Source organism: Roseobacter denitrificans OCh 114 (assembly GCF_000014045.1).
GTDB lineage: Bacteria > Pseudomonadota > Alphaproteobacteria > Rhodobacterales > Rhodobacteraceae > Roseobacter > Roseobacter denitrificans.
This window is the reverse complement of record NC_008209.1, coordinates 2,252,728-2,481,452: the sequence shown is the minus strand read 5'-3', so window position 1 is coordinate 2,481,452 and position 228,725 is coordinate 2,252,728. Positions and strand designations below refer to the sequence as shown.

General features: G+C 58.8%; 224 protein-coding genes, 3 tRNA genes and 4 pseudogenes (2 of these 231 only partly in view). 113 read left to right on the top strand and 118 right to left on the bottom strand.

What is annotated here, in order from left to right:
- The 13 genes from lpxB to pyrH form a co-directional block, all read right to left on the bottom strand.
- Nucleotides 1-497, bottom strand: the 5' end (the start) of a protein-coding gene (lpxB, locus tag RD1_RS11960; protein WP_245897331.1) for a lipid-A-disaccharide synthase. Its footprint begins 604 nt before the window's first position; the window shows 497 of its 1,101 coding nt (coding positions 1-497); it begins with the start codon at nt 495-497; its stop codon lies beyond the left edge, outside the window.
- A gap of 56 nt (nt 498-553) precedes the next feature.
- Nucleotides 554-1,345, bottom strand: a complete 792-nt coding sequence (locus RD1_RS11955) for an LpxI family protein (RefSeq protein ID WP_011568765.1) — start codon at nt 1,343-1,345, stop codon at nt 554-556.
- On the bottom strand, nt 1,345-2,127 hold the full coding sequence (gene lpxA, locus RD1_RS11950; RefSeq protein ID WP_044033119.1) for an acyl-ACP--UDP-N-acetylglucosamine O-acyltransferase: 783 nt from the start codon (nt 2,125-2,127) through the stop codon (nt 1,345-1,347). Before lpxA ends, RD1_RS11955 begins: the two co-directional genes overlap by 1 nt.
- 6 nt (nt 2,128-2,133) lie before the next feature.
- Entirely contained in the window at nt 2,134-2,592 is a 459-nt protein-coding gene (gene fabZ / locus RD1_RS11945; protein ID WP_011568763.1) for a 3-hydroxyacyl-ACP dehydratase FabZ, read from the bottom strand.
- Nucleotides 2,593-2,672: 80 nt separating this feature from the next.
- Nucleotides 2,673-3,233, bottom strand: a complete 561-nt coding sequence (locus RD1_RS11940; RefSeq protein ID WP_044033118.1) for an OmpH family outer membrane protein — start codon at nt 3,231-3,233, stop codon at nt 2,673-2,675.
- 6 nt (nt 3,234-3,239) lie between these two features.
- The gene (gene bamA / locus RD1_RS11935) at nt 3,240-5,600 is read right to left on the bottom strand and encodes an outer membrane protein assembly factor BamA (protein ID WP_044033117.1); all 2,361 of its coding nucleotides are present in this window, start codon (nt 5,598-5,600) and stop codon (nt 3,240-3,242) included.
- Nucleotides 5,601-5,735: 135 nt separating this feature from the next.
- Nucleotides 5,736-5,867: a hypothetical protein gene (locus RD1_RS21385; RefSeq protein WP_011568760.1), complete on the bottom strand. Its 132-nt coding sequence runs from the start codon at nt 5,865-5,867 to the stop codon at nt 5,736-5,738.
- Nucleotides 5,868-5,969: 102 nt separating this feature from the next.
- Nucleotides 5,970-7,322, bottom strand: a complete 1,353-nt coding sequence (rseP, locus tag RD1_RS11930) for an RIP metalloprotease RseP (protein ID WP_044033116.1) — start codon at nt 7,320-7,322, stop codon at nt 5,970-5,972.
- 2 nt (nt 7,323-7,324) lie between these two features.
- On the bottom strand, nt 7,325-8,497 hold the full coding sequence (gene dxr, locus RD1_RS11925) for a 1-deoxy-D-xylulose-5-phosphate reductoisomerase (RefSeq protein ID WP_011568758.1): 1,173 nt from the start codon (nt 8,495-8,497) through the stop codon (nt 7,325-7,327).
- A 7-nt stretch (nt 8,498-8,504) separates the two neighbouring features.
- Nucleotides 8,505-9,299, bottom strand: a complete 795-nt coding sequence (locus tag RD1_RS11920; RefSeq protein ID WP_011568757.1) for a phosphatidate cytidylyltransferase — start codon at nt 9,297-9,299, stop codon at nt 8,505-8,507.
- Nucleotides 9,300-9,305: 6 nt separating this feature from the next.
- Nucleotides 9,306-9,980, bottom strand: coding sequence for a polyprenyl diphosphate synthase (gene uppS, locus RD1_RS11915; protein WP_050759084.1), 675 nt, complete (start codon nt 9,978-9,980; stop codon nt 9,306-9,308).
- Nucleotides 9,981-10,245: 265 nt separating this feature from the next.
- Nucleotides 10,246-10,809 (bottom strand): ribosome recycling factor, encoded by a 564-nt coding sequence (gene frr, locus RD1_RS11910; protein ID WP_011568755.1) that lies wholly within the window; start codon nt 10,807-10,809, stop codon nt 10,246-10,248.
- 83 nt (nt 10,810-10,892) lie between these two features.
- Complete coding sequence (gene pyrH, locus RD1_RS11905; protein WP_011568754.1) at nt 10,893-11,621, bottom strand: UMP kinase; 729 nt, start codon at nt 11,619-11,621, stop codon at nt 10,893-10,895.
- A gap of 93 nt (nt 11,622-11,714) precedes the next feature.
- Here pyrH and miaA point away from each other — a divergent pair, with 93 nt between their 5' ends.
- The 5 genes from miaA (at nt 11,715) to RD1_RS11880 (ending at nt 18,164) form a co-directional block, all read left to right on the top strand.
- On the top strand, nt 11,715-12,602 hold the full coding sequence (gene miaA / locus RD1_RS11900; protein WP_050759083.1) for a tRNA (adenosine(37)-N6)-dimethylallyltransferase MiaA: 888 nt from the start codon (nt 11,715-11,717) through the stop codon (nt 12,600-12,602).
- 101 nt (nt 12,603-12,703) lie between these two features.
- Nucleotides 12,704-13,507, top strand: coding sequence for a helix-turn-helix domain-containing protein (locus RD1_RS11895; protein WP_011568751.1), 804 nt, complete (start codon nt 12,704-12,706; stop codon nt 13,505-13,507).
- A gap of 208 nt (nt 13,508-13,715) precedes the next feature.
- Nucleotides 13,716-14,759 carry an ABC transporter permease gene (locus RD1_RS11890; protein WP_011568750.1) on the top strand — a complete coding sequence of 348 codons (1,044 nt, stop codon included), beginning with the start codon at nt 13,716-13,718 and terminating at the stop codon, nt 14,757-14,759.
- A 12-nt stretch (nt 14,760-14,771) separates the two neighbouring features.
- Nucleotides 14,772-15,989: an ABC transporter permease gene (locus RD1_RS11885; RefSeq protein WP_011568749.1), complete on the top strand. Its 1,218-nt coding sequence runs from the start codon at nt 14,772-14,774 to the stop codon at nt 15,987-15,989.
- An 84-nt stretch (nt 15,990-16,073) separates the two neighbouring features.
- Nucleotides 16,074-18,164, top strand: a complete 2,091-nt coding sequence (locus RD1_RS11880) for a dipeptide ABC transporter ATP-binding protein (protein WP_011568748.1) — start codon at nt 16,074-16,076, stop codon at nt 18,162-18,164.
- Nucleotides 18,165-18,232: 68 nt separating this feature from the next.
- On the opposite strand, the gene RD1_RS11875 is transcribed toward RD1_RS11880, so the two are convergent.
- Complete coding sequence (locus RD1_RS11875; protein ID WP_011568747.1) at nt 18,233-18,817, bottom strand: lytic transglycosylase domain-containing protein; 585 nt, start codon at nt 18,815-18,817, stop codon at nt 18,233-18,235.
- 221 nt (nt 18,818-19,038) lie between these two features.
- Here RD1_RS11875 and ssb point away from each other — a divergent pair, with 221 nt between their 5' ends.
- Nucleotides 19,039-19,539: a single-stranded DNA-binding protein gene (gene ssb, locus RD1_RS11870; RefSeq protein WP_011568746.1), complete on the top strand. Its 501-nt coding sequence runs from the start codon at nt 19,039-19,041 to the stop codon at nt 19,537-19,539.
- 242 nt (nt 19,540-19,781) lie between these two features.
- Here ssb and RD1_RS11865 read toward each other — a convergent pair.
- A tRNA-Leu gene (locus RD1_RS11865) sits at nt 19,782-19,866 on the bottom strand.
- A gap of 142 nt (nt 19,867-20,008) precedes the next feature.
- Between RD1_RS11865 and RD1_RS11860 the strand changes: the two genes are divergently transcribed.
- Nucleotides 20,009-20,539, top strand: a complete 531-nt coding sequence (locus tag RD1_RS11860) for a Hint domain-containing protein (RefSeq protein ID WP_011568745.1) — start codon at nt 20,009-20,011, stop codon at nt 20,537-20,539.
- Nucleotides 20,540-20,627: 88 nt separating this feature from the next.
- Here the strand turns inward: RD1_RS11860 and RD1_RS11855 are convergent, their stop codons facing one another.
- Both RD1_RS11855 and RD1_RS11850 read right to left on the bottom strand, forming a co-directional pair.
- Entirely contained in the window at nt 20,628-21,485 is an 858-nt protein-coding gene (locus RD1_RS11855) for an NAD(P)H-hydrate dehydratase (protein WP_044033114.1), read from the bottom strand.
- 41 nt (nt 21,486-21,526) lie between these two features.
- Entirely contained in the window at nt 21,527-22,210 is a 684-nt protein-coding gene (locus RD1_RS11850) for an NAD(P)H-hydrate epimerase (RefSeq protein WP_044033113.1), read from the bottom strand.
- 170 nt (nt 22,211-22,380) lie between these two features.
- On the opposite strand from RD1_RS11850, the gene RD1_RS11845 reads away from it, so the two are divergent.
- Together RD1_RS11845 and glnA are read left to right on the top strand one after the other, a co-directional pair.
- Nucleotides 22,381-22,719, top strand: coding sequence for a P-II family nitrogen regulator (locus RD1_RS11845; RefSeq protein WP_011568744.1), 339 nt, complete (start codon nt 22,381-22,383; stop codon nt 22,717-22,719).
- 48 nt (nt 22,720-22,767) lie between these two features.
- A complete protein-coding gene (gene glnA / locus RD1_RS11840; protein WP_011568743.1) occupies nt 22,768-24,171 on the top strand; it encodes a type I glutamate--ammonia ligase in 1,404 nt (467 codons plus the stop codon).
- Nucleotides 24,172-24,324: 153 nt separating this feature from the next.
- On the opposite strand, the gene RD1_RS21315 is transcribed toward glnA, so the two are convergent.
- Both RD1_RS21315 and RD1_RS21310 read right to left on the bottom strand, forming a co-directional pair.
- On the bottom strand, nt 24,325-24,609 hold the full coding sequence (locus tag RD1_RS21315) for a heme-dependent oxidative N-demethylase subunit alpha family protein (RefSeq protein ID WP_254658791.1): 285 nt from the start codon (nt 24,607-24,609) through the stop codon (nt 24,325-24,327).
- Nucleotides 24,585-25,103 (bottom strand): heme-dependent oxidative N-demethylase subunit alpha family protein, encoded by a 519-nt coding sequence (locus RD1_RS21310; RefSeq protein WP_254658786.1) that lies wholly within the window; start codon nt 25,101-25,103, stop codon nt 24,585-24,587. Before RD1_RS21310 ends, RD1_RS21315 begins: the two co-directional genes overlap by 25 nt.
- Before the next feature lie 80 nt (nt 25,104-25,183).
- Here RD1_RS21310 and dddP point away from each other — a divergent pair, with 80 nt between their 5' ends.
- Entirely contained in the window at nt 25,184-26,527 is a 1,344-nt protein-coding gene (dddP, locus tag RD1_RS11830; protein ID WP_011568740.1) for a dimethylsulfonioproprionate lyase DddP, read from the top strand.
- Nucleotides 26,528-26,754: 227 nt separating this feature from the next.
- Nucleotides 26,755-27,468 (top strand): VPLPA-CTERM sorting domain-containing protein, encoded by a 714-nt coding sequence (locus RD1_RS11825; RefSeq protein WP_011568739.1) that lies wholly within the window; start codon nt 26,755-26,757, stop codon nt 27,466-27,468.
- 54 nt (nt 27,469-27,522) lie between these two features.
- Here the strand turns inward: RD1_RS11825 and RD1_RS11820 are convergent, their stop codons facing one another.
- Complete coding sequence (locus tag RD1_RS11820) at nt 27,523-28,365, bottom strand: SGNH/GDSL hydrolase family protein (RefSeq protein ID WP_245897329.1); 843 nt, start codon at nt 28,363-28,365, stop codon at nt 27,523-27,525.
- A gap of 311 nt (nt 28,366-28,676) precedes the next feature.
- Between RD1_RS11820 and RD1_RS11815 the strand changes: the two genes are divergently transcribed.
- Entirely contained in the window at nt 28,677-29,894 is a 1,218-nt protein-coding gene (locus RD1_RS11815; RefSeq protein ID WP_011568737.1) for a bifunctional alpha/beta hydrolase/OsmC family protein, read from the top strand.
- Between the two features lie 12 nt (nt 29,895-29,906).
- On the opposite strand, the gene RD1_RS20695 is transcribed toward RD1_RS11815, so the two are convergent.
- The 4 genes from RD1_RS20695 to RD1_RS11800 all read right to left on the bottom strand — a co-directional run bounded on the left by RD1_RS20695 (nt 29,907) and on the right by RD1_RS11800 (nt 32,036).
- Nucleotides 29,907-30,236 (bottom strand): hypothetical protein, encoded by a 330-nt coding sequence (locus RD1_RS20695; RefSeq protein WP_081432925.1) that lies wholly within the window; start codon nt 30,234-30,236, stop codon nt 29,907-29,909.
- Between the two features lie 10 nt (nt 30,237-30,246).
- Nucleotides 30,247-30,816: a hypothetical protein gene (locus RD1_RS11810; protein ID WP_011568736.1), complete on the bottom strand. Its 570-nt coding sequence runs from the start codon at nt 30,814-30,816 to the stop codon at nt 30,247-30,249.
- A 134-nt stretch (nt 30,817-30,950) separates the two neighbouring features.
- Nucleotides 30,951-31,556, bottom strand: coding sequence for a biotin transporter BioY (locus RD1_RS11805; protein ID WP_011568735.1), 606 nt, complete (start codon nt 31,554-31,556; stop codon nt 30,951-30,953).
- A gap of 75 nt (nt 31,557-31,631) precedes the next feature.
- Nucleotides 31,632-32,036: a DUF6314 family protein gene (locus RD1_RS11800; protein WP_011568734.1), complete on the bottom strand. Its 405-nt coding sequence runs from the start codon at nt 32,034-32,036 to the stop codon at nt 31,632-31,634.
- Nucleotides 32,037-32,206: 170 nt separating this feature from the next.
- Between RD1_RS11800 and purB the strand changes: the two genes are divergently transcribed.
- The 4 genes from purB to RD1_RS11785 all read left to right on the top strand — a co-directional run bounded on the left by purB (nt 32,207) and on the right by RD1_RS11785 (nt 36,223).
- Nucleotides 32,207-33,511, top strand: a complete 1,305-nt coding sequence (purB, locus tag RD1_RS11795; RefSeq protein WP_011568733.1) for an adenylosuccinate lyase — start codon at nt 32,207-32,209, stop codon at nt 33,509-33,511.
- A 96-nt stretch (nt 33,512-33,607) separates the two neighbouring features.
- On the top strand, nt 33,608-33,772 hold the full coding sequence (locus tag RD1_RS20980) for a chitin-binding domain-containing protein (protein ID WP_105880252.1): 165 nt from the start codon (nt 33,608-33,610) through the stop codon (nt 33,770-33,772).
- 267 nt (nt 33,773-34,039) lie between these two features.
- Entirely contained in the window at nt 34,040-35,107 is a 1,068-nt protein-coding gene (locus RD1_RS11790; protein WP_044033112.1) for a flagellar motor switch protein FliG, read from the top strand.
- Nucleotides 35,108-35,320: 213 nt separating this feature from the next.
- Entirely contained in the window at nt 35,321-36,223 is a 903-nt protein-coding gene (locus tag RD1_RS11785) for a lysophospholipid acyltransferase family protein (protein ID WP_011568731.1), read from the top strand.
- Nucleotides 36,224-36,228: 5 nt separating this feature from the next.
- Here the strand turns inward: RD1_RS11785 and RD1_RS11780 are convergent, their stop codons facing one another.
- Entirely contained in the window at nt 36,229-36,924 is a 696-nt protein-coding gene (locus tag RD1_RS11780) for a DUF1223 domain-containing protein (RefSeq protein ID WP_011568730.1), read from the bottom strand.
- Between the two features lie 230 nt (nt 36,925-37,154).
- Here RD1_RS11780 and acnA point away from each other — a divergent pair, with 230 nt between their 5' ends.
- From acnA to RD1_RS11760, 4 genes and pseudogenes are all read left to right on the top strand, one after another.
- The gene (gene acnA, locus RD1_RS11775; RefSeq protein WP_011568729.1) at nt 37,155-39,842 is read left to right on the top strand and encodes an aconitate hydratase AcnA; all 2,688 of its coding nucleotides are present in this window, start codon (nt 37,155-37,157) and stop codon (nt 39,840-39,842) included.
- Between the two features lie 237 nt (nt 39,843-40,079).
- On the top strand, nt 40,080-40,757 hold the full coding sequence (locus RD1_RS11770; RefSeq protein WP_081432924.1) for a VPLPA-CTERM sorting domain-containing protein: 678 nt from the start codon (nt 40,080-40,082) through the stop codon (nt 40,755-40,757).
- A 261-nt stretch (nt 40,758-41,018) separates the two neighbouring features.
- Nucleotides 41,019-41,516 (top strand): annotated as a pseudogene (locus RD1_RS11765) (carbohydrate ABC transporter permease); the annotation flags it as partial.
- Nucleotides 41,517-41,522: 6 nt separating this feature from the next.
- Nucleotides 41,523-42,225 (top strand): annotated as a pseudogene (locus RD1_RS11760) (ABC transporter ATP-binding protein).
- Between the two features lie 169 nt (nt 42,226-42,394).
- Here RD1_RS11760 and RD1_RS11755 read toward each other — a convergent pair.
- From RD1_RS11755 to yajC, 9 genes are read right to left on the bottom strand one after another with little or no spacing between them, the layout of a single operon-like run.
- A complete protein-coding gene (locus RD1_RS11755) occupies nt 42,395-42,934 on the bottom strand; it encodes a DsbE family thiol:disulfide interchange protein (protein WP_011568725.1) in 540 nt (179 codons plus the stop codon).
- Complete coding sequence (gene ccmD / locus RD1_RS11750) at nt 42,927-43,085, bottom strand: heme exporter protein CcmD (RefSeq protein ID WP_011568724.1); 159 nt, start codon at nt 43,083-43,085, stop codon at nt 42,927-42,929. Before ccmD ends, RD1_RS11755 begins: the two co-directional genes overlap by 8 nt.
- The gene (locus RD1_RS11745; RefSeq protein ID WP_011568723.1) at nt 43,082-43,849 is read right to left on the bottom strand and encodes a heme ABC transporter permease; all 768 of its coding nucleotides are present in this window, start codon (nt 43,847-43,849) and stop codon (nt 43,082-43,084) included. The genes ccmD and RD1_RS11745 overlap by 4 nt, the downstream gene beginning before the upstream one ends.
- 52 nt (nt 43,850-43,901) lie before the next feature.
- The gene (gene ccmB / locus RD1_RS11740) at nt 43,902-44,558 is read right to left on the bottom strand and encodes a heme exporter protein CcmB (protein ID WP_011568722.1); all 657 of its coding nucleotides are present in this window, start codon (nt 44,556-44,558) and stop codon (nt 43,902-43,904) included.
- Nucleotides 44,555-45,175, bottom strand: a complete 621-nt coding sequence (ccmA, locus tag RD1_RS11735; RefSeq protein WP_011568721.1) for a heme ABC exporter ATP-binding protein CcmA — start codon at nt 45,173-45,175, stop codon at nt 44,555-44,557. The genes ccmB and ccmA overlap by 4 nt, the downstream gene beginning before the upstream one ends.
- Before the next feature lie 44 nt (nt 45,176-45,219).
- Complete coding sequence (locus RD1_RS11730) at nt 45,220-45,579, bottom strand: Mth938-like domain-containing protein (protein ID WP_011568720.1); 360 nt, start codon at nt 45,577-45,579, stop codon at nt 45,220-45,222.
- A gap of 13 nt (nt 45,580-45,592) precedes the next feature.
- Nucleotides 45,593-46,573, bottom strand: a complete 981-nt coding sequence (gene secF, locus RD1_RS11725) for a protein translocase subunit SecF (protein ID WP_011568719.1) — start codon at nt 46,571-46,573, stop codon at nt 45,593-45,595.
- A gap of 1 nt (nt 46,574) precedes the next feature.
- Nucleotides 46,575-48,236, bottom strand: coding sequence for a protein translocase subunit SecD (secD, locus tag RD1_RS11720; protein ID WP_011568718.1), 1,662 nt, complete (start codon nt 48,234-48,236; stop codon nt 46,575-46,577).
- Nucleotides 48,237-48,269: 33 nt separating this feature from the next.
- The gene (gene yajC, locus RD1_RS11715) at nt 48,270-48,548 is read right to left on the bottom strand and encodes a preprotein translocase subunit YajC (RefSeq protein WP_011568717.1); all 279 of its coding nucleotides are present in this window, start codon (nt 48,546-48,548) and stop codon (nt 48,270-48,272) included.
- A gap of 118 nt (nt 48,549-48,666) precedes the next feature.
- Between yajC and RD1_RS11710 the strand changes: the two genes are divergently transcribed.
- Together RD1_RS11710 and serS are read left to right on the top strand one after the other, a co-directional pair.
- On the top strand, nt 48,667-49,476 hold the full coding sequence (locus tag RD1_RS11710; protein ID WP_011568716.1) for a trypsin-like serine peptidase: 810 nt from the start codon (nt 48,667-48,669) through the stop codon (nt 49,474-49,476).
- A gap of 89 nt (nt 49,477-49,565) precedes the next feature.
- Nucleotides 49,566-50,858 (top strand): serine--tRNA ligase, encoded by a 1,293-nt coding sequence (serS, locus tag RD1_RS11705; RefSeq protein WP_011568715.1) that lies wholly within the window; start codon nt 49,566-49,568, stop codon nt 50,856-50,858.
- A gap of 12 nt (nt 50,859-50,870) precedes the next feature.
- On the opposite strand, the gene RD1_RS11700 is transcribed toward serS, so the two are convergent.
- The gene (locus RD1_RS11700; RefSeq protein WP_011568714.1) at nt 50,871-51,815 is read right to left on the bottom strand and encodes an NAD(P)-dependent oxidoreductase; all 945 of its coding nucleotides are present in this window, start codon (nt 51,813-51,815) and stop codon (nt 50,871-50,873) included.
- 194 nt (nt 51,816-52,009) lie between these two features.
- Between RD1_RS11700 and RD1_RS11695 the strand changes: the two genes are divergently transcribed.
- From RD1_RS11695 to RD1_RS11660, 7 genes are all read left to right on the top strand, one after another.
- Nucleotides 52,010-52,264, top strand: a complete 255-nt coding sequence (locus RD1_RS11695) for a hypothetical protein (protein ID WP_187148490.1) — start codon at nt 52,010-52,012, stop codon at nt 52,262-52,264.
- A 95-nt stretch (nt 52,265-52,359) separates the two neighbouring features.
- Nucleotides 52,360-53,646, top strand: a complete 1,287-nt coding sequence (locus RD1_RS11690; RefSeq protein WP_011568712.1) for a homoserine dehydrogenase — start codon at nt 52,360-52,362, stop codon at nt 53,644-53,646.
- 84 nt (nt 53,647-53,730) lie between these two features.
- Nucleotides 53,731-54,705, top strand: a complete 975-nt coding sequence (glpX, locus tag RD1_RS11685; protein ID WP_011568711.1) for a class II fructose-bisphosphatase — start codon at nt 53,731-53,733, stop codon at nt 54,703-54,705.
- Between the two features lie 34 nt (nt 54,706-54,739).
- Nucleotides 54,740-56,479 carry a single-stranded-DNA-specific exonuclease RecJ gene (recJ, locus tag RD1_RS11680; protein ID WP_011568710.1) on the top strand — a complete coding sequence of 580 codons (1,740 nt, stop codon included), beginning with the start codon at nt 54,740-54,742 and terminating at the stop codon, nt 56,477-56,479.
- A gap of 84 nt (nt 56,480-56,563) precedes the next feature.
- Nucleotides 56,564-56,638: transfer RNA gene (locus RD1_RS11675), tRNA-Glu, on the top strand.
- A 574-nt stretch (nt 56,639-57,212) separates the two neighbouring features.
- On the top strand, nt 57,213-58,400 hold the full coding sequence (locus tag RD1_RS11665) for an efflux RND transporter periplasmic adaptor subunit (protein WP_245897272.1): 1,188 nt from the start codon (nt 57,213-57,215) through the stop codon (nt 58,398-58,400).
- 4 nt (nt 58,401-58,404) lie between these two features.
- Nucleotides 58,405-61,536: an efflux RND transporter permease subunit gene (locus RD1_RS11660; RefSeq protein ID WP_011568708.1), complete on the top strand. Its 3,132-nt coding sequence runs from the start codon at nt 58,405-58,407 to the stop codon at nt 61,534-61,536.
- Nucleotides 61,537-61,644: 108 nt separating this feature from the next.
- On the opposite strand, the gene RD1_RS11655 is transcribed toward RD1_RS11660, so the two are convergent.
- From RD1_RS11655 to RD1_RS11635, 5 genes are all read right to left on the bottom strand, one after another.
- Nucleotides 61,645-62,640, bottom strand: a complete 996-nt coding sequence (locus RD1_RS11655; protein ID WP_011568707.1) for a GGDEF domain-containing protein — start codon at nt 62,638-62,640, stop codon at nt 61,645-61,647.
- The gene (locus RD1_RS11650; protein ID WP_011568706.1) at nt 62,637-63,224 is read right to left on the bottom strand and encodes a heme NO-binding domain-containing protein; all 588 of its coding nucleotides are present in this window, start codon (nt 63,222-63,224) and stop codon (nt 62,637-62,639) included. The genes RD1_RS11655 and RD1_RS11650 overlap by 4 nt, the downstream gene beginning before the upstream one ends.
- A gap of 71 nt (nt 63,225-63,295) precedes the next feature.
- The gene (locus RD1_RS11645) at nt 63,296-64,858 is read right to left on the bottom strand and encodes a trimethylamine methyltransferase family protein (protein ID WP_011568705.1); all 1,563 of its coding nucleotides are present in this window, start codon (nt 64,856-64,858) and stop codon (nt 63,296-63,298) included.
- A gap of 95 nt (nt 64,859-64,953) precedes the next feature.
- Nucleotides 64,954-65,646 (bottom strand): HAD family hydrolase, encoded by a 693-nt coding sequence (locus RD1_RS11640; protein ID WP_011568704.1) that lies wholly within the window; start codon nt 65,644-65,646, stop codon nt 64,954-64,956.
- Complete coding sequence (locus RD1_RS11635; protein ID WP_011568703.1) at nt 65,643-65,927, bottom strand: DUF3572 domain-containing protein; 285 nt, start codon at nt 65,925-65,927, stop codon at nt 65,643-65,645. Before RD1_RS11635 ends, RD1_RS11640 begins: the two co-directional genes overlap by 4 nt.
- Before the next feature lie 56 nt (nt 65,928-65,983).
- Between RD1_RS11635 and RD1_RS11630 the strand changes: the two genes are divergently transcribed.
- From RD1_RS11630 to RD1_RS11620, 3 genes are all read left to right on the top strand, one after another.
- Nucleotides 65,984-67,432, top strand: a complete 1,449-nt coding sequence (locus tag RD1_RS11630) for a diguanylate cyclase (protein WP_245897270.1) — start codon at nt 65,984-65,986, stop codon at nt 67,430-67,432.
- Between the two features lie 574 nt (nt 67,433-68,006).
- Nucleotides 68,007-68,342: a DUF983 domain-containing protein gene (locus tag RD1_RS11625; RefSeq protein WP_245897328.1), complete on the top strand. Its 336-nt coding sequence runs from the start codon at nt 68,007-68,009 to the stop codon at nt 68,340-68,342.
- A gap of 23 nt (nt 68,343-68,365) precedes the next feature.
- Nucleotides 68,366-69,088, top strand: coding sequence for an NUDIX hydrolase (locus RD1_RS11620; RefSeq protein ID WP_050759082.1), 723 nt, complete (start codon nt 68,366-68,368; stop codon nt 69,086-69,088).
- A gap of 111 nt (nt 69,089-69,199) precedes the next feature.
- Here RD1_RS11620 and RD1_RS11615 read toward each other — a convergent pair whose 3' ends face one another.
- The 5 genes from RD1_RS11615 to RD1_RS11595 form a co-directional block, all read right to left on the bottom strand.
- A complete protein-coding gene (locus RD1_RS11615) occupies nt 69,200-70,117 on the bottom strand; it encodes an EamA family transporter (RefSeq protein ID WP_011568699.1) in 918 nt (305 codons plus the stop codon).
- A gap of 102 nt (nt 70,118-70,219) precedes the next feature.
- Nucleotides 70,220-71,689 carry a carnitine 3-dehydrogenase gene (locus RD1_RS11610; protein ID WP_011568698.1) on the bottom strand — a complete coding sequence of 490 codons (1,470 nt, stop codon included), beginning with the start codon at nt 71,687-71,689 and terminating at the stop codon, nt 70,220-70,222.
- Entirely contained in the window at nt 71,686-72,150 is a 465-nt protein-coding gene (locus tag RD1_RS11605) for a hypothetical protein (protein WP_011568697.1), read from the bottom strand. Before RD1_RS11605 ends, RD1_RS11610 begins: the two co-directional genes overlap by 4 nt.
- A 23-nt stretch (nt 72,151-72,173) precedes the next feature.
- Nucleotides 72,174-73,088, bottom strand: a complete 915-nt coding sequence (locus RD1_RS11600) for a 3-keto-5-aminohexanoate cleavage protein (protein WP_011568696.1) — start codon at nt 73,086-73,088, stop codon at nt 72,174-72,176.
- A gap of 98 nt (nt 73,089-73,186) precedes the next feature.
- Complete coding sequence (locus RD1_RS11595; protein WP_011568695.1) at nt 73,187-74,230, bottom strand: aldo/keto reductase; 1,044 nt, start codon at nt 74,228-74,230, stop codon at nt 73,187-73,189.
- 146 nt (nt 74,231-74,376) lie between these two features.
- Here RD1_RS11595 and RD1_RS11590 point away from each other — a divergent pair, with 146 nt between their 5' ends.
- From RD1_RS11590 to RD1_RS21380, 5 genes are all read left to right on the top strand, one after another.
- On the top strand, nt 74,377-74,994 hold the full coding sequence (locus RD1_RS11590; RefSeq protein ID WP_044033109.1) for an ImuA family protein: 618 nt from the start codon (nt 74,377-74,379) through the stop codon (nt 74,992-74,994).
- A gap of 57 nt (nt 74,995-75,051) precedes the next feature.
- A complete protein-coding gene (locus RD1_RS11585) occupies nt 75,052-75,648 on the top strand; it encodes a YceI family protein (protein WP_011568693.1) in 597 nt (198 codons plus the stop codon).
- A 65-nt stretch (nt 75,649-75,713) separates the two neighbouring features.
- A complete protein-coding gene (locus RD1_RS11580; RefSeq protein WP_011568692.1) occupies nt 75,714-76,946 on the top strand; it encodes an MFS transporter in 1,233 nt (410 codons plus the stop codon).
- A gap of 69 nt (nt 76,947-77,015) precedes the next feature.
- Nucleotides 77,016-78,734: a methionine--tRNA ligase gene (gene metG / locus RD1_RS11575; protein ID WP_011568691.1), complete on the top strand. Its 1,719-nt coding sequence runs from the start codon at nt 77,016-77,018 to the stop codon at nt 78,732-78,734.
- 1,566 nt (nt 78,735-80,300) lie between these two features.
- A complete protein-coding gene (locus RD1_RS21380) occupies nt 80,301-80,429 on the top strand; it encodes a hypothetical protein (protein ID WP_011568689.1) in 129 nt (42 codons plus the stop codon).
- Nucleotides 80,430-80,879: 450 nt separating this feature from the next.
- Here RD1_RS21380 and RD1_RS11560 read toward each other — a convergent pair whose 3' ends face one another.
- On the bottom strand, nt 80,880-82,871 hold the full coding sequence (locus RD1_RS11560) for a methyl-accepting chemotaxis protein (RefSeq protein WP_253186797.1): 1,992 nt from the start codon (nt 82,869-82,871) through the stop codon (nt 80,880-80,882).
- 217 nt (nt 82,872-83,088) lie between these two features.
- On the opposite strand from RD1_RS11560, the gene RD1_RS21305 reads away from it, so the two are divergent.
- Nucleotides 83,089-83,478 carry a hypothetical protein gene (locus RD1_RS21305; RefSeq protein WP_245897266.1) on the top strand — a complete coding sequence of 130 codons (390 nt, stop codon included), beginning with the start codon at nt 83,089-83,091 and terminating at the stop codon, nt 83,476-83,478.
- 229 nt (nt 83,479-83,707) lie between these two features.
- Here the strand turns inward: RD1_RS21305 and RD1_RS11555 are convergent.
- The 3 genes from RD1_RS11555 to RD1_RS11545 all read right to left on the bottom strand — a co-directional run bounded on the left by RD1_RS11555 (nt 83,708) and on the right by RD1_RS11545 (nt 85,036).
- Nucleotides 83,708-83,793 (bottom strand) — tRNA-Leu (locus tag RD1_RS11555).
- Between the two features lie 159 nt (nt 83,794-83,952).
- Entirely contained in the window at nt 83,953-84,507 is a 555-nt protein-coding gene (locus RD1_RS11550; RefSeq protein ID WP_011568687.1) for a tetratricopeptide repeat protein, read from the bottom strand.
- A gap of 31 nt (nt 84,508-84,538) precedes the next feature.
- Nucleotides 84,539-85,036 (bottom strand): Lrp/AsnC family transcriptional regulator, encoded by a 498-nt coding sequence (locus RD1_RS11545; RefSeq protein ID WP_044033443.1) that lies wholly within the window; start codon nt 85,034-85,036, stop codon nt 84,539-84,541.
- Between the two features lie 97 nt (nt 85,037-85,133).
- Between RD1_RS11545 and putA the strand changes: the two genes are divergently transcribed.
- Entirely contained in the window at nt 85,134-88,553 is a 3,420-nt protein-coding gene (putA, locus tag RD1_RS11540) for a bifunctional proline dehydrogenase/L-glutamate gamma-semialdehyde dehydrogenase PutA (protein ID WP_011568685.1), read from the top strand.
- 68 nt (nt 88,554-88,621) lie between these two features.
- The gene (locus tag RD1_RS11535) at nt 88,622-89,365 is read left to right on the top strand and encodes a rhomboid family intramembrane serine protease (protein ID WP_011568684.1); all 744 of its coding nucleotides are present in this window, start codon (nt 88,622-88,624) and stop codon (nt 89,363-89,365) included.
- A gap of 33 nt (nt 89,366-89,398) precedes the next feature.
- Here the strand turns inward: RD1_RS11535 and RD1_RS11530 are convergent, their stop codons facing one another.
- From RD1_RS11530 to RD1_RS11505, 5 genes are all read right to left on the bottom strand, one after another.
- Complete coding sequence (locus tag RD1_RS11530) at nt 89,399-90,184, bottom strand: inositol monophosphatase family protein (RefSeq protein WP_011568683.1); 786 nt, start codon at nt 90,182-90,184, stop codon at nt 89,399-89,401.
- Nucleotides 90,185-90,293: 109 nt separating this feature from the next.
- Nucleotides 90,294-91,082: a hypothetical protein gene (locus RD1_RS11525; RefSeq protein ID WP_050759081.1), complete on the bottom strand. Its 789-nt coding sequence runs from the start codon at nt 91,080-91,082 to the stop codon at nt 90,294-90,296.
- An 87-nt stretch (nt 91,083-91,169) separates the two neighbouring features.
- Complete coding sequence (dusA, locus tag RD1_RS11520) at nt 91,170-92,174, bottom strand: tRNA dihydrouridine(20/20a) synthase DusA (RefSeq protein WP_011568680.1); 1,005 nt, start codon at nt 92,172-92,174, stop codon at nt 91,170-91,172.
- A 632-nt stretch (nt 92,175-92,806) separates the two neighbouring features.
- On the bottom strand, nt 92,807-93,691 hold the full coding sequence (locus RD1_RS11510) for an SDR family oxidoreductase (protein ID WP_011568679.1): 885 nt from the start codon (nt 93,689-93,691) through the stop codon (nt 92,807-92,809).
- Between the two features lie 54 nt (nt 93,692-93,745).
- Nucleotides 93,746-94,897: an NAD(P)/FAD-dependent oxidoreductase gene (locus RD1_RS11505; RefSeq protein ID WP_011568678.1), complete on the bottom strand. Its 1,152-nt coding sequence runs from the start codon at nt 94,895-94,897 to the stop codon at nt 93,746-93,748.
- A gap of 99 nt (nt 94,898-94,996) precedes the next feature.
- Here RD1_RS11505 and RD1_RS11500 point away from each other — a divergent pair, with 99 nt between their 5' ends.
- Entirely contained in the window at nt 94,997-95,893 is an 897-nt protein-coding gene (locus RD1_RS11500) for a LysR family transcriptional regulator (RefSeq protein WP_011568677.1), read from the top strand.
- A 96-nt stretch (nt 95,894-95,989) separates the two neighbouring features.
- Here RD1_RS11500 and RD1_RS20690 read toward each other — a convergent pair whose 3' ends face one another.
- The 3 genes from RD1_RS20690 to RD1_RS11490 all read right to left on the bottom strand — a co-directional run bounded on the left by RD1_RS20690 (nt 95,990) and on the right by RD1_RS11490 (nt 97,884).
- The gene (locus RD1_RS20690; RefSeq protein WP_011568676.1) at nt 95,990-96,421 is read right to left on the bottom strand and encodes a GFA family protein; all 432 of its coding nucleotides are present in this window, start codon (nt 96,419-96,421) and stop codon (nt 95,990-95,992) included.
- Between the two features lie 66 nt (nt 96,422-96,487).
- A complete protein-coding gene (locus RD1_RS11495; RefSeq protein WP_171959986.1) occupies nt 96,488-97,282 on the bottom strand; it encodes a pyridoxamine 5'-phosphate oxidase family protein in 795 nt (264 codons plus the stop codon).
- A 224-nt stretch (nt 97,283-97,506) separates the two neighbouring features.
- Complete coding sequence (locus tag RD1_RS11490; protein WP_011568674.1) at nt 97,507-97,884, bottom strand: DsrE family protein; 378 nt, start codon at nt 97,882-97,884, stop codon at nt 97,507-97,509.
- Nucleotides 97,885-98,014: 130 nt separating this feature from the next.
- Here RD1_RS11490 and RD1_RS11485 point away from each other — a divergent pair, with 130 nt between their 5' ends.
- Nucleotides 98,015-98,584: a TetR/AcrR family transcriptional regulator gene (locus RD1_RS11485; RefSeq protein ID WP_011568673.1), complete on the top strand. Its 570-nt coding sequence runs from the start codon at nt 98,015-98,017 to the stop codon at nt 98,582-98,584.
- A gap of 206 nt (nt 98,585-98,790) precedes the next feature.
- Entirely contained in the window at nt 98,791-99,003 is a 213-nt protein-coding gene (locus RD1_RS11480; protein WP_044033105.1) for a hypothetical protein, read from the top strand.
- A 61-nt stretch (nt 99,004-99,064) separates the two neighbouring features.
- Here the strand turns inward: RD1_RS11480 and RD1_RS11475 are convergent, their stop codons facing one another.
- A complete protein-coding gene (locus RD1_RS11475) occupies nt 99,065-99,802 on the bottom strand; it encodes a hypothetical protein (RefSeq protein ID WP_044033104.1) in 738 nt (245 codons plus the stop codon).
- Nucleotides 99,803-100,078: 276 nt separating this feature from the next.
- Between RD1_RS11475 and RD1_RS11470 the strand changes: the two genes are divergently transcribed.
- Complete coding sequence (locus tag RD1_RS11470; RefSeq protein WP_050759080.1) at nt 100,079-100,633, top strand: TetR/AcrR family transcriptional regulator; 555 nt, start codon at nt 100,079-100,081, stop codon at nt 100,631-100,633.
- A gap of 103 nt (nt 100,634-100,736) precedes the next feature.
- Complete coding sequence (locus RD1_RS20445; protein WP_011568670.1) at nt 100,737-101,201, top strand: DUF1203 domain-containing protein; 465 nt, start codon at nt 100,737-100,739, stop codon at nt 101,199-101,201.
- Nucleotides 101,202-101,597: 396 nt separating this feature from the next.
- Here the strand turns inward: RD1_RS20445 and RD1_RS21450 are convergent, their stop codons facing one another.
- Both RD1_RS21450 and RD1_RS21375 read right to left on the bottom strand, forming a co-directional pair.
- Nucleotides 101,598-101,747, bottom strand: a complete 150-nt coding sequence (locus RD1_RS21450; RefSeq protein WP_354582560.1) for a hypothetical protein — start codon at nt 101,745-101,747, stop codon at nt 101,598-101,600.
- Nucleotides 101,748-101,795: 48 nt separating this feature from the next.
- Nucleotides 101,796-103,832 carry a calcium-binding protein gene (locus tag RD1_RS21375; RefSeq protein ID WP_011568669.1) on the bottom strand — a complete coding sequence of 679 codons (2,037 nt, stop codon included), beginning with the start codon at nt 103,830-103,832 and terminating at the stop codon, nt 101,796-101,798.
- A gap of 544 nt (nt 103,833-104,376) precedes the next feature.
- Here RD1_RS21375 and drt3a point away from each other — a divergent pair.
- From drt3a to RD1_RS20970, 7 genes and pseudogenes are all read left to right on the top strand, one after another.
- The gene (gene drt3a / locus RD1_RS11450; RefSeq protein ID WP_011568668.1) at nt 104,377-105,657 is read left to right on the top strand and encodes an antiviral reverse transcriptase Drt3a; all 1,281 of its coding nucleotides are present in this window, start codon (nt 104,377-104,379) and stop codon (nt 105,655-105,657) included.
- Complete coding sequence (gene drt3b / locus RD1_RS11445; protein WP_011568667.1) at nt 105,650-107,587, top strand: antiviral reverse transcriptase Drt3b; 1,938 nt, start codon at nt 105,650-105,652, stop codon at nt 107,585-107,587. Before drt3a ends, drt3b begins: the two co-directional genes overlap by 8 nt.
- Before the next feature lie 714 nt (nt 107,588-108,301).
- Nucleotides 108,302-108,472: pseudogene (locus RD1_RS21290) on the top strand (transposase); the annotation flags it as partial.
- On the top strand, nt 108,439-109,404 hold the full coding sequence (locus RD1_RS11435) for an IS3 family transposase (RefSeq protein ID WP_245897203.1): 966 nt from the start codon (nt 108,439-108,441) through the stop codon (nt 109,402-109,404). The pseudogene RD1_RS21290 and the gene RD1_RS11435, both read left to right, overlap by 34 nt.
- Nucleotides 109,405-109,452: 48 nt before the next feature.
- Nucleotides 109,453-112,203, top strand: a complete 2,751-nt coding sequence (locus RD1_RS11430; protein WP_011568666.1) for a UvrD-helicase domain-containing protein — start codon at nt 109,453-109,455, stop codon at nt 112,201-112,203.
- 90 nt (nt 112,204-112,293) lie between these two features.
- Nucleotides 112,294-113,130 (top strand): DUF3883 domain-containing protein, encoded by an 837-nt coding sequence (locus RD1_RS11425; protein ID WP_044033438.1) that lies wholly within the window; start codon nt 112,294-112,296, stop codon nt 113,128-113,130.
- 806 nt (nt 113,131-113,936) lie between these two features.
- Nucleotides 113,937-114,245 carry a hypothetical protein gene (locus RD1_RS20970; protein ID WP_143090275.1) on the top strand — a complete coding sequence of 103 codons (309 nt, stop codon included), beginning with the start codon at nt 113,937-113,939 and terminating at the stop codon, nt 114,243-114,245.
- Here the strand turns inward: RD1_RS20970 and RD1_RS11420 are convergent.
- From RD1_RS11420 to RD1_RS11375, 10 genes are all read right to left on the bottom strand, one after another.
- Entirely contained in the window at nt 114,164-115,432 is a 1,269-nt protein-coding gene (locus RD1_RS11420; protein ID WP_011568664.1) for a DUF6538 domain-containing protein, read from the bottom strand. The two genes, RD1_RS20970 and RD1_RS11420, sit on opposite strands and share 82 nt — an antisense overlap.
- Nucleotides 115,433-115,547: 115 nt before the next feature.
- On the bottom strand, nt 115,548-116,486 hold the full coding sequence (locus RD1_RS20440) for an Ig-like domain-containing protein (protein WP_050759079.1): 939 nt from the start codon (nt 116,484-116,486) through the stop codon (nt 115,548-115,550).
- 20 nt (nt 116,487-116,506) lie between these two features.
- Nucleotides 116,507-118,450, bottom strand: coding sequence for an RCC1 domain-containing protein (locus RD1_RS20435; protein WP_050759078.1), 1,944 nt, complete (start codon nt 118,448-118,450; stop codon nt 116,507-116,509).
- A gap of 440 nt (nt 118,451-118,890) precedes the next feature.
- Nucleotides 118,891-119,187, bottom strand: a complete 297-nt coding sequence (locus tag RD1_RS11405; RefSeq protein ID WP_011568663.1) for a hypothetical protein — start codon at nt 119,185-119,187, stop codon at nt 118,891-118,893.
- Nucleotides 119,188-119,242: 55 nt separating this feature from the next.
- Nucleotides 119,243-120,004, bottom strand: a complete 762-nt coding sequence (locus RD1_RS11400; protein WP_011568662.1) for a DUF3618 domain-containing protein — start codon at nt 120,002-120,004, stop codon at nt 119,243-119,245.
- Nucleotides 119,997-120,419 (bottom strand): phage holin family protein, encoded by a 423-nt coding sequence (locus RD1_RS11395; RefSeq protein WP_011568661.1) that lies wholly within the window; start codon nt 120,417-120,419, stop codon nt 119,997-119,999. Before RD1_RS11395 ends, RD1_RS11400 begins: the two co-directional genes overlap by 8 nt.
- Complete coding sequence (locus tag RD1_RS11390) at nt 120,416-120,934, bottom strand: hypothetical protein (protein ID WP_011568660.1); 519 nt, start codon at nt 120,932-120,934, stop codon at nt 120,416-120,418. The genes RD1_RS11395 and RD1_RS11390 overlap by 4 nt, the downstream gene beginning before the upstream one ends.
- Before the next feature lie 213 nt (nt 120,935-121,147).
- The gene (locus tag RD1_RS11385) at nt 121,148-122,689 is read right to left on the bottom strand and encodes a phospholipase D family protein (RefSeq protein ID WP_011568659.1); all 1,542 of its coding nucleotides are present in this window, start codon (nt 122,687-122,689) and stop codon (nt 121,148-121,150) included.
- Nucleotides 122,673-123,797 (bottom strand): AI-2E family transporter, encoded by a 1,125-nt coding sequence (locus RD1_RS11380; RefSeq protein WP_011568658.1) that lies wholly within the window; start codon nt 123,795-123,797, stop codon nt 122,673-122,675. Before RD1_RS11380 ends, RD1_RS11385 begins: the two co-directional genes overlap by 17 nt.
- Nucleotides 123,798-123,867: 70 nt before the next feature.
- Nucleotides 123,868-124,056 carry a PLDc N-terminal domain-containing protein gene (locus RD1_RS11375; protein WP_044033433.1) on the bottom strand — a complete coding sequence of 63 codons (189 nt, stop codon included), beginning with the start codon at nt 124,054-124,056 and terminating at the stop codon, nt 123,868-123,870.
- Between the two features lie 130 nt (nt 124,057-124,186).
- On the opposite strand from RD1_RS11375, the gene RD1_RS11370 reads away from it, so the two are divergent.
- Entirely contained in the window at nt 124,187-124,441 is a 255-nt protein-coding gene (locus RD1_RS11370; RefSeq protein ID WP_011568657.1) for a hypothetical protein, read from the top strand.
- A gap of 134 nt (nt 124,442-124,575) precedes the next feature.
- Here the strand turns inward: RD1_RS11370 and RD1_RS11365 are convergent, their stop codons facing one another.
- Both RD1_RS11365 and RD1_RS11360 read right to left on the bottom strand, forming a co-directional pair.
- Entirely contained in the window at nt 124,576-124,959 is a 384-nt protein-coding gene (locus tag RD1_RS11365) for a DUF4112 domain-containing protein (protein WP_011568655.1), read from the bottom strand.
- Nucleotides 124,960-124,966: 7 nt separating this feature from the next.
- A complete protein-coding gene (locus RD1_RS11360; RefSeq protein WP_143090274.1) occupies nt 124,967-125,176 on the bottom strand; it encodes a hypothetical protein in 210 nt (69 codons plus the stop codon).
- 253 nt (nt 125,177-125,429) lie between these two features.
- On the opposite strand from RD1_RS11360, the gene RD1_RS21160 reads away from it, so the two are divergent.
- Nucleotides 125,430-125,588, top strand: a complete 159-nt coding sequence (locus tag RD1_RS21160) for a hypothetical protein (RefSeq protein ID WP_011568653.1) — start codon at nt 125,430-125,432, stop codon at nt 125,586-125,588.
- A gap of 69 nt (nt 125,589-125,657) precedes the next feature.
- Here the strand turns inward: RD1_RS21160 and RD1_RS11355 are convergent, their stop codons facing one another.
- Nucleotides 125,658-126,995 carry an MATE family efflux transporter gene (locus RD1_RS11355; protein ID WP_011568652.1) on the bottom strand — a complete coding sequence of 446 codons (1,338 nt, stop codon included), beginning with the start codon at nt 126,993-126,995 and terminating at the stop codon, nt 125,658-125,660.
- Between the two features lie 145 nt (nt 126,996-127,140).
- On the opposite strand from RD1_RS11355, the gene RD1_RS11350 reads away from it, so the two are divergent.
- Complete coding sequence (locus RD1_RS11350) at nt 127,141-127,410, top strand: DUF7218 family protein (RefSeq protein ID WP_011568651.1); 270 nt, start codon at nt 127,141-127,143, stop codon at nt 127,408-127,410.
- A gap of 112 nt (nt 127,411-127,522) precedes the next feature.
- A complete protein-coding gene (locus tag RD1_RS11345) occupies nt 127,523-127,738 on the top strand; it encodes a DUF2945 domain-containing protein (RefSeq protein WP_011568650.1) in 216 nt (71 codons plus the stop codon).
- 57 nt (nt 127,739-127,795) lie between these two features.
- Here the strand turns inward: RD1_RS11345 and RD1_RS11340 are convergent, their stop codons facing one another.
- Nucleotides 127,796-128,644, bottom strand: coding sequence for a formate/nitrite transporter family protein (locus RD1_RS11340; RefSeq protein ID WP_011568649.1), 849 nt, complete (start codon nt 128,642-128,644; stop codon nt 127,796-127,798).
- Nucleotides 128,645-128,782: 138 nt separating this feature from the next.
- Between RD1_RS11340 and RD1_RS11335 the strand changes: the two genes are divergently transcribed.
- Both RD1_RS11335 and RD1_RS11330 read left to right on the top strand, forming a co-directional pair.
- Complete coding sequence (locus tag RD1_RS11335) at nt 128,783-130,249, top strand: TrkH family potassium uptake protein (RefSeq protein ID WP_044033432.1); 1,467 nt, start codon at nt 128,783-128,785, stop codon at nt 130,247-130,249.
- Entirely contained in the window at nt 130,249-130,899 is a 651-nt protein-coding gene (locus RD1_RS11330; RefSeq protein ID WP_011568647.1) for a potassium channel family protein, read from the top strand. The genes RD1_RS11335 and RD1_RS11330 overlap by 1 nt, the downstream gene beginning before the upstream one ends.
- Before the next feature lie 146 nt (nt 130,900-131,045).
- On the opposite strand, the gene RD1_RS11325 is transcribed toward RD1_RS11330, so the two are convergent.
- Entirely contained in the window at nt 131,046-131,858 is an 813-nt protein-coding gene (locus tag RD1_RS11325; RefSeq protein WP_085978964.1) for a response regulator, read from the bottom strand.
- A 99-nt stretch (nt 131,859-131,957) separates the two neighbouring features.
- On the opposite strand from RD1_RS11325, the gene RD1_RS11320 reads away from it, so the two are divergent.
- The 3 genes from RD1_RS11320 to RD1_RS11310 are packed head-to-tail and all read left to right on the top strand — an operon-like array spanning nt 131,958 to nt 134,431.
- A complete protein-coding gene (locus RD1_RS11320) occupies nt 131,958-132,131 on the top strand; it encodes a NepR family anti-sigma factor (RefSeq protein ID WP_105880355.1) in 174 nt (57 codons plus the stop codon).
- Nucleotides 132,128-132,676: an RNA polymerase sigma factor gene (locus RD1_RS11315; RefSeq protein ID WP_044033099.1), complete on the top strand. Its 549-nt coding sequence runs from the start codon at nt 132,128-132,130 to the stop codon at nt 132,674-132,676. Before RD1_RS11320 ends, RD1_RS11315 begins: the two co-directional genes overlap by 4 nt.
- A gap of 9 nt (nt 132,677-132,685) precedes the next feature.
- The gene (locus tag RD1_RS11310) at nt 132,686-134,431 is read left to right on the top strand and encodes a sensor histidine kinase (protein WP_074958780.1); all 1,746 of its coding nucleotides are present in this window, start codon (nt 132,686-132,688) and stop codon (nt 134,429-134,431) included.
- A gap of 312 nt (nt 134,432-134,743) precedes the next feature.
- On the opposite strand, the gene RD1_RS11305 is transcribed toward RD1_RS11310, so the two are convergent.
- From RD1_RS11305 to RD1_RS11295, 3 genes are all read right to left on the bottom strand, one after another.
- Nucleotides 134,744-135,193, bottom strand: a complete 450-nt coding sequence (locus tag RD1_RS11305) for a ferritin-like domain-containing protein (protein WP_011568643.1) — start codon at nt 135,191-135,193, stop codon at nt 134,744-134,746.
- 485 nt (nt 135,194-135,678) lie between these two features.
- Nucleotides 135,679-136,692, bottom strand: coding sequence for a PRC-barrel domain-containing protein (locus RD1_RS11300; protein ID WP_011568642.1), 1,014 nt, complete (start codon nt 136,690-136,692; stop codon nt 135,679-135,681).
- A 491-nt stretch (nt 136,693-137,183) separates the two neighbouring features.
- Complete coding sequence (locus RD1_RS11295; protein ID WP_044033098.1) at nt 137,184-137,573, bottom strand: hypothetical protein; 390 nt, start codon at nt 137,571-137,573, stop codon at nt 137,184-137,186.
- Nucleotides 137,574-137,939: 366 nt separating this feature from the next.
- Between RD1_RS11295 and RD1_RS11290 the strand changes: the two genes are divergently transcribed.
- Entirely contained in the window at nt 137,940-138,527 is a 588-nt protein-coding gene (locus RD1_RS11290) for an exopolysaccharide biosynthesis protein (RefSeq protein WP_105880247.1), read from the top strand.
- Nucleotides 138,528-138,790: 263 nt separating this feature from the next.
- Here RD1_RS11290 and RD1_RS20685 read toward each other — a convergent pair whose 3' ends face one another.
- The 4 genes from RD1_RS20685 to RD1_RS11275 form a co-directional block, all read right to left on the bottom strand.
- The gene (locus tag RD1_RS20685; RefSeq protein WP_342751907.1) at nt 138,791-138,931 is read right to left on the bottom strand and encodes an entericidin A/B family lipoprotein; all 141 of its coding nucleotides are present in this window, start codon (nt 138,929-138,931) and stop codon (nt 138,791-138,793) included.
- 382 nt (nt 138,932-139,313) lie between these two features.
- The gene (locus tag RD1_RS11285; protein WP_105880246.1) at nt 139,314-140,204 is read right to left on the bottom strand and encodes a mechanosensitive ion channel family protein; all 891 of its coding nucleotides are present in this window, start codon (nt 140,202-140,204) and stop codon (nt 139,314-139,316) included.
- 67 nt (nt 140,205-140,271) lie between these two features.
- A complete protein-coding gene (locus RD1_RS11280; RefSeq protein ID WP_011568635.1) occupies nt 140,272-140,748 on the bottom strand; it encodes an MgtC/SapB family protein in 477 nt (158 codons plus the stop codon).
- Nucleotides 140,749-140,787: 39 nt separating this feature from the next.
- Complete coding sequence (locus tag RD1_RS11275) at nt 140,788-141,516, bottom strand: Crp/Fnr family transcriptional regulator (protein ID WP_011568634.1); 729 nt, start codon at nt 141,514-141,516, stop codon at nt 140,788-140,790.
- Nucleotides 141,517-141,665: 149 nt separating this feature from the next.
- On the opposite strand from RD1_RS11275, the gene gdhA reads away from it, so the two are divergent.
- Both gdhA and RD1_RS11265 read left to right on the top strand, forming a co-directional pair.
- Entirely contained in the window at nt 141,666-143,015 is a 1,350-nt protein-coding gene (gdhA, locus tag RD1_RS11270) for an NADP-specific glutamate dehydrogenase (RefSeq protein WP_011568633.1), read from the top strand.
- Entirely contained in the window at nt 143,012-144,631 is a 1,620-nt protein-coding gene (locus RD1_RS11265; RefSeq protein ID WP_011568632.1) for an acetolactate synthase large subunit, read from the top strand. The genes gdhA and RD1_RS11265 overlap by 4 nt, the downstream gene beginning before the upstream one ends.
- A gap of 305 nt (nt 144,632-144,936) precedes the next feature.
- Here the strand turns inward: RD1_RS11265 and RD1_RS11260 are convergent, their stop codons facing one another.
- From RD1_RS11260 to RD1_RS11205, 12 genes are all read right to left on the bottom strand, one after another.
- Nucleotides 144,937-145,440, bottom strand: coding sequence for a DUF2478 domain-containing protein (locus RD1_RS11260; protein ID WP_342751910.1), 504 nt, complete (start codon nt 145,438-145,440; stop codon nt 144,937-144,939).
- Between the two features lie 26 nt (nt 145,441-145,466).
- Nucleotides 145,467-146,750 carry a molybdopterin molybdotransferase MoeA gene (gene glp / locus RD1_RS11255; RefSeq protein ID WP_011568631.1) on the bottom strand — a complete coding sequence of 428 codons (1,284 nt, stop codon included), beginning with the start codon at nt 146,748-146,750 and terminating at the stop codon, nt 145,467-145,469.
- A gap of 28 nt (nt 146,751-146,778) precedes the next feature.
- The gene (locus tag RD1_RS11250; RefSeq protein ID WP_011568630.1) at nt 146,779-147,354 is read right to left on the bottom strand and encodes a hemerythrin domain-containing protein; all 576 of its coding nucleotides are present in this window, start codon (nt 147,352-147,354) and stop codon (nt 146,779-146,781) included.
- Nucleotides 147,355-147,392: 38 nt separating this feature from the next.
- Nucleotides 147,393-147,950: a hemerythrin domain-containing protein gene (locus RD1_RS11245; RefSeq protein WP_044033095.1), complete on the bottom strand. Its 558-nt coding sequence runs from the start codon at nt 147,948-147,950 to the stop codon at nt 147,393-147,395.
- Nucleotides 147,931-148,761 carry a peptidylprolyl isomerase gene (locus RD1_RS11240; protein WP_011568629.1) on the bottom strand — a complete coding sequence of 277 codons (831 nt, stop codon included), beginning with the start codon at nt 148,759-148,761 and terminating at the stop codon, nt 147,931-147,933. Before RD1_RS11240 ends, RD1_RS11245 begins: the two co-directional genes overlap by 20 nt.
- Before the next feature lie 5 nt (nt 148,762-148,766).
- Entirely contained in the window at nt 148,767-149,561 is a 795-nt protein-coding gene (gene narI / locus RD1_RS11235; protein ID WP_011568628.1) for a respiratory nitrate reductase subunit gamma, read from the bottom strand.
- Between the two features lie 11 nt (nt 149,562-149,572).
- Nucleotides 149,573-150,283: a nitrate reductase molybdenum cofactor assembly chaperone gene (gene narJ / locus RD1_RS11230; protein ID WP_011568627.1), complete on the bottom strand. Its 711-nt coding sequence runs from the start codon at nt 150,281-150,283 to the stop codon at nt 149,573-149,575.
- A complete protein-coding gene (narH, locus tag RD1_RS11225; protein WP_011568626.1) occupies nt 150,283-151,803 on the bottom strand; it encodes a nitrate reductase subunit beta in 1,521 nt (506 codons plus the stop codon). The genes narJ and narH overlap by 1 nt, the downstream gene beginning before the upstream one ends.
- Nucleotides 151,800-155,540 carry a nitrate reductase subunit alpha gene (locus tag RD1_RS11220; RefSeq protein WP_011568625.1) on the bottom strand — a complete coding sequence of 1,247 codons (3,741 nt, stop codon included), beginning with the start codon at nt 155,538-155,540 and terminating at the stop codon, nt 151,800-151,802. The genes narH and RD1_RS11220 overlap by 4 nt, the downstream gene beginning before the upstream one ends.
- A gap of 62 nt (nt 155,541-155,602) precedes the next feature.
- Entirely contained in the window at nt 155,603-157,003 is a 1,401-nt protein-coding gene (locus RD1_RS11215; protein WP_011568624.1) for a NarK family nitrate/nitrite MFS transporter, read from the bottom strand.
- Nucleotides 157,004-157,071: 68 nt separating this feature from the next.
- Nucleotides 157,072-158,718 (bottom strand): MFS transporter, encoded by a 1,647-nt coding sequence (locus RD1_RS11210; protein ID WP_011568623.1) that lies wholly within the window; start codon nt 158,716-158,718, stop codon nt 157,072-157,074.
- A gap of 18 nt (nt 158,719-158,736) precedes the next feature.
- Complete coding sequence (locus tag RD1_RS11205) at nt 158,737-159,234, bottom strand: universal stress protein (RefSeq protein WP_011568622.1); 498 nt, start codon at nt 159,232-159,234, stop codon at nt 158,737-158,739.
- Between the two features lie 256 nt (nt 159,235-159,490).
- Between RD1_RS11205 and RD1_RS11200 the strand changes: the two genes are divergently transcribed.
- The gene (locus RD1_RS11200; RefSeq protein ID WP_011568621.1) at nt 159,491-160,189 is read left to right on the top strand and encodes a helix-turn-helix domain-containing protein; all 699 of its coding nucleotides are present in this window, start codon (nt 159,491-159,493) and stop codon (nt 160,187-160,189) included.
- 9 nt (nt 160,190-160,198) lie between these two features.
- Nucleotides 160,199-160,507, top strand: coding sequence for a carboxymuconolactone decarboxylase family protein (locus tag RD1_RS11195; RefSeq protein WP_011568620.1), 309 nt, complete (start codon nt 160,199-160,201; stop codon nt 160,505-160,507).
- Nucleotides 160,508-160,524: 17 nt separating this feature from the next.
- On the opposite strand, the gene RD1_RS11190 is transcribed toward RD1_RS11195, so the two are convergent.
- A complete protein-coding gene (locus RD1_RS11190) occupies nt 160,525-161,094 on the bottom strand; it encodes a hypothetical protein (RefSeq protein WP_011568619.1) in 570 nt (189 codons plus the stop codon).
- Nucleotides 161,095-161,164: 70 nt separating this feature from the next.
- Here RD1_RS11190 and RD1_RS11185 point away from each other — a divergent pair, with 70 nt between their 5' ends.
- Together RD1_RS11185 and RD1_RS11180 are read left to right on the top strand one after the other, a co-directional pair.
- Nucleotides 161,165-161,704, top strand: coding sequence for a hypothetical protein (locus RD1_RS11185; protein WP_143090273.1), 540 nt, complete (start codon nt 161,165-161,167; stop codon nt 161,702-161,704).
- Between the two features lies 1 nt (nt 161,705).
- Nucleotides 161,706-161,936 carry a helix-turn-helix domain-containing protein gene (locus tag RD1_RS11180; RefSeq protein ID WP_011568617.1) on the top strand — a complete coding sequence of 77 codons (231 nt, stop codon included), beginning with the start codon at nt 161,706-161,708 and terminating at the stop codon, nt 161,934-161,936.
- A 105-nt stretch (nt 161,937-162,041) separates the two neighbouring features.
- Here the strand turns inward: RD1_RS11180 and RD1_RS11175 are convergent, their stop codons facing one another.
- The 13 genes from RD1_RS11175 to RD1_RS11115 form a co-directional block, all read right to left on the bottom strand.
- A complete protein-coding gene (locus tag RD1_RS11175) occupies nt 162,042-162,896 on the bottom strand; it encodes a peptidase (protein WP_011568616.1) in 855 nt (284 codons plus the stop codon).
- Complete coding sequence (locus tag RD1_RS11170; protein ID WP_011568615.1) at nt 162,893-163,804, bottom strand: allantoinase PuuE; 912 nt, start codon at nt 163,802-163,804, stop codon at nt 162,893-162,895. Before RD1_RS11170 ends, RD1_RS11175 begins: the two co-directional genes overlap by 4 nt.
- 7 nt (nt 163,805-163,811) lie before the next feature.
- Nucleotides 163,812-164,633, bottom strand: a complete 822-nt coding sequence (locus RD1_RS11165; RefSeq protein WP_011568614.1) for an ABC transporter permease — start codon at nt 164,631-164,633, stop codon at nt 163,812-163,814.
- Nucleotides 164,633-165,484 carry an ABC transporter permease gene (locus RD1_RS11160; protein ID WP_011568613.1) on the bottom strand — a complete coding sequence of 284 codons (852 nt, stop codon included), beginning with the start codon at nt 165,482-165,484 and terminating at the stop codon, nt 164,633-164,635. Before RD1_RS11160 ends, RD1_RS11165 begins: the two co-directional genes overlap by 1 nt.
- A 2-nt stretch (nt 165,485-165,486) precedes the next feature.
- On the bottom strand, nt 165,487-166,518 hold the full coding sequence (locus RD1_RS11155) for an extracellular solute-binding protein (protein WP_011568612.1): 1,032 nt from the start codon (nt 166,516-166,518) through the stop codon (nt 165,487-165,489).
- Nucleotides 166,519-166,559: 41 nt separating this feature from the next.
- Nucleotides 166,560-167,696, bottom strand: coding sequence for an ABC transporter ATP-binding protein (locus RD1_RS11150; protein ID WP_011568611.1), 1,137 nt, complete (start codon nt 167,694-167,696; stop codon nt 166,560-166,562).
- A 169-nt stretch (nt 167,697-167,865) separates the two neighbouring features.
- Nucleotides 167,866-169,377, bottom strand: a complete 1,512-nt coding sequence (locus tag RD1_RS11145; protein WP_011568610.1) for an amidohydrolase family protein — start codon at nt 169,375-169,377, stop codon at nt 167,866-167,868.
- Nucleotides 169,374-170,021 (bottom strand): aspartate/glutamate racemase family protein, encoded by a 648-nt coding sequence (locus RD1_RS11140; protein WP_011568609.1) that lies wholly within the window; start codon nt 170,019-170,021, stop codon nt 169,374-169,376. Before RD1_RS11140 ends, RD1_RS11145 begins: the two co-directional genes overlap by 4 nt.
- Nucleotides 170,018-170,905: a polysaccharide deacetylase family protein gene (locus RD1_RS11135; RefSeq protein WP_011568608.1), complete on the bottom strand. Its 888-nt coding sequence runs from the start codon at nt 170,903-170,905 to the stop codon at nt 170,018-170,020. Before RD1_RS11135 ends, RD1_RS11140 begins: the two co-directional genes overlap by 4 nt.
- Nucleotides 170,902-171,849: a polysaccharide deacetylase family protein gene (locus RD1_RS11130; protein WP_011568607.1), complete on the bottom strand. Its 948-nt coding sequence runs from the start codon at nt 171,847-171,849 to the stop codon at nt 170,902-170,904. The genes RD1_RS11135 and RD1_RS11130 overlap by 4 nt, the downstream gene beginning before the upstream one ends.
- Complete coding sequence (locus RD1_RS11125) at nt 171,846-172,634, bottom strand: BtpA/SgcQ family protein (protein ID WP_011568606.1); 789 nt, start codon at nt 172,632-172,634, stop codon at nt 171,846-171,848. Before RD1_RS11125 ends, RD1_RS11130 begins: the two co-directional genes overlap by 4 nt.
- Nucleotides 172,625-173,686 (bottom strand): carbohydrate kinase family protein, encoded by a 1,062-nt coding sequence (locus RD1_RS11120; protein ID WP_245897264.1) that lies wholly within the window; start codon nt 173,684-173,686, stop codon nt 172,625-172,627. Before RD1_RS11120 ends, RD1_RS11125 begins: the two co-directional genes overlap by 10 nt.
- On the bottom strand, nt 173,649-174,761 hold the full coding sequence (locus RD1_RS11115; RefSeq protein ID WP_050759074.1) for an SIS domain-containing protein: 1,113 nt from the start codon (nt 174,759-174,761) through the stop codon (nt 173,649-173,651). The genes RD1_RS11120 and RD1_RS11115 overlap by 38 nt, the downstream gene beginning before the upstream one ends.
- A 118-nt stretch (nt 174,762-174,879) precedes the next feature.
- On the opposite strand from RD1_RS11115, the gene RD1_RS11110 reads away from it, so the two are divergent.
- The 18 genes and pseudogenes from RD1_RS11110 (at nt 174,880) to RD1_RS11030 (ending at nt 193,867) form a co-directional block, all read left to right on the top strand.
- A complete protein-coding gene (locus RD1_RS11110) occupies nt 174,880-175,677 on the top strand; it encodes a DeoR/GlpR family DNA-binding transcription regulator (protein ID WP_044033093.1) in 798 nt (265 codons plus the stop codon).
- 160 nt (nt 175,678-175,837) lie between these two features.
- Nucleotides 175,838-176,887, top strand: coding sequence for an ABC transporter substrate-binding protein (locus RD1_RS11105; RefSeq protein WP_011568602.1), 1,050 nt, complete (start codon nt 175,838-175,840; stop codon nt 176,885-176,887).
- Complete coding sequence (locus RD1_RS11100; RefSeq protein ID WP_050759073.1) at nt 176,884-177,963, top strand: ABC transporter ATP-binding protein; 1,080 nt, start codon at nt 176,884-176,886, stop codon at nt 177,961-177,963. Before RD1_RS11105 ends, RD1_RS11100 begins: the two co-directional genes overlap by 4 nt.
- A complete protein-coding gene (locus RD1_RS11095; protein WP_044033092.1) occupies nt 177,963-178,895 on the top strand; it encodes an ABC transporter permease in 933 nt (310 codons plus the stop codon). The genes RD1_RS11100 and RD1_RS11095 overlap by 1 nt, the downstream gene beginning before the upstream one ends.
- Complete coding sequence (locus RD1_RS11090) at nt 178,892-179,710, top strand: ABC transporter permease (RefSeq protein WP_011568599.1); 819 nt, start codon at nt 178,892-178,894, stop codon at nt 179,708-179,710. The genes RD1_RS11095 and RD1_RS11090 overlap by 4 nt, the downstream gene beginning before the upstream one ends.
- 479 nt (nt 179,711-180,189) lie before the next feature.
- Entirely contained in the window at nt 180,190-180,855 is a 666-nt protein-coding gene (locus RD1_RS11085; RefSeq protein WP_050759072.1) for a GntR family transcriptional regulator, read from the top strand.
- Between the two features lie 144 nt (nt 180,856-180,999).
- Entirely contained in the window at nt 181,000-182,055 is a 1,056-nt protein-coding gene (locus RD1_RS11080; RefSeq protein ID WP_011568597.1) for an extracellular solute-binding protein, read from the top strand.
- A 34-nt stretch (nt 182,056-182,089) separates the two neighbouring features.
- The gene (locus tag RD1_RS11075; protein WP_044033090.1) at nt 182,090-183,145 is read left to right on the top strand and encodes an ABC transporter ATP-binding protein; all 1,056 of its coding nucleotides are present in this window, start codon (nt 182,090-182,092) and stop codon (nt 183,143-183,145) included.
- Nucleotides 183,142-183,972 carry an ABC transporter permease gene (locus tag RD1_RS11070; RefSeq protein ID WP_011568595.1) on the top strand — a complete coding sequence of 277 codons (831 nt, stop codon included), beginning with the start codon at nt 183,142-183,144 and terminating at the stop codon, nt 183,970-183,972. Before RD1_RS11075 ends, RD1_RS11070 begins: the two co-directional genes overlap by 4 nt.
- On the top strand, nt 183,969-184,769 hold the full coding sequence (locus RD1_RS11065; RefSeq protein WP_011568594.1) for an ABC transporter permease: 801 nt from the start codon (nt 183,969-183,971) through the stop codon (nt 184,767-184,769). Before RD1_RS11070 ends, RD1_RS11065 begins: the two co-directional genes overlap by 4 nt.
- Nucleotides 184,770-184,889: 120 nt before the next feature.
- Nucleotides 184,890-186,227: an amidase gene (locus tag RD1_RS11060; RefSeq protein WP_011568593.1), complete on the top strand. Its 1,338-nt coding sequence runs from the start codon at nt 184,890-184,892 to the stop codon at nt 186,225-186,227.
- Nucleotide 186,228: 1 nt separating this feature from the next.
- Entirely contained in the window at nt 186,229-186,972 is a 744-nt protein-coding gene (locus tag RD1_RS11055) for an aspartate/glutamate racemase family protein (protein WP_011568592.1), read from the top strand.
- Nucleotides 186,969-188,366 carry a dihydropyrimidinase gene (gene hydA / locus RD1_RS11050; RefSeq protein WP_011568591.1) on the top strand — a complete coding sequence of 466 codons (1,398 nt, stop codon included), beginning with the start codon at nt 186,969-186,971 and terminating at the stop codon, nt 188,364-188,366. Before RD1_RS11055 ends, hydA begins: the two co-directional genes overlap by 4 nt.
- Nucleotides 188,367-189,096: 730 nt before the next feature.
- Nucleotides 189,097-189,912 carry a phosphonate ABC transporter ATP-binding protein gene (gene phnC, locus RD1_RS11045; protein WP_011568590.1) on the top strand — a complete coding sequence of 272 codons (816 nt, stop codon included), beginning with the start codon at nt 189,097-189,099 and terminating at the stop codon, nt 189,910-189,912.
- Nucleotides 189,913-190,006: 94 nt separating this feature from the next.
- Entirely contained in the window at nt 190,007-190,918 is a 912-nt protein-coding gene (gene phnD, locus RD1_RS11040; RefSeq protein ID WP_011568589.1) for a phosphonate ABC transporter substrate-binding protein, read from the top strand.
- A gap of 64 nt (nt 190,919-190,982) precedes the next feature.
- Nucleotides 190,983-191,846, top strand: a pseudogene (gene phnE, locus RD1_RS20680) (phosphonate ABC transporter, permease protein PhnE); the annotation flags it as partial.
- 9 nt (nt 191,847-191,855) lie between these two features.
- Complete coding sequence (gene phnE, locus RD1_RS11035; RefSeq protein ID WP_044033422.1) at nt 191,856-193,172, top strand: phosphonate ABC transporter, permease protein PhnE; 1,317 nt, start codon at nt 191,856-191,858, stop codon at nt 193,170-193,172.
- A 65-nt stretch (nt 193,173-193,237) separates the two neighbouring features.
- Nucleotides 193,238-193,867, top strand: a complete 630-nt coding sequence (locus RD1_RS11030) for a chloramphenicol acetyltransferase (RefSeq protein WP_011568587.1) — start codon at nt 193,238-193,240, stop codon at nt 193,865-193,867.
- Nucleotides 193,868-193,986: 119 nt separating this feature from the next.
- On the opposite strand, the gene arsJ is transcribed toward RD1_RS11030, so the two are convergent.
- The 4 genes from arsJ to phnF all read right to left on the bottom strand — a co-directional run bounded on the left by arsJ (nt 193,987) and on the right by phnF (nt 197,946).
- Nucleotides 193,987-195,258: an organoarsenical effux MFS transporter ArsJ gene (arsJ, locus tag RD1_RS11025; protein ID WP_011568586.1), complete on the bottom strand. Its 1,272-nt coding sequence runs from the start codon at nt 195,256-195,258 to the stop codon at nt 193,987-193,989.
- Nucleotides 195,255-196,253, bottom strand: coding sequence for an ArsJ-associated glyceraldehyde-3-phosphate dehydrogenase (locus RD1_RS11020; protein ID WP_011568585.1), 999 nt, complete (start codon nt 196,251-196,253; stop codon nt 195,255-195,257). Before RD1_RS11020 ends, arsJ begins: the two co-directional genes overlap by 4 nt.
- Nucleotides 196,250-197,098: a helix-turn-helix domain-containing protein gene (locus RD1_RS11015; RefSeq protein ID WP_011568584.1), complete on the bottom strand. Its 849-nt coding sequence runs from the start codon at nt 197,096-197,098 to the stop codon at nt 196,250-196,252. Before RD1_RS11015 ends, RD1_RS11020 begins: the two co-directional genes overlap by 4 nt.
- Before the next feature lie 128 nt (nt 197,099-197,226).
- Nucleotides 197,227-197,946, bottom strand: a complete 720-nt coding sequence (phnF, locus tag RD1_RS11010) for a phosphonate metabolism transcriptional regulator PhnF (protein ID WP_044033089.1) — start codon at nt 197,944-197,946, stop codon at nt 197,227-197,229.
- 81 nt (nt 197,947-198,027) lie between these two features.
- Between phnF and phnG the strand changes: the two genes are divergently transcribed.
- From phnG to RD1_RS10965, 8 genes are all read left to right on the top strand, one after another.
- Complete coding sequence (gene phnG, locus RD1_RS11005) at nt 198,028-198,483, top strand: phosphonate C-P lyase system protein PhnG (RefSeq protein WP_011568581.1); 456 nt, start codon at nt 198,028-198,030, stop codon at nt 198,481-198,483.
- Entirely contained in the window at nt 198,483-199,079 is a 597-nt protein-coding gene (gene phnH / locus RD1_RS11000; RefSeq protein WP_011568580.1) for a phosphonate C-P lyase system protein PhnH, read from the top strand. Before phnG ends, phnH begins: the two co-directional genes overlap by 1 nt.
- 1 nt (nt 199,080) lies before the next feature.
- Nucleotides 199,081-200,169, top strand: coding sequence for a carbon-phosphorus lyase complex subunit PhnI (locus RD1_RS10995; RefSeq protein WP_011568579.1), 1,089 nt, complete (start codon nt 199,081-199,083; stop codon nt 200,167-200,169).
- Nucleotides 200,166-201,032, top strand: a complete 867-nt coding sequence (locus RD1_RS10990) for an alpha-D-ribose 1-methylphosphonate 5-phosphate C-P-lyase PhnJ (RefSeq protein WP_011568578.1) — start codon at nt 200,166-200,168, stop codon at nt 201,030-201,032. Before RD1_RS10995 ends, RD1_RS10990 begins: the two co-directional genes overlap by 4 nt.
- Nucleotides 201,029-201,799 carry a phosphonate C-P lyase system protein PhnK gene (gene phnK / locus RD1_RS10985; protein WP_011568577.1) on the top strand — a complete coding sequence of 257 codons (771 nt, stop codon included), beginning with the start codon at nt 201,029-201,031 and terminating at the stop codon, nt 201,797-201,799. Before RD1_RS10990 ends, phnK begins: the two co-directional genes overlap by 4 nt.
- A gap of 3 nt (nt 201,800-201,802) precedes the next feature.
- A complete protein-coding gene (gene phnL / locus RD1_RS10980; RefSeq protein ID WP_011568576.1) occupies nt 201,803-202,486 on the top strand; it encodes a phosphonate C-P lyase system protein PhnL in 684 nt (227 codons plus the stop codon).
- Nucleotides 202,483-203,043, top strand: a complete 561-nt coding sequence (gene phnN / locus RD1_RS10975) for a phosphonate metabolism protein/1,5-bisphosphokinase (PRPP-forming) PhnN (RefSeq protein ID WP_011568575.1) — start codon at nt 202,483-202,485, stop codon at nt 203,041-203,043. Before phnL ends, phnN begins: the two co-directional genes overlap by 4 nt.
- Nucleotides 203,044-203,326: 283 nt before the next feature.
- Nucleotides 203,327-204,520, top strand: coding sequence for an alpha-D-ribose 1-methylphosphonate 5-triphosphate diphosphatase (locus RD1_RS10965; RefSeq protein ID WP_011568574.1), 1,194 nt, complete (start codon nt 203,327-203,329; stop codon nt 204,518-204,520).
- Nucleotides 204,521-204,802: 282 nt separating this feature from the next.
- Here the strand turns inward: RD1_RS10965 and RD1_RS10960 are convergent, their stop codons facing one another.
- From RD1_RS10960 to mtnK, 3 genes are read right to left on the bottom strand one after another with little or no spacing between them, the layout of a single operon-like run.
- On the bottom strand, nt 204,803-205,813 hold the full coding sequence (locus RD1_RS10960; RefSeq protein ID WP_011568572.1) for a sugar-binding transcriptional regulator: 1,011 nt from the start codon (nt 205,811-205,813) through the stop codon (nt 204,803-204,805).
- 3 nt (nt 205,814-205,816) lie between these two features.
- On the bottom strand, nt 205,817-206,920 hold the full coding sequence (gene mtnA, locus RD1_RS10955) for an S-methyl-5-thioribose-1-phosphate isomerase (protein ID WP_011568571.1): 1,104 nt from the start codon (nt 206,918-206,920) through the stop codon (nt 205,817-205,819).
- Entirely contained in the window at nt 206,917-208,176 is a 1,260-nt protein-coding gene (mtnK, locus tag RD1_RS10950; RefSeq protein WP_011568570.1) for an S-methyl-5-thioribose kinase, read from the bottom strand. The genes mtnA and mtnK overlap by 4 nt, the downstream gene beginning before the upstream one ends.
- A 132-nt stretch (nt 208,177-208,308) precedes the next feature.
- Between mtnK and RD1_RS10945 the strand changes: the two genes are divergently transcribed.
- From RD1_RS10945 to RD1_RS10860, 18 genes are all read left to right on the top strand, one after another.
- The gene (locus RD1_RS10945) at nt 208,309-209,826 is read left to right on the top strand and encodes a sugar ABC transporter ATP-binding protein (protein ID WP_011568569.1); all 1,518 of its coding nucleotides are present in this window, start codon (nt 208,309-208,311) and stop codon (nt 209,824-209,826) included.
- Entirely contained in the window at nt 209,823-210,833 is a 1,011-nt protein-coding gene (locus tag RD1_RS10940) for an ABC transporter permease (protein WP_011568568.1), read from the top strand. The genes RD1_RS10945 and RD1_RS10940 overlap by 4 nt, the downstream gene beginning before the upstream one ends.
- 25 nt (nt 210,834-210,858) lie before the next feature.
- Entirely contained in the window at nt 210,859-211,899 is a 1,041-nt protein-coding gene (locus RD1_RS10935) for a substrate-binding domain-containing protein (protein WP_011568567.1), read from the top strand.
- A 275-nt stretch (nt 211,900-212,174) separates the two neighbouring features.
- On the top strand, nt 212,175-212,999 hold the full coding sequence (locus RD1_RS10930; RefSeq protein WP_011568566.1) for an IclR family transcriptional regulator: 825 nt from the start codon (nt 212,175-212,177) through the stop codon (nt 212,997-212,999).
- A gap of 12 nt (nt 213,000-213,011) precedes the next feature.
- Nucleotides 213,012-214,376 (top strand): selenium-binding family protein, encoded by a 1,365-nt coding sequence (locus RD1_RS10925; protein ID WP_011568565.1) that lies wholly within the window; start codon nt 213,012-213,014, stop codon nt 214,374-214,376.
- Nucleotides 214,377-214,435: 59 nt separating this feature from the next.
- Nucleotides 214,436-214,789: a 2Fe-2S iron-sulfur cluster-binding protein gene (locus RD1_RS10920; protein WP_011568564.1), complete on the top strand. Its 354-nt coding sequence runs from the start codon at nt 214,436-214,438 to the stop codon at nt 214,787-214,789.
- The gene (locus RD1_RS10915; RefSeq protein ID WP_011568563.1) at nt 214,786-215,574 is read left to right on the top strand and encodes a DUF2182 domain-containing protein; all 789 of its coding nucleotides are present in this window, start codon (nt 214,786-214,788) and stop codon (nt 215,572-215,574) included. The genes RD1_RS10920 and RD1_RS10915 overlap by 4 nt, the downstream gene beginning before the upstream one ends.
- Before the next feature lie 175 nt (nt 215,575-215,749).
- Complete coding sequence (locus RD1_RS10910) at nt 215,750-216,487, top strand: BtpA/SgcQ family protein (RefSeq protein ID WP_044033087.1); 738 nt, start codon at nt 215,750-215,752, stop codon at nt 216,485-216,487.
- Between the two features lie 14 nt (nt 216,488-216,501).
- Complete coding sequence (locus tag RD1_RS10905; RefSeq protein ID WP_011568562.1) at nt 216,502-217,122, top strand: phosphoribosyltransferase family protein; 621 nt, start codon at nt 216,502-216,504, stop codon at nt 217,120-217,122.
- A gap of 190 nt (nt 217,123-217,312) precedes the next feature.
- Nucleotides 217,313-218,197: a LysR family transcriptional regulator gene (locus RD1_RS10900; RefSeq protein ID WP_044033086.1), complete on the top strand. Its 885-nt coding sequence runs from the start codon at nt 217,313-217,315 to the stop codon at nt 218,195-218,197.
- A 174-nt stretch (nt 218,198-218,371) separates the two neighbouring features.
- On the top strand, nt 218,372-219,484 hold the full coding sequence (locus tag RD1_RS10895) for an ABC transporter substrate-binding protein (protein ID WP_044033085.1): 1,113 nt from the start codon (nt 218,372-218,374) through the stop codon (nt 219,482-219,484).
- A 71-nt stretch (nt 219,485-219,555) separates the two neighbouring features.
- Complete coding sequence (locus tag RD1_RS10890; protein WP_011568558.1) at nt 219,556-220,419, top strand: ABC transporter permease; 864 nt, start codon at nt 219,556-219,558, stop codon at nt 220,417-220,419.
- Nucleotides 220,416-221,216, top strand: a complete 801-nt coding sequence (locus tag RD1_RS10885) for an ABC transporter permease (RefSeq protein ID WP_011568557.1) — start codon at nt 220,416-220,418, stop codon at nt 221,214-221,216. Before RD1_RS10890 ends, RD1_RS10885 begins: the two co-directional genes overlap by 4 nt.
- Nucleotides 221,213-222,298, top strand: a complete 1,086-nt coding sequence (locus tag RD1_RS10880; protein WP_011568556.1) for an ABC transporter ATP-binding protein — start codon at nt 221,213-221,215, stop codon at nt 222,296-222,298. The genes RD1_RS10885 and RD1_RS10880 overlap by 4 nt, the downstream gene beginning before the upstream one ends.
- 4 nt (nt 222,299-222,302) lie before the next feature.
- The gene (locus RD1_RS10875; RefSeq protein WP_011568555.1) at nt 222,303-223,196 is read left to right on the top strand and encodes a polysaccharide deacetylase family protein; all 894 of its coding nucleotides are present in this window, start codon (nt 222,303-222,305) and stop codon (nt 223,194-223,196) included.
- A 5-nt stretch (nt 223,197-223,201) separates the two neighbouring features.
- On the top strand, nt 223,202-223,645 hold the full coding sequence (locus RD1_RS10870) for a nucleoside deaminase (protein ID WP_011568554.1): 444 nt from the start codon (nt 223,202-223,204) through the stop codon (nt 223,643-223,645).
- 195 nt (nt 223,646-223,840) lie between these two features.
- The gene (locus tag RD1_RS10865; protein WP_011568553.1) at nt 223,841-224,911 is read left to right on the top strand and encodes an aromatic ring-hydroxylating dioxygenase subunit alpha; all 1,071 of its coding nucleotides are present in this window, start codon (nt 223,841-223,843) and stop codon (nt 224,909-224,911) included.
- Nucleotides 224,912-225,147: 236 nt separating this feature from the next.
- Nucleotides 225,148-225,639, top strand: a complete 492-nt coding sequence (locus tag RD1_RS10860; RefSeq protein ID WP_011568552.1) for a MarR family winged helix-turn-helix transcriptional regulator — start codon at nt 225,148-225,150, stop codon at nt 225,637-225,639.
- On the opposite strand, the gene RD1_RS20965 is transcribed toward RD1_RS10860, so the two are convergent.
- Nucleotides 225,627-225,821: a hypothetical protein gene (locus RD1_RS20965; RefSeq protein ID WP_143090272.1), complete on the bottom strand. Its 195-nt coding sequence runs from the start codon at nt 225,819-225,821 to the stop codon at nt 225,627-225,629. The genes RD1_RS10860 and RD1_RS20965 overlap by 13 nt on opposite strands.
- Before the next feature lie 31 nt (nt 225,822-225,852).
- On the opposite strand from RD1_RS20965, the gene RD1_RS10855 reads away from it, so the two are divergent.
- Entirely contained in the window at nt 225,853-227,376 is a 1,524-nt protein-coding gene (locus RD1_RS10855) for a mechanosensitive ion channel family protein (protein ID WP_105880353.1), read from the top strand.
- A gap of 27 nt (nt 227,377-227,403) precedes the next feature.
- On the opposite strand, the gene RD1_RS10850 is transcribed toward RD1_RS10855, so the two are convergent.
- Together RD1_RS10850 and RD1_RS10845 are read right to left on the bottom strand one after the other, a co-directional pair.
- Nucleotides 227,404-227,889: an acyloxyacyl hydrolase gene (locus RD1_RS10850; protein WP_011568550.1), complete on the bottom strand. Its 486-nt coding sequence runs from the start codon at nt 227,887-227,889 to the stop codon at nt 227,404-227,406.
- 281 nt (nt 227,890-228,170) lie between these two features.
- A protein-coding gene (locus tag RD1_RS10845) for a TetR/AcrR family transcriptional regulator (RefSeq protein ID WP_011568549.1) crosses the window boundary here: on the bottom strand, nt 228,171-228,725 show its 3' portion. 42 nt of this gene lie beyond the right edge of the window; only the last 555 of its 597 coding nucleotides appear in the window; the start codon falls outside the window, past its right edge — the gene reads right to left on this strand; its stop codon occupies nt 228,171-228,173.

Genomic DNA, 228,725 nt, shown 5'->3' with positions numbered 1-228,725 from the left:
GATCCGATGTCATGCTCTGCCCGGAACGCTTCCGCCTCATCTTGTGTCGCGACAGGTTCGGCGACCACCGGATGGCCCACGAAATCACACGCCATGCCATGAGGTGTGAAATAGGCAGGTTCGAATGGAAACAACGCCAACAGGTGATCAACAAATTTCGATATCTTGGCCGCGCGGCCGGGCCGCCACGCCCAGACGGTCGGGGCCACATAATGCACCGTCCGGATGCTGCTGGATTTTTTCACCAGCTTGGCCACCCGAAAACAAAAATCAGGCGAATCTATGGTGATAAGCACGTCTGGGTTACTCGCGATCACCGCCTGCGCCGTCTCACGTATGCGCGCTTTCAAGGCGCGGTATTTTGGCAAAACCTCTGTAATCCCCATCACGCTAAGCTCATCCATGGGAAAGCGGCTTTCCAGCCCCTGGGCCTGCATCAAGGGTCCGCCGACACCATCAAATGCGATTCCCGGCGACAGCGTTTTGAGCCCAACCATCAACGCACCGCCCAGCTTGTCCCCTGACGGCTCGCCCGCGATGATAAACGCCCGTTTCACGCGCTTGCGCGCGACCACAGGACCAGCCCTGTCTTGTTCGCGCCCGCAATGGTGGCTTCGGGATCAAGCAAGATCATCGCCCCGGCTTGGATCACGATGCCCGCCAGACCCGCCGCCCCGGCAGCCTCCACGGTGTCAGGGCCAATGGCAGGCAAATCCGCGCGCATATCCTGTCCGGTTTTGGGCGCTTTGACCAGAACCGCGCGCGCGCGGCGCACAGCGGTCGGAAGGGTCGCCAACAGATGATCCGTGCCACCAATGGTCTCGATGCCCCAGACAAGACCCTGCCCGACGACGCAGCCCTGCCCCACATCCACCGGTGACAAGGCCTGCAAAACGTCATCCGCCCGCGCGATGTCCGCCTGCATCTGCGTATCAGGCTGCGCCTCGCTCAGGACCCCTTCCGGGGCCAGAATATCAGGTGCAAGCACATGGGCGGCTGCAATCTCAAAGCCCTGCTGCTCAAACAACGCCATCACGGCGCGCAGGGCTGCATCATCCCCCGCCCCCATGGCTTGCATCAATGTCGGCACAAGCGGTACAGTGGCACCGTCAAGCGCCGCCGGATCAAAGGGTGGACGCTCAATCGCGCCACAAAAACAAACGGATGTTACGCCGCGCTCCTTCAGCTGCGCGATGAAGGAACCGAGATGCTCCAGACGAAAGGTGATATCCGCGTCAAGCCCCTCTGGGGCGAAACCCTCCAGCACACAGACCAGCGGGCGTGCGGTCTGTGCCGCTGCCACCCGCGCCGGAAGCCCCCCGCGTCCTGTGATCAGCGCCAGCATCAGCGTGGCGTCAGGAAATGACGGTCACTGTCGGATGTGATGAATTCGACAATCTCACGTACATAGTCACTGGATGTTTCTTCCTTGAGGCGCTGCGCGCGGCTCTGAAAGGTGCCCTCTCCCTGCGCCAGCATCTGAAAGGCGGCGCGCAGGGCCGTGATATCTGCCCGCTCCACGCCGCGACGTTTCAGACCGACAAGGTTCAGACCATCCAGTTCACCCCGTGGACCCTGCACCAGACCATAGGGAATCACGTCATTGGTCACCATGCTGACCGCCCCGATGATCGCCCCGCGGCCAATGCGCACAAATTGATGCACGCCGGACAATCCGCCGACGATCACATCATCCTCAAGGATGCAATGCCCGGCAATGGCGACCGAATTGACCAGAATAACGCGGTTCCCGATCACAGCATCATGGGCCACGTGACACCCTGCCATGAACAGCCCGTCATCGCCAATGCGCGTCACCCCACCGCCGCCTTCTGTGCCGCAATTGATGGTGACATGTTCACGAATACGGTTGCGCTGGCCAATCACCAGCCGGGTCGCCTCACCCTTGAATTTCAGATCCTGCGGGATTTCACCGACGACGGCAAAGGGAAAAACGACCGTATCATCCCCGATGGAGGTCCGCCCCGTGACCACGACGTGGCTTTTCAGTTCCACCCCCGCGGCCAGCGTGACCTGCGCACCCACCACACAAAACGGGCCGACCCTTGCGCTCGGGTCGATCTGCGCGCCGGGGTCGATGACAGCACTGGGGTGAATGTTGCCCATCAACGATCAGCCCATGTCCATCATGGCGGTAAACTCGACTTCGGCGGCCATCTCGCCCTCAACCGATGCGACACCGCCAAAGCGCCAGACTTTGCCGCCGGGTTTGCCACGCAGGGTGTTCAGCCGCATCTCAAGCACATCACCGGGGATGACCTTGCGACGGAACTTCGCCTTGTCGATTGCCATGAAATACACTTTCATTTCCTTATCCGCCATTTCCAGCGTCACACCGACCATGACCGCAGCCGTTTGTGCCATGGCTTCCACGATCGTAACGCCCGGCATGATGGGCATTCCCGGGAAATGGCCCTGAAAATGCGGCTCATTCATGGTGACATTCTTGATGCCGAGGGCGGATGTGGTGCCGTCGATTTCCACCACCTTGTCGACAAGCAGAAAGGGATAGCGATGAGGTAGGATACGCTGGATCAGTTGAATATCCGCGCTGGTCTGGCTGGTCGACATCTCGGAGGTCCTTTAGTCTTCAAGGGCTTGGCGACCTGACTACCAACTCCCACGTCCCGGAGCAAGGTTGACCACTTCGCTTATTGCGGCTCGGGGGCGAATTCCACGCCGTTCAGCACCACGTTGAGCCGGTTGATCGCGATCTGCGTGATGTCCACGGCGTTCGAGCTGATAAAAATAGACCGCCTCTCCAGAACCACGGCGGCACCGGCCTCGCGCATCAATTGTTCCAGCACCGGGGCCGCTGCGTTCAGAAACATCACGCGCCGGTTTTCCAACTCGCTGTTCAACTCGCGGTTCTTTGCCTCTTGCGTGCGCCGGGTTTCCTGCACCTTCTGGTCAAAAGCATCAGCGAGGGCCCTGAACTCGGTTGGCGTCATCGTTGCGCGCAACTCGGTCAACTCCCTTTCCTCAGCTTCCAGGGCATCTTCGATGCGCCTGTTTTCAGCAGCCAAAGCGGCGCCAAGGGCCTCAAACTCTTCGATTGTCTGCTGCCCGAAACGGCTGTCTTCAAACAACATATCGGAATCGATGGTCAGGATGGGGCTTTCAACCGGCGCCCGCACCAGCGGCTGGCCCTGCGCAGAAAATGCACAGACCGCCGCAAACGCCAAACCGTAAACAAGCGGGCGCAGGTGCATCACAAATCAGAAGGTTGTGTTGACGGTGACTTCGAAGGTCTGTTCGCGGTCAAAATCTTCCTTGCGGATCGCATCGGAAAAGTTGAACCGCAGCGGGCCAACAGGCGTTTCCCACAAAACGGACACGCCGATGACATGGCGGAACGACCCGCTCTCGCCGACGACCCTGCCGCCGCTCAGGTCAACGTCATTCAGATCCCACAGGTTGCCCACATCATAGAACAGGCCGCCCGTGATGCCATATTCCTCAGGCAGTCCGACGGGAAACTCCGCTTCAAAGCGCGCCGCAACAAAGAGGTTGCCGCCCAAGGGGTCTTCGTTGGATTCCGACAAATCGCGTGGGCCGATCCCGCCCGGCTCAAAGCCGCGGATCGTGTTCGTGGATAGCAGGAACCTGTCAACCGCCCGGTTGGCACCACTTTGATAGTTCAAGGCCCCGCCTTCGAGAGTGGCGCGCAACGTCACGTCTTCGTTGAATATTTTACGCTCACCCACAACTTTGGCGCTGGTACGGATAAAGGTGTTGTCCCCGCCGACACCCGCAAAATCCTGTCCGAACTCGAACAGATACCCGGCCGTCGGGTCCAGACCCGTCGTGCGTGAATCGTAGACATACCGGTACCCGATGGAGCTGTTGACGAGCTCACCCTCGTCAATATCGCGGCCAATGATCGGGCCATTATCAGAATCGCTACCGCGATCCTTCATTTCCGACTGGTCGTATTTGTAATTCAACTCAAGACGCGAGTTCGCCCCGACCGGAAAGCTGAGCGACGGTGTCAGCACCGCGCGATCTGTGTCGTATGTCACTGTTGAACTCGTGCTTTCCGAAACATCAAGCCGCAGCCCGAAGCCGACATCCCGCCCCAGAAATGCCGGTTCGAAAAAGTTGACCCGGTAAAGTTGATCATCTTCTGCCGTTGACAGCGTCAAACCGAGCCGCTGGCCCCGCCCAAGGAAGTTCCGTTCCGTGAACTGGATCGCAAAACCGATACCATCGTTGGTCGAAAAGGACGCACCAAAGGACAGTGACCCGGTCGGCTGCTCTTCGACATCGACATCCACGATCACCTGATCCGGTGAAGATCCCTCCCGCGCGTTCACCTCTGCCGCGGAAAAGAAGCCAAGCGCACGGATGCGTTCAGCGGATTCGCGGATTTCGCGGGGGTTGAAAGGGTCGCCCTCCACGCTGTTGAATTGCCGGCGGATCACCTGATCCAGCGTGGTGGTGTTGCCTTCGATATCAATCCGCTCGACAAACACTCTGGGACCGCGGGTCAGCACATATTCAACGTTGATCGTCAGATTGCGCTCGTCGCGCGTGATGCGCGGCTCGACCCGCATGAAATCCACGCCATCAATGATCGCTTGACGTTCCATTCTGGCAATGTCCGCCTCGATCAGCGTGGGCGAATAGACCACACCGCTGCGCGTTTTGACCGTCTCGCGGTATAGATCGCTGTCGGCTTCGGCCAGCTCGCTTGCGACGGTAATCTCGCCGACCCGGAATTGCTGACCCTCCTGCACATCGAATACAAGGAAGTAGCCATCGCGTTCTTCGGTCAACTCCGCGTTGACCGAATTGGTGCGAAAATCAACATAGCCCCGCGACAGGTAGAAATCGCGCAAAACCTGCCGGTCAAATTCGATCCGATCCTCAACCAGCGTGTCACTGCGCACAAAGGCGCGGAACAATCCCGCCTGTTTCGTTTCGAGGACCCGGCGCAGGCGTCTGTCGGAATAAACACGGTTTCCGGTAAAGCTCAGGCGTTCGATTTCGATATTGTCACCTTCGAAAATCTCGAAAATCAAATCAACCCGGTTGTCAGAGCGGCGGATGATCGTGGGTGTCACCCTGGCAGCGATGCGGCCCTCCGATGCATAGGCGTCGGCGATCAGCGCCGCGTCCCGTTCCGCCTGCGCCGGGTTGAAGACCCTGCGTTCATTGGAACCGATGGCGGCAGCCAGTGTTTCATCACCGATCCGGGCATTGCCTTCAAAGTTGATCCGGTTGATCGTCGGATACTCCACCACGGTGATGTTGAGTGCATTTCCCCGTGGCTCAAAATCAACACTTTCAAAAAGACCGGAGTCCTGCAGCCTCTGAAGGCCGGCATTCAGTTCACCGGCGGAAATGCTCTGACCGGGCACAATACCAGCCCGTGACAGGATCGCGGAATCCCCGATCCGCGCGTTCCCCTCGATGTTGACGGTGTTGATTGCGATCTGTTGCGCCAGTGCGACCCCGCTTGGCGCAATCCAAGTTGCTGATATCGCCAGACAAAAGGCCCCGGCCCGCAATGGTTTTATGAAAGTGCGGCGCGTCGCGCCCTGCACGCCTTGCGCGCCAGTTATGCCCGGTTTCATGATCTGCCTCGACCCTCAGAATTTTATTATATTCTGAGTACCGATTTTGGCCCCACTTGTCAAAACCATGTGGGTCCTAAATGCAAATCTACTAGATGGGGCGGAACCTGACAAAAGGGTCGCAGCCCCCGGTGATTACTGCACCAGCGTGGCCATCCAGGCCCCGATGCCCAGCGACAACGTCACAGTAGACACGTAAAGCGCCCTGTCCCAGTTCAAATCAATCAGCAGGCTCAACCCACGATAGCCGTTTTGTACGGTCTGCATAAAATGCCCTCACTCGCTGTGTGAGGCTTGGGTAGCATTGGAATATGGCAAGAATTTGGTCAACGCGGGCAGGATCGGGACCATCTGTCACGCATCCCCACCTCAGGGGCAGAAGATATCATTGCCAAGCGCAAAGAGCATCAACGTCAGCACCGTTGCCAGCCCAAATGTCATCAGCACGCGTAGCGCCTTGTCACTGGGCGGCTTGCCGGTCACCGCCTCATAAGCGTAAAACACAAGGTGCCCCCCATCCAGCGCAGGCACAGGGAAAAGGTTCAACAGCCCCACGGCGGTGCTGAGAACGGCAATGAACCAGATGAAACTCTCCGCCCCCTGACTGGCCATGGCACCCGAGGTTTGCGCGATCCCGATCGGTCCGCTCAGATTGCAGGTGCTGATCGCGCCGCTGATCATATGTCCCAGACCTGATAGCGAGCCGTTGATGATGCGCCAGGTCTGGCTCACACCGCCGGAAATTGCCTCGATGACCCCGGGACGCTCTGTTGCCGGCTCAAAGGCAAGCCCACCGGCAATACCAATACGCCATTGCGTGGCGAAACCACCGTCATCCTGAGGCTCATCCACCCGTTTGGGCGTCAGCGATACCTCCAGCGTCTCTCCCGCGCGCCAGACGGTGAGGTCCAGCGTTGCGCCATTGCCTCCTTCGACCGCGTTTTTCAATTCGTCAAAGGCATAGATCGGGATGCCATTGATCGCGATGATCACATCGCCCTGCGCCATGCCCGCCCGGATCGCCGCACTTTGTGGCGTCAATGAATTGACCAGCGGCGGCAACATGTAAGGCCCATCAACAGTGACCGTGCGCCCATCCCGCAGCACGTCATAGGTCAACACCGGCTCGAACGGCAGCGCCTCGATAAAGGCGCGATAGGCATCCCGGTCCTCGGTACTGGGGATATCCACTCCATTGATGCCGAGAATTTCATCGCCCGATTGCAAGCCGACCGCCTCCACAGGCAGCGCCCGCATCTCGCCAACGGTCAAAGGATCACGCGCGATACCGCTTGTCAGCAATACGGCAGCAAAGACAATGATCGACAGTACAAAATTGAAGATCGGACCTGCCGCCACCGTGGCCGTGCGTGCCCAAAGCGGCGCACCATGCATGGTAGCCCGCAACCTTACCGGGTCGTTCTGAACCTCGGCCATCGCCGCGTCGTCTTTGCCGGAGGCGGCATCGGCGTCCCCTGCAAATTTCACGTATCCGCCAAAAGGCAGGGCCGCAATCTGCCAGCGCGTGCCCCGTTTGTCCGTGCGCGCAAAAAGCACAGGCCCGAAGCCGATGGAAAAAACATCTGCATGGATACCCGACCAGCGCCCGACGATGTAATGCCCGTATTCGTGGATGGCCACGATCACCGACAAGGCCAGAATGAAGGCCGCAATCGTCCAGATCAGCCCGCCAAACTGCGGGATCAAGGTCATAATATCCAATGTCAGCCTGCTCTCTTGTTGATAAACCTGCGCGCCTCTTCCCGGGCGAGATGGTCTATCCGGGCCACGTTATCAAGGGTCATGGCCGCGTTAATGTGACCCGGTTCGCCCGAGAAATGGGTCAGGACGTCTTCGACGATGCCCGCCATGTCCGTGAATCGCAGCTGCCCGTCGATAAATCCGTCGAGCGCAATTTCCTTGGAGGCGTTGAAAATCGCCCCGGCCATACCGCCGGTTTCCATCACTTCCCGGGCAAGGCGCAAGGCGGGCCAGCGCTGCTCACAGGGTGCGCGGAACGTCAACTGCGCAATGGATGCCAGATCAAGGCGCTCAACCGGGAGGGTTTTGCGGTCCGGCCAATGCAGCGCGTAGCCGATCGCGTGCCGCATGTCATGCGGCCCGACATGAGCCATCAAAGCGCCATCCCGAAACCCGACCATGGCGTGGATGAGCGATTCCGGGTGTACAAGGGCTTCAATTCTTGAAGGCTCAACACCGAAATACTCTTTCGTTTCAATAAGCTCCATGGCTTTATTAAACATTGATGCAGAGTCTATCGTGATCCGCTGCCCCATATCCCAATTCGGGTGGCTTGAGGCCTCCGCCAAGGTCGCGCCGGCCAGTTTTTCAATGGGCCAGTCGCGAAACGCGCCACCACTTGCCGTGATGATGATGCGTTCCACCGATGCGATATCCTCGCCGGTCAGCGCTTGGAAAACAGCGGAATGTTCGCTGTCGACCGGCAACAGACGCGCCTTGTTTGCCCGGGCCGTGTCCAGCATCAACGCCCCGGCACAGACCAGCGATTCCTTGTTGGCCAGCGCAAGCGTTGCACCTTGTTCCAATGCCCTGAGGCCGGGTGCCAGCCCGGCGGCCCCCACAATTGCGGACATAACCCAATCGGCGGGTCGGCAGGCGGCATCATTCAGGGCCTGTGCCCCCGCAGCCGCCACCACGCCGGAGCCATCGAGCGCCGCGCGCAGTTCGGGCAGAAGGGCATCATGTGCAGTGACTGCAATATCCGCCTTGAGACGACGGGCATCATGCGCCAATTGTTTGATATTGCCTGCACCGGTCAGAGCCACGACATCATACGCCTGCGGGTCACGCGCGATCAGGTCAATCGTGTTTTGTCCAATCGACCCGGTTGCCCCGAATATACTGACGCTGCGCATCTGTGTGTCACCCAATTCCCGGCGGGAAGGCAATGAACGGTCCGATAATCAGCAGGAAAACCGCCGCTCCCAACATACCATCAAAACGATCAAGCAGCCCGCCATGACCGGGGATCAGGTTCGAACTGTCCTTGATGCCGACACGGCGCTTGATGGCGCTCTCGGCGATATCACCCATCTGGCTGGCCATGGACACCGCGACCGACACCCCGACCAACTGCGCCCCGGCACCGGTTGTAACAACAAAGTACGCGCCGACCGCCGCCGCCCCAACCCAGCCGAACGCCGTGCCCGCCCACGTCTTCTTGGGGCTGACACGCGGCCAGAATTTCGGCCCGCCAATCATCCGCCCGGCAAAATATCCGACCACATCCGTGGCGACAACCACCAGCACGAGCCACAGCATCCAGCCAAAACCCAGATCGTCCCGCACCGACATCATTCCAAAACCGGCCAGAAGGACCAGCACAGTGAACACCATGTAAAGCGCGCGGTTCTGCGTCAGTTGCCCGAAACCGACCAGCGCGGGCGCAATAAGGATCGGCAGCGCAAACCCTACCGGCAGGTAGATCGCAGCCCCGGCGACCGCCCCGCCAAGCAGCCCAAGCTGTATCGCAACGGGAGGGTTGCGGGGCTGCAACATGCGCACCAGTTCCCAAATCATCAAACCGCAAATCAAGGCAACCAGCGCGTGAAACACATGACCGCCCATCCACACACCCCAAAGGCCCAGCAGAACCATCGCAGCGCCTGAAGTGAGCCGGACTGCCAGATCAGCCCATTTTTCGCTCTCCGCCCCCATGACAGGCTATGCCTTCACGCCGCCATAGCGCCGCTCGCGCCCGCCGTAGGCGGTGCAGACTTCCTCAAATTCGCTGCGCGTGAAGTCCGGCCAAAGCGTGTCGATGAATTCATATTCCGAATAGGCCGATTGCCAGAGCAGGAAATTCGATATCCGCGCCTCGCCACTTGTGCGGATCACAAGATCCGGGTCCGGCAGAACATAGGTATCAAGGTATTTCGGCAGTGTTTCCTCGTCCACATCCTCGGGCTTGAGCATGCCGTTAGCCACATCCTGCGCCAGTCGTTTCGTGGCGCGCGCCACCTCGTCACGCCCGCCGTAATTGATCGCGATGGTCAGATGCATATTGGTGTTCCCGGCCGTCGCGTTTTCCAATTCGGTCATGAGCCGCGCCAGCGTCGCGTCCAGCCGCGTGCGATCCCCGATAAAGCGCACCCTGACGCCATAGGTATTCAACTCGCGGGTCTCGCGCGTGATGTAGCGCTTGAATAGGCTCATCAGCCCGGCGACCTCCGCCTGCGTCCGCTTCCAGTTTTCGGTCGAAAAAGCAAATATTGTAAGGTATTTGACGCCAACTGACGGGCAGGCCTCAACGATTTCGCGCACGCGACGCGCCCCGGCATGATGGCCAAAGAGCCGCGGACGACCGCGTTGCGTGGCCCATCGGCCGTTACCATCCATTATAATCGCAACGTGTCGCGGGCATCCGGGGACTTGATTGAGGTCGGGCTGTCTTTCGGGCTCGATGACTAATTCCTCCGAACACGCCCGCCGTGAGGCCACCGCGCTCCATTTGTCTTACGTCTGTGTCCTTGTGACACAGAGTCAGTAACCATGACTACTTAAAATCTTTAAAATCACCTTTAACGCGGCCAAAGCAGGGGCATTTTTCGATGTCACAGCCCGTAATTCCGGGACTTTCGCCGCGCCTGTTCGTGTTTGCGCGTCAGACCTGCATGATTTCCGCTTGCTTTGTCGCCAACTGGTCGTCGATGCCCTTGATGTAGCGGTCGGTGATTTCCTGAACCTCGCCTTCCCAGAGCTTCTGGTCGTCCTCCGACAGGCCATCCGCTTTGGCTTTCTTGATCTGATCCATACCGTCACGCCGGATATTGCGAATGGAAACGCGGGCATGTTCGGCATATTGCCCGGCGACCTTGCTCAATTCGCGGCGGCGTTCCTCATTCAATTCAGGGATCGGCAACATGATGATCGTGCCGTTCAATTGCGGGTTTATGCCAAGACCGCTTTCGCGAATGGCTTTTTCAACCTTGCCGACCAGCCCCTTGTCCCAGACGTTGATGGTGACCATGCGCGGCTCCGGCACGTTGACGGTGCCTACCTGATTGATCGGCGTGCGCTGACCATAGGCATCCACCATCACCGGCTCCAGCATAGAAGCGGAGGCCCGTCCGGTCCGCAGGGATGCAAACTCCGTCTTCAACGATGAAATGGCGCCATCCATACGGCGTTCGATATCGTCTGTGTCCAGCATGAAGTCTTCTGACATTGCTCACTGCCCTTTCGTACATTTGGGGAGTTATAATCTGCTCGGGTGCGGAGTGTACAGCGCCGCCGTGTCCGAAGGCGCCGCTAGTCCTGAACCCGCGTATAGGTGCCCTCACCGGCCAGAATGCCGCGAAACCCGCCCGGTTCATCCAGCGAAAACACGATGATGGGCAAGTTGTTATCCCGCGCCAGCGCAATGGCAGAGGCATCCATCACCCCCAGCCGTTTTGCCAGCACATCATCATAGGTGACAGTGTCATAGCGTTTGGCATCCGCGAATTTTGCGGGGTCCTTGTCATAGACCCCATCCACCTTGGTACCCTTGAAAATCGCCTCGCAGGACATTTCGTTTGCGCGCAAGGTGGCGGCGGTGTCCGTGGTGAAATAGGGGTTCCCGGTGCCGGCGGCAAAAATGCACACGCGCTTTTTCTCAAGATGGCGCACGGCGCGGCGGCGGATGTAGGGTTCTGCCACCTCGTTCATCGTGATCGCCGAAATCACCCGCGTGTGAATACCAAGGCCCTCCAGCGCCGATTGCATCGCCAGCGCGTTCATCACCGTGGCCAACATGCCCATGTAATCGGCGGTTGTCCGCTCCATCCCCTGCGCAGAGCCCTGCAGGCCGCGAAAGATATTGCCACCGCCGATCACCATGCAGATCTCGACACCAAGCGCGTGGACCGACTGCACCTCGCGCGCGACCCGCTCCACTGTCGGCGGGTGCAGCCCAAATCCCTGATCCCCCATCAACGCTTCCCCCGAGATTTTAAGCATAACGCGCTTAAAGGCGGCCTGAGGTTCGGGCGTTGTCATGGGCGGCTCCTGATCGGTGATTTGTCTTTGCGCGCAAAATGTCCCAAAACCGCGGGAACTGCAATGCACCGAACTTTCAAGGGCGCGTAAAAAATGGACGAACGCCTCGTATTGAACCATCAGACGGTGATGGGAATGCTGGTGCCGGAGAAACCGGTGTTGATTGCCGGGCCAACAGCGTCCGGCAAATCCGCGCTGGCCTTGCGGATTGCCGCCGAACAGGGCGGGGTGATCGTGAATGCCGACGCCAGTCAGGGGTATGATTGCTGGCGGGTGTTGACCGCCCGCCCCGCGCCGGACGAAGAACGGCAAACGCCACACGCGCTCTATGGCCATCTGAATGCGAAGGTGCGCTATTCCGCCGGGCATTGGTTGCGCGATGTGATGCCGTATTTGGCTGGCGAAGCGCGCCCGATCATTGTCGGGGGCACAGGGTTGTACTTCACTGCCCTGACGCGGGGCCTTGCAGATATCCCGCCCACACCGGCAGAAATCCGCGCAAAGGGGGATCGTCTGGAACGGGCCGAGATGCTGGCAGCGCTGGACGCCCGGACCCGCGACAGAATCGACAACGCCAACCGCGCGCGGGTGCAACGTGCCTGGGAGGTCCAAATGGCAACCGGGCGCGGGCTGGCGGCATGGCAGGATGAAACCGGGGCGCCTGCCCTGCCCCTGTCAGCGGCGCAGGCAATCGTTTTCGACGTGGACAAAGAAGTGCTGAACGCGCGCATCGAAAAGCGATTTGACCTGATGCTGGCGGCAGGTGCCCTGGAAGAGGCCCGCCGCGTCCTGCCGGACTATGACCCCACCCTGCCCGCGCATCGGGCCATCGGCGCACCGGAGTTGATCGCCCATCTCAAAGGTCAGATTTCGCTGGAAGCCGCGCGCGAGGCCGCCATCACCGCAACACGTCAATATGCCAAACGGCAACGCACGTGGTTTCGCTCAAAAATGCGGCATTGGTCCGCTTACATGCCTTGAAATCGGCCACAGCACTTTCAAAAAGAGAACTTTCATGCCGCTGATTGGCGAAATTCGGGGCGTTCATTTGACACTATTCAACTTTTGCGAGAAAATCAGGAATGATTGCTGATCTGAGAATTCAAACGCTGGCACAACTGTCGGCCGGGCAGGACTGGCGGCTCTCCTTGCCGCATGACCGTCCCGAACAGTTGCTGATCTGGGTGACGCGCGGACAGGGTCGATTGCTGCTGGATGGGCAGCGTCGCGGCGTGGGTGCCCATAATGCCATTCTGGTCCCGGCCCGCCATCTGTTCGCACTGGACCTTGGCAGGCAGGCGATGGGTCAGGTCGTTGTCCTGCCCGAAGGGTCGACACTGGATTTTCCGCAGACACCCTCGCAACTGCGGATCCGTGATGCCAGCGCGATGGGGGAGTTGACCGGTTTGATCGAAGCTGCCGCGCGCGAGCAGCAAACCGCCCGCCCCCTGATGGAGGCCGCGTTGAGCGCGCATGGCGGCCTGATTTCCATCTGGCTGCAGCGCCAACTTGCGCTGGAGGAACATATCGCTGCGCGCCCGAATGCGGCGGCGCGCCTGACATCGGCCTATGCGGCGCGAATTTCAAAGCACTTTCATCAACCCATGACCATGGCGGATCACGCCGAAGCACTGCAGGTGACGCCGACCCACCTGACCCGCGCCTGCAAGGCGGCCACGGGCCGGACGGCCGCAGATTTGCTGACCGATCGGATTTTATATGAGGCGCGCCAGTTACTGACCAATACGACTGTTCCGGCGCAGGATATCGCCCGTTTTCTCGGGTTTGGCAGTGCTGCCTATTTCACGCGCTTCATGGTGCATCACACCAGATCAACGCCCTCCGCCCTGCGACGCGCTGCAACTAAACCTCAAAACGCCGCCTGAACAGGTTTGCAACCTCTCGACCACGCGGCGGCCCACCTGTCCCATTTGCGACGTGAACTATGTCGCAAAATTGCAATTTTAGGGCGCTGGCCTCCATTGACGCGCCCCCCGGATTCATGCCTCACTGCGCAGGATTAACAAAAACGGGCAAATAACGGCCTGAAAACCGGTGCGGCCCACGCGCCACATCCTGACAACAGGGGTATTAATGGGACTATTCATACTCAGACGGTTGGGCGTGATGTTGCTGACGGCGCTCTGCCTCACCTTCATCGTGTTCTGGCTGACAAATCTCTACCCAAACCTTGAAAAGCTGGCAAAGACCCAAGGCAATTTCCGCATGTCGGATGAGGCTGTCACAAGTTATCTGGACAAGAACGGCTACCTGCAGCCCCTGCCCGTCAAATTTGGCCAATGGCTGGGCGTCATGCCCGGCTGGATCCATGAAGAAGACGGCACGATCACCGGGCGCTGCTTTGCCACGGACACACCCGAAGCGGAGCGCCCGACCTATTGCGGCGTGCTGCAGGGGGACTGGGGGTTCTCAACCGTGTTCAAGGACGAGGTGGGCAGCATTGTCGCGACCCGGCTGGCGCTCACCGGCAAGCTGATGTTCGCGGTGATGCTGGTGATGGTGCCCATGGCGCTGATTGTGGGGGTTCTGGCGGGGATGCGCGAAGGATCAAAGCTCGACCGCTCCCTGTCGACGTTTTCCATCGCCTCGACCGCGACGCCGGAATATGTGTCGGGCGTGATCTTTATCGCGGTTTTCGCCTCCTCCGCCTTTGGGCTGAAGTGGTTCAAAGGGTCGGCCACCTCCGCGATGGAGAACGCCACATTTGAGAATTTCACCCTGCCGGTACTGACCATTTCCCTCTATGGCATGGGCTACATCGCACGGATGACGCGGGCGTCCATGACCGAGGTGATGACCGCGCAATACATCCGCACGGCCCGGCTCAAGGGTGTCAAGTTTTCCGACATTGTCTTGAAACACGCGTTGCGCAACGCGCTGATCGCGCCATTCACGGTGATCATGCTGCAGTTTCCCTGGCTGCTCAACGGCGTCGTGATCGTCGAAACCCTGTTCAACTACAAGGGCTTCGGCTGGTTGTTGGTGCAGGCGGCATCCAACAATGACATTGAACTGTTGCTCGCCGTGTCTGTCGTTTCTGTTTTCGTGGTTCTGGTCACGCAGTTGATATCCGATATCGGCTACGTCTACCTCAATCCACGCATTCGTATCACGTAAGGGGGGCTGGTCATGGAAGAACTTTCCTGGGGCAGTATCATTGTCCGCATGGGCATACAGTTGATGCCCGTCTGGGTGTCGCTGATCGCGCTCTTTACGATTTCGATCGTCTATAAACGCAGGCTTGGCCTTTATGGCAAATTGTTTGACAGCCGGATCGGCATGATCGGCTTTGCCCTCGTCATGTTCTGGGTATTCGTGGGGATCCTCGGTGGTCCGTTCGATATGCTGGTCACGCATGACCCGCTCAGCCAGATTTCGGGGATGAAGAACAAAATCCCCGGCACGCCGATGCGCGGTGCCGAAGAGGGCGAATACGCCTATTTTCTGCTGGGCGGTGATAACCTTGCGCGCGATGTGTTCAGCCGGATCATCAAAGGCGCGTGGATCGTGGTGCAGATCGCGCCCATCGCCACACTCTTCGCCTTTATGGTGGGGATCACGCTGGGGCTGCCTGCGGGCTATTACGGCGGGCGTCTGGACACGGTGCTGTCGTTTCTGGCGAACCTCATCCTCGCCTTCCCGGTGATCCTGTTGTTCTACCTGCTGGTCACGCCGGAGATCGTCCTGACGGGCATCCCCAACTATATGGCACTGTTCCTGTTCATCTTTCCGCTAGTCTTTGTGTGTATCCTGCTCAACTCACGCTACTACACGCAGCCGAAAATCAGAACGCCGCTGCTCATTGGTGTTCTGGGGCTTTTGGGCTGGCTCTATCTGTCGCTGGTATCCTCTGGTGGGTCCGTGGTTGCCACGCCGACCTATTCGATACCGGGGTTGCCTGCGTCTTTGGACCTCTTTGACATCGACGCCGGTATCCTCGTGGTCTTTGTGTCGGTGGTCTTTGTGAACTCGCCCACCGTGTTCCGGATCGTGCGCGGCCTCGCGATGGACATCAAGACGCGCGACTATGTCGCGGCGGCACAGACTCGCGGCGAGGGACCGTGGTACATCATGCTGTGGGAAATCCTGCCCAATGCCCGCGGACCGCTGATCGTCGATTTCTGCCTGCGGATCGGCTACACGACCATTCTGCTGGGCACCTTGGGCTTCTTTGGTCTGGGTCTTGCATCCGAAAGCCCCGACTGGGGCAGCACGATCAACGCCGGTCGACGCTTGCTGGCGCTTTATCCGCACGCGGCCATTGCCCCGGCGGTCGCGCTGCTGACGCTCGTGCTGGGTTTGAACCTGCTGGCGGATGGGCTGCGCGAGGAAAGCTTGCGTGATTGATTTGGGGCTGCGCAGCTCTGTCCCGCGCGCCCCCGGAAACATGATGCGCCGCAAATGCAGGCGCGCTCCAACAAGGAGACCGAAATGACAAAAGATGACTTTGAGGGTCCTATTCTGGAAATCGACAAGCTGTCGATCTCCTTTTTCACCCGGCTGCGGGAAATCCCTGCTGTCATGGATTTCTCGGTGCATGTGCAACCCGGCGAGGCGGTGGGTCTGGTGGGGGAATCGGGCTGTGGCAAATCGACGGTGGCGCTCGGCGTCATGCAGGACCTCGGCAAGAATGGCCGGGTGGTTGGGGGCTCGATCAAGTTCAAGGGGCGCGACCTTGGCGAGATGAGCACGGATGAGTTGCGCAGCATTCGTGGCTCGGAAATTGCCATGATCTATCAGGAACCGATGGCGTCGCTGAACCCGGCGATGAAGATCGGCCGACAGTTGATGGAAGTGCCGATGATCCATCAGGGGACGTCGGAAAAGGACGCCTATGATCGCGCCTTGCAGGTTGTGACCGATGTGAAACTGCCGGACCCGAAACGCATTTTGGGATCTTACCCGCACCAGCTGTCGGGCGGGCAGCAGCAGCGCATCGTGATCGCCATGGCGCTGATGTCGGAGCCATCGCTGCTGATCCTCGATGAACCCACCACGGCGCTTGACGTCACGGTCGAGGCGGCCATCGTCGAACTGGTCAAGGACCTCGGGCGCAAATACGGCACCTCGATGCTGTTCATCAGCCACAACCTTGGGCTTGTGCTTGAGACCTGCGACCGCATCTGCGTGATGTATTCCGGTGAGGCGGTTGAACGCGGCTCGATCGAAGACGTCTTTGACCGCATGCAGCACCCCTATACGCAGGCGCTCTTCCGGTCCATCCCGCTGCCGGGAGCCGACAAGAACGCGCGCCCGCTGGTGGCGATCCCCGGCAACTTCCCCCTGCCCCATGAACGCCCGCCGGGATGCAACTTTGGCCCCCGCTGTGACTATTTCGAAGCGGGGCGCTGCGATCAGGGCACGCTTGTGATGGAGGACGTGGAGGGGCATGACCGCCACGCCACGCGCTGCGTGAAATTCCGGGAAATCGACTGGGATGCGCCGCTGGAACTCGCCGAGGTCAAGACCAAGGGCGAAATTGGCGATGTGGTGCTCAGGATGGAAAACCTCAAGAAATACTATGAGGTGGCCGCCAATGCGATCTTTGGCGGTGGCGACAAAAAGGTGGTCAAAGCCAATGAAACCCTGAGTTTCGAGGCGCGCGAATCCGAAACACTGGCCATCGTGGGCGAATCCGGCTGCGGTAAATCCACCTTTGCCAAGGTGCTGATGGGGCTGGAAACCGCGACCGAAGGCACGATCACGCTGGGCAACCACCCCATTCAGGACACCCCCATCGAGGAGCGCGACACGCAGACCGTCGCCGATGTTCAGATGGTGTTCCAGAACCCGTTCGACACGCTCAACCCGTCGATGACGGTCGGGCGGCAGATCATCCGCGCGCTTGAGATCTTTGGGATCGGCTCAAACGAGAGCGAGCGGAATGAACGGATGCTCAAGCTGCTCGATCTGGTGAAACTGCCGCGCGCCTTCGCCACCCGGATGCCGCGCCAGCTGTCGGGCGGGCAAAAGCAGCGCGTGGGGATCGCGCGCGCCTTTGCGGGGGATGCGCGTATCGTGGTGGCCGATGAACCTGTTTCTGCCCTTGATGTATCAGTGCAGGCGGCGGTCACCGATCTGCTGATGGAAATCCAGCGCGAGCACAAGACCACGCTGCTGTTCATCAGCCACGATTTGTCCATCGTGCGCTACCTCAGCGACCGGGTGATGGTGATGTATCTGGGCCATGTGGTGGAGCTGGGCACCACAGATCAGGTCTTTGCGCCCCCCTACCACCCCTATACCGAAGCGCTGCTTTCGGCGGTGCCCATCGCGGATACCAGCGTCAAGAAGAAGCACATCGTGCTGGAGGGCGATATTCCCTCGGCCATGAACCCGCCCTCAGGCTGTCCGTTCCAGACGCGCTGCGGCTGGAAATCGAAAGTGCCCGGTGGCCTGTGCGAAAAGGAAGTGCCGCCGATGCGCACCCTTCCCGGCAACCATCAGCTGAAATGTCACCTGAGCGACGATCAGCTTGCCACTATGGAGCCTGTGATCGAGGTCGGCGTCGCTGCGGAGTAAACGGCAAAGGCCACCCGTTGCGCCGGTGCGGCGCCGGGCTGTGCAAAGGGCACGCCATAACCGGGGCATCAGCCGCCCGCGATGATCCGGACGTAGTTCTGGGTTTCCTTGTAGGGCGGAATGCCGCCGTGGCGTTTCACAGCATTCGGCCCCGCGTTATACGCCGCCAATGCCAGCCGCCATGATTTGAACCGATCATATTGTTTGCGCAGATACCGCGCGCCCCCTTCGAGGTTCTCTTCCGGGTCCAGCGGGTCAACGCGCAAATAGCGCGCCGTCGCAGGCATCAGCTGGGCCAGCCCCAGAGCGCCCTTGTGCGATTTGGCCGTCGGGTTCCAGCCCGATTCCTGTTGGACAAGTCGCAGAAACAGATCTTCGGGAATGCGGTGTTTGCGCGCCGCCGCACGCGCCATTTCCAGAAACTCGCCACGATAGGCTCCGGTGTATTGCAGCAGGTTCCATTTGCTCGGCGTGATCACCGAGGGGGGCTGCAAACGCACGGAATTCTTATATTGCCCCGCGGCACGTGTATCCAGAACGCTGGTTTGCGATTCAAAAAGCTTGCTGCGGCTCTTTGAGGAAACGGTCTGCGCCTGTGCCATGGGTGCTGCAAAAACGAGGATCGCCAAGGAAACCAAAATAGATTTCATCATAGGTGGAGTTTCAACCTTCTCACAGTTTGGCAGAACATAGCAAATTGTCATGCATTTGCCAGCCCTTGCGCGATCCTGTGCGTTGGACCGTTCCCTTCAGGCGTTTACCATGGTTTAAGACCCACGAAACAACTATGGTTTTACAAAATTTTTCTGCGTTAAGATTCGGCAAATCCGTTGATCCGCGCAGCGCCATAAGAACGAGCAATAAAGGGGGCATCATGGCCGGCTCTGTAAACAAAGTAATCCTTATCGGCAATCTGGGGCGTGACCCTGAGGTCCGCAGCTTTCAGAACGGCGGCAAAGTGTGCAACCTGCGGATTGCCACCTCCGAAACGTGGAAAGACCGCAACACCGGCGAGCGTAAGGAACGTACCGAGTGGCATTCGGTGGCCATTTTCTCTGAACCCCTTGCGCGCGTGGCCGAACAGTATCTGCGCAAGGGCTCCAAAGTGTACCTTGAGGGGCAGCTGGAGACGCGCAAGTGGCAGGATCAATCCGGGCAGGATCGCTATTCCACCGAAGTTGTGCTGCGGCCGTACTCGTCCACGCTGACCATGCTTGACGGTCGCGACTCCGGCGGGGGTGGCGGGAACTACGGAGGCGGCGGCGGTGGTGGCCAGATGGGTTATGACGACCGTGGCGGCGACAGTTACGGTGGCGGTGGAAACGCGCCAAGCCCGGCACCTTCGCGCGATCTGGATGATGAAATTCCGTTCTGATGCGTATTATGGCGGGCGAAGCGGCGTTGAGCAGATAAAAACACGCACTGTGATGCGTATGTCAGGTTTGGCGCGATACGCGCGGACCGCTTGCCTTTGTATCACGCGATATGGATTCAAAAAAAACGGCCTATCGAGTTTGAAACGATAGGCCCTCAAAAACCATGTCACCGCATCCGGCTTAACAGCACACAAGATTTGCGCTGCGCCTGAGGGCGTCTTGCTGATATCTACAGGATTGATGGTGCGGGTGAAGGGACTTGAACCCCCACGCCTTGCGGCGCCAGAACCTAAATCTGGTGCGTCTACCAGTTCCGCCACACCCGCACGAGACCGCTTTTGCTAGCCTTCGGAATCTACTAGCAAACCACAAGCCCAGTGGCGAGACCCAAAATTCAGTGATCGCGTTAAAGCTTTAGTATCAAATTTTAGCGATATTTCGTCCATGGGCACCTCAAAGGGCATCTCAATGACGCAAAAGACGATCGCGCGATCTGCAAAAGACAAGTGTTTGGCGGCTCCCCCGGTGGCGGCGCTTGAAAGTCCGCATGCGCTCTGGAGCATGCCCGGATTTGTCTATGGCGCGCGTATCCTGACGATGAAAGGCGCGCGCCGGATCGAAGACCTGCGCCCCGGCGACTACGTCATCACGCGAGGCCAAGGCGCGGTGCCTATACGTTTGATCGAGCAGCGAAGCATGGTTGTTCCCGCCGTGTATATCATCGCCGGGTCGCTGGGGCATCATCAACCCGACCTCGACAGCCTCCTGCCCGCCTCGCAAACGGTTCTGCTGAGAGACTGGCGCGCGCGGGCCTTTGCAGGTGCGCCGGAAACAATGGTGACAGTCGACAGATTGGTTGACGGGGAATTCGTCAGGGACGTGGGGCTTCAAACCCTGACCCTTTACAGTGTTTTCTGTTCAGCGCCGCAGGTGCTCTATGCTGATGGTATGGAGCTTGGCACGGCGGATACATCAATACCTACGCCCGCGCTGAACTAAAGCGCTGCGAAAGACTTCAACCATCTGACGCCGCTTTAAACACAATATTTCAAATTGTTAGATGGTTCTGGATACCTCCAGTGCCTCGTCATTCGCGATGGACAAACAGTTGTTGCAAAACGCGGGGCAGGACTTCCGGCAGGTCCTGCGCGATCAACCCGGGGCCAAATGTGATTGCGCATTCCACATGCAGCCATACTGCGATTTTCGCCGCCGCCATTGGTGTAACCCCGCGCGCCAGCAAACCGGCAATGAAGCCCGCAAGAACATCGCCCGACCCGGCTGTCGCCAGCCATGGCGCCGCGCGCGCGCCGCTTGCCTGATGCAGGAAAACCTGTTCACCCTGATCGGCAATCAGCGTGTTCTCTCCCTTTGACACCAATGTGCAGCCGACGTTCCGGGCGGCCCTGACCGTTGTTTCAGCACGTTCGTCGACGGACGCATCCCCGCAACCGCCTCCAAACAGCCGCGCAAACTCCCCCGCATGTGGCGTCAAGACGCAAGCCGGGTGCAACAGCCCACGCAGGTCCGGATTTGCCGCCAGAACGGTAAGCGCATCGGCGTCCAGCACAGTGGGGCGCTTGGATGTCAACACCTCCTTGATGAGCGCTGCTTGTGCCGACGCTGTCCCAAAACCAGGCCCGACGCAAATCGCCGATATCCGCTTGTCCGACAGGGCCGTTTGCACATCATGCGGTGTCGCGATTTTTCTGACCATCAAGGCCGAGATATGCGTCGCGACCTCCAGCATCGCCGCTGGCGGCGTCCCCAGGCTGACCACCCCCGCCCCGATCCGCAACGCGGCCATGGCGGCAAGCCTCGCAGCCCCGGTTTTACCCGCACCTCCCGACAGGACGAGCGCATGGCCGTGATCGAACTTGTGCCCCTGTTGTTTCTGTAACAGTTCCAGCGGCAGGTTTGATTCATTGATCGTGTTGATGGCCATGATGTGCCCTATGTTTGCGCGTGCGATTATAGATACAGAGCTCAAAGACCAATGTCTTGAACCATATTCTTGCCGCAATATGACAGGCCATTTTGATGCGCCTGCTTTCGTCTGTGAAAAGTAACTGTCAGATCTGCGGGAAATACCGAACGCTGCGCAGCGTCCATCGGCCCGCGCTCACCCAGACCGGAAGGGACGTCGACAGCGACAAAATATGCCGCGCGCCGATGCTCATGGCAGGCAGCCAAAACCGGTTGCAGCCCGCGCAAGGGTCGGTTCAAGCCAATGCCGAAAAGCGCATCCACAACAACGCGCGCCGGTGGGTTACAAAAAGCGGTGGCTGCGAAACTCTCTGCTTCTTGCGGCGTGACCGTCGGAAAAGAAAGCCGCTGCGTACACCCTGTTGGCAATTCGACCCACCTGTTGAGATTGCGGTGTGCATCCTGCGGCATCTTTGCGGGGTCGGCGTAAAGAAACACAGTGACCGGCCAGCCCCGCTCAAGCAACAGGCGCGCAATGACCAACCCATCGCCGCCGTTATTGCCGGGACCGCACAGGACCGTGGCACGATGTGACCCTGTTGCAAGCTCCGGTTTACTGGAAAAAAGCGCATCGATCACGCTGCACCCGGCCCGCTCCATCAATTCCAAACCGGTGACTCGACCTGAGTCGATGGCGGCGTTTTCCAAGGCGCGCATTTCCAGAGATGTCAGGATTTCCGGCAATCGAATCCTCCCGGCGATTCAGTTTCGCCCAATATTTGTGCATCACGCCGCAAAAATAAGCGGCACTGATGGATTAACACATCATTTCCAAGCCTACTCAGGTCTATCCATGGACCGTCGCACATCAAAATGATCTGCAAACTCTAGAAAACCGCTGAGGGAGGCCCACAATGAAAAAGATCGAGGCAGTGATTAAACCGTTCAAATTGGACGAAGTCAAAGAAGCGCTGCAAGAAGTTGGTGTACAAGGCCTGTCCGTCATAGAGGTCAAGGGTTTTGGGCGCCAGAAGGGTCATACCGAACTTTATCGCGGGGCCGAATATGTTGTCGATTTCCTGCCCAAGGTGAAAATCGAAATCGTTCTGGACGACGACATGGTGGAAAGCGCCATTGAAGCGATCGTATCCGCCGCGAAAACTGAAAAGATCGGTGACGGCAAGATCTTCGTCACCCCCGTTGAACAAACCATCCGCATCCGCACAGGCGAGACCGGGTCAGACGCGCTCTGAACCCAAGCGGCCCCACACGACCATTCCAGAAAAAAGGGATATCCGAGAATGAGCAAAGAACTACTGAAGATGATTGCGGACGAAGGTGTTGAATACGTCGATATCCGCTTTACCGACCCCCGCGGCAAGCTGCAGCACGTCACGGTCATCGCTGATGAGGTGGACGAAGACTTCCTCGAAGAAGGCTTCATGTTTGACGGTTCCTCGATTGCCGGTTGGAAGTCGATCGAAAACTCCGACATGAAACTGATGCCGGATGTGGAAAGCGCCTATGTCGACCCGTTCTATGCAGAAAAAACCGTGTGCCTGCATTGCTCGATCGTGGAGCCGGATACCGGCGAACCCTATGAGCGTGACCCACGCTCGACAGCGCAGAAAGCCGAAGCGTTTCTGAAATCATCGGGCATTGGTGATGTGTCCTACTGGGGCCCCGAGGCGGAATTCTTCCTGTTTGACAACGTCAAATACTCCAATTCGATCAACAAGGTATCTTACGAAGTTGATGCGGTGGATGCATCGTGGAACACAGATACGGATTATGAGATGGGCAACATGGGCCACCGCCCCGGCGTCAAGGGTGGCTATTTCCCGGTCAACCCGATTGACGAATCCCAGGACCTGCGTTCCGAAATGTTGTCGACGATGAAACGTCTGGGCATGAAAGTGGACAAGCACCATCACGAGGTTGCGTCCTGTCAGCACGAGTTGGGCCTGATCTTTGGCAGCCTGACCAAACAGGCGGATGAGTTGCAGAAATACAAATATGTGATCCACAACGTGGCCCACGCCTATGGCAAATCCGCAACCTTCATGCCCAAGCCGATCTATGGCGATAACGGCACGGGCATGCACTGCAACATGTCGATCTGGAAAGATGGCAAGCCGCTCTTTGCGGGCGACAAATACGCGGACCTGAGCCAGGAAGCGCTGTATTACATCGGCGGCATCCTAAAGCACGCCAAGGCGCTGAACGCCTTCACCAACCCGGCGACGAACAGCTACAAACGCCTGATCCCGGGGTTTGAAGCGCCGGTACTGCGTGCCTATTCCGCCCGCAACCGGTCAGGCTGCGTGCGTATTCCATGGACCGAAAACCCGAAGGCCAAGCGCGTCGAGGCACGCTTCCCGGATCCGGCGGCGAACCCGTACCTGTGCTTTGCGGCACTGCTGATGGCAGGGCTGGACGGTATCATGAACAAAATCGACCCCGGCGAGGCCATGGACAAAAACCTCTATGATCTGCCTGCTGAGGAGTTGGCCGGGATCCCCACAGTCTGCGGATCGCTGCGCGAAGCAATTGAATCGCTTCAGGCGGACATGGACTTCCTGCTGGCGGGTGACGTCTTTACCAAGGATCAGATCGAAGGATACATCGAGCTGAAAATGGAAGAGATCGAGACATACGAACACACGCCGCACCCGGTCGAATTTGGCATGTATTACAGCTGCTAAGTCACTATCGGGCTGTACCGTTGCAAATCAAAGGCGCCTCACGGGGCGCCTTTTTTGCATCCCTGGCCATCCCTTGAGATTGCGTTGCGCTGAACTCTCAGGAGATGCCGACGCCAATATCACATTAGAAAGGAGTCGTAACACCCTGATACTTCAGGACTTCACTACATAGCTGTGAATCGTAAACACCAAAGCGCTGGTCTTGGGCAGGCGCAGGATGCACTGCCTTTCGGCGCGCATGTAGGGGGATGTTTCGGCCTTGCCTGCCTGCCGGTCGGGATCATCTTCACGGCGCGGCTGAAACAGGTCCGGGTCCGCATAGCCCAACATATTGTTGCGCCACAGCGGTTGTTCGGCGCGCACCGCATTGAACATGCGTTGAACTCTTTTCGCGATGTCCGCCGTGTAATCCTTTACCGGTGCGTGGATGTCTGACAGGGGCCGCCCTGCTTTTTCGGCCAGCGTCCAACTGGCTGGAAAGCAAAAGAAGCCGCAGCGGTCAGAACATGCTCGTCCCCCTGCTTTTGCAAAATGCAGAAATCCTCCTGCAGGGTCTTGCCCAAAATGGCGAGCGCACCGTCCTGTTGATCATCTATCACCACCCCATCAGGGCAGTGAATCTGATGCCCCGCGCGGCCAAAGCCCAGCGACGGCAGCTTTTCCTGAACCCTGTCAAAAAGCTCCGCGATGGCCGCGCAGGCGGCATCGCTTTGCCACAGCACGTCGTCACGGCGCTCTGCGATGAGCCTGCGCCGATAGGCCATCTGGGACGCATAAGCTTCATCGACACGCAGCCATTGGCCGTCCTTCAGCGGCCTCATGCCGGGCAGCGGGTTTGTTGCCTGCAAATCCTGCGGCATCGCTTTGTGTAAAACCTCAACCATGGCGCAGATATGCGCAGTTGCACCGGCCTTGTCAGCAAAAAACGACACCCCAAAACGTCGGTATCTTACAACCAACCACGTCAAATTACTGGAACCCTCAAATCCAGAAAAGCGACAGGACCCACGCGATGAACCGTCATTTCAACGCAACACGCAAGATTGATCCCAGCCGCGGCGCAACCCTTGGCGATGGCTCGCCAAATGACATGAACAGGGTCGAAATCGGCCCGACGCAGTTGGCCTTTGCAGAGTGGCACACCGCAAGATTGGACCTGCCCGATCTGGCTGCGATGCGCCGATTTCGTCACCGTCGCCTCACGGATCATGTCGTGGCACGCGGCTATGCCGGCTTGCTGATGTTTGACCCGCTCAACATCCGCTATGCCACCGACAGCACCAATATGCAGCTTTGGAACACGCATAATCCGTTTCGCGCGACGCTGCTCTGTGCGGATGGCTATATGGTCATGTGGGATTACAAGAACTCCCCTTTTCTGAGTGAATTCAACCCGCTGGTACGAGAACAACGCGCCGGGGCCGATCTGTTCTATTTCGACCGGGGCGACAAGGTGGATGTGGCGGCGGATGTTTTTGCAAACGAGGTGCGCATTCTCTTGCGCGACCATGCCCCGGGATTGCGACGGCTGGCGGTCGATAAGGTCATGCTGCACGGTTTACGCGCGCTGCAGGCGCAGGGTTTCGAGATCATGGACGGGGAAGAGGTCACTGAAAAAGCCCGTTCTGTCAAAGGTCCGGATGAGATCCGCGCGATGCGCTGCGCCTCACATGCCTGCGAGGTGGCTGTGCGCAAGATGGAGGATTTCGCCCGCAGCAAGGTCGGCGATGGCGTCACCTGTGAGAATGACATCTGGGCCATCCTGCACAGCGAAAACGTGCGCCGGGGCGGCGAGTGGATCGAAACCCGCCTGCTGGCTTCCGGGCCGCGTTCAAACCCGTGGTTTCAGGAATGTGGCCCGCGCGTGTGCCAACGCAACGAGATCATCTCCTTCGACACTGATCTGGTGGGTGCCTATGGCATCTGCACGGATATTTCGCGCAGCTGGTGGATCGGGGATCAAAAACCACGCGCTGACATGATCTACGCGATGCAGCATGGGGTCGAGCACATCCGAACAAATATGGAGATGCTCAAACCCGGCGTGATGATCCCGGAACTGTCTGCGAATACTCATGTGCTGGACGCGAAGTTTCAGAAACAGAAATACGGCTGTCTGATGCACGGCGTTGGCCTGTGTGATGAATGGCCGCTGGTGGCCTATCCGGATCATGCGGTCGCGGGCGCCTATGATTACCCGCTGGAGCCGGGCATGACACTCTGTGTTGAGGCCTTGATCAGCGAGGAAGGCGGTGATTTCTCGATCAAACTGGAGGATCAGGTCCTGATCACTGAGGACGGCTATGAAAACCTCACAAAGTATCCGTTCGATCCGGCCTTGATGGGCGTTGAGTAGCGCAGCAAGAGCAAACGTCATGCACCGACCTGAAATGGGTCCATTCGCGTGACACCTTGGCGCGCGTGGCACTGGCGGGGCGATCCCTCACAGCGCACTCCTCGCGTTAACTATAGCTTTACCTTTTGATGGCCGCACGGCGCTGCCGTGGTAGAAGGCCACAACGCCGCCCCGAAGTATGGGGTTTCAGTGATCCGTGAACCAAGTAACTCGTAAGGAACGTCACCGTGAAAATCGCACATACATTTGCCGCAACAGCCATCGCATTTTTCTCAGCAGGTATTGGCGCGCAAGCGGCCACGCTTTCGGGCACCTTCGATGTGCGTGTGGTCAACTTTGCCTATGACACGAAGCAGAAAAGCTCCGTCGCAATTGCCTCGCAGGATAATTTCGACACGCGCTTTGATGCCGCAACCGACGGCGTGGACCGCGACACGTTCACCTACACGGGTGATCTGAATTTCTTCATCGACAATCTGGGGCCGGTGAATGGCGACGCCGAGACAATCTCCGAGTTCTTTTTGCACAACACCACCGGCCTGCCTGTTGGTCACGTGCAGGGTCTGGATGCGACCGTTGGGGCGTTGCAACTGAGCAAGCCGACGTTCCGGATCACGACGCTCTTTGAATTCACCGAAGTGTACAGCAATGCTTTCGACACCCGCGTGACCCATGACGATGGATTCACGATCTATGACGATGGGGCCGAACTGGTGTCATTCGCAAATCCGACAGGCATCCGCACCACGCCAAGAACCGGTACGATTGAATTTACCGGCGGTGAGTTCAAACTGGTTTACGCCGCTGCAAACGGCAATCCATCGCAGTTGCTGGTTGAAGGTGCTGGCGTCCCGGCGGTTCCGCTGCCCGCGTCCTCGCTGCTGTTGCTGGGTGGCTTGGGTGCATTCGCCGCGATGCGCCGCAAAAAAGCCCGCACGTAAAACTGCGTTGAAATCAAAGCGAGAAGCGCGGCCCTTGGGTCGCGTTTATTGTGTTCAGGACCCGGACCCCGACCCGCCGAGCGCTGAAAACACAGCTTTGCAAATTGCCGGGCCGCGCAGATCAAAGAAGTGGCGCGCGCCGCGCTCGTTCGGATGATAGGGGTCTTTGACCTTGCCCGCGTCATTGCGACGGAAAAAGCGCGGCGTGGATTGATTGGCCGCGACGGTTTCAGGCGTGATGCCTTCCACAAAGACACATCGGTTGCCGGTCTGGGCAAAGGCGCTCTTGATGTTGGCCTGCGCACGCGCGCGCAGCTTTGCCACCTTCTTGGTGTAGGCAGGCGCGGTGGTCATGAACACACAAGGCAAGTCCTGAGGCAGGTGCGCGCTGAGGCGCTGCGCATCTTTGATGGCAAGGTCGGGATTGTCGGCCCATCTGCGCGCCGCATTGCCCAGAAAGCTGAGGATCAAAAGATCAGGGTCGTAATAGCCTTCCTGAAACATGGCCTCAAACGGCGATTTTCCGGCTGTACAGAACTGGTAATTTCGCCCCTGCCCCATCTGCTTGAATTGATTATCTGTTTTATTCACAACACCATAGGTGCCTGCATTCACCTTCCACTTCTGATCCACGTCACAAATGGACCCCTTGGCGGCACCCGACCGTGCCGTCCAGGAATGAATGGAACTGGACCGCACCCCGATGACACCGGTATTCTGCGGATCGAAGTTTTTCAGGCGCCGTTTGTCACGCCCGCTCGGCGCGCAGCGCGCTTCAATATTTGACAGAAAATCAACAAACACCGGACCAGAGCCAAAAGAAATCTGACTGTCCCCCAGAACCAGAATGTCAGGCGACTTGAACTCCTGCGCCATAGCCGGGCCGCTTGCAAGCATTGCTGTCACTGCCGCGCACCTCACCAAGGTCACGACCCACCCTCGTGTTTTTCCCATTCGACGCCTCCCCGCGCAGAAACGATCCCGGCATGAAGTCCGCCGGCACCATAACCGGTACAGTTCCCAAGATTCAGTCATAACGCAATCCCGTGCCGCAAACATGGTCGTGAACGAAGGTTACAGGGCGGCTTGGGCCCTGCGTGTTGAGCGAAGCACATCCATAAAAAGCACGACCGCGTGATTTTACTGACACATGGGTTGCCTCCATGCGCTGTGCATCCCACTCTTGAGGCGAAAGAAGGAGTAGCGTGATGCCAACAGAACGAATTGCCTTTGCCGGGCATGATGGCGGACAGCTTGCCGCGCGGCTTGATTTGCCCCAGGGGCCTTTGGTGGCGACCGCTATTTTCGCGCATTGCTTCACCTGCGGCAAGGACATCCCGGCCGCGCGCCGGATTGCTGCGCGCCTTGCGGCATTGGGGATTGCGGTGCTGCGGTTTGATTTTACCGGGCTGGGACATTCGGATGGGGAGTTTGCGAATACGTCGTTCACATCAAATGTGGACGATCTGATCGCAGCGCATCGTTATCTGTCAGAGAACAACAAGACACCGTCGCTGATCATCGGCCATTCGCTCGGGGGCGCTGCGGTACTGAAAGCCGCAGCCGCGCTTGACAGCATCAAGGCGGTCGTGACCATCGGGGCGCCCTTTGATCCCGGTCACGTCACACACAACTTTGCGCAGGCCTTGCCCGAGATCAAATCGAGGGGCGTGGCCGAAGTCAGCCTTGGCGGGCGGCCTTTCCAGATCAGCAAGGCATTTGTGGACGATGTCGCGCAGACCGAACTGGAAGAGAGTGTGGCCAATCTGAATGCAGCTTTGCTGGTGTTGCATGCGCCGCTGGACGATATTGTCGGGATTGAGAACGCAGGTCAGATTTTCAGCGCCGCGAAACACCCCAAGAGCTTCATCACGCTTGACGGGGCGGATCATCTGGTCAGCGCCGCGGCGGATGCGGAGTATGTGGCCAGCCTGATCGCAACATGGTCTGCGCGCTATCTGGATATCGCACGCCCGGCCCCGCCTCCCGGTGCGCCCGAAGGCGTGCTGCGCGTGGCGGAGGCGGACCCGAAGGGGTTCCTGACCGATATCACTTCCGGTGAAGGGCATCACCTTGTGGCGGATGAGCCACTGGCCTACGGCGGCACTAACAAGGGCCTGTCGCCCTATGGGTTGTTGTCCGCCGGTCTTGGTGCCTGTACCTCCATGACAATCCGGATGTACGCGCGGCGCAAGGGCTGGCCGCTGGATCAGGTTTGCGTGGATGTCAACCACGACAAGGTCCATGCGCAGGATGCGGAAACCGGTGTCGGGGACAAGATCGACACATGGCGACGCCGGATCACGCTGACGGGCAGCCTCGATACAGAACAACGCCAGCGGCTTTTGGCGATTGCCGACAAATGCCCGGTGCACCGCACCCTTGAGCGCAGCTCCACCGTGATCACCGAATTGGTCAACCCCTAGGCGAGCCGGGGGCTATCGTCTGCCGCGCACCCCTGCCCCACGATGGGACGGGCGATGGATCGGCTTGTTGGTGATGGGCGGGCGGGAAAACCCGGGGTCAATACCACCGGGCGGGCGCACAGGTCGCTCCGGTCTGTTCGGTCGATCGGGCCGTTCAGGCCTTTCGGGTCGGTCAGGCGGGCGGTATCCGGGTCGATAACTGCCGTAGTAATAGTCATTCCACATCATGGAATCATAATAGAGCGACCCACTTGTACTGTATCCCGCAGGAGTGCAGCCGGTGAGCGCCAGTGCCCCCAACACGCCCAACGACATGAACAGTGATTTTGTTTTCAGTATCATACCAGCCCCCTTACCGAACGGCCTGAATGGACGCCAGCATCGCGTTCACATCACCAATGGGCGCAAGGTCGGCTCCCGCCTCGATGACGACGGCAGCAATCGCAACCCGTGCCCCCGGCAAGTCAATCGCAAGAACGGTGAAGGAGACATCGCGGCCCTCGCGGCGTCCTGTGCCCGATAGGCTGCTGGCGTTCAGACCATTGATGCGCCGCGCCTTGGGCGGCTCCACCGCTGCATCCTGCACCAGAAACGGGCCAATATCGCGCAGGTATGCGCGCGCCTCAGGCAATGTCGTGACCCCAAAGGGCGATATGACGCCGACCCAGATACCTTCATGCGCGTCCGGCGTCATGCCGAACAGGCGCGAGATATCCCTGAAATCATCCGACTGCTCCGGGCTGGCAAGGTCGCGCAGCCCCCCCGTGCGCAGCGACCAGAAATCCGGAACCTCCATCTCGAAAAGCGGTTTTGACCCATCTGTATAGATGACAGGCGTCCCGGCCAGCCCCGCGAAAGGATATATGGAGGCGGCAGCGATAATCGCATATCGCCTGACAAATTCGATGATCGTTTTTCGCATCCATCTCCCTTTCTGACCTGACCGGTTCCGCTGCTGTAACGGTTTAACGCAGACCGGTACGGTATTGACCTTAATGCAAAAAGGGCCAGCGCAATGCGCCGGCCCCTGTTTGTCATATCATGCGCATCAGGCGTTCAGCGCCGCGCATCGCCGACCAGTTTCCAGACCAGCGGCAGCAGAATGGCCGCCAGCAGCAGCTTGAGCGCATCGCCCAGCAGGAACGGTGTCAGGCCCCACGCGAGGATCGGCTGATCCCAACCGTAGAGTTGCCCCAGCCACAACAGGCCCGGCACGTAAAGCACGATGTTCCCGATCAGCATCGCAACCGCCATCCAGACCATCGAGCGGTCCCAACCGCGTTGCGCCAGCGCACCCAGCAGAACAGTGGCCATGACATAGCCAACCAGATAGCCGCCCGTGCTGCCCATCATGTATTCGATACCGTTCAACTCGGCTGTTGAGCTTTGGAAGATGTCAAAGCCAAGCGCACCGATGATCATATAGCCCATGATGGTCGTAAGGCCGAGCCGCGCGCCATAGGCCGCACCGATTGTCAGGACCGCGAAGGTGCCCATGTTCATCAGAACAGGCGAGCCCGGTACCGGCACCTTGATATTGGCCGCCACGGCAAGAACGGCAATGCCCAGCACGACCAGTACCGCCTGTTTGATCCGCCGTGCGGTGCCGGCCGCAGGCCCGAATTGATCTGCCAGAACAGAATGAGAAGCGGACATTTGCATCGGTTGATGTCTCCTGTTTAGAATGTCGTTGCCCCTGAATGCCGCAGGTGCGCGCGCCGCGCAAGGGCACAAACGCTATGCGCGGGTATAAAGGGTTTTTGACAGATAGTCCTTTTTCGGCCCCGTGACTTGCCACGTTACCTCAAACTGCGGCCAGCGCGTAAAATCATAGATGCCTTTGTAGGTGTCCGGGTCACACCAGTGTTCGGTCTCTCCGCCATGGGGCGGAACGTTGTGGAAAAACCGACCATCTTCGAAGAATACCGATAGCTCGCCGGACCAGAAATACCGCCGCTCTGCCTGCATGCCCGCCTGCCCGTCGATCTGCATCAGACCCTTTTCAACATAGCGAAGACCACCATGGGCGCGCGACCAGATGGCCGTGCCCTCAAAAACCGCCCCCGCGCCACGCCGCGGCATGATGCGTCGCGAAAGGGTCCATGACCCCTCGAAATCGCCCAGTTGACGCGCCTTACTCATCTGCATCTGTCGCCCTGACCCGATCCACCGACCTGCCCCGCACCCCGGTGCTGCCACAGATCAAAGCTGACCAAAGACCCCGCATTTTGCCGCTCCTGCCTTGTGATACGCCGCGCGCCAGTCTATGAGCCGCCCAAACCCGGACGCAATCGCAAATAAGGACGCATTCCATGATCCCCCGTTACTCCCGCCCCGACATGGTCGCCATCTGGAGCCCGGAGACGAAGTTCCGCATCTGGTATGAAATCGAAGCCCATGCCTGCGAAGCCATGGCCAACCTTGGTGTCATCCCGCGCGAAAACGCCGACGCGGTCTGGAAAGCCAAGGACGTGGAGTTCGATGTCGCCCGGATTGACGAGATCGAAGCGGTCACGAAACATGACGTCATCGCCTTTCTGACCCATCTGGCTGAACATGTTGGCAGCGAAGAGGCGCGGTTTGTGCATCAGGGCATGACCTCTTCGGATGTGCTGGATACATGCTTCAACGTGCAGCTTGTGCGCGCCTCCGACATTCTGATTGCCGACATCAAGGCGCTGCTCGCCGCACTCAAACGCCGCGCGATTGAGCATAAGGACACCGTCAGAATCGGGCGCAGCCACGGCATTCACGCGGAACCCACGACCATGGGGCTGACCTTTGCGCGGTTTTATGCAGAGATGGACCGCAACCTGAACCGGATGGAAAAGGCGCGTTTTGAAATCGCGACCGGTGCCATTTCCGGCGCTGTCGGCACCTTTGCAAACATCGACCCGCGTGTTGAGGAACATGTCTGCGCGCAGCTTGGTCTTGAGCCAGAGCCGATCAGCACACAGGTGATCCCGCGCGACCGACATGCCGCGTTTTTCGCAACTCTCGGGGTGATCGGGTCCTCCATCGAGAACATCGCCACCGAAATCCGCCACATGCAGCGCACCGAAGTGCTGGAAGCGGAGGAGTTCTTTTCCGCGGGGCAGAAAGGTTCTTCCGCCATGCCGCACAAGCGCAACCCGGTGCTGACCGAAAACCTGACCGGTCTTGCACGGCTGGTACGGATGGCCGTGGTGCCTGCGATGGAAAATGTTGCCCTGTGGCACGAGCGCGACATCTCGCATTCTTCGGTCGAGCGCAACATTGGCCCTGACACGACGATCACGTTGGATTTTGCGCTGGCCCGCCTGACATCGGTGGTGGACAAGTTGGTGATCTATCCGGATAACATGCTGGCCAACATGAACAAATTCCGGGGTCTGGTGATGAGTCAGCGTGTTCTGCTGGCCCTGACGCAGGCCGGTGTGAGCCGCGAAGACAGCTATAAAATGGTGCAGCGCAACGCGATGAAAGTGTGGGAAGAAGGCAAGGATTTCAAAACCGAACTGCTGGGGGATGCGGATGTGCTTGCCGCCCTGAGCGCAGAGGAAATCGAAGAGAAATTCGACCTCGGATATCACACCAAACATGTGGATACGATTTTCGCGCGTGTGTTCAAGGATTAGGCACCGGCAACTCGGTGGACACGAGCCGCGTTATTTTTGTTGACCCGTGTCGCGCGGCTGCTACTTTTAACGATGTACTCAAACAGGAGAACCGCAATGACGATCAAGACTTTGGCCGCCGCGGTGGCCCTCACGATTATCCCAGCCATGTCGTTTGCCTATGAATGCAATTCAAGCAAGCAGAAACAGGCGTCCATGTCCTGCGCTGAAGGCAGCGTATATGACGCGCAAACCGGCGCCTGCGTACCCACCACCGGTTAAGCCGTACAGTCACGGAAGCGAGATAAGAGGCGCTCTTTCGGGAGCGCCTTTTTTTGTGCGACGATCATCGGGCGTTCGCAGGCGTTGGAACGGGACCTGTTGATCCAGTCCGCGCGTTCTGCACCAGCGGTAAAACAACAGCCCTATTCAGCAGTAGAACGAAATAAAAACATCGGTGAAAATTTGTCAGTTATTTTAGGGTGCATTTCAGCCTAAATTTACCTTTCCATGCGAGAACAAACCAAGATCATACACAGGTAGGTAATAATGACTGAAATGGTGCCCATTGGTTCTTTTCCCGCACTGCCCGGCAGCCCGGCATCCGCGCCCGTACCGCTGAGCCGCAAGGCAAAAGCTGCAATTGTCGTGCGTCTGTTGATCAACGAAGGCGCTGATATCCCGCTGGAGGATCTGCCGGAGGAGTTGCAGGCGCGGCTGACGCAGCAAATGGGATCCATGCGCACGGTCGACCGCACGACGCTGGCCAGTGTCGTGGATGAATTCGCACAAGAGCTGGAGAGTATCGGTCTGTCCTTCACCGGCGGCATCGCCGGGGCGCTCGATGCGCTGGAGGGCAAGATATCCAAGCAGACGGCGGATCGTTTGCGCAAGGAGGCCGGCGTGCGCCGATATGGCAACCCCTGGGAGCGTTTGCGCGAACTCGGCACCGAGAAACTGCTGCCGGTGCTGCAAAATGAAAGTACCGAAGTCGCGGCGGTACTTTTGTCCAAACTGGATGTGAAACGTGCCGCGGAACTGCTTGGCAAACTGCCCGGCCCGGAGGCACGGCGCATTACCTATGCGGTTTCCCTCACAAGTGCTGTAACCCCGGATGCGGTGGACCGTATTGGTCTGTCACTCGCCGCCCAGCTTGATGCGGAACCCGTGCGCGCCTTTGACAATGGCCCTGTTGAGCGGGTCGGCGCGATCCTGAATTCAACAACGACCGTCACCCGTGATGATGTTCTCGAAGGTCTGGATGAAACGGATGCGGGCTTTGCGGAAATGGTGCGGCGTGCCATCTTTACCTTTGCAAACATCCCGCAAAGAATTGCCGCACGTGACATCCCGCGCGTTGTGCGCGCACTGGATCAGGAAGCACTTGTGACCGCGCTGGCCGGGGCAGAAGCTGCAGGGATGCAAGCCTCCGCAGAGTTTATCCTCGAAAACATGTCCGGACGGATGGCCGATCAACTGAGGGAAGAAGTACAAGAACGCGAAACGGTCAAATCCGCCGATATGGAAGAAGCCTCGGCGCTCATCGTTCAGGCCATTCGCGAGTTGGAAGCGTCAGGCGACCTGTTGCTAATTGTGGAAGAGGGTGAACCTGAGTAAAGGCTAAAGGTAGGGGCTCCCTCCCTTGGCACAGCAGAATAAGCCGAATGAGGTATCTGTTCAGGGGCATTGCACAAGGTCCGTTTGCTTCAAGCGAACCCCTGCGGTTGCGTTACCTAAGCCTTGAGGTCATGGCGAGACGGCGTTATTTGTCTCGGGTACTGCGGTTGCTTTCCAAAAGCCACCCGCTGACCAAAAGGGTGCACTGCCACTATGCCGAAAGCGCCGCCGAGTAACGTCGACCGTGTGATTCAATACGCGACGAACCTCATTGTTACTCTTGTGATCCGCATCGCTCTTGCCTTGCCATATAAGTTCCGCGTCAGAATGGTCGGGCGGCTGATGCAACATGTCATTGGCCCGATTGCCGGGTATCGCCAGCGCGCCCTTTCAAACCTCGAACTGATCTGGCCTGACCGCCCCCTGAAAGAGCGCAAACAGATTGCATCCGGGTGCATGAACAACATGGGCCGCACACTGATCGAGAATTACTCCCGGCATGACTTCCCTGCCCGGCTGGCCAACAACCCGCTGACGGGGGCCGGTGTCGCCGCGTGGGAAGAGGCGGTCGCACAGAACCGGCCCGTGATTTTGGTGACAGGGCACTACGGCAATTATGAAGCCGTGCGCGCCGCGCTCGCCGGGCGCGGCCACGCGGTTGGTGGTCTTTATCGCAATATGACGAACCCGTATTTCAACGCACACTACGTCAAGACGATGCAGACCTTTGGCGGACCTGTGTTCGCGCAAGGGCGCAAAGGGACAAAAGGCTTTGTGCGCCACCTGAAACAGGGCGGTCAGCTGGTGCTGCTGTTTGATCAGCACGTCAGATGGGCGCCGAAAATGAATTTTCTGGGCCGCCCTGCCCATACCGCCACCTCGGCAGCGGAGTTAAGTCTGCGCTATGACGCGCTGCTTTTGCCCTTTTACGGTATCAGGCAGCCGGATGGATTGAGCTTTGAAACAGTTCTTGAGGCTCCGATTTCCCCGTCAACACCCGAGCGAATGACCCAGGACATCACCGATACGCTCACTCGACGGATCGAACAGGACCCGAGCCAGTGGTTTTGGGTGCATCGCCGGTGGCGCGCCAAGGTCGGCAAGGTCAGACGGTAAGCGCCCTACTCTGCCCGCGCCGCCGCAAGGATCGGCCCGTGCGTGCCCGACTGAATAAGCACAACCACCGGATGCACCCCCGGCGCATCGGCATCAATACTCAGCGGCGCAAACCCGTCCCAGGTCGTCACAACCTGCCAATCCTGCGCAACATTCACGTACGGAATCGTTTTCCCGGCGTTTTCGCCCCGCGTGATCTTTGCAACCCGCTGTGGTTGATAGCGCACCATCTGAACGGTCATGGGCCCAAGGTCATCCTGCAGCACCGTCGCTTCTATGGACACGGTGCTTCCGGTGCGTGACAAGCTGACCGAAACGGCGCGCGCTTGCGACTTATGCGCCTCAATCGCCGTTGCGACGGCCATGGGTTTCGCACCAAGGATGTCGCTGACCCCGTTCACGATCATTTCCGGCGTGTAAACCGACCTGCGCCCCCCCAGTGTTGCATAGGCACGTTGGCGTTCCGCATGTTTTGGGTCTGCAAATTCGTCCTTCCAGCCGATGTAGTCCCAATAATCCACATGAACCGACAGCGCGATCACATCATCCCGCTGGGCCAGCACCTGCATGAACTCATCCGCCGGCGGACAGGACGAACATCCTTGCGACGTAAACAATTCCACCACCACCGGCGTATTCTCTGCCAGCACGGGCGACGCTACGAACCAGCACGCCGCAACTACGCGCAATAATCTCTTCATGTGATTCCCCGTGTCGTCCGTTCTCCAGCAGTCCCGACACCCTAGAATTTCCCTGACAGAAACACCAATCAAGCTTTGTTGAAAGTCAACAGGCTCTTTCGTGATGATTTCTGTACACAATGGTATACATTTTGACGCAGAGGCCTTCAAAGCGGTTGTATTTTGCAAAACGTTACGGCATTCAACCCGAAAGCCACTCAGGTCCACTTTTCAGCCGAAGGGAGCCCTTCATGCCCATCACCGTTGGTCACGACACGTCAAAAACGCGCAAAACACTATCCGCAGGCACACAGAGCATTGATTACTATTCCATTCCGGCGGCGACCGCAGCCGGTTTGGGAGATTTTTCAAAACTGCCGGCAGCCCTCAAGGTCGTTCTGGAAAACATGCTGCGGTTTGAGGATGGCAAGACCGTGACCGTCGATGATATCAAGGCTTTTGCCCAATGGGGCGCACAGGGGGGCAAGAACCCGCGCGAGATCGCCTATCGCCCTGCCCGCGTCCTGTTGCAGGATTTCACCGGCGTTCCGGCGGTTGTGGACCTCGCCGCGATGCGCGACGCCATCATCAGCCTTGGCGGTGACGCGGAGAAGATCAATCCGCTGAACCCGGTTGATCTGGTGATTGACCACTCCGTGATGATCGACGAATTCGGCAACCCGCGTGCGTTCCAGATGAATGTGGACCGTGAATACGAGCGAAACATGGAGCGCTACACCTTCCTGAAATGGGGACAGAGCGCATTTAACAATTTCCGCGTCGTGCCACCCGGAACCGGCATCTGCCACCAGGTGAACCTGGAATATCTGGCGCAAACGGTCTGGACGGATACCGACCAGAACGGGGCCGAAGTGGCCTATCCTGACACACTTGTCGGCACTGACAGCCACACCACGATGGTGAATGGCGCGGCTGTTCTGGGCTGGGGTGTCGGCGGAATCGAGGCAGAGGCCGCGATGCTGGGCCAGCCGATTTCCATGCTGATCCCCGAAGTCATCGGCTTCGAACTGACCGGCACGATGATGGAAGGCACCACCGGCACGGACCTTGTGCTCAAGGTGGTCGAACTGTTGCGTGCCAAGGGTGTGGTCGGAAAATTCGTTGAATTCTACGGCGAAGGGTTGGATCGCCTGCCGCTGGCCGATCGCGCGACGATCGCGAACATGGCGCCGGAATATGGCGCGACCTGCGGGTTCTTCCCGATTGATGCGGAAACGCTGCGCTATCTGCGCAATACCGGTCGTGACGAGGAGCGTGTGCAACTGGTCGAAGCCTATGCCAAGGAAAACGGTTTCTGGCGTGGCCCCGATTATGCGCCGATCTACACGGACACGCTGCATCTGGACATGGGCACGATCGTGCCTGCGATTTCGGGGCCGAAACGCCCGCAGGATTTTGTCGCGCTCACTGACGGGCAAACCGCCTTCCGCAAGGAAATGGAGGAGACCTTCAAACGCCCCATGGGCAAGAAGGTCGCGGTCGCGGGCGAGGATTACACGTTGGAGTCGGGCAAGGTTGTCATCGCCTCGATCACTTCCTGCACCAATACATCAAACCCCTACGTCATGATCGGCGCGGGCCTTGTGGCGCGCAAGGCGGCCGCCTTGGGGCTTAACCGCAAGCCTTGGGTGAAAACATCGCTTGCGCCGGGCAGTCAGGTGGTGTCGGCCTATCTGGAAGCTGCAGGACTGCAGGACGATCTGGACAGCATCGGCTTTAACCTTGTCGGCTACGGCTGCACCACCTGCATCGGGAACTCCGGCCCGCTGCAAAAGGAAATCTCGGACGCGATTGCCGAGGGGGATCTGGTGGCAACCTCCGTACTGTCGGGCAACCGCAACTTTGAAGGGCGCATCAGCCCGGATGTACGCGCCAACTACCTCGCCTCTCCGCCGCTGGTCGTGGCCTATGCTTTGGCGGGCACGCTGGATATCAACCTTGCCACCGACGCCATCGGTCAGGACCAGAACGGCAATGATGTGTTCCTCAGGGACATCTGGCCCACCAGCCAGGAAGTCGCGGAGCTGGTCGAAAAGACCGTGACCCGTGAGGCGTTCCTGACCAAATATGCCGACGTCTTCAAGGGCGATGAAAAATGGCAGGGCGTCAGCACCACGGACAGCAAGGTCTATGACTGGCCCGTTTCGTCCACCTATGTTCAGAACCCGCCCTATTTTCAGGGCATGGGGCAGGAACCCGGCACGATCAGCAACATCGAAAACGCATCCGTGCTGGCCATTCTCGGCGATATGATCACCACCGACCACATTTCACCGGCGGGATCCTTCAAGGATACGACACCAGCGGGGCAATACCTAATCGAGCGTCAGGTGCCCGTGCGGGAATTTAACTCCTACGGCTCACGTCGTGGCAACCACGAGGTCATGATGCGCGGCACTTTTGCCAACATCCGCATCAAGAATGAGATGCTGGATGGTGTCGAGGGGGGATACACAAAAGGCCCCAATGGTGAACAGGTGTCGATTTACGATGCTGCCATGGCCTATCAGGACGCGGGCAAGCCGCTGGTGATCTTTGGTGGTGAACAATACGGGGCCGGATCGTCGCGCGACTGGGCGGCCAAGGGCACGGCCCTGCTCGGCGTCAAGGCTGTGATCGCAGAGAGCTTTGAGCGTATTCACCGCTCGAACCTCGTGGGCATGGGAGTGATCCCGTTTGAATTCACCGGTGGCGACACCCGCAAATCGCTCGGCCTGACCGGAGAGGAGAAAGTTTCAATCTCCGGTCTGGACACGATACAGCCGCTGCAGGAAGTGCCCTGCACCATCACGATGGCGGATGGCACGTCCAAAACGATCACGCTCAAATGTCGAATCGATACCGCGATTGAAATCGAATACATTGAGCACGGCGGCGTTCTGCACTACGTGTTGCGCAATCTCGCGAAAGCCGCCTAGAGAAAGACTGCACCCCGGCGCGCAAACGACGGCGCGCCGGGGGGCGGATGTCCCAAAACACACTGATAAAGAGAGTGCGAAATCAGCCTTCCCATATTGCGGGAAGGTTTGGCGATTATCTTGAACAATCGAGTAAAAAGAACGTGTTATCTTAACTTCCTTTGCATTTTTCGCGTTTACTAATCGTTAACCTCGGCTACACGGTACGGACGCTTCTACATTTAAAAGGGATATGGAATGAGTGTGCTAAAAAGTATCGCAGTTGCTGCGGTTATGACGGGGGCAGCAGGGATGACCCAGGCTGCGACAGTAGATTTCAACAACTTTGCCGAAGGCGCGGTTCTTGGGGACAATACCGATCTCGGTGGCGGCGTTTTTGCTGACATCACGGCCTTCAAGGGTATAGACAAGGCGGTTGTCTTCAACACGCTTGGCGCTGTGAACACCACGAAGGACAAGGACCTGTTGTCGCCCTTCACAAACGCCGAAGACGCGACAGATAAACGCGGGTTTGGGAACGCGCTGATCGTTCAGGAAAACGACGGCGCGCCGGATGACAATGGAAGCGGCGGAACGATCGTGTTCAGTTTCCTGACCGATGTCATCCTCGACGAGCTGTTCCTTCTGGACTCCGAGATTGGGACAACAGCAAGCCTGTTCTCCGGCTCCACTCTGGTCAAGGCATTTTCGCTGACAGCCGACAATGAGTCGGACACGGGCAACAACCCCGCGAACAACGAGTTTACTGTGCTCGACTTTGGTGGTGCGACCGGCGACAAGCTGGAAGTGGTCTTCACAAGGTCCGGTGCGGTTGGCGAGATTGAGGTTTCCGCGGTGCCGGTTCCTGCAGGTCTGCCTTTGCTGCTCGGCGGCATTGGTGCCTTTGCATGGATCAAGCGACGCAAGAAGGCCTGAGCTGCGCTTGAAACCTGAAGGAAACGCCCCGGCCCGGGGCGTTTCGCTTTATCAACTACGTGGCCCGTCGACGCCACGATAGTGTCAACGGCTTACAGTCGGCAAAACAGACATGCACGACCCGAAGCGGACCGGTCGCGCACCATGCGGTCTACGTCCATGCTGCCCGCGCTACCCTTGGCCGACAACATGCTACTGCCGCAGAGTTGTGATATTGGCCATCAGTCCCTACGCGCCCGGCTCAAAACTAAGCGTGCCGCCATGCTCTTTGGGTACTTCATTCCCTTTCAGGTGGTTTTGCTGCCCATGGCGCGGGTCCTCGGGATCATGGGGACTGCAGGTACAATCCCTGGTCTGATTTTTGTTCATGTGATTTATGGCCTCGGTTTCAAAACGCTCTTCTATCGTAACTTCTGTGTCTCGGTTCCCTCGGAACTCACCAAGGCAGCCAAAGTCGATGGAGCCGGGTTCTTTCGTATCTTCTGGTCGATCTTCCTGCCTATCAGCCTGCCGATCATTGTTGTCTCGATGATCTGGCAATTCACGAAGATATGGAACGACTTCCTGTTTGGCGTGTCATTCAGCTAGGCAGGTACCCAACCCGTCACCGTGGTGCTCAACAATATCGTCAACTCGACCACCGCCGTAAAGGAATACAATGTGGATATGGCCACCGCGATCATCGCAGCCCTGCCCACCCTTATCGTCTATGTCGTTGCTGGCAAGTATGTCATCCGCGATCTGACCGCAGGATCAGTGATACTCATGGCTCCCATTCGTGACATGAGGAAGCTCAAAAAGAACTACGGCCAGACGGAGATCCAGAGGGATATCAACGTCGCAATTGATCAGGGGGATTTCCTTGTGCTGGTCGGACCCTCGGGATCTGGCACGTCAACGCTGCTGCATTGCATTGCGGGTTTGGAGCCGATCTCGGGCGGCTTCCTCAGCATCAGCGGGCGGGACAATAGCGCGGTCAACCCAAAGGATCGCGACATCGCGATGGTGTTTCAATCCTACGCGCTTTACCCGACGATAACGGTTGTCAAGAACATCACCCTTGGCATGAAAGTCCGCGGCGTTGACCCTGCCACGCAGGCGCAGAAACCGAAACAGGTCGCAAAGCAGCTTCAGATTGAACAGCTTCTTTCCCGTCGACCGGGCCAGCTTTCGGGCGGGCAGCGTCAGCGCATCGCCATGGGCCGTGCGCTGGTACGTGATCCCAAGCTGTTCCTGTTTGCCGAACCGAACGGCCGCGCACCCCATGACGCACAGCAGGCCGAGTGTATGGTGGATATCGTCGAAGCCGCCGGGGCCGACAGCTTTGTCACCATGCATCTGGGGGGCAAAGGTGTCGGCACGGCTCCATGCTGAAACTTCTGCCAAGCCCGGTCAGATGCAGCAACCCGCCTTTGATCTGGCCAAGGTCTCGTATTTTGCGCCGGACTCCGGACAGCGTCTGAACTGAACGAGGGGGCGCGACCGCCCAAATACCCGTTTGCCTGCGTTTACACCGGCGTCCCTAAAGGGCCGCGCTGTCTTAGCGTGCAAATTCGTGACGCCCATGGCCCGATCCAAGTTCAAAAATACCGGTCAGCCCGCGCACAGTGCCGGGGTCATATGCGCAGGTGGGCCGATTACTGGCCCAATGCTTTTTCCAGTTCGGGCAGGAACCGCTGCTCATAATCGCTGCCGACCAACGGGCCTGCAAAGCGAAACAGCACCGTGCCTTCTGCATCCAGAATGAATGTCTCCGGCGGGGCCGTCACCCCCCAGTCAATCGCCGTGCGCCCTTGCGGGTCAAAAGCCACCGCCCGAAACGGATTGCCGTCATCGGTCAGATACCCGCCGGCGGGGCCTGCCTTGTCCTTGAAGTTCACACCGATGATCGGCATGCCCTCCGCGGCCATCTCCAAAAGCTTTGGATGCTCCGCGTGACAGGGCGGGCACCATGAGGCCCAGAAATTGACGAGCGTGACCTCTCCCGTTGCCATCGCCTCTGCGGTGACCGGTTCAAACCCCTCCAGCCCCACCTCGGTGATGGGCGGCGCGGGTTTGCCGACCAGAGTCGATCGCAGCTCGTTCGGGTCGTTGCGAAACATGCCAACGCCAGCCAATGCGATAAAGCCCGCAAAGATCAGCGGCGGTGCAATCATCAGCGGCGATATCTTAGGCATCTCTGTCTCTTTTGCGTTCGATTTCATCAAGGGCACGGCGCGCTTTGCGCCCTTTATGTAACGTGATGAAAACCAACAAGGCCAATAACAATAGCGTTGCCGCATAGGAGGACAAAACCGCCTCGCTGTACTTTCCAAGATCGGGCATCATGAGCGGGCCTCCCGTGCCAACAGGGCCTTGGCGCGGCGCAGCCTGATTTCCGTACCCGTGCGGTAGAGCACCAGCGCCAGAAACAGCAGCACAAACCCCGCGATGGCCACCAGCAGCGGAAAGTAGAATACATCCGCCACGTTCTCTTCCTTGTCGAGGCTCAGCGATGCGCCCTGATGCAGGCCTTGGTTCCAGAAATTCACTGCATAGCGCGACAGGACCGCAAAGACGGACCCGACCAGGCAGAGCACAGCCGTCAGATCAGCCGCCGTATCCGGGTCCTCAATGGCAGCCCAAAGCGCGATGTAGCCAAGGTAAAACAAAAACAGGATGAGGAACGACGTCAGGCGCGGATCCCACGCCCACCACGTGCCCCACATGGGCTGGCCCCAGAGCGCGCCCGTAACAAGGGCAATAATAGTCATCACCACGCCAATCGGTGCCGCGGCCTTTGCTGCAAGCGCACTGACGTGATGGCGTCGGATGATCCAGATCAGAGAGGTGACAAGCATCATGACCCAGATATTGATCGCCATCATTGCAGAGGGCACATGCAGATAGATGATCTTGACCGTCGAGCCCTGCCGGAAATCATCCGGCGTAAAGAAAAAGCCCCAGACCAGACCAACAACAAGACTGGTGGCCGCAAGCACCCAAAGCGTCGGCAGGACACGTTCGCTCAGTGCAAGGAACTTGACCGGATTGGCATAGCTCCAGAACGAACTGGGCCGTTTGGGCGCGGGTTTTTCGTTGGTCAGTGTCATGCTCCGTATTTAGTCACTCGCCCCACGAGCCTCAATGGGCAAAACGCCACGCTTATCGCAGATTTACGCGCAGGGCAGCAGCGGATGCAAAGGGCATGACCGCGATCACCCCCAGCGTGATCCCGGCCAGCATCAGTGCGGGCGTTTGCGTCTCCATGCCCACAGCGCCGCGCCGCGCGACCTCCGCGCCAAAGATCAGCGTCGGCACATACAGCGGCAAAACCAGCAGCGACATCAAAAGCCCGCCGCGTTTGACCCCGACCGTCAGCGCGGCGCCAAAAGTGCCGATCACCGAAAGCGCAGGCGTCCCCAGCGCGAGCGACAGCACCAGCCAGAAAAAGCCGGGACCCGGCAGGTTTAACAGAATTGCCAGTACCGGCGCGGTCAGCACCAGCGGCAAACCCGTGGTGATCCAATGGGCCAGCGCTTTTATGCTGAGCGCGGCTTCCAGCGGCAGGGGAGATGTGGCCAAAAGATCCAGCGTGCCGTCTTCCCAATCCAGCGCCAACAGCCGGTCCAGCGACAACAGGCACGCCAGCAGCGCGCCAAGCCACAAGATACCCGGCGCGATCCGCGACAGGAGTTCGGCCTGCGGACCCACCCCAAGCGGGACAAGCACGGTGACAATAAGGAAAAAGGCCAGCCCGAGGCCGAAGCCGCCCCCTGCCCGCAGCGCAAGGGCCAGATCACGCACCAGCAGCGCCTTCACAGGAAGGCCTCGTCACTTGCGCCCGCAAGTGCGGTTGGCGAGGCGCGCAACGGTCCCACATCCAACACCTGCGCATCACGCAGACCCAGATCAATATGCGTGGCGATCAAGGCCGATCCACCGGTGGCCAAATGCGCCTCTACGGCGGCGGCGAACATCTCTACTGCCCTTTTGTCCAGTGACACGGTCGGCTCATCCAGCATCCAGACCGGGCGGCCCGTAACCAGCAGGCGCGCAAGGCCGAGCCGCCGTTTCTGCCCCGCCGAGAGCGTCCCCGCAAGCCGGTCCGCGAGGTCATGTAAATCAAAGGCCTGCAAGGCCGGGGCAATGTCCGAACGCCCAAAAACCGCCGCCCAGAACCGCAGGTTTTCGGCCACAGAGAGCATGGATTTCAACCCGTCGGAATGGGCGGCATAGGCGATGCGATCCTCGGTGCCGCTTATCTGTCCGGCCAGTGGCGGCTGTAATCCCGCGAGCGTGCGCAGCAAGGTGGTTTTCCCCGAGCCATTTGGCCCCTGCAGGATCAGTGCGGCCCCTTCAGCCAGATCAAAGCTCACACCGGAAAGGATGGGGACGCCGCCGCGGGTCACGCAAAGATCATCTACAGAAACAGTCATGCCCAGATCGTTAACCTATTGTGCCACGGCACAAAAGCACGATTTCACGCGGTAACCGGGATCAGGGCCAGCGCGATCCGCCGCCCTTCGCTCAGCAGGATGTTATAGGTGCGGCATGCCGCAGGCGACGCCATGACCTCAATGCCAAGACCGGCCTCTTCGAGACTATCCTTGAGAGCAACGGGAAGATGCGCAATCTCACTGCCCGTGCCGACGAACAACACATCAACCTTGCCCGCCAAGGCCAGCAGCGCCGCATCATCGTCAAACCCCGCCCAAGGCAGCGTGCCGTCCGGCCCCGCCAGAACAGGACCATGGATCACCTCGCCCCCGATGCGGAAGAAACCCGGCCCGTAGCCTTCGATCGGTTTGGCATCTGTAAAGCGGATTTCGTTCAGTCGCATGGCGTGCCTGTCGTCAGGGTTTGGGGTCGATATTGGCGTATTGATTGCCCGAATTGGCGTCCGGTTTTGACCAGTCGCGCTTGACCCCAAGATAGAGCAAGGCAGCCGAGGCAACAAATATCGAACTGTAGGTCCCGACAATGACTCCCCAGATCATCGCAAAAACGAAGCCCCGGATCACATCCCCGCCCAGCACGAAGAGTGCGATCAACGCCAGAAGCGTCGTCACCGATGTCATGAAGGTCCGGCTCAGTGTTTCGTTGATGGAGATATTCAGAACTTCATTGAGCGGGCGTTTCTTGTATTTGCGCAGGTTCTCGCGCACCCGGTCGAAAACAACGACCGTATCGTTCAGAGAGTAGCCCACGATGGTCAGCAAGGCGGCGATGATGGCCAGATCGAACCGGATCTGAAGCTCGGAAAAGACGCCGATTGTCAGAATGACGTCATGCACAAGCGCGAGCACCGCTCCGGCTGCGAACTGCCATTCAAAGCGCAGCCAGATGTAAATCAGTACCGCGCCGATAGCCAGAACCACCGCAATGACAGCGGTCTGGATCAACTCACCCGAAACTTTTGGCCCCACCGATTCAACCGAGGCAAAGGGCAGTTTCAGCCCCGGATCCGCCGCCTGAAGCGCGGCACCGATGTCACTGATCAGCTGGCCCTCGACCGCCTCGCCACCCTCCTGCGCCTCGATGCGGATCATGGCGACATTCTGGTCGGCTTCGAATTGCGGGTCAAAAACCTCGGTGATGGAAATATCACCCAGTTCCAGTGCGGCCAGCGCTTCGCGATAAACGCCGATATCAACCGGCTGCGTGCTTTCCGTCCTGATGGTTGTGCCGCCGCGAAAGTCGATGCCGTAGTTCAGGCCCTGCAACAAGAAGGAAACAAAGGCCACGACCATCATCAGGCCGGAAATCCCCAGCCACAGTTTCCAGCGCTTGAAGAAATCGAAGTTGGTATTCTGTTTAACCAGACGCAGACGCATATCAGACCTCGATTTTCTTCGGGCGCTTGCGCTCGAACCAGATAACGATCATCAACCGCGTGACAAAGATCGCCGTAAAGACAGACGTGAGGATCCCGAGGCCCAGCGTGATGGCAAAGCCGCGTACCGGCCCCGACCCCATGGCAAAGAGGATCACCGCCGTGATGAAGGTCGTGATGTTCGCATCCAGAATGGCGGAGAGCGCTTTTTCATAGCCCAGTTCAATGGCACGCGCCGGCCCTTTGGAGGTTTTAAGCTCTTCCCGGATGCGTTCAAAAACCAGCACATTCGCATCCACCGCCATGCCGACAGTCAGCACGATTCCCGCAATACCCGGCAGGGTCAGTGTGCCGCCTATCATACTGAGCAGGCCAAAGATCAGACCAATGTTGATGATCAGCGCCACATTCGCAAACAGTCCGAACATGCCGTAACTCAGGAACATGAAGACCAGCACGCCCAGAAAGGCGACAATGGTCGCGATCTTGCCTGCGTCGATGCTGTCTTGGCCGAGTTCGGGGCCGATTGTGCGCTCTTCGAGAAAATCCAGACCCGCAGGCAGCGCACCTGCACGCAACAGAATGGCCAGATTGGTTGATTCCTCGACCGTGAAGCGCCCCGTAATGATGCCCGACCCCCCGGGGATATGGCTCTGGATTGTGGGCGCGCTAACGACCTCGTTGTCCAAGACGATCGCAAAGGGCGATCCGATGTTTTCAGCCGTATAATCCCCGAATTTCCGCGCGCCCGTCGTATTGAACCTGAAATTGACAGCAGGACGGCCGTTCTGGTCAAAGGCGGGCTGCGCATCCACCAGTTCTTCGCCCGTGACCACGGCGGCGGCTTCGATCGTGTAGTACGTGCCGGGCTCATCCAGCGACGGCACAAGCTTGTTGCCAAGACCCGGGCTGGCATTGGCGTCTGATCCACGGCTGACCACCGGATTGAACGTCAATTGCGCGGTGGTTCCGATGATATCCTTGAGTTCCGCCGCCGAACCGATGCCCGGCACCTGGATCAGAATGCGGTCGGACCCCTGGCGCTGGATCGTGGGTTCACGCGTGCCGACCTCGTCGATCCGCCTGCGAATGATCTCAAGGCTCTGCTGGACCGTGCGCTCATCGGAGGCCAGTTTTTCAGCCTCTGACATGGTGACGATCAGCAGATCGCCCTCCGCGCGCACCTCGATGTCATTGGCGCCCACGCCCGTGATCGTCTGGATAGGCCGCGCCAGCCCACGCACGATTTCCAGCGCGCGCGGCATGCCTTCGGGTTGCGAAATGCGGACGTGCACCTCATCGCTTGGGGAGGGTTGCAGCCGGATTGTGCCGATGGTCTCGCGCTCCGGGCGCAGCGCATCCCGGATTTCCGGCCAATATGATTCCATCCGGTTGGCATAGACATCCGCCACCCGCACCTCGGCCAGCAGATGCGCCCCGCCCCGCAGATCAAGCCCGAGGTTCACAAGACCCGAAGGCATCCATTCCGGCCACTGCGCGCGCAAAGCGTTGTTTTCGGGCGTGTCCGCCCCGAGTTCAATGGCCTGAACCGCATCATTGTGCTGCTCGACGGTCGTGTAAAAGAGGTTTGGCATCGCAAGCCAAAGTCCGGCCACACATGTCAAGAGGATCGTGATCCGTTTCCAAAGATCAATCTGCAGCATAGTGACGCCTTTTCAAGCCGTTGTAAGGCGGTCTTACTTCGCCGGTTCCGTTTTCGAGACCACGGTCGCGATTGTGTTCTGGATCACCCTGACCTTGACGCCGTCGGCGATTTCAAGCTCAAGCTCGCCGTCATCCTTGACCTTGACCACCTTGCCGAGAATACCGCCCTGCGTGACGACCTGATCGCCCCGACGCAAAGCCGCCACCATTGCCTGATGTTCCTTAACCTTTTTTTGCTGTGGCCGGATCAGCAGGAAATACATGATCGCAAAGATCAGAATAAGTGGTACGAACTGGGCGAATGCTTCCATGAACAGGGTCCTTTACATGATGGCGTACCACGTCACTTCCGCGACACGCGAATTTTGGCGGAACCTATGGTCTGATGCCGCGCTTTGCAAGGCAGACCGTAGGGGGATTGCAAATGAAATGCGCGCCGGCTTGCGTGGTCTGAAAAAGCCGCCTGCGCCGCGCAAAGGCAGCCTGTGCCGCCGCCTATCCCCGTGGCGCGCTTACCTGCGCGTGATCTTTGCCGTTTTCGCGTTCTGTCTGTCTGCCACCCTGCCGGGTTTCGCGGGGCCGTTGCCGATGCTGGACGCGGATCAACGCCTGCAATGGCAGGCCGTCGGGCGCGTAAACGGCGCAGGATTTCGCGCCACAAGCGGCTGTTCGGGCACGCTGATTGCCCCCGATTTGGTGTTGACTGCGGCGCATTGTGTCACCTCAACCGGGTCCATGTGGTCGGAGCGCCATTTTCTGGCCGGATGGTTTCGCGGTGACTTTGCGGCACACCGTGTCTCTGCGGACATTCAGGTACATCCGCTGTATGAGCTGAGCGAAGGGGCGGCCAAATTTGCCTATGACATCGCCTTGATCCAATTGGAAACACCGATCGAGCGCAGGCTGGTTCCCCCCGTTGATCTGATCGCACAGCATGAAGAGGCCGGTCCGACCGGCATGTTGCTTGGCTATCAAAACACCCGCCCCCATGCGTTGAGCGGGGCACGGGGATGCCCCCGCAAACAACTGCGTCAGACGAAATGGGTGATTTACGGATGCGAGGTGGTCAGCGGCACATCAGGCGGGGCGGTGATGGTCGAAACCCAGACCGGATGGCGTCTTGCCGCCGTCATCGTCGCGCGTCAGGGAGCAGAGGGCGAAGCGCTTGCCGTTCCGGTCAACGATTGGATGCGCGATGCCGTGAAAGAAGCGCAAAAACGGGTGGATTTGCGCAAATAACAGCCCCCGACGGGCCACGCGGCGCTTACGATCCATTCAACTTTCGGTCATAAGCAGAGCCAGAAACGAGTCAGACCCAAGGACCAGACATGCACGATATCCGCGCAATCCGAGAGAACCCGGCAGCCTTTGACGCAGCTTTGGCGCGACGTGGGGAGGCACCGATGTCGCAGGCGATCCTCGCGCTGGACACAGCACGGCGCGCCAAGATCAACGCGGCGGAAAACGCTCAGGCCGAACAGAACAAAGCTTCCAAAGAGGTCGGACAGGCCAAGGCACAGGGCGATGAAGCGACGTTTGAGAAACTGCGCGCGCTCGTCTCCGAAAAAAAGGCGCTGGTGGCTGAGATGCAGGCCGATGCCAAGGCGCTGGACGCAGAGTTGACGGAAAAACTGTCGTGGATTGCCAACATCCCGGCCGATGACGTGCCCGACGGTGCCGACGAAGATGACAACGTCGAGGTGCGCCGCTGGGGGCATCTGCCCGATTTCGAGTTCACACCCAAGGAACACTACGAAATCGGTGGCGTTGCCGCTTCGATGGATTTTGACACGGCCGCCAAGACATCAGGTGCGCGTTTCGTGATGCTGAAGGGTGCGGTTGCCCGGATCCATCGTGCCTTGTCGCAATTCATGATCGACACCCATGTGGATCACAACGGGCTGACCGAAATCAACAGCCCTGTTCTGGTGCGTGACGATGCGATGTATGGCACGGACAAACTGCCGAAATTTGCCGAGGACAGCTACCAGACCACCAATGGCTGGTGGCTTGTGTCCACATCGGAAATCCCCCTGACCTATACGGTCGCTGGTGATATCCTTGACGCTGCCGCCCTGCCGATCCGGCTGACGGCGCATACGCTGTGTTTCCGCTCCGAAGCGGGCAGCGCGGGGCGCGACACGGCGGGTATGCTGCGCCAGCACCAGTTCGAAAAGGTGGAGATGGTTTCCATCACCGAACCGGACCAGTCCGAGGCGGAACAACAACGCATGCTGCGCTGTGCCGAGGATATTCTGGAACGTCTTGGCCTGCCCTATCGCACGGTATTGCTTTGCACGGGCGACATGGGGTTCGGGGCGCGGCGCACCTTTGACATCGAAGCCTGGTTGCCCGGTCAGAACAATTATCGCGAGATATCTTCGGTTTCGACGACCGGGGATTTTCAGGCGCGGCGCATGAATGCGCGCTACAAACCCGCCGATGGGGGCAAGCCGCAGTTCGTGCATACGCTGAACGGTTCGGGCCTTGCCGTGGGGCGCTGCCTGATTGCCGTGTTGGAAAACGGGCAGCAAGCAGATGGGTCCGTGGTTCTGCCGCCGGTCCTTGCGGGCTATCTCGGTGGCAAGACCGTGCTGAGCGCTGAGGGCACGCTGGTCTGACCTCGACCTTGGCTAGCGGTTCGGGTGCACTTCATACCCGCGCTCTTCGGGCTCATCATCAATCAGCGCGTCGGGGAAACCCGGCGCGTGGATATCAAGCCCAGTTGCCTCCTCAAGCCGTTCGATCATGCGATCCGATTGTGCCTGCGCGCCATAGCGGCGCTGCCCGTCGCGCATCATTTCGATGATCAGCGGTGAGATTTCCAACGGCACGGCGTGCGTCTCAGCCAGTTTCTGAAACAGGCCGATGTCCTTTTGCACAAGGTCCATGGTGAAATTCACATCACGCGATCCCGACAACAGCAACTGGCTTTCGGTTTCATGCACGAACGACGTGCCCGACGAGATGCTGATCGCCTCAAAGGTCGTGCCCAGATCCATCCCGGCAGCCTTCATCACCGTCAACGCTTCGCACAGGGTCAGCAGATTGGCGGTGGCCAGATAATTTGTCATGACTTTCAAAACACTTGCACTGCCCAGCGGGCCAGTGTGCAGCACGCGCCGCCCCATGAGCGTCAGCAACGGCAAAATGCGCTCAAACGTCGGGCGATCGCATCCTGCATAGATCGAGATATTGCCCGTGTCCGCCCGGTGGCATCCGCCCGAGACGGGACAATCGACCGCCGCCCCACCCGCCGCGATGACCTGCGCGCCGATCCTTTTGACCTCTTGTGCATCGGTGGTCGACATTTCCATCCAGATTTTGCCCGGGCCCACATGCGGCATCATCTCGGCCAGCACGGCGGCAGAGGCTTCAGGGCTTGGCAGGCAGGTGATCAAGGCGTCACAGTCCTGCATCATCTGTGCCGGCGTGCCGCCATCCTGCGCACCCAGTGCAACCTTTTGCGCCACGAAATCCGGGTTCAGGTCATGCACCCAAAGGGCCGTCCCATTGCGCAACAAAGACCCGCTGAGCTTGCCGCCCACATTGCCCAGCCCGATAAACCCGACTTTCATCCCACGCTCCCACCCGTTGTTTTACGCAAAGCTAGGGGGCGCATACGACCTGTCGCGCCTGTTTGCGACCTGCCGCCGCGCAGGCCTGTCTTGCGGGATACTGCGTTCTGCGGAAACCCGCTTTACCCGCAAAGGTCCCTTGCCTGTACCACATGCTTGCGGCATTGTTTTTTCATCTCGAAAAGGGCTCCTTGATGCGGTTGCGACTTTCCCTTGTGCTTTTGATTGCCATGTCCATCACGGCCTGTGGACCCTGGCCGGACGTGCCTGTTGCTGCGGGCAGCACCAACAAGGGTGCCAGATACCCCGTGTTCGTACCGCTCGATAAAGCGGGCCTGCCGAGCCCGGAACAACAGGCCGATGAAATAGAAGCCGAGGCGGCACTGGCGGCGCGGATCGCACGGTTGCGCGCGCGCGCCGCCGATTTACGGAGCACGACAATCGAATAACGCCCGTCTCCGGTCGCTTGCGCGTTGCACGCTTCAATCTGACAGGATAAACGCCGCGCAGACACCACATCCAAATGCGCAAAGGAATCACCCCGATGTCTCAGCCTCTTCGTCTCGGTATCGCAGGTCTTGGTACGGTTGGCATTGGCGTGGTGTGCATTCTGAGGGAACATGCCGCCTTGCTGGAGGCGCGCACCGGTCGCCGCCTTGAAATCACCGCCGTTTCGGCGCGCGACCACACCAAGGACCGCGGCATATCGCTGGCGTCTTATGCGTGGGAAGCAGACCCGGTTGCCCTTGCGCAGCGCGGTGACATCGATGTTTTTGTCGAACTGATCGGTGGCGATGAAGGACCGGCAAAAGACGCTGTCGAAGCCGCGCTGTCAAAAGGCAAGGATGTCGTCACAGCCAACAAGGCGCTGCTGGCGATCCACGGTCAGGCGCTGGCCGAACAGGCCGAAGCGGATGGGCGCGCGCTGCGCTACGAGGCCGCCGTTGCGGGCGGTATCCCGGTGATCAAAGCACTGACCGAAGGGTTGGCGGGCAATGCCGTCACCCGCGTCATGGGCGTGATGAACGGGTCGTGCAACTACATCCTGACGCGGATGGAAACCGCCGGTCTCAGCTACGATGAAGTCTTTGCCGAGGCCGACGGGCTTGGCTATCTCGAAGCGGACCCACAACTGGACGTGGGCGGGATCGATGCCGCGCACAAACTGGCCATCCTGTCCTCTCTCGCCTTTGGCACCAAGGTCGATTTTGCCGGAATCACGCTGGAAGGCATCGACCGGGTCAGCATTGATGACATCCGGGCCGCTGCTGATATGGGCTACAAGATCAAACTGCTGGGCGTTGCGCAACAGACCGCGCGCGGCCTTGAACAGCGCATGCAGCCCTGCCTTGTCCCTGCCACGTCACCTTTGGGTCAACTCGACGGCGGCACCAATATGGTCGTCCTTGAGGGCGATGCGGTCGGGCAGATCGTGCTGCGCGGACCCGGTGCGGGTGAAGGCCCCACGGCAAGTGCCGTGCTGAGCGATATCTGCGATCTGGCGCGCGGGTTCTCGGGGCCGGTCTTTGGTCTGCCCGCAACAACGCTTGAAACCTCGCAACCTGCCACGGCGGCCCTGCCCGCCTCCTACTATCTGCGCATGTCACTGCATGACAAACCCGGCGCGCTTGCCAAGATCGCGACGGTTCTGGGCGAGGCTGGCGTCTCGATTGACCGGATGCGCCAATATGGCCATGCAGATACCGCGGCGCCGGTCTTGATTGTCACGCACAAAACAACGCCCGCCGCCATATCCGACGCCCTGGCGGCGATGCAAACCACGGCTGTCTTGTCCGGCGATCCCGTCGCCCTGCGTATCGAAGACGTCTGACACGGACAGCATCATTGTTCTTATCCTCCGGGGCGGCTACAACGCGCCCCGACGCTCATTCTTCTGGACCAAAAGGAATTTGTAATGCCTGCCACCGCCGAATTTCACGACCGCATGTTGTCGCTGGGCCTCGCCCGCGTTTCCGAAGCAGCAGCGCTGGCCTCTGCCCGTCTGGTCGGTCACGGAGATGAGAAGGCCGCCGATCAGGCCGCCGTCAACGCCATGCGCGAACAGCTCAACATGCTGGACATTGCAGGAGTGGTCGTAATCGGTGAAGGCGAACGCGACGAGGCCCCGATGCTGTTCATCGGCGAAGAGGTCGGCACCGGCAACGGACCCGGCGTCGATATCGCGCTGGACCCGCTGGAAGGGACAACCCTGACAGCCAAGGACATGCCAAACGCCCTGACGGTGATTGCAATGGGGCCGCGCGGCTCGATGCTGCATGCACCGGATGTGTATATGGACAAGCTGGCGATCGGGCCGGGTTTTGCGGAAAACGTCGTCACCCTTGATATGAGCCCCGCCGAACGTGTCGCAGCGCTCGCCGCCGCCAAGGGCTGTGCGGCATCCGATATCACGGTCTGCATCCTCGAACGCCCCCGCCACGAGGCCATGATCAGCGAAGTGCGCGCCACCGGCGCATCGATCCGCCTGATCACCGACGGCGATGTGGCCGGTGTCATGCACTGCGCAGAACCCGACACCGGCATCGACATGTACATGGGCGAAGGTGGCGCACCCGAAGGCGTGCTGGCCGCGGCGGCATTGAAATGCATGGGCGGCCAGATGTTCGGACGGTTGCTGTTTCGCAACGAGGACGAACGCGGACGCGCGGCCAAAGCGGGCATAACCGATCTCGACCGTGTCTATGCGCGTGATGACATGGTGACCGAAGACGTCATCTTTGCCGCAACCGGGGTGACCGGCGGCAGCATCTTGGCCGGCGTGCACCGCGAACCGGGCTGGATGACAACCGAAACGCTGATCATGCGATCCAAGACCGGATCGGTGCGGCGCATGAACTACCGCACGCCTGTCTCATCACCACAGGTTTGAGCCTCCCGTCGGGCGTGATTGCTGAGGCGTCGCCATGAGCTTTCTGGGCATAGAGCGCTCGCTGACCGGCAGGCGCTGGATCGGACCCTCCGTCGAGATCGCGCGCGCGGCAAAGACCCTTGAACAGCGCACGGACCTGCCCGCGCCCGTGTGTCAGGTTCTGGCCCGGCGCGGGGTGCAGGCAGAGCATGCCGAGGGCTTTCTTGCTCCCGCCTTGCGGGACCTGATGCCCGACCCGCGCAGCCTCAAAGACATGACAAAGGCCGCTACCCGATTTTTGAACGCCGTGCAAAAGCGCGAAAAAATCGCGATTTTTGCGGATTATGACGTGGATGGCGGCAGTTCCGCAGCGCTCTTGCTAGCGTGGTTGCGGCAGATGGGACGCGAGGCCACGCTTTATATTCCCGACAGGATTGATGAAGGGTACGGTCCGAATGATGAGGCGATGGCGCAGCTTGCCCGCAGCCATGATCTGATTGTCTGCGTCGATTGTGGCACGCTGTCTCATGGCCCGATCGCTGCGGCGGCGGGCGCGGATGTGCTGGTTCTGGATCATCACCTCGGCACCGAAGAGCTGCCCGACGCCCTCGCCGTGGTCAATCCGAACCGGCAGGACGAAAGCGGCGATCTGGGGCATCTGTGTGCCGCGGGTGTCGTGTTCCTTTTGCTGGTCGAACTGCGCCGGTTGCTGCGCGAAACGGGCCAGACGGGACCGGATCTGATGGCATTTCTGGATCTTGTCGCGCTGGCGACAGTGGCAGATGTGGCCCCTCTGGTCGGGGTCAACCGCGCCTTTGTGCGTCAGGGTCTCAAGGTGTTGGCGCGACGGGAGCGGGTTGGCCTGACCGCGCTCGCGGATGTGGCCGGAGTGGATACCGAACCCAACGCCTACCACCTTGGGTTCATTCTGGGGCCGCGCGTCAATGCGGGCGGGCGGATCGGGGCGGCCGATCTTGGCGCGCGCCTGTTGGCGAGCGATGACCCGCATGAGGCGGCGGCACTGGCCGAACGGCTCGACAAGCTGAACACGGAGCGGCGCGACATTGAAGCCGCCGTGCGCGCAACGGCCCTCGCGCAGGCGGAGGCACGCGGGCTTGACCGCCCGCTTGTCTGGGCCGCCGGTGCGGATTGGCACCCCGGCGTGGTGGGGATCGTTGCATCGCGGCTCAAGGAGGCCGCCGGGCGGCCCAGCATTGTCATCGGCATCACCGATGGCATCGGCAAAGGGTCGGGACGATCCGTTGCCGGCATTGATCTGGGCCAGCCCATCCATCGCCTGGCAGCGGAGGGTCTGCTTTTGAAAGGTGGCGGGCACAAGATGGCGGCGGGGCTTACGGTTGAGGAAAGCAAGATCGAACCGGCCATGGCCCGCCTGTCTGAATTGCTGGAAAAACAGGGGGCCGGTTCCATTGGCGCCGCCGATCTGCATATCGACGGGATGCTGATGCCCCAAGCCGCCGCCGTCGAACTGGTGCAAAAGATTGAACAGGCCGGGCCCTTCGGTGCCGCAGCCCCCGCCCCGCGCTATGCCTTCGCGGATGTGGCGATACGTTACGCAAAACGCGTGGGCGAAAACCATCTCAAGATCAGCTTTGGCAGCGATGCAGGCTCCATGGACGCGATTTGCTTTGGCGCATACGACACCGAACTTGGCCCCGCCCTGGAAATGCATGGCGGCGCGCGCTTTCATCTGGCCGGGCGTCTGGACATCAACACATGGCGTGGACGCCAATCTGTACAGTTGCGCCTTGAAGACGCAGCATGCGCACAATAGACGGGATAATTTTTCTACACCTCGCCCTAAATTTCCGCTTGCGCCGATGGCGCGGATTGCCTAATCAGCCCTCACAACGCCAGTGGCCCGTTCGTCTATCGGTTAGGACGCCAGGTTTTCAACCTGGAAAGAGGGGTTCGATTCCCCTACGGGCTGCCACAAACTTCTCCGAATAATTGTTTCGTCTTATTGGCATGTGGTGCAGATAATCCATCGATGGCCGGTGCTAAAACTGCAACGATCAGGTCAAATGATTGCATCTCATTTCGCTTGATTAGGTATTTTCCTGCGCTTTCAAGCGATCAAGGCACCCAAGGGTCATTCAGATGGGAAACACCGGTTCTGCGTTTTGCCATATGCTGCTACCCCCCTATGCGCCAGTTTCCCAAGATGAATGGCATGAAACACATCTGATGAGCTTTCGGTGGATCGTCCATTTCCTTTGCAAAACGCGCAAGGCTAACCGACGGCAGGTCTTGCGGGCCATCAAGGTGCAAAATGATTATCCGTGATTCACCGCACCAGCGCTAGACTTATGATTTAAAGCGATAATCAGTTCGATCATGGGCCATCCAATCCCAAGGCAGGAAACCCGTTCTGCACTGTCTTGCAGTTTGGCCGAATGCCCGTTTTCACATGGGCATATCGCGCTGGTGGTCGCCAAGCCAGACAGCCTTTACAAGTTTTGGTTGCGCCTTGCGTTAACGCGCCGATGCCAGCAAAGTGCAGCGTAATGATCGAACCCGGAGAATCCATGACATATCGGACGTCACTTTTACATACCGTGCAGCGCGGGATCATTCTTGTCGCTTGCCTGGCGTTGACCATTGGCCTTTCGACGACAAGCGCGCAGTCTCAAGACGGCTCGAATCCCCCCCCGAAAGTCGTCATTGCTGCTGCCTACAGCGAAGAACTGACGCGGGAGGCGACCTTTGTGGGGCGAGGTGAGGCCTCGGCGAAAACCGATCTGATTGCACGTGTCACGGGGATCATCACTGAGATGGTGGTGCAAGACGGGGCCACTGTCAAAGAAGGCGATGTGATTTTCCGTATTGAACCAGACACCTATCAGGCCGAGTTGCAGGCGCAACAAGCTGCCGTGCAGCGGGCGGATGCAAATGTGAAACTGGCGGAAATCGAACTGGTGCGCAAAACGGAACTGCTCAGACGCGAGGCGATTGCCGAATCCGAACTTGATATCGCACAGGCGAACGCCGCTGTGGCCAAGGCGGATCTGCTGGCAGCACAGGCGGCCTTGCGCGAAGCCGAGTTGAACCTTGAGCGCACCGACATCACCGCGCCGTTTGACGGACGCATTGGCCGCTCAAGCATCAGCCTTGGCGCTTTGGTGGGGCCGTCAACGGGGCCGCTCGCGACGCTGGTGCAGGAATCGCCGATGTATGTCACGTTTTCCCTGTCAGAACCGCAGCTGCTCGGCGTGCTTGAGCGTCTGGAAACCGGCATGGAAGAATTGATCGCCAGCGGGGCCTCGCCCAATGTCTTCATCCGGCTTCCCGACGGGACTATGCTGGAGGAACCGGGCACAATCGTTTTTCTGGACAACCGGATCAATCCCGCAACCGGCACCATCTCGCTGCGGGCAGAGTTTGAGAATACCCGCCGCATGATCCTTGACGGGGGGTTCATCTCAGTCGTCATCGAAGCGCTGGAGCCGACATTAAGCGTTCTGATTCCGCAAAATGCGGTGCAGCGCGACCAGCGCGGTGATTTCGTTCTGGTCGTGACGGACCAACAGCTTGTTGAGCAAAGATATGTGGTGCTGGGCCCGCAGGCAGAAACCGCCGTCGTTGTCTCCGAGGGGCTGCGCGAGGGTGAAAGTGTGATCGTGGAGGGCTTGCAGCGCGTGCGCCCCGGTATCGAGGTCAACGCCGTTTTGACCGGCACAAGCGATGTGAACTGACCTGATGCTTTCAACAGTTTTCATCAAGCGCCCCAAGATGGCCATTGTGATTTCAACGGTCCTCACGCTCATGGGTCTGGTTGCCTACTCGGTGATCCCGGTCGAACAGTTTCCAAACATTACCCCGCCCGTGGTCAATGTGACCGCCAGCTATATCGGTGCAAATGCCGAAACGGTGGAAAGCACCGTCGCCGCCCCGATCGAGGCGGAGGTCAACGGCGTGGAGGATATGATCTACATGTCCTCTGACAGCAGCGACACAGGCAGCTATTCCCTGTCGGTCACCTTCGATGTGGGCACCGACCCCACGATCGCAACGGTCAATGTGCAAAACCGCGTATCACAAGCGATGTCAGGCCTGCCGGTCGAAGTCACATCAACCGGCGTCGTTACGGAAAAATCGTCAACCAGCATGCTTTTGGTCGCCACGCTGTTCTCGCCCAATGGCACGTATGACGAGGTGTTTTTGTCAAATTACGCCTCCATCAACCTCAAGGATGCGCTCGCCCGGGCGCCGGGCGTGGGCAAAGCGGAGGTTCTGACCGACTTTGCCTATGCCATGCGCATCTGGATGGACCCGGACCGGATGACCGGCCTCGGTGTCACGCAGGCCGATGTCATGGCGGCCATTCGCGAGCAGAACCTGACCGTATCGGCCGGGCAGATCGGCGCCCCCCCTGCCCCGGAAAACCAGCAGTTTCAATACACTGTTACGGCCCAGGGCCGTCTTGCGACGGTCGCCGAGTTCGAAAACATCATCATCCGCACCGGCGATTCAGGCAGCGTTCTGCGGATGAAGGATATCGCGCGCATTGAACTTGGGGCCAGTTCCTACAGCGTCTCCGGCCAGTACGAGGGCCAGCCAGCGACCGTCATCGCCGTCTATCAGGCACCGGGCGAGAACGCGCTGAGCGTGGCCGAAGGGGTCTACGCCGAACTTGACCGCCTCTCGCAGGCCTTTCCCGACGATATTGCCTATGAGGTCCCGTTTGACAGCACTGATTTTGTGGAACAATCCCTCAACGATGTTGTATCAACGCTGATCCTGACGTTCATTCTGGTGATGTCCGTGGTCTTTGTCTTTCTGGGCAGCGCGCGCGCCACGCTGATCCCGGCCGTGGCCATCCCGGTTTCCCTGATCGGCACCTTTGCGTTTCTTTTGTTGATGGGCATGACGCTGAACACGATCTCGCTTTTTGCACTTGTGCTTGCGATTGGTATCGTCGTGGATGACGCCATCATCGTGGTCGAAAACGTCGAACGCGTAATCGCCGAAGAGGGTCTCAGCCCGCCTGAAGCGACCGCCAAGGCGATGACGCAAATCACAACGCCAGTCATCGCGACGACATTGGTTCTCCTGGCGGTCTTTGTGCCCGTCACCTTCATGCCGGGGATTTCAGGGCAGTTGTTCTCTCAATTTGCGGTCACCATTTCCGTGGCTGTGGTGATTTCCTCGATTAATGCGCTGACGCTGTCACCTGCCCTCTGCGCGATTGTCCTGAAAAAACGCAGCGGCCCGCCAAGGGGGCTGCTGGCCAGCTTTGAAAAAGTCATCGGTGGTTTGCGCGATGGATACGCCGGGATTGTTGGCCGTCTTGTCCGCTTGCCCATTCTCGGGCTCGCCATTCTGATTGCGCTCGGGCTCGGGTCAGGTTCCATGATGGGCTCCTTACCCAAAGGCTTCCTGCCGCTCGAAGACAATGGATATGTTTTTGTCGATATCCAGCTGCCCGATGCCTCGACCCTTCAGCGTACCGAAGTCGTCTCAGACCGGCTCAACACGCAGATCCGCGCCCTTGGCGGCGTTGCAAACACGGTTCAGGTCAACGGGTTCAGCCTGCTGAATGGTGTCGGCTCAAATGGGGCGATGATCATTGTCAACCTCGACAACTGGGAGGAACGACAGGACCCGAGCCTCAGCGCTGATGGCATCCTTGCACAGATATTCGGCATCGCGGCACAAGAGGCCTCGGCAAAGGTACTTGCCTTCAACCCGCCGCCAATCAGCGGATTGGGGGTCAGTGCGGGCGTCGAAATGAAAGTGCAACAGACCGGTGGCGGGGCGGCAAACGACCTCTCGGCGGCTGTCAATTCGCTTGTTTTCGCCGCCAATCAACGCCCCGAGATCGCGCAGGCCTACACCAGTTTCAGCGCGAATGTGCCCAAGCTCTTTGTGGACCTTGACCGCGAAAAAACGAGGACCCTCGGGATTCCTGTCAGCGATGTGTTTGAAACCCTTCAGGCGCATCTCGGGTCGATCTATGTGAACGATCTGAACCTCTTTGGTAAGGTGTACCGCGTGATGATACAGGCGGATGCGTCCTTCAGAGACACGGTTGAGGATATCGGAAGGCTGCATGTGCGCACGCAAGACGGCGAAATGGCACCCCTGTCCACCCTGATTGACGTGGAAAAAGTGCTAGGGCCGGTGCTGCTCAACCGCTACAACCTGTTTCGCGCCGCCACTGTAACGGCTGTTCCGGCGGCGGGCTATTCGACGGGGGATGCCATCGCGGTGCTTCAGGAAGAGGCGCTCACAGCGCTGCCGCCCGGATATGCCTATGAATGGACCGGGACCGCACAGCAACAGCTTGATGCAGGTGGTACGGTTATTCTGGTTTTGGCCGCCGCGATCATCTTTGGCTATCTGTTTTTGGTGGCGCAATATGAAAGCTGGACGATGCCGCTGGGCATTCTGCTGTCGGTCACTGTTGCCTTGTTTGGGGCGCTGGCGGCCGTTCTCGTCACAGCGGGCGATGTTAATCTTTACACGCAGATCGGGATGATCATGCTGATCGGGCTTGCGTCCAAGAATGCCATTCTGATTGTGGAATTCGCCATGGAAGAACGCGCCAATGGCGCGAGCATTCGCGAAGCGGCACTGCAAGCGGCCCGCCAGCGGTTCCGCGCTGTGATGATGACGGCGCTGTCTTTCCTTTTGGGCGTCGTACCGCTGCTGGTTGCGTCAGGCGCGGGGGCCGCCAGTCAAAAGGCCATCGGTATTGCAGTATTTGGTGGCATGTTGGCCGCAACGGTGATCGGCGTCATCGTGGTGCCGGTTCTTTATGTCCTGCTGCAATCCGTGCGGGAAAAGGTCAAAGGCATGCTCAAACACAAGGATGTGACCGCCAACTAATATCGTTTGAGAGGGACAGCACAGCGTCGGTCGTTCTACCATGCACGACGGGTTCGTCCTGCGTGGTGCTGAAACGACGGTGTTGGGTAAAACGCGGCGCTGATCGCGTCACGCGGTTTGCGGCATGTCTCGCATCGCAGGTGAGAAGAACAGATGACAGCCACGGCCAGCATGTTTGGCCGCGTAAAGCGCTGCATCCGCATCCGCAAACAGCAGATCCGCTGTTGGCTCGATGTAGTCACCTGCAACAACCGTCCCGATGCTGCCGGATATCTGACAGACCTCGTTTTCAAAATGCATCGGGTTTTGCAGTTTGCGAATGATGCGCCCGGCGATCCGCTCGATATGCGCGTGATTTTCCGTACCCTTGATGAGAATCACAAATTCATCACCCCCAACCCGTGCGACCACGTCTACTTTACGTGTCTCATGGTTCATGATGGCGGCCACGCGTTGCAGTACGTAATCGCCCGCCGCATGCCCGAGGGTATCATTCACCGCCTTGAAGAAATCCAGATCGATGTGCATCAACGCAAAGGGCGTACCCTGATGCAGAAGCGCAGAAAGTTCCTGATCCAACGCGCGCCGGTTTTTCAGGCCGGTGAGCGTGTCGGTCAAAGCCAGTTCCTCCGCCTCGACACGCGCGACCTGCAACCTTTCGTTCAGGCGACGTGACGCTTCCATCGCCGCGGATTTCGCTTCGACCAGATACAGCATCTCAACCGTCAGATCCGTTGCTGCGAAATCGGCAGCGGTGAGGTTATAGTCACTGACCGCATCCACAATGGAGATGCCGAAAGACAGGTTGACGACCATATCCCCAGCCACCGGGCCCGGCATGACCACCCCTTGCAGCTGGCTGTCGGGCATGTCGCGGAATTGCAGGTTTAGTCGCACACCGGTCTGCCCCATCAGTGCGTCCAGTGTGGATATCTTTCTGGGCCTTTTGATGTGAAATACATCGAGAAAGCCTCGTCCGATCAGCCCACCGGGAAAGATCTTCAGTGCCGTCGGACCACAAGAGGTCATTTCACCCTTGTCATTGAAGACGATGTGCATCGGGCACAGCACGTTCAGCATCTCTTGACACAAATCACCGCTCATGCGCGTTTCGCCCCCAAATCAAAATCGCGACCGGCAGCAAACTCCGTCTCAAGCAGGGTGATTTCCACCACCTCACAGCCGTGCTGAACACCTTTGTGTTCCAGGAAGGCAAGGGCGCCGTAGTCATCCGCCATGGCGCGCAGAACACCCATGAACAAAAACCCCCATCCCGCATGGACACTATAGCAATGCAGGCTGTACCGCTCGTCCGTTTCTTCGAAGAGTTCCAAGCGTGGCAGTTCAAGGTTGGACACGGCAAGCCGCGCGCGGTCTGGCAGATAATCAAGCGAGTGTAAAAACTCCACAAAGGTCACGCCACCAAAGCGCAACAGCCGTCGCAAAGCCTGGACATTGGCATGGGAGACAAGATAGGTCCCGATATCTTCCAGCAGATCGTCGTGGGGGCGGTCCAGAACATGACAGACGGACGCCAGAACGCGGGGCGTCAGTTCATCTTCATAAACCCACATCGCTTCAAAATCGGTAAATGGCAACCTGGCGTGAAGTGTGACCTCACGCCATTTCACGTCACCATAGCTGTCGATGACGAACCGTTGAATTCCGCAATTAATCAAACCGTGCATGCCGCAAAGATGACTGAGAGCGGTTAACATTTGTCCAACAGCTCAAATTTTAACGGTTTTTCCAGCGCAGATCAGAAGTCGGTCGGCGCACCACCCTCTTTTTTGCGCCGCGCCACAAAGGCCGCAAGCTCCGCACGGATGTCAGCTTCCATGGGCGGCTCTTCATAGCTTTCGATGATCTCCCTGAACATCCTATGCGCCCGTTCTGGCGTCCAGACGCCGCCAGCGGCCTCCCATCCCTCGTAGTTTTTCCAATCACTCAGGAACGGTTGGTAGAACGCGGTGCTGTAGCGGTCCTGCGTATGTTGGATACCAAAGAAATGGCCGGCATTTCCGACAGATTTAATCGCATCAAGCGCGATTTCATCAGGCCCCGTCGCCACGATCTCTGGCTCCATGTAACGCTGGATATGCTGCAACACCTCACAATCCATGATGAACTTTTCGGGACTGGCAATCAGCCCGCCTTCCAGCCAGCCCGCCGCGTGATAGACCATGTTTGTGCCCGATTGCACGGCGGCCCAAAGGCTGTTTGATGTCTCCCACATGGCCTGCCCGTCGGGTACATTCGCCGCGCATACGCCCGATGATCGCATCGGCAGACCATAAAACCGGCACAGCTGCCCCGTCATTTGTGTCGCGCGCATGTATTCAGGCGTGCCAAATGCCGGCGCGCCGGATTTCATATCGACGTTCGATGTAAATGTGCCGATCGCCACCGGACATCCCGGACGGATGATCTGCGCCAGAACAACGGCACAGAGCGCTTCGGCCAATGACTGTGCGACCGCCCCCGCCATGGTGACGGGCGCCATCGCCCCCGCCAGCGTGAAGGGCGTGACCACCAACCCCTGACCACGGCGCGCCAGACGCATCCAGCCATCAAGCATCGGGATATCATGTTTAAGCGGTGAGGTGGAATTGATATTCGTGTACATTCGGGGACTTGCGTCAAACTCTTCATGTGACAGCCCCCCCGCGATGCGCACCATTTCCATCACATCTTCGACACGTTCCTTGCCGAGCGAATAGGCATGCATCACCTTATCGGTCAGCGTGAGTTTATCGAACAACACGTCCAGATGGCGCACGGAGGCATGCACATCCACCGGCTCAACCGGGTATCCGCCTGCAAAGTGGATACAGTTGAAATACTGCGTGAGTTTGAGCAGGTTGCGGCACATCTCGCGTGTGCCCGGCACTTTCGTACCAAGCGCCATATCCCAGTAATTGGGCGGCGAAGACACATTGCCAAAGACAAGGTTTTTACCGCCGATGGTGATCTTGCGATCCGTGTTTCGCGGGGTCAGCGTGAACTCGGACGGCGCTTTGGCGATCCACTCCATCACAAACTCGCGCCCCATGCGCACGTTTTCACCCGAGACCGTGCACCCTGCCTTTTTCAGGATACCCAAGGCCTCGTGATTGAGGAACTCGATACCGATCTCCTCCAGAATGCGCATGGCACCATCGTGGATCGCCGCAATACCTTCCTGTGACAGAGGCTCCGTCGGGCGATCCGTGTTGACCGGTGGCTTCCACGGCATTTGTTCGATGACAGCGGTGCCGCGCCGGTTGGCAGCGCCTGCACGGCCCCCTGTGCGCGTGCGGCGTCTTGGCGGTTGCTCGGCCATGGATATCTTCCTTCAGCACTTTCCTGAAGTCCAAACAACACAGAGAGGCAGGGCGCAAACCGTCTTATTCGCGACGTCATTCGTCGTTTTCTGCCCTAGTGCGACGATATCCAGCCGGGCAGCGCGGATATGTCGGGCAGGACATCATCGGCGTAGGGCGCGAGGGTTTCATAATCGGCAAGACCGGTCAGCACACCAACACCGCGCATGCCCGCGCGCTGCGCCGCGATCAGATCGTGCGTGCTGTCGCCAACCATCACGATATGCTCTGGCGCAATATCCATCGCCCGGGCACAGGCCAGCAACTGACCCGGGGCAGGCTTGGCCCCGAAGCCGCTGTCAAAGCCTGCGATAAAATCAAAACTGTCCGCGACATTTGCCGCGGCGAGATGCGCGCGCGCCGGGGTCTCGGCGTCGTTCGTCACCACGCCGAGCTTCAAGGCCATCCCCCGCAAACGATCAAGGAACGGCGGCAGCGGCAGCACTTCGGCCTGCGGTGCGGATGCGGCCTCCTCATTCAGGATAGCGACGAGAGCGTCGGTCGTAAGGTCAGGCAGTAGTGGGGCCAAAGCCTGTGCCACCTCCATCGGTGTGCCAGCAATCGCGATACTGCCTTGCAGAAACTTTTGCCGATGGATGTCAAACCCAACCCGGCGCCCCAATGCGTCCGCCTGCACATCACTCGTTGCGATTCGCCTCAGGAATGCGGCGGCCCAGGCCTCCCACGTCGTGGAAAAGTCGAAAAGGGTGCCATCCTTGTCAAAAATAACGGCTTTCAGCGATGTCATGTCCAATTCACCTGCGCACCACCCGGCAATTGTTGACGCGCACGCATGAGGCTTGTGTACTCAAGTTTCAGATCATCACAGCACCTGACCACCCAGGCATCATCCATCATGATAAAATCCAGAACCGACCCCAGGAACACCGCATCCTGCGCCCCTGCGCGCAGGTCCTCGGTTGAGGCGCCGCTAGAGCCCTGAAATACCGGTAATAATTCCTCATCACCTGCCAGCCATGCCAAAACCTGCAGCGCAACCACTTCGGCGGACTCTTGCGTATGGGACATGCTACACCTCAAATTTTAAATCTCTTTGAAACGGTTTGTTAACCAATCTGCGATCAATGTCAGCCACCCGAACCTCCCTTCGAAAGGACGCAATCAGCGTGCAGGGCAAAATTCTCATAGTAGATGCGATATCCACTAATCGCATTGTCTTAAAGGTAAAACTTGCGTCCGCTTTCTATGAAGTTCTGCAAGCATCCACTGCGGATGAGGCTTGCGTCGCCGCTCTGAGGCACGCACCCGACCTCATCATCTCAGCCATGGCTTTACCCGACGGCGATGCGGCAGGCCTGTGTGGCAGGTTGCACCGAAATCCCCAGACGCGGTCTATTCCCATGATGGTCGTGGCGTGCCGACCCGACACACAAAGCCGCCTCGCCGCGCTGGAGGCAGGCGTTCAGGATGTCATGGTCAAACCCATTGACGACACCTTGCTGTTGGCTCGGGTGCGCAGCCTGATCCGGGCGCACAATACGGCTGCCGAGTGGCAGATGCGCGACGACACCTCCAGAGCCCTCGGTTTTGCCGAAGATACGGCCGATTTCGGCCCGGCAGGACGCACTGTCATGGTGTGCTCCGGGGTAAAAACGGCACAGAACTGGATCCAGCAGCTGCGCCCGCACCTCAGGTCTTCCCTGACGCAGGCCTCGCCTGAAACGGCTTTGCGCGATCTGACACCCGGGCGCATTCCCGATGTCTTTATCATGGTGCTCGATGATGGCGACAAAATCAGCGGAGAGATCCTGCGCTTGCTGGCAGCGGTGCGTGCAACCGCGATCACCCGCCATGCCGGCATTCTGGTGATCCAGCCGCGTCCCGACCCCGGGCTTGGGGCATATGCGCTCGACCTTGGGGCCGACGATCTGATGACCGACGGCTTCAACAAGGACGAATTGGTGTTGCGTATCAAGGCGTTGATGCGGCGCAAGCGTATTGCGGACCAACTGCGCGCAACTGTGCGCACCGGTCTGAAGGCCGCGGTGTCTGACCCGCTCACGGGGCTTCACAACCGCCGATATGCCCTGCCCCACCTGTCACGGGTTGCCGAACATTCAGCAGCCACCGGGCGCAGCTTTGCGGTCATGGTCGCCGATCTTGATCATTTCAAACAGATCAATGACGTTTACGGGCATGCCTCCGGCGATGCTGTGCTGGTGGAAGCAGCGCGGCGCTTGCGGGAAAACCTGCGCGGTGTCGATATGCTGGCGCGCATCGGCGGCGAAGAATTCCTGATCGTCATGCCCGCGACGCCCTTCAGCGAGGCGCGCGTCTCTGCCAGCAGGCTGTGCCGAAAAATAGGCGGGCAAGGCTTTAAGATACCGGGCTCCAATGAGCTTGTGCAGGTCACGATTTCCATCGGTGTCACGATGGGTGGCGTCAGGAGCCTGCGCGGCGTGCAACCACCGCCACTGGATGCAAACGAACTTCTGGATGCCGCGGACAAGGCGCTTTACGAGGCCAAGCTGCAGGGGCGAAATCAGGTCAACCTTGCCCGCCCTGCCGCCTGATCCCTCTTAAGGATAAGGCAGCATCGGATTGCCCGGGCCGTGACACGCTCAAGCGGCGGCAGGGTTTTCCGCGTCCACAAAGAACCAAATACCCCGCCTTTTGGACACGCATGTCCGCCTCCTGGCCTGAATCAGTTCAATCGCATGCCAGCCTTCCGGCCTTAAGCGCTGGACCACGCGCGGAGCCATCGCAGGCCAAGGGCACGAGGGCCGTCTTTGCGAAGACCACCACGGCAGGGCAAAATCGTTCACGGCGGCCAGTCGGCCTTTTACTTGGGTCGTTTGAACACCATCTCCCGGCAGTTCTCAGCGGAGCACCACTCCTGAGTTGATTGATGCGCCCCGGATCAAAGCAACTGCATGTTTCTGTCGCAAATTTACACTCATTTTCGCGACATCCCGCCGCAGTGACCGTACACCATCTTTCAATCGACACATTGAAGGCGCAAAAGGCAGGACTTGTACAAACTCACAGGCCACGTCGGTGAACGAGATGAACAGAGTGACAAAACAACACGCCAGCTTCGAACACAGCGACACCGCCCCGGAACGGGACCGCGACACCAAGCGTTCCATGCTGCGCGGGTGGCGGCGTAAGTGTCCTCACTGCGGCAGCGGCCCGCTGATGAAGTCCTACCTCAAGGTAAATGATGTGTGTTCGGTCTGCCGTGAAGAACTGTACCACCACCGCGCCGATGATGGCCCGGCCTATCTGACGATCCTCTTTGTGGGCCATCTGATGGCACCGCTTTTGCACGTTGTCTTTGTGACATGGCGGCCCGAACCCCTGACGCTGTTTACGATATTCGCTGTTGGATGTGTGGCGCTGTCGCTGTATTTGTTACCCCGGCTGAAAGGTGCCATAGTCGGATACCAATGGGCCCGTGGCATGGGTGGCTTTGGCACCTAGGCCGGATCGAAACGGCATAAACCATGATCACAGGGGCACGCTCAGTGACCGAACACCCGCCCATAGACAAAACAGCCGTGCGCAACGCCTCGACGGTTATCGTCTTACGGGACCGCGAAACGACACCGCGCGTGCTGATGGGCCAGCGCGGGGCAAAGGCCGCCTTCATGCCGAACAAATTTGTCTTTCCCGGCGGGGCTGTGGATCGCAGCGACAGCGACATCCCGCTTGCCGCACCACCCCCGAGCCCCTGCCTTGATCGCCTGCAAGATGACGCGCCCGCGGGGCTGGCCCATGCCTTGGCCGTCGCCGCCATCCGCGAGCTTTGGGAAGAAACCGGGCTGATGCTCGGCGCGCCGGGCGCGTGGTCGTCCACACCGCATGAAGACTGGCACGATTTCGCCGCGAGCGGTTTTCTACCTGATGCCCGCGCGCTGCAGTTCGTGTTTCGGGCCATCACGCCACCGGGGCGGCCCCGGCGGTTCGATGCGCGCTTCTTTCTTGTTGATGCGAAAACCGTTGTCAGCGATCTGGATGATTTTTCCGCCGCATCCGATGAGTTATCCCATTTGCAATGGGTGCGCCTTGAGGATGCACGCAGCTTTGATATGCCGTTCATCACGGAAGTTGTCCTGTCAGAAGTACAAGCACGCATCGACAAACCTTCCCCACCAGACAGCGTTCCCTTTTTCAAAAACAACGATGAAGAGAGCCTGTTTCTCCGCTTGCACGGCAACCGGCACTGAGGTGATGCCTGCTGAAGCGTCAAGCGAAAACCTTGATCACGCTACGCTCTGAAACCAAGGGTTTCAGAGCGTAGCGTCATAATTGGTGTTTCAGATTTTTCGTAAGACGCTTTAAGTGACGAGGATCAACAAGACGATAGATACACAGAGCACGGCGATCCCCGTCAGTTCACGCCATGACACACGCTCTGAAAAGAACAGAATGGACACCAGCAGGCTCAGCACCAACTCCACCTGCCCAACCGCTTTGACATAGGCGGCAGTTTGTAGCGTGAAGGCCAGAAACCAGCAGAATGAACCGCCCAAAGACAGCAGGCCTATCCAGACCGCAACACGGCGCACCCCCCAAACGGCAGCAATCTGGTCCCTGTCGCGCCACCACAACCACAGCCCCATGCCGATCATCTGCAACGTCGTCACAGCGCCAAGGGTAAGACCTGCCCGGATAATCGGGTCTGACACGGCAATCTCCAGCGACGCACCACGATAGCTCACCGCTGAAACCGCGAACAGGGCACCCGCACTCAACCCCAGGGCCACGCCCTTGTTCCAGATCTGCCCCCAGCCCCACCCTGTGACATCGGGCGGTTTTGACAAGAGCAGCACGCCGACAAGGCCAAGCGCAATGGCCCCAAACGCCGCGAGGCTCACACCCTCACCCAGTAAAATCAATCCGATGGCAACGGATAAGATCACCTCGGTTTTCTTGAAGGTGATCCCCACCGCAAAATTGCGCGTCTTAAACAGTGTAACCACGCAGATCGTTGCCAAGACCTGCGCCAAGCCCCCCATAACCGCAAAGGCCCAGAACGCCATGGACCCAAATCCAACCTGCGCGCCGCTCATCTTCACATATACCGCCATCACCAGAACGACGATCGGTGCCGAATAGACAAAACGCGCAAAAGTAGCCCCGGTAGGTGACAGAATCGCTGTCGACAGAACCTTCTGCAGCAAAAACCGCACCGTCTGAAAACCCGCGGCGGCAAAGGAGACCAGAATCCATAATTCAGATTGCAAAAGGTTCATGCTGCCTGAGCCCTCAAATCCCTGTCCCCCAACCTATCCACGATGCGGACAAAAAATGTAATGCGAGCGCAAGCTCGCTCCGCTGGATCACAGCCTGTCGTTTCAGCGCGGTGCGGATGATCTGATTGCGCGCCCTACCCCCTCCGGAAGTGGCCGCTTGCCATGTGCGTCTATCCATTTTTTCAGGGCCTTATCCACTGCCGAGCTTGCCGGCGCAGCCTTGCGGGTCTTGAGGTCCACATGCAAAAGAAAATGCTCCCCCGTGGCGATCAGTTTCCCCCCCACATACATCTCATGCCACAGATGCAACTTTTTGCCCCCGCCGCCCAATGCCGTTGTCTCGATGCGAATGATCTGTCCTGCGTTCACCTCATCCAGATGCCGGATGTGCGTCTCGGCGGTGAAATAGCTGTGACCGGCGGCAATATAGTCCGCATCGCAGCCGATGATCGCCATGAAACGGTCCGTCGCATCCGCGAAAGCCTGCAGATACCGCGCCTCATTCATATGCCCGTTGTAATCCGTCCAATCCAGCGGCACGACACGGTTGCCCGTGACAACCGGTGCGGTGTGATCGAGGGGTGAAGATACCGCATCCGCGTTGCGCAGACGATCTTCGTGTTGCGCCAGCAAGGCCCCCACACCCCAGTTCTGGGTTTTGAGCGCACGCATCATGGCAACAAGGTTACCGTCTCTGATTTGTTCCAATTCCTGGATCGTATATGCGCCCGATTGCGCGTCGGACTGCCCGGCAATCAGATCAACAAGATCGTCGTTAAACTCCGGCACATCCATCAGCTTGGTCCAGGGCCATTTCAATGCGGGACCGAATTGGGCCATGAAATGCTTCATGCCGGCTTCTCCGCCCGCAACCCGATAGGTTTCAAACAGCCCCATCTGCGCCCAGCGAATACCGAAGCCATAACGGATCGCATCGTCGATTTCAGCGGTCGTGGCGATGCCGTCTTTCACCAGCCAAAGCGCCTCGCGCCAGACCGCTTCGAGAAAACGATCAGCCACATGCGCGTCGATTTCCTTTTTCAGATGCAGCGGATACATCCCCACCTCTTGCAAGAGCGTCTTGACGCCCTCCACGCTTTCAGCGGTGTTCGCCGGTGTTGTGACGACTTCGACCAGCGGCAAAAGGTAAACCGGGTTGAACGGGTGACACACCATGATCTGCCCGGGTCGTGCCGCGCCCTCTTGCAATTGGGAGGGTTTGAAACCCGATGTGGATGAGCCGATCACCGCATCCGCGCGGCACATCTTTTGAATGTCGGCCAGTGTTTCATGCTTGATATCAAGGCGTTCAGGCACGCTTTCCTGTATCCAGTCCGCATGCTCCACTGCCTCTTGCAGCGTTTCGCAAAACTGCAAACGCCCCTCTGGGGGAAGCGCCACATCCGTCAGGCCCGGCAGGCTGCGCCGCGCGTTGGCGAGCACTTGCCCGATCTTGCGTTCCGCCTCGGGATCAGGGTCAAAAACCTGCACATCCCAACCGTTCAGCAAAAAGCGCGCCGCCCAACCGCCGCCGATGACACCGCCACCGATGATCGCTGCCCTATGTGTCACAACACTGTCCTTTCCAAGGTGCGGACATCCCATCCGTAAAATTCCATGATATCGCGTGCGGCTTGTGCCCGGTCAGGGGGCACAAAGCCATCCCGGTCAAGGATCGCACCAAAGCTGCCCGATACCGTACCAATGGCTGCTGTTTCAAAATCTTCATCCACCCACATCACCACAAGGGTTTCACCATTTGGGGCCTTTGCGACGAACTCGCCCGGCGCGCCGTTGCGATAATCGCCGGCCAAATCTAAGGCGGCAGGCCCCGAAATCTGCAGTACACCGTTACGCTCTTCAAAAACGAAACTGCCCGGGGCTGCCGGGCCAAACGACTCCCAAAGCATCCATGACCCGGCAAAACGCGCGGCATCAAAGCGCGTTGTGACACCCATCGGGGCAGCAGCGTCGCGATAAGCGCCCCCTCGCTCAACCGCACAAGACGCGCACAGCAGCGCAGTCGCCAACATCGGGATCATCCTGTGTGTGACGGTCATCCGCGCGGCGCGCGTTTTTCAAGACCCAGCTTGGCGCGCACCTCGGCAGGACCGATGACGCGTGCGCCCATGTTCTCGATGATGTTTTGCGCGCGCTCCACCAACTGCCAATTTTCCGCCAGAACGCCCTTTTCCAGCCAGAGGTTATCCTCCAGTCCGACCCGCACATTGCCGCCCGCCAGCACAGCCGCCGCAACATAGGCCATCTGATGGCGTCCAAGGGCGAAGGCCGAAAACGTCCAGTCGGATGGGACGTTGTTCACCATCGCCATGAAGGTGTTGAGGTCATCCGGCGCACCCCACGGCACGCCCATGCACAGCTGAACCAGCGCCGGGCTGTCCAGAACACCATCGGCAACCAATTGTTTTGCATACCAAAGATGCCCGGTGTCAAAGGCTTCGATCTCGGGCTTGACGCCCAGTTCAGTCATCATGCCACCCATGGCCGTCAGCATGCCCGGGGTGTTGGTCATGACATAATCGGATTCGGCAAAATTCATCGTACCGCAATCAAGGGTGCAGATTTCCGGCAGGCAGGCGGCGACATGGGCCACCCGCTCCGTCGCGCCAATCATGTCAGTCCCCGCGTCGCTCAGTGGCAAGGGGTTTTCCGTGCCGCCAAACACCATATCGCCCCCCATACCGGCCGTCAGGTTCAGGATCACATCGACTTCGGCGTCCCGAATGCGGTCAGTGACCTCCCGGTAATAGTCAAGATCGCGGCTCGGCGCGCCGGTTTCAGGGTCGCGCACATGACAATGGACGATGGCGGCCCCGGCCTTGGCGGCGGCGATAGCACTTTCAGCGATGCTTTGGGGGGATCTGGGCACTTTCGGGCTGCGGTCTTGCGTGGCCCCCGAACCTGTCACAGCACAGGTGATAAATACGTCTTTGTTCATGGCCAGTGGCATCAGTCATCCCTTTCTTACGCGCAACACGGGCGAACGGAAGGCCCGGCAAAGCCGGGATAATCCGATTCTGCCGCAAAGGATACCGTATAAGTAAAGGGTTAGTAGGGCATGGGATGCGCGCGATGGGCTGCATCAATATCCGCCACAACCTCCGCAGATAATTCCAGATCAATCGCACCGAGACAGACATCAAGCTGCGCCAGTGTCGTCGCACCAAAAATGATGGAACCCATAAAGGGTCGGGTTTTGCACCATGCCAATGCCATCTGCGTAGGGTCCAGATCATGTTTTTGCGCAATTTCGAGATATGCCTGAACAGCTTCAAACGCACGCGCGGTCTTGCGCCCGCCCAGATCCTTGCTCAACGACATCCGCGACCCCGCAGGCACGGCGCCGCCCTGATATTTCCCCGTCAGCAAACCGGCCGCCAAGGGGGAAAAGGCCAGCAGCGGCACATCTTCCTGAAGCGACATCTCGGCCATGTCGGTGTCATAAAGGCGGCACAGCAACGAATACTCGTTTTGCACGGAAGCAACCCGTGGCCCGCCAACGCGCGCGGCCGTCTCGATCCATTTCGTCGTGCCCCATGCGCTTTCATTGCTGAGCCCAAAGGCGCGGATCGTCCCGCGCTTCACCTGCTTTTGCAGCGCGTCCAGCGCGTCTTCCATGTGATGTTTCGTGTCCAGCATCAACTGCGAGGAAGGATCATAGGCCCAGTTCTTGCGAAACATATAGCTGCCGCGGTTGGGCCAGTGAAACTGATAGAGGTCGATGTAATCGGTTTTCAGACGGCGCAGCGAACCCTCAACCGCCTCGGCAATCGTCGCGGATGAAATGGGTGCGCCTTCGCGAACGGATGCCAACCCCTCACCGGAGTGTTTGGTGGCAAGGATCACATCCTCGCGCCGCTCATCACGCTCAAACCACAGGCCGATGATGCGTTCCGTGCGACCGATTGTTTCCTCCGAAACCGGGTTCACAGGGTACATCTCGGCGGTGTCGATGAAATTAATGCCTGCATCCAACGCGCGGTCAATCTGATCATGCGCCTCTTCTGCGTTATTTTGCGTCCCCCAGGTCATGGACCCCAGACAGAACTCTGATACCTCAATTCCCGAGTGGCCCAGTGGATTCATCTTCATCGTGTATTCCCTTTTCCTGCTCGCCTCACAGTAATCAGGGCTGCGATAACCGCAAGGTGGTTTACAACCTCTCTATACACACTGACTGTTTTGCATCCTGGTAAGTTTTACATTGAGAACAAAAATAGAACATTATATCTTTGCGTATGACGATTTCTCATCCTCTTCTGGCGCGGCGTCCGGCATATACGGCGCCCGCGCTCGGGTTTATTCCCGATGAGCCGGAAATGGCTCTGGTGCAGGGACGTGTACATGAGGCCAGCGGCCCGGCGCGGCGCAGCTTTGCGATGTGGCTTGCGGCACAAACAGAGGGCCCCGTGCTGTGGATTGCCCCCGCATTGGGTCAGGAAAAGCTGAACAGTGATGGTGTTTGCGCCTGGATCAATCCTGCACGTCTGATTTTCGTGTCCCCCAAGCGCACCGAAGACCTGCTGTGGACGATGGAGGAGGTTCTGCGTTCAGGCGCTGTTGCCTTGAGCATTGCAGATCTGCCAGCCTTGCCCAGCCTGACACAGGTCAGGCGCATGCACCTCGCCGCAGAGACAGGCAGCAAAAGTGCAACGGGGTCTTCGTCCGGGCTGCTGCTGACACCGGGGCAAGGTGGTGCAGCCGGTGTTGAAACACGCTGGCACCTCAGCCCAAGGCACGCCGGCGCACGTGAATGCTGGCGGCTGGAACGACGACGGGCCCGCGCAGCCCCCCCCAAAGACTGGACGGTGTGCAAGGACACAAACGCGCATAAACTGTCTATCAAGAGGTCGTGAGGCCCGGGAAAACGGCCCGAACCGGCCTATGTTATCCTGCCAAAGGAGCTGTGCAGCATGACCTCACCCCTCACCCGACGCATGTTCATCGCGGCTGCGCTCAGCGCTTTGGCGGGTGCGGGGCACGCCCGCCCCCAAAGCTATGAGTTGGTTGCCGAAGGTTCCCGCGTTGCCTTTATCTTTACCTCGAACGGGGCAAGCCAATCAGGCACCGTCCCTGTGCAAAGGGCTGACATTCTCGTTGATCGGCAGAACCTCTCCAATTCGACGGCACAGGTGACAGCCGATGTGCGCAAGGTCCGATCCGGCCTCCTGCTGATCACGCAGGCGATAAAAAGCCCCGAACTGCTGGATGCCGCCACCCATCCCATGGTGCGCTTTACATCGACCCGCATTCGACTGGGGGCCAACGGTCGCATTTCCGAAGGGGCGCAGATCGAAGGTCAGCTGACGCTGCGCGGTGTCACGCGCCCCATCACCCTTGATGCCGTGCTGAGCCGCCCGGCCGGCACCGCCCCGGATGATCTGTCAGTGCTGTTCATTCAACTGAACGGAGAACTCAGCCGCGCCGCCTATGGGGCGAGCGGATACGCGGGTCTGGCAGACGATACCGTCCTGTTGGACATCCGCGCAGAAATCCGCGCCCGGGCCTGAAAACGACGCCCTTTGTCGAATAAGCGCAAGGCCCTATCCAACAAGCGCGTAGGGTGCGTCTTACCATGCGACTGCTCATTTCCTTTGCTGCTCTGTTTCTGTCGGTCCTGCTGTTGCAGCTTTCATCGGGTGGAGTCGGACCGCTTGATGCGCTGTCAGGACTGAAGCTCGACTTTTCCAAACAACAGATCGGTCTACTGGGATCGGCGCATTTTCTCGGTTTCTTTATCGGGTGCTGGTGGGCGCCACGCCTGATGGGCAGTATCGGCCACTCACGCGCCTTTGCGGCCTTCACCGCCGCCGGGGCCATTGGCCTGATGAGCCATATGCTCGTGCTCGACCCCTATGCCTGGGCGCTGATGCGTGTCGCCACAGGCATGTGTGTCGCCGGATGCTACACCGTGATCGAAGCATGGCTGCAGGCCAAGGTCACCAACCAGACACGCGGGCGGGCCATGGGCGTCTACCGTATTGTCGATATGACAGGCTCGCTGGCCGCTCAGATGGTCATCAGCGTGTTGGAACCTGCATCCTACGTCTCCTACAATATACTGGCGATCATTTGCTGCGCTGCCCTCCTGCCGATCACCCTTTCTACCGTGCAGCAACCCGTCACCCCAAGTTCCCCCCGGTTGCGCCCGCGCCTTGGGTGGCATCGCTCCCCCCTCGCGGCGGCGGCTGTGATCGTCGCGGCCCTCTCCAGCGCCTCCTTTCGCATGGTCGGCCCCGTTTATGGGCAGCAGGTCGGGTTGAACACGGAACAGATCGCCTATTTCCTGTCCGCATTTGTTCTTGGCGGCGCCGTGGCGCAATATCCCATGGGATGGCTGGCCGATAAATACGACCGCCGCTGGGTTCTGATCTGGCTTTCAGTTGCCGCTATCGTCAGTTCCGCCGTTACCATCAGCGCAGCAGACCTTGGCACCGCAGGTATCATGCTGGCGGCAGGTCTTTTCGGCTTGACGACCTTTCCGATCTATTCGGTCGCGGCCGCCCATGCGCATGATTTTGCAACCGATGACGAGCGCGTCGAGCTTTCCGCGGCACTGATGTTCTATTTCGCGCTTGGCGCCATCGCGGCCCCCTATCTTGCCTCGCTCCTGATCGAAAACTACGGGCCTGCGGCCTTGTTCATGATGATCGCGGTCGGGCATGCGGTTCTTGTGGCGTTTGGGTTGACGCGGATGCGCGCCCGACCCTCTCCTGTTGACAGAACCCGTTATACCTATGCGCCGCGCACGTCGTTTCTGATCGGCCGGCTGACCGGAAAAAGCCGCAAGCGTGAAACGAAGCGTTAATTTCGCCGTGGCCCTCACGGATCACCTGAGGTAGACCCTGTGCAAGAAATCAGCCTACGGAGCCACGTTTTGGAACGTCACCTCATCACTTCTGCGATTCCTTATATCAATGGTATCAAGCACTTGGGAAATCTGGTCGGCAGCCAATTGCCCGCCGACCTCTATGCCAGATATCTGCGCGCGCGCGGCCATGAGGTTCTGTTTTTATGTGCAACGGACGAACATGGCACGCCCGCAGAACTGGCCGCAGCCAAAGCCGGAAAACCGGTTGATGAGTATTGCGCAGAAATGCACGCGATCCAGTCGGAGATCGCCAAGGGTTTCCGGTTATCCTTTGATCATTTCGGACGCTCCTCAAGTGCGCAAAACCATCGTCTGACGCAGCATTTCGCAGGCAAACTGGACGAAGCGAACCTGATCGACGAAGTGATTGAAAAGCAGGTCTATTCACATGCGGATGGCCGCTTTCTGCCAGATCGCTACATCGAAGGGACCTGCCCCAATTGCGCCTATGACAAGGCGCGCGGAGATCAATGCGAGAACTGCACCAAGCAACTGGACCCGACCGATCTGATTGAACCGCGTTCCGCGATTTCAGGTTCGACCGACCTTGAGGTGCGCGAGACCAAGCATCTCTACCTCAAACAATCCGTGCTCAAGGACCAGTTGGACGCCTGGATTGACAGCAAAACCGACTGGCCCGTCCTGACGACCTCGATCGCCAAGAAATGGCTGCATGATGGGGACGGTCTGCGGGATCGCGGTATTACGAGGGACCTCGATTGGGGCATCCCCGTCAAGAAAGGCACGCAGGATTGGCCGGGCATGGAGGGCAAAGTGTTCTATGTCTGGTTCGATGCGCCGATTGAATATATCGCATGTGCGTCAGAGTGGGCCGAGGCAAACAATCTGGAACAATCCGACTGGGAAAGATGGTGGCGGACGGACAAGGGTGCAGATGATGTGCGCTACACGCAATTCATGGGCAAGGACAACGTGCCGTTCCACACCTTGAGTTTCCCCGCTACCCTGCTCGGCTCGGGTGAGCCGTGGAAAATGGTCGATCACCTCAAGTCCTTCAATTACCTGAATTATGATGGCGGACAGTTTTCGACATCGCAGGGTCGGGGTATTTTCATGGATCAGGCGCTGGAGTTGTTGCCGGCGGATTACTGGCGTTGGTGGTTGCTCAGCCATGCGCCCGAAAACAGCGATTCCGAGTTTACCTGGGAGAACTTCCAGTCATCAGTAAACAAGGATCTGGCAGACGTCTTGGGCAATTTTGTCAGCCGGATTACAAAGTTCTGCGCTGCGAAATTCGGCAGCGAAGTGCCGGCCGGCGGAGCATATGGCTCGGCGGAGCTGGAATTGCTGACCAAGCTGGATGAGAGCCTCACGCGCTATCAGGATTACATGGGCGCGATGGAAGTTCGAAAATCGGCACAGGAGTTGCGCGCGATCTGGGCCAGTGGAAACGAGTATCTGCAAACCGTTGCCCCGTGGTCTGTTTTCAAGACAGACCCCGAAACCGCCGCCATGCAAACGCGGCTAGGGCTGAATTTGGCCCTCCTGTTCGGCGTCTTGTCTTCACCTTTTGTGCCGGATGCCTCTGAAAAGATCCTGAAATGCCTCGGACATCCCTCTGCGCGTTGGCCAGATACGTGCACAGACTTCGTAACAAGCATGAAACCGGGTGATCCGTTCGAAGTGCCCGAAGTGCTTTTTGCAAAGCTGACGGATGAGGATCGCGCAACCTATAGTGCGAAGTTTTCGGGCACCCAAAGCTGAAGACTTCAGATGTCCTGATGCCGAAAGTGCAGCGCGGCGTAAGTTGATTGCCTATCAAAGGCGCCACCTTCATGCATGCAAACTCGCTCTGCGGGGCAGTACTGACTGTTATCTATTGGGCCAGCCGGAAAAGTCCATCACATTGACCCCTGCTTGCCAAGATGGCGGGCTCGGGCCGCATGCGATGGGGGGCGAGTCCATAGTGCAATTTTTTTTAGAAAACAATGCAATACCTGATAGGCGACCATGGAAGGCATAGAGCATGAGCTTTGCCGGCACCTGCCCGCGCATCGCAACGCGCCTCGTCCACTTTGGGCAAGAAAGGGGCAGAAGACCAAAGTGGGCCGCAATATCAGAACCCTGTAGCGCGCGGATGATGTCACACAGCGTCGCCAGTTTGGCTCCCGCCGGACCGACGTGATGCTGGAACGCGAAAGCTACGCAAAGCACCGTAAGAAAATGTCTCGCCCCGACACAGACGAAAAGACATTCGACGGCCTTGATAACGCGCCGCGAAAACTGGCGCTCTGGCGGAAGGATTGTAGCACGCCCCTCGTGACTTTGCTGCGCAATGCTCTGCCGGGCCTTGGTCGGATCAGACTCCTCGCTCGGAGACAGAGCACCCGCCCAAGCGTGCCGAACGTTTCAGCCATTTGACGGCGCCGCGCCTGGCGCGGTTGCACGAACCAACGACGACCAACATGAAAACAGACCTTTATTCTCTCGCTTTGAATGGGGAGGCCGGGGGCAGGTCACTGAAAAAATGCACCGGCTCTCGAACTGCTAGACGATTGCCGAAAAATGGAGGACGGACGCAGATGTCACAACGATTAAAGACCCCGCAGCGCATTCGTCAAAATAGCTTCCATATTGCCATTACATTCACGCGGCGAGATGAGACTGATTTTGCAAAGTGGACAAAACATCATGGCCGTAATGATTAACACTTCAGACTTGCTCTGGCGGACGCCTGAGCGTGCGAGGCTAAAAATGGGTTGGTCGCTGAACGCGTTGTTAGCTGTTTTGATGGTTATCTTGGCAGCGATGAAAAAACGGTTCGCGGAAGGCCTGCATAGGCGTTTCGCTAAAACGTTTTCTGCCAGAACGAGGTTACTGCGCGTTCTACTTGGCCTGCCGTGCCTCCTGATCGGACTGTGATTTCTTTTGTGAACGATGCAGCTTTCTGTAGGAGGTGTTGTCGTAAAACTTGCCTTTGATTGTGCGTTGAAAGCGCTCACATCTCCCACTCGTGTGCGGACCCTTCGCTTTGGGTTTCGTGTGACCCACATCCGCAACGGGTGTGTTTCAAGCAGATAAGCGTGGTTCTCAACCTTGCCACAGCGACCTGTCAGGATGCGCTGATACTTCAATTATTGGTCGAAAAAATGGAATAACGTGATCATGCAGCCAATCTACTGCCGTGATTGCTGTCTTTTTGTGTACAGCTTGTAACATACCAAGCGGGCGTAGGTTTCAACGAAGGTTAGAGCGCAAATCCGACCTACACGTTTCATCTTTTCAAGGTATCAGGTATCCTGAGAGGCGAGAAGCCCGGGATGGTGGTACTTGATCTTACCAACAGCCACATTCCTTGCCTCCATCATTTCCAGCGCGGCCATCTGGCCCTTGCTAAGCGGGATGCTGTTTTGGGCGGCCCGCGCCTCCGACGCCTTTTATCGCTTCCTCATGGTGTGAAGATCGTTCCTGAACCAAGCTGAACGGACAGCCGATGACCACGTCATGGTCCCCTTCTGCGGCAGTTCCCAATTGGCGCGTTACTGACCCGAAACCGGGCTCTCGAAGGCCAACTCGACCGGCTCGCGCTTGAAATGCTCTTAAACCCGGTTCTCAGAAGCGATAACCTATGGGTTGGGTCAACGACAGCTTTCTTACCGCCTTTTTCGAAAAACTATTTGAACCAGCGAGAGCTGTCCCGCGGATGCCCCAATATGTTTCACACTTTCGCAACAGGCCTTAATTGCCTCGCAAATTAGAACATCTCCGGCTCAGGCTTGATGATCTTCTATTGAATACTTGTCGTTAATCGTCATTCCTTGTTGCGTGCTGCAGGAGCCGCAATGTCAGATCAAGTCGCGTGCTTCCCTTCCTAAAAAATCACAAGATGCTAAGTAGCATTGCGACTGATCAGAACTCTTCCCAGCCTGCATCAAGCTGTTCCGCCTGATTGTGATCAACAGCCAGCGCTGCATTGCCGTCCGAACGTGGACGTGGTTGTGCAACGCGCTCCTCCTGTGCTGGTCGTGCCTTGTCATTTCCACGTGCAATCGCACTGAGCGTGCCGAGTTCGAACTTAGAGACTGCAGCAACCAGCGCATCTGCTTCGGCGGTCAGCGCATGACTGGCTGCGGTCGTCTCTTCAAACATGGCGGCATTCTGTTGAGTTACATGGTCGAGATCATTGACGGCAGAGTTAATTTCATTCAACCCAACGGACTGCTCCTTGGAAGAGGAGGCGATCCCGGAGACGCGCTGCGAAATCTCTGCCACAGAATTCACAATGGCGGCCAAGGCGTCGCCCGTTTTATCCACAAGTTCCACACCCTGCCTTACCTGCTCTCCGGAGTCCGAGATTAATGTGTTGATCTCACGGGCTGCATCGGAAGACCGCTGTGCTAGCGCGCGCACCTCAGTCGCAACCACTGCAAAGCCACGTCCCGCCTCCCCTGCGCGCGCAGCTTCCACGCCGGCATTCAGGGCCAACAGGTTTGTTTGAAAGGCTATATCATCAATGACCGAAGTGATTTTCGATATCTCTTGCGAGGAGTTCTTGATGCCGTTCATCGCAATTACGGTTTGACGCGATATCTCGCCGCCGGTCTCTGCATTGGTCTGGGCCTCTGCCGAAATCCTTGACGCTTCATCCGCACCCAGAGCAGCAGAGCGTACAGAGCTGGTAAGTTCGTCAAGCGCGGCTGCGGTTTCTTCAAGCGTTGCTGCCTGCTTTTCCGTGCGGCGCGACAGATCATCCGCAGCACTTGTGATTTCCTGAGCTTCATTCCTGATCGAGTCAGCATTGTGAGTGACAGCACCAACGGCATTTCGCAGCGACTCCACTGCCAGATTGAAGTCTCGACGCAGGCTTTCATAATCTGACGGAAAAGTATTGGTGATTTCCTTGGTCAGATCACCATCTGCCAAGCCCTTCAATGCAACACCCAAGGCCTCCACGACAGCCGCCTGCTCTTGCGAGATATGCAAACGTTCCTCTTCTGCTTTGCGAAGCAAAACTGTATTCTCGGAGACATCCGTTCCGAGGAAAATTACCCGTTCCACCGAGCCTTCGGGATTAAGAACCGCTGCAAAACTGCCATCTACCTGCTTTTCTGTTTCACCCGTGGACGAAAGCAGCTTGAACTGTCCAAACAGCGGCTCCCCTCGCAAAACGGCACCGAGCATCTGGGCTGCTGTCAAAGTTCCATCAGCATTGGATACGAAACATGAATCGAATGTCTTTTGCTTCAGCGCCTCAGCGTCCGAACCGAATAGTGTCTCGGCATTGCCGTTCGCCCCAAGAACCTGGCCCTTGGCATTAAACTCGACGCGGATCTGGTTCTCGTCAATTGCATCCAGGACTGCTGCATTTCGCGCGGCCTTCGTTCGATCACTCCATTGGATAACGGCGCCGATCATGTTGCCATGCTCATCAAGAGCCGCATTGAGCGACAGTTCCACCAGATGATCGCCAATCTTGACAACTTCGGACAGGGGAAACGCCGTTTGCCCGGACGCGAGTATCTTGTCGGTGATTGCCTTGAGCGGTTGAAAATCGGTCAAGTTCGATCCAAGCGCTGTGTCAGCTTTGAACCCGTGCCAGAGCTTTGTGATATCCGCCTCAAGGGTGTTTAGCAGCGCGTCGCAGCTTGGGTTGATAAAAATGACAGACAACTTTTCATCCGCCATCATCATTGGTGCACTTGACCCACCAAAGGCAGCGCTTTTGAACGCGCTCTCCCTTTCAGCTTCCTTTGCATCAGCCAGAGAGACACGAAAGCTGTCCAAGCGGCGCGAAATCTTCCCAATTTCATCGCCGCGCGCGGTGAACGGCACGTCGACATCGTAACTGCCTTCGGCAACACTGGTCATAGCGCATTCGATCCGCGTCAGCGGTTTGGACATTTGCGTGCGCAGAAAAAAACCAGACAGGATCAGACCGACGAGCATCGCAATCGAGCCCAGCATCAGGTTCTCGTTCTGCGTCATGCGCAAAAGTGCGAGTTGATGCGTCGCATCCCAATCCGTCACGACCACACCTGCCAGCGCCCGGTCATCCCCAAAAAACACCGGAACCGCTTTGGTGAAACCGTCGGGTGAGGCCACAGGTTGAGCCTCTGAAATGGCCTGGGACGTCAACGATTCTATTGCAGCGGTATCCAGCGTGCCGGGAAAACTGTCATACAGGACGTCACCGTTGATGTTCACAACGCGCGCACCTGTCGCGTCGGGGCTGGCCGCTTCAATCACACCGGACACAACACCGCTGATCGCCTCTGAATTGCCGAACCGGATCGCACCGCCCAATTGCATGGAGAGTAGTCCCGTTACTTCGGACGCCCGTTCGCTCAACGCTTTTTCGGTCAGTTTTGTCTTACTTCGGGATTCGTTCACGGTAATCGTGCCAACAACCCCCAAGACGCATAGAATGACCATGAATGTGCATTTGACAAACAAGGAATTCAGCGGATTTCCATCTGCATTGGACCGTTTGAAGAGTGGCATTTTGTAACCCCGGTAATAGTAGTGTACCCAACGACAAAGGCGTTCACGCCCTGCGCCTGCGATCACAGTTACAACACAGGTGTTACAGACCGCTTAACGCTTGCGACACGATGAGCCGCCCCTTCGCCAGAATGCATGTTGTTTGCCGCGCTTGAGCGCGTGCCGCGATGGGCCGATACAATAAGGATTAGTAAAGAGACGTAATATTTTGATATTTATGTAATTTTTCTACGTCATGGTGCGGGCGGTGGGACTCGAACCCACACGGGCATACGCCCTTCAGATTTTAAGTCTGATATGTCTACCATTCCATCACGCCCGCACGGCATGGCGCAACCTGATCGGACACGCTTCATCTTCGTAGCCTCCCGGGGCACCAAAAACAACGCGCTTTGCGGTGCATACCAAGAAAAAATCGACGGCTCACAAAAAGACAGCCACGCGCGCAGAAATCGGTCAAAGATGCTTCAGGTCACGGCGTTCAGATGTCCTGACCCACCGGCGCAAGCGGCGCTCCTTCGTTGAGCAAGGCGCGTTCAGACAGCCACGGATTGTTTTCGAGCGCCTCACGCAATTGCACACGCGCCTCGTCGATTCGGCCAAGGTTCATCAGGGTCAACGCCCGTCCGGACTGCGCGCCCACATGGTTTGAAGATCGCGCCAAGGCCGCATCCAGATCCACCAATGCCGCCTCATAATCCTGACGCAGAAACTGGATAAAGCCGCGCTGGTTGTACCCTTCGGCATAGGCGGGACAGTAGTCGATCAGCCGCGAGAAAGCCTCAATCGCGGCATGATAATCATAGCTGGTGCGCGCGCGCATGCCCGCGTCCAGCATTTCCTGCGCAGGCTCATCAGGCGCGATCAACCAAAGCTGCCACATCTGATCCGAGACCGCGCGCCCGGCCATTTCATTCTCGGCCGTGCGGGCCTCTGCCGCGAGTTGTTCAATCTGCCCCGTGATATCCGACACCGGCGGACATTGCGCAAAGGCGGGCGCCGCGAAAAAACAAAGAGCGATGAGTTTCAGTTTCATGTCTGGCAGAATGACCCGCCGCCGTCGCGCGTCAACCCTTTTCCGCCAGCATTGTTTCCTTCACCGCCTGCATCGCCACATAGGTGGAGGTGTTTTCGACATGGGGCAGCTCCGAGATCGTCTCGCCCAGAAAGCGGCGGTAATCAGACATGTCGCGCGTGCGCACCTTCAGAAGATAGTCAAAATTCCCAGCAATCATATGGGCTTGCTCGATCTGCGGCACCCGCGCAATCGCGAGGTTGAACGCATTCAACGCCGCCTCTCTGGTATCACTCAGGCGCACTTCGACGAAAGCCACGTGATCCAAGCCCAATCGGATCGGGTCCAGCAAGGCCCGATATCCGATCACGACACCACTTTGTTCGAGCCGCCGCAGACGCGCTTGCGTGGGCGATTTGGACAAGCCGATCCGCTTGGACAGATCGGTGATGCTGATCCGGCCATCTTCGGCCAGTACGGACAGGATCGCACGATCAAACCGGTCGATATCCATTTGCTCATTTGTCCTGTCACCTGATAAAAATTCCATCTTTTTTCTCATTCTGCCACGCTGAAAAGGCAATATGACTTATCAGATCGTGGTAATCTAGTGAAAATACCCACGCTAACATGAATTGACCCGTCTCATGATCTCTGCCTTGCGCCAAAGCGTTGATGAAAAAACCTATGCCGATCCTGACGAGATTATCCTGGAGATGATATCGCAGACCGCCCTGACCAAAACAGACCGTGCGCAAATCAGTGCAGCGGCGGCCAGGCTGGTCGATGACATTCGCAACACCACCAGCCCCGGGCTGATGGAGGTTTTCCTCGCGGAATATGGGCTGTCCACGGATGAGGGTGTCGCGCTGATGTGTCTGGCCGAAGCGCTGCTGCGCGTGCCTGATCCCGAAACGATTGATGCGCTGATCGAGGACAAGATCGCACCCTCCGATTGGGGGCGTCATCTGGGGCACTCTGCCTCCAGCCTTGTCAATGCATCTACATGGGCCCTGATGCTCACCGGGCGGGTTCTGGATGACAGCCATCCGGGGCCCGTGCGCCAGTTGCGCGCCGCACTCAAACGCCTGGGCGAACCTGTCATCCGCACCGCCGTCAGCCGTGCCATGAAAGAGATGGGGCGGCAGTTCGTACTGGGAGAGAACATTAATGCCGCCATGGAACGTGCTGCAGGCATGGAGAAAAAGGGGTTTACCTATTCCTATGACATGCTGGGGGAAGCTGCCCGCACCGAAGCCGATGCAAAACGCTATCACCTGAGCTACAGCCGCGCGATTTCCGCGATTGCCACGGCCTGCACCGACGACGACATTCGCAAGAACCCCGGTATTTCGGTCAAACTCTCCGCTCTGCATCCGCGTTACGAAGTCGCGCAGCAAGAGGCGGTGATGTCCGACCTTGTCCCGCGGTTGCGCGCGCTTGCGCTTCTGGCAAAATCCGCCGGCATGGGCCTCAACGTGGATGCCGAAGAGGCGGATCGCCTTGGCCTGTCGCTCGACGTCATAGACTGCGTGATGGGCGAGCCGGCGCTGCGGGGCTGGGATGGCTTTGGCATCGTTGTGCAGGCCTTTGGACCGCGCGCGGGCATTGTGATTGATACGCTCTATGAAATGGCCAAACGGCACGACCGCAAAATCATGGTCCGCCTTGTCAAAGGGGCCTATTGGGACACGGAAATCAAACGCGCGCAGGTCGAAGGCGTTGAAGGCTTTCCAGTGTTCACGCAGAAAGCACAAACCGATGTCTCCTACATTTGCAACGCCCGCAAACTGCTTGGCATGACCGATCGCATCTATCCGCAGTTTGCGACCCATAACGCGCATACCGTCGCGGCCATCCTGCATATGGCAGATGACCCGCAGGCCTATGAATTCCAACGCCTGCATGGGATGGGTGAGACGCTGCATACCTTGGTTTTGCAGCAAAACAAGACGCGCTGCCGGATTTATGCCCCGGTTGGTGCGCATCGCGACCTCTTGGCCTACCTTGTGCGCAGGCTGTTGGAAAACGGGGCCAATTCGAGCTTTGTGAACCAGATCGTGGATGAAGATGTCCCGGCTGAGGTTGTGGCCGCTGACCCCTTTGAAAAGGTGATTACAGAGCCTGTGGCGCAGATTCCGTCCGGCCCCGACCTCTTTGCACCGGAGCGTTGCAATTCACGCGGGTTCGATCTGACGCACAGTCAAACGCTGGAGGCGCTGTTCGAGGCGCGCGATGGCTTTGCCAAGAGCGCGTGGCAGGCCGCACCGCTGCTCGTCTCTGGCGAGACCGCGAATGATGCTCCCACGGAGGCGGTCCTCAATCCCGCTGACCCTTCGGATCGGGTGGGGTCGGTCGTCTGGGCAACGGCGGCTGATGTCGAGGCTGCCTTTGCCACGGCAACGCCATGGGCGGCCCCCCCCACAGAGCGGCGGCGCGTGTTATTGCAGGCGGCGGACCTGCTGGAGGCCGATCACGCGCAACTCTTTACGCTTCTCACCCGCGAGGCCGGTAAGAACCTGCCGGATTGCGTTGCGGAATTGCGCGAGGCGGTGGATTTCCTGCGCTTTTACGCATCACAGGCCACCGACGCACCATGTGCGGGCATCTTTACCTGCATTTCCCCGTGGAACTTCCCGCTGGCGATTTTCCTTGGGCAGATCAGCGCAGCGCTTGCCGCAGGCAATGCCGTTCTGGCCAAACCGGCCCAGCAGACACCCTTGATCGCCCACCGCGCCATCACCCTCATGTACGAGGCTGGCGTGCCGCGCAGCGCCCTGCAACTGCTGCCGGGCGCGGGAGACATCGGCGCGCTGGTCACCTCGGACGCCCGGATCGGAGGCGTGGCCTTTACCGGCTCCACCGCGACCGCTTTGCGCATCCGCAGCGCCATGGCTGAAAACTGCCGTCCCGGCACGCCGCTGATCGCGGAAACAGGCGGTTTGAACGCGATGATCGTGGACAGCACCGCCCTGCCCGAACAAGCCGTTCAGGCGATTATCGAAAGCGCCTTTCAATCCGCCGGGCAGCGGTGCTCTGCCCTGCGGTGCCTTTATGTTCAGGAGGACATCGCGCCCGAATTCACCAAGATGCTGTTGGGCGCCATGCAGTGTCTGACCGTGGCGGACCCGTGGCACCTGTCAACCGATGTCGGCCCGGTGATCGATGCGGCGGCCCGCGACGGCATCGCGCAGCACATCGCGCAGGCCCGCGCAGAGGGGCGCGTCATTGCGGAAACCACCGCGCCTGCAACCGGCACCTTCATTGCACCAACCCTGATTTCCGTGCCCGGCATTGCCGCGTTGGAGCGTGAGATCTTTGGCCCCGTGCTGCATTTGGCCACCTTCAAGGCGCACCAGCTTGATGCGGTAATCGATGACATAAACGCGACAGGCTACGGTCTGACCTTTGGCCTGCACACGCGTATTGATGATCGCGTACAACATGTTTGCGAGCGCATTGCGGCGGGCAATGTCTATATCAACCGCAACCAGATCGGTGCCATCGTGGGTAGTCAGCCCTTTGGGGGCGAAGGTCTGTCAGGCACCGGGCCGAAGGCGGGTGGGCCGCACTATCTGACACGCTTCTTGCAAGCCGATCGCAAGGAAGTGTCCGAGCAGTGGTCACAACCGCAGGCAACGCTTGCGCCGCTGACGATGGATGCACCCGTGACGCCGCATAGCTCGTTGAGCCTGCCGGGACCGACCGGCGAGTCCAACCGTCTGAGCACCTTGCCCCGGCCTGCGCTGTTGTGCATGGGCCCCGGTGCGCAAGCCGCAAAAGAACAAGCGCGCCTCGTCCGCGCATTGGGCGGCGTGGCCCTTGAGGCGCAGGGAAAGATCGACCCCGCCGCATTGCGCGATGGCCCGGAGTACGGCGGTGTCCTGTGGTGGGGCGACGCGGCGACAGGACGCGCCATTGAGGTCGCGTTTGCCGCGCGCCAAGGTCCCATCATTCCCCTGATACCCGGCGCGCCGGATGTTGCGCGGGTGCTGGCGGAACGGCATGTCTGCGTTGACACGACAGCCTCTGGCGGGAACGCCGCTCTTCTTGGGGCGGCGGCGTGACATAATGCGTTAACACTGGGCCGGAACAACGGCTTGACCTGTGCGGTGCAATCGCTCAGCTTGACGCCATGTTTCCGATCCGAGATCACAATCCCTCCGGGCGCATTCCTTATGTGACCTATATGCTGATGGCTGCCAACACCGGCATTTTCCTGAGCTATTTCGGGATCATGGAAGACGTGCGCGCGATAAATGCGTTCTGGCTGCAGTGGGCGATGATCCCTGCCCGGCTGTCGCAAGGGGATGGGTATTATACGCTGATTTCATCCATGTTCCTGCACGGCGGGTTTTTCCACCTGGCAGGCAACATGCTGTTTTTATGGATTTTTGGCGACAATATCGAGGATGAGCTGGGCCATGGCAAATTCATCCTGTTTTATCTGGGCTGCGGTATCATCGCCTCTTTGGCGCAATATGCCGTCGACCCCATGGCGATGATCCCCACGGTTGGCGCATCGGGCGCCATTGCCGGTGTGATGGGTGGCTATCTGCTGCTCTTTCCCAAGGCCAAGGTGGATATCCTGATCATCCTGATCGTGATTTTCCGTATTCTGCCGATCCCTGCGTGGATCATGCTGATGCTCTGGCTGGGGATGCAGATTATCGGCGGTGTCGGGTCAAGTTCGGATGAAGCAGGGGTGGCCTATTGGGCGCATGCGGGCGGGTTCATCGCCGGCATGGTTCTTTTGATCCCGTTCTGGGTGCGCCGGGGCGGCCCGGCGTTCTGGCAGCGCACAGATGGCCATCCGCCCCATCCCGAGGCCACCTATCGCATCGGCCCAAGCCGCATTCCCAAAGTGACGCGCCGCTAGGCAGGTCGGGCCAGCGTGGCTTGGCGCGCTTCGTCAGCCGCGCACCAATTTGGCCAGGGGTGAGAACAGTTTTTCATTGGCACAGATGAGCGAGCCCGACCCCAGAATATCACCACGTGGATCGAAGGGTTCGAGCAGCCCGCCTGCCTCGCGCACGATGATCACGCCGGCCGCGATATCCCACGCCTTGAGGCGGCGTTCCCAAAAGCCATCATACCGGCCCGCCGCGACATAGGCCAGATCAAGCGAGGCGGCACCCCAGCGCCGCACCCCGGCACATCCGGGCAAGATACGGCCCAGATCGCGCAGCGTTTCCGGCAAATCCGTGCTGCCCGCGTAAGGCAAGCCGGTCGAGAAAATACTCTCAATCATCTGGCTGCGCCCTGACACCCGCAAACGGCTGTCATTCATCCAGGCCCCGGCCCCTTTCTCGGCAAAGAACATCTCGTCCTTGGCCGGGTCATAGACAACACCGGCGACCACCTGCCCTTTGTGCTCAAGCGCGATTGACACCGACCAATGAGGCAGCCCGTGCAGAAAGTTGGTGGTCCCATCGAGCGGATCAACGATCCAGCGGCGGGTCGGGTCCTGCCCCTCTTCCTCGCCACTTTCCTCCGCAAGCCATCCATAGGTCGGGCGCGCCCCCATGAGGTCTTCTTTCAGGACATTCTCGGCGTTGAGATCAGCACGGGTGACAAAATCGCCCGCCCCCTTCATGGACACCTGAAGGTTCTCCACCTCCCGGAAGTCCTTGACCAGAGATCGGCCCGCCCGCCGTGCGGCTTTCATCATGATATTGAGATTTGCGCTGCCAACCATGTTCGTGTTCCTTCGGGAGATCAGGGTGCGCGTATAGTTGCAGATCACGCCCTTGCCAAGGGGCCATTGCGCGCTGCAGCCGCATTCATTCCCTGTTGCGCATCCTGCCCTAGGGCATCTCGATCCACGCCCGCACCCCGCCCGCGATCGGAGGGCGGAAATAGGCAATCAAGCGACCCTCCGGATCAGCCGTCGCCCCCTGCGCCCACGGGGCCACACCGTGCAGCGCCAGACGATGCACCACAATGGCAGACCCCGGCGGGCCATGCACGATGACACGCGGACAGGTTTCAAAAACGGCGCGGCGCGCGGATTGATATACCTCGGTCACGTCCACAGTCGACAAATCCGTGGCTTGCGTGGTGCTAAACGCCTTGTTAAAAGCGTTTTTCATGATCCTGTGGCTGCCTTCCCACACCACGAGAGGGGCGGCATCCCGGTCGGCCCGGGTCAACGGCAGCCCAAGGATAAAGGCGTGCGGCTCTTGCACGAAGCGACGCTTGGGCGTGCCAACACCCAGAACGCCATCCACATGCGCGGCGTCACGCTTTGCGCGATACCTGAACCCGGCCTCTGTTTCGCCTGCCCGCGGGCGCGGATAACCCGGAAAGACCCCCGACACCTGCCCCCGGTGCAATGCAGGCCAGCCGCCACAGGCCTCTGCAATGAAATCCACCGCAGACCCCGAGAGCGGCGCAGATCCGGCAATGCACCCTTGCGCGTCATTGCTCAACACATCCAATCCGACAAACCATGTGTTTTCGCACTGGTGCCACTGGCTGAACGCTGGATTGTGCAGCGCGTCAATCGCATCACCCAAGGCATGCCGCGCCCAGTTCAGCGTGGCGGCTTCAGGGGCAAAGACGCCCCACCCTTTTTGAAAAAATTCGGCTTTCATGACCCGACCCATTCCATCTCGATTGCACCTTGCATGCAACGGCGCTTGAAAAACCCTGCGCGCAGGGCTGCAAACCTGCGCCCTGTGTTACCCGCTCTGCTGCGCCAGCTCCTGATGGTGCCTAACCTGCGCCAGGGCGTCCAACACCAGCGCTGGCCCGGCATTTGGCAAATGCGCACCTTCTGACAACATGCGCCGCCAGACCCGCGCACCGGGGCGATTCGCAAACAAGCCCAGCATGTGGCGCGTAATTTGCGCCAACCGACCGCCCCCGGTGACATGCGCCTCGATATAGGGGAGCATCGCGTGCACGGCTTCTTCGCCGGTCACGACCTTGCCGGTCCCAAAAATCACCGGGTCCACCGCGCCCAGGACATCCGTTGGCGTGTGATACGCCGCACGACCGATCATCACGCCATCAAGGCCCGCCTCAAGAAAGCCCACCGCTTGTTCCAGCGATGTGATCCCGCCGTTGATCGAAATATGAAGATTGGGAAAATATTCCTTCATCCGCAGCACGAGGGGATAGTCCAGCGGCGGAATATCGCGGTTTTCCTTGGGGCTCAGCCCCTGCAACCAAGCCTTGCGGGCATGGATCGACACGCGTTCACACCCGGCCGCCACGATGCGTGCCAGAAACTCCGGCAAGACCTCGTCCGGGTTTTGATCATCAACGCCGATGCGACACTTCACCGTGACCGGTATGTCAACAGCCTCGCGCATCGCCGAGACGCAATCGGCAACCAGTCCCGGGTTTTCCATAAGCACCGCACCGAAGCAACCCGACTGCACCCGGTCAGACGGGCACCCCACGTTCAAATTGATTTCGCGATACCCCGCCGTCTGACCGAGCATGGCAGCCTGCGCCAGTTCCTTGGGGTCAGACCCGCCAAGCTGAAGCGCGACCGGATGCTCATCCGGCGAAAACGCCAGCAAATGCAAAGCCCCACCCCGTACCAAAGCCGCAGAGGTCACCATCTCCGTGTAAAGCAGCGACTGATGCGTCAACTGACGATGCACCATCCGACAATGGCGATCAGTCCAGTCCATCATAGGGGCGATAGACAATTTAGCGTGTTGGTTTATCTGCATTTTTTCCGTATCTTCAAACTGTTGGCGGCGAATGCTGCTACGCTGGAATACGCCTCGATAACCCTGAATGCGCCCCTCCTACGACGACACATTGCACACATAGGCCGCACACGAAATGGCCCACATCACCAAACTCCCCTCCGGTGCCTACCGGGTTCAGATCAGACGAAAGGGCCGCTACGCGAGCGAGACGTTTCTCCGTCGCGACGATGCCACGCCCAAGCCCGCGAAGCTTGACCCCGGGTCAATCAGGGGCTGGCGCCGAAGTCGCCGCGCGCATGACAACCTTCCGCGATCTCACCGCCCTCCACATAGTCGATATGTGCGGGGCAGGCAAACCGCCGCGTCCGGCGCGCTCAAGACGCTCCGGCGCAACCTGGGCAAGGAGAAGACTGGTCACCTCGACCAGCGATGGCCGACCGACTGCGGTACGCATCGACATCGGCGTGATCCCGATGATCATCACCCATGCGGCAAGGCAAGTGACATTCCGCAGCTGCGTGCCCCCTTACCGCAAAAGCAAGATACCATGGCCGCGGACACTACGGTGCAGGACATCCGGATCGGCAAGCTGCTTATCATTCGGCCAAGCCAAAACAACCTCCGCGTCAAAGCCTCGCAGGAAGCCGATATCATGCTTGGCGCGCGCCGCGATAGACCGGTTTCAACGTCTCGATCAGTTTTGCCTGAAGGGGCGCGACAGCCTCATTCACCGCGCTTACTCCCATGTCGTGCCCCACTTGCACGCGCATTGGCCGCGCTCCCGGCATCTCGATCAGCTGCGCGATTGCTGTCGCCACGTTATTGGCATCGGTCCCAATGAGGTCCGTTGCGAACATATGCCCGAACATGTCCAGAAGGCGTTCCCGACCTGCCGCAAGATCGCCATAGGCCTCCAGACGCGCCGTGTCCTGCGGCGCGGGTGCTGTCGTGACCAGATCTGTGCCATGCCCGCTTGGCTCGATCAAAACGCAGGTGATCCCAAAGGTCTCAAGCTCGTGGTGGAGCGCTTCGCTGTAAGCCTCAACCGCCCACTTGCTGGCGCAGTAGATACCGAAATAGGGCATCCCGAAACGCCCCGCGGAAGAACTGAGGTTGATCACCAGACCGGATTTCCGGGCCCGCATGCAGGGCAGCGCGGCCCGCGTCAAACGCATGATGCCATAGACGTTCACGTCGAAAACATCCTTTGCCTGCTCCATCGTGAATGCCTCGGTCAGACCGACAGGCATCACCCCGGCGTTGTTGACCAGCACATCAAGAGGGCCATCTGCCTCGATCTTGTCGATGGCTGTTTGGCAGGCTTGCGCGTTTGTAACGTCCAGTTCAAGCGGGACAAGGTTGAGCCTCTCCGCCTGTGCCTGTGCCTGCATGGCGGAGGCCGCGTCCTTGTTGCTTCCTGCAATGTCGCGCATTCCGGCATAGACCCTATGGCCGTGTGCAGCCAGCGCCAGCGATGCAAGATGGCCAATACCGCGGCTTGCGCCGGTAATGAGAATTGTTTTTGTATCTGTCATGTCTGACCTCGTTGAAGGGTGTTTGATTGAAGGGATACGCGCGTTTTCCCGCCATCATGGCCGTGTCGGCACGATGGCGTCGAAGATCGCTTCGCGGCCCGCGTCAGGACTGGGGGGATAGATCCACGTTTCGTTGATCTGCGTTTTTATCGCGGCACCTTCTGTCCCGGTCTTGGCGATGGTCCTGTCCCAGCCTTGGGTGAAAACGGCGTTGGACGCACCGAGGCTGATACAGGTCGCGTAGTCAGGCTGCGCATAGGGCCGCAGGTCCTGTCCCAGCAGATCAAGCACGGCATTCTGGCCGGCCACAACGCCCATGGGCCTCGCATGTTGGCACGACATCAGCGTCATGTGTGTGGCATCCGCTGCGGCAACTCCGATGTCGCCAGCGGCAAATAAACCTGTCTCACCGACGACCCGGAGGTTCCGGTCAAGCCGCAGCCGCCCGTCGCCCGCGTGAACGCCAATGTCTTTGACCAGGGGGGAAGGCTGCAGGCCGGTTGCGAAAATCGTGGTCGCGGCGTCGATCACCTTGCCCGAATGCAGGATGACGCGATCCGCCGTGACGTAGGTCACGGAGTCACCCCCCAGAAACTGAATGTTCGCTTTTTCAAGCGCAGACGTGATTTCGAGGGTCAGGCTGTTTCCAAGCGACTGGCCCGGAATGTCCTGCCGATCAATCAGGTAGATTTCGGGATCAGACCCGAGGCGATCACGCAGAGATGTTGCGATTTCAAGCCCGCTGAAACTCGCGCCCACGACGACAAACCCGGATGCGCCGGGCGCTGCGATGTCCAGCTTGGAGAGATGCGCATCGAGGTGTTCCGTCTGTTTATAGGCATCCACGGTAAAGCCGTGCACCGCCGCGCCGGGCACAGCGGGGATCGATACATGGCTGCCCATGGCAAGGATCATGCGATCATGCTCCATGGTGACACCCTGTCTGGTGTGCAACGCGGTGGGGGTCACTTCCGAAATCCGGGCGGTTTCGAAACCGACATCGATCGCCTCGAGCAAGGGCTCCAAGGGGACCAGCATTTCGGGACGCGCTCCTTCATAAAGACGTGGTCGAATACATAGATGCGGATCCTTCGAAACGAGCGTGATTGCGATGTTATTGGCGTCTTGACGGTGCCGCGTTGCAGCGGCGGCCATTGCAGCCCAGAGACCTGCAAACCCACCGCCTGCGATGAGGATTTTTGACATTTTGATCTAACCTGTTGTTTCTGGTCGATCGAATACCCCTTGCACGAATGCGAGTACACGAGCATTTTCGTGACTCTGAATCGCAAAAATGAGAATAAGATGCTTGATTGGGACGAGTACCACCTGTTGCTGCATGTCGCTCGTTTCGGGCGTATTCCTGAAGCGGCACACCATTTGAAAGTGACGCCATCGACCGTTTTTCGCCGCCTTGCCGCGATCGAAAGTAAGCTGAACATCCCGGTGTTTCAGCGGGATGGCGGGCAGTACACGCCAACGGAAGAAGGCGTGGCCATTGTGCACGCCGCCGAAAAAATGGAGCAGGAGACAGCCAACGTCGCACGCCATCTTTTCGGCGAAAGCCAGACCCTGTCGGGATCTGTCAAGATTACAACGAGCGAGGTTTTGTCGTCATTCTTTGTCGCGCGTCATGTGATGGCGATGGGGCGGGAGCACCAAAACCTGAAAGTGCAGGTTGTCAGCGATGACACGATGCTGGATTTGTCACGCCATGAAGCAGACGTTGCAATCCGGCCCAAGCGCCTCTGCTCGGATGCCCTGTTTGGGCGAAAGCTCGCGACGATTCGCTGGGCGACCTATGTCGCCGATAAAAACCGCCATCACGACATAGACCAAATGCACGCTTTCATCGGTCACGCGGGGGATCCCCGGCTGGCGGCAAATTTTGGCTCGACGGCGTTCGACCCCAATGCCACCGAGGGTCCACAATTCTTTGCAAGCTCGCTGATCCTGCGCGCGGCCATGTGCGCTCAGGGTGATCATGCCGCCACATTGCCGATGATCCTGGGCGAAGTCTGGCCGGGACTGCGCCGCGTCGGTGGTGCGCTTGAGGCCCCGATTGGGGATCTCTGGATCGTTTGCCACCACGACATGCGACGCAATCGACGGGTCCGGGCAGTGTTCGATGCAATGATTGAAGGGGCCCGCGCCGACATGGCCCTTTTTGAAGGGCCGAAAGGTGCTGATCAGGCAACGTGACACATAAAACGCACGGCTGCGCACCAGATGGGCTGTCGTGTGTGTCTCCACCCAATGTCGCCCTATCGCCTGATGAAGCAGTGTCGCATCCAGACGCTATGAACCGGCAGTTTTCGGGAATTTCGCATGCGTTGGAACGTGCTCCAGATCAAATGCCCACTCTGGCTGTTCCGACACGAAAATTCTGAGCCGTTCAACGACTTGGGCTGGTTCGCTCAGAGAACCAGCGGGCACGATCATCTTTGTCCCGTCACCATTGGTCCAGGGAACTCCTGACCCGCAGACCCGGCAGAACGACTTGGAAATGTCCCGCCCCGGGACCTGATAGCGGACGATCTGCTCGGTGCCACTGAGCCACTCAAACCCGTCAGTACCAACGAAAAGGTTGGATGCAAAAGCTGATCCTGTAATTTGGCGGCATTGATCGCAGCTGCATAAAAAGAGCTTTTCGAATGAGCCTCTGACTTCGTAGGAGACCGCTGCGCAAAGGCAGCTGCCACGTATTTTTGACTGGGCAGGTTCGGTCATCGGTTCCACCTTTCCTGATGGGTCGGCTGTTGGGGGTGAATTCGGCGTTTTCGCGGATAGATGCGATCAACCCACATCCTGCCGCGTCGCAGAAACAGATTTCATTGGGTTCCCTGCCAAGGAGGGATTGAATGGTGACGCGCTGATAAACTCCGCCGACACGGATGATCCTATTGATGAAATCACATAGCGTCTGGCGCGGAACTTCCACCATCGGCCCGTATCAGCCGAAGCAGTCTTGGCGTCTTTGGCAGCTAGCTGCAAGTCGACAACGCCGGTCAACTGGAGGGTCCGGTTTGCTTCGAAATCAACAAAGAGCAGGCCAGCGCGCGGATTAAGCAGGAAATTACCCAGCGTGCTGAACATTGAATTCCCGTGGTAGTCGGGGATGAACAGTGTCTGGCCTTGAGCCTGCACAAACCCGGGTTGTCCGCCACGGTGCGAAACATCCGCAGCACCGTCCGTGGCGGTGCTGGCCACAAAAAATGTGTCGGCATTGGTTATCCAATTGGCCACATGATCGGGCAGTGTCGCACCGGACTCAATGCATTGTGGATCGCTTGACGCACCCCCTGCCCTGAAACGCCGTGCCTGAATGTATTTGGGGCAGTTGGGAAAGGATTGATCCACGGACAGAGTGAGGTTTTGCCCTGACATCGCAGCAATGCGGCCATTTACCCGCAACCGCTTGCGTGTCGAAAGATCAATGAAGAGCAGACCAAGGTGGTTCCCGATGCCGAGATCAAGTTGCCGTTCGCGCAATCCGCCCGCGCCGAGAGATATGCTAAGCGATGCGCCGGCAGAACCAACGGTTGCAAATCCGGCAGCCCCCACAACGAATTCCGCCCAAACGTCACCCATCGCGGACACACCACCGACGACGCAGTACGACTGTGATGTCACGAATGGGATAATGTGGTCCGGAATCGTTGACCGTATCATTTTAGAATTTGCGCCAGCGATATCGCGCACGCCAGTGGCGTCCTGGATGGCCAATTCACCGGGATGGAACATTTGAGACATACCTTTGGTTCGTGTTTGTCCCTGCACCGCCCGACCGGCGATGCAATGGGGTTGTTTCAGGCTCAGAAAGTGACGAGCCGATATCCTTCATCAAGGTAGCCAGACAGGTCGATGACGCCCGACGTGCCCGGAATGGCCTTGTCACCGACAAGAGCAACGCCTGTCGATTTCACGTCTTCGGTTGCCCCAAAGACATCGGCGCATCCAAGGCATGCACCTGCCACCTTGTCCGAGACCGCAGTATAAAGCGGATTGGCCGGGTGTTCGGGATTGATCAACTCATTCACCCAACGCACCCCGGTGCCTTGGAAAATAAGGGCGACGTCCTGTTCCTTTTCCTTGAGCGCATAGGTCAGAAACATGGCGTTGAAGACGCGACCGAGCGCTTCTTCCGAGTTTGCCTTTGGATCTGAATAGATGACGATTGCAGTTTTGGACATGAGGGGTTCCAGTTTTTGATTTGCCTTTACCGAACGAACGTTCAATTATTGAGTAACGGACGGCAATGATACTGACAACTATATTTGACCGTTCGTTCGGTAACGTGTTAGTGATCTGGAGGATCTGCATTTGGGACGAAGATCAAGCATCGGGGAGGAAGACCTGATCAAAGCGCTTTCGCGCGTGTTTCGTGACATGGGGTATGAAGGAGCAACGCTGTCCTCTTTGTCGCAGGAGACCGGCCTTCGACGCGCAAGTCTCTATCATCGGTTTCCCAGCGGAAAGGAGCAGATGGCGCAGGAAGTCCTGGCCGCCTCTGAAAACTGGCTGACGGAGAACCTCTTTGAGCCGCTGAAGGGCGATGCTCCAGCCGAGCAGCGTCTACAAGCGATGACCCGCAAGCTGGATGCGCTCTACTCAAGTGGCAAACAGGCTTGCATTCTGAACATGCTCAGCTCCGCCAACGGTGGTGACAATCCCTTTGCGGCGGCGATCAAAAGGATCTTCAACGCCCTGATTGATTCATTTGCCACCCTCGCAGAGGAACAAGGTTTTGACAAATCAGGCGCAAGGGCGCGCGCCGAACGTGCCGTCATGTTGTTGCATGGCAGTTTGGTCCTGTCGCGGGGGATGGGATCGCAAGCACCCTTCGAACGGTTTCTTGAAACGCTGCCTGATGAACTGCTCGGGCGTCCATAGCACGCGACCGGGGTCCTTGGCTGGCCTTATCGGCAGGGTTTTTTCCCGCGCTGTTTACCACCTTTGCAAGTGGTCTGGTATTACTGGATAATCCGCCACACAGTCAGCCCGCCAGGGTTTTGTGGCGAAGAGCATGACGGTCGGGAAAGACAGGTCCACCCGAACGTACGCGAAGGCAACCGCATTAGCTGCCCAAGGCCCATGACATGCACCACCATCGCACCATTGATCAGGAATTGATTCAGCAACCCAAGCGCAGGCGGAACCAAGCGCAAGCCCGCTTCCGCAGACATGATGCTCGCCCCAAGCAAGGCATCGACACGAATTCAGCGTTTGCCGCCAAATGTAGGATGGTCGATGTCGTGGCCATCAACTTTCGCTTGTTGGAAATGCCCGAACGTGTGGTTCAAGGAATTTGAAACCCTGCATGCACCTGCGGTTCTGGGCCCTTCGTACATCTGCGCCAGATCAGCCGGCCTGTCATGCGCCAGTTGTCCTTTCGCACCGGCGCTCAGCACGGAGTTTGCTGATGGAAATAAGGTGGAACCCAAGGAAGATCGGGACAAAGAATGCAGGGAACAGCGCCAGTGGGTGATCGTTGACGATGTTGGGCGCATCTTGGGACAGCAGATGTGCAAAGCCTTCGGATGTCATGATCCCAAGGGCTACGGCAAAGACGAAGTCCAATATCCCTATGACGTTCGCCCGCATCAGCAGTTTCTTTGCGTTCGCCGCCCCGCTGGCCAAGGCTGTACTGGCTTGCCATCCGGCGATCCCGGCCCAGATGTCACCCAACCCCGCCGGCAGTGCGAATTCCGCTGGAATGCTGCCGCCGAGCCACCCGATCAAGAAAACAGCGCCCATGACGCGGGGAATTTGAAAGGCGGCGATGGCGGCAAGGGGCGTGGCCATGGAGATGCGTCGCCCCAGCGGTGTGAGCCACGCGAGCCCCCAGACAATCACCGCGCCGCCAAACAGGAAAGCCAGGACAATCGGAGGGTCCTGAAGGGTCGGCGGTACGTTCAGCACGTTGGATTCCGAGGGCGGCACCACGATGGCAAACCACAGCCCGAACAGGAACGCCGCCACCGTGATCGCAACCCCTGTTTGCCCTGCCGTGAGGTTGGCCCGGCCTGCCCCGATCATCAGGATCGCGATCGCAATAAGCGGCAGTGCGACAGCAAAGGTGCGCACATAGAAAACAAGAAAGTCTGTCATGTCATTTCTCTCAGATTGTGGGGGATGAATTCGAAGGTCTGAATTAGGAGGCGGAACGGCTGTCGATGGCGCGTGGGGCGCCGTCACACCGATCTGGCACTTCGTCTGCCCTCACCGCAGCAGCGGGTCCGGAGACCCGCGCAAAGTCACGAAAAGTGGTTCTTTGATCCTTTGGCATAACCTGCACCCGAGTTTAGCGTATAGTTGTACTCTTAAATTATAGATGTTATGCAAACTCTATAATGTCAATCCCCGGGAGACAGACACATGCCGAGAATGTCCCAAGCCGACAAACAAAAGAGCCATGAACGCATATTAGACGCGGCTGCGAGACTGTTCCGCAGGGATGGTATTAGCGCCACGAGCGTATCGGACGTGATGCAAGCCGCGGGGCTTACGCAGGGCGGGTTCTATCGCCACTTCTCCTCAAAGGAGGATCTTGTAGCTGCTGCGTTTGAAAGGTCTGCCGAGGAACTCCTGACCAGAACCAAAGGCAAGACAGAGAGCCAAAAGCGCGCAGATTACATCGCGAGATACCTCTCACTCAGTCATGTGAAGAACGCCGGCCAAGGCTGCCCCTTCGCCGCCAACGGATCAGAAGTAACCAAGCTTGGCGATGGTTTGCGCTCCCAAGCCTGCCAAGCGATCAAGCGGATTTCTACGATGCTTAACGCTTCAGAGGACAAGACCGCAGGTGATGGCGTTGCGACCTTGGCGCTCTTGGTGGGAACGATAACCCTTGCCCGGCTGGCTCAGTCGGATGCAGAAGCGACGCAGATTGTTGAAGCCGGCAAAGTCGCCGTTGACCGGCTGAGCAACAAGACCCCTTAGGGTCAAATCTCACCACGCGATGCGACACTTCCGGAAACCGCAAGAACCGGGTCGGACGCGGCGCCCTTGACCTCTAACCTCTGCTGGAAAACGGAGGACTTCGATGCGCTACCAGTTTGAAGCAATGCCATCGACAGTGGCGCATTGGCACCGCAAAAACCGGCTGGACAAGCTCGGAAACAGGATTCTGCATGTTCACGATGGTGGTACGTATCCCTGTCGCCACTGCCTCAAGGAAGCGGGTAAAAAGGATGGGGCGCTGCTCTTTTCCTATCGCCTCCCCCTGCCCGACAGTGTCTATGCCCAACCGACGGCGGTGTTCTTGTGCAAAGGCGAATGCACAGGTTACACCGGTGGACAAAGCGTTCCTGAAATTGTCGGAAACAGGTTCGTGGCCCTGCGCGCATTTCGCGCAAAAGGGCTTATGGATTATGCGATGAACACCTTGTCCGACGGGAAGGGTGTCGGCGACGAAGTCGAGCGTATTCTGCAAAACAATGAGATTGCATTCATCAATGTCCATACGGCACTGGCCGGATGCATGTTATGCGCGGTCCGCCGAACCTGAGCCTTGACGGTGCCGGGCGTTTGGCAAACGCGAAATCGCCCTCATCATTCCTTACGCAATAGGCCTTTGTGTCATGAAAAGCCACGTAAGGCGCGCAGCAGGATGGTTATTGACTGCCCATGGTGCAAATGATTGCTTGCATCCAAGGCAACCGAAACCACGTTGACCACAAGCGCAAAAATCAGTCGCGGGTCGCCAAAACGTCGCGGGTCATCTTGCCGCTCACAAGGGATCTGCGTCAGGAAATTTCCGAACGCGCGGCTGATCGGATGTAGACATGACTTGCTTCAAAGGAGAGTACAGAGGGAAACGCACACAAACCTTGCGACAGAATTCCCTTTGACGGTTGCCTTGTTGAAAAGCGGTGCCGCCTGTGAGCGGCACCGCTTTGAACGTTCAAGTGAACAGGAACTCGTCAGCAGGCAGGAAATCCGCGATGTCGATGATCCCGTCGAAACGCACGGCCTCTGCCACGGCAGCGCCTGTGACGAGGTAAGCCTCGCCAGCATCGGCACCGCCCAGATCGCCGCGCCATGAAGAGAGCAGTATATCATCGCGCCCGTCGCCATCGAGATCCCCGACATCTGCGACGCTCTATCCTGCGGTGTTGTCCTCGCCGAGGCCAAGGATTTTGACGCCTTCGTCGGGCGTCATATCGGCAAAGTGGAAGAAGCCATCGCCCTCAGCGGTGAAATCCGCCGCCAAGGCCTCGCCAAAGACGAGATAGGCACCGCCACTTTCGCCCAACCCATAGGCACCGACAAGCACATCCGGCGCACCGCCGCCATCGACATCACCTGCCGTTGAAACCGAGAACCCGGTCAGGTCCCGTTCATCCGCACCGACAAAGCGCACCCCACGCCCGCCGGACAGATCAGAGACATCAACCGACACATCAAGGCCCGGCAGTGTTTCAGCCGTCAGTGCGGCACCTGACAGCAGATACGCCTCCCCGCCGAAGGGAATGCCATCCGCATCAGACAGATACGCCCCAAAGAGCACATCGCCAAAGCCGTCACCATCAATATCGCCCGCATCCGCAAGGCCCCGGCCAAGCGCATCCCCTGCCTCCGGGCCGTAGATCACGAGGCCCTCTCTGTTGGTCATTGTGCCTGCATCGATTTCGCCACCGGAACCGCGCGCGGCGAGGATTGCCGAGCCAAAGATCACGGCACCAACCCCGTTTTGTGCGCCAGAGCCGTCCGGCGAGCCGGTCCATCCCCCTGCGATCACGTCAAGCAAGCCGTCCGCGTCCACATCGCCCGCACCGGACACCGCAAAGCCCAGCAGGTCCTGCGCCTTTGCGCCGGTGATGGTGACACCATCGCCGCCGGACAGATCGCCAAGCGCGATTTCACCGTCGCCGTCTTCGCCCGTCCCTGCGACAATGGCCGACCCAAATACGACATGGGTTTCGCCCCTGCGCCCGTCAGCTTGGCCTGCACCGATAATGATATCATCCAAACCATCCCCGTCCAGATCGCCGAGGGCTGCGACCTGATGCCCGGCATAATCAAGGATCGCAGAACCGGTGAGCGTCACGCCCTGATCCGGTGTCAGCGCTCCGAGGTCGATGGCGGTTTCACTCGCGCGTGCATCTTCGATCGCGTCGCCGAAGACCACAAAAGCGCGACCTGCAAAGATATTGGCACCAAACGCGCCCACAATGACATCCGCACGGCCATCTCCATCGACGTCGCCTGCGTCGGCCACGCTCCACCCCGCGAATTCAGCGTTGAGCGCGCCTTGCAGGAGCACCCCAGCGCCACCCGAAAGGTCACCAAGGTCGAGCGCTGCAAAACCGTTGGTTGGCTCCAACGCCCCTAACATGGCGCCGTCGAGCACATAGGCCTCACCGGGTGAGAGCAGCGCATCGCGGTCTGCGCTGAAGGCGCCGATGACAACCTCTGATGTGCCGTCGCCGTTGATATCCCCGGCGGTGGAGACCGAGATACCCGCGTTGTCGCCCGCATCGAGGCCCGTCAGCGCAACAACCGAGAGCGGCTGCACCGAGATATCCGCCCGCGTCAGCACCGTGTCGCGCAGGACAACCGTGGTTGCGCCATAGGCCAGCGTCGTGTCGCCCGTGAACGTATTGTAGCTGAGACTGTAGTGCGACGCATCCGCCAGACGGATGCTGTCGACACCGGCTTCAAAGTCGGTAATCACATCCCGCCCGTCCGCAGTGCCGAAATGGAACATGTCTGCGCCGTGTCCGCCCACGAGGCGGTCATCATCACCACCGCCGGTGATCACATCATCGCCGTCACCACCAAAGATGAGGTCGTTTCCGGAGCCGCCGGTCAGCCTGTCATTGTCAGCGCCACCCGCGATGCGGTCCGCACCCGCGCCGCCGTTGATCTCGTCACGGCCATCATTGCCACGCAGGTTATCCGTCCCGTCGCCACCGTCCACGTCGTCATTGCCGGTGCCTGCAGTGACACTGTCGTCGCCCGTGCCGCCGCTGACAACGTCATTGCCCGCGCCCCCGTTGATGATGTCGTTGCCAGCACCACCGTCGAGCATGTCGTTGCCGGCACCGCCGCCCAGAACGTCCGTGCCGTCTTCGCCAAAGATCGTGTCATCGCCTGTCCCGCCAAAGGCCCGGTCATCGCCTGCACCGGCGGACATGAAGTCCGAAAGTTATTGCTTATCAATTGGTTAAGTGATTGATTTTGTTGAATGCGGGATCGCGGCGTGCTGCGGATTGTGCAGCAAAATGTGCAGCAAAGTTAAGCGCTTTTCGCTTCTGCTAGCCTTCGAACATGGCAGCCTTTCGCTGAGTATTGATCGTTCGAAAATCTGCGAGGATTCGCGACTTTGTCCAGGATCGCAGAACTGTCGTGCCATGGATCACGATGCCGCAACGCGACACTCACAGCCAAGCACGCTGCGTTGGCCATACGAACTGATCAATCGACATGACCGAGCGTAGCGGAAATTCGAAGGGGACAGATTGCGTGGGATAAAAAACCAAGGCACATGGCTGACCGGGTGCTTGCAAAGCGCAAATCATTGAAATCTATTGCCAACCACTGAGATGATAGTGTGTGATGGACAGAAGGGCCGGTAAAGCAATGGCTATGGCCGAATTGCTGTCGGTCGTAGCTAAATGATCGTGGGCGACGGTTCGAACAAACAAACCAAACGTCAAATGACAGGCAAAAGGTAAACCGTGACATCGTCTCCCTACTCAAAAGACGCACTCAAGGGTTGTTTTCGTGTCGGCGATGGCGGACGCTGGAAGGTGAATCTTGACACACAACTAGAAGCGATCGCCGACTCAGCGGCGTCGCGAGCTGAGCAGAGACCGGTTGCACTAAGTTTGTCGTCACGAACTGACGCTTCTGGAGTGGTCCATCGGTTCGCCGCTGACATCGAAACAGATTTGATAATGCGGGCGACCTACCGTCGCTTGGCGAAGCAGTACAACATCCAGCTGCCGAATAGAGAAGTTATTATTTCTGGAATTCTTGAAGCAGTTTGCGAAGGAAGCCCTTACGCAGTTACTCGATGTGACATCCGATCCTTTTATGAAAACATTGATGCAGAGCCAATAGTTAAGAAAGTAATCGCAGATACTCGTACGGATGCTAGCCTTCGTGCTGTGATTGAATGGATTTACGACGCTGGTGGTGGCGCGGTCCCTTCTAATGTGGCACCACGTGGTTTGGCTATCAGTACAGTACTTGCCGAGCTAGCCCTGAGCGACTTTGACAAAGCCTTGAAAAAACTGCCTGGTGTCCATCGGTATTTCCGATTTGCCGATGATATGGTCATCTTCCACCTTCCTCAATATGACATACTAGCTGAAATTAATGATCTTTTAGATACTTTGGGTCTGGAGATTAACGAGAAGACAACAGTAACTCACTTTAGGTCCGACAAACCAAGTGGGGCGGGAGCTAATACCAAAGCAAACTTTGACTTCCTGGGCTACGAATTCACGGCAAATAATAGTGTGAAAAGCTTTGAGAGCCGAGAATTTTCTGTATCAATTACTGAAAGAAAACTTAAAAAGAGGCAGACAAGAGCTTATCTCGCGCTTAAGTCATTCAAGAAGCACAAGAATGCGTCGCTGCTTTTGGATCGGCTCAGATATATAACTTCAAATCAATCGATATACCGTACGAAGCACTCGCGCGGAAAGCCGCGCGAAAAAGTGCGGACAGGAATATTCTACAACTACAATAGATGTGGCTACTACCCGCCATCAAAGCGAGGGCGCGAGAAACGGGCCCACCCGGCATTTGAACTCGTAGGCCTCGATGGTTATCTAAAGACGCTTCTCTTTAGCCCAAGTAGCGAATTTTCAGCGGACATTTTGGCCCTTCCTCCCCCACTTCTAGCTGAGCTGAGAAAGCTGTCATTCGCGCAGGGCTACAGAGCGCGCATCATACGTCGGCACTCGCGGGCGCGTGTCGCAGAGATTTTCAGGGCTTGGAATAATGAGTAATATTGACGACCGTATGCGTGAAGTTCGAGCAGTTCTTACTGAAACTCTTCCATTTGAACTACCTCTCGGATTTACAAACGAAAATCTGTTCCTCTCTGAGCTGAGATTGGATCAGATGACGGGAGTTCAGCAAAACTATCTGAATAGGTTAAGACGGCCGCACAATAACTACACTAAGCCTTATCTTTACAGCATAAACCGCTCTCGGCGATCAAAGAACACGCTAGGTCTTATCCATCCAGCAGTTCAGCTTAGGATTGCTACTTTCTATTCTGAGTTTGAGCAAACTATCATTCAGGCTTGCGGTCGGAGTACTTTTTCGATCCGCCATCCATACGAAGCTTTGCGTATATACTCTAAGGATAGCGCGAAGGATGTGCGGAAAAGGTGGAAGCTTGCTCTTCCCGGAGAGAATGTAGGGCATGCAATAAAAACATCCTACACCTCATCTTACTTTGCCTACCGGAAGTATTTGTTGCTTGATAAATTCTTCTCTTCAAACGAGATAATCAGGCTAGAGGGAAAGTATTCTAGATTGAGAATGCTGGATGTTTCCAAGTGCTTTTTCAATATTTATACCCATTCAATAAGTTGGTCTCTCAAAGATAAGGATTTTTCCAAGAAGAACGCAAAAAACTATTCTTTCGAACAACAGTTTGACACCTTAATGCAGCACTCAAATTATAATGAGACTGCTGGTATTCTCGTTGGCCCTGAGGTTTCTCGTATTTTTGCGGAAATTATTCTTCAGAGGGTTGACGTCGAGCTTGAGCGAGCAGTTTCCAAACGATTGAAATTAGAGTGTGGTCGAGACTATGATATTCGAAGGTACGTAGACGATTTCCACCTATTCGCAAATGATGAAGACGTTCTAGATAAGGTAGAGGGTGTCTTAGCCGAAATTCTTGAGACGTATAAGCTGTTCTTGAATACGGGGAAGAGCGAAGAGGTTGAACGCCCTTTTGTGACTGGAATTTCCCGGTTGAAGTTTGAAGTCAGCGGCATTTGCGCCAAGCTGTATGACGAGCTTACGGTGGATTTGAGTAACAATGAAGAAAGTTCAGCTGAAGCTCGTGAAACTCTGCGCAAAGCTCGGGTTTCGCTAGACGCGCTAAGACACATTGGTGGAACCGAAAGGGCGCTTTTGCCTAGTGCTATGTCTGAGGTTTTTACAACACTTTCCCGTATTGTAAGAAGTTTAAACAAAATGACGGAACTTGACCTGAGCGAAGCGCAATCAGAAGATTTGATCGCAAGGGTGAAAACTGTTGTTCGTGTCTTGTTTTACCTGTCAGCAATAGATTTTCGAGTTCCACCAATCATTCGGCTGTCCTTAATTTTGAAGGAGGTCGTGAGGCTGTCGAAGAAGCTGGCCCAGCCGTACCGTGAAACTATCACCGGATACTTGGTGTACGAGTTGAGTGAGTTGATGGCGACTCACTACGTCGAAGAGGCAGAGGCCGTGGGCTTAGAAGTGGCAAATACCTTTGTTTTGGGTTTGGTTGTTGAGCCGGCTCTTTTTGCAATGCAAGAAAGCTCTGCGAAGTTTCTGCACAATGTTCTCACCGGAAAGCATAAATGCTATTTTTCGGTTTTGTGTGCGCTCCACGCACTGAACTCGGTGGAAAATATCAAAGAGGACGAAAAAAATGCCTTCGTTGATGGTCTGATCAATAGGATATTGTCCAACGACTTCGAAATTGAGGTGAGTTGCGAGGAATACCTTATTTTTTGTGATGCATTGTCTTGCCCTGCGATAGACAGAGACGTGCGTTGGCAGACATTCCAAGACAAGCTTGGCGGACAGGGATTGAGTAAAGCGGCGTTTGATGAGTTGGCGTTATGCTTCCGCCACATCAACTGGGATGCAAATGGGCCGGGTTTTGAACTAGTTCAGCGTAGGTTGCCTCCCGTCTATTTTTCAGGCTAACTGCTTTCTGGCGGCAAGGTTCTTGTGCTAGATCGCTAACGCTGCTTCGGTAGCCGAGGTTGACGTCTACTAACGCTGACTTCGCTTGGTGTAAGTAGGCGGTCACACACACATTAGCGCGTTCCTTGTCGTCACTCCAAGACTTGGAGGAGCTGGCAAGCCTTGTTGGCAGCCAAGAGCGTTTCGCACTCGTAAGAAGCTTGCTTGCTTCATCTGAGCTCAGGTGCCTGTCCTCGCTGCCCACCTTTGAGAGATGCCCAATTGACCGATGTCGCAACTGTCTCCGGCTGGACTTCAAATCTGTGTTTGCTTCAGCCGAGGTCGGCTTGTTGCATGCTTCACTCGGAGCTTGGCGAACGATCAGGGCTTCCGGGCTGTTGCCCGTCCATGCGACGCCGGAAGATGTAGGTCGCGTTTTCGATAACATCTGGCTCCTCATGAAAGACAACAGTCTTTACTTCGATCGCGGGCTGCCAATCCGTGGGGAAAGGCTCTAAACCATCGTCTATGAAGCTTAAATCCCAGCCATTTCTTGCTTTCCTTGCCGACGCGCGTCGCCGACTTCCGCGTGCGCTGGAACTGCAAGACAGTGGCATTGCCGCTACTGGCGGCACGCGACCTAGAATCGAACTCGAAGAGATCGTTGCCAAACCAGCGATCCAGGGGTAATCCCCCCGAAATTTAGGGGTCTGCGGAAGTAGAATTTTCTCGAAGATGGAAGAGGAGATTCTGATGAAGAAATCGAAGTACAGCGACGCGCAGATCATGGCGATCTTGAAGCAGGCGGAGAACGGCGTGCCGGTGTCTGATCTGTGTCGCGAACATGGGATGAGCAGCGCGAGCTTTTATAAGTGGCGTTCAAAATATGGCGGCATGGATGCCAGTCTGATGGCGCGGATGAAGGAGCTCGACGAAGAGAACAAGCGGCTGAAAAAGATGTATGCCGAGAAGAGCATGCAGAACGATCTGCTGAAGGAAGCCCTTGGAAAAAAGTGGTGAGGCCGTCTCAAAGACGCGAGATGGCCGAATGGGCGGTGCGCTACCGTTCCGCCAGCATCGCTCTGGCGTGCCGGGCGTTCTCAATCAGCGAGACCTGCTTTCGATATCAGCCAAAGCTCAGCGATGAGAACGAGTTGATCGCTGATTGGCTGGTCGCGTTGACGAATGCCAAGAAGACATGGGGTTTCGGCCTGTGCTTGCTGCATCTGCGGAACGTGAAAGGGTTCAAATGGAACCACAAGCGCGTTTATCGCATCTATCGCGAGTTGGAGCTGAACATGCGGATCAAGCCCCGAAAACGGCTGCAACGGGAGAAGCCTGAGCCACTGGCCGTGCCGGAGGCCCCGAACGAAGTGTGGTCGATGGACTTCATGGCCGACCAGTTGGCGGATGGCAGATCGTTCCGGACGCTGAACGTGCTGGATGACTTCAATCGAGAAGGCTTGGCCATTGAGGTCGACTTCTCACTGCCGTCAGAACGCGTGGTTCGGACGCTAAACCAGATCATTGCATGGCGTGGCAAGCCGTTGGCCATTCGTGTGGACAATGGCCCAGAATACGTCAGCGCCAGGCTCCAGAACTGGGCAGAGAAGGCGGGGATCGGGCTGATCTACATCCAGCCCGGCAAGCCCCAACAGAACGCCTATGTCGAGAGATACAACAGAACTGTCCGCACGGAATGGCTTGGGCGGTATCACTTCAACAGCATCGAAGAGGTGCAAGACCATGCCACCCGTTGGCTCTGGACATATAACAACGAAAGACCAAACATGGGGATCGGCGGAGTGACACCGATACAGAAACTGAAAGCAGCATAGATTCTACTGACGCGCCCCTCTGAAAATGGGGGGATTACCCAGGTAGGAGTGTTTTCTTCGTCTTTCGCCCTCAATCTCCATGGCGACAAACAGGTTGTTCTCCCAGCCGTCAACAAAGCAGCGGCGAATGCTTTCGCCCAAGCTTTTGGGCAGGCGTGGTCCAAATTCAACCTTAGGGAACTTGCCAAGGAAGAGGAGAGAATCCAGCGGCTCCTTCAATTCCTAGAGAAGCTCCAAGCGCCTGAGCGATACCCGTCAGCATTCCATATCGACCCATTGGCACGAGAGGCATTGAACCTGACTGACCGTGTCTTGTCCAAGCTCAACGCCGAGGCTGTTGGCGACAAGACGATGCGTCGGATCGCCCCGATCCTTTCCTTCTCTGCTGACCCTGCCAAAGCCCGCGAAGCCGCGATCGAGCGCTTTGTCGATGCACAGCTCGACCGTTGGACGGAATTTCTCGACACCGTCGAGTCCATGCCGTTGACGCCCGAACAACGTCTGTCCGTAGTTGTCGATGAGGATGCGACGCTGGTTCTAGCCGGGGCCGGATCGGGCAAGACCAGCGTCATCACCGCGAAAGCGGCCTATCTCGTTAAGGCCGGGATCAGGTCTCCGGAAGAACTGCTTCTCCTGGCCTTTGCACGAGATGCAGCGACTGAGATGTCTGAGAGGATCGAAGCTCGTTGTGGCGTGCCCATCGCCGCGCGCACGTTCCATGCGCTGGCCTACGAGATCATAGGCGATGTCGAAGGGGAAAAGCCCGCGCTTGCGCCGACGGCAACGGACGACAAGGCGTTCCTATCGCTTATCCGGGACATCCTGCGATACATCGTCAGCCGCGTCAGCGACGTGGCAGAAACCGTGATCGGCTGGTTTGCGGGCTTCTTCGACGACTTCCCATCACCTTGGGACTTCAAGTCTGCCCATGAATGGTATTCCGAGGTCGAAAGCCGCAATTTACGGACGCTGCAAGGGGAAACCGTCAACAGTTTCGAAGAACTAATCATCGCGAACTGGTTGTATCGGAACGGCATTGCCTTCGAATACGAGCCTACCTACGAACACAAGCTGACCGGGACTGGGCGACGTGTCTACACCCCGGATTTCCGTTTGACCGAAAGTGGCGTCTACATCGAACACTTCGGGGTCCGGAAGAGACGAACCTCAGATGGCACGGAGCAGCTGACAACCGCGCCGTTTGTCGATCGAGACGAATACCTGGCCAGCATGGACTGGAAGCGAAAGGTCCATACGGAACATGAGACGGTCCTGATCGAAACCTATAGCTGGGAGCGCGAGGAGGGTCGGTTGCTCGACGCGTTAGCCGAAAAGCTCGCGCCACACGTCACCTTGAGGCCGATCCCGGATATCGAGATTTATGATCAGGTCACACAGGTCGGTGTCGTGGACGGGTTCTCGTCGCTGATCGGCACCTTTCTTCGCCATTTCAAGAACGGCGGGTATCAGATCGATGACTGCTCCGACAAAGCATCCACCCTGAAAATGGGAAAGAGAGCCGATGCTTTCCTCAAGATCTTCGGAGCGGTCTTTCGAGAGTATCAGAACCGCCTAGGCGACCGTATCGATTTCGAGGACATGGTGATCCGGGCGACTGCGCATGTCGAAAGAGGACGTTACAACAGCCCGTTTCGCCACATTCTCGTTGACGAGTTTCAGGACATCTCGACCGGAAGAGCGCGTCTTATCAAAGCACTCAAGGAGCAGCACGCGGATGCGAAGGTCTTTGCGGTTGGGGATGATTGGCAATCGATCTACCGCTTTGTCGGCTCCGATATCCATATCATGCGAAACTTCGGGGCCGAGTTTGGGGGGCAGTTTGCCGGCATAACCGGCATCCACCGAACCGTTGATCTTGGTCGCACTTTCCGATCAGTTGACAAGATCGCGCTCGCATCACGACGCTTCGTCTTGCGCAACCCGGCCCAGATCACAAAGACAGTGCGCGCAGCAGGAGAAACGGACCAGCCTGCGATTCAGGTTGCATGGACCCGGCGCGACAACGCCGAAAACGTCCTCCACGAAACCCTCGCTTCTCTGACAGAGGCGAGCGCAGATGGCGTCCAAAAGCCGTCCGTGCTCCTACTTGGCCGATACAGGTTCAATGAACCTGACCTCAGGCGCCTGCGGCGGCAACACCCGGCACTTTCGCTGAGTTTCAAGACGATCCATGCTTCCAAGGGCCTGGAGGCAGACCATGTGGTCATTCTCGGGGCCGACAAGGCTCGAATGGGGTTCCCGTCCATGATCGTTGACGATCCGTTGCTAAGCCTCGTCTCACCGGAAGCGGAGCCGTTCGAGAACGCAGAAGAGCGTCGCGTGATGTACGTTGCTATGACGCGCGCCCGACGTTCGGTGACAATCCTTGCGTCGGAAGCGCGGCCTTCGATCTTCGTTACCGAACTGATGAACGATCCGGATTACGGCGTCGACAGCCCGGTCGAGGCGACGGAACGCACACACACCTGCCTGCAATGCGGGGGGCGTCTTCTCTACATGCCCGGGCAGGATGGACCGGGATGGTATCGCTGCGAGCATGTGAAATTGTGCGGAAACCGTATGCCGGCATGTCCAGAATGCGGCGTAGGGCTGCCGGTCCGGGACCCAAAACGCAGTCTGATGGAATGTTCGGAATGCGATACGTCGCAGCAAGCCTGCCCCAGCTGCGACGCTGGATGGCTCATTGAACGCCGTGGCAGGTTCGGACCCTTCCTCGGGTGTGTCCGTTTCCCGGACTGCAATGGGAAAGCGAAGATCGCAAAGACTGCATCGCGCTAAATACACTATCAAGACCCATCACGTCGGGCGCAAGCACCCAAAGTTGCGCAACTAAGTGACATAAGTCTGACCTTCCCCTAGCCTGGCATGATGTCGAGCCAAGCGTGGACAGATGTCGAGAATGACCTGATCGTCGCGGATTACTTCGCGATGCTGGCCGAAGATGTGGCAGGCCATCCCTACAACAAGGCCGAGCATCGACGGCAGCTTCTACCGCGACTCAACGACCGCTCGGACGGATCGGTCGAGTTCAAACATCAGAACATCAGTGCCGTTCTCAAGGGCCTCGGCGAGGTTTGGATCACCGGGTACAAACCGGCCTTCAACTTCCAGACCAGCCTCGTCGACGCCGTCGCACGATGGCTGGTTATTAACCCCGGTTGGACGCACCGCACCCTTTCTTCCCGGCCCGTTGATGGCATGGCCGAGGCGGCGCAACTCTGGGTCGGGCCTGCGCCGACGTTGACCAACCAACCGTCGCCGGACGAGCTTGAGCAGATGCTCCACATCGCCAAGAAGTTCGACGTGGCCGCGCGGGATGGACGCAACCGCGCCCTTGGCAAGGCTGGAGAAGAGCGCGTCTTGAAACACGAGCGTAACACTTTGACTGCAGCAGGGCGGGAGGACTTGGCGCAACAAATCCGCTGGGTTTCCGAAGAAGAAGGGGATGGCGCGGGCTATGATATTGCCAGTTTCGATGCAGACGGACGGCAGCGTCTCATCGAGGTGAAGACCACAAACGGGTGGGAACGCACGCCGTTTCATATCTCCCGCAATGAGCTTGCAGTGGCAGATGAACGGCGCGAGGAATGGTGCTTGTTTCGCCTCTGGAACTTCGCACGAACGCCCAAGGCCTTCGAGTTGCGCCCGCCGCTTGATGCGTATGTGTCGCTGACCGCAACCAGTTTTCAGGCAAGCATTCACTGAGTAGTTTTGGCGAGACACAGCCCCCAAGACGGCGCATCAGTGGAGCGCGAGATAAAAGGGTTGCCGCATCCGGCAGGCAACTGATTGTTGTGACTGACTTTATTCAGCCGCACCCATTTACGTGATGCGGCGACAATACGGTTAACGCACTGACTTTGCAGGAATAATTCAGCGGCACATTCCCGATGGGCGCTTTTTGCGGCGTCAAATTCAACGCAAAATCAGATATTTGGGTGCCTTTAAGCGGCAAGGTTTGGAGGGTTGCCGTGCGATTTCTTCATCAACATCAGACACCTAGGCACGTGTTGCCGCACCTCTTTTATCTTGCGCTCCCATTGTTGGGCGCAAGATACTATCTCTTGATGCTCGGACTCGTCGCCTCGTCTAAAGAGTAGCTGCCAAGAGCGGGTTTTCGCAGTGTGCATACCAGAGGTCTGAAAACACTGCGAAATTGCAGGAAACCTGCACACGATCGATTTGCATGCACGCGAAAACGCTAGTCACGTCAGTGACTTGCGGCATTCGTGGCAGGCGCTTTTATCTTGCCCTTCTTCCTGCCCTTCTTCCTGTTGTCTTCCGCAGCCCTCCGAAACCAGCTCTTTGCGCACGTTCAAAGCCCTAAACATGCAGACTCGGGCGACGCTCCCAGATGCATGAGTCGGGGGCCGGGCGCGGCCGCCAAGATGCCCACTTCGGTGCTTCGATTTGAGCCGCGTTCGGGAGCCTGCCCATCCGATTTGTACGCTGTGACAGGCCGCTTTGCGCGACGCGTTCGCTTGGAGTGCACAAGACGCACGCGCCGCCGCATGCTGCTCGACATGGCACCGTCACGCCCATCAGCAACGCGCACCGAACCGGCCTTGCCGGTCGATGCCGCGCGGATCGAGGCGGCGTTGGTGAAGGTCGCTTTGCTGGTCGCGGAAGACCCAGCCTTCGCGCCGGTCTTCGAGCGGCTTGAGGCGGAACTGGCCGCGGCCGTGAAGAAGGAGAAACGGCTGTCGGAGGCGCAACGCCGGGCGCGGGAGCTGCTGGCTCAGAAGGCGATGCGGGCGACGAGTTCGGCGACGTGTTCCAGCGATGCGCCCTTGCCATACCGTTCCCGGTCAAGCCGATGACCGAAAAGGTCGCGGCGGATGCGGTCGTCGATCCTGGCGGCAAGCATGCGGTCCTCGAAGGAATGGCGCAGGGAATACATCGAGTGGCGCGGCGTCTCGAGCAGGCCGTTGGCTCGGAGGAACTTGTTGACGACCGCGCTGAGCGTCGCTCGGTTGCGGTAGCGCGGGAAGCCTTGAGGGTACTGCTTGAAGGACTCGAGCGATACTCCGGTCAGCGGAATGATGCGGCGCGCGTAATGCGACTTGAGCTGCCGTCCCTCGGGCTCGATGGAGATGTGCGGGACATCGCAGTCGAGCCGGATCGTCTCCGCCGTCAGCGCAGCGCCTTCGGACGGCCGGTAGCCGGTGTTGATCATTCCCAGCAGCAAAGCGCGGGCCTGGCCATTCAACCCGTCAAGTGCACTGGGCGCGAGCAGCCGCATCCTGATCCAATCCTCACTGAAAGGCGGGCGCGTATGCTTCTCGCCCTCCTTGAAGGACAACTCGCCCAGCGGCAGCACCAGTCCAAGCCGCTTCATCATGTTCACGGTCTTCAACACGTCGCCCAGGTGGATCAGATCCTTGTTGGCCGAATTCGCCGTGACCTCGCCCGCCTCAATCCGGTCGAGCCAGTGCTGGCGAAAGTCCAGCATGTCGTCGCGGGTGATGTTGGCGATCTCCTTGTTGCCAACAACCGCGACGAAGTTCTTCACCGCCTTCTTGCGCGGTGCTTCCCAACGGCGCAGCTGGTCCTCGCTCTTGCCGAGGGTCTTTTCCTTGGCGAGGCCCCAGTAGAGCTCCAGTGCCTTGGTGACCGACATCCGGGGTTCCGGGGCGGTGCCGAGAAGGGCCGCGGCCTCGATGGCATCGGGTTGCTTCGCCGGGGCTGGGATCGCCTCGACGCGCTCGACGACTTCCTCAACCGGCAACTTGGCCACCGCCCCCGCATCCAGATACCGAAAGCCGCGCGCCTGGGCGAGGTCGCGGGCGGCTTCGTAGCGGACCTCTGCATCTTCACTGTTCCCGGCCAGCCGCGCCTCCCAAGCCTCGATCATCTGGCTCCACGCGCGGTCTGCCTTACTCCGAGCGATAGTCTCCGAGTCGGTGTGCAGGCTGATCCAGACAGTTTCGCGCGGCTCGATGCCCCGATACCGGCGCGGGACGCGGCGGCGGAGGTGGTAAAGACGGCCTCGTTTGGCAATGCTCATGGCGGAGAAATCTCCGTTTGTGCAGCAAATTGTGTAGCAAAATGCGCAGCAAATCAAGCGGACCAAACACCGCCTTCAGCGCGAAAACGCCGAATTCTGCCCTACTATCATGCGGTTACGAGATGTTGATTCTTGGGGAAATGGCGGAGACGAAGTCCGCACCATCCTGACCCAGCAACCGGTCGTTTCCGTCGCCGCCGGCCAGACCGTCATCACCTTTGCCTGCGATGATCAGGTCGTCACCTAGACCACCGGACAAACGATCATTGCCGTCGCCACCAAACAGCCTGTCATCACCGCCATTGCCCGCAAGGAAATCGTCGCCGCCACGGCCCCCAAGGGTATCGTCGCCGCCCGCACCGCGCAGCAGGTCGCCGTCTTCGGTGCCGCGCAAAACCGTGTCACCGGGCAGCGGGGTATCGGCAGTGGCGAAATTGAAGGTGGAGGTGTCGCCGGTTGCGATGGCTGGAAGCGGCTGTCCTGTGGTATCTTCGAATACGCCTTCATCGAGTTCGACCGCGTAGCGCGCATCCGGACGGAAGAAGTCGGCGGTCGTAACGGTGGCCACATCGCCATCAATCTGAACGAACAGCGGATCGGCCACGTCAACGACCAGAACGTCCGATGGATCGTCACGGTTCACAAAGCGGATCTCCCCCGTGCCGCGTTCTATACTCTCAGTGAAGGTAAGCCGCACAGATGTTCCCGGATCCACATCGCGGCCATTATCCGCCGGGTCGGATGACAATAGAAACGGGCGTGCGTCGGCGTCAAAATCAATGACCGCCGGGGTCGTGGTGGTTCCGCTGACCTCATAGCCGAGACGCCCGTCCGATCCTGAACCCCAAGTGTAGACTGTTCCATCGGCGGCAACCGCGATGATGTGGTTTGGCCCCGTCGCAATCTCCACGATCTCAACATCGTCCAGTTCGGCAATCTTGGTCGGATAAAAGGTTCCATCGGTTTCGGTCGCGGGATCGCCGTCCAGACCACCCGTTGGGCCCCGGTCATTCGGACCCCAGGCATAGACATCTCCATCCTCCGTAAGCGCCACGGCCCAGCGGGCACCGCCCTTTACGTCAATGACGGTACCGGGGTGTCGATCTCAACCGGGGTCAGGATCTTGTCTTCCGTCGGCATGAAAGTGTTGTCGCCATTGTCCGTGCCGATCAGAAGCTGACCGAAGGAATTCTCCCCCCAGCCATAAAGCCGCCCGGATGCGGAAACCGCGTAGGATGTTTGCGTGGCCGCCGCAACGGCAATGAGGTCAGAGGGCAGCCCTTCGATCAGCACCGGGGACAGCACCTCGCGCACCGGGGTGCCGTCGATCTGCTCCGAGGGTGCGGCCTGCCCGTCGATGTTGGAGCCGAAGCCATAGACCGCACCGTCCTCCGTCAAGGCCAGCGCATGCGACGTGCCCGCAGCGACCGCAAGCACCCGGCCCGGCAGATCGACTTCGGTGGGCACGAGACGTTCGTCTTCATCGCCCTGACCCAATTGACCGGAGGTGTTCTGCCCCCAGGCATAAAGCGTGCCATCGCCGGTGATGGCGTAAGAGGCACCATTGCCCATCTCGATGACCGACACCGGTTTGTCATCCAGAACGCCGGTAATTTTTTCGGGCACAAGGCGGGCGTCCTCATCGCCAAGACCCAGGCGACCGGAATTGCCAAAGCCCCATGTATATACATCGCCGTCAGCGGTCAGGAATGCTGCATGGATCAGACCCGCAGAAACGGATGTGATGGCGCCATCAAACCCTTCCGGCAGCGTGACCGCGACCGGTGCCGGGATATCATAGCCCGCAACGCCCTGACCAAGCTGGCCCAGGACGTTTTCGCCCGTCGCCGTCATGGTGCCGGTTTCAGTGTCCAGAAAGACCGAGAAATGGTTGCCCGCACCGACGCTTGTATGCGCTGTGGCCACTGTGCCTTCGTAGAAAGAGACCGAGCGCGGCCGCTCCAGCGTGTCTTCGTCAAACGCGCGCGACGCAAGGACGTTGGTTTCACCGACGTCAAAGTAATCGCCGTCGCCATTCACGTCGGTCAGAATATAGACATTGTCCCCGAAGGCATCGAAATCATTGGACGTCAGGGCGATCCAGCCCGCGCCATCCGCTGCGACCGAAAAGGCGGCGAATGTTTCGAACACAGCCGGCAGTTGGCTGGAATTCCAGATCGTGACGGTCTCATTGGGCTGGTCGATGGCACCGGACCCGTCCAGATCGCTGAAGCGCACCAGATCGTGGCCATCATCGTCGCTGTCCAGCCACTCAAGCACCACAACGCTTTGCCCATCGGCTGCGGCGGTGAAATCAATGGGCGCGCCGGTTGATGTCTTCTCGGCGAAGGTCGAGAACTCATCGGCTTCGATGACGCCCGATCCGTCGGTATCCTCGAAGGTGTAGATTGAGTCCTCGGCGCTGCCGGAGGGATCAATCAGATAGCCGCGCGCACCGATGAATGACAGATCAAAGGGCGATGACGTCGGCACGACTGCGCTGAGGTCCAGCCAAAGCGACGCTTCGCCCGCATCTTCCGCGTCCCCGTCGCCATTCAGGTCCACCGTGCGGTAAATCCCGTCCTGTGGGCGCGACGACACACCTGCATTCACGACATAGATCGCACCATCTGGCCCCTCGGCGATACCGTTCGGGGTCGGCAGTGTGAAGGCGGCATCGTTGCCAGCTTGCGAAAACCACACGCTTGCCTCGCCCGCGTCATTGGCATCCCCGTCACCATTCAGATCAAAGAGACGATAGACCGCGTCAGTATCCCCATCCCCGATGTAGACCACACCGTCCGACGCTTGGGTCAGGTTCAGAATATTGCCCGTCGGCATGTCGATCCCGCTTGCGTTATCGCCGTCGAAAAAGACGATCCGCTCGCCGGCGTCGGCGGCATCCCCATCGCCATTGGTGTCCGCGAGCAGGTAAACCTTGTCGCTTCCCGCAATCGATCTGGACCCCTGATCCCCAAGTAATACGCCATCAACTGGCCCGTTCAGCACACGCGTCATCGCAATTCCCCCGATAGTCAACATGAGGGGGGCACAACGCCGTATTGGCCCGCCCCCCAATCATGTGGTTTTCGGCTGGCCGCAACATCGCTGAGCTGGCTGATCGGGAGGATAGTTGAAACAAGGCGCTTCAGTTGTCAGTCCGACAAAAACAATCGGAATTTTTACCCGCACTGCGGGTTTTACCAGTTCACGCGGCTCTGTTGCGTGAATCTTCGCAAAGCAAGTCATTGCGATCATTGATTTTTAGGAGAACCTCATGTCCCGGTACGACCCATGCGAGCCGTACCGTTTTCGACACGATGTTGTTCTCTTGTCTTTGCGCCGGCCGTGCCAATATCCGCTTTCTTATGAGGATGTGCGCAGGATTCCAGCACAGCGCGGGGTCATCGTAAAAACAGGGACACGCTGGCGTTGAGTTGCAGCGAATGCAAGTTCCCTTAGCGACGCCGGTTGACCGCCATACCCAGAAGCACGCCAAGCGCCAACGCCCCTGCTGCCGTTGCCACTGGCTGTTTGACCGCAAAATCGCGCGCGGCGGCGGTGACTTTCGTTACTTCGGCGCGCACGTCGGAAGCAACTGCTTCGGCCGTTTCCATCGCCGCAGTGGAGGTTTGCATGGCGTAATCACGCGCGGCTTCAGTCGCCTCTTTCGCGTCTGGTCCGCGCCGCTTGTCTTTTGTGTCTACAGATGCGTTGCTAAGCATTTCGGGGTCGGCTGAGTGTATGGTTGTCATCAGTGGTCTCCTTGAAAATATGTGTCATGGTGCGTGCCGGAAGGCATCGCGGCGCCTAGTGCGGCCGGATTTGCTCGTACCCGGCCTCAATGCCGCTGCGCAGCGCCGCTTCACCGGTGGCTGTTGCCGCGGCGATTTCGTCGCGCAGGGTCAGTTCGGCTTGCTGCATCAAAGCGTCACGCTTTGAGCCCAGCAACGCATCCTCCGTGCGGGTCCGTGGCAAAAACGCGGCGAGCAATGCGCCTGCACCGACGGCCAGCGCCGCGGTCGAGAAAGGCTGACGGTGATGAAAACTCTGCGCCTTTCGCTTGGCGATCGCCGCCTGACGATCCAGCCGTTCCTGTGCGTCGATCGCAGCTTCGCGAACTCTTATGACACGCTGCCGGGCTGGGGCTGGCAGATGGGCCAAACCTTTGTTCAGTGCCGCGCGCATCCTTGGCGCACGCGGCGCATCATCTTGGGCCGAGGTGGCCGCATCTACACGCCGATCAAACTCTTCCGTCAATGGATCAGAGCGCGACATACCGCGAGAGACCGGTTTGTGTCGTGTGTCATACGCAGGCTCCGGCGCGGGGCGTTTTGGACCGGCAAGCAGAGCGACGAGGCCCGCACCCACCAACATGGCGCCTGCTGGATTGGCACGGGCGGCATCCACCACCGTGTGACCGAGCGCACCACCACGGGCTTGGACCTCCCGCGCCACGGTGCTCGATATCCGTTCGGGCGACAATGCATCCGACAATTGGGACAGGGTGCGGTCCAGCATGGTCCGCTCTACCTGGATGTTTCGTTCGAGATCCTGGACGTCGTCAGACATGGGCATTCTCCTTGATCGTGTTGGCATCTTTGCGCAGGTTCCGCGCAGTTTTCTTCAGCTTCAGGTTTTTCGATGCAAGTCGCGATTTCCCCGCGAAAAACAGACCTGCCGCAAGTGCCACGGCGACCGCCGCGACCAGTAAAGACGCGATTGATACCGGCACGCCCGCTTCGGCCAGCGCGGCGACGGCAGCTGCCGTCAGAACATCCAGCGCTGAAAAAACCAGAAGGATGGCCGCGATGATCATGACGATACCTGCACCGGCGTGCCATGCCTTGGCTGCAACCTCTCGCTTTGCGAGTTCGATTTCGCTCTGGATAAGGCGCGCGCTTCGGGCCACTGCATCGCTCAACAAGGCGGGCGCATCCGTCGCGTCGGGTTGCGATGATGGCAGAGGATGGCTGCTGTGGCTCATCTATGAACCCTCCCATTGCCGCTGTCGTCGTGCTGCGCACTCGTGGCTTGCGCTGCGGCGGCCGGGGACGGCATGCCGGACACGTGGCCCGTCCATGGATCGCTGTCATCTGTGTTTGTCTCATGCGATGTCGGATCGCTGGCTTTCAAAAAGCGCGCCGCTGCAAACCCCAGCAGGACAGCACCCCCAAGAAACAACACCGGGTTTTCGCGCGCAAAGGCCGTAGCCTTGGATGCGGCCGTGCTGAAATCCGCTTCACGCAGCATGGCGGCGGCATCCTGAAGATGACTGGCAATCTGATCGGCAGCCTCAGCCTGCACGCTCCCGCTCTCAAGCTCGTCCAACGCCGCAGCTGCCGCGTCGGATACGTTTGACACGGTCGTCTCTGCCTTCTGCGTCGCTTTTTCAGTCAGAGCTTCGGCTTGATCGCGGGCGAGTTCACCGACCCGGTCGGCGGCCCCCTCAATCCTGTCGGACAGGGTCGCTTCGTCGTTTTTTGCTGGATGGTCTGTCATTTGATCCTCCGTTAAAACTCTACCTGCACAACAACACAGGACAGAATTTGTTCCGCATCAGGCTGTTTTTTCCTGATATCGGTCATTGGGGGATGACGGCGCGATCTGGTGAGGGGGCTAAAGCGCCAAGCGAAAAACCTCGATCGTGAAACGCTGCCTGAAATCAAAAATTTCAACGCGTTACGTCATATTTCTGGTATTTCGCCAGAGGTTCTAGACCATCTCGACGGGTATACCCGGCAGACGCGTTCCAAAATCCCTTGCGCGGGACACATCGTAGGGCAGCAAAAACCCTCTACGCTCAGTTGGCACCGAGGCTGCATTCTGCTGCGCCAGGGCGCGCCACAGATCCACCGTTTCAAGCTGAGGAGCGCGGTAGTGCGGGCCAGCATCTTTGGCCAGCCAAGCCGACATCACGCGGTTACGCAAATGGGACACTTGCGCCGGGTCGTCGATTTCGAGCCCCAATTCGGTGTCCCAGCGCATGCTCCGGCCATTGAGGTTCGCAGACGTCACAAGCCCCGCCCTGTCATCAAAGATCGACACTTTGGAGTGGACAAAAATCATGGGTGCGCCGTGGATGACGGGTCGTCCGCTCCCTGCCGCCTCTTTTGGCCGCGCGGGCGTGACACAGTACATCCTGTCTCCAAATGCCTCCTTCAACTGGCCAAGGCACTTTGCCTGCAGATATTCGCCATATTGATGATCAAGGCCGGTCTTGCCGTCAAAGGCCACTTCAAGCGGTGCAGCAGGCAGAAGAACAAGCAACCCCAGCCTGGGCCGGGCACGCGCACGCTCGCACAGGGAATTTGTGATCACCGGATCGCGCAAGAACTGATTTTCCAGATAGATCAGGTCTTCGGCCTGACCGATCAATTCCAGCGTTCGGTCCATGATCCCGGTGTCACTTACAACCGGCGATAACGACCCTTGGTTCTTTTCACGCCGCACAGACAGCGTACGCAGCAGGCCCTTTGGGGGGGCCACGGGTCGCTCACCGGCACATTCCGCACAGAAGCGGTCAAGGTGATCCCTTGCCGATCGTGCAAGCGCGCTGTCTTCGAGAAGCACATGGACATCATGCCAGGTTTCTTCGGCAGGACGATCATGCTGCGTGGTGTCAAACCGGCGCTCGTCCAAATCCAGGCCACCGATGTATAAAGTCCTATCATCAATTACTGCCAGTTTCTGATGGTGCGTGACCGGCAACATGGGTGGGAAATCACGGCGCTTTGGGTAAATGCGGCCCGCCTTGGTATAGGTAAAGCCGCGAAACCGCGGCATGCAGCGCAGCATTTCGGTACGCGCATGCGCAGACAGACCATTCAACCAGTCGCAGGTCTGTCCGATTTGCGATTGAACCTTGGGCCACAGAGCGATGCGCGGCCCCCAACCGACACGCGCAGGGTGCGGTTCAACGAATACTTGCAATCGGCCTGAACCGCTGACCATCTCTGCAATACCGGTCATGATACTGAGGGTTTTATAGCTGGTGCGGTGCAGTTCGGGACGCACAACGGGATCGAAATCAGAGATGCGAATTGTGATGTCAACGCCGTCGTCGAGCTTGGCAAGCAAGAGGTCCACCCACTGCGTTCCAACCCTTGCGGCTTCGTCGGACACCAAAGCCATCCTTGGGTCAAACACCCTGAACCCCATATCAATCCGGGTCTCGGCACTCAGAACGGCGGCTTCGAGGGCGCGGTAGCCCTCCTGTGCCGTTATCAAAATCTGTAGGTTATTCAGCCGGGCCATAGTCTAACTCTGCATCCGTTCTTGTTGTTGTGTCGGTGCTGCTTGGTTTGTTGTCAACGGTCGGCTCCCGCATCAGTGCCGTGCGTATCTCCTTGTTGACCTGGCGAAACCACACCAAGAGCGGAATAGCGATCACGCCGCCCAACGGCCCCCACATCCAAAGCCAGAATACGAGCGATAAGAAGACCAGCAAAGGGTTCACAGACATTTGCTTGCCCACCAAACTGGGGGTTACGAACTGCCCCTCAGTCATGTTCATTAAGATATAGGTCAACGCCGGCAAAAAACTCATCGGCCCGTCGAATACGACGAATCCGCCCAGCAAGAGAACCGCCGCAAAACTGATCGGACCAAGATAAAGCACATAGTTTACAAGGAACGCGCCGACCCCCCAATAGATCGCGTTGGGCATCCCATAGGCGGAGAGAACAAGCGCAACGAGCACCCCAAAGGAGACGTTGATCCCCGTGATCGTCAGAAAATAGCGAGAGACATCTGCTTCGGCACGGTAGAGAATTTCCTCGGAGATAGAGAGCGATGAAACATCCGCGTATTTGTAAAGCTCGATCCGTGTCAGAAGGAAGAAGTAAAGAATACCGACAAAAATCATGATCTGCGCGGCAAAGGCAGGCAGGTGGCTCAGGATGTCCGTGACGGATGGAACAGAGACCTCGACAGCGCTCGCGGTGGCCTCTTCCGGTGAGGCACCGGGCGCCAAAGACTGCGCGACCTGATTTTGCATGTTTTCAACATTTTCTATGGTCGTTCTGAAGCCGCTGATGACATCGCGCAGTTCGAGCCACATGATCGGAATACGCAAGGCGAACTCTGCCGCGACCGGATAGAAAATATAGACACCTGCGATGATGCTCGACATCACGATGATCAAGACGGCCAGCGCCCCGACGACGGGCGGAGCGCCCAGTTTCTGGAAAAAGTTGGTGAGCGGGGCAAAGACCACCCCGACCACAAGAGCAAAGATCAGCGGCATGAAGATATGTGTGCCAGCCTTCATCAGCCACACGAACGCAGCCATGCCGACCACCACCAAAACCACGCGGGCAATATATGCTGTCGGACGATCAAGCGCCGGCTCGGGGTGGTCCATGAGTGTCCTCCTGCTCAAAAAAATACCGGCGGCGCAAGACTGCGCTCGCCGGTTGTGCTGTTTGGGGTGATCACACGGTTGCGCGTGTCGCCCCCCGTGGCCCTGCGAAAAACCAGATGATAAATCCAATGACCGGCAGAACAAGAATCAACAACGTCCAGAGCAGTTTGCCACCCAGTGCTGCACCGCTGGTCCAGATTTTGACCACTGCGTAGATGTTCAATATCAGGACAAGCAGTCCGAGAATTCCATATTCCATGATGTGTACCTCCATTTGTGAGCTTCTGAGCGGACAACCCACGAGATGCCCGCATTGTTCCAAAGAAAATATCAGGAACTGATTTTGGACCCGTTCGTTGAATGGGCAGAACCAAAGAGGAGTTTTAAAAATGCGTACTGGATTTATCATCGCTGGCGTCGCTGCTGCGGCCGCAATCGGTTTCGGCATCTATATGGTCGATGTGGACATGACAGAAGAAGCCTCGCTCCCCGAGGTGGATCTGTCCATCGAGGGAGGCAACGTGCCCGAATTCGACGTGCAAACCGGTGACATCGAGCTGGGCACAGAAGAGGTGACTATGGAGGTGCCGAAAATCGAGATCGAGACACCAGAAGAAGACAACCGCGTCGCCGATAATCAATAAACACCTGCGACCTTAAAATACACCATGCACCGCTTCGAGATGAAGCGGTGCATTTTTTGATACGCCGCGCCCATAAAAAAATCCGCCCGGAACACATCCGCGGCGGACTTTTTGATTTGATCAGCAATGTCAGGCTATGACTGGAAAGATCGAATGTGTTTGTGTCGCAAGACATCTTTGCGCAGCAGGCCAATGTTTCGCTGGTGCGATTTGAAATGCAGGTCGAACACATCGCCAAACAAAGGAAAGGCGCCAACGGTCAAATCGAGGCCGGTGTTCAGCCCCATCCGCATCAGCGTTCTGCGGCGAACTCCCATCTTCGTACCCTCATAGATCATCAGCACACTTGGCAGCGTTGTCGCCACATCACCGATCCCCGGCACAAAGCCAAGGATACCATCCCAGCCAAATCTGACGCCGATGAGTGGCATGCGAAACCGGCTGTCGAACCGTTTGGCCAGCCGCTCCAGCCGCTCCAGACGATCCAGATGTTCGCGATGGATTGAATACTGGCGCATGGCGGGCTCAGGTCTTTTCCGCCAGATCGCGCAATTCGTCCGCGATCTGAGTGTCCGCTTCAGAATTGTCCACGACCTTTGCGACCTTTTCGTCCAGTTTCGCTGTCTTGGCCGCATCGTCGCCAACGTGTTCTTGATCCCTCTGCTTCTTCAGCGGGATGTGTTGTTCTGACCCTTTCAGGTGCGGATATTTCACGGTTTGCGATGTCGTCTTCACATGATTTCCTTTCATCAGGCTGTTTGCCCAATGAACGTCCCGGGGGGGCTTTTGTTCCGGCGTTGTTTACCAAGACTTGGGAAACAAAAATTTCAGGGAACTTCTGTGCAGCCCGTCGCGTTCGAAGAACAAGACGTTCTGCGATGTTCGCGCACCAATGCTGTCGCATGGATCGCAGCACAGTAACGATGCACGACCAGCCCGCTAAACCTTCACACTGTGGCACAGGCTGGCACAACGAATGGAGATCACAATGGATACGACGTATCTCGTCGGCTTGCTATTTCTCATCACGCTGAGCGCCGTCCTGATTTTTGCGGTTGTCAGCAAGGGCAGAACAGAAAAACGAATGAAGGATGACGAAGCACCAAAATCGACACTCGCCAAGGACGCACCCGACACCAGGGATTAAGCGGCTACTGAGCGCACAATCCCAACGCCGCCCCTGATACAAGGGGGCGGCGTTGTTCGTTTTCGACCCTCAGATCAGTGCAGTCACGATCTTTGTTTTCCGGGCACAGAAATACGCGGCCCCAACGGCCAGCAGGTTCGCCGCTACCGCCGCAAACAATACCCCCGTGAACCCCAGAAAGAGCGCACCCACCCACGCCGCGGGCACGTAGACGAAAAAAATGCGCCCGATGCTCAGACCCATGGAATATCCCGCCTTGGACCGCGCGTTCATTGCGGCATTCGTGGTAATCACGATCCCGTAACCGAACAGGCTCCACCCGACAATCCGCAGATATTGCGCAGCATAGGCTGCGGCGTCCCCTTGCGCGAAAAGACCCGCGAGCTGATCGGCAAACAGGGCCATGACAACGCCCAGGCAGAGCCCATAGGCAACGCAGGCCATCCATGCGATACGCATAGCCGCTTGCGCTCTTTCTTGCTTGTCTGCCCCCCAATTCTGACCGACGACGGGACCGATCCCCGCCGAAAGCGCCAGAAGAACGACGACCGCAACCGACTGGATGCGCGTGGCGGCCCCAAAACCTGCGACGGCCTCATCGCCCAGGGTCGCCACGGCAGCCGTCACCAACGCGATACCGGCGGGATTGATAGCGTTTGAGAATGCGGCGGGCAAACCGACCTTGAATATCTCCTGCAGGGAAAAGGCGATGCCCTTGAGCATATCGCCGCAGATCGCCAGAACTCCCGTGCGCCACGCCCAGTAAATCGCGGCCGTGCACCCCAATCCCCGCCCGATTGCCGTAGCAAGTGCTGCGCCTTCGGTTCCCATTCCGGCCACAGGACCCCAGCCAAAAATAAACAAAGGGGTAAGCGCGATGTTGACCAGTGCAGACCCAATCATGATCAATGACGATGTCCCCCCATCGCCATAGGCGCGAAAAATCGCGTTCACCACCATCATCACAACGAGGAAGGGGAACGATAATGACCAGAAAGGCACATAGGACACCGCCTCCGTCAACGGCTGATCGGATGCACCCATCCACGAAAACAACAGCGGCGCGGAAAATAGAAAGCCCAACGCAACAGCGACAGACAGCAATAGCCCAACAGCCACTGCGTGTATTGCAAGGCGCTGCGGATGATCGTCAGATCCGCCGCGACCCACGGCCTGCGATATGGCGGCATTGGCGCCTGCTGACATACCAATCGACAGCGACGTCAGCGCGGTTGTCAGCGGGTAAATGAAACCGACGGCCGCCAGCGGCGCGTTTCCCAACTGGCCGAGGAAGAACGCATCGACCAGTCCAACGCTGAGCACCGCCAGAATGCCAAAGGTCATCGGTGCAGATACAGCGATCAAAGCGCGCCACACCGGCCCGCTTGTCAATTCTCTGGATGCCATGAAAAATTCCAAACTGTTGTTCATTTCACGGTGGCACCACAACGCCACCGACGGTCAGGAACTCTGAACGATAGGGTTTGTTCCACATCTTCCATCATGGAACTTGTGAGCGGCCCCGACGTTAGTTGCTCAAACGGAGGACCGTATGAGCAAAAAACACACAACGTCGATCAAGAAAAATGACACCTATGAGGCCTTGCGCGCGGATGGCGCGTCCAAGTCAAAGGCCGCAGCGATCGCCAACGCTCAGGCCAACGACACCATGTCGCCGTCTGAAAAAGGCGGCAAGGCGCCCCGTTATGAAGCGCGCACGAAAGACGATCTGATGGCGCTTGCACGCGACCGGGACATCTCCGGCAGATCGACCATGACCAAGGAAGAACTCATCCGCGCGTTGCGCGATGAGAGCGTCTGACGAAATACCTGACACATCAGATATCACGTAACGCGTTGAAATATATGGCTTCAGGCAGCATTGCGCAATTCAGGTTTTTCCCATGACGCTTCAGATACGAAAGGAGAACGCAATGTCCAAGATATCAGTCGGAGACAACGTCCAATGGAATTGGGGCAACGGAAAGGGACGCGGCAAAGTGACGAAACGCTTTACAGAAGACGTCACTCAAACCATCAAGGGATCCGACGTCACACGAAAGGCAGACGCTGACTGCCCCGCCTTTCTGATCGAACAGGAGGATGGAGACGAAGTTTTGAAATCCGCCTCCGAGGTTGAAAAATCGTAGCGATTTCTGCCCCCCTATCGACAAGGCCGCGCCGGATCTGACCGGCGCGGCTTTTTCTCAATCTGCGTCCTGCGCTTCGACTTCAGGCTGCACTTGAGCCCATGTCAGCATGGTGAAGATGACCGTACCGCCCAGAACATTGCCGATGAATACCGGAATAAAGAAGCCAAAGATTGCCTGAGCAAGCCCCATCTCTGCCTGAACGAGCAGGAACGCCATTTCAACGGATCCCGCCACGATGTGCGTGAAATCGCCCAAAGCGATGAGCCATGTGAACAAAGTGATGACGGCGACCTCGCTGCCTTTGGATGATGGCAACATCCACACCAGCGCGGCGATCAGGATACCTGCGGGGATACCCCGCATCAGCCCCTCCATGGCAGGCATGCCTGTCGCGTGGTGACTGAGGTCTGTCATGGCGACAAACACGTCATCTGAAAGCACGCCGGCATAGGCGAAAAAGCCCGCGATCAGGAACGCACCCACCACGTTGGCGGCCAGAACAGCCGCCCACAGCCTGAGGGTGCGGCGTAGTGCCCGGCGGGTCGGGTTGAGCGTGACCGGCACCACCGTCGTAATGGTGTTTTCGGTAAAAAGCTGCATCCGGCCCAGAATGACGAGCAGGAAGCCGAGGCTGTAACCCGCATTCTCCACGATGAACCGCCATGGGGCATCAGGCAGATACGCGCGCAACGTCGCCTCGCCCAAAACGGAAAAAGAGATCAGCAAACCAGCTGCGATGCCCGAAAACCAAAGGGCACGCATCGGGCGTTCCAGTTCTTCTTCGCCATTGCGTCGGATCGTCTCAAAGACAAGCAGAGGAGAAAGACCAGCGGCCTCTTCAACCGCTTCTTTCTCTTCTTCCTTGCGCGTCAGGTCGCGGGACTGCTCGGTAAGCTCGGTCACTGGGGCTCCTCCATTCAAAGATGACATACGCGCCTGCACCCGGTTTTGTTCCCGGACGGAACAATCCGCGCCCTATGCGTGTTGCTCCTACATGGTTTTATTTTCCTCTTCCTGCGCAACGACAGCGATGGCGGCATCATGACAAAATCCGTGACACGCAAGTCAGGTGCAGAAATGGTCTTGCAATCCGCTCGGCTGTCCCGCGTGTCGCTGGCGCTGGCCAAGCACGGCGTCCTGTTGCCCCTTGTTTTTCTGCCGCCGACGGTATGGGCCGCCTCTGAATTGGCCTGGGGCCTTGTGCTGGCATTGCTGGCGCCAGCCGCTCTGGGCGGCGGACTGTCGCTTGCTGTCGCACGAACCGCTCTGCCCAAGGATTTACGGCAGGTCGAAGCGATCGTTGTGCTGGCGCTGCTGTTTGTTCTGACGCCCGTGTTGTCGATACCGGCTTTCATGACCCTCGGCATGCCTCCAGTTGATGCGCTTTTTGAGGGTATGAGCGCTCTGACAACAACCGGCCTTTCGGTTGCGACCAACGCGGACACATGGCCATTTGCAGGTCACCTGCTGCGCAGTTGGATGCAGTGGTGCGGCGGGCTTGCGATGGCAACTGCCGTCCTTGCCATGCTCATAGGGCCCGGTGTTACCGCGCGAAAACTCGGCAAGGTCAACATGGATGACGGCGATCTCATATCATCGACGCGCACGCACGCCCGCCAGCTTCTGGGTGCCTATGCAGGAATTACCCTGGTTTTCGGCGCTGCGATCTCGGCCAGTATCGGATCCGTACCCGAAGGCCTGCTCTTGACGCTGTCGGCTGTTTCTACCGGCGGTTTTGCGTATCTGCCGGATTCGGTCGCATCTTATGCGCCGATGACGCAGGGCCTGACGATATCGGCATCTCTTTGCGGCGCGGTATCATTGCTCGCAGTCGCGCTGTTGTGCAAGAGAGACTGGTCCAACGCATGGTTGACCGGCTCGCTGCAACGTATGGCGCTTTGGTCCATGGGCTGCGTTCTGACGCTCTGCATATGCGTTTGGGTATTAGGCGGATCCGGCTATTACGTTCACGCCTGGAATTTGCTCAGTGCCATCAGCACGGCAGGCTATTCCATCGGCGCGATGCCCACTGAACCGGTACTGCTTGTTTTTTTCATTGCGGTCATGGCCATCGGGGGGGATGTCGGATCAACCGCCGGTGGCATAAAACTGGCGCGTTTCTTGACCTTGATGCGCACGGGTCAGCATGCCGCGCGTGGGCCGAGGTTGCCAGTGAACGCCGTGGCCCCCATGCGGGAACACGGGCAGGTGTTGAAACAAAGCCAATTGATCGCCCTATTGGCGCTGCTCCTGTTTTACTCCGTTTTCGTGCTGAGCTTGTGGACGTTATTCCTCGCCCATGGCCATCCGCCACTGCCTGCTCTTTTCGATGCGGTGTCGGCATTTTCAACCGTCGGCCTGTCCACAGGCGTCATAGGCGCTGACAACCCTGCCCTGCTCAAAATCGCGACAACCTTCGCAATGCTTCTGGGCCGGCTGGAGTTTGTCGCGGTGCTGCTGCTTGTCTTGCCCAGAACCTGGCACATCCCACATCACAGGAGAAAATAATGCGTATTGTCATCGTCGGAGGCTCCAAATTCGGGGTCGCAACCGCTGAACAACTCATCGACAAAGGTCATGAGGTCGTCTTGATCGACAAGAACCGTGAGAAACTGGAAGCTCTCACGGATCGGCTGGATTGCGGCATGATCCAGGGCGATGGATCTTCGCCCAAGGTCCTGCGAGAAGCCTACGCGGAGGAAAACGATGTCCTGGTCGCCCTGACCAATGCCTCAGATGACAACATTCTGACCGCGCTCGTTGCACGCTCTGTCGGGTTTGGGCGGGTCATCCCGCAAATCGTGGAAGCGGAATTGCTGGACGTCTGCGTTGAGCTGGATCTGAAAGACACGATAACGCCCCATGTCACCGTCGCCCGTAGCATCTGCCGTGCGCTGGAGGAAGACACCGAATTGGCGCGCGACACCAACCTCACTGGTGATCTGAGGCTCTTGCGCCTGTCCGTGACGTCTCAATTGAGTGGCTGCAGCCTGTCGGAACTGGATCTGCCCGATGAATGTCGGGCGGTCGCCATTGTGCATGAGGACCGCGAAAAATTTGCTGACCCGGATGCGGTTGTGAGCGAGGGTGAAGATATTCTGTTTGCGGTTCACGAAGACCGCGTTGCAGACCTCAAGGCGTTGTTCGCCACATCGTGAACATGCGCTGGTCCCTTGAAACAAGGGACCGGCACCCTCTGGTCTGGCATGTCTGATGACACACCTGAAGCACCAAGCACCACGTAACGCGTTGAAATATCTGACTTCAGGCCGCGTTGCGTACTTCAGGTTCCTACCATCACGCTTCAGGCTTTCAACGTTTCGGTGGAAGAAAAGAACATCGCCTGGCTCACCGCCACTTTGACTTGCTCTTCGGTATAGGGCTTGGCGATCATGAATGCCGGTTCGTGGCGCTCCCCGGTCAATAACCGCTCCGGATAGGCGGTGATGAAAATGACAGGCCGGTCGCCAAGATCGCCGAGGATTTCCTTTACGGCGTCTATACCGGACGAGTTATCAGCGAGGTGAATATCCGCAAGGATCAGGTCCGGCTCTTTCTGCCCTGCAAGCGTGACGGCAGCCTTGTGCGTCCGCGCAATTCCGGTCACCTCATGCCCCATATCGGTCACCATGTTTTCCAGATCCATCGCGATCAGCGATTCATCTTCGATAATCATGACCCTGCCCGCGACCGAGGCTTTCATTTCATCATATGCGGATTGCAACAAAGCGTTGACGTCCTCTTTGCTCATTGATGTGACCTGCGCGACCTCCGCGGCAGAAAACCCCTCGATCACCGTCATGAGCAAAGCCTCACGGCTATTGGGCGTCAGCTTTTCAAGATGGGCGTGGGCCGCTGCGGAAAGTTCGCTGTCCTTCGCACCTGTGGGCGCACCGCTGGAATGCCAGATGACATGGAAGACCTTGAACAGGGCGGTCTTGGGGTGGGCTGCATGGTCAAAGACGCTTGCATCGCTCAGCAGTGCCTCAAGCGTTGCTGCGGCATAGGTATCACCTGTCTCCTGACTGCCCGTCAGCGCACGCGCATAACGGCGAAGATAGGGAAGTTGCTGGCCCACCTTCTCGGCAAGATCATCGGCAGTTGCTTCGTATGGCATCGACATCTCCAACTTTTTTTGAATTCTATGGGAACCAAACGCACCGGACGCGCGTTTGGTTCCCATGTGCACATCAAATTTTTCGAAAGGATCCCACTTATGGCTCGGGACGATCAGGCAGGCAAGACCTCCGAATTCATAGACAAGAACCTGAAGCAGATCTTTCAACAAGAAATAGAGCGCGACATTCCAGACCGGTTCACCAATCTGATCGAACAGTTACGCGCAAAAGATGCATCAACCGACAACAGCAGCGGCGGCAAAAAAGTATGACAGATCCCAGAGACGAGATCGTTGAGCACCTCAGAACGCTGCGGGCCTTCGCGCTCAGCCTGACGCGGAACACGGCGATGGCAGATGATATGGTGCAGGATACGATCGAAAAGGCCTGGCGCAACATCGATAAGTTCGAGGCAGGCACCAACATGCGCGCGTGGCTTTTCACCATTCTGCGCAACACCTATTATTCCAACCGTCGCCGCGCCAAGCGCGAGGTCGCTGACCCGGAAGGTGCAATGGTTGAACAATTGTCTGAGAAGCCCGCACATGACGGGCGTCTGCACATGACGGATTTTCGCGCCGCATTCACGCAACTGCCCGATGAACAACGCGAGGTTCTGTTACTTGTGGGGGCCTCTGGCTTTTCCTACGAGGAAGCAGCAGAAATGTGCGGCGTCGCTGTCGGTACGATAAAAAGCCGCGTGAACCGTGGCCGCAAACGGCTGGCGGAACTGATGGATGTCAATGAGGATCAACCCATGGAGCTTACGGACGCCCACACGGTCGCAGTTGTCGCGGCGGGTGTGACGGCTGCATGAGGTAAATGCGTGCGCCTGAAGAACCGTTTTTCCCGGCTGGGGCTTGCCGCACGCGCCATGGCTTTTGTGACGCTTGCACTGCTGCCTCTGGGGCTTATCGCGATCTGGCAGACAGACCGCATCATTCAAAACCAGAGCGATACAGCAGAGCGCGCGCTGCTCGCCATCACTGAAAAGGCGGCCGCGCGCGAGCGGCGCATCATTGAACGGGCGATCGGTGCTGCCGCGGCGATGGGCAACACGGCGCACTCACTGAAAGACGATCCGGCAGCGTGCCGGTCCGTCATGGCAAGCTTCGAGCAAGGCAGCGCGCTTTACAGTTTTGCCGGGTTCACACCGGCATCAGGGTCTGCCGGATGCCATTCAGGCCAGACAGGCGCCTATGACGATAATGCGCAGTTTGCCGAATTCGTCGCTGAAGAGCGGTTGGGCCTCTATGTCAAACGTGATCCGGAAAACCCCGACGCGTCAGTGCTTGTGATCGCAACACCGGCCTTCGAAGCGGGCCGCTACGTCGGACATCTCCGTCTGCACGTCCCGCATGCCAGTTTCGAGACAACCGAAGTCTTCGGAGGCGATCGCCCGCTTGGGCTGATAACCTTCAGTGACAAAGGCGAAATTCTGACGTCAGAACGCGTGTTGGCAACAGCGCGAGATTCCCTGCCCGACAATGTGGATCTGCAAGACCTCATCGCCGACGATCCATACACTTTCACGGCCGTATCGGCGAACGAGATCGAACGCACCTATGCTTTCGTCCCCCTGACGGCAGGAAACGCCTATGCCTTGGGAACATGGAATACGGATGCTGCGTTGTTGCAGGGTGAGGCAGGATACTGGCGCACCATCATACTCGCCGCACTTATGTGGCTGGGCAGCGTGCTGGTTATTTTTCTGATCATGCAATTACTGGTGATCCGCGGGATCAAGCGCCTCCGAACGCAGGTGCGCAGCTTTCGGGATACGCGGACAATTCCTGCCGGCGAAATCGTGGCGAAGGGCGAACTCTACGATCTGGAAGTTGATATCGTCGCCATGGCCGAAACGATTGTGCGGGACGAAGCCGAGCTGGAAGACGCCGTGCATGAAAAGAATGTTCTCTTGAAAGAGGTACACCACCGGGTAAAAAACAATCTACAACTTATCAATTCCATCATCAACATGATCCTGAGGGGGGCAAAAAGCCCCGAAACACGTACTGTTGTAAAACGGCTGCAGGATCGGGTCATGGCGCTCGCCTCGGTCCACCGCACAATTTATCAGGCACAGTCAATGGACCGGGTGGATGCGTCTGAAATCGTCCGGGAGATTGTAAATCAAGGGGTGGCAATCGGTTTGCCGCGCGGGTCCGATGTCGACATCAGATGCAATCTATCCCCTGTCTCGCTCTACCCTGATCAGGCCATGCCATTGTCCTTGCTCGTTTCAGAGGCAATCACCAATGCGTTGAAATACGTGGGCGGTGACAATGCATTTATCGCGGTCGATTTATCGACAACCTCAACGGATGACGAGGATGGCACCAGCAGACACACGGCCACCCTGAGGATTGCGAACACCGTTGGCGACACGGTGGATGATGATGAAGGGACCGGACTTGGATCGCAGCTCTTGCGCGCCTTCACGCACCAGTTGGATGGCGAAGCCGTAACCTCAAATCACAGCGGCCTCTATTCATTCAGCACAACCTTCAACATCAGCGCTTTCAATCCTGAAGAGAGTGATTTCGTCGAGAAGCGCGCCGAAGAGGACTGAGCGCTGCTCTGGCCCGGTTTGATCTATCGGGCGTGGAATTGTTGGCAAGTCGAGGCCAATGGAACGCTCTGCGCTATACTGCACCGCCGTTGGAAATGGCGGCATCAGCACGCGGCCATTTTGCTGAAAACTGTGGCTCCCGGACACTGCAAATCAGGGTATCCACCTAGGCAAACTACTCGGGCGGGGGTATGCCTTTATTGCCGACAAGCGCCGAAGCCTTGTCTGCAATCGTATCATTTCTTTCAAAAATCCAAGCCGCACATTCGCAGCGACGCGATGTGTGACCCGGTCCAACCAGAACAGTTTCGTTCAGCCCAAGTTGCGCGTGCGCTCTACGCAGTCACGTAACTCGCTACGCATGCTCTTCAACGCGTCACGCAACGTGTCATTTTCGACTTTGTTGATCGCATCATCGAATGCGTTCAGAACATGCTGCTCCCCATTGCGAACCGAGGCCAAGATGTTCTGATCGATATGAGAAAAATGTGACCGCGCGGCGATGACTGTCTCATGTACCTTCGCCATGAAGGATCCACCCTCTTCCACATCAAACCCATGCTCAGCGAGTTTTGAGCGCAATTGCGCCGCGTGCTTTTCGTGCAGCTCGCGAAATTCCTCGGCGACTGGCTCGAAATCCTCTTTGGCCTCTTCAACCAAGCGCTCCATTCCCTGGCGTACGTCCTCGACCCGCGTCATCAGCGTCTGCAAGGCCCGCTCCGCGTCGGAGCCTACGTGAAATGATGTGTTTTCCTTATTCATAATCCATTCCTCTGTTATTGCCTAACGTCATCAAGTGAACCCCTGACGATCTGAATCGTTCCGACCCCAGCCATAAAAACCAGGGTGCGGTTGGCCTTTCGACGCCTGCCAGATGGCATCAACGCGCTGCGACAGGTTTGGTCAAAATGTGTTGTGCGGGCACGTAAAGGGCCCCGATTTGACTGAAAGAGAACCAAGCGCATGTCGCCGCAAGATGCGTTCAGCACCTGGACCCGTTTCGCACCGCACCCAAGCACGGGCCATCCGTGTGCCGTAAAACGCGCCACCTCAAGGATCGTGACAAAGTGGTAGGGTGTTGAGTTGACGAAACGCCATGCGCGTTCGCGACATTGATCTGACACTTTCGCATGATACCCGTTCCCTCACCTGTTGCAGGAACACCAACTCCCCGGGCTGGTGCCGCAAAAAAGCCCGGAGCAAAAAGGCCCCGGGCGTTACTCGTTACTGTCTTAACAATCTTTGGTTCAGCTGCCGCTGTAGGCGGGCATTTCTTCCAGCTCGGTCCTGCTTGCATCCACGTAAACACGGACCTCATCTCCTTCCGAGGCGCGCGTGATCGTGAGGCTGTCAAGCTCCTTCGCCACCGGCTTTTCGCCCAGCCCAAGGAAGCCGCCGACATCGATCACGGCCTTCTCGACCTGACCGTTGGTATCCAGCACCAGTTCAGATACCTCGCCAATCCATTCGGCGCGGATATCGTAGACCGCCGCACCTGTCAGATCCTCTGAGGTCAGAACGCGGGCATCGACAGGCTCGAAACCATCGTGCAAGTTGGTTGGGGCGCCGAGCTCCCCGGCCGCCTGTTCAACTGATGCCGCAGCACGTTCCACCGTCTGTGCCGCGTCTTCGGTCAGATTTTCTGTGGTCTGCTTGATGCTGTCTGTCGTCTGCGCCGCAGTTTCCTGCATGCTGTCCACGGCTTGCGTGGCGGATCCAGTGACATAGCCGGCTGCGTCACCGGCCGCTTCGGACGCGTCGTTCATCGCAGCAGAGGCGGTCGCTTTGGCGTCTGACCATGCAGCCGACGTCCATGCACCGAGTTGTTCGAAATTGAAGGGTTCTGCCTCCTCCATCATCTGCTCACTCGCGTTCACCACAAGAAAGAAGCTGTCTGAACCGTCGCGCGCTGTCATGAAATGCAGCTGATCATAATTCACTGCGACGGTCTTTTCGCCGATCCCAAGAAAGCCACCGATGTCCATCAATACGGCCTCGGCCTCACCGTTGCGCGACATCACAACGTCACCGACTTCACCAATCTCGTCCCAGTCCATGGGCGCTTGGGTCATGCGATCTGCCGTGATCTTTTGCTCACTGGCGTAGACGGGCATACCGATCAGGTCGGACGCCAGCATTTCAGCCGGGGCCAGATAGCCATCACCATAGTTCATGAAAACACGATCATTTGTCGTGTCCTTGGCAGATAGGGGCACGGCGGTCGCGATCACCAGAGCGGTTGTTGTCATGAGGTTTTTCATTTCAATCCTCCGTAGGTTGGTTTGAGGCCACATATGGGCCGTTCACCAGCTAAACCTCTGTGGCAAAGCAAAAGTTCCAAGAAACTTGAAACCACCAAACGCACAGTGATGCGGAACCTTGCCGGAACTCATGTCACGTTACCGCGTCGGTGCCGCCGGACTCGTCACGATGGGTTCGCCTGCTGCGGGCTGTCAAATCGGCGTTGACAGCTACAGGTTTATCAATGCCAGACGAGGCCCGCGCGGCTGAGGGCGGTTTGCTGACAGATGCGCTGACCGACCAGCCTTTGCACCAACAAGGCCGCAAGGATGACCTGCTCGGCACGCACTGATGCGCCGCAACCGGATCGAGAGGTCAACAAACCAGTGTCTGGCCGGCAGCGCTCAAAGGGAATTGCGACATCGTTGCGCAAGACTGGCAAGCACCTGCATTGCGCAAGTCGCAAGTGCATTGGGGTCGTAAAAAGCAGCGGCTGGCAAGGGTATCCGGGCTAGCGCGCTTCCTGCGTCATGCCATTCAGTTTGCTCAAACCTGATGGTAACAGAGCAAGCACCGCGGCAGCGAGGTCTTCTTCGGAAAACGGCTTGTCAAGGTAGATCCAACCGGAGCGCGCCACACGGTCACGAAAATCAAAGGCGACTACCTTTCGCTCAGACAACCATCGGGCATCGTCTGGAGACACCACAAAATCACCGTCAGACGTTGCAGAGACAATTGCGAGTAAATGAGCAGCGGGCTGTACGGACGCGCCGCGCGCCTCTGAAATCGAGGTGAAAACCCTGCACTCTGCCGATGGCAGCACCGCATGAATGGTATGAACCATGTCCGAAGACACGAACAAATCAGATTCGATGATGGCGATTTCAACATGGTTTTTCATTCCAGCGCTCCAGATGTGCAGAGCCCTTATCCAACGGCTTGAAGAGGCGCGCATTAAACTGTGACATAGCAATGCAGATGAAAAACGCCCGACCTGAGCGCAAACGCGCTTACGCCGCAGTGGTCCGAGCCGGCAAAGCAGGGCGTCAGAACAGCGAAACGCGTTTGGCCTTCGCATATATCCCAAATTAAATGTCCGAGTGCCGGCATCGGGAATATTCACCCGTTTCAGGGTTGGGATAGAGGTATCAAAACGGGTTCAGGGCAAACCTCCCCACAGCGCCCCGGAACATTCTCAACCCTCGGACGTTCCAGTTACCGGACGGGCTAAACGCTTTCATTTGATAGGAAAATGCGAACCATTACCATGTCAGAAAATGACCTGCAGACCCAATTTACCGATACAATTGATCGCGTTAGCTCCATCAGTGAGCATGGCGACACGACGACCATAGGCGAGGTGACGAAAGCGGTCGGCGGCCGCTCGCACCTCACTGTCATTCTGCTGGCAGCCGCACTTGCATCCACCCCACTCAGCGGTATCCCGGGTCTTGCAACCGTGTGTGGTCTTATCATTGCGCTCAGTTCAGCCCAGGCATTATGCGGGCGCGACAGGGTCCGTCTTCCAAAGTTCTTGAGCCGCAAATCACTGAACAACGACAGTTTGTCCGGCGCCTTGTCATTTCTGAGGAAATGCTCATCCTTTCTGGACAACCACACCGCGCCACGCTTCGACATTCTGGTGACAGGCCCCGCACGCACCTTGCTTTTCAGCTTCTTTCTGATCGGTGGATTGTTAATGCCGGTGCTTGAGCTCATTCCATTCTCATCATCCATCATGGCCGCAACAATTGCCTTCTTCAGTATCGCCGCTGTATCGCGTGATGGATTATGGGCTGCCATGGGCATTTTGACGATTGGCACATGCGCCACCATGCTGGTCTGGCTGGTGTAGGGCTGCGTGTCAGTTGGACAATGCTGCTTGCCGATGTGTTTTCCTTGACAACCAAATTCCGCGGGGCGCCTCGTGTTGCCGAATTATGCAGTTGATTGGCGCGCCGGGGTCGGGTCAGCAACCAACAGTCCGGCTGGCCGCGCCTTTGCCGCGACTTCGATCCTGCGCGATGGGTACGTGCATGACCACGCTTGCCCAGCCTTGCACATAAAAAAACGGCCCCAAAACAGGAGCCGTTTTCGATTAAGTTCTGCCAGCAAACGCTAGATTGCTTGATCAAGTTCCTCACCTGCGTTTTGGATGTCCTGGCCAACACCTTTTGTTGTTTCACAGGCTGCCAGTGCGGTCAGAGCGAAGACAAGAGCGATAATTCTAAACATTTCTTTCCCTTTCAAACTGTTCACTTCCCAAACCTTCAAATCTGCGAAAGGTTCCAGAAAACAGGCACGATTGGCTAATCAGCGCCCATGACACCCAAGCACGTTTGGAGAATTACCGCACAACGGCCAACCCAAAGAGCGATGCAAACACCGTTCACGCGCCATGCGTTGTGATCGCCGGGCCTGCATTTAGAATGTCATTGCAACAGGCACTGCACCTGTGACCTACAAGGCCGGACAGGTGCCAAGGGTCATCACCAGCGCCAGTTTGATATTTGTTTTCGCAATGCCGCTGCACCTTGGCGTTGCGCCATTGATGCGCAAGGACGGCGTTCCACGAAGTACCCGTCGGATCCTCCGTTTTGCGTCCACGTGCCGCGAGAAACCTCCTGTGTGAGAGCCGCCGTTACGCGGCCTCCTCCAGTTTGCTGCCTTGTTCGCGCACGGGCAACGGCTCATTGAAAGTGAGCGTGCGATAGGGAAAGGGAATTTCGATGCCAGCTTCGTCGAGCGCCGCTTTCACACCTGCGACGACCTGGTCCCGCGAGGTGCGGATGTCGAGGGGTTTGGACCCCGTCCACCATGTCACCTCAAAGTTGATCGAGGACGCCCCGAATTCCTGCGCAAAAACCTGCACGTCGCGGACGTCATCGCGAACCGTATCAACGCGTCGCACCGCGGTTTCGATCACCTTGCGCGCATCATCGACGTTCTCACCATAGGCAACGCCACAGATGATGGTGGTGCGGCGGAAATCCCGGTTCGTCAGAACAGTGACAGGGTTTTGAAAAAGCATGTGGTTGGGCACCACGACCAGTTGACCATCCGTCTGGCGGACATGCGTGTCGCGGATTGTAATTTCCTCAATCTGGCCTTCGATGTCCCCGCATTCAACATAATCGTTGATCGCAAAGGGTTCGCGCAGCAGGATCAGGATTCCGGCCAGAAAGTTCTCGAATGTGTCCTTGAATGCAAAACCGATCGCCACCGAGCCGAGACCTAAGGTGGTCAGGGCTTTGCCCGGGGTGATGGTTGGAAAAACGATGGCAAGCGCCACCAGCATGCCCATCAGCCAAAGACCCGTGCTTGCCAGCATGGACAACACGTCAATCAGGTTCTGCCGCATCCGCGTCTTGCTTCCAACCTTCGCAATGAAGGCGCGGACAAGGGCAACAACCACCCATGTGACGAGCAGCACTATGATCGCAGCCCCAAGTTTCGGCACAGCCGCGATCAACCCATCCCAATAGGCCAATACGCGTTGCTCGACAGTGCGCAGCATTTCTTCCCAAGACATATGAAACTTCCTCTTGTTTGAGGGGGAACGCGGTGATCGGTGCTTTGTTCCCGCTGCACAAGCGCCTTCACCGGTTGCGTTCAGACCCTTGGGCGGTTTTATCCGACACGCGTTCAACTGCATCATATATGTTCAGCACGGCGAAAAAGAGGAACGACACGGCGAACGCCTGCGCAAAATACCCAAGCCCACAGGCGATTCCGATCACGCCGGTGCCCCAGATCGCAGCCCAACTGGCAACGCCGCGCAATCGGCCCGAATTGTTTTGTGTGATGATGGCCCCTGCCCCCAGAAACCCGATCGCACCGATCAAGCCTTGAATTACCCGGGTCGGATCACTGTTGAGGTCAGGGAACGCCTCTGCTGCGTCGATGGAGAAATTGATCGTCACCATGACCCATGCCGATGAGGCGGCTGTGACCAGAACGTAGGTGCGGGCGCCCAGTGGCTTTTGCCTGATCTCGCGGTCGATCCCGACAAGCAGACCGCACAGTGCTGCAACCACAAGGCGCACCATGAATTCGGATTGGCTGACCTCAAACATCGCGCTTCCTTTTGGTGCGCGACTCGCAAATGCAACGCATCAGATCAGCGGCCTCGGCCTGAGATCGTTCAGTTCCATCTCGGCGACTTTCGCAAGTTCTTCGAGATCGTGGATCACAAGCCTGCGGTCGGACCAATTGGCAAGCTGGCGCTCGCGCAGGCGGGCGAGCGTCTTGTTCGTATGTACCAATGAAAGCCCCAGCGCGTCCGCCAGATCCTGTTGGCGAAACGGCAAAGGCATCGTGTCATTCTGCACCATGTTTCGCGCATCGGCGCGCATGAAAAGCTGCGTCAAGGCCCAGGCCACCCCCGCCAGTGCCGTCCTTTGTCCCACGGTTGCAAGGGCTTCGCCCAGAAAGTGCTCTTCTGATGCGGCCAGCCACGTCACATCGAAGGCACGCGACGTGGAGTTTCGAAAAAAGTCAAAGAAGTCTTTGCGGTCAAAAACACATAGTTTCATATGCGTCGACGCTTCAACGGAATGCCCCATTTCCCCGATCAGACCCGCCTGCAGACCAATAAAGTCGCCGGGAAAAATAAAGTTCACCACCTGCCGCCGCCCATCCGGCATGATCTTGTACCGCAGCCCCATGCCACGCAGTGCCGTGTATATCTGCGGCGCATTCGAGCCTTCCATCAAAATGGGTGTGCCGGCATCGACAGACAGTTCGCCGGACTTGAATTTCTGCGTTCTTTCAACCTCTTCCTTTGACATTGGCTGAAAAAGGTCATGCTGTCGTAACGGACAGTTCTTGCAGTCCGTAACCATAGGGTGTTCCTCCACTTCCTGTGAGGTCTCAACGCCAATTCGGGGCGTTTGTTCCCAAAAAGCCGTTTTGCATTTGTGAGAAGAACGATGCGGAACTTTTCACGGACCACCCGCGTTTGACCGGGCAATCAAGAGTAAGGTGGACAAAAATGACAGGGCAAGAGCAGCTGACCGATAATCTGATGGAGAGGGTCGAAGCGCGCAACGCAGGACAGACTGAATTCCTTCAAGCGGTGCGCGATGTGGCACGGGACGTCATGGCGGTTGAAAAAAACAATGCGCGCTGGAGCCATGCCAAGGTGCTTGAGCGGCTGACCGAACCCGACCGCGTGATCGGCTTTCGTGTGGCGTGGATGGATGATCATGGGGATGTTCAGATCAATCGCGGCTGGCGGGTCCAGACGTCCAACGCCATCGGGCCTTACAAGGGTGGCTTGCGGTTTCATCCGTCGGTCAATCCGTCGGTTCTGAAGTTTCTCGGTTTTGAACAGGTCTTTAAGAACGCGCTCACGGGCTTGCCGCTTGGGGGTGCGAAAGGCGGCTCTGATTTTGATCCGAACGGGCGCAGCGATGCCGAGATCATGCGCTTTTGCCAAGCCTTCATGCTGGAGCTTGCCCGCTACATCGGGCCGGACGTGGATGTCCCCGCAGGCGATATTAACGTCGGGACGCGCGAAATCGGCTGGCTCTTTGGGACGTACAAGAAGGTGAGTGGCGCATCCCATGGCGCATTGACCGGCAAGGGACATTCCTTTGGCGGCAGTGCCATGCGGGTCGAGGCCACGGGATACGGGCTGATCTATTTCGTACAAGCCATGCTGGCGCAGTCCGGCAGTGCTCTTGACGGAAAACGGGTCGTGATCTCCGGCAAGGGCAATGTGGCCACCCATGCAGCGGAAAAGGCAACATGCGAAGGAGCCAAGGTCGTCTGCCTGTCAGACACGTCGGGTGTACTGCATGCACCCGATGGCATGTCGCATGACGCCATCACATGGGTGCGCGACCGCAAGGCACAGGGCGCGGACATTTCCGACCCCCCGAAAGCACTTGACCTGTCCTTTGACGCGGGTAGCACGCCGTGGAGCGTGGCAGAGCACGACATCGCCCTGCCCTGCGCCACGCAAAACGAGGTGGATGCAAAGGCCGCCAAAGATATCTGCGCAGCAGGCGCCACCCTGCTTGCGGAGGGTGCGAACATGCCGTTGCAATCAAAGGCGCTGGAACACATCCGCACAGAAGGCCTGATGTATGCACCGGGCAAGGCCAGCAATGCGGGCGGCGTTGCGATCTCAGGTCTTGAGATGAGCCAGAACGCGCACCGCCGTTTCAACAGTGCAGAAGAGATTGACGCCGAACTGAAGTCGCTCATGGGCGATATACACGCCCGCCTTCTGGAAGAAGCAGGTGTCGGCAAAACCATTGACTACGCCCGCAGCGCGAACATCGCAGCCTATCGCCGTGTCGCAGATGCGGTCACTGCTTTGGGGACAGCGGCATGAACATCGCAGAATTGATCGTCGCAAGTTTGGAGAAAGCGGGCGTCATTGCGGCTTTTGGCGTTCCGGGTGAGGAGAACACACATCTTATGCAGGCTCTGGAAGCCTCGAGGATTGAGGTCATCCTGACGCGACATGAGCAAGCCGCGGCATTCATGGCAAGCGTGCACGCGCGGATAACCGGAAAACCTGCCATGTGTTTTGCGACACTGGGTCCGGGCGCCACAAACCTGATAACCGGCGTGGCGGATGCTCAACTGGATCATGCCCCCATGTTCGTTGTCACAGGTCAGGGCGCACGAGAGCGGATCGGCAAAACCGTGTCACATCAATTGATTGATCTTGAACGGCTCTTCAAACCCGTGACCAAATTCAGCCGGACATTGATGCACAAAGATGAAGTGTCCGGCCTTGTGGCCGAGGCTTTGCGGCGCGCACAGGACCCCCATCCCGGCGCGGTGCATCTGTCGCTGCCGGAGGATCTGGCCGGTGAGCAAACAGACGCACGACCCAAGAGCGCCCCGGAACCGCTACCCGCAACGGCGGCTCCCAAGGCGATCGGTGACGCACTCGAGATATTGAAATCAGCGCAACACCCGATGATCGTTGCAGGGAACGGGGTCATCCGCGCGCGCGCCGGGCATGACGTTCAGCTTTTCGCCGAAGCCACGGGCATACCGCTCGCGACGACCTTCATGGCCAAGGGCATTTTGCCCGCAGATCATCCGCTTCATCTGCATTGTGTCGGACAGCCCTTCGAAGACCATATCGACAAAGCGTTCCGGACCCGGGATCTCATCATCGCCGTCGGCTTTGATCCCGTGGAAGTCCCCCCGCAGAGCATCACAGCAGGCGGGGCAATCCCGGTTCTGCATGTGGGTGAAAATCCCGCCGCGCTGGAACACGACTGGTTTATCCGTGGCGATGTTGCAGGTGACGTTGCAAAAACCATGCGTAGCCTGACCGCGGGGCTCGATGGCAGGACGTGGGAAGAGGATGACCGGATCGTCGCCGTGCGCAAAGAGATCACTGAGCAGCGCACCCGGCATCATGGGTCTGATGACAACGCCCTGCATCCCGCAGATGTACTGCGCAAGATCGAGGCGTCGTTGACGCACGACACATTCGTGGTGTCGGGAGTGGGCACTCACAAGATGGAGGTCGCGCGTTACCTTGCAGCGCGCAAGCCCAATCAGATCATCATTCCAAATGGGCTCGCGGGGATGGGCCTCGCCCTGCCCGGCGCCATTGCTGCGGCCCACCTTGGCCGCCATGGCCGGGTTATGGCCATTTGTGGCGACGGGGAGTTCCTGATGAACGTCCAGGAGATGGAGACCGCTGACAGGCTGGGTCTTTCGCTGACTGTGGTCATGTTCGAAGACAAGGGATATGGGCTTATCAAGGCAAAGCAGCAAGCGGACACCGGCGGCCACACGCCGCTTTCGTTTGGCAACCCCGAATGGGATTCATTGGCAACGTCATTCGGCTGGCAGCACATTCGCACAGAAACCCTCGAAACACTTGAAACGGCGCTGGAGGATCAACGTACAGGTCTGACACTCATCACGCTCCCGATCGATTACGGCGATGCGCTGAAGAAAGACAGTTCACCTGTCTGAACCCTGTGTCATTGCGTCCTGAGCAGCGGTCTTATCGCCTGTCTTTTTTAAACCGCGCGGAAAGTAACTGGCGTGGTGTTTCAACATGGATCGTTTGGGCGCCGGGGACGTCTGAACCGCCCTTGGCATGTCCCCGGGGCGAGCGTCAGCGCAATAAAGCCGATCAGCGAGCACGCCCAGCCGATTGTCGCAACAGTTGCGGCCAAAGTCTGGGCACATAGAGAAACCGGCCCCTCCTGCACAAAACAAAAGCGTGTGAAGTTTATGTTCACGCAAGTGCCGTTCGACCCATACCACGAGACGGCTCAACACGCGACATCGTGCCGCGACGCCATACTGCTCAAGAGCCAGTGCTTTAAATCGTCTGCGCTTGGCTCAATTTTTTCCGCAATTCCGCCACTGAACTCGAAGAATGGTTCGGCATTGAGAGCATTCAGTCCAACCAGAACCGGCAGTTCAAGCGCCAAGGCCTCCGCGATCACGGTCCGAAATCCGCGCCCGTCCGCTTCATGCTTACCGAATTTGTTCACGATCAGACAATCGCTTTCGGGCAGGCTTGCCTGAACCAAAGCAACGGCAGCTTCGAGCGCTTCCGGATCCAACCGGCAACCTCGCGCTTCGCGCCCAAGACTCTGCGATATTCTAAGCGTTGGCCCACCCGGAAGGACGAGGACATCCATGTCACACGGGCCTGCATCTGGTCGCGCCGTATTGATCTGGGTCGTGCCGGCCGGGCAATACCCTGCCTTGATGATCGATTGCGCTACCCGGTGCAGGAGAAGGTCGGTGTCGCCCCGCCCGGGGGCCATTGTGTAAGCGATGTGCATGTCAGTTCTCAGTTTGTGCAAAAGGGAAGAAATTCGACCAACGTGCCCGCCGGCATCTGGTCCAACTCGGAAGGAAGGAAGGCAAAGCCATCTGCCGTTGCGTAGTGAGAAACCTGTCCGGAGGTCCCGCCTGATGTGCATTCGATGACATCGCGTCCATCGCCAGCGATACCGACGATGCAAGCGGCGCGGATCTCACATCGACCCGCTTTCCTGAACAGATCATGTCCCAACAGCACATGGCGGCGTTTCGGCATTGTCCGCTGCCGTCCGGACAGCGCATTCAGAACGCCCTCGCCAAAGATCGACCATGTCACAAAGGCGGAGCCGGGGTTTCCGGGCAGCCCAAGCCATGTTGCGTTGCCGATCCGTCCAAGTGTGACGGGTTTGCCCGGTTTCATCGCAACACCTGCAAAAATCACACTACCGCCTGCGGCCTGAACGGCACCATGCAGATGATCTTCATCACCGACCGAGACACCACCAGTCGTGACAACGAGGTCTGCGTTTTCAGCGGCGGATTGCATGGCATCACGAATGTCGTGCAAACTATCCTTGACCCGGATGATATCGTTCAGATCGACATCCGGGCGGGACAGAAGGGCGTGCAGCATCGGCGTGTTGACGTCCCAGATTTGACCTTCCTCCAACTCCTGCATTCCCGGTGTGGCGACCTCCGACCCGGTTGCGATGAGCGCCACGCGCACGCGCTTGTGCACCGTGACCTTCCCGTGCCCGGCAGAGGCACAGGCCGCGATCGCGCCCGGTGTCAGGACTGTGCCCGCCGACAGGATTGCAGCGCCTGATTGATACTCCTCCCCTCTTTGACGCACGTTTTCGCGCGGTTCCGGACGGGTATCAAACCGGATCAGGTTTCCGATTTTCTCTGCCCTCTCCTGCATGATCACGCTGTCATACCGCTCAGGAAGCGGCGCTCCGGTGAAGATCCGGCAGGCATCTGCAGAGGCGCATCCTGTGCCAGGAGCATCGCCCGCAGCAATCCGACCCGTCACCGGAAACAGCCATGGCCCGTCGCCTGCAAATGCTGTGCTGTCGACCGCGTATCCATCCATGGCAGCGTGGTCAAAGCGCGGCATGTCGCCTTTGGCGCAAACCTCATTTGCAAGCACACGACCTTTCGCATTTTGGATCGGTAGCGTTTCCGCGCGCGCGATGGGGAAGACGTGACGCGATATCCGATCAAAGGCTTCGTCGATGCTGATCCATTTGGACGTGGTTTTAAGGTCATCACACCCACAGCCAGTGGGCATGTCCCTTGGAAGATATGTCATGATAGGCCCCGCTCTCCTTTGTAACGCGTCATGCGCCACATGCCCTGTGGTCGCGAAAGTCTGAAAGACGCCGCTGAAACATCGCCAAGCGCAACTCGGCCAACTCGTCCTTGGTCAAAAGCGTCTTGGCGAGCGGCAGCAGCCCGCTGTTTTCCATTGCCATGTCTGTGCGCAGACTTGTTGCCAGATCGCGCAGGCATGTCTGTTCGGAATTGGTGAGGCCGCGAGGGTGCTGCTTGAGGATCTCAAGCAGGTCAATCGCCGGTCGCGATCTGAATGCGATTTCCTCATGGAGTTTTGTGACGCAGCGCAGCACCTCAAAGAGCGATGTTGCTTCGTCCAAATGGCCGCGCATCAGTCGCACAAGGTCTGCATCCTCATCAACAATGAAGAGCGGCAGTTCGTTTTCAAGGTAGCTCAGTGCTTCGAAGACATCTTCTCTGGCCGGCAATTCACTGTCGGCGATGCGATCAAAGGTTGCACAAACCGTTCTTGTTCGCAGGTGATCCTCTTCGAAGAATTCCAGCGGGTTGACCAAAAGGTCCATGTCTGTCGCATGATAATGTGGGTCCCGTGAACGTGCATTGGACAAGGATTTCTTCATTTTCATACTCTCTGGAGGAAGGATTGATGATCTGGGGACTAGGTTGCGAAGAGGCTCTCTAACCCTCTTCGCTTGAGCATTGCGGCGCGAATTGCGTGCAAGTCTTCTTTGGTCAGCCGCGCTTTGGCCAAAGGAAGCAAGACTGCATTCTCCAGGATAAGGTGCCGTCGTGCTGCGTCTGCCAGATCATGCATTGAGGTCCGCAACGCATTCGATATTGAGGTGGCAAGCGCCAGACCGGCAAGACCCGAGGTCACGGCCTTCAAAAGACAGGCTATCTCGGCGTGCTCTTTTTCTAGTCGTCTGGTCAGCTTTGGCAGTTCATCTTCCGGTTCGGCGCGGGACAGAATGTGGGGCATGAGGTCGTCATCTTCATCTGCCAGCAGCAGTGGCAATTCGTGTCCGAGGTAGTCGATCATTTCCGAGATTGCTGCGCCTTCAACCGGCGTTGTCTCTGCCAGACGATCCAACGCTGCGCACATGGCTCTCAGGCGAAGATGGTCCTCCGCGATGAAGTCCAAGGGATTCTGAAGGAGCATGACACTGGTCGGTGTCTTGCCATCAATCGAACGGTGGTCAGTGGTGATGCTTTTCATGATCTGCCCTCCTGGGCGAGACCGGTCGGAGGTCCGCGCCGGAGATCTCGGCGGACGCAACCAGGGTTTGCACGAAGTCTTTGGCCGCTCGGGCCCACGATGCTTTCTCCATGGCATCGGAAATCTTCTGTTTAACTGCGTCGAAGGGAAGCACGGCACCAATCGCGACGGCATCCAACTTGATGATGTGCCAGCCATAGCGCGTGAGGATGGGTTCTCCCGTGATGCCCCCTTCCGTCAGTTGGCGCAGAGCCGCTTCAAATTCGGGAACCGTGTCGCCCGGGCTTTGTTGCCCGAGGGCCCCACCGGTCGATTTTGAGCCACAGTCGCTTTCCCGAGCCGCCAGTTTCGCAAAGCCATTGGGATTGCCGAGCGCCTGCCCAGTGAGATCAACTGCGCGGGCATGTGCCTGCCTACGCGCCTCCTCGTCCCTCGGGTCGCAAGCGACCAGAATATGTGACACCTCCCATAGTGGCGGGGTTCGGAACCGGAGCGGATCCTTCTCCCATTCCGCACGAACGGATGCCGCAGACGGCGCTGACACCACAACGGCTTCGTCGAGAAGGCCCCGGACAAGGGCCTCCTCCTCTGTTTCAAACCGACTGGGCGCGATCTCCTGAACCTGCGCTTGCACACCGCGCTTGCGTGCCTCTTGCAGAAGCAAGGTGCGCACTGCCATGGCGTTGGCGGCCTTGCGCCAGGCGATGCCGGGCTTGCCCTTTGGGCCATCGTGGTTTTGGGTCTCTGCCGCAATCCGTGCTGACGGGACCGTTTCACCATTTACGACAAGATCAGGAAAAAGCGCATTCATGACGATTACTCCGCAGGGGTTGGCATTGCGTCAGGTGCTGCTGCACCCTTGCGTTCTGGCATCGGGCTCTTGCGGCCTTGAGAACCGGCACCGACAGTTTTCGGCAAGGCAACCTTGCGACGTGAACGAACGACCTGGTAGCCGGTGCGTCCAAATAGATACCGGAACGGTGCCGCTAATCCTGACAGAATGTGCACAAGCCGTGTGAACGGAAAGACCGCGATGATCAGCAGGCCAAGGATCAAGTGCAGCTTGAAGACGATCGCCACATCCGCGACGTATCCGGCGGCCGCACCATCAAAGGTGAAGATACCCTGCGCCCAGGACATGAACTTTACCATCTCGTGCCCGTCCAAGTGACCGAGGGAGACGAAAATGGTGCCCAACCCCAGTACCAGCTGAGCAATCAACATCAGCAGGATCGCGTTGTCCCAGAAGCTGGAATTCTTCGCGATCCGCGGATCAGTCCACCGGCGATGGAAAAGCAGGATGCCCCCAATCAGCGCCGCAACGCCCGCGATACCGCCAGCCACCACGGCCAGGAGTTGCTTTGCACCGTGGCTGATGCCGATGGCATCGAAAATCCAGATCGGTGTCAGCAATCCAACCAGGTGACCGAAGAAGATCACCAGGACACCGACATGGAACAGAACCGAGCCAATGATGAGTTGCCTGCGCCGCAGCATCTGCGATGAAGAAGACTTCCATGTGAATGGATCACGCTCGTATCGTGCGATCGAGCCGATGATGCAAATCGCCAGTGCGATGTAAGGAAAGGTTCCGAAAAGAAACTGGTTCATGACATCCTCCGTCATTCGGCCGCGTGTTGCGGTGTGGGGGTGTTGGGTTGATCCATGCGAGACAGCATGTCGCGCACTTGTGGGCATCCTGCGTTGGGATCGGGGCCGAAGCGAACCTCGGTTTCCTCCCAAACCTTGTCGAGTGCCTCGAGGTCATCCGGATCCATCTCCGGCTCCTCAAGCAGTTCTGCCACAGCCGCCTTGTCGGCTTTCGCTCCAGAGAGCTGCAGCAAAGCGGCGAACACGGCTCCATAGGGGCTTTCCCGACGGCCCAGCCGTGCGTTCAAAGCCTCGAGAATGTGCGCCGCGTCCGCCAAGGTTTCCTGTGCCTCGACGAAGGGACGCGTGGACAGGAATTCCAGCAGCATAGGCAGATGATCAGGCAGTTCTGAGGTGGCCGGGTCAAACCCGCCCTCGCGATACATTTCGACCAGTGAGACCATTGCGCCCCCTCTGTCGCGGCTTTCGCCGTGCACATGCTCGAACAGGTTGAGCGAAAGCGTGCGCGATCGGTCAAAGAGACCCACATAGGTCTCTTGCAGGTCATAGATGTCGCGCCCGCCCAACTCTTCGATGAGCGGGCGCAGGGCCCGACGTGCTGCTGCTGTCAATCGCGTGTCCGAGGCCAGAACGCCTCCGATCTCGGGCATGGCATGCTGCAGCTCGCGCGTCGGGTAACTCAGGACCAGCGAAATGGCTTTGAATGTACGATCAATGGTCATCACATTGCCTCCGGCATTTTAAGAGGTTTCTTCCCTTTGCCAAAAAGCGAGGGCTTGGACGTCCCGGTCGAACAACCGTTGCCGTCGGTAAATCCACAGCCCCCCTTGAGGTCATAGGCTTCTTCGACCTGCTCACGGTGGGTTGTCGGGATGACGAAACGGTCCTCGTAATCGGCAAGGGCCATGATCTTGTACATGTCCTCGATCACACGCCCGCTCAGGCCGACCCGTGCGGCGATGGCCTCGTCAATCACACCGTCCACGGTTTTCGACCGCATGTAGGCGCGCATGGCCATCATCCGTTCGAGCGCCGACACCACCGGGGCCTCGTCACCTGCCGTGAGCATGTTCGCGAGATACCGAACGGGAATCCGCAAATCCTTGACGTTGGGCATCATGCCATCCGTGCCGATCTTCCCGGCCTCGGCGGCGTTCTGGATCGGTGAGAGTGGCGGGATGTACCACACCATCGGCAGCGTCCGGTATTCCGGATGCAGCGGGAAGGCGACTTTCCATTCCATGGCCATTTTCCAGATGGGGCTTTCCTGAGCCGCCTTGATCCAGTCCTCCGGAATACCGTCGGCCCTTGCGGTCTCAATGACCACAGGATCGTTGGGGTCGAGGAACACATCCAGCTGCGCATCATAAAGCTCTTGATCCGTCGGCGCATTCGCGGCGGTGTCGATCTTGTCCGCATCATAGAGCATCACGCCCAGATACCGGATGCGACCCACGCAGGTTTCCGAACACACGGTCGGGTTGCCGCTTTCAATCCGGGGGTAGCACAGGGTGCATTTCTCAGATTTTCCGCTTTCCCAGTTGTAATACACCTTCTTGTAGGGGCAGCCCGAGACGCACATCCGCCAGCCGCGGCACTTCTCCTGATCGATCAGGACAATGCCGTCTTCCTCGCGTTTGTAGATCGCGCCCGATGGGCAGGAGGCCGCACAGGCCGGATTGAGGCAGTGCTCACAGAGCCGGGGGAGATACATCATGAAGGTGTTCTCGTATTCCCCGTAGATCTCCTTCTGGATGCCTTCGAAGTTGTAGTCTTCCGAGCGTTTCGAGAACTCACCACCGAGGATTTCCTCCCAGTTGGGGCCTTTCTCGATCTTCTCGATCCGTTCACCGGTGATCTTGGAGCGGGGGCGCGCCGTGGGGAACGCTTCCATTTCCGGGGCTGACTTCAGGTGATCGTGGTCGAAATCGAACGGCTCATAATAGTCGTCGATCTCGGGCAGATCGGGGTTGGCAAAGATGTTGGACAGGATCCGCCATTTGCTGCCCTGTTTGGGCTGCAGTTTGCCGGACTTGGTCCGTTCCCAACCGCCGTTCCACTTGGCCTGATTTTCCCAATCCGTCGGATAGCCGGTGCCCGGCTTTGTCTCGACGTTGTTGAACCAGGCGTATTCGACCCCGTCCCGTGTGGTCCACACGTTCTTGCAGGTCACGGAGCAGGTGTGGCACCCGATACATTTATCGAGGTTCAACACCATACCGATTTGCGCACGAACTCTCATTCCGCTGCCTCCTTCTGGGTAGCTTCGTTGTCGAGCCAGTCGACCTTTTGCATTTTCCGCACGATGACGAACTCGTCCCGGTTGCAGCCCACGGTGCCGTAGTAGTTGAAGCCGTAGGATTGCTGGGCGTAGCCGCCGATCATATGCGTGGGTTTCAGGACCGCGCGGGTCACGGAGTTGTGGATCCCCCCGCGCTTGCCGGTTTTTTCCGATCCGGGCGTGTTCACGATCTTTTCCTGAGCGTGATACATGAAGGTGGTGCCATCCTTGATCCGCTGGGACACCACGGCCCGCGCAGTCAAAGCACCGTTCACGTTGTAAAGCTCGATCCAGTCGTTATCCGCAATGCCCGCCGATTTGGCGTCATTCTCGGAGATCCAGACCACCGGACCACCACGGTTGAGCGTCAACATCAACAGGTTGTCCGAATAGGTCGAATGGATGCCCCATTTCTGGTGTGGTGTGATGAAGTTCAGCACCAGATGCGGGTTGCCGTCACGCGCTTCGTGATTGATCTCCGCCGTCACGGTTTTCAGATCGACCGGCGGACGGTAGGACATGAAGCCTTCACCAAAGGCCCGCATCCACAGGTGATCCTGATAAAGCTGTTGTCGCCCGGTCAGGGTCCGCCATGGGATCAATTCATGCACGTTGGTGTAGCCCGCGTTGTAGCTGACCTTCTCGCTCTCGATGCCCGACCATGTGGGCGAGGAGATGATCTTGCGGGGCTGTGCCGCGATGTCATGGAAGCGGATTTTCTGGTGATGCTCGCCCTCCGCCAGATGCGCATGTTCACGCCCTGTGTTCTCGGACAGCGCCTCCCAGGCCTTCACGGCGACGTTGCCGTTGGTCTCGGGCGCCAGCATCAGGATCACTTCACAGGCATCAATCGCTGTCTCGATCTTGGGTCGACCCTTTGCGGGGCCGTCCTGCACCACACCGTTCAGAGCGGCCAGACCATCGATTTCTTCCTGCGTGTTCCAGGTGATGCCCTTGCCGCCATTGCCAAGCTTGTCCATGAGCGGTCCAAGCGCGGTGAAACGGTCGTAGATTGCGGTATAGTCGCGTTCCACGGCCACATAGGCCGGCGCAGTCTTGCCCGGAATGAGGTCACATTCGCCCTTCTTCCAGTCGCGCACCTGATCCTGGGCAATTTCCGCCGGCATGTCATGCAGCAGCGGCAGCGCGACGATGTCGGTTTCTACACCTAGGATTTCCGGGGCTACTTCCTGCACCTTCTTGGCGATTGCCTTGAAGATTTCGAAGTCCGACTTGCTTTCATACGCCGGGTCCACCGCCGCTTGCAGCGGGTGGATGAACGGGTGCATGTCCGACGTGTTCATGTCGTCCTTCTCGTACCAACTCGCTGTTGGCAGAACGATGTCGGCATAGACAGCCGTGGTGGACATGCGGAAGTCGATTGTGACCAGCAGGTCGAGTTTGCCCTCGGGGCCTTTCTCATGCCACTTGGCTTCCTTGGGCAACGCCTTGCCCTCTTCGCCCAAATCCTTGCCCAGAACACCATGATCGGTGCCCAGCAGGTGTTTGAGGAAGTACTCATGCCCCTTGCCGCTCGATCCCAGCAGGTTCGAGCGCCACACAAAGAGGTTGCGCGGCCAGTTCGCCGGATCGTCGGGATCCTCACAGGACATTTCCAACGCGCCGGATTTGAGTTGCTGCGCGACATAGGCGGGGATTTCCATCCCGGCCGCTTTCGCCTGCTTTGCAACTTCAAGCGGGTTGGTCTTGAGTTGAGGCGCCGAAGGCAACCAACCCATGCGTTCAGCCCGGATGTTGTAGTCGATCAGGCTGATGTCCCAATCGCCTTCTGGCGCTGTGGGTGACAGGATTTCATTTGCCTCCAGGGTCTCGTAACGCCACTGATCGGTATGGGCATACCAAGCGCTGGTCGAGTTCATGTGGCGCGGTGGACGACCCCAGTCGAGCGCGAATGCCAGAGGTTGCCAACCGGTTTGTGGCCGCAGTTTCTCCTGACCCACGTAATGCGCCCAGCCGCCACCGGATTGCCCCACACAACCGCACATCACCAGCATGTTGATGACGGCGCGGTAATTCATGTCCATATGGTACCAGTGGTTCATGGCGGCCCCGATGATCACCATGGACTTGCCATGGGTCTTTTCGGCCGTATCTGCGAATTCGCGCGCGACGTGAGCGATTTTGTCAGCAGGCACACCGGTGATCTTCTCAGCCCATGCAGGAGTGCCGGGAACATCCTCGTCGTAGGACGAAGCAACCCAGTCCCCCCCAAGACCCCGGTCCACACCATAGTTGGCACAGAAGAGGTCAAAGACCGTCGCCACAAGCACATCACCGTCTGCGGTCTTGATCCGTTTGACAGGGATATTCTTGGTCAGAACGTCCGGGCGGGTATCGCCGGTTGTGAAGGCTTCGGTCGCGGCCCCCCCGAAGTAAGGGAAATCAACGCCGCGCACTTCATCGTGTGCTTCATCAAGGATCAGCGTCATCTGCAGTCTGGCCTGTTTGCCGTCTGCTTTTTCTTCGAGGTTCCATTCGCCCTTTTCGCCCCAGCGGTAACCGATGGCACCGTTTGGTGCGACAAGGTTGCCCGTGGCTTCGTCAATGGCGACGGTTTTCCATTCGGGGTTGTTCTCCTCGCCCAGTTTTCCGTCGAGATCATCGGCGCGCAGGAAACGGCCGGGCACAAGGCTGCCGTCTTTTTCGTCCAGACGCACCAGCATCGGCATGTCGGAGTACTTGCGGCAGTAATCCTCAAAGTATTCAGCCTGACGATCAATATGGAACTCGCGCAGGATGACGTGGCCAAAAGCCATGCCGAGGGCTGCATCGGTGCCCTGCTTCACGTTCAGCCAGACATCTGCAAACTTGGACGCCTCTGAATAGTCGGGGCAGATAACTGCGGACTTGGTCCCCTTGTAGCGCACTTCGGTGTAGAAATGGGCGTCCGGCGTCCGGGTCTGCGGCACGTTGGAGCCCCAGAGCAACAGGTAGCTGGAGTTGTACCAGTCGGCCGACTCGGGCACGTCGGTCTGCTCGCCCCATGTCATCGGCGAAGCTGGTGGCAAATCGCAATACCAGTCATAGAAGGACATGCAGACGCCGCCCATCAGGCTCAGGTAGCGCGAGCCCGCAGCGTAGCTGACCATCGACATCGCGGGGATCGGTGAGAAGCCGAAGATGCGGTCGGGGCCATAGGTTTTCGCGGTATAGGCGTTGGCCGCTGCCGTGATCTCGGTGGCCTCATCCCATGTGGCGCGCACAAAGCCGCCGGAACCCCGCTTGGAGGTGTAAGAGTTGCGCAGGATCGGATCGTTCTGGATCGCGGTCCAGGCCTCGACGGGGGTCTTGGTCTTGCGCATTTCGCGCCAGATTTTCATCAGCCGCCCGCGGATCAGCGGGTTTTTCACACGGTTGGCAGAATAGAGATACCAGCTGTAGGAGGCACCACGGGCGCAACCACGCGGCTCGTGGTTCGGCAGATCGGGCCGCGTGCGCGGATAATCGGTTTGCTGCGTCTCCCATGTCACGATCCCGGATTTGACGTAGATCTTCCAGCTGCAGGACCCGGTGCAATTCACACCATGGGTCGAGCGGACGACCTTGTCATGACGCCAGCGATTTCTGTAGGTGTCTTCCCAACCACGATCTTCATTGGTAACCTGACCGTGGCCGTTGGCGAACTCTTCCAGTTTGTTGGACTGGAGGAAGTTCAATCTGTCGAGCAGGTGGCTCATGGAATTTTCTCCTTTTGGCTACCTCTGCGCCGGGCGATCCGGCGCAGAGCTTGGTCAGTGGGTCAGCAGGGAACAGGTGCGTTCTTGCGGCTGTAGTAGACCCAGGTGATTACGGTGCAGACCGCATAGAACCCGAGAAAGGCCCAGAGCGCGCCGTGCGGACTGCCGGTTATGGCGATCGAGGTGCCGTAGCTCTTCGGGATGAAGAAGGCGCCGTAAGCTGCGATGGCCGACGTAAAGGCAATGATGGCAGCAGACTCGCGCTCGATGGTGCGCTGCATGTTGGTGGCCTCGAGGTTCGGCATGAGACGCGGGATTTCCTGTTTCATGATCGACGGGATCATCTGGAAGGTGGAGGCATTGCCCACACCGGTCAGGAAGAAGAGCGCCATGAAGCAGGCAAAGAAGCCCCAGAAACTGCCGTCAGCCGCTTCAGGTGTCGATGGCAAGAAGGTGATCACGCCGTAAACCGCAACGATCATGCCGAGGAACACCCAGAAAGTCACTTTCCCACCGCCGAACTTGTCGGAAATCCAGCCCGTGGCAGAGCGGCTCAGCGCTCCCACAAGCGGGCCGAGGAAGGCGTATTTCAGCACATCAACTTCTGGAAACTGTGTCTTCATCAGAAGCGGGAAACCCGCAGCATAGCCAATGAAGGAGCCGAATGTGCCAACATAAAGCACACACATCACCCAGTTGTGGTAGCGGCCCAGGATGGACATCTGCTCGCCCACAGAGGCCTTTGCGTCAGCGATGTCATTCATGCCGAACCACGCGGCGATGGCACCAATGGCCAGGAACGGCACCCAGATGAAGCCAGCATTCTGAATGAAGAGTTGACCGCCATCGGACAGGGTTTGCGGCTCACCACCCACGGCGCCGAAAACACCCATGGTGATGACGACAGGCACGAGAAACTGCATCACGGAGACGCCAAGGTTGCCCAGGCCCGCATTCATTGCCAGCGCCTGGCCTTTGACTTTCTTGGGATAGAAATAGGCGATGTTGGCCATCGAAGAGGCGAAGTTGCCGCCGCCGAAGCCGCACATCAGGGCAAGGATCAGGAATGTGAAGTATGACGTTTCGGGGTTCTGTACCGCGAAGCCGATACCGAGTGCGGGCAGCAAAAGCGAAGCGGTCGAGATGGCCGTCCACCGACGGCCGCCAAAGACCGGGATAACGAAGCTGTAGAAAATCCGCAGTGTTGCGCCCGACAGGCCGGGCAAAGCCGCCAGCCAGAAACGCTCTGAAACCGAGAAATCAAAGCCAATGGCAGGCATCTTGGCCACAACGACCGACCAAACCATCCAGACCGAGAAGGCCATGAGCAGGTTCGGGATCGAGATCCAAAGGTTGCGGGTTGCGATGGCCTTGCCCTTTTCCTCCCAGAACTGGGGGTCTTCGGGGCGCCAGTCCGTCAACACGTGACGGCTGCTGCCATTTGAGGTGTCTGTAATCGCCATGGGTAAATCCTCCCCTGTCGGCGGTTTCGGGGGGCCGGCCGGGCCACCTTGCCCGGCCGGCCATGCGTTCATTCAGCCGGTTGCTGGCTGCCGTTTGGACCTAGTCGGGCCAAAGCGGTCTTGAGATCGTCAAGGTCCTTGAACCTTGCGGTGACGGTCAGGCCGTTGCCTTTCTCGGCGAGTGCCACCTTCTCGGAGCCCTCAAAGATCAAGGCGAGTTCAGCTTCGGCCTCTTTCTTGCGCGTGGCTTCCGCTGCGATGGCCTGGTCAACAGAACTGAGGACGTACTCTTCCCCAAAGCCACCTTCCGGTTCCTTCAGCCAGAAGAAGCAGACAACCCAGGAGATCAGCGCACCACAGGCGATGATGAAGAAGAAGGTCTGCGTGTCGACAAAGGTGAAGATGAAGAGGTAGAACACCGCGCCAACGTTGCCGTAGGCCCCGGCCATGCCGGCAATCTGTCCGGTCACCCGACGCTTGATCGAGGGGATGATGCCGAAGGTTGCCCCCTCCGCCCCCTGCACGAAGAACGAGCAAGCGATTGTGATGGCGATCGCGATGATCAGAGGCCATTCGCTGTTCAACAGGCCCATGAGCGCAAAACCGATGGCAATCCCCAGCATATAGGCCAGCATCACAAAGCGGCGGTTGCCCATGCGGTCTGAGACCAAACCGCCCATCGGACGCGCCACGAGGTTGATGAAGGCAAAGGAGGCCGCGATCAGACCAGCGACGACTGCTGTCAGCCCCCAGGTTTCCTGAAAGAACATCGGCAGCATCGACACGACCGCCAGTTCCGCACCGAAGTTCGCGAAATAGGTGGTGTTGAGCGCTGCGACCGAGCTGAAGGGATACTTGTCATCCTCGGGAACACCTTTGCGAAGGATCGGCAGGTTGGTGCGCAGCACTTGCCAGACCTGATAGACAACCAGGGTTGCAATCGAGGCGTAGCAGATGGTTGCAACGAAGCCATCGATATAACCCATCATCTGCACACGGTAGATGAGGATCGACAAAATCCCGATCAGCGGCACGGTGAAGATGACCAGCAGCACCAGATCCTTGTAGGTCGAAACCTCAAGTGCTGAACCCTTTGCCTTCTTGTGGGTGTCGGGGTTCGGACCGTCAGTGATCGCGAACCAGTAGAACACGCCATAGGCCGCCATGATGATGCCCGACATGGCAATCGCGTAGCGCCAGCCATCATCGCCACCGAACATGTTCAGAGCGATTGTCGGAATGGTCAGAGCCGCAGCAGCGGAACCGAAGTTGCCCCAGCCCGCGTAGAACCCTTCGGCAAAGCCGATGTCACGCGGCTTGAACCAAAGGGCTGTCATGTGAATACCGACAACGAAACCTGCGCCGACAGACGACATGATCAGACGCGAGACAAAGAGCTGCATCTTGGTGTCGCCAAAGGCGAAGAAGAGCGTCGGCACGGCCATCACGACCATGAGGATCGAGAACACACGGCGCGGGCCGTATTTGTCGAGCGCCAGCCCAACAAGGATCCGGGCCGGGATCGTCAACGCCACGTTTGCGATGGCGAAGAGCTTGATGTCATCCTTGGTAAGCCAATCATTTGCCGCCAACATCGAAGATGCCAGCGGGGCCATGTTGAACCAGACATAAAAGGTAATAAAGAAAGCGATCCAGGTCAGGTGCAGCGCGCGAATGGCGCGGTCCTGAACCCGGAACAGAGTTGAGATTTTCATCGGTAGTGTCCCCCGGGTTTATTCGGCCGCCTGCATCGAAGATGCGGGGACGTGGGTTGGAATTATGAGAATTGGGCACTTGGCGCGCCGCGCCAGAAAGGCCGACACAGAGCCAAAGGTCATGTGGTCAAATTCCTCGACAAGCGCGTCGAGCTTTTTGGTGATGAACCCCAACGGCCCCCCATCTGCGTGATGGCTGTGACGCGCCATAACCAAAAGGTCCGGCTGACGTTCCTCTGTCGCGCGCAAGATCATCTTGCGCGCGTCACCTTCTGCAAGCATGACCTTCGCGTCAAAGCCTGCTGCCATCAATTCGGCGGCCGCCGCTTCAACGCCCGCTTTCTGATCCTGATACTGTTCGGTGAAAAGCTCGTCCGCACCCGATGTGGCGCTCCCGATATCCTCAACGACCGACACCAGCGTAACGCTGGGTTTCAACGGTCCGAACATCTGCTGAATTGCGCCGAGCGCAATTCGCGCGTTGCGCGAATGGTCGTACGCAAGCATTATTTCCATCGGTTCCTCCGTTCTGACGCACCCGGAATTGGGTGATTTGAAGTTCAGAAACTGTGTGAGGTGGCCGTTGTGAATTCTTGTTGATCTGGATCAATATTTGAGAGAAAGTGCATTGAAATAAATGGCTTATCAAGATTTGTCATTTTGTTTGCAGTGCGGCATCAAACAGGCAACCGAAATACATCAAATCATGGATTGACATTTATCAATGCAATTAACAACATATATCAATTGGAGTTAACAGGTGTACCTTGGAATGCCCGAATCGGATTTTCCGGATATTCGCGGTCTGCATCTTTTTGCAGAGATGAGCGACGAGAACTTTTTCGCGCTCATGCGGGGATCCTATGTCCAGAACTTCCCACCGCAGATCGACCTGATCGAGGAAGGCGATCCGAGCGATTTTCTGCATATCGTCCTGTCCGGTTCGGTCGAGCTTTTCTCAAGCTGGAACAGCCGCGAGACGTCAATGGCAACGGTCCGCCCGGTATCGACCTTCATCCTCGCTGCAACGATCAAGGACGCACCGTATTTGATGTCCGCCCGCACCTTGGAGAAAAGCCGGGTTGCGCTTATTCCCAGCCAGGATGTGCGGGGCGTATTTGATATCGATGCGAAATTTGCCAGAAACGTGGTTACGGAACTGGCGCAATGCTACCGGTCTGTTGTCAAGAACACCAAGGACTTGAAACTGAGGACGTCTCTTGAACGATTGGCGAACTACCTGTTGCGCCAGCAAGAGCGTACTGGCGGGAATTCAGAATTCGATCTCCCCATTGAGAAACGCCGCCTCGCCTCCATGCTTGGCATGACGCCCGAAAACCTGAGCCGCGCCTTCAAGAGCCTGCAATCCTATGGGGTGAAAGTGAGCGGCAACCGCGTGAACATCTCGGATCAGAAAGATATCGAAAACTTCGCGAAACCAAGCCCCCTCATTGATGACTATTCAACGTAAGGAAAACGCATGTCCGAAAAAATGCCCGGTGCCGCCGGTGATCTCGCCGAAGAATTCCCCCACATCTGGAACGCCTATCAGATGCTTGGCCGTGCTGCCGCAGATTGCGGCCCGCTCACTGATCGCGAGCGTCGCCTGGTGAAACTCGCATTGTCTGTTGGTGCAGGTTCAGAAGGCGCAGTACACTCCCACACGCGGCGCGCAGAAGCCGAGGGCATTGAGAAGGAAGCGCTGCTGCAGGTAGCGATGCTGGCCATTGGCCCGCTTGGTTTACCGCGTGCGGTTGCGGCAAAAACCTGGATCGAAGACCTCGACTGAAGGCGCCGCCGTCGTCGTCAGCTTTCACATGGTGGCACCATCACGCCGCCGCCTTCAAGCCCGTCAAGGACATCCATGCGTCGTGTGAGCGGGACAAACGATGCGGATGGATTGGTGCGCAGCCATGTGGAGACGGGTAATGCCTCAAGCGGGTCCCCTGTTCGGCATCCGCCAACCACCGCGATTGAAAAGATGCCTTCGCCTTGGGTCCCCGCCGCGCGCAATGCCCGGGTTTCGGCCTGTGCGGCTGCAAGGATTGCGGCGTTTTGCGGCGTGAGGGAAGCGGCATAGATGACCTCGCCCTGCGATGCGCTGACCAATATTGCCTCCGGAGCGCGCTGCACAGACAGGGGCACGCGGGCATCAACCAACGCTTCGCCTGCAACCGACAAGGCAAGCCTGACCATGGCGTCGCCGTCTTTCAACACAATCGTGTCTGGAACACTCAACGCGAGGCCCAGTTCCTGTGGCGGTGTGTTCAATGGGTCGAGACGCGCGGCTTCCATGACACCGCGCGGTGTGACTGCGGCGCATGCACTTGTAATGGCAAGGATGAAGAGCGCGGCGATTGAACGGGCAAGGGGCATTTCGTCTTTCCTTTGCTAAATGATTTACGCTATATGTATCATGTAAAACATGAAGGATGGAATGGTTAAAATGACACTCATTGATGATGCGCCCCTGCGCAGAACGGCACGAAGGTTCGAACTGGGCTTTCAGGCCGCGAGCCTTCTGATGGTGGCATTGGCGGGGGGCGTGGTGGTCGCAACCTTGGTCGGGACAGCCGCGACCGGCGCATGGCTTGCCAGCTTGACGGGCCATGCGATAGAGCCTCAACCTTGGCAAAGCTTTGCTTTGGCTGCTGTGGCTTGCTTTGGCCTTGGTCTTTACGCGGCGACTTTTTCTGCCGCCAGAGCGGTGAGCCGCATCCTTGCGCGCGCAGAATTGGCGGCTGCGGGACAAGCCGCAAGGACGTTGTCCCGTTGGGTGTGGGCCGTGCTGGTTTGGAGCATAATCGCGCATACGCTGGCCGTGTTGATTGCGACGGCCCATGCCGGTCCCGGTCAGCGCGCCCTGAGCATTGCCATCGGCAGCCCACAGGTCTCGCTCGCTTTGGCCGCGCTCATGGCTGCCTTTCTTGCCCAGGCCCTGACCCTCGTCGCGGCGCTGTGGGAAGATCACAAGGAAATCGTCTGAAATGGCCATCGTGGTTCGGCTCGACGTGATGCTCGCCAAACGCAAGATGACTTCTCGGGAGCTCGCAGCCCGGATCGGCATCGCCGAGCAGAACCTGTCAACACTCAGATCGGGCCGCGCGCGCGGTGTTCGGTTTGGCACCCTGGAGAGCATTTGCCGTGTCCTTCAGTGTCAACCGGGCGATCTGTTCGAGTTTCTGGATGGTGAGGGGGAAGCGGAACATCGTGATTGAGCGCGCCCTTGCGCCGGACCTGCCTCTGCGCGCCTCAAGCGTTGTTTAGCGGGCAACGCTGGCCTGCGTACAAAGGATGCAACGGCACAGCGGGAGGTACGGCTGTCACAGCGGCGTCAGACGGGACACCCTGCTTGGATTGGCTTCTGCGAGATAGATCGTGCCATCCGGCGATCCGAAGATCCCATGCGCCCCGTTCAGTACCGGGCGCGCGCGCCCCAAGCGCGTTCCGTTCTGCGATATGCGATGCAGGCTTGGGACCTGATCGGAAACGAATATGTCACCTGCGTCATCCCCCCAGATCCCAACAGCCCGGTGAAAGCCAGTCCATTCGTCAAGAAAAACGCCATCCGCATCAAATACCTGAAGCCGATTATTGCACCGGTCCACGACAACCACGCGACCATCGGGCAGGCACCAGAGGGAATGCGGTTCGAGGAATTCGCCACGACCGCTGCCGAATGCACCCCACGTGGCCAGATGCGTGCCGTCGCCGGCAAAACGGTGGACATGCCAGCCAGCATAGCCATCTGACACATAAAAGTCACCGCTTGGCGCAAAAGCCACATCCGTGGGGTGATTGAACGGCGTACCGGGTGCCCCGCGTGTGCCAATCCCCCCGACCCGCTGTCCATCTGCGGAAAAGACGATGATTTCATGCATGTCACGGTCGACGATGAAAAGACGCCCATCCGGCGCCGGGGTCATCAAATGCGCATCAGCGATGTCAAGATCGCCCCATGCGCCAAGGTAGTCACCGTCGCAGGACAGCACGATGACACGCGGACCATCCGGGTCCACATAAGGGTCGCTGCGCAGCAACACAAGGACACGGCCATCGCGCAGGACGACGACATCCGACACCTTACCGGCGGTTTGCGGCCACGTCCCAAAGGGTCGATCCACGCGGTAGCGGGTGTCACCCAATGCAACGACGATCTGGTGTCGCGTGCCGCTCATCCAAGAGGTCCGGAATAGGGATGTGTTTTGGCCCAATGATGGGCGATATCCAGCCGCCGCGTGATCCAGACATCGTCATGACCGGCAACATAATCGAGGAAACGTTCCAAGCCCACGGCCCGCGCGGGATGCCCGATCAGCCGCATGTGCAGCCCGACCGACATCATCTTGGGCGCGCTCGCCCCTTCCCGGTAGAGCATGTCGAAGGCATCCTTGTGCCACTCGAAGTAATCGTTGGACGTCGCAAAGGATCCGCAGAATTTCGCATCATTGTTGGTCAGCGAATAGGGAACGACCAGATGCGGTTTGCCAGCGACTTTGGTCCAATAGGGCAATTCATCGTCGTAAGCGTCTGAATCGTAGAGGAAACCGCCCTCCTCCACCACCAGCTTGCGGGTGTTTACGCTGGGACCATAGCGGCAGTACCATCCAAGGGGCCGCTCGCCCAAGGTTTCCCGCAGTGAAGCGATGGCACGTTTGATATGGTCTCGCTCTTCGTCTTCACTCAACTCAAAGTGCTTGACCCAGCGCCAGCCATGGCAGCAACAGTCAAATCCAGAATCGCGAATGGCTTGCGCCGCTTGCCGGTTCCGCTCGATCGCCAGCGCGCAGCCAAAGACCGTCATGGGCAACCCGCGCTCCTGAAAAAGCCGCATCAGCCGCCAGAACCCCACGCGGCTGCCATAGGCAAAGAGCCCTTCGCCCGCCAGATCACGCCCCTTGACCGCTTGATCAAGGCCGTGGGCGTCTGTCAGTGCGACCTCGGTAAAGCCCTCACCATCCTGAATCGACGGCTCGGACCCCTCTTCGTAGTTCATCACAAAATTGATAGCGACACGCGCGCCATTTGGCCATTTCGGATCCGGCGGGTTGGCGCCATAGCCAACAAAATCTCGGGGGTAAGTCATCTGGGCCTCACATACTCATCCGGCGCGTCAGGCCGGTCAATCGATCCATCACAATCATCAACACGAGCACGGCGATGATGATCACACCGGAAATCGCGGCCACGCGCACATCAAGGGTGGTTTCCATCATGCCCCACATGCGAATGGGCAGCATATTGGTGCGGGCATTGGACAGGAACAGCGACACCGGCACGTTGTCCATCGACGCCACGAATGCCAGAAATCCGCCCGCAACAATGCCCGGCGTGATGATTGGCAGCGTAATCCGGCGGAACGCATAAAAGCGCCCTGCCCCAAGGCTGGCAGAGCTTTCCAGAAGTGCCGGGTTGAATTGTGACAGGCTCGCGAGCGTCGTGCGAAAGACGAAAGGCGCGATCACCACAAGATGCCCCGCAATCAGGTGATTGATCGATGGACGAAACCCGAGGATCGAGAAAAACATCAACGCCGCCAAGCCAAAGGACAATCCCGGCAAGATCAGGGGTGACATGAAGCTGGCTTCGAGTGCGCGCGCAGAGGCCCCCCTGGACCGGGCCATGGCCAGTGCCGCAGCCGTTGCAAGCAGGACAGCGAGGGCCGTGGCAATCGCGGCGACATAGAGGGAATTGGCCAAGGCCGAATGGATATGACCCGACTTCACCGGATCAAAAAGCGCCGCATACCATTCAAGCGAAAAACCCGGCGGCGGAAAGGTCAACACGCGGGACGATGTGAACGACGTGAGCAGCACGATGATCACGGGACCCACAAGGATCAGGATGCCAAGTGCTGCAAGGCCGCCCATGACAATGGAATAGGACCGGTCCGAAACGGTGCTGCGATGCGCCATCAGTCTATCCTCGCAAAACGACCAAGCAGGGAAAACAGCATCACGCCGCTGAGCACAGCAACCAGCAGTGTAACCGATGCCACGGCGGCAAAGGGCCAGTCGAAAACGACCATCGATTGCTGCCAGATCAGCGACGGCAGATAGACAAGACGCGCGCCACCAATCACCGTCTGCGAGATGAACGCGGTTGTCGCCGAGGCGAACACAAGGGTTGCGCCCGCAATCCATCCGGGCAGCGAAAGCGGCAGGATGATGCGGAAGAATGTGCGCCATTTGGAACCGCCAAGCGCGCGGGACGCATCCGACAGGCTGGGGTTGATTTGCTGCATGACCGTGACGAGCGGTAACAGCATCAGGGGCATCTCGATCTGCGTCAGCGCAATCACGAGGCCCAGTTCTGTTTGCAAAAGGTTCAGCGGCGCAGAAGTCAGCCCGAGGCTGATCAGGGTCTGATTGACCACGCCCTCGCGCGCGAGGATCACGATCCAAGCGAACGTGCGGATCACCACCGATGTCAGCAGCGGAAGCAGGATGATGAAGATCAGAAGTTTCCGCAGGCGCGGCCCGCACGAAATGAACAGAAGCGCAATCGGATAGGACAGGATCGACGTCGCCACCACGGCGATCAGACCAAGCCACACCGTGTCATAGACAACGCCGCGATAGAACGGGTCGCCCCAGAACTTGACCCAACTGTCCGCAGAGAAGGACGCAAAACGATCATCCGCCGCAAACGACATCGCCAGCAGGATAAGGAGCGGTGCCGCAAAAAACGCCAGATACGTCAGACCGAGCGGCGCTGCGAGCCGCCAGTCCACACGTCCGGGTTCATATGTTGCGGCACCAGCCATGATTACTTGGTGATCTCTTTGTTGAACCGCTCAATCCACCCCGCACGCTGCGGATTGATCACGCTCCAATCGTGCACAACCATATCCGACAACTCATCCACGGATTTGATGTAAAGGGTCTCTGCCAGTTCGACCTGCTTGTTCACCGGGATCATGTTGTAGGGGGACAGCTGCAATTGCGACTGGGCTTCAGCCGAGATCGCCGTGTCGATGTATTTGTGCGCGGCTTCGACGTTCTCGGACCCCTTCGTGATGTGAAGAGACGTCGAGAATGTGATGGCCCCGGTTTCAGGCGCGATGAATTCGATGTCCACACCCTGCGCCTTGAGCGTCGCGACGTTGTTGGTGTTGGTATACATCAGATCGATCTGACCCTGCTGGAACAGGCCGGGCAACCCGGCGGGCCCGGTGACGGCTGCAACCTTGGGAAGCGCTTCCTGCAGTTTTGCAAAGATCGGCTCCATATCCGTGTCGGACCCGCCAAAGACCTTTGCCATCTCGATCAGGGACACCGTACCGAATGTGGTCTGGAACCCCGTGAGGCCAAGCCGTTCGACATAAGGAGACTCGAATATCTGCTCCCAACGGGTTGGCGGCTCGGGGAAGGCGGTCGGGTTATAGCACAGGCCAACAACCTGCACATTGACGGTCGCCGCATCCGCCGAGATCATCCCATCGGGCAGGTTTGCCGCATTGGACAGCATAGAGGCGTCAATCGGCTCGAAAAGATCGGCCTCTCTCGCCGCAGCCGTGGGTCCGGGGTCGAGGACAAAACAGTCAAACGGCGCAATACCGCGCCCGGCGCGTGCCTTGGTGACCTGATCCACGGCCCACAGCGGATCAAAAGCCACATCCACGCCATGCTTTTGCGCAAGCAAGGGGGCGACGACGGACCGGTAGGCCTCGTCCCAGGTTCCTGGATAGATGGCGGCTGCCAGAGAGTCCGCAGCACGCGCAGCCGAGAACGGCAAGGCTGAGGCTGCGCCGAACGCGGCGGCGCTTTGCAAGAGTCTTCGGCGGGAAAGGTCATTCATGGTGGTCTCCTTTGTTGGATTTGGGTGTTTTATGGTTGTTTTCATTTGGGCTTGGGAAAGAGGATCGGGGCGGCCGTCTCAGCCAGCGCGCAGTGGCTCGGGCCAAGGGGCGTTGCCACCTCGCCCACACGGCGCGGCGCTGCCACCTTGATGGTGGCACCATCTGGCGTCTGAACATCGTGAATGAGCGTCCCGCCGAGGGGCATACTCAGCGTGTGCTCGACCGCAAACGCGCCCGGCGCGGGCTGGTCCACCAGCATCAGCTGTTCCGGCCGCACAGTCAGCAGGACCCCGTCTGCAGTATTGAAAGTCTTGGACGATGCCACGTGCCAGATCGCGCCATTGTCGAGACGAATGACATAGCGGTCCGCTTCGCGACCCAACACCTCCCCCGCGAACCGGTTCGAAGATCCGATGAAATCATTGACGAACAGCGTCGCGGGCTGGTCGTAGATTTCCACCGGACTGCCCAATTGCTCAATGCGGCCCTTGTTCATCACCGCAATGCGGTCAGCGATGCCCATGGCCTCTTCCTGATCGTGGGTCACGAGGATCGCGGTCAGCGCGAACTGGCGTTGCAGTCGCTTGATTTCGATCTGCATATCAAGGCGCAGATTCTTGTCCAGCGCGGCAAAGGGTTCATCAAGCAGCAGGATACGGGGCCGTACAGCAAGCGCACGCGCAAGGGCAACGCGCTGCTGTTGTCCGCCCGACAGTTGCCCCGGCTTGCGATTGCCAAAGGCTTCCATCCGCACGGTCTTGAGCATTTCCGACACACGCTGTCGCTGATCGGATTTGGCGTCGCCGCGCGCATCAAGACCGTAGGCGATATTGTCGGCCACGGTCATATGTGGAAAGAGCGCGTAATTCTGGAAAACGATCCCCACCTCGCGACGGTTCGGGGGCAAGGAATCGACAAAGCGATCCCCGATCTTTACCTCACCTCTGGTTTGTTCGAGGAACCCCGCCACGATGCGAAGCAGGGTGGATTTCCCACACCCGGACGGACCCAGAAGCGCAATCAGTTCCCCACCGGCAACTTCCAGTGTGACGTCATCGACGGCCAGCCCGTCCCCATAGCTGTGCGATATGCCACCAAGGGTCAGCGGCTCGCCAACCGATTGCTTTTGAGCGTTTGGCGTGATCGCCCCGTCGTCGATGGAAATGGCGCGTTCCACAGTCTGTCCGTTATAATTTTGCACAAAACTTGCGTATTCGCACCCAAACCGGGCGGCCAGACTTTCCGACCCGTGCGACAAGGCCATCCGGCGACCTGCTCAATAAAATGGCATGCCATTTTGGAAATGCGCAAAAAACAACCTGATGAAAAACCAAGGGCGCTTTTTTTCAGCGGCCCTGAAGGTCCTTGCACCATCCGCTGTAATGCCTGCGAACAGGCTCCAACAGGTCTTGGGACAAGCGCCGAAGCTTGGCATCCGTCGGGGTGTCCGGACGGGCCAGCTCAAGCGCGAGTTCCTTGAGGGTTTCACCGCGGTCAACGCCGATGAAATTGCCGTCCCGGTAAACGGTGCGCCCGCCGATCATCACTGATGCGACGACCCCTGCTTTGGCGCGCCTTACCAGTACATCTATCAAAGGCATTGCGGGATCTTGCCAGGGGTAAGTCACGGCGCGCCAGTCCAGCAAGACAATATCGGCCATCTGCCCCGGCGCAAGTCGACCGATCCGACCCGCGAAAGGTGTCGTGGCGGCACCGTGTTCTGTGGCCATGCGCAGGATGTCGCCGGCATCGGGGGACGGTGCGTCATGTCCGGGCGGGCGATGCAGCGTCAGCGCCAGCCGCATTTCCTGCAGCATGTCCCGGTCATCGTTGATCCCCGCCTCGTCAATGCCCAGCCCCACAGGCACGCCGCTGGCCAGAAAGGCATTCAGATCGGCCGTCCCGCTTTTAAGCCGCAGGTTTGACGAGCAGTTGTGGCACAGACACGCCCCCCGCTCCGCCACAAGCGCTATGTCATCCGGCGTCATCCAGACCCCGTGCCCGATCGTAAGCTGCGGTCCGATCAACCCAAAGCTGTCCACATGTTCCAGCGCAGACCCCCCGGTCCGCCTGTGCGCGTATTCTTGCTGATAGGGCGTTTCCAGCAGGTGCATGTGCAAGGGCGCGCCGGTGTCCTGCGCCATGCGCGCCGCACTTTCCAGCGCTGCATCGGACAACCAGTGCAGGTTCGAGGGCGCAATCTGTATCCCGATCAGCGGATCATCTGCCCAGCGTTCGCGCAGCGCATGAAACACCGCGATCTGCTCGGACAGCGGCAGTCCAAAGCCTGCGAGATACTCTGCCGTCGGTTTCTGCAGCGCGGGCGGAAGCGCGGCCACGAATTCCTCATCGGCGGCGTAGATCATCCGGTTCTGATCGCGCAGGGCAAAGGAGTAGCTCGCCCGCATGCCCAATTCGCGGTACGCGCCAATGATCTTATCGGCCCGGGCAAGCACCGCGTCGGTGTCCCCCGGCGCCCGGCTGTGCAGGTGCTGCACCGTGGTCACGCCCGATGCAACCATCTCGAACGCGGAATAGAGCGTGTCCAGACGCGGATCCACATCGCGCATGGCAAGGCGTTCGGGAAACCACAGCTCCAGCGGCTGGTCGCGCGCACCCATCTGGAACGGTGTAAGACCCACGTGATGATGCGCATTGATCAGGCCCGGCATGGCGACATATCCCGCGCCTCCGGTCTCGGGCAGATCCGGATGAGCCCGCCGAAGCGCCTTTGCCGCGCCGATCCCGGCCACCCGGTCGCCGTCGATCAGGATCGCCCCCTCCTCGACAATGTGCGCCACCCCACCGGCGTCAAAGCCGGTGATGATATGATCTGCGACGACCAGATGACGGGTCATTGAACGCCCCCTTGCCCAAGGCGCGCGAGGCTCAGCCGGACGGCAGCAGGCAGCGGCTCGATCAACGGGACGGGTGAGGTAGCCGACAGGCTGCGCGCGGCTTGCGCCAGTGGCCCGCCCCCGATGACAATTGCACCTGCCCCTGCACGCATGGCGCGGGCGCACGCCTCTGCCAGTGCATCACACAGGTCAGACGCGTTCGACATCAAGCTCACAGGATCGCCCTTTGTGGTCCATGTTCCGATGAATGTCGCATGACCATTGCGAGAAGCCATTTCAGCGATGGGATCCACCAGATCCGGTGTTGTCGTGACGACCGCAAAGGCACGTTTCCCTTCCGCCGCCTCTTGCATGCCGGCTTCTGCAATGCCGGTGACAGGGTTGTGCAGACGTGCGCGCAAAGCGCTCAGACCCGGATCACCGAAAGCCGCAATGATCACCGCAGACGCCTGCGACAGCTCTGGTGCGAGGGCAATCACCGCCTGTTCCGCCTCAGCCAAGGCCTGCGGATTCGTGATGAGCGATGCCCCGAATGGCGCGGTAAAGCCGTGTATGTCCACGTCGGGCCCTGCCGTTTCCTGCGCGATACGCAGCATAGCGGCGGTCGTGGCGGTCGACGTATTTGGATTGATCAAGGCGATCATGCCGGACAGGCCTTGTCAAACGCCTCGGCGATGTCGATGCGCCGCGCCAGCCAGAGCCGGTCGCGGCGGCGGTCCAGTTCAGCGAGGATCTGCTCGAACGCCTTGAACCGCCCGGGCCGCCCCACGATGCGCAAGTGAAACCCGATGTTGAGCAGACGCGGCAGGCCTCGGGCGGCTTCGGCCTCCAGCACATCCAGCGCATCCGTGACATAATCGACCATGTCCTGCGCCCGCACGAAACCGTTGGGGTGGAAGAACTTCATGTCATTGGCGTCCAGCGCATAAGGAACGACCGTCAGCCCGGAGGGATCGCGATACGGCAGATCATCATCAAACCCGTTGGACGTATACACAAACCCACGCGCCGCTAGCAGGTCGCGGGTCCATGGGCTTTCGGCACCCCGGCAGAAAAAACCGACCGGCGCGGCACCGGTGACTTTTGCAATCGCTGCTGTTGCGCGATCCAGATCCTCGGCTTCGGCTTCGGCGGTGTCATAGTCGGCATGCGGCCGCCAGAGCCAGCCGTGGCAGGCGGTTTCATGGCCATCCTCGCAAAACACTTGCAAAACAGGTGCTGCGCGTTCGGCCGCGCGCCCACAGGCGAAAACAGTCGCCGGTACGCGGTACTGCCGCAAGGCATCTGCCATACGCCACGCACCCGCGCGGGTGCCATAGGCAAAGATCTGCGCCTGCCCGGGATCCGGTTTGCCCTCCGGCACGACGGAGATCACCTCGCCCATCCGTTCACTGACCGGATCGCCATCTATCACCTGCTGCTCTGCCCCTTCCTCGAAATTGACCACAACGGAAACCGCGAGTTTTGACCCGCCCGGCCAGGTCAGGGCGGGCCATGCGCCGCCATAGCCGATAAGGTCACGGGTCATGTGGGACTATCCGTTGCAAAGGTTTCAGGACAAGGACGGGGCTGCCAGTCTGGCAGTCCGATCGCCTTGCGCCACGCATGTGCGATGTCGGCACGGCTCGCGAACCAGACGTTTTCGCGGGCCAGCGCGTGGTCCAGAAAAGCCTCCAGCCCCGCGATACGTGCCGGACGTCCGATAATGCGCGTGTGCAGGCCAATGGACAGCATGCGCGGGGCATCGTCGGCTTCCTTCAACAGCCTGTCGAACCCCGCGATGCAGTAGCGCGCGAAATCCTCGGCAAAGACGAAACCGCCATTGTTGTAATACCGCATGTCGTTGGTATCAAAGGCATAGGGCAGCACCACATGGGGGCCATGCCCCGTATCAACCACATACGGAATGTCGTCATTATAGGCATTGCTGTCATAAAGAAAGCCGCCCTGCTCGATCAACAAATCACGGGTGCGCAGCGAGGTGGCGGACCGGGTATGCCACCCCAGCGGCGGGCGACCTGACACGCGTTCGATGGCTGCCACGGCGCGCGCGATGGCGCGCCGCTCGGTCTGCTCGTCCATGTGGACATGCCGCTCCCAGCGCCAGCCGTGGGCCGCGATCTCGTGTCCGTCCTGCACGGCTTCGCGCGCAATCCACGGCGTCGCCTCCAACGCGCGACCGCAGGCGTTCAGCGTGGCAGGCACCTTGCGACTGCGCAACGCCGCGCGAATGCGCGGCCATCCCGCGCGCGGCCCATATTCAAAGTGGCTCTCCATACAGAGATCAGGCTGACCTTCGACCCGCTCAACGGCCTCGTAGATATGCTCGTTGCGCTCATCCCCCGCGCTAAGGGAAAGCTCCGCGCCTTCTTCCACATTCACGACGATGGAAACCGCGAGACCCGCGCCATTGGGCCAGCGCATCGCGGGGGGGTGCCCCGCATAGCCTGCAAAGTCGCGCGGCTGCGTCATGCCGCCACCCCGACCGCGTCCATGAAACGCTTGCACAGATCCGCGTCCCATTGGATCACATCATCCGCCGCCGCGTCGCGCCGCATCAGGGCACTGCTGACGATCACACCATCCGCTGCCGCCATCGCCTCATGCACGTTGCTCTCGGTCACGCCGCCTCCGATCAGGATGGGACGACGCGCACCACTGTCCCGCACGGCACTGATGCGGCTCAGCGTGTCGGCGAAACTCGCACCAGTAATGACCAATCCATCGGCGCCGGATTTCACAGCCCAGTTTGCCGCAAAGGGCTGGCTTTCACTAGAGAGCGGCATCGCCGTGCGGTCATGAATATCTGCCAGTATCGCGATGTCCGCGCGGCGCAGCTCAGAACGCATCGCCACAACCTCCGCGCTCAGGCCATCGCGCGGGCCTTGCGCGGTCATGGCGCCGCCGACAAACACCTTCAACCGGATAAAATCGGCCCCCGACGCATGCGCCACGCAAAGGGCTGCACCGGGATCATGCGCCTCGACGATGATACCAAGTCGAAGCTGCGGCACTTCCGAGCGGATCAAACGAGCGAGTGAAGCCATCAACGTCAACGTGTCCGGCGCTGCCTGTCCTGCGGTCTTGGTCTGATCCTGCAGTTTGATCCAAGGGATGCCAGCCTCGGCAAACACGCGGGCGTTTGCGACCGCGTAATCTTCGTACCATGCGACCGACAGATGCCGGTTCAGCGCGAAATCCGGCAGGTGCAGCGCGGCAATGACGGGTTTGTTAGAGTCGAACAATTTCAAGGGCATAGACTGGCTTCCTGTTGCAATGCGGCGCGCGCGAGGGTCGCATCTTCGGGCAACGCGTTTGAGGCGCCGAATGTGCTCACCGTTCGGGCGGCGGAAATCGCGCCAAAGTGTGCCGCCTGCACCGGGTCGCCACTTTCCACCAATCCGGCCAGAAAGCCACCGCAAAAACTGTCGCCTGCCCCCGTCGGATCGCGTGTCGCCACCTTGATGGCTGGCACGTCGATCGGCTGGCCCGCGCTGCGGTCCCAGACCAGCGCGCCCTTTGGTCCCATCTTGACCACGAGGGCACCGGAAAAACGCGCGGCCACTTCCGCCAGTGCATCAGAGACCGACGCGCCGGGCACGAGGGCACGCAGTTCGACTTCGCTCGGCAGAAAGGCGTCCAGCCGCGCGAGGACCGGGCCAAGTTCATCCAGCGAAAGGTCGGCCAACTGCCAGCCGGGATCCGCTGTTATCACGCCACCTTTCCCGGCAAAGAATTCCAGCATCTCGCCGACGACCGCCAGCGCACTCGGGGCCAGATGGACACCCGGCGCATCGCCCCATGACGCGGGCACCTGCGCCGCAGTTAAGGGGTGTAACACACGAAACTCTGAATACCCAATCTCGTCCGGTTGCGCATGATCCCGCAGCATGCTGCGCCACGCGGCCTTTTGCGCGGGCGACAGCCGGTCCGTCGGAAAACCCGCCTCGGCCAGTGCAGCGCCCGGCGCGGTCAGCCCCTCTTCCCGCCGGCCGGAATCATCATAGAGAAACCAACTGCCCGCAGACAAGGTCGCGTCACGCCAGATCACACCGGAGAGATCGACGCCCCCTGCCTCCAGCCGCGCGATGGTTTCTTTGGGATAGCTCGCCACCGCACAGCTGACCAACCCGACCCGGCGCACCCAGTTGAGCGCGCCTGCGGCAGAGAATGCCCCGTTGCCCCCCGCCACATCCAACGCGACCGTGCCGTCAGCAGCGACGACATTGTCCACCGTAAGCCCGCCGACCGTGATCAGATCAGGCGTCACGTCACAGACCAAGCCTCGGCGCACCAAGGCCAAGCGCATCGCGCTCTACCGCGGCGTGATACCCAAAGAGGTGCAAAGGCACGCTGTAGATAATCGGTGCGGTCTCGGCAGGCACTAACGGCAGATGCCAGGCCACATCAGCGATCTCGGCAATTTCCGTCTCACCCTCGGGGACCAACGCCACGCAATAGCCCTCACAGCCCCGCGACATGATCGCGGTTTCCAGCGCACGGGCGTGGCTTTCTGCGTCACCCGCGACCATGAACATCGGATCGCCCGCTTTCTGTGTGCGGTAATGGTGATACTCTTCCAGCGGAAAGGAATAGGCATGAATGGGGGCCAGTTCCTTCAACTTGGCCGCGCCGAACTCTGCCGGGGCAAAGAAAGGACCCGCCCCCGTCGTCAGAATAAGATCGGCGCGGGCAAGGTGCTTTGCCACTGCTTTGGCAGGCTCGTAAAAAGCCTGCGCCACGTCATCCACCTGACCCGGCAGCGCATCGAGGGCAGCTTCAAGCGCGCTGCTGTCTCCACCTTTCGCCTTTTGCACCGACGCCGCCATCGCGAGCATCAGGGCCATCGCAGCCGTGCTCGATTGCGTGGGCCAACCGCCCCGTGTCGCGCGAATATGCAGCGCACCCGGGCATTGTTCCATCAACGGGGACCCAAGCGTGTTGGACAGACCAATCGTATATGCCCCCCGCGCAGCCGACGCGGTCAATCCTTCGACCACCGGCTCGGTCTTTCCAGAAGAGCTCAGCCCGATCACCACGGTTTCCGCATCAATCGTGTGCAAGCCGTACGTGGCGAAATCAAACGCTTCCACAGGCTCGCAGGGCGCGCCGAGCGCCGCCTCGATGGCGGGTCGCACACCGTGACCTGCGATCCAGCTGTCGCCGCATCCGACCGTGACCACGCGACGGATCGTCCGCCCCGCAAGATCGCGCCCGATATCCGTTAGCGGGCCCCTGTTTGCCTCAAGCGTGGCGCTGATCGCCTCCCCTTGCGACATCATCTCATATTCGGTCAACGCGACACGGCGAAACCGTTCCGGATCGCCAGCCGCATCCGAAGACGACTCGCGCCGGATTTCTTTCAGTCTTTGCTCGATACTCATTGGGCTCTCCGTGATTGACCGCCAGCATAGGAGCGCATCGAAAAAATGTGGCACTCGACGCGCCTTTTTGATATTTGCCATATTGAAATGAAATGCAAGTCTTCGAAAGTAAATCTGAATGGATAATCTGCATAATGCTCCTTTGACGCACAGACACCAGCGCATCCTGGAGATCGTCAACAAACAAAGCATCGCAGACGTCGGCCAACTCTCGGATGCGCTCGGCGTTTCCACAGTCACCATTCGCTCGGACCTTGATGCGCTGGACAAACGCTTGCTCCTGCGACGGGTCCGGGGGGGCGCAATGGCCATGCAGGCCGCCCGTTTCGAGCGCCCGGTGGATGTACCGACGCATAGCTTTACCTCAGAGAAAGAGCGCATCGGTGCTGTCGCCGCTGGCATGGTACGCAGCGGTGAAACCATTATCCTCGATGCAGGAACCACCACACTTGCCATGGCGATGGCCCTGCCCAAGGACATCGAGGACGTCGTGGTCATTACATCCAGCCTCGATATTGCGATTGCGCTTGAAAAACACCCCGGCGCGACGGTTTTCGTAACAGGGGGTAAGCTTAAGAAATCGGGGCGAAATCCAAACTCCCGCTCCCTCGTGCCGCCTTTTGCGGGGCTACTGCTGGATCACCTGAACGCCGATTTCGCCTACCTGTGCTGCGCAGGTATCGATGCAGAACGCGGCTTTACCAACGCGAACCTGGAAGAAGCAGAAGTGAAACGCTTCATGATTTCAGCCGCGCGGCGCTGCGTCATGCTGGCCGATCGGGGCAAGATCGGGCACGTCGCCGGCGCGCGGATCGCCCCCATTCAGGATATCACAACACTCGTGACCGATCGCAAGGCGAACCCCACCGATGTGTCCGAACTGCAGAAATCGGGCCTGAAGGTTATTCTTGCCTGAAATGAACTGCCGCTTTTTTGTGCGCGATGCTTCGAGGTCATCAACGGCAAAGAAATTTTCGGCCTTTTTTATTTTTTATCTTGCGAAAGTATTCGAAGGTTTTGTTGTATACTGCATCGACCGGGAATCCGGCATAGCAATCCTGACAGGGAGACATGACATGAAACTAACCAGAAGAAGCGTTGTTGGCGGGCTAACAGCCGCAACCGCCTTGGCCAGCCCGGTAATCCTGCGTGCTGCCACCCGCGAATTGGTAATGACAGGCTATGGTAACGATTCGGATGCGCCCCTGATTGCCGCCGGCGAAGAACTTGCCCGCCGCAACCCCGGTGTTTCTTTGCGCATCATCGGCGGCCTGTCGTCCGAAGCGCTCGCTCAGATCAAAGCGGCACGGGGCAATTCTCCCTATGACCTCGGCGTCATGGGGTCCCCCGCGATCATCAACGCGCTGGCCGAAGATGTCCTGGTACCACTGGACTTTTCAAAAATCCCGAACACGGCCAATGTGGATCCGAAATTCCCGTCCTATGGCTATGACGTCGGCCAGCCGATCTGGTTTGAAGGGATCGGCATCGCCTACGACAAGACCAAGATCACCACGCCGCCCACCACATGGGAAGAACTCTGGAGCGGCGACTACACCGGGCGCATTGGCATGTGTCGCCCGCAATCCAACCTTGGCCTTGGGGTCCTTGCCGCAACCAGCGAAGCCTTTGGGATGCCGCAGTCCGACATGGACTTTGCGCTGAACAAATGGATGGAACTTGATCCGCTGGTGGGCCGCTCACCGCCGCTGCTGCAGCAGATGATCGAGCGTGGCGAAGTGGATCTGGCCCCCCTGTGGCACGTCAATTCCGCACTTGCCGCAAACTCCGGGTTGCCCATCGGCTACACCAAGATCACGGGGCCAGGACCGCTGATGTTGCCCACGAATATCGTGCAGTTTGTCAATACGCAGGACGGCACCGCAGACCTTGTGCACGAATTCACCGACATTCTGCTGACGCCGGAAATCCAGTCGATGGCAGGCAGCGCGCCGATCTATTTCGGAACGGTCGTGGAAGGCATCGAGGTACCTGCAGAGGCCGCGCCCTATGTTCCTTCGACACCCGAAGAACTGGCAACGACCACCTCTCTAGAATGGCCTGATTTCGCGCCCTTGCGCCGCCAGACCGTTGAGTCCTTTGATCGAATGTTCGCCGCGACATGAGGCAGGAGAAGGCCGATCTGACCGACGGATCGGAACCAGCCGCCCCGGTGCTGCGCATCGGGGCGGTTTCCAAACGTTTTGGAACGGTCACTGTCCTGAAAGACTGTTCCTTGAATATTGCCGAAGGCGAGATCGTCACGCTGCTTGGTGCGTCGGGCTGTGGCAAGACCACGCTGCTGCGGTGCATCGCCGGGTTCTGGGACGCCGAGGAGGGCAAGATCGAGATCGACGGCCACGACGTCGGTGACCTGCCCGTCAATCGCCGCCCTGTCGGCGTGGTCTTCCAAAGCTACGCGCTTTTCCCGCATCTGACCGTAGCGCGCAACGTGGGGTACGGTCTGCGCATGCGAGGTGTGCCCCAAAGCGAGATCGACGCACGCGTGCGCGAGGCGCTGGAAACCGTGTCGCTGGCGGATTTTGCCGATCGCTACCCCGCACAGCTTTCTGGCGGCCAACAGCAGCGTGTGGCCGTTGCGCGGGTCCTGATCCTGCAGCCGCGTGTCCTGCTGCTTGATGAACCCTTCAGCGCGCTTGACGCGAAATTGCGCGGCGCCATGCAAGTGGAACTGCGCCAGTTGATCAAACGGCTGGGGCTCACGGCAATCTTCGTGACCCACGATCAGGAAGAAGCGCTGACCATGTCCGACCGTATCGCCGTCATGCGTGCGGGCCGGATTGAACAGGTCGCCGCGCCCGATACGGTGTTTGATCACCCGGCAACCGCCTATGTCGCGGACTTTATCGGCACATCGAATTTCTGGCAGGCGCAGGCCTCGGGCGGTCAGGTGGCTTTGCCGGACGGGCAGATCACGGACACAGATATTTCCGGGCCGGTGCAAGTCATGACGCGGCCGCACAACCTGCGACTGGCCGCCGGGGACAAAGGCCCGTGGCGCGGACAGGTTTCCTTTCACAGGACCGTCGGTGCCTTGGTTGAATATCACGTCGAAATACCGGATGGGACCACGATACAGGTCGCTGCCATGCGCCAGGAACGCACGCGCCCGTGGCAAGCCGGAGAGGTCGTAAGCCTATCGGTGATCGATCCGTCCTATTGCGCGGTGTATCCGGTCTGATGTCGGACGCAACAGCCTTCCAGCCCCCACCGAACGCGCGACTGGGCGAAGTCATTCTCGACAAACTGGTATCCGGTCGGGGCATCTGGCCCGCCGTGCCCGCGATCATCGTTCTGATTGTCGTTGCCGTTGTCCCATTCATAATCCTGCTGTCCCTCGGATTTTCGGATATTGAGGTGGCCCGCGGCGCGATCGTGTCGCAAACCCTGTCGTTTTCCCATCTGAGCAATGCGCTGAGCGACCCGCTCTACTGGATCACCTTTCAGCGTTCACTGGTGCTGGCGATCAACACCACTCTGCTTTGCCTGCTGTTCGGCTATCCGGTTGCCTACCTGTTTCTGATTGGCGGCAAGTGGACGCGGCGGCTGATCCTCATCCTGACCATCGCGCCCCTGCTGACCAGCGGGATCGTGCGCACCTATGCGTGGCTGGTGATCCTTGGCGGGCGCGGTGTGGTGAATTCAACCCTGATGAGCCTTGGGCTGATCGACCAGCCCTTGCGCATCATGAACACGCATTGGGCCGTCCTGATCGGCATGGTACAGATCCACCTGCCCGTGATGATCCTTCCGCTGATCGCGGTGATGAGCCGCCATGAAGGTGGGCTGATGGAGGCTTCGGCCAATCTGGGCGCATCCCGGCTCGGGACCCTACGCACGGTGATCCTGCCGCTCAGCGCACCGGGCATCGGCACGGGCGCGGCCCTCGTCTTTACGCTCAGCTATACGACGTTTGTCGTACCTCAGCTATTGGGCGGCGGCAATTATCTGAACGCGGCCACCATGATCTACGAACAGGTCGTCTTTTCACTGGAATGGAGCAAAGGATCCGTCAGTTCGCTGATCCTCATGGCCACCTGCCTGATCGTCCTCGTGATCATCGCGATGCTGACGAATATCTTTACCCGCTGGACGAAAGGACGGGATGCATGATCAAAGCGCTGCGCACCTCTTCGCTCGGGGATATTCTGGGCATCGGTTTGGTCCTTTTCATCGCGGTGTTTTCGCTGATCCTGCTGATCGCGCCGTCGATCATTGTTGTCATCATTTCTTTTGACACCCGCGCGTTCGTGAGCTTTCCGCCGGAAGGCTTCACCCTGCGCTGGTACGCAGAGGTTTTTGAGCAGACCGAACTGGTCGGCGCCATGTGGACCAGCCTCAAGGTGGGTCTGATGGTCACGGCACTGTGCATCGTGCTGGGTGTGCCCACTGCCCTCGCCTGTGTACGTGGCAAGTTTCGCGGCACCACGGCGCTTTCCGTCTTCGTGCTGGTGCCGCATATGGTGCCCGGCATCGTTCTCGGGGTGGCCGTGCTCTTTGCCGGAGCGCTTGTGGGCGTCTCCCCCTCGATCTGGCTGCAGGCGGTCTCGATCGCCGTGTTCATCATGGCCGTCATGGTGCGCACGGTGCAAAGCCGTCTTGTCCGGCTTGACCCCGCGCTGGAGGAAGCCGCGACGAACCTCGGTGCGTCATCCTTTCAGAGCCTGCGCACTATCACATTCCCGCTGTTGCTGCCGGCGATATTGGCGGGGGCTGTGTTCACCTTCGTCGAGGGCTTTGACAACCTGTCGGTCGCAATTTTCACCCATGGCTTCCGGGACAGACCCTTGCCCGTGGAGTTGCTGGCCCTCGTCCAATACACCTCCACCCCCCTCGTGGCAGCGGTGTCCGGCGTTCAGATCCTGCTGGCAATCCTCGCGCTTGTCGCCGTGTCGATGAGCATCGGGCTGGACAAGGTAAACGAATGATCCGCAGCAAACCGGCAGGATCTGAACGTCGGAACCATGCCACGATTGGGCGTGTTAGGGCGGCCGGAACCGGCATGAGCCATCGTGAATCACCCGGACCAGTGCGCCCGAACGCACAAGGATACCTCAATTTCTATCCGATGCGCCGAACACGCCTCGTTCCAATGATTTTGCACTTACGCACTGTGGCAGGCCCGGCAGCAGACCTGCCCCGAGATGCTGACCCATGGTCCCGAAGGCATCAGTTTTGAGCGTAAAAACCCACTTCTACGCCTAAGTGTTGCGCCATGACCATCACCACATTGGCTCAGGTAGCTTAGGATTGATGCGGATTGCAGCCTTCTGGCTGTTTTGATCGCCAGCTTGACGCACCCACGTAACGCGCGCGCGATCAGAATTCATAGGGGATTGACGCAGCGGGATGCCTCCCGCATGTACTGGTGCCATTGCGGCTGCGAAAACAAGTGTTGAGAAACCCAATGCCCGATCAAAAGAACGCAACAGCCGTTGCAGAACACGTGGCGGCAGTTCTGCGTGACCGGATCGTCAAGGGGGAACTGACCGCCCGCGACCGGATCGTCGAGCGACAGTTGTCGGCAGAACTCGACGTCTCGCGCACACCGATCCGGGAAGCGCTCAAATTGCTGGAAGCGGACGGGCTGATCGAGATCACACTTCACCGCGGGGCAATCGTGTCGGACTACAAGCCTGAAGATGCTGTGGTTCTTTTTGATGTGATCTCGGTGCTGGAAAGCCTAGCCGCCAGACGGGTTTGCGAAGGCATGACACCATCCACCCTTCAGCGCCTCGAAGATCTGCACGGACAGATGCTGGAATATCATCACGCGGGCCGCACAAATGACTACTTCGATCACAACACGCTGATCCATGACTTCATCATCCAGTCCTGCGCCAACCCCGTCCTGATCACGACGCACAACCGCCTGATGATCCGTGCCCGGCGCGGGCGCTATCTTGCGATCCTGAACGAGGCACGTCTGGAACAGGCCGTCGCAGAACACGAAGACCTGATGCAGGCATTCCGCCATGAAAGCGCCGACAAGGCTGCGCAGGTTTGGGAAAGGCATCTGCGCCACACCGGGGAAACGGTCGCGGCCGTGTTGCTGGCAGAGGCAGACATCTGAACGGCACATTCCCGGCAGCAGCCCCAAATTCTGCCTAAATTTACATCAATTGCGAATTAGACCGTCGGGATTGCCGCTATTTTCATGACGTCAATCCAAATGGCATGCCATTTATGCTCCAAATGATAACAACTGGGGATTGATATGACACAACCGAAATTTACCGCGATGACGCGCCGATCTGTGCTCAAGGCATCGGGCTATGCAGCGCTTGGTACTTTGGCCGCACCCGCCATTCTGCGTGCTCAAAGCAGCGAACTGGTCATTGGCTGCGCGGGGTCCCACACAGCGTGGATGGAACAGATTGTCGTGCCGCACATGAAGGGTGCCATCGGCGCGGATATCTTGTTTGAGGGTACCAAATCCTCGGTGAACCTAGAAAAGATGTCGTCCAACAAGGATGCGCCCTATCTTTCGGTGGTTCAGATGGACGACCCCGTGATGATACAGGCGGTCGAGGCGGATCTGCTGACCCCGATCACCGCAGAGCCGGTGCCCAACATGACCGATCTGCGCCCGGATGCGGTGCATATGGATGGCATGTGGTGCAACTATGTCCAGCCTTGGGCGGGGGTCGCCTATAACACCGAGTTCCAGCCCGATGGGGTGCAATCCTGGGCGCAATTGTGGACCGACGAAGCCAAGGGGCAGTTGATCATCCCATCGCTGCAGAACACCGAAGGCATGTGGACCCTTTTCGTGTCAGCCATGCTGGGGTCGGGCAAACCCTTTTCCGAGGCGCAATATGAAATCGACGCCGCATTCGCCAAACTGGAGGAACTGAAACCCAATCTGCTCTCGGTCTACACGACGATGAGTCAGGCCTTCAACCTGCTGGAGCAGGGCGAGATTACCATGCTGGCCGGTAATTTCTCGTCCTACACGCTGCCGCGCAAGGCGACCGGGGTGCCTGTTGATCTGGCTGCCCCGTCCGAAGGTATTTTCGCCATGCCATCGGGCATCTGCCTCGTCAAAGGGGGCCCGAACCCCGAACTGGCCGAGGCCTATGTCAACGAAATGCTCGGGCCCCAGATGCAAACGGCGATTGCGGATTTTGCGACCTCGGTGCCCGCCAATACCACCGTCACCGCTGGTGCCATCATCCCCGACGGCGTCCCGATCTATTCACCCGACTGGTCGTTTGTTGCGGCAAACCGGCGCGACTGGATTGAGCGTTTCGACAAGTTGATGGCGCTCTGAACCCATGCCACCCCAAGTGCCGCGGAGCCTGCGAATGGGCAAATATCTGGACGTGACTGCTGTCGGCAAGGCGTTCAAAGGCACCACGGTCATGTCGGACATGCATTTTTCCGTAGCACGGGGGGAACTGGTTTCTCTGCTGGGACCTTCGGGATGTGGCAAGACCACGCTGTTGCGCATCATCGCAGGGTTGACCCCTGCGGATACGGGCGATGTCCTGCTGGACGGGCGCGCGATCACCACGGTGCCTGCGCATCGGCGCAATATCTCCGTCGTCTTCCAAAGCTATGCGCTGTTTCCACATCTGACGGTTGCGGAGAACGTCGCCTTCGGTCTGCGCGCACGGGGAACGGCAAAAGCCGATTGCGGTCCGAAAATCACCGAGGCGCTCGCCCTCGTGCGGATGAGTGAATTTGCCGACCGCCCTGTTGCCGCCCTCTCGGGAGGGCAGCAGCAACGCGTCGCCGTTGCGCGCGCGCTGATTGTCGATCCGGTGCTGTTGCTCTTGGACGAGCCATTTTCCGCTCTGGACCGCAAGTTGCGCGAAACCATGCAGGTCGAGTTGAAAACGCTTTTGCGGGAGCGCGACATGACCGCGATTTTCGTGACGCATGATCAGGACGAGGCGATGGGCGTGTCCGATCGCATCGCCGTTATGAACGCAGGCCGGATCGAACAATTCGCCTCACCAGCCGATCTATACGCCCGGCCCGCAAGCGCGTTCGTGATGGATTTTGTCGGGCTTTCCACGCGGCTGACCGGGGAGGTCATCGACACGGACGCGGATCAATCCATCGTCCGGACTGCCTATGGCACCATCAGGACACCCGGCAAACGCCTCCCCGGAGAACGGGTAACCGTCGGTGTCCGCCCGGAACTCATCAAAACAGAGCCGGGGGAAAACAGCGTATCCGTCACGCTTGCGGATGCAATGGTCCTGGGCTCGAAAACCCAGTTGCATGGGCGCGCCAATGACGGCGACCGGCTGCTGTGCGAACTGCCGGGCATGGGCTGCGGACTGTCCGCCGGGGACAGCGTCACGTTTGGCTGGGCCGCCGCGGACACACTCGTCTACGAAGCGGCATCATGAGGGGCCGGGCCGAGCGTATCGGGCTTCTCGCGCTGCCCGGCCTGAGCTTTCTGGCAATCATTTATGCGCTGCCGCTTTTCATGTTGCTGCTCAAATCGTTCCAGATCGACGGTCAGTTTTCCGTGGAGGAATACGTCACCTTTTTCAGTGATGAGTATAATCTGAACGTGCTGTGGCGCACCCTGCGCGTGGCCCTGCTGACCACGGGTCTGGCGCTGATCATCGCCTATCCCACCGCGATCATCATGGCGCGGGTGAAAGGCTTCTGGCTGTCGGTGTTTCTGGTCGCGATGGTGCTGCCGATGTCTGTCGGCGTTGTCGTCAAAGCCTTTGCATGGACGATCCTTTTTCGCACGCGCGGCGTGCTGAACGACACGTTGATGTCGCTGGGCATCACGGAGGCACCGATCCGTATGCTTTTCACCGAAACAGCCCTCGTAATTGGTGCTGCGAACGTATTCCTGCCCTTCATGGTGTTGCCGATCTACGCGGTGCTGCGCCAGATGGACAGCCGCCTGCCGGAGGCTGCGGCATCGTTGGGGGCAACGCCGGTCTTTCGCTTCATGAACGTCACCCTGCCGCTCAGCCTGCCCGGCGTGGTCGCAGGATCCGCCTTCACCTTCAGCCTCGCCGTTTCGATGTATGTGATCCCTTCGCTCATCGTGGGGGAAAGGCAGCAAACCCTGTCCATGCTCACCGCGCGCTCGTTTCTCTACCTGCGCAATGAAGCACTTGGGGCCACGATATCTTCAATCCTGCTGGTTATCGCGATCTCGGTGGTTCTGGGGTCAAGCTGGCTTGCGAACCGTCTGGGGGCGCGGCAATGACCGGAACCGACCGCCTTGCCCTCAGCCTGAGCTGGATTGTCGCCTTGGGCTGCGTCTTTTTCCTGATGTTGCCGATTGTCATTACTCTTGCGGCGTCTTTTACCTCCTCGGCCGTCTACACGCTGCCGCCACCTGAATGGTCGCTGCGTTGGTATCAGTCGCTGGAACGTCGCCTCGGGCTGTGGGACGCCGTGGCGCTGTCGCTCAACCTTGCGGTCGTCTCGACCATGATCTCGCTCGTGCTTGGGACGCTGGCCGCCATCGCTGTTGCGCGCGGGCGGTTTCAGGGACGCGAGGCGATTGCCACCTTTACGGTTTCGCCCCTGATGATGCCGGGGCTTGTGGTCGGTGTTGCCTTGCTGCAGTTTTTTCGAGAGATCGGCCTGCGGGACGCCTATTGGTCGCTGCTACTGGGTCATATCGTCATCACCCTGCCCTTCGTGATGCGCACGCTTCTGGCCTCCATGGCGGCCTTCGATTTCAGCCTTGTCGATGCCGCACGAACCCTTGGCCTGAGCTATCCGCGCGCAATCCTGCGAGTGCTGGTGCCCAATCTGGCGCCCGCCTACCTGACCGGTGGATTGTTTGCCTTCCTCGCGTCGATGGACAACTACCCGATATCCATCTTCCTCACGGATGCGCGCAACAAGACACTGCCGATCAAGATGCTGCAATACCTCGAAGAACAACCCGACCCGTCCCTTGCGGCGATCTCTTCAGGGCTGATCCTGTTGGCCTGTATCGTGCTCATCATCGGCTCCCGGACCGTTGGCCTGAACAGGATGATCCAGGGATGAAGACAATGGATACTGATGAAATGGTACAGACACTTTTATGAACATGCCCGCCTGCTGCCGTCATGAAAATACTTGGATCGCTTCCGCCACCGGTGGGGCGCAGTACGAAGGCATGCGGTCATGAGCCCTCTCGATGGTCCTATCTCGCAGCTTGTTGCGGCAGTGCAAACCGGCGCAGTCACGCCAAAGGCACTTGTGGCCGAAGCGCTCGCGCGTGCGGAGGCGCGCAACCCGGCAATCAATGCAATCTGCCAGATCAATCCCCACGCCCTTACGGAGGCAGAGAATGTGTCCAAAAGGCTGCAAACCGGAGAGACCCTGCCGCTTGCGGGCGTGCCTGTGCTGATCAAAGACAATATCTGGGTCGCAGGGCTGCGCTGCGCGCAAGGCTCAAAGCTGTTTGCCGATTTCATCGCACCGCAGGATGCCGAAGCGGTGACACGCCTGCGCGTGGCAGGTGCCGTCATCATCGGGATCAGCACCTGTTCCGAATTCGCGTGCAAAGGGGCGACCAACTCCCCGCTGCAGGGGATCACGCGCAACCCGGTCAACCCGGACCTGACGCCCGGCGGGTCTTCGGGCGGGTCCGTCGCTGCGGTCGCAGCAGGGATTGTCCCGCTCGCGCTTGGCACGGATGCGGGTGGCTCGTCGCGCCGCCCGCCTGCCCATACGGGTCTGTGCGGTTTCAAACCGACGCAGGATCTGATCCCCTACGGACCATGCCATGATGAGCCGGTCTGGGGCATCTCAGTCATCTGCCCCATCGCGCGCCGGATGGAGGACATCAGCCTCGCCATGCAGAGCCTCGCCGGGCTGGAACCTGTGCCGGCCCCGATGCTGGAGATCGCCGCCTCATCGGATTTCGGCACAGGCCAAGCGCTTGATCGAGATGTGGCAGCAAACTTTGACAAAGTGCTTGGGGTGCTTGAGGGAGCGGGCGTCTCGGTCACGCAAGCGCAGATTGACTGGCCCGGGACCATCAAGGGACATAGCATCCTGCCGCTTCAGTGCGCGGGTCTTGCGGATTTATACGGCGATATCTGGCGGGAAACGCCGGAACTGTTCGACCCCGCGATTGCCGGGCAAATCGAAACGGGCCTGTCATTCACCGGGGTTGACGTGGCCGGGGCGCACCAGATTTCGCACCAGATGCGCGAAACACTGCGGGCCGCGCTGGATCGCTATGGCGTGATTGCCACTCCGACGACACCCTGTGCGGCATGGCCCGCTGCGCAAGACGCCCCGACCCGGATCGGTGGCACACCCGCAGGACCCCGGGATCATGCCGCCTTCACACCGCAGATCAACCATGCCGGTGTTCCGGCCCTATCCCTCCCCTGTGGCACGGATGGCGACGGGCGACCGCTTGGCCTGCAACTGATCGCACGCGCGGGCCATGACGCGGAACTGATTGCCCTCGCACGGCGGCTGGAACCGCTTCTGAAGGAGATCGCCTGACATGCGCCTTTTGCTGATCAACCCGAATACAACGCAAAGCATGACAGCGGCGATGACCACGGTCGCACGACAAATCGCCAGCCAACAGGCCGAGGTCGTCCCCGTCACGGCCCGCACAGGCTTTCCCTATATCTCCTCGCGCGCAGAGGCGCAGATTGCGGGCGCGGACGTGCTTGATACTATTGCCAGTCACCAAAGCGGCGTGGACGCTGTCATCATCGCAGCCTTCGGTGATCCGGGCCTGACAGCTGCCCGCGAACTGTTTGATCTGCCCATCGTCGGTATGGCCGAGGCCGCAGTCATGTCAGCCGCGATGCTCGGAGAGCGCTTTTCGATCGTGACGTTCTCGCCTCACATGTCGCGCTGGTACTCCGATTGCGTGCACCAGACCGGGTTGGGCGCCCGTTTTACAGGGGTGCGGTGCCCCGTGACAGCACCGGACACGCTCGACGATATTGCAACGGCACTCCGGCAGGACCTGATCGATCTGGCGCGCGACGCCGTGGCACTTGATGGTGCGGACGTGGTGATCATGGGCGGCGCGCCTCTCGCTGGACTGGCCCCTGCAATCGCCCGGGATGCGCCCGGTATTCTGGTCGACCCCATTGCGGCGGCGACCTTGCAGGCTTTGGCCCTGCCGCGCCTTGCGCCCAGCTACGCCAATCGCACCAACCGCCCCTTGCACAAGACCTCAACCGGGTTGAGCACAGAGCTGACTGCCGTCATCGCAGGAGAAAAAACATGACCCATGACACCGTCATCACCGGGGCCCGCGTCGTTGCTGCGAGCGGAACCACAATGTGCGACATCGGGATCACGCAAGGACAGATCGCAACCCTTGGCAGCGCATTGACGGGCACGGAGGTGATCGACGCCACTGGCCTGATTGCCCTGCCCGGCGGGATCGACAGCCATGTGCATATCTCGCAGCCCTCAGGCCCGGGGATTGAGATGGCCGATGATTTTATCTCGGGCACCCGCGCGGCAGCTTGCGGCGGAAACACGACCATCCTGCCGTTTTGCCTGCCGGAGGACGGCCAAACCCTGCGCGAGGCGGTGGCGGCCTACCGCAAGAAGGCAGAAGGCAACTGCATGACCGACGTGGCCTTTCACCTGATCGTCAAACAAACCGACCCGGTTACGCTGGGTCAGGACCTGCCCGCGCTGATCCGGGCCGGCTATACCAGCTTCAAGGTCTTCATGACCTACGCGGGCCTCGCCCTGTCGGACCGCCAGATCCTCGACGTCATGGCCGTGGCAAAGGAACAGAATGCCATGGTGATGGTTCACGCCGAAAACGAAGATGCCATCGAATTCCTGCGCGACCGGGCCGAGCGGGAAGGCGAAACCGGGCCCTACCATCATGCAACGACGCGGCCTATCCCGGTAGAGCGTGAAGCGACCCATCGCGCCATATCACTGGCCGAAATCGCGGGCGTGCCGCTGACCATCGTGCACGTCTCCAACGGCGAGGCGACCGAGGAGATCGTGCGCGCCCGCGCGCGGGGACTGACGGTTTTTGCCGAAACCTGCCCGCAGTATATCACGCTGACTGCGTCTGATCTGGATCGCGACGGGTTTGACGGGGCGAAATACGTCTGCTCTCCCCCGCCGCGCACTGCGGATGAATGGCCGAAGATATGGGCCGGCATCGAACAGGGCACATTTGATCTGTTTTCCTCAGACCACTGTCCGTTTCGCTTCAATGATACGGCGGGCAAGGATGCTCCCGGCGCCCGCACGAGTTTTCGCAATATCCCAAACGGCATTCCGGGGGTCGAGACACGCCTGCCGATCCTCTTTTCCGAAGGCGTGGTGGCAGGGCGTCTGTCGCTTGAACGCTTTGCTGCGATCACCGCCACCAATCACGCCCGTCTCTACGGGCTTTATCCGCGCAAGGGGGCGATCATGGTCGGTGCGGATGCCGACATAACGCTGTGGGATCCCACAGTGACCAAGCCCATTCGCCAGCACGATCTGCATCACGGCTCTGATTACACACCATGGGAGGGATTCGAGGTGACAGGCTGGCCTGTGCGCACCATCCTGCGCGGCAAATCCGTCATGCAGGATGGCCACCCCGTGGGTCCACCAATGGGCGAACATCTGGAACGCGGGGCACCGGACGTGCAGCTCTGAGCATGACGACAAAAAGTAATTTTGCAACAACACACATGTGACGTGCAAACAAGCGGAGGTGCCTGCACTCGCTTGATCCCATTGTCCGCAATCGCGTTTTACGTTGTCACGGGGAGTGGAAAGAACATCAGGATATCAAGAGCTTCCGATCTTATCGGTCGCCGTTATGCAGGAGGCATGGCGATGGCGTATCCAGCATTGGCAAACCCTAAAGCGTCATGCGACAAGCCTGAATCGCGTGGCGCTGTCCGAAATCAAGGGTTTCAACGCGGTATCTGATTATTGACACTTCAGGCATTACGCCAATCGCTCCAGCTCTATTCTTTGGGAGAAGCGGCCGTGGTTTCCAGCCTCGAATTCAATGCAGTGTCGGGCGCGCCGCTGAGCTTCCTTGATTTCATCCAATGTCATAGACCTTGTACCGCGCGCGGGTAAGGCGGCCTCTTCCTGCTCCTAGGGCTACCGAAACATCGGGCCACCTATGCGCTTAAACACAGTTTTGAAGCGTGCGTTCATTGGTGGAGTAGGAAGAAGTCCAACCCCGTGGCGCGGCAAGACCATCCCGGCGCGGGATTTGACATTTGCACCCTGATCATGAGGCACAGCGCCCTGCCCCTGTCACATTCTTCGGGTGTCATTTTTCTTTTACCATTATGTAAGGAAACTGACTCAAAACCGTCATCAAACCGTAGCGTCCGGCGGGTACGCCCTCATCAAACATGGGGGCGATATGCTGACGATTGACAAGCTGACCAAGCGGTTCGGGGAAAAAACGGCAGTCGATGCCGCAACCATCCGGGTCGAAAAACCCACGATGATCGGGATCATTGGCCGCTCGGGTGCTGGCAAATCCACGCTCTTGCGGATGCTCAATTGTCTCAGCAGCGCCTCTGAGGGCACAATCACCTTTGAAGGTGAAGAGATCACCGGGCTGCGGGGGGCTGCGCGGCGCAATTGGCAGTCGCGTTGCGCCATGATTTTCCAGCAGTTCAACCTCGTCCCCCGCATGGATGTCGTGTCAAACGTGCTGCATGGCACCCTGAACAAACGCTCGACCTTTGCGACAATGTTCAACCTTTACCCGCAGTCGGACATCCACCGCGCCATTGAAATTCTGGACCGGCTTGGCATCGCCGAACAGGCGGCGAAACGGGCCGAAGCGCTTTCGGGTGGGCAACAACAGCGCGTGGCGATCGCGCGCGCCCTGATGCAGAATCCGAAAATCATCCTTGCCGATGAACCTATCGCAAGCCTTGACCCGATGAATGCGCAAGTGGTCATGCAAGCTCTGCGCCGCATCCATGAGGAAGACGGGCGCATGGTCATCGCAAACCTCCATACGCTTGATACGGCGCGGCGCTATTGCGACCGGGTGATCGGGATGCGCGACGGGCGGATTGTTTTTGACGGCACGCCGGCGCAGCTGACCACCGGTGTCGCGCGTGACATCTACGGGGCCGGGGCAGGTTTTTCCGAAGCCGCGACCTCCACCGAAATCGACGCATTGGACAAACCAGACATCCCGACAGCCAAGGCCTACGCCTGAGCCGGTTTCACCCTGCGCATCTGCTGCAGGCCACATAAATCAACCCGCCCCGAAAAGCCGCATATCGGCAGGGCAGACAACGACGGAGATACCGATGAAAAAGACCCTCGCACTGGCGCTTGCCGCCTCCACAGCCCTCAGCACAGGAGCTTTTGCGCAAGAGATCACCGAGTTCCGCATCGGGATCCTCGGCGGTGAAAACGCGCAGGACCGGATGAACAGCTATCAGTGCCTTGCCGATTACACGACCGAAGCGCTCGGCGTCGAAACCAAGCTTTTTGCGCCGGCTGACTACAACGGCGTGATTCAGGGCCTGCTGGGCGGTACCATCGATATGGCGTGGCTGGGGGCCTCTGCCTATGCCGCAACCTACCTGCAGGACCCGGAAGCGGTTAAGCCTGTGCTGATCAAGGTGAATGTCGACGGCTCCATCGGCTACCACTCCATCGGTTTTGCCCGCGTGGACAGTGGCATCACCTCGCTGGATGACATGAAAGGAAAGGTCTTTGGTTTTGGCGACCCGAACTCGACCTCCGGGTACCTGATCCCTTCCATCGAAATCCCGCAGTATAAGGACGGCATGACCATGGAAAGCGGTGAGTACTTCGGTGAAGTCAAATTCACGGGCGGCCACGAGCAGACCATCGTTGCGGTGAACAACGGCGACATTGATGGCGGCGTCACATGGGCCGATGGTCAGGGCAACTGGGAAGACGGCTACAACTCCGGCGCGCTGCGCAAGGCGGTGGACGCGGGGCTCGTTGACATGAACGACATGGTTCAGATCTGGAAATCCAACGTCATCCCGGAAGGTCCGGTCGTGCTGCGCAAGGCCCTTCCGGCACAAGTGCGCGAAACCATGACCGCATTGGTTGACGGCCTGCATGAACGTGACCCGGACTGTGCTTATGGTGTGGCTGCAGGCGACACGCTGGGCTTTCAGCCCGTGACACATGACACCTACATTTCCATCGTCGAAGCGCGCAAAGCGAAAATCGGCGGCTAAGCCCTTTTCATCACGCGTCCGGCAGGCCCTCGGGCCTGTCGGTATTTTTGTATCCGGGGGCAGCATGGCTGACATTTCTACAGGCGGCGCGCCGCAAACCGTAGGCAGCATCCAGTCTGCCTATATGGCGCAGGTACAGCGCCGCAGGCTTTATGGGGGTCTCACACTGCTGATATTCATCATTCTGATGGTGTCAGGTTTCAATGTCGCGGATGATCGCAATGCCGGTGGTTTCTGGGAAGGTCTGCACCAGATTGGCGACTACCCCGCCGATGTTCTGTCCGAAGCGTGGGAGAAACGCGCCGATCTGCCTGCGCTGATCGCCAAGTATTTTCCCGCCTTGGTGGAGACCATCAACATCGCCGCCGTTTCCACCCTGATCGGGGCAATGGGCGGTTTGTTCCTGTCGCTGCTGGGCACGCGCGGGCTGGCGAAATGGCCGCGCCTGATCCCCTTGTTCCGCCGCATTTCGGACATCATGCGCGCCGTGCCGGAAATCGTCATCGCGCTGGTGCTGATCTTTGTACTGGGGGGCGGCCCGGTGCCCGCCATGATCGCCATCGCCATCCACACGGCAGGCGCTCTGGCCAAGATGTTTTCCGAAGTTTCCGAAAACACGGATCTCAAGGCAGTCGAAGGGCTGTGCTCCACAGGTGCCACGTGGTCGCAACGGATGCTTCTGGGCGTGCTGCCACAGGTCGCACCGAACTACGTCAGCTACACGTTGCTCCGCTTTGAGATCAACATTCGTGCATCCGCCATCCTCGGCTTCGTTGGCGCGGGCGGGCTGGGATATGAGCTGCGCAATTCCATGGCTTGGGGTCCGGGCCGATTTGATGAAGCGGCCGCGATTTTCATCCTGCTGTTCGGCACGATCGTGTTCTTTGATCAACTCTCCAGCCGCTACCGCAACCGCTTGACCGAGGGGCAAGGCCCAATGACCACCACCGATCTGGACGCAACCAAGTTTGAGGCCGAAAAACTCTTTCACCGCAAGCGCTTGACTGGCTTCGGCATCCCCTTGGTCCTCGCCGTCTACCTGGTCTATGTCTTCTTTGCGTTTGACCTGCCCGGGCTTGCCGGACGCGCCAATATGGAAAACGCCGTGACGCTGGCTTCCGACAGCTGGTCCCACAAGGTGCATGTTACCCGGGACAACAGATCGGGAGAGATCACCTATGCCGTCGAGGGAGAGCGCAAGGGCCGCTACCCCGAAGGTCAAAGACCCGATTGGGTAAGCGGCGATAATGCGATCATCATCGATCTGGGGCGCGGGCATATCGTGCGATATCTCCCGGACAACCGGACCGAGATCGAAATTCCCGGCTTCCCCCTGATCAGGGCGCAGGCCGAGGGGCGCACCGTCACGACCAACCTGCGCGGTGATCTGCCCGATTGGATTTCCGCCTCTGACCGCCGCGTGGGCATCACCACGCCCGAAGGCCGCATCACCCTGACCGGCGCGCGCACCGAAGTGTTCAATTATTTTCCCGGATGGGAGCTGTTCTGGTTCACGCTCGACAGCCCCTATCATGGTCACAGCCTCGGCACGCTGTTGTTTGCAGACCGTCTGGACCCCGCAAGATCAAACATCTCCGGCGCGATTTCGGACTGGTGGAACAACGCCATGTGGCGGCACAGGGATGTGGCCTGGGCCATTGGCGAGACGATCCTGATCGCTTTCCTTGGCACGATGGGGGCGGCCATCATCGCCCTCCCACTGGGGTTTCTCGCGGCCAAGCGGTTTTCGCCCTTCATGTTGGAACGCGCCGCCACCCGCCGCCTGTTCGATTTTGTGCGCGGTGTCGATGCGGTGATCTGGACGGTGGTTCTGGCCCGCGCCTTTGGCCCCGGCCCGCTTACGGGCGCATTGGCAATCCTGATCACGGACACCGGCACCTTTGGCAAGATCTTTTCGGAGGCGTTGGAAAACGTGGATCAAAAGCAGATCGAGGGTGTCGTCTCGACCGGGGCCAAACCCTTGCAACGCTACCGCTTTGGCGTCATCCCGCAGATTGTGCCGGTGCTTTTGGCGCAAATCCTGTATTTTCTGGAATCCAACACCCGCTCCGCCACCATCATCGGCGCAATCACCGGCGGCGGCATCGGCCTGATGCTGACCCAAGCGATCCAGACCCAGAAAGACTGGGAGGAAGTCGCCTATTACATTGTGCTGATCATCGCCATGGTGATGTTCATGGACTGGTTCTCGGGCTGGCTGCGCGGCAAGCTGATCGGGCGCAAGGACGCATGAGTGGCAGCCTTCATGATTGAGCAGACCGATACTCCTCATGGGTGGAATAACGAGGAACGCGTGTTTTGAGTGCGACCAGATTGAAACCGGATGTCCCCTTTGTTCATCCCAATTGCGAAATCACAGATGCAACATTCGGACGATATGTCGAAATCGGACGCGGCAGCCGCTTGGCCCATTGCGAATTGGATGACTATTCATATTGCGACCGATATGCCGATATTGCCAATGCTTCCATCGGGAAGTTCTCCAACATTGCTGCGTTCGTGCGGATCGGCGCGACGGACCACCCGATGGACAAGGCAAGTCTGCATCACTTTCACTATCGCTCAGCCGATTATTTCGAAGATGCAACGCATGATGAGGTGTGGTTTGATCACAGGCGAAGCCGCCGCACTGTGATCGGCCATGACACTTGGCTTGGCCATGGCGCACAGGTCCGGCCCGACGTGACCATCGGCCACGGGGCAGTTGTCGCAGGCGGTGCCATTGTGACCAAGGATGTGCCGCCATACATGATCGTTGCCGGTATTCCAGCTGTCCCGCTGCGCCCCCGATTTACGTCCAGCGTTGCTGACAGGTTGATGGCGCTTGCATGGTGGGATTGGCCGCACGACCGCCTGCGCGGCGCACTCGATGATATTCGCACCCTCAGTGCAGAGGAATTTCTGGAGCGCTACGAGGGCACGGTCTGACATAAGACGCCGCATGGTTTTAGCATGGCGCGACTGGAAAAAGGCATCCAGATCAGCGGCATATCAGGCAATCCTTGGGCCAACCGCTTCCAGTCTGCCGTGGCAACGGTGCTGCAGGCTTATGATTTTTCGCGATTCTGGGGCGTTAAGAAACCGACCGTGATCGCTGATACCGCGACCATCACTGCCGCAGTGCCCAGCATGAGGGCCAGACCGCCTGCCTGATATGTCAGGCCCGACAGCAAGGTGCCGGCCAAGCGTCCACCCGCATTGGCCATGTAGTAAAAACCCACATCCATCGTGACCCGCTCCGCCTTTGTAAAGGACAGGATCAGGTAGGAATGCAGCGATGAATTCACTGCAAAGACTGCCCCGAAGATCAGCAACCCGGCGACAAGCGTGACGGTGAGCCACATATGCGGCCCCGTGGCGGTGATCGCCGCGAGTGTCAGCACCGCTGGAACCGCAGCAAGGCCCCAGCCCCACGTGCGCGCTGCGCCGATCAGATCCGCTTCGGCCCGTTCCCTCGCCCGCAAGATGCGCGGCGCGTTGGCCTGAACGAGACCATAGAGAATGACCCAAAGGGCCATGAACGTCCCGATCATGAAGAATGCAGCGCGGTTGCCCTCAGTCGTCCCATCCGACAACACAGCGTAGAAATAGATCGGAATGCCGACAACGAACCAGACGTCCCGCGCCCCGAACAGGAACACCCGTGCCGCACTCAGCCAGTTCACGTTGGGAGATTTTGAAAACACCTCCGAAAATTTCGCGCCCTTGCGCCCCTTCGGCAGGCCCGGCGGCATGGCAATCAAAACGACCAGCAAAATTGCGGCAAGGATCGCGGCCATGCCCAAAACCGCCCAGACAAATCCAACCATCGCCAGCAAAACCGCGCCCAGCAGGAACCCCGCCCCCTTCACCATGTTCTTGGACCCTGTCAGAATTGCCACCCAGCGAAAGAGCGATCCATCCTGTGTCGGCGCGAGCAATTTGACGGCGGATTTGGACGACATCTTGGCAAGGTCCTTGGCCACGCCGCTTGCACCCTGCACAAGCATGACAAAAACAACGGATGTGCCAATCGCCCAGCCCGGATCAAGCTGCGCCAGGGCCAGCAGCGCCAGCACTTGCAGCCCCAGCCCCGCGTAAAGCGTCGACGTCAGGCCGAAGCGCGCCGCAATCCAGCCCGCGCTCAGATTGGTGATGACGCCGGCGATTTCATAGAGAACAAACAGATAGGCCAGCTGGACCGGAGAGAAGCCCAGCGTGTGAAAGTGCAACAGCACCAGCATGCGCAAGGCACCGTCGGTCAGCATGAATGCCCAATAGGCCGCCGTGACCGCGATATAGGCCGACAGGCCCTTTGGGCGCGTGGCGCTTTTGGTCACAGACTGTCCCCGACCATGCAGGCCACATCCACCAGCCGATGCGCATACCCCATCTCGTTGTCATACCACGCATAGACTTTCACCTGCGTGCCATTGATTACCATGGTAGAAAGCGCATCAATGATGCTGGATCTTTCGTCGTTTGTGTAATCCGTGGACACGAGCGGGCGTTCCTCATAGCCGAGGATGCCATTCAGCGGCCCTTCTGACGCGGCCTTGAACAGAGCGTTGACCTCGTCAGCAGTGGTCTCTTGTTCCACTTCGAACACGCAATCAGTCAGTGACGCGTTGAGCAGTGGCACGCGGACGGCGTGACCGTTCAGGCGGCCCGTCAGTTCGGGATAGATCAGCGTGATCGCGGTGGCACTGCCTGTCGTGGTCGGAATGAGGGAATTCAGCGCCGAGCGCGCGCGGCGCAGATCCTTGGCCGGGCGGTCCACAATGATCTGCGTGTTGGTCACATTGTGGATCGTCGTGATGGAACCATGTTTGATCCGCAGATTATCGTGAATGACCTTTACGACCGGCGCCAGACAATTTGTCGTGCAACTGGCCGCGGTCACGATGCGGTGACGCTCCGGTGCATAGATATCGTGATTGACCCCGTAGACGATATTGGCGGCATCCCCGTCCTTGACCGGGGCCGATACCACCACTTTCTTCACCCCTGCATCGAAATAGGGGGCTATTTTCGCCTCTGTCTTGAAAACGCCTGTGCAATCAATCACCACATCAACGCCCTCCAGTGGCAGCGCGGCGATGTCGCCTGTGCCGATGAACGGCAGACGCTGGCCATTGATTGTCACGCTGTCAGAAGCGTGGGCGAAATCGGCCTTCCAGCGGCCATGGACGCTGTCGAATTCCAGAAGATGGGCGTGCATCTCCGGATCACCCGCCGCATCGTTGATCCATGCGATTTCAGCCCCGCGTTCCAGCAGCGGTTTCAAGGCCAGCTTGCCAATCCGGCCAAGGCCGTTGAGTGCGTAGACAGTCATATCTTTGATCCTTTGTCAGTAGATTGGCCGATCCCGTCGACAGCGTGCTGCAACGCCAGACGATCCAGCGACGCAACAGGCAAGGCAGCAAAGGCAATCATGCGATTGCGCAGCGCGGCATAGGTTTGGTGAAAAGCGAGGCTTTTTTCTGCATCTGAACCCTCAACCGTCGCCGGATCGGGCAGGCCCCAATGCGCGCTGATGGGCTGGCCGGGCCAGGAGGGGCATTCTTCATTGGCTGCCTGATTGCAGACAGTAAAGACGAAATCGAAATCCGGGGCGTCCGGTCCCTGAAACTCGGAGATATGTTTGGCACGCAGCGGCGATACATCATGCCCGTTTTGTTCCAGCACCGTGAGCGCAAAGGGGTTCAGTTGCGAGCGCGGCTTGGTGCCTGCCGAACAGGCCGTGAACCTGTCACCGGCGAGGTCGCGCAAGAGCGTTTCCGCAAAGATGGACCGCGCGGAATTGCCGGTACATATAAACAATACGGTATATCCGCGGTCTGACATCGGTTTGTCTTTATCAGCAGCCAAATATGCATGCGGCACGCAGATTTCAGGCCTGCCCCGGCAACAATCGTGCAGTAGGTAATCCACGGTCTCGCGCGCGGCATCCATGTCGATGGCATACCGCAAGGACCTGCCAACCCGCTCTTGACGGATCAGCCCCGCCTGCATCAGGGCGTTCACATAGCTCGACAGTGTATTCGGCTTCAGCCCAAGCGCCTTGGCCAGTTCCGTCGCCGGAACGCGATCAGGATAGCGCCGCATCAGCAAGCGAAACAGCGCCAGCCGTTGCGGGTGGCCGAGTGTCGAAAGTCGGTTGGGGATCATTATTTCCATATTTCACGAATATATGAATTATAGAGGTATGGAAAGTGAACCTTTTGTGACAGGCGGTCCTGACGATCATGGGCGTGAAACGGATCAGGCGATCCACAACACCTGCCACCCGTCAGGATGATTGGCCCTCAGGTTTCAAGCGTGAGCGTTACCCTATCCCCCGCAAACCAGGTCCGGCCGTATTCGACGGGTTGCCCGCCCGCGCAGTTATTCACACCGGAGGATTTCAGCAGCGGATCGCCTTCGGCAACATGCAAGAGCAGCGCTAAGGTTGGCGTGGCGCGCACCGCCGTCAGGCGGGTTGAGGCACGTGTGTAGTCGTCGATGCCCACAACGCTCAATGCCTGCGTGACGCTGCTTGTGTCCTTCAAAGCAGCGGTGATGCCCAACAGGCGCGCCAGCGGAAACAGGCTTTCAAACACTGCAATCGGCTGACCATCAGCCAGTGAAAGCCCGTGATAGGCACAGACCGGATCGCCTGCCTCAATCTGCAACGCCTGCGCCTCGCCAACGGTCGCTGCGCGCTCGTCCAACGCGAGCACGCGCTTTTCTGGCCGGCGCCCTGCTGCGATCAGGTTTTCGTGGAAACGCACCCGCTTGCCGATGGGATAGTCGGTTGGCGTGGCCGCGACAAAGGCCCCTGCACCGCGCCGAGTGCGCACCAGCCCTTCCGCAACCAATGCGGATATCCCGTGGCGCACCGTGTGACGGTTCACGCCAAAGCGCTCCGCCAGCGCAGCCTCGGTCGGCAGTTTGTCACCCGTTTTATAGCGCCCTTCGGCCAAGTCGCTGCGCAAGGCGCTCGCGATGGCCTTCCAGATCGGGGTTTTGTCAGAGCTGTCACGCAAAATTCACAAATCTCTTCTGTCATAAAGTTGGGGATATGGTAGAATATGTATAGTTGTATAGGAAAGAGACAAGTTGTCGATATGAAAGACACTGTAAGCGATAATAATCCCCGCGGAGCTTGGATGGGTCTGCTGGCCAAAGCGCCCGAGGGCCGAGTGGCTGCCCTGCTCGATGGTGAAACATCGCGCCCTGCTTTCACTTGGCTGCGCGCACCGGAGATTGGCAGCACGATGGTGCGTGCGCGCGCTGGTGCCACCGGTGCGCCCTTCAATCTGGGCGAGATGACCATAACCCGCTGCGCACTGACGCTGGAGACCGGCGAGGTCGGACACAGCTACATTCAGGGGCGGCGCAAGGCAGATGCCGAGGTCGCTGCGCTGATTGATGCGCTTATGCAGACCCCAATGGCGAACAGGCTGCGCGAGACGGTTCTTGAGCCTCTGGAAGCAGAAATGAACGCCATGAAAGCTGCCCGCGCCGCCAAGGCGGCCGCAACCAAGGTTGATTTCTTTACCATGACCCGGGGAGAAGACTGATGCAGGCAAACACCCTGTCGGGCGGCTTTGCCGATCCGGCCATCCAGTCGGCCCAAGCCTTTCGCAGTGTGATGGAGGCCATGGCGCGTCCGGGCACCCTGCAGGATATCGAAGGGGCCGCACCCCCTGCCCCCGTGTCGCCCGCGATGGGCGCTGTTTTGCTGACGCTCTGCGATACGGAAACACCGGTTTATCTGGCGGGCGACATGGATTGCGATGCGGTGCGGGCGTGGCTGTCCTTTCACACAGGCGCCCCGTTTGTTGGCCCCGCGCATTGCATGTTTGCGGTGGGCAAGTGGGACGCGCTGGTGCCGCTTGCGCTCTATCCGATCGGCACGTCCGAGTATCCGGACCGCTCGGCCACGCTGATCGTCGAATGCGACGCGCTTGTCACCTCAGGTGCGACACTGACCGGTCCGGGCATCAAGGATCACGCCGCGCTTTCCTTGCCGTACGTGGAGGCGTTTCAGGCCAACCGCAAGCTGTTCCCGCTGGGGCTTGACTTCATTTTCACCTGTGGCGAATGCCTCGCGGCCTTGCCCCGCTCAACCGAAGTCTCGCGTTCAAGTGACGAAGCGCACGCAGGAGCATCCTGACATGTATGTAGCAGTCAAGGGCGGAGAGCGGGCAATCGAGAATGCCCACGCATGGCTCGCCGAAGAACGCCGCGGTGACACGGATATCGCGGAACTCAGCATCGCGCAGATCCGCGCGCAACTCAGTCTCGCCGTCAATCGCGTCATGGCCGAAGGGTCGCTTTACGATCCGGACCTCGCGGCACTCGCGATCAAACAGGCGCGCGGCGATCTGATCGAAGCGATCTTCCTCATTCGCGCCTATCGCACCACGCTGCCACGCTTTGGGGCGTCCGAGCCTGTGGATACCGGCGCCATGGCCTGTGATCGCCGCATCTCGGCCACGTTCAAGGACTTGCCGGGTGGGCAGGTCTTGGGTCCGACCTTTGATTACACGCACCGTTTGCTCGATTTCAAACTGGCCGCAGATGGTGAAGTGGCCAATGCGCCCTCCCGTGACGCCGAGCCGGGCAATGTCCCGCATGTCACCGAATTCCTGAACCGCGAAGGGCTGATCGAAGAGGCCCCCCATGACGACGCACCGCCCCCCGACCTGACCCGCGAACCGCTTGAGATGCCCGCCAACCGCGCCCTGCGCCTGCAGGCGCTCACCCGCGCGGACGAAGGTTTTACCCTTGGCCTCGCCTACTCCACACAGCGCGGCTATGGGCGCAACCATGCCTTTGTGGGCGAATTGCGGATCGGCTCCGTTCCCGTTGAGATGGAGATTCCCGAACTGGGATTTGCCGTTGAGATCGCAGAGGTGACCCTGACCGAATGTGAAACCGTCAACCAGTTCACCGGATCGAAGACCGAACCGCCCCAATTCACACGTGGCTACGGGCTGGTTTTTGGCCAGACCGAGCGCAAGGCAATCTCCATGGCCTTGGTGGACCGCGCGCTACGCTGGGAAGAACTGGGCGAGGATAACGTCGGTGCACCCGCACAGGACGCGGAATTCGTGCTCTATCACAGCGACAATATTCAGGCGACGGGTTTTCTGGAGCATATCAAACTGCCCCACTACGTCGATTTTCAATCTGAACTGGAACTGGTGCGCAAGCTGCGCCGCGAAGCGGGTGCGCAACAGATGCAGGAGGCAGCGGAATGACCGAGTATAACTTCGCCTACCTGGACGAACAAACCAAACGGATGATCCGCCGTGCGATCCTAAAGGGTCTGGCGATCCCCGGCTATCAGGTCCCCTTCGCCTCGCGCGAGATGCCGATGCCCTATGGTTGGGGAACGGGCGGCGTGCAGGTCTCTGCTGCGGTACTCACGCCCGAGGACAGGTTCAAGGTGATCGACCAAGGGGCCGATGACACCACAAACGCGGTTTCAATCCGGACCTTCTTTCAACGCACAGCGGGCGTTGCGACGACCACCGCAACTGGTGACGCCACCGTGATCCAGACCCGGCACCGCATCCCCGAAGAGCCGCTGCACGAGGGTCAGATCCTTGTTTATCAGGTGCCCATCCCCGAACCGCTGCGCTTTCTGGAACCGCGCGAAAGCGAGACCCGCAAGATGCACAGCCTTGAGGAATATGGGCTCATGCATGTGAAGCTCTACGAGGATATCAGCCGCCACGGCCATATCGCGACCTCTTACGCCTATCCGGTCAAGGTCGAGGGGCGCTACGTGATGGACCCCTCGCCGATCCCCAAATTCGACAACCCCAAACTGGGCAATATGGCCGCAATTCAGCTTTTTGGCGCGGGGCGCGAGCAACGTATTTACGCGCTGCCGCCCTATACCCAAGTGGTCAGCCTCGACTTTGAGGATCACCCGTTCGAGCCGTGCAGGGCCGATCATGCTTGCGGCATGTGTGGTGCAACCGAAAGCTATCTCGATGAGCTGATCATGGATGACGCAGGGGGGCGGATTTTTGTCTGTTCCGACACTGATTACTGCGAAGCGCGCCGCGCCGCGGGCCACATCGGCAAAGATAATGGCGGAAAGGACGCGGCATGACCCCTTTGCTATCCGTTCAAGGCATCACCAAGCGATACGGCACATATATCGGCTGCGCGGATGTTTCGTTTGATCTCTATCCCGGTGAGGTTATGGGGATCGTGGGCGAAAGCGGGTCGGGCAAATCCACCTTGCTCAATTGCATGGCGGGGCATTTGGCCCCCGATGCCGGACGGGTGGTCTACGACACCCGCACCGACGGCCCGCGCGACACCATCACGATGTCCGAATCCGAACGGCGCATGCTGGGGCGCACCGATTGGGCCTTCGTCCACCAGCACGCCCGTGACGGGCTACGCATGGGCGTGAGTGCCGGTGGCAACGTAGGCGAGCGGTTGATGGCTGTGGGCGAGCGTCACTACGGCGACATCCGCGACAAGGCCACGGACTGGCTGGGCCGGGTCGAGATCGATGCATCCCGTGTGGATGACCGGCCCACGACCTTCTCTGGCGGGATGCAGCAACGCCTGCAGATCGCGCGCAATCTGGTTACCGGCCCGCGTCTCGTCTTCATGGATGAACCCACAGGCGGCCTTGATGTCTCGGTGCAGGCGCGGCTGCTGGACCTGCTGCGCGGTCTCGTGCGCGACATGGGCCTGTCAGCGATCATTGTCACCCACGATCTGGCTGTGGTGCGCCTGTTGGCGGACCGCCTGATGGTCATGAAGTCCGGTCACGTTGTCGAGGCGGGCCTGACCGATCAGGTGCTGGATGATCCGCAGCACGCCTATAGCCAGCTTCTTGTCAGTTCCGTTTTACAGGTATGAGCCATGATTGAACTCAAAGACGTTTCCAAAACTTTTACCCTGCATAATCAGGGAAGTGCTGTGATCGAGGTGATCAATGATGTGTCCTTCGCGGTTGCCCGGGGGGAATGTGTGGCGCTCACCGGGGCCTCTGGTGCGGGTAAATCCACGCTGATGCGGATGATCTATGGCAATTACCTGACGCAGTCGGGCGAAATTAGCATCGGCGGTTTGGACATTGTTCGCTCTGAGCCGCGCGACATTATCAAATTGCGCCGGGATGTGCTGGGCTATGTCAGCCAGTTCCTGCGTGTGGTGCCGCGTGTCCCGACGCTTGATGTGGTGGCAGAGCCTCTGCGCGCTTTGGGCGTACCGGCAGATGAAGCGCAGGACCGCGCGAGGGCGCTTCTGACCCAGTTGAACATCCCCGAAAGGCTGTGGTCCTTGTCCCCCACAACCTTTTCGGGCGGCGAGCAACAGCGCGTGAATATTGCCCGTGGTTTTGCCCATGCCTACCCTGCGATACTGCTTGATGAACCCACCGCGAGCCTCGATGCTGCGAACCGCGAAGTGGTGCTGTCCTTGATCGAAGACGCCAAGGCGCGCGGCGCGGCCATCATCGGTATTTTCCACGACGAGTCCGCCCGCGCCCGCGTCTGTGATCGCGAGATTGATGTTGGCCGCTTTACTCCCGGAATGGCGGCATGACACTGACCGCACCATCCGCTGGACGCCTCATCGCGGTTGTCGGCCCATCGGGCGTTGGCAAGGACAGCGTGATGGCGGGCCTGCGCCGCGCCATCCCCAGTCTGCATATGGTGCGCCGCGTGATCACCCGCGCGCCCGGTCTTGGCGGCGAAGACTACGACGCGGCGAGCGTGGCGCAATTTGAAAAACTGGTCGCGGATGGGGCCTTTTCGCTGCATTGGGGCGCGCATGGTCTGCATTATGGCATTCCGATCACCGTCAATCACCAGCTAGCGCAGGGCACCGATTGTCTTGTCAATTTCTCCCGCAAGGCTCTGCCTGAGGCGGGCGGGATGTTTCCCCGGCTCGTCGTTCTAAACATCACCGCGAAACCGGAAACGCTTGCGCAGCGTCTGGCCGCGCGGGCCCGTGAAACGGAAGAAGAAATCAGCAAACGCCTTGCGGAGGCTGACAAACCCTTGCCCGCCGGGCTAAAGGTCATCAACCTTGCCAACGACGGCCCGCTGTCCCAGACCATCGCCCGAGCGGCGGACCTGCTCCAGCCAGTGAGTGTGTAGCGATGGACCCCCTCGAACCGGCCATCTTCCCACGCAGCGCGCAAGGCAGCGCGCAAGGCGATATGATCCGGCACGTCTTGCCCACAAGCCAGACGCAAAGGCTTATTGAAAAGCGGTTGAACCCCGTCGCTGCGCGGTGTCATGGTGATGTCATCCAAACCCCGGCATATCCCGCCAAGGCGTCTTACGGCCCTGCACCATATCCGACCCGAACCCGGACGCGCCCAATTATCCCATGCCTCAAGGCGGCGACAGACAGCACATTGCAAATCGAGAGATCGACATGAATTCCCCGTTTCCCACGTCCTCTCTGGGCAAAGCTGGTGACAGTGACGTATCAGGCGATCTTTGTTTCGCCAATGCGCAGCTTGTGCTGGCAGATCAGGTGCTTACCGGTGCGCTGACAATCGAACAAGGCGTCATTTGCGACATTACTGAGGGGGATCATATCCCGACCGGTGCCGTGGATTGTGCCGGTGATCTCGTTCTTCCCGGTCTTGTCGAATTGCATACAGACAATGTCGAACGCCACATCGAACCGCGCCCGGCGGTGGACTGGCCACATTTGCCCGCCCTGATCGCCCATGATGCAGAACTGGCGTCTACAGGCATCACGACGGTGTTTGACGCCATGCGGGTCGGCTCCATCCATAGCGGCAAGGGGCGCTACACCGACTATGCCCGAAAGCTTGCGGATGAACTCCTCGCAGCGCGCGCGCAAGGGTATTTCAAGATTAGTCACTTCCTGCATCTGCGGGCTGAAATCTGTTCTGAGACGCTGCTTGAGGAATTGGCGGCTTTCGGACCCTCTGACAGGGTCGGTATCGTCAGCCTGATGGATCACACCCCGGGTCAGCGCCAGTTTCGGGACCTGTCGGCGCTGAAAACCTATATCGCCAAGAAACGCGGGATGGACGATGCCGAATTTGGCGAACATGTGGAGCGCCTGCTGGCTTTGCAAAAACGCCTCGGGGCAAGGCATGAGGCAGGTGCGGTGCAAGAGGCCCGCCGCCTCCGGGCCGTTCTGGCCAGCCATGATGATACCACCTGCGATCACGTGCAAACCTCGGCAGGAAACGGCGTGGGTTTTGCCGAGTTTCCCACAACCGTGGAGGCCGCTGACGCTTGTCGGCTGAACGGCATTGCGGTGATGATGGGCGCCCCCAACCTGATCCGCGGCGGGTCGCATTCTGGCAATGTGGCAGCGGAGGTGCTCGCAAAGGCCGATCTTCTCGACATCGTGTCGTCAGACTATGTGCCCTCGGCGCTGCTCTGGTCGGCCTTCCGCCTTGCCGATATCTGGAGCGATCTGCCCCGCGCCATCGCCACAGTCACCAGCAACCCCGCAAAAGCCGTGCGGCTGCATGACCGTGGTGCTTTGAAAACCGGTTTGCGCGGCGATGTTCTGCGTGTGCGCAGCATTGGCCAAACACCGCTGCTGCGCGGCGTCTGGAGCCGGGGCAACAAGGTTGCCTAGGGCGGTTACGGGTGCCACTGCGTCGGGCTGCGATCAGACCTTCAGATCGGGTGATCCCTGTCAAAAACGCTGAGGATGGTGTCGCCAACAACCCCGACTGGCATTTCGCAGATCCACATATTCCCTGCCCATCCCCTGAGTTGCTGCTGTCAGAAGTCGGGAAAAGGGACTGGCAGCCATGCGCGCGTCTGTCGAAGTATCTGACACATCAGGTATCGTGTAACATGCTGAAATCATTGATGTCGGCCAGCATTTCATGATCGAGGTTTTTCGCATGACGCCTCAAGGTTTCATGCCGAGAAGCTCTTCTGCCACCGCCGCGCTGGTCACCAGATGTGTAACGAAACCGCCCTTGATCGCGGCTTGCGCGGGTCCGGCGCGGCCCGGTCCGGCAGCGACCAAAAGCGCGATGTCCTTGCCGCGCATCTGCTCCAGTGAGACGCCGATCATCCGCTCTTCGACCTCGGCGACCATGGGCCGCCCCTCGGCATCAATCAGGCGTCCACAGATCACGCCCGCCGCTCCCTTTGCGCGGTATGCCGCGATACCCTCGGCGCTCAGGATGCCGCTGCGTACGACATGGGCGTCCGCGTCGCAGGTGCCACAGGCCAGCACGGTCTTGTTACACATCGCCAATGCCGCGAGCTGGTCGCGCACAACAGGCTCATCACAAAGCGCATCGCGCAGGTTCTTGCTCGACAGAACCAGTGGCACATGCAGGTTGATACACTGCCCGTCCAAACGATGGGCCAGCATCGACGTACAGGCCTCCGCTTCGAACCCAAGTGCGGCAGAGCGTGAGCCCAGAAGCTGCGTCACCGTCAGATCCGGCACGGGCGTGTGGGGCACCTGCCGGGCCATTTGATAGACGGTCGCGCCCCATGATACCCCCAGACGATCGCCCGGTTCCAGCAATCGCGGCAACCAATCCGCAGCAGCCCGCGTGACCCGCGCCACACTGGCAGCAGCGTCGCGATCCTGTGTGACCTCCGGCACCACCAGCGCCTCCGCCAAGCCATATCGCGCGCAGAGTTGCGCCGCCAGCCGATGCCCCCGAAACACATCACTGTCCAGATGGACCCGGACCCAGTCACGCGCGCGCACCTCATTGAGGTAATTCACCACCGATGCGCGGCTGATCCGCATGCGCGCTGCGATCTCGTTCTGGTTCAGCCCATCGTGGTAATAAAGCCACGCGGCCTCAATATAAAGCGCGTCTTCGCGTGCGGGGAACCGCGCCAGATCCGGCGCGGCAGCTCTCGCCTTGCCCGTGGACCCTGCCGGCAGCGACACCTTCTATTCTGCCGCCTTCGCAAAGTTGGGGAAGAGGTCGGACAACCCGGCCTCGGAGGCGTCGCAAACCCCGCGTTCGGTGATCAGGCCCGTGACCAACCGGTTCGGCGTCACGTCAAAGGCCGGGTTGCCTCCTTGCGTCCCCGTCGGCGTGACCTGCACGGTGCCAAGTCCACCACCGTCGGTCAGCCCCTGCACATGGGTGACTTCTTGTGCATCACGTTCCTCGATGGGGATCTCGGCCACGCCATCGCTCACCGTCCAGTCGATGGTCGGGGATGGCAGTGCGACGTAGAACGGCACGCCATTATCATGCGCGGCCAGGGCCTTGAGGTAGGTGCCGATCTTGTTGCACACATCACCGCGCCGCGTCGTGCGGTCGGTGCCGGTGATGACCATATCCACCATGCCATGCTGCATCAGATGCCCGCCCGCATTGTCGGTGATATAGGTGTGGGGCACGCCGTGCTTGCCCAACTCCCACGCGGTCAGCGCACCCTGATTGCGCGGGCGCGTCTCATCCACCCAGACGTGCAGCGGGATGCCCGCGTCCTGCGCGTGATACATCGGACTGGTCGCGGTGCCCCAATCGACGGTCGCCAGCCACCCGGCGTTGCAGTGCGTCAGCAGGCGCACCGGTTCGCCCGCCGGTTTGCGCGCCGCGATCTCGCGGATCAGGGCCAGACCGTGCTCCCCGATGCGGCGGTTGATCTCCACGTCCTCATCGGCAATCTCATGGGCCAGCGTCAGGGCAGCAGCGGCGCGGTCAGCTTCCGGCAAGGGGCGCAATGCCGCGCGGCACCGATCCAGCGCCCACCGCAGGTTGATCGCGGTCGGGCGGGTTTTTTCAAGGAAAGCCCATGCCGCATCCATATTTGCGTCCGATGCATCCTCGGCCATCGCCAATGCCATCCCATAGGCCGCCGTGGCCCCGATCAAGGGCGCGCCACGTACCCGCATCTGGTAGATGGCATCGGCAAAATCCTGCATCGTCGCAACGGGGATGACGCGAAATTCATGCGGCAACCAGCGTTGGTCGATGATCTCCAGAACGTGGTTTTCGCTGTTCCACCACAAGGATCGGTAGTGCGTGCCGTCGATCTTCATAGAACGTCCTTTCGGTTAAAGTTCCGCGCGAGCGCGCAAACCGCCTGCGCATCCGCAATTGTGTCTGCCATATGGATCAATTCCGCGCCCATGCTGAGGTTTCGCGCCTCAAGCCGTGCACGCATCGCGACATCCGCGATCTCTTCGAAATCGGCGTTATGCGCAAGGGACAGACACCGCCGGTGCATCTCGATCCCGCAGACCGCCCATGCATCGCGCCAGATTCCGGCCAGAACCGCATCGCAGGCCGCCGCGCTGTCCTGGCCCTGATCCTCGAACAGCGACGCCGGGTACAGGATGCCCGTCCGCTCGGTGGCCCACAGATGGCGGAACTCTGCCTCAAAGCTGCGCGCGGTGTCTGCGATGACTTCCAGTATCCACTCCTGATACTCGGACAGATCCGCACCGCGATGCGCAGGCTGGCTGAAATAGGCCATCAGGAAATTCGCACAGAGCATGCCGATGTCAAAACCCATCGGGCCATATTGCACGAATTCGGGGTCGATCACCCTGCTGTCGCTGTCCGTCGACATGATGGAGCCGGAATGCAGATCGCCGTGCACCATGGTTTCCGTATTGGACACAAAGCGTTGCAGCATTTGCTGCACCTTGATTTTCAGCGCCGCATCCCCGCGCAATTGGGCAATGACCGGGGCAAGACCCTCGGTGTGGTTGTTCATCTCCGCATCGAAATAGGGATCGGTGAAAACCAGCGCCTCGGTGATTGCGGGGATTTCGACGTTACCGGCAAAAAGCGCCACATCCGCCTTCTTGTCGGGGCTTGGCATCGACAACTCGGACCCGCGAAAGGCCGTCCGCGCGCAGAACTGGCCCAGAAAATCCGCCAGCCCCGCAACCTTTTCCCCGGCGATCAACTTGCGGCGCAGGATCACATGCGGCGCGAGGAACTCCATCACGATCAGCGCCTGCGTTTCGTTAAAATGATAAACCTCCGGGACGGCGCCGGGATCGCGTGCGGCCTGACGGGTCAGCGCGTGATACTCATAAAACGCGCGGTAAAGCGGCAAGGGCCAGCTGTCCCCCACAAGGCGGACATAGGGCAACGCCTGTTTGACGATGATCTTGCCGACCGACCCACTCACGATGAAGACGAGGTTTAGATTGCCGTCCCCGACCTCCTGCACGTGCCATTCCGAAGCATCCGATCCGACGTGTTCGATAAGCGCAGGCACATCTTTCAGCCGCTGCGTCAGAGTATCGACGCTCAGAGCCTCATACGCCGTGTTTGCACTCATCGCTGGCCTCCCTCTCTTGCTCCAACGCGCGCTTTGCCTCAATGACATACTTGGCGGTTTATACTTATGTCAAACTGTTTGACAAAAGTATTTCACCCTGCCTATCGTCAGACCACCAAGGGGAGGAAGTGAGTGGCTCGCGACGCGCTCAAGGTGAACGGTCTGCAGAAATCGTTCGGCAAAAATAATGTGTTACGCGGCATTGACCTGACCCTGTCACCGGGGTCCGTGACGGTTCTGATGGGGGCGAATGGCGCCGGGAAATCCACACTGGTCAAGGTGATCTGCGGCCATCACCGCGCGGATGGTGGCACGGTGATGCTGACCGGCGCGCCCTTTGATCCTGTGGACGAGGCGGACGCCATCCGCAAAGGGGTGGTGACGGTGCACCAATCCATCAATGATGGGGTCATTCCCGATCTGGACGTGGCCAACAACCTGATGCTGGACCGTTTGGTCGAACGCGGCCACGGGTTTTTCGTCCGCGAACGCCACCTGCGCGCCGAGGCCGCCAAAGTCGCCGCCGCCATGGGCATTCATGTCGATCTGCGCGCACGGGTATCAGATCTGTCGGTTGCCGACCGCCAGATGATCGCCATCGCAAGGGCCATGGCGCGCGCGCCCAAAGTGCTGATCCTGGACGAGCCGACCTCCTCGCTTTCGGCGTCAGAGGCGGAGCGGCTCTTTGATCTGATTGACCGGCTACGCGCGCAAGGTGTCGCGATCCTGTATATCTCGCACCGCATGTCCGATATCCGGCGCATTGCGGACCGGATCGTGGTGATGCGGGACGGCGCGATTTCCGGCCTGTTCGAAAGCGCGCCGCTTGATTACAACGCCGCCGTCACCGCCATGCTCGGCCACCGCATGACGGATGTGGATGTCACCGTTCAAACCGGGGCCGCCCCGGTGCTGGACTTGTCCGATCTGTGCCTCTCTGACGGGACAGACCCTTTCAATCTGACCGTGCGGGACGGGGAGGTCGTCGCACTCGTGGGCCTTCTGGGCAGCGGCAAAAGCCGGTTGGCCGATATCCTTTTTGGCATCTCACAGCCCGCGCAGGGCCAGATGCGCATCAACGGGACCCCCTACACCCCCCGTTCGGTTGAGGATGCTGTGGCACAGGGCGTGTTCATGTCGCCGAAGGATCGCAGCAGCAATGCAGTGATCCCGGCCTTTGACATCGCCGATAACATGACCCTGCCCTTTCTGCGCAGCCTCAGTACCGGGCCGTTCCTGAAATCACGCGCACAGCGCAAAAGCACCGACCGCATGGTGGATCAGTTGGGCATTGTCTGCCAATCGTCACATGACGGCATTGGCACCCTGTCGGGCGGCAACCAGCAAAAGGTCATGATCGCGCGCTGGCTGCTGGAGCCTGCGAAGGTGCTCTTGCTGGATGAGCCGTTTCAGGGCGTGGACATCGGTGCGCGGCGCGATATCGGGCGGCATATCCGCGGCACGGCGAAAGGGCGCGCGACACTGGTGTTTCTCGCCGAGATCGACGAAGCACTTGAGATCGCCGACCGTATTCTCGTGATGCACGAGGGCACCCTTGTCGGCGAACATGTGAACAAGGATGTCGACCTTGCCGCGCTCATCGCAGACGTCACCGGAAGAACATCAAAGGCAACAGGCATATCCGCATGAACGACCGCATCCTCGACTTTGCCATTCGGTATGGCTTTTTGATCCTTCTTGTCGGGCTGATCGTCTATTTCAGCCTCGCCGCACCGGGGTTTTTTGGCCCCTTGTCGGCGGCCTTTGTGCTGCAATCGGTTGCCATCACGGGCATCCTTGCGCTTGGCGTGACCTGCACGCTGGTTGTGGGCGGATTTGATCTGTCGATCGGTGCTGTGGCTACATCAGCGCTGATGCTGTCGGCCTATTCCATGGTGATCCTCGAACACCCTGCGATCGTTGCGGTGGCGCTCTGTCTCGTCATGGGCGCGCTCGTGGGTCTGATAAATGGGCTGCTGATCGTGAAGTTCCGCGTACCCGACCTGCTGGCGACGCTGGGCATGATGTTTCTGCTCATCGGCCTGCAACGCATCCCGACGCAGGGCAATTCAATCTCAACCGGCATGACGCTGTCAGGCGGCACCGTGGCGGAGGGCACGTTTTCCGCCGCCTTCCTCTGGCTGGGCCGTCACCGCTTTGATGTGATCATCGAGCGCCTGTTGCCGATGCCCGTGGTGATTTTCGTGGTGATCGCGGTGCTGATCTGGCTGTTCCTCGGCTTTACCCGTCATGGGCGGCTGATGTATGCCATCGGGTCGAACGCGCGCGCCGCCAGTCTGGTGGGCACGCCCGTCAACCGCTACAAGGTCATCGCCTACATGATTTCCGGCGTCACGGCCTCTGTCGGCGGGATCCTGTTGGCCGCACGGCTGGGTCGCGGGGATATTGCCAGTGGAAACAACCTGTTGCTGGACAGTGTTGCAGCAGCGCTGATCGGGTTTGCCGTGCTGGGGGCCGCGCGCCCGAATGCTTTTGGCACCGCCATGGGCGCGCTTTTTGTCGGCATCCTGCTGCAGGGCATGACGATGATGAACGCGCCCTATTACACGCAGGATTTCGTCAAGGGGGCCGTTCTGGTGGTGGCCCTTGTGTTCACCTTTTACCTATCCTCGCGCCGCACCGGCACGGGGCACTGATCATCAGCAATAGGGAGGACTATATATGCTGAAACGTCACTTCATGGCCCTTGCGAGCGCGGCAGGCCTTGCGCTTGGCGCTGGCGTCGCCGGGGCACAGGATGCCCCTGCACCTCTGGACAACCCAGAGGACGTCACCATTGCGCTTGTGCGCTATCTCTCCACGGGGGATTTCTTTCAGGCCTACCTGTCCGGTGTCGAAACGCAGGCCGCCGCTCTTGGCGTCAACCTGCGCGTTTTCGACAGCCGTCAGGATGCTGCGCTTCAGGCTGATATGGTGGAACAGGCCATCGCCCTTGGTGTGGACGGGATCATCATCCAGCACGGGTTGACCGAGTCCATGCGCGACGCGGCACAGCGCGCTGTGGATGCCGGGATCAAGGTGGTTGCCTTTGACGTGAATGTCGAAAACGATGCCATTCCGCAGATTGAACAATCCGATTACCTGCTGGGCAAACTGGCGCTGGAACAGGCGATCAAGGACAATGGCGACAGCTTTTCCGCAGGCTACGTCTATGTGCCGGGCATCGCGCCGCTTGATCGTCGTCATGTCGCCTGGGAAGAAGTGAAGGCCGCCAACGCCGGCATAACCGAGGCCGCACGCATCGGCACGCTCGACAACCCGATTGCCAATTCCAACGCCAATCAGGCACGCGCGGCGCTTCAGGCCAACCCCGGCATTTCGGTCTTTTTCGCACCCTATAATGAATTCGCCAAAGGCGTTAAGATTGCCGCGGACGAATTGGGCGTCAGCACGAACATGTCCATCTATTCGGCCGATATCTCGACGGCCGACATTGCCCTGATGCGCGAACCCGACAGCGCGTGGAAAGCCACCGTTGCCACGAACCCTGCCGTGGTCGGCGAGGTATCAGTGCGCGCGCTGGCCCTGATGCTGGTGGGCGAAGATCCCGGCGCTTCGGTCATCGTGCCGCCGACCCTCATCACGCAGGCCTTCCTGAACGACAACAACATCCGCAATATGGAAGATCTGGGCGTCAAGATGCCCCAGTTCCAGCATGCCGATGTGGCGATGGCCGACTGGATGCCCCTGCCCGCGCGGTAAGGCTGATCCTCCCGGCCCCATCGCCTTGGGGCCGGGAGACCTGAAAGACCAAAGCAGTGCGCGCCGTCAGACCAGCGCTGTGCCGGATCACTCTCCTCCACTTGAAAAACGTGAAACGCGTGTTCGACCACACGCGGTGCAGCAACGTCGGGTGCTTGTGCGTGGCACGTTGTCGATACCGCGTCATGGCCCAAATCCGCGGGACGTTGAAAAAGCTATCCATACGCTCAAGAATGTTCATATAATGAGACAGAATCACATTTTGCGAGACACTGTTGCATCTGGACCGCCTGATCACAATTCTGGAACTCATCGCCATGGCAGGCCGTGGCCTCTCGGCGGTGGAGGTGCAGAAAGCGACCGGGCTGCCGAGGCCCACATGTTACCGCCTGTTGCAGACCCTCGCTGAAAACAGGTTGATCGACGATCCCGGCGGGTCATCGCGCTATGTGATCGGTGAGCGTTTGATCGGGATCGCGCTGCTGGGGCAATCCGACATCGACGTCCGGCGCGTCTGCGCACCGGTGCTGCGCGAAGCCGCGTTGAACCTCGAAGACAGCGTGTTTCTTGCCCGGTTGCGCAGCACGGATGTTGAAATCATCCACGTCGAAACCCCGAGCAATTCCACACACGGTTTCATCCATCCCGGGTTCGGCGTCCGCCCGATGCACGCCTGCTCCTGCTCCAAGGCGATTGCGGCCTTTGCCAAGCAGAGTTTTCAGGAAAACATACTCTCGGGTATGCTCAACCCCTACACGCCGCACACAAAAACCACCCGCGCAGCCCTTGAAGCAGAGTTCGCCGCGATCGTGCAGCAAGGCTATGCGGAGTGTCACGAGGAAATCGACATCGGTGTTTCCAGCGTCGCGGCCCCCGTTTTTGTGGGCGCGACCGGCACGACATTCAGCGTGGGCGCGGTCGGCCCTGTGCGCCGCTTCACAAAGCAATACCGCAAGAGGTTGGGCGAAGACCTTATCGCCATTTCTGCAAAACTCGGTGCCGCAATCCAGCTTTGCGCTGTGTCTCAGGACCGGATTGCAGACATGCCAAGACCAACAGAACCACAACAGAAGGCAAAACAACTGCCAAACCACCACTAAGGGAGCGAGACCATGACAGAGACAAACGGAAGCTGCTGCGCAGGCCCGGGCTATGCATCACCAGAGGAAGCCATCAAGGCGCCGCGCGAAAAGGTCGTCTATACGATCTGCATTTACACCGGCACGGGGATCGAGAAACCCGACTACCTTGCCACCATCGATGTGGATGAAGACAGCCCGACCTACGGCGAGGTCATTCACCGCACGGAAATGCCCGTGATCGGAGATGAGCTTCACCACATGGGTTGGAACGCCTGTTCTTCCTGCAACACCGACGGCAGCATGGAGCGGAAATATCTGATCATACCGGGCGTGCGCACGACGAATTTCTACATCGTCGATACCGCAACCGACCCGCGCAAACCGACGCTGTTCAAGACGATTGATGGCGAGGAGATCAAGGCCAAGACCAACCTGTCCGCGCCCCACACGGTGCATTGTCTTGGTGCCGATATCATCGTGTCGATGCTGGGCGATGCCGATGGCAACGGACCGGGTGGCTTCCTGCATCTGGACAAGGAATTCAATATCATCGGGCGTTGGGAAAACGATCTGGGTGACATGAAATACAACTATGATTTCTGGTATCAACCACGCCACAACATGATGATTTCGACGGAATGGGGCTCACCCAACACTTTCATGCCGGGGTTTGATCTTGAGGATGTGGCCCGTGGCAAATACGGCCAGCACGTCCATTTCTGGGATTTCGAGAACCGCAAGGTCGAGCAGAGCATTGATCTGGGGCCCGAAGGCATGATCCCGTTGGAGGCGCGGTTTCACCACAATCCCGACAGCACCCATGGTTTTGTCGGCGCGGCGCTGGCCTCGAATATTTTCCACTACCACAAGGACAACGGCAAGATCGAGATCAACAAGATCATCGACGTGCCCACCGTGGATGTCGAAGGTTTCCCCGTCCCGATGCCCAGCCTGATCACCGATATTCTGGTGTCGATGGATGACAAATACCTCTACTTCTCCAACTGGCTGCACGGCGATCTGAGGCAATATGACATCTCTGATCCGGCCAATCCGAAACTCACCGGCCAGGTCTGGATCGGCGGGCTTTTGGGCAAGGCTCCCGAGGTGAACGGTCGCACCGTGGATGGCGCGCCGCAGATGATCCAGCTGTCGCTGGATGGCAAGCGGCTCTATGTCACCACCTCGCTGTTCTCGACATGGGACAACCAGTTCTACCCCTCCATGAAAGACAAGGGCGGGATCATGCTGATTGTGGATTGCGACAATGAAAATGGCGGCATGACGATCCGCGACAACTTCATCGTTGATTTCAACAACGAGCCGCACGGCCCTGCCCGCGCGCATGAAACGCGCTATCCCGGCGGTGATTGCTCATCCGACATCTGGATTTGAACAATCGGTAACACCTGCCCCGGCCCGGGATTTCGGGCCGGGGTCACAGTGGGGGGCGCATGCGAAAACACAAGGTGACATTGCGAAACCGCGATAACCTGACATTCGATGTTGGCGAAGACGAGGCGATCATCGACATCGTCGAGGCCGCAGGCCATGTGCTGCCGATCGCCTGCCGCTACGGCGGCTGCATCAGCTGTGCAGCGCGGATGATCTCTGGCTCTGTGCGCCAACCCAAAGGCACCGCGCTGAACAAACGGCAATCAGAGGCGGGTTATGTGCTGCTTTGTGTGGCGCGACCGACGGCGGACTGCGTTTTTGACGTCGGTGTTGAAAGCCATACAACGCTTTATCAAAACCCATTCGCCAGCGCTGCAGCAGCCAGTCAACTGGCGCGGGCGAGCAAGGAATGACAGCGCTGCCCGACATCGCCATCGGCCCGCATGCCGGGCGTTGGTCGGGCAGACTGATCATCGCTCTGATCGCCGTTGGCTGGGTCTATGCGCTGGCACAGGTTCTGACGCTGGACACGCCCGGATCGCTCGCGCAGGCCGGTCCGGGAATGGCGATTTTCGCCCATATCAAGGCAGGGCTGTTTGGCGACCCTTTTGCCTTTGAAACCGCGCTGTCATTCTGCGCTGCCAGCACCGGTGACTGGGGCGTTCTGGATTTCCTCAAGGCGGCCGCCATGTGGCTGGGCATGATCTGTGCCATGATGGTGCCGGTCCTTCTTTTGCGCGGCCCCTCGGCCAGCAATCCGCACAGATGTTCGGGAGTTGCGGGCTATGTCGCGGCGTGGCTGCCGTTTTGTGCCCTCGCCGTGGGGGTTCAGTGGGCCTTGCAAACTGCGGATCTGCTCAGCGCGCATGCCCTCTTGCACCATGACGGGCTGAGCGTTGCGATCCTGCTGGGCATCGCTTGCCTCTATTTTGGCAGATACGTTTTTGCGGCGAAACAGACCGACAACGATATCGAGGGTTTGACCAGCTTTCGTGCGGGTCTGGCGCTTGGGCGGCGCTGTCTGCCCTGCTGCGGGCCGCTGATGCTGATCATGTTTATCATCGGCCTGATGAATGTCGTGGGTATGCTGGTCTTGACCGCTCTGATGGTCCTTTTGATGGCAGTGCGATCAAAAGAGTTGTCACTTGCTTTGAGTGTCGGCGCATTACTCTGGGCGGTGCTGCTCGCTGCGGTTTAGCCCCACAATATCGATGCATACGGATGCAGCATCCGGCACTCCAACCGCATGCAACACCACCGCCATCAACCCGCATTTGATATTTCAAAATCATATGGTGAAATAAAAACAATAAATTTTATAAATCAAAATGCCAATGATAGCCTCAGCGAAACACACGAGATTGAGGATAGACATGAACCGGCAAGACTTCCGAAAAAGATTTGGCACCTCAGGCCCGGTCATTTTGCCTGTCATCCATGTGATTGATTCCGATCAGACGCGCAGGAATATCGAGACCGCAATCGCGGGCGGCTGTCCCGGTGTCTTTCTGATCAATCACGATTTTGAGAAGGAAAAGCTGGTTCCGATCATCAGGGAGATGCGGCAGGCCTTCCCGGACATCTGGATGGGCATCAATTTTCTGGCCGTGACGGGTAAATTCGCGTTCCCCATTCTGGGCGCGCTTCAGGCCGAAGGGTGTCAGGTTGACGGCTACTGGGCCGATGATGCCCGCATTGACGAGCGCCGCGCCGAAGACGACCAGCCCGAGGCCGACGAGATCGCCAGCATCCGCAAGCAAAGCGGGTGGAGCGGTCTTTACATCGGCGGAACCGCCTTCAAGAAACAGCGCGAGGTGGACCCGGCAGATTACGCCAAAAGCGCGCGCATCGCGACGGGGTACATGGATGTCGTTGTCACATCCGGCGTGGCGACAGGCCATGCGGCCGACGTCGGCAAGATCGGCGTTTTTCGCGAACACTGCGGGGACACGGCCCTTGGCCTTGCCTCCGGAATCACACCTGAGAACGCAGGGCAATACGCGGACGCGGTTGACCTTTTCATGGTGGCGACAGGCATCAACTTTGACGGGGATTTTTACAATATCGACCCTGACCGCCTCAAGCACCTCATGGACCTCACATCGAACTAAGGGAGAATTCAAGAATGGCTCACGACAAAGGACCCAGAGACGACCGTTGGTACTTCTCGCTCATGGCGCCCAACACCAAGGGCGACAAATTTGCATGGCTGGACCCGACCTCCATCTACATCAATGGCAAAGCCTATCACGATCTGCTCGACGATCTGTGCAATGATCTGGACGCGGATGAAATAGACGTCGTCGCAGGGCTGGACGCGATGGGGTTCGTGCTGGCTGCAGGTATCGCGGCGCGCATCGGACGTGGGTTTTTGCCCATCCGCAAGCCCGGCAAGCTGTGTGTGGACACGGACAGCGCGTCGATGACAAACTATTCCGGCCAGACGCAATCGATGGAAATGCGCACGCCTGCCTTTGCGCCCGGAACACGGGTTTTGCTGGTGGATCAATGGGTTGAAACCGGCGGCACGATGCATGGCGCGGTGCAGCTTGTCGAACAACAGCAGGGCAAGGTCGCCGGCATGGTCGCCATTGTCATGGAAGAAAACGACAACACCGCTGAATACCGCAAGAAATACAAATGCGTCACGGCCATTCAGCCCGGCACCGAATGGCAGCGCCAGGCAAATGCGCAGTACCTTGAAAGCTTCAAGACCTATAAGCCCGAGATGGCGTTCCCCGTTTAAGGTCAGGGCACGACGCTCATTCAGCTTGGGCGCGCGCCCGTTTCGGCGTGCCCCGCTTGCGTTGGAAAGCGAGTGCTGCACGCGACGGGCGTTTCGCAAGATACCCGATCACGGGGTCGGGAACGGGCGAGCGGATATTCAAAAGCTTAATGGCTTCTCAATTTGAATTTCCACCGTTAATGTGGCGCACATGGGTCCCATCAACCTTCCGACAGAGCTTTTGCGCGCGTTCATCACCGTTGTGGAAGTTGCAAGTTTCACCCGTGCCGCGGAAATACTGGGGCGCACGCAGCCTGCAATCAGCCTGCAGGTCAAACGGCTGGAGGAGTCGGTCGGCTGCACGCTGATCGAGCGCAAAGGCAAGGAAATATCCCTCACCGAACGGGGCGAGGCGCTGGCGATCCATGCCCGGCAAATCCTGCGGCTGAATGATCTGGCAATGGCGCAGTTTGAACGGCCAAACCCTCTGGCCAAGCTGCGTGTGGGCCTGCCGGTGGATTATGCGGTCAACACGCTGCAATCCTGCCTGACCGATGTCGTCAAACAATACAGCGACATCCAGATCGAAATTCGCTGCGATCTGTCCAAACATCTGCTGTCGGCCATGCGCAGCAATGACATTGACATCGCGGTGGCCCTGTTTGACGGAGATGATCAGCAATTCCTGTTCCGCAATTGGAAGGAACAGCCCACATGGGTCGGGGCCACGGATTTTGAAATCTGCGATCAGGCCGATATCCCGCTGGTCGTGCACCCCTATGGCTGCGTCTACCGGGACCGGATGGCGACCGCATTGAAACTGGCGGGAAAAAGCTGGCGCATCGCGTATTCAAGCCCGGGCATTGGCGGCCTTCAACGCGCGGTTCAGGATGGGCTCGGCCTGTCTTGTCTGACCGCGCCCACGGTTCAAAGCGGTATGCGCAAATTCACGGAACAAGATGGCCTGCCCGTCCTGCCGCCCCTGCACATCGGCTTGTTTGCGCGGCAAACACAGTTGGGCGCGGGCGGATATGCGGCGATTGATGCGATGGTCACAACGCTGGAAGCGCATGCATCGGGCACGCAATCCGGATAAGCGCTCATTATGCAAGCATATCAACGATAAATTTCACAAAATCTGCATTTTACAATAGCATTCTTTCAAACACCGACCGAACCTGAAGTTCGGCAAGACAATAATGGCTCTTTTGTTGAAAAAAGAGCATCCAACCGGGAGACGACGATGACTAAGACAACACCAGGATCATTCATGAGCGCACCAAGCCGGCGCCAATTGCTCAAGGCGGGCGGTGCCGCTGTGCTGAGCACGCCCTTTGTGAGCCGTGCATGGGCCTCAACCACCGAGATCAACATGCTGGCGTGGTACGGACACGGCGAGCCGGATATCGTTGCGGAATACGAAGCTGCCAACAACGTGAAATTCGTCCCCAAATACTATGCAGGGGGTGACAACATGCTGGCGCTAATCGCGCAGTCCCCGCCGGGCACTTACGATCTGATCCTGTCGGACGCGGAGTTTGTGCAGCAGCTCAACCTCGCGGAATATATCGAAGAGATGAACCCCGGCGACTATCCGCTGGACGATATGCTGCATGAGGATTTCACACAATTTCCCGGCCATTGGGCCGATGGCAAGATGTATTCCATGATGCTGCGTGGCGGCCATCTGGGTGTGTCTTACAACACAAATTCTGTGTCTGCCGAAGAAGCGGAAAGCTACGCCTGCTTCTGGAAACCGGAGCTTGAAGGCAAGGTCGGTCATTTTGACTGGCACCTGCCGACGCTGGGCATGATGAGCCTTTATGACGGGAATGGCGCAAACCTCTGGAACCTTGACGACGACCAGTGGGACAAGGTGCAGGAAACCACCATGAGCCTGCGCAAACAGGTCGGCGGTTTCTTTGATTATGGCGGCACGTTCAACGGCCTCAAGAACGGTGAGATGCAGGCGATGGTCGGCATCGGTGACTGGATCACGGGCGTTCTGGAAAAAGACGGCGCGCCGGTCGCATCTGTGATCCCGAAAGAGGGCGGCATCCAGTTCACCGAGAGCTATTCCATCGGCAAGGGCAGCGAAAAAGTGGAAGAGGCCAGGAAATTCATCCAGTATATGATGTCCCCGGCAGGTCAGGTGAAATCGGCGCAAATGGCGGCCTATCCGGGGTTTTGCGTAACCAAGGCAGGTCGCGCCGCCCTGATTGAAGCGGACCCGGCCGAGGCACAACGCTCGCATCAGATTGACGGTGATCCACAAGATCCGATCACCCTGATCAACGAAGGGCGCATCCACTACCGCGATATCCCGCAGCAACAGTCGCTGGAGGATTGGAACGACTTCTGGTCCGAGTACAAAAGCGCCTGATCAACCGCTGAACGACATCAAAGAGGGCGGCCCACCGGTCGCCCCCCTTTCCCAAAGAATGCGAAAGCCCCATGTCAACCACCCCTGAACCGCGACCGAATATCTATGCGCTGACCTGGCGTCTGCCGATCATCTTCTGGCAATTGGTCTTCTTTGTCGGGCCTGTCCTGTTCATGGTCGCAATGTCGTTTTTCCTCGTGAAAAACTACCGCATGACCGAAGCGTTCGAGTTCGTTAACTGGGGGCGCATGCTGACGCGCGGCTTCTTTTGGGACAGCTACTGGTACACGGTTTTCATTGCCACCGTGTCGACCGTCTGCGCGATGTGTATCGCATTCCCCGCAGCCTTTGCCTTGGCCTTTCGCGCCTCTGAAAGTACCCGCCGTTGGGCGATCTTCCTGCTGATCATTCCCTTTTTCACCAGCTATCTGGTGCGCACCTTTTCGTGGTTCGTGATCCTGTCTGAAAGTGGCGTGGTCAATGCCATTTTGGGCTATGTCGGTCTTGGACCCTATACAATGCTGAACACGAATTTTGGCACATTGGTCGGATACATGACCCTGACCCTGCCCCTTGTCGTGATCCTGCAGACCGTGACCATGGCCAATATCGACAAGAACCTGATCGAGGCGGCCCGCAACCTCGGCTGCTCGCCGCTCAGAACGATCTGGCAGGTGATCATTCCGCTTGCCAAGACCGGCCTGATCATTGCCGCGATCTTTTGCTTCATCCTGTCGTTTGGTGATTTCGTGGCCCCGTTTTACCTTGGCGGATCACAGGAACCGACCCTGCCGATCCTGATCCTTGACACCACCAAATCCGGGCAGCAATGGCCCCGCGCCGCTGTGGTCGCCATCATGATGATGCTCACGTTGTTCGCCATTGCCTTCACCGGCATCGCCTTGGCCTACCGCAAGGGAAAGGGCGCGAAATGAAACAAAGCCGGTCCCTGAACTTTGCCCTCGCCCTTTATGTCGCGCTGATCTTTGTCTTCGTTTTCGCGCCGATCGTGTTCAGCATGATCTTCTCCTTCAACTCGCAACGGTTTCCGACCATCCCGCTGGGCGAATTCACCACCGAGTGGTACGCAAAAATCCTTGCGGACCCTGATGTCTGGGAGGCCGCGCTGAACAGCCTGATCGTGTCTTGTTCAACAGCGGTCATCGCAACCTTTCTGGGGTTTAGCACGGCCTATTCCGATTTCCGCTATGGTTTCCGGTTCAAAGGCCCCTATCTGGCGCTGATCCTGTTGCCGCCGACCATTCCGTTGATCATCATGGCGCTGGCGATGCTTGCGTGGTTTTCCAAGATCGGCATGTCCGGGCAGCTTTATTCGATCATTATCGCCCATAGCGTTCTGACAGCGCCTTTTGCCATGGCCGTGATCCGGCTGCGCCTCAACCAGATGGACCCTGATCTTGAAGCCGCCGCGTGGAATCTCGGCGGTTCAGAATGGCAGACCATGCGTCACGTCATCGTGCCTTTCTGCAAACCTGCGATCTTTTCCAGTCTCTTTCTGACGGCTGCGGTTTCCTTTGATGAATTTGCCGTCTCGTGGTTCGTTTCGGGTCTGAACAAGACACTGCCCGTTGTCGTGCTCGAAATCGTTCAGGGCAACATTGACCCGCAGGTCAACGCCATCGGCACATTTGTTTTCCTTATCTCAATGACCCTTGTTGTGCTGGCGCAGTTGTTTTTCGCCAGCCGCCAAATGAAGAGCACTCAATCATGAACAAGCCACTGGTTGTCTTTGACAAAGTACAAAAACACTTCGGCAATTTCGTCGCCGTGAAGGAACTGGATTTCGAAATCCGCGAGGGTGAGTTTCTGGCGATCATGGGGCCATCGGGCTGTGGAAAGACCACCACTCTGCGCATGCTGGCCGGTCTGGAGGCCCCGAGCATGGGCGAAATCCGGCTCAATGACCGGGTCATGAATGATGTCGCCCCGCATGAACGCGACACACCGCTGGTCTGGCAGTCGCTGGCGCTTTTCCCTTTTCTGACCGCGCGTGAAAACGTGGAATTCGGCCTCAAGATGCGCGGTGTCGACAAGGCGGAACGGCGAGAGCGCGCCCTGAAGTGGCTGGACAAGATGGGCATTCTTGAATTTGCTGACCGCCACATCTCGACCCTGTCGGGGGGGCAGAAACAGCGCGTCGCTCTTGCGCGTTCGCTGGTGATGGAGCCACAGATCCTGCTGTTGGACGAACCGCTTTCGGCGCTGGATGCGCATCTTGTCATCCGCATGCAGGCCGTCCTGACCGATTTGCAGCGCGAACTGGGGATTACATTCGTTTATGTCACCCATTCGCAATCCGAAGCCTTTGCCATGGCCGACCGGGTCATCATCATGGGCAAGGGCGAGATTGCCCAGATCGGCACGCCAAAGGACATCTACCGCGAACCCGCCAACCAGTTTGTTGCCGAATTTGTCGGGCGCAACAACATCCTGTCGGGCAAAGTGGCGTCGGTGGACGGCGACACGGCGCGCATCACGACGCAATCCGGGGCCTTTACCGTGCCCACCAATGAGGTGCATCTGATCGAAGGCCATGACGCGAGCTTCGTGATCTCGGCCGACCTCGTCCATATCGCCAAGGATGAACCCGCCGAGGCAAACAGCGCCTTTTGCAAGCTGATCTCCGAAGAATTCGTAGGCTCCATGGTCACACTCTTTCTTGAGGATGCGCAGGGTCATGAATTCAAGGTGCAGATGCAGGAACGCGAATTGTCCAAGTTCGACCTGCACAGTGGCGATGAAATCTGGCTGTCGTGGGACACGCAGAGCGCGCATGTCCTGAACCAGAGCTGACAGGGTGATCCGCAACCCGATCCCCTGGCCCAATGGCGCGAAATGTGCCGTTGCGATCACCTTTGACATGGATGCGGACAGCCTGATCCATATCGCCAAACCCGAAGACGCACATGAGCGGCTCTATCCCATTTCGATGGGGCGCTATGGGCCGATGGTCGCCCTGCCCCGCATTCTGGATACCTATCGCCGCCTCGGTCTCAGGCAGTCATTCTTTATCCCCGGCTGGTGCCTTGAGACATACCCCGACGTGGCCGAGGCCGTTCTGAAAGACGGTCATGAGATTGGCCATCACGGTTATCTGCACGAGGACCCGGTCAAAACGCGCGGCGCGCAGCGGGAATGGTTTGAACGCACGCTCGACGTTCACCTGCGCATTTGCGGACAAAAGCCGCAAGGGTATCGCGCGCCTGTCTATAACATCACGCAGGAAGTGGTCGATCTGATGATCGAGCACGGGATGCGCTATGACAGTTCCATGATGGCGGATGACATTCCCTACCAGTTACAGACCGCCAATGGGGCGCTCTATGAAATGCCGGTGCATTGGGGCACGGATGATTGGCCGCCCTTCGCCCATTACGATGAAATCGGGTATATGATGCCCGTCGCCGGGCCTTCGCACGGTCTCAGCGGTTTCTGGGAAGAGTTTGAGGCGCAATACGACGCGGGCGGGTTTTTCATGCTGATCATCCATCCATTTCTGACCGGACGTCTTGCGCGCTGGAAACAGGTTGAGGCGTGGATCACCCGCACGCGTGACACGCGGGACGTCTGGTTTGCAACGCTGAGCGAAATCGCCGATCATATGGACACATTGCAACGGGATGGCATCTGGCACCCAAGTGTCGAGACGCTGCCCTATTATCAAGGGCCGGTTTTGGGTCAAAAGGAATGACAGATATGAATGACGTCGATATCCGCATGCTGCGCATCGCCTATGACGAGGCGAAAGCCGGTTTTGACGAAGGCGGCTGCCCCATCGGCTCAGTGCTGGCGCGCGGTGGCGAGGTCGTGGCACAGGGCCGCAATCAAAGGGTGCAAAAGGGCGATCCGATTGCTCATGGGGAGATGGATGCACTGCGCAAGGCGGGCCGTCAAAAGAGCTATCGCGACACGACGCTTTATACCTCGCTCAGCCCCTGCATGATGTGTACGGGCACGATCATTCAATTCGGCATTCCGCGTGTTGTCATTGGCGAAAACAGGAATTTTGGTGGCAATGAGGACTTTCTGCGCTCCAAGGGGGTTGAGGTCATCGTGGCCGATGATCCAGATTGCATCGCCCTGATGCAGCGCTTCATCCGCGAAAAACCCGACCTTTGGGCCGAGGATATTGCCGAATAGGCAGTGAACCAAAACAATCGGTTTCGGGTATCGGGCAAATTGGCAGATCGCCATTGATCTGTCTGTTGGCGCGCCTCAACCCGTTCAGTGCAACCTGCTGCAGGCCGGACACGCCAAGATTTATGGTTGACGCATCCTGCACCGGCCATAATACTTAGCGTACAAACTATATAGGCTTGCAACGGGGATGAATCCATGACGACACTGGTGCGTAACGCGTGGTATGTGGCTGCCTGGTCTAGCGAAATTGATGACGCGCTGAGGCGGTTTGTCATTTTGGGTGATCCGGTCTTGCTGTTCCGCCGCACGGATGGGCGTGTCGCAGCGCTTGAAGACGTCTGCCCGCATCGCCAACTGCCGCTGAGCATGGGCAAGCGGATCGGCGATACGGTGCAGTGTGGGTATCACGGGCTGACCTTTGATACGGATGGAAAATGCGTGCGCGTGCCCGGACAGGACCGCATCCCGCCGTCCGCCTGTGTTGATGCCTATCCCACCGAAGAACGCAGCGGCATCGTCTGGATCTGGATGGGAGAGCCGGAACGCGCCAATCCCGACGACATTTTTGATCTGCCCCAGTTCCATGATGACAGCTGGCACATGCACCACGGCGGTGCGCTGCATATCAAATCCAACTACCTGAATGTGGCCGAAAACCTCGTTGATCCTGCGCATGTGAGCTTTGTGCATGAAACAACGCTGGGCAATTCGGCTTCCGAAAACGTGCCCGTACATGTTTCGACGAGCGGCGAAGAGATCATCGCATGGCGCTGGATACGCAATTCCGAGCCGATCGGTTTTTTCAAGGCCTTCGGCAATTTCACCGGCAATGTGGACCGCTGGCACTACTATCACCTGCGCCTGCCCTGCACCGCTTATATCGACTTTGGCTCTGCCGACGCGACCCGTCAGATCGCAGAGGACGACCGCGACAGCGGCACCCGTATTCTTGCCCTGCATTTCATGACGCCGGTGACGGAAACCTATACGATTGACCGCTGGATGCACCTGCGCAATACCGCCGTGGGCTCTGATGAGGCCTCCGACAAGATGGACGCGATGTTCGAGATTGCCTTTGGCGAAGACAAGGAGATCCTTGAAGCCGTTCACATGGAAGAACAGCGCCCGCGCAAGCGACGACCGATCCGCCTCGCGATTGATCACGGGCCCATGGTCTACCGCAAACGTATCGCCGAGATGCTGGAGCGCGAGCGCACGGATGATGCATCGGCACCACCCGATGGCTCCTACATCATCCACAGTTAGCGGCATACGCAGGCGTGTGGTATAAATCGCAGTGATTGCACCTCGATGTCGCTTTAGGGCGTTGCCTATACCCCCTGCGCAAAAGACACAGGACGCACGGAAGAAACACGGTTTTTGGCCTACTGGCCCACAGAGTGAACTTGGTGAACGCCGTGTCAGCAATGAGGGTTCTGACAGGCTTGCCATAGGGAAAAACGCATCACCGTAAAACATATTCCAGATTTAAGGGGGCCGCTATGGATGACGCAACCGGGTCGGATCAACCACAAGACAGAAGGCTGCGCGCCGAGAGGTATCACCTGCAATCTCAGGTCGGGTTCCAACTGCGGGTCGCAAGCCAGATTGCGATCGAGCAATTTTCGCAGGTCTATGCAGATGACGCCGAAACGGCCAAAATCACCACCAGCCAGTTTGCCGTTCTGGCCGTGCTGTGGGAGGCATCGGACCTGTCGCAAAAGGAACTAGCGCGACGCACCTCGATGGATATGCCGACGCTGAACGGGTTGCTCAAGCGCCTGCTGTCCAAGGGACTTGTAACGATCGCCACCTCGCGCGCGGACAAGCGCTATAGGGTGATCAATCTGACGGATACAGGACGCGCGCTGGCCGAACGGTTGCGCGCGCGCGGCCACCTTGTCACAGAACGGGTTTTGCAGCCCCTTTCGGACAAGGAACAAACCGAACTCGGTCAATTGCTGACGCGTCTCATTCAGGGTCACAGAGGGTAGATTACGCCGTCCCGATCACGCGGGGGGTGGCACACCTCTGCGGCAAAGCTGTCACAGACGCCTTCGCGCGCGACGCCAAGGATGCACAGCTTGGGGGCGCAGCGCAGGGCGCATTTGCTCAACAGGGCGACCCGCGGTATCAATCCAGAGCCGCACAGCGTTGTTTCAATGAAAGACGCCATTGACCGGGGCAGATTTGGTAAGGGAACGCTCGTGAATTTCTTGAGTTCATTTGAAATGCTGGACGGCAATTTCGCCATTTCTCTGAGTATTGCCCTCCTTACGATCGCATGGCTCGGGCTGAAGCTCTTCTTTCGCAAGGTTCCACTGGGTGAAAGATACCCCAAACTCGCCGTGACGGCCGATCTCGTGGTTCTGCCTCTTGCGACCCTGCTGGTCGGGCGTCTCACTTACAATGCGCACAAATGGCTGGAGCTTGGTGATCTGAGCGCATTCATCAATGCGCTGACCCTGTTTACTCTGTTGATCGTTCTGGGGTGGTGCTGCGCGCGTTTGGTTGAGCTTTTCGTGCTGTCAAAACGCAAGAATGACGACGCCACTTATTTGCCCGGGCTGCAGCGCGGTCTGCTTTTCGCAGGTTTCCTGCTGGCAAGCGCCATCGCCTTTTTCAACATCATGGATTACTCTGTCACGGGCATTTACCTGTCGACCGGTGCCCTCGCGGCATTGATCGCCTTTGCCATGCAAAAGACATTGGGCGATCTGTTTTCCGGCATCGCGCTCAGCGTGGAGCATCCCTTTCGCCTTGGCGATTACATCGAACTTGAGGATGGTACGCAGGGACAGATTACCGACATAAACTGGCGGGCAACGCGGTTGCGCGGATGGGACAATGCGACTGTCGTCGTACCCAACAGCACCCTTGCTCAACAGCGCATCAACAACATGCATGGCACAAACCACCCTTATGCGGAGTGGTACGAAATCAAGATACCCGCAGAAGTCGACCCGACGATGGCCAAGGCGCTGTTGCTCGAAGCGGCCCTGCGATGTGACAAACTGTTAAAAAAACCCAGCCCCGCCATCCGCTTGGCAGATGCGACGACCATCCCCTATGTTTATACGGTCTGGGTGCATTTTCCCAACTTCCTGTCGATGTTTGCCGGGCGCGAGCAGCTCTTTCGGGAAATCCACTACGCATTGAAAAATGCCGGGATCCAGATCGCACCGGAAACATACGAACTGCACTCCCGCAGGGCGGATGTGATCAAGGTTGAACCACCGACCGCCCTTGTCACCCTCAAAAAGTTGGATATTGCCAATTTCCTCACCGATGAAGAGCTTGAACAGCTGGTGCGGTCCAGCGAGCGGCTTGTCTTTGACGCAGGCACCACCATCGTGGCCGAAGGTGAAGTGTCACATGCCTTTGATATCATTGTGCATGGCGTGGTCGAAACCAGTGTCAATTCTGGCGGGACATCATCTAGGATGATTGGCGAGTTGAAACCGGGTGAATACTACGGGCTTTATTCGATGATTGCCGACACCCCGTCGTTTCAGCAATTTGCCGCAGCCACGGATGTCACGGTCATTCGCGTACATATCGAATGCATCCGGGCGCTGTTGCAAAACAGACCGGACCTGAGTGAAGAATTTGCCCGCATCGTCAAGCAGAGGATGGATAATGCGCAAGCGGTGCGTCTTGGCGCGGACAAGACGCCGGCGCGTCTGACCTTTCAGGATATCATGCGGAGACTCGATGCGCTGATGCGTTAGCCTGCGCGCCGCTTTTGCTGCTTCAATTCAGAATGAAAAGCCGTATCTGACGGAGACGGTTTCCCTGCCGGGGTTGTGGCTTTCGATCCCTGCGTTCGAAAGATGATCAACAGCAAAGGATATCCTGGCGCCGCTGGACAGCCGGTACCCAAGGCCGATCAGGGTTCTGAACTGCAAGTTACCGCCGAGGTCCGTGCCGCCGCTGCCTGCATCATAATACCCGGCGGCAAGACTGCCCTCGGCAAACCAATTGGGCGACAGGTTCCATATGCCCGACAACCCAAGGCCTGCATAGATGGTTGAATCGTCTTCCAGCTGGAGAAGTGCAAGGCCCGCGACGCTGCCCCACTGGTAGCTACGCACCGGATTGCTGTGGTACTCGAATTGAAATGCGGGCGATCCCGATGAGGAGTCGCCCACGTCGCTGGTCCCGAGGCCAAGCACGATTTCCGACGCGCAAGCCGGTGCCGTGCTGGCTGCGATAGCCAGTGCTGATATGTATAGGAATTTCATCTTGTATGTCTTGATCCTGAGAATGTTCTTTACAGGCCGAAAACATCTGCGCAGCCGCTGCCGGTCAAAGGGTTTAACAGCGCAGAATTACACAATGAATCGACCCAAGAGTCACGCTAAGACCAGTCGCGGCGCGATACAAGTGAGCTTCGGTTTTCAGCCGGGCGCGAAGTGGCTGCTGGTGCGCTGGCTGCCCGCTGCGGCAACAGGCCTCAATGCAGTCACGGAAACCGAAGGGTGCAGGGACCACACAGGGGCAGAGCAACCCACCCCCTTGCGCGTTATTCTGTTTTGTTTCCGAGGTTTATCATGACGGCGTCTTTTGCCTGTTGCAGGGTTTCGGGGTTTGTGGCGGCGCGGGCCATGATGCGCAGGCCGGAATAGACCGTGAGGATCAGTTGCGCCTGTTGAGCGCGCGCGTCCCGGGTCATGTCCGGGCGTGCCTCGCTCAGCGCATGGGCGATGGCGTGGCGCATCCGGTCATAGCCTGCGCGCACGAGGGCTGCCGTTTGTGCATCGAGTGCTGCGCGATCCGCCGAGGCGTTGCACAGGAAGCAGCCACGGCTGTCGGCGTGATCGCGCAGGGCGGTGAGCGGCGCGGAAAGAAACCCGTCGATCCGCGCCAGCGGGGCCGTGTCAGGCGCGCGCAGGATGCGCACCGCCCCCTCCACCATCCGGGCGTCGTAATGTGCAAGCGCCTTGAGGTACATCGACTGCTTGTTGCCAAAGGCCGCATAAAGGCTCGCCTTGCCCAGCCCCGTGGCCTTTGTGATGTCGCTCAGCCCTGTCGCCTCATAGCCGTGTTCCCAGAACAGATGCATGATTTTCGACAGGGT

Bases quoted from the DNA above. Each gene is read 5' to 3' on its own strand.
- RD1_RS11525 (WP_050759081.1), bottom strand. From the start codon at position 91,082: ATGAAAGCCGAATTTTTTCAAAAAGGGTGGGGCGTCTTTGCCCCTGAA.
- RD1_RS10905 (WP_011568562.1), top strand. From the start codon at position 216,502: ATGGCTCACGACAAAGGACCCAGAGACGACCGTTGGTACTTCTCGCTC.
- RD1_RS11265 (WP_011568632.1), top strand. From the start codon at position 143,012: ATGAACATCGCAGAATTGATCGTCGCAAGTTTGGAGAAAGCGGGCGTC.
- RD1_RS10935 (WP_011568567.1), top strand. From the start codon at position 210,859: ATGCTGAAACGTCACTTCATGGCCCTTGCGAGCGCGGCAGGCCTTGCG.
- RD1_RS11345 (WP_011568650.1), top strand. From the start codon at position 127,523: ATGTCCAAGATATCAGTCGGAGACAACGTCCAATGGAATTGGGGCAAC.
- RD1_RS11210 (WP_011568623.1), bottom strand. From the start codon at position 158,718: ATGAAAATCTCAACTCTGTTCCGGGTTCAGGACCGCGCCATTCGCGCG.
- RD1_RS11260 (WP_342751910.1), bottom strand. From the start codon at position 145,440: ATGGCCCCCGGGCGGGGCGACACCGACCTTCTCCTGCACCGGGTAGCG.
- RD1_RS11550 (WP_011568687.1), bottom strand. From the start codon at position 84,507: ATGAAACTGAAACTCATCGCTCTTTGTTTTTTCGCGGCGCCCGCCTTT.
- RD1_RS11275 (WP_011568634.1), bottom strand. From the start codon at position 141,516: ATGGTTACGGACTGCAAGAACTGTCCGTTACGACAGCATGACCTTTTT.
- RD1_RS10890 (WP_011568558.1), top strand. From the start codon at position 219,556: ATGTCAACCACCCCTGAACCGCGACCGAATATCTATGCGCTGACCTGG.
- RD1_RS11285 (WP_105880246.1), bottom strand. From the start codon at position 140,204: ATGTCTTGGGAAGAAATGCTGCGCACTGTCGAGCAACGCGTATTGGCC.
- RD1_RS21375 (WP_011568669.1), bottom strand. From the start codon at position 103,832: ATGTCCGCCGGTGCAGGCGATGACCGGGCCTTTGGCGGGACAGGCGAT.
- putA (WP_011568685.1), top strand. From the start codon at position 85,134: ATGATCTCTGCCTTGCGCCAAAGCGTTGATGAAAAAACCTATGCCGAT.
- RD1_RS11755 (WP_011568725.1), bottom strand. From the start codon at position 42,934: ATGCCTAAGATATCGCCGCTGATGATTGCACCGCCGCTGATCTTTGCG.
- RD1_RS11390 (WP_011568660.1), bottom strand. From the start codon at position 120,934: ATGACAGACCATCCAGCAAAAAACGACGAAGCGACCCTGTCCGACAGG.
- RD1_RS11780 (WP_011568730.1), bottom strand. From the start codon at position 36,924: ATGAAGAGATTATTGCGCGTAGTTGCGGCGTGCTGGTTCGTAGCGTCG.
- ssb (WP_011568746.1), top strand. From the start codon at position 19,039: ATGGCCGGCTCTGTAAACAAAGTAATCCTTATCGGCAATCTGGGGCGT.
- RD1_RS11590 (WP_044033109.1), top strand. From the start codon at position 74,377: ATGACGATTTCTCATCCTCTTCTGGCGCGGCGTCCGGCATATACGGCG.
- RD1_RS11400 (WP_011568662.1), bottom strand. From the start codon at position 120,004: ATGTCTGACGACGTCCAGGATCTCGAACGAAACATCCAGGTAGAGCGG.
- RD1_RS11495 (WP_171959986.1), bottom strand. From the start codon at position 97,282: ATGGGTGACGTTTGGGCGGAATTCGTTGTGGGGGCTGCCGGATTTGCA.
- RD1_RS11185 (WP_143090273.1), top strand. From the start codon at position 161,165: ATGACACTCATTGATGATGCGCCCCTGCGCAGAACGGCACGAAGGTTC.
- RD1_RS11880 (WP_011568748.1), top strand. From the start codon at position 16,074: ATGACAAAAGATGACTTTGAGGGTCCTATTCTGGAAATCGACAAGCTG.
- RD1_RS11245 (WP_044033095.1), bottom strand. From the start codon at position 147,950: ATGAAAAGCATCACCACTGACCACCGTTCGATTGATGGCAAGACACCG.
- RD1_RS11695 (WP_187148490.1), top strand. From the start codon at position 52,010: ATGCGGTTGCGACTTTCCCTTGTGCTTTTGATTGCCATGTCCATCACG.
- RD1_RS11200 (WP_011568621.1), top strand. From the start codon at position 159,491: ATGCCCGAATCGGATTTTCCGGATATTCGCGGTCTGCATCTTTTTGCA.
- RD1_RS11215 (WP_011568624.1), bottom strand. From the start codon at position 157,003: ATGGCGATTACAGACACCTCAAATGGCAGCAGCCGTCACGTGTTGACG.
- RD1_RS11595 (WP_011568695.1), bottom strand. From the start codon at position 74,230: ATGAAGATGAATCCACTGGGCCACTCGGGAATTGAGGTATCAGAGTTC.
- RD1_RS11535 (WP_011568684.1), top strand. From the start codon at position 88,622: ATGTTTCCGATCCGAGATCACAATCCCTCCGGGCGCATTCCTTATGTG.
- pyrH (WP_011568754.1), bottom strand. From the start codon at position 11,621: ATGACAACGCCCGAACCTCAGGCCGCCTTTAAGCGCGTTATGCTTAAA.
- RD1_RS11085 (WP_050759072.1), top strand. From the start codon at position 180,190: ATGCCCGATCAAAAGAACGCAACAGCCGTTGCAGAACACGTGGCGGCA.
- RD1_RS11170 (WP_011568615.1), bottom strand. From the start codon at position 163,804: ATGACTTACCCCCGAGATTTTGTTGGCTATGGCGCCAACCCGCCGGAT.
- RD1_RS11160 (WP_011568613.1), bottom strand. From the start codon at position 165,484: ATGGCTGGTGCCGCAACATATGAACCCGGACGTGTGGACTGGCGGCTC.
- secD (WP_011568718.1), bottom strand. From the start codon at position 48,236: ATGCTGCAGATTGATCTTTGGAAACGGATCACGATCCTCTTGACATGT.
- RD1_RS11105 (WP_011568602.1), top strand. From the start codon at position 175,838: ATGAAACTAACCAGAAGAAGCGTTGTTGGCGGGCTAACAGCCGCAACC.
- RD1_RS11580 (WP_011568692.1), top strand. From the start codon at position 75,714: ATGCGACTGCTCATTTCCTTTGCTGCTCTGTTTCTGTCGGTCCTGCTG.
- RD1_RS11815 (WP_011568737.1), top strand. From the start codon at position 28,677: ATGCCAACAGAACGAATTGCCTTTGCCGGGCATGATGGCGGACAGCTT.
- ccmA (WP_011568721.1), bottom strand. From the start codon at position 45,175: ATGACTGTTTCTGTAGATGATCTTTGCGTGACCCGCGGCGGCGTCCCC.
- phnE (WP_044033422.1), top strand. From the start codon at position 191,856: ATGACCACCACCGATCTGGACGCAACCAAGTTTGAGGCCGAAAAACTC.
- acnA (WP_011568729.1), top strand. From the start codon at position 37,155: ATGCCCATCACCGTTGGTCACGACACGTCAAAAACGCGCAAAACACTA.
- RD1_RS11175 (WP_011568616.1), bottom strand. From the start codon at position 162,896: ATGAGCGGCACGCGACACCAGATCGTCGTTGCATTGGGTGACACCCGC.
- RD1_RS11890 (WP_011568750.1), top strand. From the start codon at position 13,716: ATGGGACTATTCATACTCAGACGGTTGGGCGTGATGTTGCTGACGGCG.
- mtnK (WP_011568570.1), bottom strand. From the start codon at position 208,176: ATGAGTGCAAACACGGCGTATGAGGCTCTGAGCGTCGATACTCTGACG.
- RD1_RS11375 (WP_044033433.1), bottom strand. From the start codon at position 124,056: ATGGAATATGGAATTCTCGGACTGCTTGTCCTGATATTGAACATCTAC.
- RD1_RS11730 (WP_011568720.1), bottom strand. From the start codon at position 45,579: ATGCGACTGAACGAAATCCGCTTTACAGATGCCAAACCGATCGAAGGC.
- RD1_RS10880 (WP_011568556.1), top strand. From the start codon at position 221,213: ATGAACAAGCCACTGGTTGTCTTTGACAAAGTACAAAAACACTTCGGC.
- dusA (WP_011568680.1), bottom strand. From the start codon at position 92,174: ATGCAGATAAACCAACACGCTAAATTGTCTATCGCCCCTATGATGGAC.
- RD1_RS11420 (WP_011568664.1), bottom strand. From the start codon at position 115,432: ATGAGCATTGCCAAACGAGGCCGTCTTTACCACCTCCGCCGCCGCGTC.
- RD1_RS11250 (WP_011568630.1), bottom strand. From the start codon at position 147,354: ATGAAGAAATCCTTGTCCAATGCACGTTCACGGGACCCACATTATCAT.
- RD1_RS11875 (WP_011568747.1), bottom strand. From the start codon at position 18,817: ATGATGAAATCTATTTTGGTTTCCTTGGCGATCCTCGTTTTTGCAGCA.
- RD1_RS11885 (WP_011568749.1), top strand. From the start codon at position 14,772: ATGGAAGAACTTTCCTGGGGCAGTATCATTGTCCGCATGGGCATACAG.
- RD1_RS11405 (WP_011568663.1), bottom strand. From the start codon at position 119,187: ATGACAACCATACACTCAGCCGACCCCGAAATGCTTAGCAACGCATCT.
- lpxA (WP_044033119.1), bottom strand. From the start codon at position 2,127: ATGGGCAACATTCACCCCAGTGCTGTCATCGACCCCGGCGCGCAGATC.
- RD1_RS20435 (WP_050759078.1), bottom strand. From the start codon at position 118,450: ATGACGCGTGTGCTGAACGGGCCAGTTGATGGCGTATTACTTGGGGAT.
- RD1_RS11920 (WP_011568757.1), bottom strand. From the start codon at position 9,299: ATGGGGGCGGAGAGCGAAAAATGGGCTGATCTGGCAGTCCGGCTCACT.
- RD1_RS11065 (WP_011568594.1), top strand. From the start codon at position 183,969: ATGACCGGAACCGACCGCCTTGCCCTCAGCCTGAGCTGGATTGTCGCC.
- RD1_RS10870 (WP_011568554.1), top strand. From the start codon at position 223,202: ATGAATGACGTCGATATCCGCATGCTGCGCATCGCCTATGACGAGGCG.
- RD1_RS11660 (WP_011568708.1), top strand. From the start codon at position 58,405: ATGCTTTCAACAGTTTTCATCAAGCGCCCCAAGATGGCCATTGTGATT.
- RD1_RS11365 (WP_011568655.1), bottom strand. From the start codon at position 124,959: ATGCGCCAGTATTCAATCCATCGCGAACATCTGGATCGTCTGGAGCGG.
- RD1_RS11370 (WP_011568657.1), top strand. From the start codon at position 124,187: ATGCGTACTGGATTTATCATCGCTGGCGTCGCTGCTGCGGCCGCAATC.
- RD1_RS11700 (WP_011568714.1), bottom strand. From the start codon at position 51,815: ATGAAAGTCGGGTTTATCGGGCTGGGCAATGTGGGCGGCAAGCTCAGC.
- RD1_RS10995 (WP_011568579.1), top strand. From the start codon at position 199,081: ATGTATGTAGCAGTCAAGGGCGGAGAGCGGGCAATCGAGAATGCCCAC.
- RD1_RS10885 (WP_011568557.1), top strand. From the start codon at position 220,416: ATGAAACAAAGCCGGTCCCTGAACTTTGCCCTCGCCCTTTATGTCGCG.
- RD1_RS11770 (WP_081432924.1), top strand. From the start codon at position 40,080: ATGAGTGTGCTAAAAAGTATCGCAGTTGCTGCGGTTATGACGGGGGCA.
- RD1_RS20445 (WP_011568670.1), top strand. From the start codon at position 100,737: ATGCGCTACCAGTTTGAAGCAATGCCATCGACAGTGGCGCATTGGCAC.
- RD1_RS11745 (WP_011568723.1), bottom strand. From the start codon at position 43,849: ATGACACTGACCAACGAAAAACCCGCGCCCAAACGGCCCAGTTCGTTC.
- RD1_RS10925 (WP_011568565.1), top strand. From the start codon at position 213,012: ATGACAGAGACAAACGGAAGCTGCTGCGCAGGCCCGGGCTATGCATCA.
- RD1_RS11295 (WP_044033098.1), bottom strand. From the start codon at position 137,573: ATGAAAAACCATGTTGAAATCGCCATCATCGAATCTGATTTGTTCGTG.
- RD1_RS11280 (WP_011568635.1), bottom strand. From the start codon at position 140,748: ATGTTTGAGGTCAGCCAATCCGAATTCATGGTGCGCCTTGTGGTTGCA.
- RD1_RS11640 (WP_011568704.1), bottom strand. From the start codon at position 65,646: ATGACATCGCTGAAAGCCGTTATTTTTGACAAGGATGGCACCCTTTTC.
- RD1_RS11655 (WP_011568707.1), bottom strand. From the start codon at position 62,640: ATGAGCGGTGATTTGTGTCAAGAGATGCTGAACGTGCTGTGCCCGATG.
- RD1_RS21305 (WP_245897266.1), top strand. From the start codon at position 83,089: ATGGCCTGGGACGTCAACGATTCTATTGCAGCGGTATCCAGCGTGCCG.
- purB (WP_011568733.1), top strand. From the start codon at position 32,207: ATGATCCCCCGTTACTCCCGCCCCGACATGGTCGCCATCTGGAGCCCG.
- phnN (WP_011568575.1), top strand. From the start codon at position 202,483: ATGACACTGACCGCACCATCCGCTGGACGCCTCATCGCGGTTGTCGGC.
- RD1_RS11635 (WP_011568703.1), bottom strand. From the start codon at position 65,927: ATGTCCCATACGCAAGAGTCCGCCGAAGTGGTTGCGCTGCAGGTTTTG.
- RD1_RS11070 (WP_011568595.1), top strand. From the start codon at position 183,142: ATGAGGGGCCGGGCCGAGCGTATCGGGCTTCTCGCGCTGCCCGGCCTG.
- RD1_RS11140 (WP_011568609.1), bottom strand. From the start codon at position 170,021: ATGATCGCCTTGATCAATCCAAATACGTCGACCGCCACGACCGCCGCT.
- RD1_RS11190 (WP_011568619.1), bottom strand. From the start codon at position 161,094: ATGCCCCTTGCCCGTTCAATCGCCGCGCTCTTCATCCTTGCCATTACA.
- RD1_RS10865 (WP_011568553.1), top strand. From the start codon at position 223,841: ATGACGACACTGGTGCGTAACGCGTGGTATGTGGCTGCCTGGTCTAGC.
- mtnA (WP_011568571.1), bottom strand. From the start codon at position 206,920: ATGAAGATCGACGGCACGCACTACCGATCCTTGTGGTGGAACAGCGAA.
- RD1_RS20690 (WP_011568676.1), bottom strand. From the start codon at position 96,421: ATGACCGAACCTGCCCAGTCAAAAATACGTGGCAGCTGCCTTTGCGCA.
- RD1_RS20980 (WP_105880252.1), top strand. From the start codon at position 33,608: ATGACGATCAAGACTTTGGCCGCCGCGGTGGCCCTCACGATTATCCCA.
- narI (WP_011568628.1), bottom strand. From the start codon at position 149,561: ATGAACCAGTTTCTTTTCGGAACCTTTCCTTACATCGCACTGGCGATT.
- RD1_RS11710 (WP_011568716.1), top strand. From the start codon at position 48,667: ATGCGCGCCGGCTTGCGTGGTCTGAAAAAGCCGCCTGCGCCGCGCAAA.
- RD1_RS11220 (WP_011568625.1), bottom strand. From the start codon at position 155,540: ATGAGCCACCTGCTCGACAGATTGAACTTCCTCCAGTCCAACAAACTG.
- RD1_RS11620 (WP_050759082.1), top strand. From the start codon at position 68,366: ATGATCACAGGGGCACGCTCAGTGACCGAACACCCGCCCATAGACAAA.
- RD1_RS11100 (WP_050759073.1), top strand. From the start codon at position 176,884: ATGAGGCAGGAGAAGGCCGATCTGACCGACGGATCGGAACCAGCCGCC.
- RD1_RS11790 (WP_044033112.1), top strand. From the start codon at position 34,040: ATGACTGAAATGGTGCCCATTGGTTCTTTTCCCGCACTGCCCGGCAGC.
- frr (WP_011568755.1), bottom strand. From the start codon at position 10,809: ATGTCAGAAGACTTCATGCTGGACACAGACGATATCGAACGCCGTATG.
- dxr (WP_011568758.1), bottom strand. From the start codon at position 8,497: ATGCGCAGCGTCAGTATATTCGGGGCAACCGGGTCGATTGGACAAAAC.
- RD1_RS11650 (WP_011568706.1), bottom strand. From the start codon at position 63,224: ATGCACGGTTTGATTAATTGCGGAATTCAACGGTTCGTCATCGACAGC.
- RD1_RS11320 (WP_105880355.1), top strand. From the start codon at position 131,958: ATGGCTCGGGACGATCAGGCAGGCAAGACCTCCGAATTCATAGACAAG.
- RD1_RS11530 (WP_011568683.1), bottom strand. From the start codon at position 90,184: ATGGTTGGCAGCGCAAATCTCAATATCATGATGAAAGCCGCACGGCGG.
- RD1_RS11425 (WP_044033438.1), top strand. From the start codon at position 112,294: ATGTCGAGCCAAGCGTGGACAGATGTCGAGAATGACCTGATCGTCGCG.
- glp (WP_011568631.1), bottom strand. From the start codon at position 146,750: ATGACATATCTTCCAAGGGACATGCCCACTGGCTGTGGGTGTGATGAC.
- RD1_RS11125 (WP_011568606.1), bottom strand. From the start codon at position 172,634: ATGCCCTTGAAATTGTTCGACTCTAACAAACCCGTCATTGCCGCGCTG.
- RD1_RS10850 (WP_011568550.1), bottom strand. From the start codon at position 227,889: ATGAAATTCCTATACATATCAGCACTGGCTATCGCAGCCAGCACGGCA.
- narJ (WP_011568627.1), bottom strand. From the start codon at position 150,283: ATGACCATTGATCGTACATTCAAAGCCATTTCGCTGGTCCTGAGTTAC.
- RD1_RS11490 (WP_011568674.1), bottom strand. From the start codon at position 97,884: ATGTCCAAAACTGCAATCGTCATCTATTCAGATCCAAAGGCAAACTCG.
- RD1_RS11075 (WP_044033090.1), top strand. From the start codon at position 182,090: ATGGGCAAATATCTGGACGTGACTGCTGTCGGCAAGGCGTTCAAAGGC.
- RD1_RS11135 (WP_011568608.1), bottom strand. From the start codon at position 170,905: ATGACCCGTGACCTTATCGGCTATGGCGGCGCATGGCCCGCCCTGACC.
- RD1_RS11820 (WP_245897329.1), bottom strand. From the start codon at position 28,365: ATGCTTGCAAGCGGCCCGGCTATGGCGCAGGAGTTCAAGTCGCCTGAC.
- RD1_RS11110 (WP_044033093.1), top strand. From the start codon at position 174,880: ATGGATAATCTGCATAATGCTCCTTTGACGCACAGACACCAGCGCATC.
- RD1_RS11355 (WP_011568652.1), bottom strand. From the start codon at position 126,995: ATGGCATCCAGAGAATTGACAAGCGGGCCGGTGTGGCGCGCTTTGATC.
- fabZ (WP_011568763.1), bottom strand. From the start codon at position 2,592: ATGTCGACCAGCCAGACCAGCGCGGATATTCAACTGATCCAGCGTATC.
- RD1_RS11845 (WP_011568744.1), top strand. From the start codon at position 22,381: ATGAAAAAGATCGAGGCAGTGATTAAACCGTTCAAATTGGACGAAGTC.
- RD1_RS21385 (WP_011568760.1), bottom strand. From the start codon at position 5,867: ATGCAGACCGTACAAAACGGCTATCGTGGGTTGAGCCTGCTGATTGAT.
- RD1_RS11080 (WP_011568597.1), top strand. From the start codon at position 181,000: ATGACACAACCGAAATTTACCGCGATGACGCGCCGATCTGTGCTCAAG.
- bamA (WP_044033117.1), bottom strand. From the start codon at position 5,600: ATGAAACCGGGCATAACTGGCGCGCAAGGCGTGCAGGGCGCGACGCGC.
- RD1_RS10900 (WP_044033086.1), top strand. From the start codon at position 217,313: ATGGGTCCCATCAACCTTCCGACAGAGCTTTTGCGCGCGTTCATCACC.
- RD1_RS11240 (WP_011568629.1), bottom strand. From the start codon at position 148,761: ATGAATGCGCTTTTTCCTGATCTTGTCGTAAATGGTGAAACGGTCCCG.
- RD1_RS11165 (WP_011568614.1), bottom strand. From the start codon at position 164,633: ATGGCGCATCGCAGCACCGTTTCGGACCGGTCCTATTCCATTGTCATG.
- gdhA (WP_011568633.1), top strand. From the start codon at position 141,666: ATGACAGGGCAAGAGCAGCTGACCGATAATCTGATGGAGAGGGTCGAA.
- RD1_RS10910 (WP_044033087.1), top strand. From the start codon at position 215,750: ATGAACCGGCAAGACTTCCGAAAAAGATTTGGCACCTCAGGCCCGGTC.
- RD1_RS11205 (WP_011568622.1), bottom strand. From the start codon at position 159,234: ATGGAAATAATGCTTGCGTACGACCATTCGCGCAACGCGCGAATTGCG.
- RD1_RS11095 (WP_044033092.1), top strand. From the start codon at position 177,963: ATGTCGGACGCAACAGCCTTCCAGCCCCCACCGAACGCGCGACTGGGC.
- RD1_RS11115 (WP_050759074.1), bottom strand. From the start codon at position 174,761: ATGAGTATCGAGCAAAGACTGAAAGAAATCCGGCGCGAGTCGTCTTCG.
- RD1_RS10940 (WP_011568568.1), top strand. From the start codon at position 209,823: ATGAACGACCGCATCCTCGACTTTGCCATTCGGTATGGCTTTTTGATC.
- RD1_RS10895 (WP_044033085.1), top strand. From the start codon at position 218,372: ATGAGCGCACCAAGCCGGCGCCAATTGCTCAAGGCGGGCGGTGCCGCT.
- dddP (WP_011568740.1), top strand. From the start codon at position 25,184: ATGAACCGTCATTTCAACGCAACACGCAAGATTGATCCCAGCCGCGGC.
- RD1_RS11380 (WP_011568658.1), bottom strand. From the start codon at position 123,797: ATGGACCACCCCGAGCCGGCGCTTGATCGTCCGACAGCATATATTGCC.
- RD1_RS11090 (WP_011568599.1), top strand. From the start codon at position 178,892: ATGATCAAAGCGCTGCGCACCTCTTCGCTCGGGGATATTCTGGGCATC.
- RD1_RS11955 (WP_011568765.1), bottom strand. From the start codon at position 1,345: ATGCTGGCGCTGATCACAGGACGCGGGGGGCTTCCGGCGCGGGTGGCA.
- RD1_RS11600 (WP_011568696.1), bottom strand. From the start codon at position 73,088: ATGCCACTGGCCATGAACAAAGACGTATTTATCACCTGTGCTGTGACA.
- RD1_RS11130 (WP_011568607.1), bottom strand. From the start codon at position 171,849: ATGACGCAGCCGCGCGACTTTGCAGGCTATGCGGGGCACCCCCCCGCG.
- RD1_RS11615 (WP_011568699.1), bottom strand. From the start codon at position 70,117: ATGAACCTTTTGCAATCTGAATTATGGATTCTGGTCTCCTTTGCCGCC.
- RD1_RS11120 (WP_245897264.1), bottom strand. From the start codon at position 173,686: ATGCGCTTGGCCTTGGTGCGCCGAGGCTTGGTCTGTGACGTGACGCCT.
- RD1_RS11940 (WP_044033118.1), bottom strand. From the start codon at position 3,233: ATGCACCTGCGCCCGCTTGTTTACGGTTTGGCGTTTGCGGCGGTCTGT.
- RD1_RS11560 (WP_253186797.1), bottom strand. From the start codon at position 82,871: ATGTCCAAACCGCTGACGCGGATCGAATGCGCTATGACCAGTGTTGCC.
- RD1_RS11510 (WP_011568679.1), bottom strand. From the start codon at position 93,691: ATGACAGATACAAAAACAATTCTCATTACCGGCGCAAGCCGCGGTATT.
- RD1_RS11810 (WP_011568736.1), bottom strand. From the start codon at position 30,816: ATGCGAAAAACGATCATCGAATTTGTCAGGCGATATGCGATTATCGCT.
- RD1_RS20695 (WP_081432925.1), bottom strand. From the start codon at position 30,236: ATGATACTGAAAACAAAATCACTGTTCATGTCGTTGGGCGTGTTGGGG.
- phnC (WP_011568590.1), top strand. From the start codon at position 189,097: ATGCTGACGATTGACAAGCTGACCAAGCGGTTCGGGGAAAAAACGGCA.
- RD1_RS11315 (WP_044033099.1), top strand. From the start codon at position 132,128: ATGACAGATCCCAGAGACGAGATCGTTGAGCACCTCAGAACGCTGCGG.
- narH (WP_011568626.1), bottom strand. From the start codon at position 151,803: ATGAGAGTTCGTGCGCAAATCGGTATGGTGTTGAACCTCGATAAATGT.
- RD1_RS11385 (WP_011568659.1), bottom strand. From the start codon at position 122,689: ATGGCCCGGCTGAATAACCTACAGATTTTGATAACGGCACAGGAGGGC.
- RD1_RS11690 (WP_011568712.1), top strand. From the start codon at position 52,360: ATGTCTCAGCCTCTTCGTCTCGGTATCGCAGGTCTTGGTACGGTTGGC.
- phnL (WP_011568576.1), top strand. From the start codon at position 201,803: ATGATTGAACTCAAAGACGTTTCCAAAACTTTTACCCTGCATAATCAG.
- RD1_RS11180 (WP_011568617.1), top strand. From the start codon at position 161,706: ATGGCCATCGTGGTTCGGCTCGACGTGATGCTCGCCAAACGCAAGATG.
- RD1_RS11290 (WP_105880247.1), top strand. From the start codon at position 137,940: ATGTCAGAAAATGACCTGCAGACCCAATTTACCGATACAATTGATCGC.
- RD1_RS11605 (WP_011568697.1), bottom strand. From the start codon at position 72,150: ATGTTGGCGACTGCGCTGCTGTGCGCGTCTTGTGCGGTTGAGCGAGGG.
- serS (WP_011568715.1), top strand. From the start codon at position 49,566: ATGCACGATATCCGCGCAATCCGAGAGAACCCGGCAGCCTTTGACGCA.
- RD1_RS11145 (WP_011568610.1), bottom strand. From the start codon at position 169,377: ATGACCCGTCATCTGGTCGTCGCAGATCATATCATCACCGGCTTTGAC.
- RD1_RS11060 (WP_011568593.1), top strand. From the start codon at position 184,890: ATGAGCCCTCTCGATGGTCCTATCTCGCAGCTTGTTGCGGCAGTGCAA.
- RD1_RS20970 (WP_143090275.1), top strand. From the start codon at position 113,937: ATGCTGCTCGACATGGCACCGTCACGCCCATCAGCAACGCGCACCGAA.
- RD1_RS10965 (WP_011568574.1), top strand. From the start codon at position 203,327: ATGAATTCCCCGTTTCCCACGTCCTCTCTGGGCAAAGCTGGTGACAGT.
- RD1_RS11335 (WP_044033432.1), top strand. From the start codon at position 128,783: ATGACAAAATCCGTGACACGCAAGTCAGGTGCAGAAATGGTCTTGCAA.
- RD1_RS11665 (WP_245897272.1), top strand. From the start codon at position 57,213: ATGATCGAACCCGGAGAATCCATGACATATCGGACGTCACTTTTACAT.
- RD1_RS10920 (WP_011568564.1), top strand. From the start codon at position 214,436: ATGCGAAAACACAAGGTGACATTGCGAAACCGCGATAACCTGACATTC.
- phnH (WP_011568580.1), top strand. From the start codon at position 198,483: ATGCAGGCAAACACCCTGTCGGGCGGCTTTGCCGATCCGGCCATCCAG.
- phnK (WP_011568577.1), top strand. From the start codon at position 201,029: ATGACCCCTTTGCTATCCGTTCAAGGCATCACCAAGCGATACGGCACA.
- RD1_RS11645 (WP_011568705.1), bottom strand. From the start codon at position 64,858: ATGGCCGAGCAACCGCCAAGACGCCGCACGCGCACAGGGGGCCGTGCA.
- ccmD (WP_011568724.1), bottom strand. From the start codon at position 43,085: ATGATGCCCGATCTTGGAAAGTACAGCGAGGCGGTTTTGTCCTCCTAT.
- RD1_RS11195 (WP_011568620.1), top strand. From the start codon at position 160,199: ATGTCCGAAAAAATGCCCGGTGCCGCCGGTGATCTCGCCGAAGAATTC.
- RD1_RS11785 (WP_011568731.1), top strand. From the start codon at position 35,321: ATGCCGAAAGCGCCGCCGAGTAACGTCGACCGTGTGATTCAATACGCG.
- RD1_RS11300 (WP_011568642.1), bottom strand. From the start codon at position 136,692: ATGAAAAACCTCATGACAACAACCGCTCTGGTGATCGCGACCGCCGTG.
- RD1_RS20965 (WP_143090272.1), bottom strand. From the start codon at position 225,821: ATGGCGTCTTTCATTGAAACAACGCTGTGCGGCTCTGGATTGATACCG.
- RD1_RS11500 (WP_011568677.1), top strand. From the start codon at position 94,997: ATGCTTGATTGGGACGAGTACCACCTGTTGCTGCATGTCGCTCGTTTC.
- glpX (WP_011568711.1), top strand. From the start codon at position 53,731: ATGCCTGCCACCGCCGAATTTCACGACCGCATGTTGTCGCTGGGCCTC.
- RD1_RS11350 (WP_011568651.1), top strand. From the start codon at position 127,141: ATGAGCAAAAAACACACAACGTCGATCAAGAAAAATGACACCTATGAG.
- RD1_RS11330 (WP_011568647.1), top strand. From the start codon at position 130,249: ATGCGTATTGTCATCGTCGGAGGCTCCAAATTCGGGGTCGCAACCGCT.
- RD1_RS11630 (WP_245897270.1), top strand. From the start codon at position 65,984: ATGTCAGCCACCCGAACCTCCCTTCGAAAGGACGCAATCAGCGTGCAG.
- RD1_RS11155 (WP_011568612.1), bottom strand. From the start codon at position 166,518: ATGAATGACCTTTCCCGCCGAAGACTCTTGCAAAGCGCCGCCGCGTTC.
- RD1_RS11020 (WP_011568585.1), bottom strand. From the start codon at position 196,253: ATGACTGTCTACGCACTCAACGGCCTTGGCCGGATTGGCAAGCTGGCC.
- secF (WP_011568719.1), bottom strand. From the start codon at position 46,573: ATGCGTCTGCGTCTGGTTAAACAGAATACCAACTTCGATTTCTTCAAG.
- hydA (WP_011568591.1), top strand. From the start codon at position 186,969: ATGACCCATGACACCGTCATCACCGGGGCCCGCGTCGTTGCTGCGAGC.
- RD1_RS11325 (WP_085978964.1), bottom strand. From the start codon at position 131,858: ATGCCATACGAAGCAACTGCCGATGATCTTGCCGAGAAGGTGGGCCAG.
- RD1_RS11805 (WP_011568735.1), bottom strand. From the start codon at position 31,556: ATGCAAATGTCCGCTTCTCATTCTGTTCTGGCAGATCAATTCGGGCCT.
- RD1_RS11480 (WP_044033105.1), top strand. From the start codon at position 98,791: ATGCACCACCATCGCACCATTGATCAGGAATTGATTCAGCAACCCAAG.
- drt3b (WP_011568667.1), top strand. From the start codon at position 105,650: ATGAGTAATATTGACGACCGTATGCGTGAAGTTCGAGCAGTTCTTACT.
- RD1_RS11305 (WP_011568643.1), bottom strand. From the start codon at position 135,193: ATGAATAAGGAAAACACATCATTTCACGTAGGCTCCGACGCGGAGCGG.
- RD1_RS11395 (WP_011568661.1), bottom strand. From the start codon at position 120,419: ATGAGCCACAGCAGCCATCCTCTGCCATCATCGCAACCCGACGCGACG.
- RD1_RS11015 (WP_011568584.1), bottom strand. From the start codon at position 197,098: ATGGAAATAATGATCCCCAACCGACTTTCGACACTCGGCCACCCGCAA.
- RD1_RS10860 (WP_011568552.1), top strand. From the start codon at position 225,148: ATGGATGACGCAACCGGGTCGGATCAACCACAAGACAGAAGGCTGCGC.
- RD1_RS11505 (WP_011568678.1), bottom strand. From the start codon at position 94,897: ATGTCAAAAATCCTCATCGCAGGCGGTGGGTTTGCAGGTCTCTGGGCT.
- RD1_RS11470 (WP_050759080.1), top strand. From the start codon at position 100,079: ATGTCCCAAGCCGACAAACAAAAGAGCCATGAACGCATATTAGACGCG.
- RD1_RS21160 (WP_011568653.1), top strand. From the start codon at position 125,430: ATGGATACGACGTATCTCGTCGGCTTGCTATTTCTCATCACGCTGAGC.
- RD1_RS11055 (WP_011568592.1), top strand. From the start codon at position 186,229: ATGCGCCTTTTGCTGATCAACCCGAATACAACGCAAAGCATGACAGCG.
- RD1_RS10915 (WP_011568563.1), top strand. From the start codon at position 214,786: ATGACAGCGCTGCCCGACATCGCCATCGGCCCGCATGCCGGGCGTTGG.
- RD1_RS10990 (WP_011568578.1), top strand. From the start codon at position 200,166: ATGACCGAGTATAACTTCGCCTACCTGGACGAACAAACCAAACGGATG.
- phnG (WP_011568581.1), top strand. From the start codon at position 198,028: ATGAAAGACACTGTAAGCGATAATAATCCCCGCGGAGCTTGGATGGGT.
- RD1_RS11585 (WP_011568693.1), top strand. From the start codon at position 75,052: ATGACCTCACCCCTCACCCGACGCATGTTCATCGCGGCTGCGCTCAGC.
- RD1_RS11475 (WP_044033104.1), bottom strand. From the start codon at position 99,802: ATGACAGACTTTCTTGTTTTCTATGTGCGCACCTTTGCTGTCGCACTG.
- RD1_RS11545 (WP_044033443.1), bottom strand. From the start codon at position 85,036: ATGGAATTTTTATCAGGTGACAGGACAAATGAGCAAATGGATATCGAC.
- glnA (WP_011568743.1), top strand. From the start codon at position 22,768: ATGAGCAAAGAACTACTGAAGATGATTGCGGACGAAGGTGTTGAATAC.
- yajC (WP_011568717.1), bottom strand. From the start codon at position 48,548: ATGGAAGCATTCGCCCAGTTCGTACCACTTATTCTGATCTTTGCGATC.
- phnD (WP_011568589.1), top strand. From the start codon at position 190,007: ATGAAAAAGACCCTCGCACTGGCGCTTGCCGCCTCCACAGCCCTCAGC.
- RD1_RS11800 (WP_011568734.1), bottom strand. From the start codon at position 32,036: ATGAGTAAGGCGCGTCAACTGGGCGATTTCGAGGGGTCATGGACCCTT.
- RD1_RS11625 (WP_245897328.1), top strand. From the start codon at position 68,007: ATGCTGCGCGGGTGGCGGCGTAAGTGTCCTCACTGCGGCAGCGGCCCG.
- RD1_RS11895 (WP_011568751.1), top strand. From the start codon at position 12,704: ATGATTGCTGATCTGAGAATTCAAACGCTGGCACAACTGTCGGCCGGG.
- miaA (WP_050759083.1), top strand. From the start codon at position 11,715: ATGGACGAACGCCTCGTATTGAACCATCAGACGGTGATGGGAATGCTG.
- recJ (WP_011568710.1), top strand. From the start codon at position 54,740: ATGAGCTTTCTGGGCATAGAGCGCTCGCTGACCGGCAGGCGCTGGATC.
- RD1_RS11860 (WP_011568745.1), top strand. From the start codon at position 20,009: ATGACGCAAAAGACGATCGCGCGATCTGCAAAAGACAAGTGTTTGGCG.
- RD1_RS11855 (WP_044033114.1), bottom strand. From the start codon at position 21,485: ATGGCCATCAACACGATCAATGAATCAAACCTGCCGCTGGAACTGTTA.
- uppS (WP_050759084.1), bottom strand. From the start codon at position 9,980: ATGGATGGTAACGGCCGATGGGCCACGCAACGCGGTCGTCCGCGGCTC.